Source organism: Streptomyces sp. NPDC033178 (assembly GCF_055577685.1).
The window spans coordinates 55,962-281,733 of record NZ_JBVIPT010000014.1 but is presented as its reverse complement, the minus strand read 5'-3'; the positions used below and the strand labels follow the sequence as shown (position 1 = coordinate 281,733).

The 225,772-nt window shown below is 70.5% G+C and carries 200 protein-coding genes, 4 pseudogenes and 1 riboswitch (2 of these 205 only partly in view); of the genes and pseudogenes, 109 read left to right on the top strand and 95 right to left on the bottom strand.

Translation table 11 applies throughout. The features are described from left to right. Positions 1–445: the start of an amidohydrolase family protein gene (locus tag ACZ5VQ_RS32095; protein ID WP_469107965.1), read on the bottom strand. Its footprint begins 2,774 nt before the window's first position; 445 of the gene's 3,219 nt are visible here — the first part of the coding sequence; it begins with the start codon at positions 443–445; the stop codon falls past the left edge of the window. A gap of 79 nt (positions 446–524) precedes the next feature. Then, a complete protein-coding gene (locus ACZ5VQ_RS32090) occupies positions 525–1,727 on the bottom strand; it encodes an FAD-dependent monooxygenase (protein ID WP_469108024.1) in 1,203 nt (400 codons plus the stop codon). A 167-nt stretch (positions 1,728–1,894) separates the two neighbouring features. On the opposite strand from ACZ5VQ_RS32090, the gene ACZ5VQ_RS32085 reads away from it, so the two are divergent. After that, positions 1,895–2,170 carry a YkvA family protein gene (locus ACZ5VQ_RS32085; protein ID WP_469107964.1) on the top strand — a complete coding sequence of 92 codons (276 nt, stop codon included), beginning with the start codon at positions 1,895–1,897 and terminating at the stop codon, positions 2,168–2,170. 61 nt (positions 2,171–2,231) lie between these two features. Then, on the top strand, positions 2,232–2,978 hold the full coding sequence (locus ACZ5VQ_RS32080) for an MBL fold metallo-hydrolase (protein WP_469107963.1): 747 nt from the start codon (positions 2,232–2,234) through the stop codon (positions 2,976–2,978). Positions 2,979–2,983: 5 nt separating this feature from the next. Here the strand turns inward: ACZ5VQ_RS32080 and ACZ5VQ_RS32075 are convergent, their stop codons facing one another. After that, positions 2,984–3,379, bottom strand: coding sequence for a MerR family transcriptional regulator (locus ACZ5VQ_RS32075; protein ID WP_469107962.1), 396 nt, complete (start codon positions 3,377–3,379; stop codon positions 2,984–2,986). A gap of 64 nt (positions 3,380–3,443) precedes the next feature. Here ACZ5VQ_RS32075 and ACZ5VQ_RS32070 point away from each other — a divergent pair, with 64 nt between their 5' ends. Further along, positions 3,444–4,661 (top strand): MFS transporter, encoded by a 1,218-nt coding sequence (locus ACZ5VQ_RS32070; protein WP_469107961.1) that lies wholly within the window; start codon positions 3,444–3,446, stop codon positions 4,659–4,661. 137 nt (positions 4,662–4,798) lie between these two features. Here the strand turns inward: ACZ5VQ_RS32070 and ACZ5VQ_RS32065 are convergent, their stop codons facing one another. Both ACZ5VQ_RS32065 and ACZ5VQ_RS32060 read right to left on the bottom strand, forming a co-directional pair. Then, a complete protein-coding gene (locus ACZ5VQ_RS32065; RefSeq protein ID WP_469107960.1) occupies positions 4,799–5,782 on the bottom strand; it encodes an aldo/keto reductase in 984 nt (327 codons plus the stop codon). Between the two features lie 60 nt (positions 5,783–5,842). Then, positions 5,843–6,778 (bottom strand): SDR family oxidoreductase, encoded by a 936-nt coding sequence (locus tag ACZ5VQ_RS32060; protein ID WP_469107959.1) that lies wholly within the window; start codon positions 6,776–6,778, stop codon positions 5,843–5,845. 120 nt (positions 6,779–6,898) lie between these two features. Here ACZ5VQ_RS32060 and ACZ5VQ_RS32055 point away from each other — a divergent pair, with 120 nt between their 5' ends. The 5 genes from ACZ5VQ_RS32055 (at position 6,899) to ACZ5VQ_RS32035 (ending at position 11,515) form a co-directional block, all read left to right on the top strand. After that, positions 6,899–7,579 carry a TetR/AcrR family transcriptional regulator gene (locus tag ACZ5VQ_RS32055; RefSeq protein WP_469107958.1) on the top strand — a complete coding sequence of 227 codons (681 nt, stop codon included), beginning with the start codon at positions 6,899–6,901 and terminating at the stop codon, positions 7,577–7,579. Between the two features lie 107 nt (positions 7,580–7,686). After that, complete coding sequence (locus ACZ5VQ_RS32050) at positions 7,687–9,300, top strand: CAP domain-containing protein (protein WP_469107957.1); 1,614 nt, start codon at positions 7,687–7,689, stop codon at positions 9,298–9,300. A gap of 139 nt (positions 9,301–9,439) precedes the next feature. Beyond that, positions 9,440–10,444: a cation diffusion facilitator family transporter gene (locus ACZ5VQ_RS32045; protein ID WP_469107956.1), complete on the top strand. Its 1,005-nt coding sequence runs from the start codon at positions 9,440–9,442 to the stop codon at positions 10,442–10,444. Positions 10,445–10,571: 127 nt separating this feature from the next. Next, positions 10,572–11,006: a hypothetical protein gene (locus ACZ5VQ_RS32040; protein WP_469107955.1), complete on the top strand. Its 435-nt coding sequence runs from the start codon at positions 10,572–10,574 to the stop codon at positions 11,004–11,006. A gap of 71 nt (positions 11,007–11,077) precedes the next feature. Beyond that, positions 11,078–11,515, top strand: coding sequence for a helix-turn-helix domain-containing protein (locus tag ACZ5VQ_RS32035; RefSeq protein WP_469107954.1), 438 nt, complete (start codon positions 11,078–11,080; stop codon positions 11,513–11,515). Between the two features lie 62 nt (positions 11,516–11,577). Here the strand turns inward: ACZ5VQ_RS32035 and ACZ5VQ_RS32030 are convergent, their stop codons facing one another. The 4 genes from ACZ5VQ_RS32030 to ACZ5VQ_RS32015 form a co-directional block, all read right to left on the bottom strand. Then, positions 11,578–12,186 (bottom strand): ClpP family protease, encoded by a 609-nt coding sequence (locus tag ACZ5VQ_RS32030; protein ID WP_469108023.1) that lies wholly within the window; start codon positions 12,184–12,186, stop codon positions 11,578–11,580. Positions 12,187–12,229: 43 nt separating this feature from the next. After that, positions 12,230–12,871 (bottom strand): ATP-dependent Clp protease proteolytic subunit, encoded by a 642-nt coding sequence (locus tag ACZ5VQ_RS32025; RefSeq protein ID WP_469107953.1) that lies wholly within the window; start codon positions 12,869–12,871, stop codon positions 12,230–12,232. 163 nt (positions 12,872–13,034) lie between these two features. Next, the gene (locus ACZ5VQ_RS32020; RefSeq protein ID WP_469107952.1) at positions 13,035–13,787 is read right to left on the bottom strand and encodes a GntR family transcriptional regulator; all 753 of its coding nucleotides are present in this window, start codon (positions 13,785–13,787) and stop codon (positions 13,035–13,037) included. Between the two features lie 27 nt (positions 13,788–13,814). Continuing rightward, entirely contained in the window at positions 13,815–16,013 is a 2,199-nt protein-coding gene (locus ACZ5VQ_RS32015; protein ID WP_469107951.1) for an alpha-N-acetylglucosaminidase, read from the bottom strand. A gap of 174 nt (positions 16,014–16,187) precedes the next feature. Between ACZ5VQ_RS32015 and ACZ5VQ_RS32010 the strand changes: the two genes are divergently transcribed. From ACZ5VQ_RS32010 to ACZ5VQ_RS31995, 4 genes are all read left to right on the top strand, one after another. Continuing rightward, positions 16,188–16,922, top strand: a complete 735-nt coding sequence (locus ACZ5VQ_RS32010) for a sugar isomerase domain-containing protein (protein WP_469107950.1) — start codon at positions 16,188–16,190, stop codon at positions 16,920–16,922. Between the two features lie 62 nt (positions 16,923–16,984). Beyond that, complete coding sequence (locus ACZ5VQ_RS32005) at positions 16,985–18,331, top strand: ABC transporter substrate-binding protein (protein WP_469107949.1); 1,347 nt, start codon at positions 16,985–16,987, stop codon at positions 18,329–18,331. After that, positions 18,321–19,265, top strand: coding sequence for a carbohydrate ABC transporter permease (locus ACZ5VQ_RS32000; RefSeq protein WP_469107948.1), 945 nt, complete (start codon positions 18,321–18,323; stop codon positions 19,263–19,265). Before ACZ5VQ_RS32005 ends, ACZ5VQ_RS32000 begins: the two co-directional genes overlap by 11 nt. Then, the gene (locus tag ACZ5VQ_RS31995; RefSeq protein ID WP_469107947.1) at positions 19,262–20,089 is read left to right on the top strand and encodes a carbohydrate ABC transporter permease; all 828 of its coding nucleotides are present in this window, start codon (positions 19,262–19,264) and stop codon (positions 20,087–20,089) included. Before ACZ5VQ_RS32000 ends, ACZ5VQ_RS31995 begins: the two co-directional genes overlap by 4 nt. A 29-nt stretch (positions 20,090–20,118) precedes the next feature. Here ACZ5VQ_RS31995 and ACZ5VQ_RS31990 read toward each other — a convergent pair whose 3' ends face one another. Continuing rightward, the gene (locus ACZ5VQ_RS31990; RefSeq protein ID WP_269652779.1) at positions 20,119–20,352 is read right to left on the bottom strand and encodes a hypothetical protein; all 234 of its coding nucleotides are present in this window, start codon (positions 20,350–20,352) and stop codon (positions 20,119–20,121) included. A 124-nt stretch (positions 20,353–20,476) separates the two neighbouring features. Next, positions 20,477–21,637, bottom strand: coding sequence for an ROK family protein (locus ACZ5VQ_RS31985; RefSeq protein WP_469107946.1), 1,161 nt, complete (start codon positions 21,635–21,637; stop codon positions 20,477–20,479). Between the two features lie 161 nt (positions 21,638–21,798). Between ACZ5VQ_RS31985 and ACZ5VQ_RS31980 the strand changes: the two genes are divergently transcribed. The 4 genes from ACZ5VQ_RS31980 to ACZ5VQ_RS31965 are packed head-to-tail and all read left to right on the top strand — an operon-like array spanning position 21,799 to position 26,315. Next, positions 21,799–22,767: a carbohydrate ABC transporter permease gene (locus ACZ5VQ_RS31980; protein ID WP_469107945.1), complete on the top strand. Its 969-nt coding sequence runs from the start codon at positions 21,799–21,801 to the stop codon at positions 22,765–22,767. Between the two features lie 17 nt (positions 22,768–22,784). Continuing rightward, positions 22,785–23,708, top strand: coding sequence for a carbohydrate ABC transporter permease (locus ACZ5VQ_RS31975; protein ID WP_383939240.1), 924 nt, complete (start codon positions 22,785–22,787; stop codon positions 23,706–23,708). A gap of 10 nt (positions 23,709–23,718) precedes the next feature. Continuing rightward, positions 23,719–25,068, top strand: coding sequence for an ABC transporter substrate-binding protein (locus tag ACZ5VQ_RS31970; RefSeq protein WP_469107944.1), 1,350 nt, complete (start codon positions 23,719–23,721; stop codon positions 25,066–25,068). A 44-nt stretch (positions 25,069–25,112) separates the two neighbouring features. Next, positions 25,113–26,315 (top strand): Gfo/Idh/MocA family protein, encoded by a 1,203-nt coding sequence (locus ACZ5VQ_RS31965; RefSeq protein WP_469107943.1) that lies wholly within the window; start codon positions 25,113–25,115, stop codon positions 26,313–26,315. Positions 26,316–26,369: 54 nt separating this feature from the next. Here ACZ5VQ_RS31965 and ACZ5VQ_RS31960 read toward each other — a convergent pair whose 3' ends face one another. Beyond that, a complete protein-coding gene (locus tag ACZ5VQ_RS31960; RefSeq protein WP_466784248.1) occupies positions 26,370–27,065 on the bottom strand; it encodes a L,D-transpeptidase family protein in 696 nt (231 codons plus the stop codon). Positions 27,066–27,285: 220 nt separating this feature from the next. Between ACZ5VQ_RS31960 and ACZ5VQ_RS31955 the strand changes: the two genes are divergently transcribed. From ACZ5VQ_RS31955 to ACZ5VQ_RS31935, 5 genes are all read left to right on the top strand, one after another. Further along, the gene (locus ACZ5VQ_RS31955) at positions 27,286–29,598 is read left to right on the top strand and encodes an MMPL family transporter (RefSeq protein ID WP_469107942.1); all 2,313 of its coding nucleotides are present in this window, start codon (positions 27,286–27,288) and stop codon (positions 29,596–29,598) included. Positions 29,599–29,728: 130 nt separating this feature from the next. Continuing rightward, complete coding sequence (locus ACZ5VQ_RS31950) at positions 29,729–30,886, top strand: sensor histidine kinase (RefSeq protein ID WP_469107941.1); 1,158 nt, start codon at positions 29,729–29,731, stop codon at positions 30,884–30,886. Positions 30,887–30,961: 75 nt separating this feature from the next. Then, complete coding sequence (locus tag ACZ5VQ_RS31945; RefSeq protein WP_469107940.1) at positions 30,962–31,633, top strand: response regulator; 672 nt, start codon at positions 30,962–30,964, stop codon at positions 31,631–31,633. Between the two features lie 260 nt (positions 31,634–31,893). Next, positions 31,894–32,460 (top strand): hypothetical protein, encoded by a 567-nt coding sequence (locus tag ACZ5VQ_RS31940; protein ID WP_469107939.1) that lies wholly within the window; start codon positions 31,894–31,896, stop codon positions 32,458–32,460. Between the two features lie 143 nt (positions 32,461–32,603). Further along, positions 32,604–33,998 (top strand): pyridoxal phosphate-dependent decarboxylase family protein, encoded by a 1,395-nt coding sequence (locus ACZ5VQ_RS31935; RefSeq protein ID WP_469107938.1) that lies wholly within the window; start codon positions 32,604–32,606, stop codon positions 33,996–33,998. On the opposite strand, the gene ACZ5VQ_RS31930 is transcribed toward ACZ5VQ_RS31935, so the two are convergent. After that, complete coding sequence (locus ACZ5VQ_RS31930) at positions 33,985–35,247, bottom strand: MFS transporter (RefSeq protein ID WP_469107937.1); 1,263 nt, start codon at positions 35,245–35,247, stop codon at positions 33,985–33,987. The genes ACZ5VQ_RS31935 and ACZ5VQ_RS31930 overlap by 14 nt on opposite strands. A 194-nt stretch (positions 35,248–35,441) precedes the next feature. Here ACZ5VQ_RS31930 and ACZ5VQ_RS31925 point away from each other — a divergent pair, with 194 nt between their 5' ends. Beyond that, a complete protein-coding gene (locus ACZ5VQ_RS31925; RefSeq protein ID WP_469107936.1) occupies positions 35,442–36,422 on the top strand; it encodes an SGNH/GDSL hydrolase family protein in 981 nt (326 codons plus the stop codon). Here ACZ5VQ_RS31925 and ACZ5VQ_RS31920 read toward each other — a convergent pair. Beyond that, complete coding sequence (locus ACZ5VQ_RS31920) at positions 36,391–36,540, bottom strand: hypothetical protein (protein WP_469108026.1); 150 nt, start codon at positions 36,538–36,540, stop codon at positions 36,391–36,393. The two genes, ACZ5VQ_RS31925 and ACZ5VQ_RS31920, sit on opposite strands and share 32 nt — an antisense overlap. A gap of 87 nt (positions 36,541–36,627) precedes the next feature. Between ACZ5VQ_RS31920 and ACZ5VQ_RS31915 the strand changes: the two genes are divergently transcribed. Beyond that, complete coding sequence (locus tag ACZ5VQ_RS31915; RefSeq protein WP_469108022.1) at positions 36,628–36,966, top strand: IclR family transcriptional regulator domain-containing protein; 339 nt, start codon at positions 36,628–36,630, stop codon at positions 36,964–36,966. Positions 36,967–37,039: 73 nt separating this feature from the next. Here the strand turns inward: ACZ5VQ_RS31915 and ACZ5VQ_RS31910 are convergent, their stop codons facing one another. The 6 genes from ACZ5VQ_RS31910 to ACZ5VQ_RS31885 form a co-directional block, all read right to left on the bottom strand. Beyond that, positions 37,040–37,720, bottom strand: coding sequence for a TetR/AcrR family transcriptional regulator (locus ACZ5VQ_RS31910; protein ID WP_469107935.1), 681 nt, complete (start codon positions 37,718–37,720; stop codon positions 37,040–37,042). Then, positions 37,687–39,726, bottom strand: coding sequence for a CocE/NonD family hydrolase (locus ACZ5VQ_RS31905; protein WP_469107934.1), 2,040 nt, complete (start codon positions 39,724–39,726; stop codon positions 37,687–37,689). Before ACZ5VQ_RS31905 ends, ACZ5VQ_RS31910 begins: the two co-directional genes overlap by 34 nt. Positions 39,727–39,995: 269 nt before the next feature. Further along, on the bottom strand, positions 39,996–41,753 hold the full coding sequence (locus ACZ5VQ_RS31900; RefSeq protein ID WP_469107933.1) for an ATP-binding cassette domain-containing protein: 1,758 nt from the start codon (positions 41,751–41,753) through the stop codon (positions 39,996–39,998). Continuing rightward, positions 41,753–42,652 carry an ABC transporter permease gene (locus ACZ5VQ_RS31895; RefSeq protein WP_362084911.1) on the bottom strand — a complete coding sequence of 300 codons (900 nt, stop codon included), beginning with the start codon at positions 42,650–42,652 and terminating at the stop codon, positions 41,753–41,755. The genes ACZ5VQ_RS31900 and ACZ5VQ_RS31895 overlap by 1 nt, the downstream gene beginning before the upstream one ends. Next, positions 42,649–43,605: an ABC transporter permease gene (locus ACZ5VQ_RS31890; protein WP_469107932.1), complete on the bottom strand. Its 957-nt coding sequence runs from the start codon at positions 43,603–43,605 to the stop codon at positions 42,649–42,651. The genes ACZ5VQ_RS31895 and ACZ5VQ_RS31890 overlap by 4 nt, the downstream gene beginning before the upstream one ends. 2 nt (positions 43,606–43,607) lie before the next feature. Further along, complete coding sequence (locus tag ACZ5VQ_RS31885) at positions 43,608–45,191, bottom strand: ABC transporter substrate-binding protein (RefSeq protein WP_469107931.1); 1,584 nt, start codon at positions 45,189–45,191, stop codon at positions 43,608–43,610. A 225-nt stretch (positions 45,192–45,416) separates the two neighbouring features. Between ACZ5VQ_RS31885 and ACZ5VQ_RS31880 the strand changes: the two genes are divergently transcribed. Next, complete coding sequence (locus ACZ5VQ_RS31880) at positions 45,417–47,189, top strand: ABC transporter ATP-binding protein (RefSeq protein ID WP_469107930.1); 1,773 nt, start codon at positions 45,417–45,419, stop codon at positions 47,187–47,189. A gap of 138 nt (positions 47,190–47,327) precedes the next feature. Here the strand turns inward: ACZ5VQ_RS31880 and ACZ5VQ_RS31875 are convergent, their stop codons facing one another. After that, on the bottom strand, positions 47,328–47,810 hold the full coding sequence (locus ACZ5VQ_RS31875; protein WP_469107929.1) for a VOC family protein: 483 nt from the start codon (positions 47,808–47,810) through the stop codon (positions 47,328–47,330). A 417-nt stretch (positions 47,811–48,227) separates the two neighbouring features. Between ACZ5VQ_RS31875 and ACZ5VQ_RS31870 the strand changes: the two genes are divergently transcribed. After that, on the top strand, positions 48,228–49,466 hold the full coding sequence (locus ACZ5VQ_RS31870) for an epoxide hydrolase family protein (protein ID WP_469107928.1): 1,239 nt from the start codon (positions 48,228–48,230) through the stop codon (positions 49,464–49,466). Beyond that, positions 49,463–50,263, top strand: coding sequence for a class I SAM-dependent methyltransferase (locus ACZ5VQ_RS31865; protein WP_469107927.1), 801 nt, complete (start codon positions 49,463–49,465; stop codon positions 50,261–50,263). The genes ACZ5VQ_RS31870 and ACZ5VQ_RS31865 overlap by 4 nt, the downstream gene beginning before the upstream one ends. On the opposite strand, the pseudogene ACZ5VQ_RS31860 reads toward ACZ5VQ_RS31865, so the two are convergent. Further along, positions 50,257–50,346, bottom strand: a pseudogene (locus ACZ5VQ_RS31860) (mycothiol transferase); the annotation flags it as partial. The gene ACZ5VQ_RS31865 and the pseudogene ACZ5VQ_RS31860 overlap by 7 nt on opposite strands. Before the next feature lie 182 nt (positions 50,347–50,528). Between ACZ5VQ_RS31860 and ACZ5VQ_RS31855 the strand changes: the two are divergent. Continuing rightward, positions 50,529–52,004, top strand: coding sequence for an esterase (locus ACZ5VQ_RS31855; RefSeq protein ID WP_469107926.1), 1,476 nt, complete (start codon positions 50,529–50,531; stop codon positions 52,002–52,004). Between the two features lie 21 nt (positions 52,005–52,025). On the opposite strand, the gene ACZ5VQ_RS31850 is transcribed toward ACZ5VQ_RS31855, so the two are convergent. Then, entirely contained in the window at positions 52,026–53,330 is a 1,305-nt protein-coding gene (locus tag ACZ5VQ_RS31850) for a DUF6777 domain-containing protein (RefSeq protein WP_469107925.1), read from the bottom strand. Between the two features lie 164 nt (positions 53,331–53,494). Between ACZ5VQ_RS31850 and ACZ5VQ_RS31845 the strand changes: the two genes are divergently transcribed. Beyond that, entirely contained in the window at positions 53,495–54,772 is a 1,278-nt protein-coding gene (locus ACZ5VQ_RS31845; RefSeq protein ID WP_469107924.1) for a streptophobe family protein, read from the top strand. Between the two features lie 30 nt (positions 54,773–54,802). Then, on the top strand, positions 54,803–55,450 hold the full coding sequence (locus ACZ5VQ_RS31840) for a class I SAM-dependent methyltransferase (RefSeq protein ID WP_469107923.1): 648 nt from the start codon (positions 54,803–54,805) through the stop codon (positions 55,448–55,450). Between the two features lie 79 nt (positions 55,451–55,529). Here ACZ5VQ_RS31840 and ACZ5VQ_RS31835 read toward each other — a convergent pair whose 3' ends face one another. The 4 genes from ACZ5VQ_RS31835 to ACZ5VQ_RS31820 all read right to left on the bottom strand — a co-directional run bounded on the left by ACZ5VQ_RS31835 (position 55,530) and on the right by ACZ5VQ_RS31820 (position 60,184). Next, entirely contained in the window at positions 55,530–56,528 is a 999-nt protein-coding gene (locus ACZ5VQ_RS31835) for a serine/threonine-protein kinase (protein WP_469107922.1), read from the bottom strand. Continuing rightward, a complete protein-coding gene (locus ACZ5VQ_RS31830; protein ID WP_469107921.1) occupies positions 56,528–57,325 on the bottom strand; it encodes a hypothetical protein in 798 nt (265 codons plus the stop codon). Before ACZ5VQ_RS31830 ends, ACZ5VQ_RS31835 begins: the two co-directional genes overlap by 1 nt. Before the next feature lie 19 nt (positions 57,326–57,344). Then, complete coding sequence (locus ACZ5VQ_RS31825; protein ID WP_469107920.1) at positions 57,345–59,681, bottom strand: ABC transporter ATP-binding protein/permease; 2,337 nt, start codon at positions 59,679–59,681, stop codon at positions 57,345–57,347. Between the two features lie 92 nt (positions 59,682–59,773). Then, positions 59,774–60,184, bottom strand: coding sequence for a hypothetical protein (locus tag ACZ5VQ_RS31820; protein WP_362084952.1), 411 nt, complete (start codon positions 60,182–60,184; stop codon positions 59,774–59,776). 426 nt (positions 60,185–60,610) lie between these two features. Between ACZ5VQ_RS31820 and ACZ5VQ_RS31815 the strand changes: the two genes are divergently transcribed. Together ACZ5VQ_RS31815 and ACZ5VQ_RS31810 are read left to right on the top strand one after the other, a co-directional pair. Next, positions 60,611–60,994, top strand: coding sequence for a nuclear transport factor 2 family protein (locus ACZ5VQ_RS31815; RefSeq protein WP_469107919.1), 384 nt, complete (start codon positions 60,611–60,613; stop codon positions 60,992–60,994). A gap of 93 nt (positions 60,995–61,087) precedes the next feature. After that, a complete protein-coding gene (locus ACZ5VQ_RS31810; RefSeq protein ID WP_450646158.1) occupies positions 61,088–61,375 on the top strand; it encodes a DUF1905 domain-containing protein in 288 nt (95 codons plus the stop codon). 40 nt (positions 61,376–61,415) lie between these two features. On the opposite strand, the gene mgrA is transcribed toward ACZ5VQ_RS31810, so the two are convergent. Next, the gene (mgrA, locus tag ACZ5VQ_RS31805; protein ID WP_469107918.1) at positions 61,416–62,420 is read right to left on the bottom strand and encodes an L-glyceraldehyde 3-phosphate reductase; all 1,005 of its coding nucleotides are present in this window, start codon (positions 62,418–62,420) and stop codon (positions 61,416–61,418) included. A gap of 113 nt (positions 62,421–62,533) precedes the next feature. Between mgrA and ACZ5VQ_RS31800 the strand changes: the two genes are divergently transcribed. Both ACZ5VQ_RS31800 and ACZ5VQ_RS31795 read left to right on the top strand, forming a co-directional pair. Next, positions 62,534–63,445 carry a LysR family transcriptional regulator gene (locus ACZ5VQ_RS31800; RefSeq protein ID WP_469107917.1) on the top strand — a complete coding sequence of 304 codons (912 nt, stop codon included), beginning with the start codon at positions 62,534–62,536 and terminating at the stop codon, positions 63,443–63,445. A 68-nt stretch (positions 63,446–63,513) separates the two neighbouring features. Beyond that, positions 63,514–65,010 carry a carotenoid oxygenase family protein gene (locus tag ACZ5VQ_RS31795; RefSeq protein WP_469107916.1) on the top strand — a complete coding sequence of 499 codons (1,497 nt, stop codon included), beginning with the start codon at positions 63,514–63,516 and terminating at the stop codon, positions 65,008–65,010. 54 nt (positions 65,011–65,064) lie between these two features. Here the strand turns inward: ACZ5VQ_RS31795 and ACZ5VQ_RS31790 are convergent, their stop codons facing one another. Further along, entirely contained in the window at positions 65,065–66,129 is a 1,065-nt protein-coding gene (locus tag ACZ5VQ_RS31790) for an adenosine deaminase (protein WP_469107915.1), read from the bottom strand. Between the two features lie 43 nt (positions 66,130–66,172). Continuing rightward, on the bottom strand, positions 66,173–66,604 hold the full coding sequence (locus ACZ5VQ_RS31785) for a VOC family protein (RefSeq protein ID WP_469107914.1): 432 nt from the start codon (positions 66,602–66,604) through the stop codon (positions 66,173–66,175). Positions 66,605–66,806: 202 nt separating this feature from the next. Here ACZ5VQ_RS31785 and ACZ5VQ_RS31780 point away from each other — a divergent pair, with 202 nt between their 5' ends. Further along, complete coding sequence (locus tag ACZ5VQ_RS31780; protein ID WP_469107913.1) at positions 66,807–67,517, top strand: dienelactone hydrolase family protein; 711 nt, start codon at positions 66,807–66,809, stop codon at positions 67,515–67,517. A gap of 97 nt (positions 67,518–67,614) precedes the next feature. Here the strand turns inward: ACZ5VQ_RS31780 and ACZ5VQ_RS31775 are convergent, their stop codons facing one another. Together ACZ5VQ_RS31775 and ACZ5VQ_RS31770 are read right to left on the bottom strand one after the other, a co-directional pair. Beyond that, positions 67,615–68,712, bottom strand: a complete 1,098-nt coding sequence (locus ACZ5VQ_RS31775) for a winged helix DNA-binding domain-containing protein (protein ID WP_469107912.1) — start codon at positions 68,710–68,712, stop codon at positions 67,615–67,617. A 133-nt stretch (positions 68,713–68,845) separates the two neighbouring features. Next, positions 68,846–69,424, bottom strand: coding sequence for a DinB family protein (locus tag ACZ5VQ_RS31770; protein WP_469107911.1), 579 nt, complete (start codon positions 69,422–69,424; stop codon positions 68,846–68,848). A 102-nt stretch (positions 69,425–69,526) separates the two neighbouring features. On the opposite strand from ACZ5VQ_RS31770, the gene ACZ5VQ_RS31765 reads away from it, so the two are divergent. Further along, complete coding sequence (locus ACZ5VQ_RS31765; RefSeq protein ID WP_469107910.1) at positions 69,527–70,540, top strand: helix-turn-helix transcriptional regulator; 1,014 nt, start codon at positions 69,527–69,529, stop codon at positions 70,538–70,540. Here ACZ5VQ_RS31765 and ACZ5VQ_RS31760 read toward each other — a convergent pair. From ACZ5VQ_RS31760 to ACZ5VQ_RS31745, 4 genes are all read right to left on the bottom strand, one after another. Next, the gene (locus ACZ5VQ_RS31760) at positions 70,528–71,892 is read right to left on the bottom strand and encodes a phospholipase (RefSeq protein WP_469107909.1); all 1,365 of its coding nucleotides are present in this window, start codon (positions 71,890–71,892) and stop codon (positions 70,528–70,530) included. The two genes, ACZ5VQ_RS31765 and ACZ5VQ_RS31760, sit on opposite strands and share 13 nt — an antisense overlap. A 177-nt stretch (positions 71,893–72,069) precedes the next feature. Then, positions 72,070–72,954, bottom strand: a complete 885-nt coding sequence (locus tag ACZ5VQ_RS31755) for a glycoside hydrolase family 19 protein (RefSeq protein WP_469107908.1) — start codon at positions 72,952–72,954, stop codon at positions 72,070–72,072. A gap of 196 nt (positions 72,955–73,150) precedes the next feature. After that, positions 73,151–74,563 (bottom strand): aldehyde dehydrogenase family protein, encoded by a 1,413-nt coding sequence (locus ACZ5VQ_RS31750; RefSeq protein ID WP_469107907.1) that lies wholly within the window; start codon positions 74,561–74,563, stop codon positions 73,151–73,153. 111 nt (positions 74,564–74,674) lie between these two features. After that, positions 74,675–75,121 carry a MarR family winged helix-turn-helix transcriptional regulator gene (locus ACZ5VQ_RS31745; protein ID WP_469107906.1) on the bottom strand — a complete coding sequence of 149 codons (447 nt, stop codon included), beginning with the start codon at positions 75,119–75,121 and terminating at the stop codon, positions 74,675–74,677. Positions 75,122–75,326: 205 nt separating this feature from the next. Between ACZ5VQ_RS31745 and ACZ5VQ_RS31740 the strand changes: the two genes are divergently transcribed. The 6 genes from ACZ5VQ_RS31740 to urtE all read left to right on the top strand — a co-directional run bounded on the left by ACZ5VQ_RS31740 (position 75,327) and on the right by urtE (position 81,583). Beyond that, on the top strand, positions 75,327–76,439 hold the full coding sequence (locus ACZ5VQ_RS31740; protein ID WP_469107905.1) for a substrate-binding domain-containing protein: 1,113 nt from the start codon (positions 75,327–75,329) through the stop codon (positions 76,437–76,439). Positions 76,440–76,745: 306 nt separating this feature from the next. Then, the gene (urtA, locus tag ACZ5VQ_RS31735) at positions 76,746–77,969 is read left to right on the top strand and encodes an urea ABC transporter substrate-binding protein (protein ID WP_469107904.1); all 1,224 of its coding nucleotides are present in this window, start codon (positions 76,746–76,748) and stop codon (positions 77,967–77,969) included. Between the two features lie 72 nt (positions 77,970–78,041). Beyond that, positions 78,042–78,938 (top strand): urea ABC transporter permease subunit UrtB, encoded by an 897-nt coding sequence (gene urtB / locus ACZ5VQ_RS31730; protein WP_055610439.1) that lies wholly within the window; start codon positions 78,042–78,044, stop codon positions 78,936–78,938. Further along, positions 78,935–80,062: an urea ABC transporter permease subunit UrtC gene (gene urtC / locus ACZ5VQ_RS31725; protein WP_469107903.1), complete on the top strand. Its 1,128-nt coding sequence runs from the start codon at positions 78,935–78,937 to the stop codon at positions 80,060–80,062. Before urtB ends, urtC begins: the two co-directional genes overlap by 4 nt. Continuing rightward, positions 80,059–80,880 carry an urea ABC transporter ATP-binding protein UrtD gene (gene urtD / locus ACZ5VQ_RS31720; RefSeq protein ID WP_469107902.1) on the top strand — a complete coding sequence of 274 codons (822 nt, stop codon included), beginning with the start codon at positions 80,059–80,061 and terminating at the stop codon, positions 80,878–80,880. Before urtC ends, urtD begins: the two co-directional genes overlap by 4 nt. Before the next feature lie 7 nt (positions 80,881–80,887). Further along, the gene (gene urtE / locus ACZ5VQ_RS31715) at positions 80,888–81,583 is read left to right on the top strand and encodes an urea ABC transporter ATP-binding subunit UrtE (protein WP_469107901.1); all 696 of its coding nucleotides are present in this window, start codon (positions 80,888–80,890) and stop codon (positions 81,581–81,583) included. 39 nt (positions 81,584–81,622) lie between these two features. Here the strand turns inward: urtE and ACZ5VQ_RS31710 are convergent, their stop codons facing one another. From ACZ5VQ_RS31710 to ACZ5VQ_RS31675, 8 genes are all read right to left on the bottom strand, one after another. Continuing rightward, positions 81,623–82,819 (bottom strand): RNA polymerase sigma factor, encoded by a 1,197-nt coding sequence (locus ACZ5VQ_RS31710; RefSeq protein WP_469107900.1) that lies wholly within the window; start codon positions 82,817–82,819, stop codon positions 81,623–81,625. 27 nt (positions 82,820–82,846) lie between these two features. Beyond that, the gene (locus tag ACZ5VQ_RS31705; RefSeq protein ID WP_469107899.1) at positions 82,847–83,200 is read right to left on the bottom strand and encodes a YciI family protein; all 354 of its coding nucleotides are present in this window, start codon (positions 83,198–83,200) and stop codon (positions 82,847–82,849) included. A 92-nt stretch (positions 83,201–83,292) separates the two neighbouring features. Then, positions 83,293–83,997 carry a DNA polymerase beta superfamily protein gene (locus tag ACZ5VQ_RS31700; RefSeq protein ID WP_469107898.1) on the bottom strand — a complete coding sequence of 235 codons (705 nt, stop codon included), beginning with the start codon at positions 83,995–83,997 and terminating at the stop codon, positions 83,293–83,295. Positions 83,998–84,139: 142 nt separating this feature from the next. After that, positions 84,140–85,285, bottom strand: a complete 1,146-nt coding sequence (locus ACZ5VQ_RS31695) for an LLM class flavin-dependent oxidoreductase (RefSeq protein ID WP_469107897.1) — start codon at positions 85,283–85,285, stop codon at positions 84,140–84,142. 103 nt (positions 85,286–85,388) lie between these two features. After that, positions 85,389–86,633 carry an SfnB family sulfur acquisition oxidoreductase gene (locus ACZ5VQ_RS31690; protein WP_469107896.1) on the bottom strand — a complete coding sequence of 415 codons (1,245 nt, stop codon included), beginning with the start codon at positions 86,631–86,633 and terminating at the stop codon, positions 85,389–85,391. Between the two features lie 2 nt (positions 86,634–86,635). Continuing rightward, the gene (gene ssuE, locus ACZ5VQ_RS31685) at positions 86,636–87,190 is read right to left on the bottom strand and encodes an NADPH-dependent FMN reductase (RefSeq protein WP_469107895.1); all 555 of its coding nucleotides are present in this window, start codon (positions 87,188–87,190) and stop codon (positions 86,636–86,638) included. Between the two features lie 64 nt (positions 87,191–87,254). Further along, positions 87,255–87,779 (bottom strand): LLM class flavin-dependent oxidoreductase, encoded by a 525-nt coding sequence (locus tag ACZ5VQ_RS31680; RefSeq protein ID WP_469108021.1) that lies wholly within the window; start codon positions 87,777–87,779, stop codon positions 87,255–87,257. A 125-nt stretch (positions 87,780–87,904) separates the two neighbouring features. Continuing rightward, entirely contained in the window at positions 87,905–87,982 is a 78-nt protein-coding gene (locus ACZ5VQ_RS31675; protein ID WP_353963659.1) for a putative leader peptide, read from the bottom strand. Between the two features lie 143 nt (positions 87,983–88,125). Between ACZ5VQ_RS31675 and ACZ5VQ_RS31670 the strand changes: the two genes are divergently transcribed. Continuing rightward, complete coding sequence (locus ACZ5VQ_RS31670) at positions 88,126–89,046, top strand: LysR family transcriptional regulator (RefSeq protein ID WP_469107894.1); 921 nt, start codon at positions 88,126–88,128, stop codon at positions 89,044–89,046. Between the two features lie 49 nt (positions 89,047–89,095). Here the strand turns inward: ACZ5VQ_RS31670 and ACZ5VQ_RS31665 are convergent, their stop codons facing one another. Next, complete coding sequence (locus tag ACZ5VQ_RS31665) at positions 89,096–89,284, bottom strand: hypothetical protein (RefSeq protein WP_200400627.1); 189 nt, start codon at positions 89,282–89,284, stop codon at positions 89,096–89,098. Positions 89,285–89,448: 164 nt separating this feature from the next. Between ACZ5VQ_RS31665 and ACZ5VQ_RS31660 the strand changes: the two are divergent. The 4 genes and pseudogenes from ACZ5VQ_RS31660 to ACZ5VQ_RS31645 form a co-directional block, all read left to right on the top strand. Then, a pseudogene (locus ACZ5VQ_RS31660) lies at positions 89,449–89,713 on the top strand (NAD(P)H-binding protein); the annotation flags it as partial. Next, positions 89,594–89,896 carry an FAD-binding domain-containing protein gene (locus ACZ5VQ_RS31655; protein ID WP_469107893.1) on the top strand — a complete coding sequence of 101 codons (303 nt, stop codon included), beginning with the start codon at positions 89,594–89,596 and terminating at the stop codon, positions 89,894–89,896. The pseudogene ACZ5VQ_RS31660 and the gene ACZ5VQ_RS31655, both read left to right, overlap by 120 nt. Positions 89,897–90,065: 169 nt before the next feature. Next, positions 90,066–90,619, top strand: a pseudogene (locus ACZ5VQ_RS31650) (sigma factor). Then, positions 90,591–91,031: an SPW repeat protein gene (locus tag ACZ5VQ_RS31645; protein ID WP_469107892.1), complete on the top strand. Its 441-nt coding sequence runs from the start codon at positions 90,591–90,593 to the stop codon at positions 91,029–91,031. The pseudogene ACZ5VQ_RS31650 and the gene ACZ5VQ_RS31645 overlap by 29 nt, the downstream one beginning before the upstream one ends. Positions 91,032–91,132: 101 nt before the next feature. Here the strand turns inward: ACZ5VQ_RS31645 and ACZ5VQ_RS31640 are convergent, their stop codons facing one another. Continuing rightward, a complete protein-coding gene (locus tag ACZ5VQ_RS31640; RefSeq protein ID WP_469107891.1) occupies positions 91,133–91,924 on the bottom strand; it encodes an ArsR/SmtB family transcription factor in 792 nt (263 codons plus the stop codon). 176 nt (positions 91,925–92,100) lie between these two features. Between ACZ5VQ_RS31640 and ACZ5VQ_RS31635 the strand changes: the two genes are divergently transcribed. The 5 genes from ACZ5VQ_RS31635 to ACZ5VQ_RS31615 all read left to right on the top strand — a co-directional run bounded on the left by ACZ5VQ_RS31635 (position 92,101) and on the right by ACZ5VQ_RS31615 (position 95,963). Then, on the top strand, positions 92,101–93,336 hold the full coding sequence (locus ACZ5VQ_RS31635; protein ID WP_469107890.1) for an aminoglycoside phosphotransferase family protein: 1,236 nt from the start codon (positions 92,101–92,103) through the stop codon (positions 93,334–93,336). 52 nt (positions 93,337–93,388) lie between these two features. Then, entirely contained in the window at positions 93,389–93,949 is a 561-nt protein-coding gene (locus tag ACZ5VQ_RS31630; protein ID WP_469107889.1) for a GNAT family N-acetyltransferase, read from the top strand. 55 nt (positions 93,950–94,004) lie between these two features. Continuing rightward, on the top strand, positions 94,005–94,550 hold the full coding sequence (locus ACZ5VQ_RS31625; protein WP_362085052.1) for an ATP-binding protein: 546 nt from the start codon (positions 94,005–94,007) through the stop codon (positions 94,548–94,550). Positions 94,551–94,634: 84 nt separating this feature from the next. After that, positions 94,635–94,901, top strand: coding sequence for a GlsB/YeaQ/YmgE family stress response membrane protein (locus tag ACZ5VQ_RS31620; protein ID WP_200400619.1), 267 nt, complete (start codon positions 94,635–94,637; stop codon positions 94,899–94,901). A 180-nt stretch (positions 94,902–95,081) separates the two neighbouring features. After that, positions 95,082–95,963 carry a GNAT family N-acetyltransferase gene (locus ACZ5VQ_RS31615; RefSeq protein ID WP_469107888.1) on the top strand — a complete coding sequence of 294 codons (882 nt, stop codon included), beginning with the start codon at positions 95,082–95,084 and terminating at the stop codon, positions 95,961–95,963. Positions 95,964–96,020: 57 nt separating this feature from the next. Here ACZ5VQ_RS31615 and ACZ5VQ_RS31610 read toward each other — a convergent pair whose 3' ends face one another. From ACZ5VQ_RS31610 to ACZ5VQ_RS31595, 4 genes are all read right to left on the bottom strand, one after another. Beyond that, the gene (locus ACZ5VQ_RS31610; protein ID WP_469107887.1) at positions 96,021–96,803 is read right to left on the bottom strand and encodes a GNAT family N-acetyltransferase; all 783 of its coding nucleotides are present in this window, start codon (positions 96,801–96,803) and stop codon (positions 96,021–96,023) included. 78 nt (positions 96,804–96,881) lie between these two features. Further along, complete coding sequence (locus ACZ5VQ_RS31605; protein WP_469107886.1) at positions 96,882–97,601, bottom strand: 2OG-Fe(II) oxygenase; 720 nt, start codon at positions 97,599–97,601, stop codon at positions 96,882–96,884. Positions 97,602–97,621: 20 nt separating this feature from the next. Continuing rightward, a complete protein-coding gene (locus ACZ5VQ_RS31600; protein WP_469107885.1) occupies positions 97,622–98,125 on the bottom strand; it encodes a methylated-DNA--[protein]-cysteine S-methyltransferase in 504 nt (167 codons plus the stop codon). Between the two features lie 118 nt (positions 98,126–98,243). Beyond that, positions 98,244–99,551, bottom strand: a complete 1,308-nt coding sequence (locus ACZ5VQ_RS31595; RefSeq protein WP_469107884.1) for an SGNH/GDSL hydrolase family protein — start codon at positions 99,549–99,551, stop codon at positions 98,244–98,246. A gap of 127 nt (positions 99,552–99,678) precedes the next feature. Between ACZ5VQ_RS31595 and ACZ5VQ_RS31590 the strand changes: the two genes are divergently transcribed. The 3 genes from ACZ5VQ_RS31590 (at position 99,679) to ACZ5VQ_RS31580 (ending at position 101,790) form a co-directional block, all read left to right on the top strand. Then, on the top strand, positions 99,679–99,828 hold the full coding sequence (locus ACZ5VQ_RS31590; protein WP_469107883.1) for a hypothetical protein: 150 nt from the start codon (positions 99,679–99,681) through the stop codon (positions 99,826–99,828). A 191-nt stretch (positions 99,829–100,019) separates the two neighbouring features. Then, positions 100,020–101,318 carry an MFS transporter gene (locus ACZ5VQ_RS31585; RefSeq protein WP_469107882.1) on the top strand — a complete coding sequence of 433 codons (1,299 nt, stop codon included), beginning with the start codon at positions 100,020–100,022 and terminating at the stop codon, positions 101,316–101,318. Then, positions 101,308–101,790 (top strand): nucleoside deaminase, encoded by a 483-nt coding sequence (locus ACZ5VQ_RS31580; RefSeq protein ID WP_469107881.1) that lies wholly within the window; start codon positions 101,308–101,310, stop codon positions 101,788–101,790. The genes ACZ5VQ_RS31585 and ACZ5VQ_RS31580 overlap by 11 nt, the downstream gene beginning before the upstream one ends. On the opposite strand, the gene ACZ5VQ_RS31575 is transcribed toward ACZ5VQ_RS31580, so the two are convergent. Beyond that, complete coding sequence (locus tag ACZ5VQ_RS31575; protein ID WP_469107880.1) at positions 101,775–102,728, bottom strand: SDR family NAD(P)-dependent oxidoreductase; 954 nt, start codon at positions 102,726–102,728, stop codon at positions 101,775–101,777. The genes ACZ5VQ_RS31580 and ACZ5VQ_RS31575 overlap by 16 nt on opposite strands. A 141-nt stretch (positions 102,729–102,869) precedes the next feature. On the opposite strand from ACZ5VQ_RS31575, the gene ACZ5VQ_RS31570 reads away from it, so the two are divergent. Together ACZ5VQ_RS31570 and ACZ5VQ_RS31565 are read left to right on the top strand one after the other, a co-directional pair. Continuing rightward, the gene (locus ACZ5VQ_RS31570) at positions 102,870–103,508 is read left to right on the top strand and encodes a TetR family transcriptional regulator (RefSeq protein WP_469107879.1); all 639 of its coding nucleotides are present in this window, start codon (positions 102,870–102,872) and stop codon (positions 103,506–103,508) included. A 60-nt stretch (positions 103,509–103,568) separates the two neighbouring features. After that, complete coding sequence (locus ACZ5VQ_RS31565) at positions 103,569–104,678, top strand: acyltransferase family protein (protein WP_469107878.1); 1,110 nt, start codon at positions 103,569–103,571, stop codon at positions 104,676–104,678. On the opposite strand, the gene ACZ5VQ_RS31560 is transcribed toward ACZ5VQ_RS31565, so the two are convergent. Next, positions 104,675–105,532, bottom strand: a complete 858-nt coding sequence (locus ACZ5VQ_RS31560; protein WP_469107877.1) for a GNAT family N-acetyltransferase — start codon at positions 105,530–105,532, stop codon at positions 104,675–104,677. The two genes, ACZ5VQ_RS31565 and ACZ5VQ_RS31560, sit on opposite strands and share 4 nt — an antisense overlap. Before the next feature lie 179 nt (positions 105,533–105,711). Here ACZ5VQ_RS31560 and ACZ5VQ_RS31555 point away from each other — a divergent pair, with 179 nt between their 5' ends. Beyond that, positions 105,712–106,236 (top strand): GNAT family N-acetyltransferase, encoded by a 525-nt coding sequence (locus tag ACZ5VQ_RS31555; RefSeq protein WP_362085081.1) that lies wholly within the window; start codon positions 105,712–105,714, stop codon positions 106,234–106,236. A gap of 397 nt (positions 106,237–106,633) precedes the next feature. Here ACZ5VQ_RS31555 and ACZ5VQ_RS31550 read toward each other — a convergent pair whose 3' ends face one another. Continuing rightward, positions 106,634–107,395, bottom strand: a complete 762-nt coding sequence (locus ACZ5VQ_RS31550) for a chaplin (RefSeq protein WP_469107876.1) — start codon at positions 107,393–107,395, stop codon at positions 106,634–106,636. 282 nt (positions 107,396–107,677) lie between these two features. Here ACZ5VQ_RS31550 and ACZ5VQ_RS31545 point away from each other — a divergent pair, with 282 nt between their 5' ends. From ACZ5VQ_RS31545 to ACZ5VQ_RS31530, 4 genes are all read left to right on the top strand, one after another. Further along, positions 107,678–109,264 carry an alpha/beta hydrolase gene (locus ACZ5VQ_RS31545; RefSeq protein ID WP_469107875.1) on the top strand — a complete coding sequence of 529 codons (1,587 nt, stop codon included), beginning with the start codon at positions 107,678–107,680 and terminating at the stop codon, positions 109,262–109,264. Positions 109,265–109,356: 92 nt separating this feature from the next. Continuing rightward, a complete protein-coding gene (locus ACZ5VQ_RS31540) occupies positions 109,357–110,454 on the top strand; it encodes a baeRF3 domain-containing protein (RefSeq protein ID WP_469107874.1) in 1,098 nt (365 codons plus the stop codon). A gap of 150 nt (positions 110,455–110,604) precedes the next feature. Then, a complete protein-coding gene (locus tag ACZ5VQ_RS31535) occupies positions 110,605–111,234 on the top strand; it encodes an FxLYD domain-containing protein (RefSeq protein ID WP_469107873.1) in 630 nt (209 codons plus the stop codon). Between the two features lie 313 nt (positions 111,235–111,547). Beyond that, positions 111,548–113,041: a PP2C family protein-serine/threonine phosphatase gene (locus ACZ5VQ_RS31530; protein ID WP_469107872.1), complete on the top strand. Its 1,494-nt coding sequence runs from the start codon at positions 111,548–111,550 to the stop codon at positions 113,039–113,041. A 95-nt stretch (positions 113,042–113,136) separates the two neighbouring features. On the opposite strand, the gene ACZ5VQ_RS31525 is transcribed toward ACZ5VQ_RS31530, so the two are convergent. After that, positions 113,137–114,636, bottom strand: coding sequence for a DNA-binding protein NsdB (locus ACZ5VQ_RS31525; protein ID WP_469107871.1), 1,500 nt, complete (start codon positions 114,634–114,636; stop codon positions 113,137–113,139). Between the two features lie 233 nt (positions 114,637–114,869). Between ACZ5VQ_RS31525 and ACZ5VQ_RS31520 the strand changes: the two genes are divergently transcribed. Together ACZ5VQ_RS31520 and ACZ5VQ_RS31515 are read left to right on the top strand one after the other, a co-directional pair. Further along, complete coding sequence (locus ACZ5VQ_RS31520) at positions 114,870–116,012, top strand: aminoglycoside phosphotransferase family protein (RefSeq protein WP_469107870.1); 1,143 nt, start codon at positions 114,870–114,872, stop codon at positions 116,010–116,012. 301 nt (positions 116,013–116,313) lie between these two features. Next, the gene (locus ACZ5VQ_RS31515; RefSeq protein WP_469107869.1) at positions 116,314–118,299 is read left to right on the top strand and encodes an N-acetylmuramoyl-L-alanine amidase; all 1,986 of its coding nucleotides are present in this window, start codon (positions 116,314–116,316) and stop codon (positions 118,297–118,299) included. A gap of 10 nt (positions 118,300–118,309) precedes the next feature. On the opposite strand, the gene ACZ5VQ_RS31510 is transcribed toward ACZ5VQ_RS31515, so the two are convergent. Together ACZ5VQ_RS31510 and ACZ5VQ_RS31505 are read right to left on the bottom strand one after the other, a co-directional pair. Then, positions 118,310–118,672, bottom strand: a complete 363-nt coding sequence (locus ACZ5VQ_RS31510) for a VOC family protein (RefSeq protein ID WP_469107868.1) — start codon at positions 118,670–118,672, stop codon at positions 118,310–118,312. A 179-nt stretch (positions 118,673–118,851) separates the two neighbouring features. Then, entirely contained in the window at positions 118,852–119,706 is an 855-nt protein-coding gene (locus tag ACZ5VQ_RS31505; protein ID WP_469107867.1) for a (2Fe-2S)-binding protein, read from the bottom strand. Between the two features lie 176 nt (positions 119,707–119,882). Between ACZ5VQ_RS31505 and ACZ5VQ_RS31500 the strand changes: the two genes are divergently transcribed. The 6 genes from ACZ5VQ_RS31500 (at position 119,883) to ACZ5VQ_RS31475 (ending at position 127,565) form a co-directional block, all read left to right on the top strand. Next, positions 119,883–120,083 carry a hypothetical protein gene (locus ACZ5VQ_RS31500; RefSeq protein WP_469107866.1) on the top strand — a complete coding sequence of 67 codons (201 nt, stop codon included), beginning with the start codon at positions 119,883–119,885 and terminating at the stop codon, positions 120,081–120,083. 79 nt (positions 120,084–120,162) lie between these two features. Then, entirely contained in the window at positions 120,163–121,344 is a 1,182-nt protein-coding gene (locus ACZ5VQ_RS31495; RefSeq protein ID WP_469107865.1) for an ATP-grasp domain-containing protein, read from the top strand. Next, complete coding sequence (locus ACZ5VQ_RS31490) at positions 121,341–123,242, top strand: IucA/IucC family protein (protein WP_469107864.1); 1,902 nt, start codon at positions 121,341–121,343, stop codon at positions 123,240–123,242. The genes ACZ5VQ_RS31495 and ACZ5VQ_RS31490 overlap by 4 nt, the downstream gene beginning before the upstream one ends. Next, complete coding sequence (locus tag ACZ5VQ_RS31485; RefSeq protein WP_469107863.1) at positions 123,239–124,441, top strand: MFS transporter; 1,203 nt, start codon at positions 123,239–123,241, stop codon at positions 124,439–124,441. Before ACZ5VQ_RS31490 ends, ACZ5VQ_RS31485 begins: the two co-directional genes overlap by 4 nt. Next, positions 124,429–126,321 carry an IucA/IucC family protein gene (locus tag ACZ5VQ_RS31480; protein ID WP_469107862.1) on the top strand — a complete coding sequence of 631 codons (1,893 nt, stop codon included), beginning with the start codon at positions 124,429–124,431 and terminating at the stop codon, positions 126,319–126,321. The genes ACZ5VQ_RS31485 and ACZ5VQ_RS31480 overlap by 13 nt, the downstream gene beginning before the upstream one ends. Next, complete coding sequence (locus tag ACZ5VQ_RS31475) at positions 126,318–127,565, top strand: type III PLP-dependent enzyme (protein WP_469107861.1); 1,248 nt, start codon at positions 126,318–126,320, stop codon at positions 127,563–127,565. Before ACZ5VQ_RS31480 ends, ACZ5VQ_RS31475 begins: the two co-directional genes overlap by 4 nt. Positions 127,566–127,573: 8 nt before the next feature. Here ACZ5VQ_RS31475 and ACZ5VQ_RS31470 read toward each other — a convergent pair whose 3' ends face one another. The 4 genes from ACZ5VQ_RS31470 to ACZ5VQ_RS31455 all read right to left on the bottom strand — a co-directional run bounded on the left by ACZ5VQ_RS31470 (position 127,574) and on the right by ACZ5VQ_RS31455 (position 132,671). Next, positions 127,574–128,071: a hypothetical protein gene (locus ACZ5VQ_RS31470; RefSeq protein WP_055610485.1), complete on the bottom strand. Its 498-nt coding sequence runs from the start codon at positions 128,069–128,071 to the stop codon at positions 127,574–127,576. A gap of 332 nt (positions 128,072–128,403) precedes the next feature. Further along, a complete protein-coding gene (locus ACZ5VQ_RS31465) occupies positions 128,404–131,520 on the bottom strand; it encodes an ATP-binding protein (protein ID WP_469107860.1) in 3,117 nt (1,038 codons plus the stop codon). Between the two features lie 125 nt (positions 131,521–131,645). Further along, the gene (locus ACZ5VQ_RS31460; RefSeq protein WP_469107859.1) at positions 131,646–132,068 is read right to left on the bottom strand and encodes an ACT domain-containing protein; all 423 of its coding nucleotides are present in this window, start codon (positions 132,066–132,068) and stop codon (positions 131,646–131,648) included. Between the two features lie 9 nt (positions 132,069–132,077). Further along, complete coding sequence (locus tag ACZ5VQ_RS31455) at positions 132,078–132,671, bottom strand: CGNR zinc finger domain-containing protein (protein ID WP_469107858.1); 594 nt, start codon at positions 132,669–132,671, stop codon at positions 132,078–132,080. Positions 132,672–132,765: 94 nt separating this feature from the next. Here ACZ5VQ_RS31455 and ACZ5VQ_RS31450 point away from each other — a divergent pair, with 94 nt between their 5' ends. Next, positions 132,766–133,419, top strand: a complete 654-nt coding sequence (locus ACZ5VQ_RS31450) for a pyridoxine/pyridoxamine 5'-phosphate oxidase (protein WP_469107857.1) — start codon at positions 132,766–132,768, stop codon at positions 133,417–133,419. 207 nt (positions 133,420–133,626) lie between these two features. Here ACZ5VQ_RS31450 and ACZ5VQ_RS31445 read toward each other — a convergent pair whose 3' ends face one another. The 5 genes from ACZ5VQ_RS31445 to ACZ5VQ_RS31425 form a co-directional block, all read right to left on the bottom strand. Next, a complete protein-coding gene (locus ACZ5VQ_RS31445) occupies positions 133,627–133,869 on the bottom strand; it encodes a DUF397 domain-containing protein (RefSeq protein ID WP_055617755.1) in 243 nt (80 codons plus the stop codon). A gap of 83 nt (positions 133,870–133,952) precedes the next feature. Further along, positions 133,953–135,119, bottom strand: a complete 1,167-nt coding sequence (locus ACZ5VQ_RS31440; protein WP_469107856.1) for a thiolase domain-containing protein — start codon at positions 135,117–135,119, stop codon at positions 133,953–133,955. Further along, on the bottom strand, positions 135,116–136,180 hold the full coding sequence (locus tag ACZ5VQ_RS31435) for a thiolase domain-containing protein (protein WP_469107855.1): 1,065 nt from the start codon (positions 136,178–136,180) through the stop codon (positions 135,116–135,118). The genes ACZ5VQ_RS31440 and ACZ5VQ_RS31435 overlap by 4 nt, the downstream gene beginning before the upstream one ends. Continuing rightward, positions 136,181–137,122 carry a Zn-ribbon domain-containing OB-fold protein gene (locus tag ACZ5VQ_RS31430; protein ID WP_469107854.1) on the bottom strand — a complete coding sequence of 314 codons (942 nt, stop codon included), beginning with the start codon at positions 137,120–137,122 and terminating at the stop codon, positions 136,181–136,183. A gap of 187 nt (positions 137,123–137,309) precedes the next feature. Further along, on the bottom strand, positions 137,310–138,110 hold the full coding sequence (locus tag ACZ5VQ_RS31425; protein WP_469107853.1) for a crotonase/enoyl-CoA hydratase family protein: 801 nt from the start codon (positions 138,108–138,110) through the stop codon (positions 137,310–137,312). Between the two features lie 187 nt (positions 138,111–138,297). On the opposite strand from ACZ5VQ_RS31425, the gene ACZ5VQ_RS31420 reads away from it, so the two are divergent. Then, positions 138,298–139,920, top strand: coding sequence for an acyl-CoA synthetase (locus ACZ5VQ_RS31420; protein WP_469107852.1), 1,623 nt, complete (start codon positions 138,298–138,300; stop codon positions 139,918–139,920). A 156-nt stretch (positions 139,921–140,076) separates the two neighbouring features. After that, positions 140,077–141,372 (top strand): phenylacetate--CoA ligase PaaK, encoded by a 1,296-nt coding sequence (gene paaK / locus ACZ5VQ_RS31415; RefSeq protein WP_469107851.1) that lies wholly within the window; start codon positions 140,077–140,079, stop codon positions 141,370–141,372. A gap of 59 nt (positions 141,373–141,431) precedes the next feature. On the opposite strand, the gene ACZ5VQ_RS31410 is transcribed toward paaK, so the two are convergent. Together ACZ5VQ_RS31410 and ACZ5VQ_RS31405 are read right to left on the bottom strand one after the other, a co-directional pair. Continuing rightward, a complete protein-coding gene (locus ACZ5VQ_RS31410; protein ID WP_469107850.1) occupies positions 141,432–143,546 on the bottom strand; it encodes a sulfatase in 2,115 nt (704 codons plus the stop codon). 167 nt (positions 143,547–143,713) lie between these two features. Beyond that, entirely contained in the window at positions 143,714–145,216 is a 1,503-nt protein-coding gene (locus ACZ5VQ_RS31405) for an acyl-CoA synthetase (protein ID WP_469107849.1), read from the bottom strand. A gap of 132 nt (positions 145,217–145,348) precedes the next feature. Here ACZ5VQ_RS31405 and ACZ5VQ_RS31400 point away from each other — a divergent pair, with 132 nt between their 5' ends. Further along, positions 145,349–147,754, top strand: a complete 2,406-nt coding sequence (locus tag ACZ5VQ_RS31400; protein ID WP_469107848.1) for a penicillin acylase family protein — start codon at positions 145,349–145,351, stop codon at positions 147,752–147,754. 215 nt (positions 147,755–147,969) lie between these two features. Next, complete coding sequence (locus ACZ5VQ_RS31395) at positions 147,970–149,313, top strand: acyltransferase family protein (protein WP_469107847.1); 1,344 nt, start codon at positions 147,970–147,972, stop codon at positions 149,311–149,313. 2 nt (positions 149,314–149,315) lie between these two features. Here the strand turns inward: ACZ5VQ_RS31395 and ACZ5VQ_RS31390 are convergent, their stop codons facing one another. Beyond that, positions 149,316–150,866, bottom strand: a complete 1,551-nt coding sequence (locus ACZ5VQ_RS31390; protein WP_469107846.1) for an acyl-CoA synthetase — start codon at positions 150,864–150,866, stop codon at positions 149,316–149,318. Next, on the bottom strand, positions 150,863–151,972 hold the full coding sequence (locus tag ACZ5VQ_RS31385; protein ID WP_469107845.1) for an NAD(P)H-dependent flavin oxidoreductase: 1,110 nt from the start codon (positions 151,970–151,972) through the stop codon (positions 150,863–150,865). The genes ACZ5VQ_RS31390 and ACZ5VQ_RS31385 overlap by 4 nt, the downstream gene beginning before the upstream one ends. 200 nt (positions 151,973–152,172) lie before the next feature. On the opposite strand from ACZ5VQ_RS31385, the gene ACZ5VQ_RS31380 reads away from it, so the two are divergent. Continuing rightward, on the top strand, positions 152,173–153,960 hold the full coding sequence (locus ACZ5VQ_RS31380) for a serine hydrolase domain-containing protein (protein WP_469107844.1): 1,788 nt from the start codon (positions 152,173–152,175) through the stop codon (positions 153,958–153,960). A 77-nt stretch (positions 153,961–154,037) separates the two neighbouring features. On the opposite strand, the gene ACZ5VQ_RS31375 is transcribed toward ACZ5VQ_RS31380, so the two are convergent. The 3 genes from ACZ5VQ_RS31375 to ACZ5VQ_RS31365 form a co-directional block, all read right to left on the bottom strand. Next, a complete protein-coding gene (locus ACZ5VQ_RS31375; RefSeq protein ID WP_469107843.1) occupies positions 154,038–155,621 on the bottom strand; it encodes a phytoene desaturase family protein in 1,584 nt (527 codons plus the stop codon). Between the two features lie 186 nt (positions 155,622–155,807). Then, entirely contained in the window at positions 155,808–158,033 is a 2,226-nt protein-coding gene (locus tag ACZ5VQ_RS31370) for a serine/threonine-protein kinase (protein WP_469108020.1), read from the bottom strand. Between the two features lie 241 nt (positions 158,034–158,274). Next, positions 158,275–158,439 carry a hypothetical protein gene (locus tag ACZ5VQ_RS31365; protein WP_469107842.1) on the bottom strand — a complete coding sequence of 55 codons (165 nt, stop codon included), beginning with the start codon at positions 158,437–158,439 and terminating at the stop codon, positions 158,275–158,277. A gap of 380 nt (positions 158,440–158,819) precedes the next feature. Here ACZ5VQ_RS31365 and ACZ5VQ_RS31360 point away from each other — a divergent pair, with 380 nt between their 5' ends. From ACZ5VQ_RS31360 to ACZ5VQ_RS31290, 15 genes are all read left to right on the top strand, one after another. Continuing rightward, positions 158,820–159,665, top strand: a complete 846-nt coding sequence (locus ACZ5VQ_RS31360; protein ID WP_469107841.1) for an MFS transporter — start codon at positions 158,820–158,822, stop codon at positions 159,663–159,665. A gap of 141 nt (positions 159,666–159,806) precedes the next feature. Further along, positions 159,807–160,970 carry an ABC transporter substrate-binding protein gene (locus tag ACZ5VQ_RS31355; protein ID WP_469107840.1) on the top strand — a complete coding sequence of 388 codons (1,164 nt, stop codon included), beginning with the start codon at positions 159,807–159,809 and terminating at the stop codon, positions 160,968–160,970. Between the two features lie 77 nt (positions 160,971–161,047). After that, the gene (locus ACZ5VQ_RS31350; protein WP_469107839.1) at positions 161,048–162,271 is read left to right on the top strand and encodes a sensor histidine kinase; all 1,224 of its coding nucleotides are present in this window, start codon (positions 161,048–161,050) and stop codon (positions 162,269–162,271) included. Next, positions 162,268–162,942, top strand: a complete 675-nt coding sequence (locus tag ACZ5VQ_RS31345; protein ID WP_469107838.1) for a response regulator transcription factor — start codon at positions 162,268–162,270, stop codon at positions 162,940–162,942. Before ACZ5VQ_RS31350 ends, ACZ5VQ_RS31345 begins: the two co-directional genes overlap by 4 nt. A gap of 433 nt (positions 162,943–163,375) precedes the next feature. Then, entirely contained in the window at positions 163,376–164,422 is a 1,047-nt protein-coding gene (locus tag ACZ5VQ_RS31340) for a 2,5-dihydroxypyridine 5,6-dioxygenase NicX family protein (RefSeq protein ID WP_469107837.1), read from the top strand. 61 nt (positions 164,423–164,483) lie between these two features. Beyond that, complete coding sequence (locus ACZ5VQ_RS31335; RefSeq protein WP_469107836.1) at positions 164,484–165,752, top strand: FAD-dependent monooxygenase; 1,269 nt, start codon at positions 164,484–164,486, stop codon at positions 165,750–165,752. Positions 165,753–165,869: 117 nt separating this feature from the next. Further along, positions 165,870–167,264 (top strand): MFS transporter, encoded by a 1,395-nt coding sequence (locus ACZ5VQ_RS31330; RefSeq protein WP_469107835.1) that lies wholly within the window; start codon positions 165,870–165,872, stop codon positions 167,262–167,264. Between the two features lie 105 nt (positions 167,265–167,369). Next, positions 167,370–168,218, top strand: coding sequence for an FAD binding domain-containing protein (locus tag ACZ5VQ_RS31325; protein WP_469107834.1), 849 nt, complete (start codon positions 167,370–167,372; stop codon positions 168,216–168,218). Continuing rightward, positions 168,215–170,578 carry a xanthine dehydrogenase family protein molybdopterin-binding subunit gene (locus ACZ5VQ_RS31320; protein ID WP_469107833.1) on the top strand — a complete coding sequence of 788 codons (2,364 nt, stop codon included), beginning with the start codon at positions 168,215–168,217 and terminating at the stop codon, positions 170,576–170,578. Before ACZ5VQ_RS31325 ends, ACZ5VQ_RS31320 begins: the two co-directional genes overlap by 4 nt. Next, positions 170,575–171,111, top strand: coding sequence for a (2Fe-2S)-binding protein (locus ACZ5VQ_RS31315; protein WP_469107832.1), 537 nt, complete (start codon positions 170,575–170,577; stop codon positions 171,109–171,111). Before ACZ5VQ_RS31320 ends, ACZ5VQ_RS31315 begins: the two co-directional genes overlap by 4 nt. 3 nt (positions 171,112–171,114) lie before the next feature. Beyond that, complete coding sequence (locus ACZ5VQ_RS31310; RefSeq protein WP_469107831.1) at positions 171,115–171,819, top strand: SRPBCC family protein; 705 nt, start codon at positions 171,115–171,117, stop codon at positions 171,817–171,819. Next, positions 171,816–172,493, top strand: a complete 678-nt coding sequence (locus ACZ5VQ_RS31305; protein WP_469107830.1) for an isochorismatase family protein — start codon at positions 171,816–171,818, stop codon at positions 172,491–172,493. Before ACZ5VQ_RS31310 ends, ACZ5VQ_RS31305 begins: the two co-directional genes overlap by 4 nt. A 39-nt stretch (positions 172,494–172,532) precedes the next feature. Then, on the top strand, positions 172,533–173,387 hold the full coding sequence (locus tag ACZ5VQ_RS31300) for an alpha/beta fold hydrolase (protein ID WP_469107829.1): 855 nt from the start codon (positions 172,533–172,535) through the stop codon (positions 173,385–173,387). Positions 173,388–173,461: 74 nt separating this feature from the next. After that, positions 173,462–173,944, top strand: coding sequence for a MarR family winged helix-turn-helix transcriptional regulator (locus ACZ5VQ_RS31295; protein WP_469107828.1), 483 nt, complete (start codon positions 173,462–173,464; stop codon positions 173,942–173,944). Positions 173,945–174,022: 78 nt separating this feature from the next. Then, positions 174,023–174,793 (top strand): maleate cis-trans isomerase family protein, encoded by a 771-nt coding sequence (locus ACZ5VQ_RS31290; protein ID WP_469107827.1) that lies wholly within the window; start codon positions 174,023–174,025, stop codon positions 174,791–174,793. 165 nt (positions 174,794–174,958) lie between these two features. Here ACZ5VQ_RS31290 and ACZ5VQ_RS31285 read toward each other — a convergent pair whose 3' ends face one another. Genes ACZ5VQ_RS31285 through ACZ5VQ_RS31275 form a run of 3 tightly spaced genes read right to left on the bottom strand, consistent with a single transcriptional unit; the run spans position 174,959 to position 178,328 of the window. Continuing rightward, complete coding sequence (locus ACZ5VQ_RS31285) at positions 174,959–175,825, bottom strand: carbohydrate ABC transporter permease (protein ID WP_469107826.1); 867 nt, start codon at positions 175,823–175,825, stop codon at positions 174,959–174,961. A 13-nt stretch (positions 175,826–175,838) separates the two neighbouring features. Continuing rightward, the gene (locus tag ACZ5VQ_RS31280) at positions 175,839–176,834 is read right to left on the bottom strand and encodes a carbohydrate ABC transporter permease (protein ID WP_469107825.1); all 996 of its coding nucleotides are present in this window, start codon (positions 176,832–176,834) and stop codon (positions 175,839–175,841) included. A gap of 9 nt (positions 176,835–176,843) precedes the next feature. After that, a complete protein-coding gene (locus ACZ5VQ_RS31275; protein WP_469107824.1) occupies positions 176,844–178,328 on the bottom strand; it encodes an ABC transporter substrate-binding protein in 1,485 nt (494 codons plus the stop codon). A gap of 315 nt (positions 178,329–178,643) precedes the next feature. Between ACZ5VQ_RS31275 and ACZ5VQ_RS31270 the strand changes: the two genes are divergently transcribed. Beyond that, the gene (locus ACZ5VQ_RS31270; RefSeq protein ID WP_469107823.1) at positions 178,644–179,681 is read left to right on the top strand and encodes a LacI family DNA-binding transcriptional regulator; all 1,038 of its coding nucleotides are present in this window, start codon (positions 178,644–178,646) and stop codon (positions 179,679–179,681) included. Next, positions 179,678–181,639 carry a DUF2264 domain-containing protein gene (locus ACZ5VQ_RS31265; RefSeq protein WP_469107822.1) on the top strand — a complete coding sequence of 654 codons (1,962 nt, stop codon included), beginning with the start codon at positions 179,678–179,680 and terminating at the stop codon, positions 181,637–181,639. Before ACZ5VQ_RS31270 ends, ACZ5VQ_RS31265 begins: the two co-directional genes overlap by 4 nt. Positions 181,640–181,732: 93 nt before the next feature. On the opposite strand, the gene ACZ5VQ_RS31260 is transcribed toward ACZ5VQ_RS31265, so the two are convergent. Beyond that, positions 181,733–182,710 carry a glycoside hydrolase family 6 protein gene (locus ACZ5VQ_RS31260; protein WP_469107821.1) on the bottom strand — a complete coding sequence of 326 codons (978 nt, stop codon included), beginning with the start codon at positions 182,708–182,710 and terminating at the stop codon, positions 181,733–181,735. Between the two features lie 15 nt (positions 182,711–182,725). Then, positions 182,726–184,957, bottom strand: coding sequence for a glycoside hydrolase family 9 protein (locus tag ACZ5VQ_RS31255; protein ID WP_469107820.1), 2,232 nt, complete (start codon positions 184,955–184,957; stop codon positions 182,726–182,728). Between the two features lie 313 nt (positions 184,958–185,270). Here ACZ5VQ_RS31255 and ACZ5VQ_RS31250 point away from each other — a divergent pair, with 313 nt between their 5' ends. Both ACZ5VQ_RS31250 and ACZ5VQ_RS31245 read left to right on the top strand, forming a co-directional pair. Continuing rightward, on the top strand, positions 185,271–186,608 hold the full coding sequence (locus ACZ5VQ_RS31250) for a GH1 family beta-glucosidase (protein ID WP_469108019.1): 1,338 nt from the start codon (positions 185,271–185,273) through the stop codon (positions 186,606–186,608). A 63-nt stretch (positions 186,609–186,671) separates the two neighbouring features. Beyond that, entirely contained in the window at positions 186,672–187,673 is a 1,002-nt protein-coding gene (locus tag ACZ5VQ_RS31245) for a LacI family DNA-binding transcriptional regulator (protein ID WP_469107819.1), read from the top strand. Between the two features lie 122 nt (positions 187,674–187,795). Here ACZ5VQ_RS31245 and ACZ5VQ_RS31240 read toward each other — a convergent pair whose 3' ends face one another. After that, complete coding sequence (locus ACZ5VQ_RS31240; protein ID WP_469107818.1) at positions 187,796–188,473, bottom strand: TetR/AcrR family transcriptional regulator; 678 nt, start codon at positions 188,471–188,473, stop codon at positions 187,796–187,798. 98 nt (positions 188,474–188,571) lie between these two features. Here ACZ5VQ_RS31240 and ACZ5VQ_RS31235 point away from each other — a divergent pair, with 98 nt between their 5' ends. Beyond that, entirely contained in the window at positions 188,572–189,018 is a 447-nt protein-coding gene (locus ACZ5VQ_RS31235) for an MFS transporter (protein ID WP_469107817.1), read from the top strand. 130 nt (positions 189,019–189,148) lie between these two features. Here ACZ5VQ_RS31235 and ACZ5VQ_RS31230 read toward each other — a convergent pair whose 3' ends face one another. Next, positions 189,149–189,352, bottom strand: coding sequence for a hypothetical protein (locus ACZ5VQ_RS31230; protein ID WP_469107816.1), 204 nt, complete (start codon positions 189,350–189,352; stop codon positions 189,149–189,151). 69 nt (positions 189,353–189,421) lie between these two features. Then, complete coding sequence (locus tag ACZ5VQ_RS31225; protein WP_469107815.1) at positions 189,422–189,832, bottom strand: ferric reductase-like transmembrane domain-containing protein; 411 nt, start codon at positions 189,830–189,832, stop codon at positions 189,422–189,424. Between the two features lie 126 nt (positions 189,833–189,958). On the opposite strand from ACZ5VQ_RS31225, the gene ACZ5VQ_RS31220 reads away from it, so the two are divergent. Beyond that, complete coding sequence (locus tag ACZ5VQ_RS31220) at positions 189,959–190,129, top strand: hypothetical protein (protein WP_469107814.1); 171 nt, start codon at positions 189,959–189,961, stop codon at positions 190,127–190,129. A gap of 80 nt (positions 190,130–190,209) precedes the next feature. Then, positions 190,210–190,617, top strand: coding sequence for a sensor histidine kinase (locus ACZ5VQ_RS31215; RefSeq protein ID WP_469107813.1), 408 nt, complete (start codon positions 190,210–190,212; stop codon positions 190,615–190,617). A 113-nt stretch (positions 190,618–190,730) separates the two neighbouring features. Here ACZ5VQ_RS31215 and ACZ5VQ_RS31210 read toward each other — a convergent pair whose 3' ends face one another. The 3 genes from ACZ5VQ_RS31210 to ACZ5VQ_RS31200 all read right to left on the bottom strand — a co-directional run bounded on the left by ACZ5VQ_RS31210 (position 190,731) and on the right by ACZ5VQ_RS31200 (position 193,148). After that, complete coding sequence (locus ACZ5VQ_RS31210) at positions 190,731–191,921, bottom strand: acyl-CoA dehydrogenase family protein (RefSeq protein ID WP_469108018.1); 1,191 nt, start codon at positions 191,919–191,921, stop codon at positions 190,731–190,733. Between the two features lie 202 nt (positions 191,922–192,123). After that, entirely contained in the window at positions 192,124–192,894 is a 771-nt protein-coding gene (locus ACZ5VQ_RS31205) for a CbtA family protein (RefSeq protein ID WP_469107812.1), read from the bottom strand. A gap of 29 nt (positions 192,895–192,923) precedes the next feature. Then, entirely contained in the window at positions 192,924–193,148 is a 225-nt protein-coding gene (locus ACZ5VQ_RS31200; protein ID WP_362082546.1) for a CbtB domain-containing protein, read from the bottom strand. A gap of 36 nt (positions 193,149–193,184) precedes the next feature. Then, a riboswitch (cobalamin riboswitch) is annotated at positions 193,185–193,326 on the bottom strand. A 130-nt stretch (positions 193,327–193,456) separates the two neighbouring features. Here ACZ5VQ_RS31200 and ACZ5VQ_RS31195 point away from each other — a divergent pair. Then, positions 193,457–194,104 carry a histidine phosphatase family protein gene (locus ACZ5VQ_RS31195; protein WP_469107811.1) on the top strand — a complete coding sequence of 216 codons (648 nt, stop codon included), beginning with the start codon at positions 193,457–193,459 and terminating at the stop codon, positions 194,102–194,104. Positions 194,105–194,250: 146 nt separating this feature from the next. Here ACZ5VQ_RS31195 and ACZ5VQ_RS31190 read toward each other — a convergent pair whose 3' ends face one another. Further along, positions 194,251–194,643 carry a four-helix bundle copper-binding protein gene (locus ACZ5VQ_RS31190; RefSeq protein ID WP_362082590.1) on the bottom strand — a complete coding sequence of 131 codons (393 nt, stop codon included), beginning with the start codon at positions 194,641–194,643 and terminating at the stop codon, positions 194,251–194,253. Positions 194,644–194,882: 239 nt separating this feature from the next. On the opposite strand from ACZ5VQ_RS31190, the gene ACZ5VQ_RS31185 reads away from it, so the two are divergent. From ACZ5VQ_RS31185 to ACZ5VQ_RS31165, 5 genes and pseudogenes are all read left to right on the top strand, one after another. Next, positions 194,883–196,067 (top strand): right-handed parallel beta-helix repeat-containing protein, encoded by a 1,185-nt coding sequence (locus ACZ5VQ_RS31185; RefSeq protein WP_469108017.1) that lies wholly within the window; start codon positions 194,883–194,885, stop codon positions 196,065–196,067. Between the two features lie 191 nt (positions 196,068–196,258). Then, a complete protein-coding gene (locus ACZ5VQ_RS31180) occupies positions 196,259–197,587 on the top strand; it encodes a glycoside hydrolase family 43 protein (protein ID WP_469108016.1) in 1,329 nt (442 codons plus the stop codon). Positions 197,588–197,689: 102 nt separating this feature from the next. Beyond that, positions 197,690–198,358, top strand: coding sequence for an MBL fold metallo-hydrolase (locus ACZ5VQ_RS31175; RefSeq protein ID WP_469107810.1), 669 nt, complete (start codon positions 197,690–197,692; stop codon positions 198,356–198,358). A gap of 58 nt (positions 198,359–198,416) precedes the next feature. Next, a pseudogene (locus tag ACZ5VQ_RS31170) lies at positions 198,417–200,118 on the top strand (carboxylesterase/lipase family protein). A 517-nt stretch (positions 200,119–200,635) separates the two neighbouring features. After that, positions 200,636–202,279, top strand: a complete 1,644-nt coding sequence (locus ACZ5VQ_RS31165) for a GMC oxidoreductase (RefSeq protein WP_469107809.1) — start codon at positions 200,636–200,638, stop codon at positions 202,277–202,279. Positions 202,280–202,354: 75 nt separating this feature from the next. On the opposite strand, the gene ACZ5VQ_RS31160 is transcribed toward ACZ5VQ_RS31165, so the two are convergent. Together ACZ5VQ_RS31160 and ACZ5VQ_RS31155 are read right to left on the bottom strand one after the other, a co-directional pair. After that, positions 202,355–202,834: a carboxymuconolactone decarboxylase family protein gene (locus tag ACZ5VQ_RS31160; protein ID WP_469107808.1), complete on the bottom strand. Its 480-nt coding sequence runs from the start codon at positions 202,832–202,834 to the stop codon at positions 202,355–202,357. 97 nt (positions 202,835–202,931) lie between these two features. Beyond that, entirely contained in the window at positions 202,932–204,068 is a 1,137-nt protein-coding gene (locus tag ACZ5VQ_RS31155) for an NAD(P)H-dependent amine dehydrogenase family protein (protein WP_469107807.1), read from the bottom strand. Positions 204,069–204,260: 192 nt separating this feature from the next. Between ACZ5VQ_RS31155 and ACZ5VQ_RS31150 the strand changes: the two genes are divergently transcribed. Next, positions 204,261–206,042 carry an ABC-F family ATP-binding cassette domain-containing protein gene (locus tag ACZ5VQ_RS31150; protein ID WP_469107806.1) on the top strand — a complete coding sequence of 594 codons (1,782 nt, stop codon included), beginning with the start codon at positions 204,261–204,263 and terminating at the stop codon, positions 206,040–206,042. A gap of 182 nt (positions 206,043–206,224) precedes the next feature. On the opposite strand, the gene ACZ5VQ_RS31145 is transcribed toward ACZ5VQ_RS31150, so the two are convergent. Next, entirely contained in the window at positions 206,225–206,575 is a 351-nt protein-coding gene (locus ACZ5VQ_RS31145) for a PRC-barrel domain-containing protein (protein WP_362082564.1), read from the bottom strand. A 240-nt stretch (positions 206,576–206,815) separates the two neighbouring features. Here ACZ5VQ_RS31145 and ACZ5VQ_RS31140 point away from each other — a divergent pair, with 240 nt between their 5' ends. The 3 genes from ACZ5VQ_RS31140 to ACZ5VQ_RS31130 all read left to right on the top strand — a co-directional run bounded on the left by ACZ5VQ_RS31140 (position 206,816) and on the right by ACZ5VQ_RS31130 (position 208,200). Further along, positions 206,816–207,232, top strand: a complete 417-nt coding sequence (locus tag ACZ5VQ_RS31140) for a hypothetical protein (RefSeq protein ID WP_362082567.1) — start codon at positions 206,816–206,818, stop codon at positions 207,230–207,232. Positions 207,233–207,249: 17 nt separating this feature from the next. Then, the gene (locus tag ACZ5VQ_RS31135; protein ID WP_362082570.1) at positions 207,250–207,618 is read left to right on the top strand and encodes a low affinity iron permease family protein; all 369 of its coding nucleotides are present in this window, start codon (positions 207,250–207,252) and stop codon (positions 207,616–207,618) included. A gap of 90 nt (positions 207,619–207,708) precedes the next feature. Continuing rightward, positions 207,709–208,200: a nucleotidyltransferase domain-containing protein gene (locus tag ACZ5VQ_RS31130; RefSeq protein WP_469108015.1), complete on the top strand. Its 492-nt coding sequence runs from the start codon at positions 207,709–207,711 to the stop codon at positions 208,198–208,200. Positions 208,201–208,257: 57 nt separating this feature from the next. On the opposite strand, the gene ACZ5VQ_RS31125 is transcribed toward ACZ5VQ_RS31130, so the two are convergent. The 6 genes from ACZ5VQ_RS31125 to ACZ5VQ_RS31100 all read right to left on the bottom strand — a co-directional run bounded on the left by ACZ5VQ_RS31125 (position 208,258) and on the right by ACZ5VQ_RS31100 (position 219,075). Beyond that, positions 208,258–209,874: a glycoside hydrolase family 13 protein gene (locus ACZ5VQ_RS31125; protein WP_469107805.1), complete on the bottom strand. Its 1,617-nt coding sequence runs from the start codon at positions 209,872–209,874 to the stop codon at positions 208,258–208,260. Between the two features lie 160 nt (positions 209,875–210,034). Further along, the gene (locus ACZ5VQ_RS31120) at positions 210,035–210,910 is read right to left on the bottom strand and encodes a carbohydrate ABC transporter permease (protein ID WP_469107804.1); all 876 of its coding nucleotides are present in this window, start codon (positions 210,908–210,910) and stop codon (positions 210,035–210,037) included. 21 nt (positions 210,911–210,931) lie between these two features. After that, the gene (locus ACZ5VQ_RS31115; RefSeq protein WP_469107803.1) at positions 210,932–211,894 is read right to left on the bottom strand and encodes a carbohydrate ABC transporter permease; all 963 of its coding nucleotides are present in this window, start codon (positions 211,892–211,894) and stop codon (positions 210,932–210,934) included. Between the two features lie 145 nt (positions 211,895–212,039). Next, the gene (locus ACZ5VQ_RS31110; protein ID WP_469107802.1) at positions 212,040–213,458 is read right to left on the bottom strand and encodes an ABC transporter substrate-binding protein; all 1,419 of its coding nucleotides are present in this window, start codon (positions 213,456–213,458) and stop codon (positions 212,040–212,042) included. A gap of 222 nt (positions 213,459–213,680) precedes the next feature. Beyond that, the gene (locus tag ACZ5VQ_RS31105) at positions 213,681–214,691 is read right to left on the bottom strand and encodes a LacI family DNA-binding transcriptional regulator (protein WP_469107801.1); all 1,011 of its coding nucleotides are present in this window, start codon (positions 214,689–214,691) and stop codon (positions 213,681–213,683) included. A 100-nt stretch (positions 214,692–214,791) separates the two neighbouring features. Further along, a complete protein-coding gene (locus ACZ5VQ_RS31100) occupies positions 214,792–219,075 on the bottom strand; it encodes a discoidin domain-containing protein (protein ID WP_469107800.1) in 4,284 nt (1,427 codons plus the stop codon). 511 nt (positions 219,076–219,586) lie between these two features. Between ACZ5VQ_RS31100 and ACZ5VQ_RS31095 the strand changes: the two genes are divergently transcribed. Continuing rightward, a complete protein-coding gene (locus ACZ5VQ_RS31095; protein ID WP_469107799.1) occupies positions 219,587–223,036 on the top strand; it encodes a CARDB domain-containing protein in 3,450 nt (1,149 codons plus the stop codon). Between the two features lie 483 nt (positions 223,037–223,519). On the opposite strand, the gene ACZ5VQ_RS31090 is transcribed toward ACZ5VQ_RS31095, so the two are convergent. After that, entirely contained in the window at positions 223,520–224,152 is a 633-nt protein-coding gene (locus ACZ5VQ_RS31090; RefSeq protein ID WP_362069402.1) for a hypothetical protein, read from the bottom strand. Between the two features lie 217 nt (positions 224,153–224,369). Then, positions 224,370–225,209 (bottom strand): class II aldolase/adducin family protein, encoded by an 840-nt coding sequence (locus ACZ5VQ_RS31085; RefSeq protein ID WP_469107798.1) that lies wholly within the window; start codon positions 225,207–225,209, stop codon positions 224,370–224,372. A 236-nt stretch (positions 225,210–225,445) separates the two neighbouring features. Between ACZ5VQ_RS31085 and ACZ5VQ_RS31080 the strand changes: the two genes are divergently transcribed. After that, positions 225,446–225,772: the 5' portion of a PucR family transcriptional regulator gene (locus ACZ5VQ_RS31080; RefSeq protein WP_469107797.1), read on the top strand. 1,275 nt of this gene lie beyond the right edge of the window; the window shows 327 of its 1,602 coding nt (coding positions 1–327); the start codon lies at positions 225,446–225,448; the stop codon falls past the right edge of the window.

The following is a 225,772-nucleotide window of genomic DNA, read 5'->3' as shown; positions in this document are numbered from 1 at the left end:
AGGCGGGGCCCCGGTCGTCCCAGGGCCCGTCGGTGCGCTGCTGTACGTCCGAGCCGTCGGGCCGCATCGTCCAGATGTGGAAGCCGCCGCCCCGGTAGGCGCAGAAGGCGATGAGCTTGCCGTCGGGGGCGTGCACGGGACGGTTCGGTTCGAGGTCCGCCGGGGTGAGCGGTACGGCCTTGCCACCGGTGCGCGGGAGGGACCACAGCACGTTCTGGACCTCGGCGATCAGCCGGTCCCCGCCGGGCGCGAGGGTCGCCGAGCCGTTGGTGGCCGCCGTGAAGGACAGCGAGAGCTCGCCGGACGGTTGCGCGGCGGCCGGCGCGACACCTATGGCGGTGACGGCACCGGCAGCGCCCGCGACGGCGAGGAGTTGACGACGGGAAAGGGGGAGGGGGAGGGAGGAGGCAGGAGTGAAGGCGGCGTTGCTCCGGTCACGGTCCATGACTCAGAACGCTCGCGCATCTCCCGGCGCGTGAGCAACACCGCCATTCTCGCCAAAAGGGTGGGAGGTTGACGAGGCGTCAGCCTCTCTTCGCATGCAGTGTCCGCGCGACCTTCGGGCCCAGCCACCGCTTGAGTCTGCGCAGCGCTTCGAGCTGTTCCGCCGCCCGGTCGATCCGGTAGTAGAGCTGCGGAGGGATGTATGGGAGCAGCGGGGAGTGCCGCTGGCCCAGGAGCGCGAACATCTGCGCCGGAGGCAGGCCGATGTAGCGGGGCAGGCTCTCGTACCACTGGGCGCTGTGCCGGGCCGCGCTCTGCACGGACAGCAGCTCCGCTTTGCGCTTCTTCTCGTACGCCACGAGGGCGGGGGCGAGTTCGGGCTCCGCGCGCAGGGAGTGGGCGAGTGCGATGGCGTCCTCCAGGGCGAGGGTGGTGCCCGCGCCGATGGAGTAGTGCGTGGTGTGGGCGGCGTCGCCCAGCAGGACGACGTTGCCGTGGGACCAGGCGCGGTTGGTGAGGGTGCGGAAGTTGAGCCACTGCGCGCTGCCACCGGTGTTCGCCCGGCCGATCAGCCGGTGGCCGTCCAGCAGCTTGACGAAGAGCTCTTCGAGGCGGACGAGGCCCTCCGTCTCGTCCGCCCGGTCGAGGCCGAGGCCCGTCCAGGTCTCCGGGGAGCATTCGACGACACAGGTGCTGTGGTCCGCGCTGAAGCCGTAGGCGTAGCACCAGATCCAGCCGTGCGGGGTCTCCACGAAGGCGAAGGTGAACGCGTCGAAGACCTTCGTGGTGCCCAGCCAGATGTACTTGTTCCGGCCGAGCCCGACCTCCGTGCCGAAGTGGCCCGAGTGCCGCTCGCGCACCCCGCTGTGGACACCGTCGCAGGCGACGACCAGATCGGCGTCGGGCAGTCGGTCCCCGTCGGCGATCTCGTCCTCGTACTCGACGCGTACGCCCAGGGAGCGGGCGCGCTCGGCGAGGAGGTCCAGCAGCTGCCGGCGGCCGATGCCGAAGCCCTCGTCGCCGTGGTGAGTGGTCGTGCGGTCGCCGACGTGCGCGACCCCGTCGCTCCAGCGGACCGAGTTCTCCTTGACGGCGCGAGCCGACTCGGGGTCGCCCTCGTGCAGTTTGTCGAGCAGGCTCCCCCAGTACGTCACCCCCCATCCGTAGGTCGAACCGGCCGGGTTCCGTTCATGGACCGTGATGTCGTGGTCCGGGTCCTGAAGCTTCATCAGGATCGAGAAGTACAGACCGGCGGGTCCACCGCCGACGCAGGCGATCTTCACACGCGCACCCCACTGTTCGCTCAAGGTGATCAATCGACAGCACAGAGTAGGGGGCGGGTCGGGGGCATGCCGACGTACCGCGCCGCGTGTCGGACCGGCTATCCGGTGGTGAAGCGGGCGAACCTGGGCATCCGAAGAGGAGCAGCGGACGAGTCGGGGAAGGGCTGATGGACACCAACAAGTGGATTCTGGTTCTCGTCGTCGCGGCCGTGCTGGCGGTGGCCCTCGGGACGGCGGTCGTACTGCTGGTCCGGCTGGTCCGCACTCGGCGGGACCTCCGTCGGGCCGGTCTTCCGACCGGTCCCCGCTGGGTCTTCTGGGGAGCGGTCGCCTATGTCGTGCTGCCGACCGATCTCATGCCCGACCCCGCCTATTTCGACGACATCGGCGTACTGCTCCTGGCGCTGCGGTCGATGCGCGCTTCGGCCGATCCCCTGCGCTGAGGTGCCCGCGGATCTGCTTGGCTGTGTTCCGTCAGGCAGGGACCTCCAGGTCGGGACGATCATGCAGGCAGACATTCATCAAGTCGCCGACGGCATCCATCTGGTACACGGCAGCAACACCAACTGGGTGATTCTCACGGAGGGGGACGCCGTCACCCTCGTGGACACGGGCTACCCCGGAGACCGCGAGACGGTCCTCGCCTCCCTGTCGGCCGTGGGCGGTTCACCCGAAGCGGTCGCGGCCGTACTCGTCACGCACGCCCACAACGACCACATCGGCTCGGCCGAGTACCTCAGCCGTACGTACGGCACGCCGGTCTACGCCCATGAGGCCGAAGTCCCGCACGCGCGCCGGGACTTCCTCCATCAGGTGACCATCGGCAAGGTGCTGCAGAACGCCTGGCGGCCCGGCGTGGTGCCGTGGGCCGTGCACGCGCTGCGCTCCGGCGGCACCGCGCACGTCCCGGTCACCGAGCCGCGGCCGTTCCCCGGTGAGGGCGCTCTCGACCTGCCCGGACGGCCCGTTCCCGTGCACACCCCCGGCCACACGGCGGGCCACTGCGCCTTCCATCTGCCGGACGCTGGGATCGTCATATCGGGCGACGGGCTGGTCAGCGGACACCCCACCTCACGCGTGAGCGGCCCGCAGTTGCTGCCCACCATGTTCCACCGGGACCTCCCCGGTGCGCTGTCCTCGCTGGACGCCTTCGAGGCGCTCCCGGGTGACGTCCTGCTGCCCGGTCACGGTCCCGTGCACCGCGGTTCCGTACGCGAGGCGGCCCAGCAGGCCAGGGAACGAGCCGCCTGACCCGATCAGGCCTCCACGGACCGGGCATCACCCATGGACCGCCCGTCGCCGCGTACCACTTCGAGGTACGCGGCGATCGCGTCCCGGTTGCGGGCGAGGCAGTCGATGCGCCGGGTCATGCGGTCGAGTTCGAGCTCCAGCGTGGCCAGCATCTCCGGGGTGGGATCGGGGAAGTGGATGGTGCCGGGCCCGTCGAGGCAGGGCAGGATCTGCTTGATGATCCGGGTCGGCAGTCCGGCGTCCAGCAGTCCTCGGATCTGCTGGACACGGTCCACGAGGCGTTCGTCGTAGGAGCGGTAGCCGTTCTCGCAGCGCTCGGGCGTGATCAGCCCCTGCTCCTCGTAGTAGCGCAGCAGCCGCCGCGGGATGCCGGTGCGCTCCGACAGCTCTCCGATCCGCATCCGACCGACCTCGCACTTCGCCGCTTGACCTTCTCATCAATGTGAGGGTTCGAGCATACGCGGCATGAGCACCCACACCACAGAACCGACCGGTTCCTCCGAGGTGGCGAAGGGAGCCGAGAGCCGCGGGCTCCCAGTCGCCGCGCTCCTCGCCCTGGCCACGGCCGTCTTCGTCACGAGCCTCACCGAGACGCTGCCCGCGGGCGTGCTGCCCGCGATGAGCGCCGACCTCGGCGTCGGTGAGTCCGCGATGGGGCAGTCGGTCACCGTCTACGCGATCGGCACCGCACTCACCGCGATCCCCCTGTCCGCGGCCACCGCGGGATGGCGGCGCAAACGGCTGCTGCTCACGGCGATGGCGGGGTTCGCCGCCGCCAACACGGTGACCGCGGTCTCCACCGACTACTCCCTGACCATGGCGGCCCGGTTCGTCGCCGGTGTGGCCGCGGGCCTGGCCTGGGCACTGCTCGCCGGGTACGCCCGCCGGCTGGCGCCCGTCCATCTGCAGGGCAGGGCGATGGCGATCGTGATGACGGGCATACCGGTCGCACTGTCGCTGGGGGTGCCCGCGGGGACCTTCCTCGGCGAAGTGCTGGGCTGGCGGGTGACGTTCACGCTGATGACCGTGCTGGCGGTCGCCCTGCTCGGCTGGATCGCGGCGGGCGTTCCGGATCAGCCGGGTCAGCGGCGAGGGGCGGGCCGGGTCCCGATGCTGAGGGTCCTGTCAATTCCGGGGGTGACCCCGGTCCTGTTCGTCACGCTGGTCTTCGTACTGGCCCACACCATCCTGTACACGTACATCGCCACGTTCCTGGACGGGCTGGGCATGGGCGGGTCGACGGATCTCGTACTGCTGGTGTTCGGTGTCGCGTCCCTGGCCGGCATCTGGTTCGTGGGTGCGCGCATCGACCGGCGGCTGCGCGCCCTGACGCTCGCGAGCGCGCTGCTCGTCGCCGTGGCGGCCGCCCTGCTGGCCGTGCCCGCCGACAGCCCCGCACTCGTCTACGCCGCGGTGGGGCTGTGGGGGCTCGGCTGGGGAGGTGCCCCCACCCTGTTGCAGACGGCCGTGACCGACGCGGGCGGTGACTCGGCGGACGCCGCGCAGGCCGCGCTCGTCACGCTGTGGAACGCGGCGATGGCCGGCGGCGGGGTGGCCGGAGGCGTCCTGCTCGACCGCCTCGGCACGGGTTCGCTCCCGTGGAGCGTGCTTTTGCTGCTGGTTCCGGTGGTGGTTGTGGTGGCCGCCCGGACCCGGGGGTTCCCTGCCGGGGGCGAACGGTAGTTCTAAGGCTGCGGGCCGTCCGTGGCCGAGCGCGCAGTTCCCCGCGCCCCTGTCAGGGCGCGGAGACCCGCAGGCTTTTGGCTTTTAGGGGCGCGGGGAACTGCGCGACAAGCCCCCCACCGGCCCGCAGCCGACACTCACCAGCGAGCTTCGACCTGCTCCTTGATGCGCCGGTCGTACAGGCCGGAGATCGCGGCCAGCGTCTCCGCGGACAGCGGCGGCAGCTTGCCTGCCGCCGCGTTCGCGCGGACCTGCTCGGGCGAACGGGCGCCGGGAATGACCGTGGTCACGCCGGGCTGCTGGACGATCCAGGCGAGCGCCAGCTGGGCCGGGGTGACGCCCTCCGGGGCGAGCCCGGAGAACTCGGCTGCAGCCTCGACCCCGGTGGCGTAGTCGACGCCGGAGAACGTCTCGCCCTGGTCGAAGGCCTCACCGTGGCGGTTGAACGTACGGTGGTCGTTCTCCGCGAAGACCGTGTCCTTCGTGTACTTGCCGGAGAGCAGCCCGGAGGCGAGGGGCACGCGGGCGATGACGCCGACGCCGGCCTCCCGCGCCGCGGGCAGAACCTGCTGAAGGGGCTTCATACGGAACGGGTTGAGGATGATCTGGACGCTGGCCACACCGGGGCGGGCGATCGCGGTCAGTGCCTCGTCGCAGGTCTCGACGCTCACGCCGTACGCGGCGATCCGCTCCTCCTCGACCAGGGTGTCGAGGGCGTCGAACACCTCGTCCGACGAGTAGACGGGGGTCGGCGGGCAGTGCAGCTGCACCAGGTCGATGCGGTCGACGCCGAGGTTGCGGCGCGAACGGTCGTTCCAGGCACGGAAGTTGTCGAGTACGTAGTTCTCGGGGACCTGGTCGACCCGGCGGCCCATCTTGGTCGCGACCAGCACATGCAGGTCGGGCCTGCTCTGCACGAAGGTGGCGATGGTCTCCTCGCTGCGCCCGTCCCCGTACACGTCGGCCGTGTCGAAGAACGTCACCCCCGACTCGGCGGCGGCCTCCAGGACCGCGAGGGCTTCCTTGTCGTCCACGTCGCCCCAGTCGGCACCGAGTTGCCATGTGCCGAGTCCCACGACCGATGCGTGCTGTCCTGACCTGCCGAATACGCGCTCATCCATGGGGGCAGTCTGGCACCCGGTCGCCGCTTCTTCGGACGCCGCCCCCGTGCGTCGGGCCGTTCAGGCGACGGCCGCGGTGAGGGCGACTCCGGTGAGGCGTTCGGCCTCGGTCCACAGGCGGCGGTTCGCCTCGGTGTCGAGGGCGCGGCGCGTGATGCGGGCGGTGGCGGTCGGACCGACCAGTCCGAACCTGCCGCCCGGGCCGTAGTAGCCACCCGCCGTGGCCTCGGGGCTCGTGGCGGCGTACAGCAGCGGTTCGGCGCCCTGCTCGACCTGCTGCTTGGGCAGGATGCCGACCGAGGTGAACCATGCGCGCTTCGGCTTGTCGCTGCCGAGGCTGGCACCGGCGGTCTGGAGGTTGGTCACGGTGTAGCCGGGGTGCGCGGCCGTGCTCAGCAGGTTCCAGCCGCGCTCGGCGGCGATGTCCGCCAGCTGCCGGGTCATCATCAGGTCGGCGAGCTTGGACTGGGCGTACGACAGCATGGGGCGGTAGCGGCGGCGCTCCCACTGGAGGTCGTCGAAGGTGATGCGGCCGAAGTTCGAGACGCCGCTGCTCATGGTCGCCACGCGCGGCGCCGGTGCGGCGAGCAGGGCGGGCAGCAGTCGGACCGTGAGGGCGAACGGGCCGAGGTAGTTGCTGCCCATCTGGAGTTCGAAACCGTCGGCGGTGGTCATCCGGGCGGGCGGTGTCATCACCCCGGCGTTGTTCACGAGCAGGTCGAGCGGGGTGCCGTCGGCCAGGATCCCGTCGGCGAACGCCTGGACGGAGGCCAGGTCCGCCAGGTCGACGCGCCGGACCTCCAGCTGTGCGTGCGGGTGCCGGGCCAGGATCTCGGCGCGGGCCTGCTCGCCCTTGGCGACGGTCCGTACGGCCAGGACGACGCGGGCGCCGGCCTCCGCGAGGCGTCGTGCGGTCTCCTTGCCCGTGCCGCTGTTGGCACCGGTGACGACGGCGAATTTCCCGGTCTGGTCGGGGACGACATATGAGGTGGTCACGATGACTCCTTCGGTGTTCGCAGGGCACTCCCGCAATTAGGAGACCGGCGGTCTGTTGCATTTCAAGATAGCAGACCGACGGTCCGATAACAACAGACCGAAGGTCTGTAGAATGCGGCCATGGCAAACACCTTCCAGCGCGCCCGCAGCGAGGAGCAGCGCGCCGTGCGCCGCAGGGCGATCCTGGACACCACGGCCGCGATGCTCGGCGAGATGCCCGTGGCGCAGGTGAGCCTCAACGAACTGAGCCGCCGCGTGGGGCTCGCGAAGTCGAACGTGCTGCGCTACTTCGAGTCCCGCGAGGCCGTCCTCCTGGAGCTGCTCGGCACCGCGTCGCAGGAGCTGCTGGACCACCTCGACATCACGCTGCCCGAGGCGGTCGACGCCGGCGCGCCGGTGACCGATCGGGCCGACCGGCTCGCCGCTGCCGTGACGGACGCCCTCGCCGAGCGTCCGGTGCTGTGCGACCTGATCAGCGCACAGGCCGCGGTCCTGGAACGGAACGTGTCGACGGAGGTCGCCGCCGAGTACAAGCGCTCCTCCATCGGGACAGTTTTCGCCCTGGCACAGCGGGTCCGCACCCACGTACCCGAACTCGACGAGGAGGACGCCGTACGGTTCGTCGCCGGTGCGCTCATGGTGGTCACGGCCGCCTGGCCGCACGCGCACCCGTCGCCCGCCGTGCTCGCGGTCTACGAGTCCGATCCCGAACTGGCCGTCCTGCGCCTCGACTTCGCCACCGCCCTGCGCGAGTCGCTCGAAGTCCTGCTGTCCGGCCTGCTGGCACGGGCGGCGCGCTGACACAACCGCGGGGCGGCGCTCAGGAACCCTCACGCACCCGTGGGGCGTTGTCCGGGCAACGCCCCACGGGGCGCGCACAGTGATCCGGCACCCCGACAGGCGGCACGATGAGCGAGTTGGTTCCCGGCGGCAATCTGCCCCTGCCCGGCGGCACCCTGACCCTTCATGTGCCCGGTCCGTTCGACGTGTCCGCACTCATCACCGACGACAGCGGCAAGGTGCGCGGCGACGGCGACTTCGTGTTCTACAACCAGCCGACCGCACCCGGCGCGCGGCTGCACGGCGGGACGCTCACCGTGGACCCGCCCGCGCTGCGGTCCGGGGCGAGCCGCGTCATCGTCGTCGTCAGCCCCGCCGAGCCCGGTACCGCACTGGGCCGCCTCCCCGCTCCGACCCTGCGCGTGACCGGCCGGGGCGGCGGTGTGCTCGCCCGCTTCACCTCGCCCCGCCCCCAGCAGGAGACCGTGCTGCTGCTCGCCGAGATCTACCGCCGCGGAACCACGTGGAAGCTGCGCGCCCTGGGCCAGGGGTACGCGGACGGACTCGCCGGGATAGCAAGGGACTTCGGGGTCGAGGTGAGCGAGGACGCCGAGGCGGGGGCGGGCGGCGGTGCCACTCCCGGAAACTCCGGCGTCCCGGGTTCCAGGAGCGCCGGTGTCGCGACGGCCCTGAACGCCGCGCGTGCCGGGCTCGGACGACTCAGGGGCTCGGGGCGCACACCGACCGGGAACTCCGGTCGCACTCCGGCCGGAACCACTGGTCATCCTCCGGCCGGGAGCACGACTCGTCCCCCGGCCGGGGCCACTGGTCATCCACCGGCCGGGGCCACGGGTCGTCCCCCGGCCGGGAGCACCGGACGCACGCCCGCCGGGAACACCGCCTGGAACAGCGGCAGCGCTTCGGCCGGCGGGTCCTCTGCCGTCGCTCCCGCCGTCGCAGGGCCCGCTTCCGACGGATTCCTCCGTCTCGTGAACTCCGCGCGCGCCTCCGTCGGCGCCCCGACCGTGTCCCTCGACGCCCGCCTCACCGCAGCGGCCCACACGCATGCTGCGGGCATGGCCGCGCGGGGCAGCCTGGGCTCCGAGGGCGCGGACGGGCTCTCGGTGTACCAGCGCCTCACGGCGAGCGGCTACGCGTATCTCACGGTCGGCGAGCACCTGGTCTCGGGCCCGCGCGACGCCGCGGAGTTCGTGGAGTACTGCCTGTCCGGAGAGCAGTCCCGGCGCACGATCCACGACCCGGCGTTCACCGAGGCCGGTGTGGCGTACGTGCCGGACAGCCGCTCCGGGCTCCTCTACTGGACGGCGCTGTGGGCCCGGCCCCTCACCCCCGCCGGGCTGGCGCAGACGGCCGCCGAGGTGGTCGCGCTCACCAACGCCGAGCGGGCCAAGGCCGGTCTGCGACCGCTGGCCGTGGACGCCCTGCTCACCAACGCGGCGCAGGCGCACAGTGCGGACATGGTGGCCCGCGCGTTCTACTCCCACACCTCCCCCGACGGCAGCGAACCCTGGCACCGGGCCGCGGCCGCGGGCAGCACCCGCCGCACCATCGGCGAGAACATCGCATGCGGCCAGCGCTCCGCCGCCGAGGTCGTACAGGGCTGGATGGACAGCCCCGGCCACCGCGCCAACATCCTCAAGCCGGCCTTCACCCACATAGGCGTCGGCTTCGAGGGCGGCGGCTCGGCGGGCACGTACTGGACACAGCTCTTCGGCGCCTGACCAGGCCCCACCGAGAAATCTCCGCCGCAGGTCAGAGGCCTGTTAACGATGATGACAACGGTCACCGGTGCAGCCTTTGCCGATCTCCGCGAGGTGCGCTTCACTGCGGAGGTCGGACACCGCATCGAGGGGGACACACATGACCAGCGCGCACCACGACCACCACGGGTCGGACGGGCACGCGGGGCACTCGCACGGTGTGTCGGCGGACGCGGACCGCCGCTGGCTCGCGATCGCGCTGACGCTGATCACCACGTTCATGGCGGCCGAGGTCGTCATCGGCATCCTGGCCCAGTCGCTCGCCCTGATCTCCGACGCGGCGCACATGCTGACCGACGCCGTGTCCATCGTGCTGGCGCTCATCGCGATGCGGCTGGCCGCGCGGCCGGCCCGCGGCGGCTTCACGTACGGCCTCAAGCGTGCCGAGATCCTCTCCGCCCAGGCGAACGGGCTCACGCTGCTGCTGCTCGGCGCCTGGCTGGCGTACGAGGCGGTGCGGCGGCTGATCGACCCGCCCGAGGTGGAGGGCGGGCTGGTCTTCGGCACGGCCCTGGCAGGGATCGTGGTGAACATCGCGGCGGCCTGGTGCATCTCGAAGGCCAACCGCTCCTCGCTCAACGTCGAGGGCGCCTACCAGCACATACTCAACGACCTGTTCGCGTTCATCGGTACCGCGATCGCCGGTCTCATCGTGCTGCTGACGGGCTTCGCACGGGCCGACGCCATCGCCACGCTGGTCGTCGTGCTCCTCATGTTCAAGGCGGGCTACGGACTCGTACGGGAGTCGGGGCGGATCTTCCTGGAGGCGGCGCCCGCGCACCTCGATCCGGACGGCATCGGAGACCAGTTGGTCGCGCACCCCTCGGTCTCCGAGGTGCACGACCTGCACGTGTGGACCATCACGTCGGGGCAGCCCGCGCTGTCCGCGCACATCCTGGTCGAGCCTGTCGCGGACTGCCACACCGTGCGGCGGGACCTGGAGAAGATCCTGCAGAGCGACCACGAGATCAGCCACACCACCCTGCAGGTCGACCACGCCCCGGCCGAGGTCCTGGAGGTCCGCACCGGGGCCGCCTACGACGACGGCTCGCACTGCGAGGCCCCGCACGGCCCGGTGCACCGCGACGAGCCGCACGCCCACTGAACATCACTGAACACCCAGGGCGCGGGCGGGAGTTCACGAAGGCAGTGGCCGCGCACCGGAGAAACACAGTCGCGCCCGGCCGACGTGATCGTGCACGATGCCCGCATGACGTCGACCCGAAAGGGCCGTGCCGCGTAGGCGGCCCGGTGCCCTCCGCTCCGAGCGGTGGCAGCCCTCCAGACATGTGACCGTCCGCCGGATCGGCGGTGTCTCCGCGCGCACCCGCGCGGCCGTCCGCCGGGTGGAGGCGCAACATCTGTGGCGCAACGCCGTCGCGAACGCACTCGAAACGTACGAGTCCGCCCTTCGCCGGCCCAGGCAGGACCTGGCCGCCTGGCTGATCGATGTGAACTGCCCCTGCTGTTGTGCGCTCGAAGCCAGGGACACGCTGGAGGACGCCCTGTACCGGCTGCCCGCCGGCGCCCGCGCGGATCTCCGGCGCCGACTCGCCCGCGCCGACGAGGAGTTGGCGCGGCGGACCCTTCCCGAACCGTGGGGACGCGAGACGCCTCAGTGGCAGCCGCCCGGGGCGTGGTGGCGGCAGCGGCTCCTGGAACGGTGAGAGTCCGGGCTTCGCCGAGGGCAGAACGCGATGACCTCCCCGAATCGCGCCGCGCTTTCTAGGGTGGAGGGGTGAGCAGCCACGCGTCCGACGAAGCCCGTGTCATTCCCCTGCGACCCGTACCGGCCGCGCCGGCGAAGCCGGAGGAGCCTGCGCCCAAGGAGCCGTTGTGGCGTGACGTCGTGGGTGACGTCCTGCGGCGTGAGCGGCTCGCCCAGGAGCGGACGCTCAAGGACGTGGCCGACGCGGCCCGGATCTCGATGCCGTACCTCTCCGAGCTGGAGCGGGGCCGCAAGGAGGCCTCGTCCGAGGTCCTCGCGGCCGCCGCGCACGCGCTCGGGCTCGGCCTCGCCGATCTGCTGGCCCTGGCGCACGGCAGGCTCGCGCGACCGGCCCAGCCCCTCAGGTCCCGGCCTCTGACGTCCCAGCCCCTCGGGTCCGGGTCCCGCACCGCGCCCCGGCGCACCGAGGCGCGGTCCCGGCTGGGCGACATCCGGCTCGCCGCCTGAGTCGCGCAGGGCCTGAGGTGCTGAGGCCCTGAGCGCGCTGAGGCTCCGCGGCGGCGACATGGTCAGGCCGCCGCGGGCACCAGCCGTCGGCTGAGCACCTCGTCGGCCAGCCCGTACTCGACCGCCTCCCGCGCGGTGAAGACCTTGTCGCGGTCCATGTCGGCGCGCAGGGTCTCGACGGAGTGGTGGGTGTGAAGGGACAGGACCTCCTCGACCTGGGAGCGGATGCGGATCATCTCCTTGGCCTGGAGGCTCAGGTCGGACACCGTGCCCCGCGCGCCGCCGCTCGCGGGCTGGCCGAGCAGCACCCGCGCGTGTTCCAGGATGAAGCGCCGGCCCGGGTCTCCCCCGGCCAGGAGCACCGCGGCGGTCGAGGCGGCCTGGCCGACGCAGAACGTCGAGATGGGCGCGCCGACGTAGCCCATGGTGTCGTAGATCGCCATGAGTGAAGTGAACGATCCGCCGGGCGAGTTGAGGTAGATCGCGATCTCCCGCTCGGGAGCGGACGACTCCAGGTGGAGCAGTTGCGCGATGACGACGTTGGCGACGCCGTCGTCGATCTCGGTGCCGAGGAAGATGATCCGCTCGGACAGCAGCCGGCTGTAGATGTCGTACGCGCGCTCGCCCTGCGGGGTGCGCTCGACCACGTTCGGGATCGTGTACTGGCTCATGGTGATCGCGTACGGGTCCGTGACCTTCGTGTCCTGGTCCATGTCAGAGTCCCATCCGTCGCTTCGAGGAGGCCGGGCGGACGTCGTCGAGGGACTCGACGACCCGGTCGACCATGCCGTACTCCCTCGCCTGTTCGGCCGTGAACCAGCGGTCGCGGTCGCCGTCGCGGGCGATCGTCTCCACGCTCTGGCCGGTGTGTTCGGCGGTGATCCGCTCGATGCTCTCCTTGGTGAACTGGAGGTTCTCGGCCTGGATGGCGATGTCGGCGGTGGTGCCGCCGATGCCGGCCGAGGGCTGGTGCATCATGATCCGCGCGTTCGGGAGCGAGTAGCGCTTGCCCGGGGTGCCGACGGTGAGCAGGAACTGCCCCATGCTCGCGGCGAAGCCCATGGCGAGGGTCGACACGTCGTTCGGGATGAGCCGCATCGTGTCGTAGATCGCCAGGCCCGCGTGCACCGATCCGCCCGGGCTGTTGATGTAGAGGCCGATGTCGGTGCGCGAGTCCTCCGCGGAGAGCAGGAGCAGCTGTGCGCAGACCCGGTTGGCGGAGACCTCGTCGACCTGTGTGCCGAGGAACACGATGCGCTGGTTGAGGAGTTGGGCGTTGAGGTGGTCGTCGAACCGGGACGGCGGGGTGTCCCCCTCCTCGGCCCTGGGTTCCAGGGTGCTGCTGAATCGTGCCATCGCTCCTCCTTGTGGTGACGCGGCCAGGATCACCGCGGTGTCTCCACCCTCGGCCGGACCACGGCGGCGCGGAAGGAATCTCGGCCCGCAGCAGATTCGCCAACAGCAGAGCAGCGGCGGAGCAGCAGCGATGCCGCGGCGCATCACACGGAGCGAGGAGGGGCTACTTGGTCACCACCAGCGAGAACTCGTACAGATCGCCTCGGCAGAGCGACTCCCCGTACTCCACGACATGCCCCGTGTCGTCGAACGCCGTGCGTCGGACGAGCAGGGCGGCGGAGCCCTCCTTGACGCCGAGGAGGCGGGCCTGGCGGCCGGTCACGTTCACCGCCCGGATCTGCTGGGTCGCCCGGACCACCCTCACGCCGTGGGTGTTCTGCAGTGCTTCCGACAGCGAGCCCTTGAGGAGTGACTCGTCGAGGCTCGGGAAGCGTTCGGCGGAAAGGTGGACGGTCTCAAGGCAGATGGGGAAGTCGTCGCCGAGGCGCAGCCGTTCGATGCGGTGCAGGGCGGTACCGGGGTCGACGCCGAGGGCCGTGGCGTGGTGCAGGTCGGCCTCGACCACCTCCGCGGCGAGGAGTTCGGCACTGGGGTGGTAGCCGCGTGAGCGCAGGTCCTCGGAGAACGAGGTGAGCGTCGACGTCTTGGTGATCTGGGGGTGCGAGACGAAGGTGCCCACGCCGCGCACACTGCGGATGAGGCCGTCCTCGCGCAGTGCCTGGAGCGCGCGCCGGGCGGTCGCTCTGCTGACGTCGTACCGCTCGGCGAGTTGCCGTTCGGTGGGCAGTGCCTCGTCGGGCCGCATCCCGGCGATGTCGGCCTGGAGCAGCCGTCGCAGCGCCTCGTGCTTGTAGGACTCCTGCTTGTCGGACTCCGTCTCCGGGCCGTCGTCTCTGCGCCTGTCCTTGAGCGTCACAATCACTCCGCGTTTCGCACGTGTCCGCTAGCCCCGAGAGGTGCGGTAACGGGGCAACAGCGTACGCACCACGTCCAGGGTCGTCGTCCGGGCGGTGTCCAGGCCGGGTGTCGCGTTCTCGTTCCGTTCGGCGGTCCGGCCACTCCGTTCGGCGATCCAGCGTTCCTCCCATTCGATCAGGGACGCCTCGAACTCCTGGGCCCGGTAGGGGGATCCGGTCTCCAGTGCCCGGGCGATGTGCTCGTACCAGCGTCGCCAGCGCGGGCGGTAGAACGAACGGACCAGGCCGGCCCAGTGCCGGCCAGAGTAGTCGTGCAGCTTGCTGCGGGAGTGTCCCCAGACGGTGAGGAGGCGGCGCGCGTTGGCCTCGTACAGCTCGGCCTCGGCAGGGGTTGACGCCCAGCTGCCCGCTTCGGCGAGCCAGGTGTCCAGGCGGTACTCGGGGCGGGTGGCCAGCAGTGTGTCCAGGTCCTCGATGGTGGTGAGCAGTTCGGTGGCGGCGGCTCGGAAGCGGTCGGCGTCGCGTGCCAGGGCCGCGTCCGCCGCCCGTCGCTGCTGGTCGCACGCCACGTGGGTGAGCACGTGTGCGGTGACATCGCAGAGGTCCCGGCCGAGCGGCCCCGCACTGTCCTGGTCCGTCGCCGCGGAGGCCAGGAGCGTCCACGCCTCGGCCAGGCCCGGTGGCACGGTCGGTGAGGGCGGCGCCGCGAGGTGCACCGGGAGCTCCGGGCGCAGGTCGCCCTCCAAACTGGGGCGGCAGACGACGACGGAGCCCGGTGGTCCGGGGCCGTCCGCGTCGTAGACGGTGGCGTGGAGCAGTTCCCAGGCGCGCAGCAGGGCGGGGGTTCGGCGCCCGTACCGCGCCTCCGCCCAGTTCTCCAGCCATGCTCGTACGTCCTTGACCGAGCCGTTCCAGGCGACGTCGGCCAGCAGCTCGTACAGGACCGGGTCGCCGCCGAAGGCCTCCATGCTCGCGCCGACTCCGGAGAGCGAACCGCCGCGTGCGTCGGTGCTCGCCTCGGCGGCGCCTGCGGCGATCTCGTCCAGCTTGCCGTAGAGCCCGGGCCGTCCGCCGAGGCTGTGGAGCATGCACCACACCCAGGGTTTGCCCCGGTAGCCGTCGGTCTGCCGCCAGACCGGCCTGTGCTCGGCCCACAGGTCCAGGATCAGCATGCGGTCGTCCGGGATGGCGTCGAGGAAGGCCCCGGTCCGGTCCGGTGTCCAGTAGTCGGAGCGGTAGGAGAAGGGCCATGCCTGGAGCACCCAGGTGGCCTCGTCGTCCACCGCGGTCATCGCGCCGTGCACGGCCCGCGCGACCCGGGCGATGTCAGCCGGATCGGTCACCGGCGGAATGGTCTCGATGAAGGGGTCCGCCGCGTAGAGGTGGTCGGTGCCGAAGAGGCGGGTCTGCTCGGTCAGCAGCGCGGCGCCGAACTCCTCGAACAGGGGGTCGCGCGGGTCCAGGACTCCGACCTCGAAGTCCCACCAGGGAAGGGTCGTCGAGCGGGCGCCCCGGTCCGCGATCAGTTCGCGGGGCACATGGCCGGCGAAGCCCTGGAGGACCGGGCGCATGCCGAGCGCGCGTTCCCGGTCCAGGATGCGACGGCCCAGGTCCGCGTGGCCGTCGATCCAGCTCTGTGGCAGTGGTCCGCACCAACTGTCGAGCGAGGCGAGCCAGTTCCACGGGAGGTAGGCCGGGCCTCCGAGGAAGCGCCGGGCGGTCTCGTCGTCCAGGCCGGTGCGCAGGAGGGCTTGTTGCCAGGCGGCCTCCGCGCCGGTCATCGCCAGCGGTGTGGTCACGCCGTGCAGCGCCATCCAGTCGATGTGGCGCTCCCAGCGCGCCCAGTCCCAGAACGCCGTGGTGTAGCCGAAGGTGCAGACGTTGAAGTGGTAGCGGTGGAGGTAGGGGGAGGTCGTCCGGGCGGCCGTGCCGGTGCGGGGCAGGCGGTCCGGCAGACGGGGCACGGGGGCGTCCCAGGTGACCTGTGTCCGGCAGGCGGTCCGCAGATACCAGCGCAGTGCCGAGGCGACCGCGACACCGCTGGACCCGCGCAGCGCCACTCCGCCCGGTCCGGCGTCGACCTCGAACCAGTCGGGCCTGCCGACGTCGTGCCCGTCCCCTACGGGCACGACGTCGGCGGTGAACTCCGCGGCTCTGTCCCCGAGGAGCCGCTGGAGAAGTTGTCGGGCGGTCTGATTCTCCGATGCCTGTGGTCCGTACCACATGCGGCTCAGGCTAGGACGGGTGTGCGGGGTGGTCAAGGAACAAAGCTGTTATGACAGCACACTTGTCCGGAGGGCTGGGCAGTCGCACGGCCCTCTGGTACGGTCCACAGCCACGCAGACGGCCCCTCAGCCACGCAACGGCTCCCGCTCGACACCCCAGGTGGTCTCGACACGATGAACGCCGATCTCGCCTACTTCGCCGCTCTCCAGGAGAACCTCACCGCGCTGGCCGCCACCGAGCGGCCCTCGATCGAGCGCGCCGCCGGTGCCATCGCGGACAGCATCGCCGCCGGAGGTGTCGTCCACTACTTCGGCAGCGGCCACTCCCAACTCGTCGCGATCGAACCGCTGTTGCGTGCGGGCGGCCTCGCGCCGGTCAACGTGATCGCCGACCCGGCGTTGTCTCCCACAGCCCCTCGACACGCGGGCGCCGCCGAACGCGTGAGCGGCTACGCGGCGGCGATCCTGAGTACGGCGGACATCCGGGACGGCGAGGTGGTGGTCGTCGTCTCCAACTCCGGCATCAACCCCGTGCCGGTCGAATTCGCCCTTGGCGTCCGAGCATTGGGGGCGACGGTCGTCGCCGTCACCAGCCGGGCCCACTCGTTGGGCGCCGAGTCCCGGCATGTCGACGGGCGGCGCCTGCTCGACGTGGCCGACATCGTCATCGACACGCACGGCCGCCCGGGTGACGCGGTGGTGCCCCTGGGCGCCCTCACCGTGGGCGCCCTGTCCACCGTCGTCGGGGCGGCGATCGTCAACTCCCTGACGTGCCGGGCCGCCGAACTGCTCGTCGAACTCCACGGCCAGGAACCGCCGTTGATAGTCAGTCAGAACACCGGCGACGACGCCGAGCGCCACAACAGCGCCCTGCTGGAGAAGGTCAAGGACCGCTGTCCGCGGGGCTGACACACCGATCCGCACACCGAGACGCCGAGACGCCGAGACGCCGAGATTACGCAAGGAGGCCGATGATGGACAGGACGCACCGGGTGCGCCGCCGCGTCGCGGCGACGGTCTGTGCCGCCGCTCTCGTGCTGCCGCTCACCGCCTGCGACGCCCTGACCCCCGGGAGCGCGGCCGCGGTGCCGGGTCCGCGCAGTGTGCCGTCGTCGACCGCCGTGCCGGACGGGGACATCACCCTGCGTCTGCAGTTCGCCGACGCCCCGTTGATGGTCGACGCGCTGATCGCCGCGTTCGAGAAGGGCCACCCGAACATCAGTGTCGAGCCGCAGTACAAGACGTTCTCGGACTACGTCCAGAACCTGAAGCTCACCATGACGTCCGACACGGCCCCCGACATCGCGCAGTACGCGGTCGGGATGACCGATCTCGCGGCGGACGGCCACATCCTCGACCTGGCGCCCTATCGGGAGGCGTACGGCTGGGACAAGGCCATTCCCCCGGTCAGCCTCGACCAGTTGACGGCGGGGCAGACCAGCGAGGCCACCGGCGGGCGCGCCCTGTTCGGGGTCCCGGCCGGTCTGTCGATGACCGGCATCTACTACAACAAGGACCTCGCGAAGAAGGCCGGGATCGACGGTCCGCCCAACACCGTCGCGGAGTTCGAGGACCAGCTCGCCGCGGCCGAGGACGCCGACCTGACGCCGCTCGGCGTCGGCGCGCTCGACTCAGGCGGCCTGCACCTGTGGGCCGCGCTCCTCAACCAGCTGATGCCGACGGACGACTACTGGGACTGGGTCAACGGCACCAAGGGCGCGACCATCGAGACACCGGCCGCCGTCACCGCCAGCAGGCTCGTCATCGACTGGGGCCGCAGGGGCTACTACAACGACTCGGCGAACGGCACCGCGCAGGTCGACTCCACCGCCCAGTTCGCCAAGGGCGACAGTGTCTTCCTCATCAACGGCAACTGGGCGGCGGGGCAGTTGGCGACCGTCATGGGGGACAACGTCGGCTTCTTCCCGATGCCGGGCGAACAGGCCTCCGCCCCCACCGTGGCGTCGGGCTTCAGCGTCTCCTACGCCGTCTCGTCCAGGACCGAACACCCCGAGGCGGCAGGCGCGTTCCTCGACTTCCTGACCACTCCCGAGGCCGGCCAGATCATCAGCGACAACGGCTTCATGCCGCCCAACCCCGACGCCGTGAAGAAACCGGAAGGCGTGCTCGCGGACATCGCGGAGGGCCACCGCAGGGCGGTCGCCGACGACGGGATCACGACGTTCCCCGACTTCGCCGCCCCCGCCATGCTCGACCGGCTGCGCTCGGGCGTCCAGAAGCTCATCGCGAACCGCATCGATCCCTCGGACTACCTCGACTCACTTCAGGACGAGTGGGAGGAACACCATGCCGAGTAGGCCGCCGGTCCAACAGCCCCCGGACGTCCGGGTCAAGTCGCCGGACGTCCGGGTCCGATCCCAGGGCCCCCGCAGGCGCAGCTCATATCGCGGCTATGTGTACGTGCTGCCCGCGTTCGCCGTCTACTTCTGCTTCGCGGTGCTGCCCGCCCTGCACACGGCGTATCTCTCGCTGTTCGAGTGGGACGGCGTGACACTGGGCGACTGGGTCGGTCTCGGCAACTACCAGGAGATCTTCCAGGACTCCATCCTGCGCCGGTCCGTGCTCAACGCCCTGGTGCTGGTGGTGTTCTTCTCCTTCATCCCCATCGTCGTCGGCCTTGCGATGACCGGTCTGCTGGCCCGGTTCCGACGGCCCGGTATGGGGGCGTACCGCTTCCTGTTCATGCTGCCGCAGGTCGTCCCGCTCGTCGCCGTCGGCGTGACCTGGCGCTGGCTGTACGGGGACGACGGGCTGGTGAACCAGACGTTCCGCGCGGTCGGCCTGGACGGGGTGACACGGGCGTGGCTGGGCGACTTCGGCGCCGCGCTGATCGCCGTGGGCCTCGTCGGCACCTGGGTGCTGAGCGGCCTGTGCATGATGCTCTTCCTCAGCGGCGTGCAGAAGGTGGATCCCAGCCTGTACGAGGCGGCCCGGCTCGACGGGGCAGGCCCCGTCCGGGAGTTCGTCTCCGTCACCCTGCCGCACCTGCGCGGCGAACTCGCCGTCGCGATGACCGTGACCACGGTGGCCGCGCTCGCCAGCTTCGACATCGTGTACGTGACGACCAACGGCGGCCCCGGTGAGCAGACGACGGTCCCGGGCCTGCTCGTGTACCGGCTGGCGTTCTCCGAGGGCAAGGTGGGGCTCGCCGCGGCCCTGGCCGTCGTCCTCGGCTGTCTGATACTCGGGATCGTCTACCTCATCAACCGTCTGTCGAGGTCGGAGTCATGAACACCGCCACGCGCCAGGAACGCTGGTCGGGATACGCGCTGCTGACGGTCATGGCGATCGCCGTCGTGATCCCGTTCCTCAGTGTCTTCCTCGCCTCCCTGCAGCCCGCGGGCACGCCGGTGGTGGGACTGACCTGGCCGGAGCGGTGGAGCTGGGACAACTACGAGCAGGCGTGGTCGGTGGCCGGGTTCTCCGACCTGATCCAGCACAGCCTCACGATCGCGGTCGGTGTGGTCCCCGCCTCCCTGGTCCTGGCGGCGCTGGCGGGCTACGCGCTCGGCACGATGAAGCTCCCTGGCGGCAACGCGGTCGCGGCCTTCTTCATCGCGGGACTCACCATCCCGGTCGAACTGATCGTGGTCCCGCTCTACTTCGACCTGCGGGGTCTCGGTCTGACCAACTCGTATCTGGGTGTGATCCTGGTGGAGATCGCGCTGTTCATGCCGTTCGGGGTGTTCTGGATGCGCACCCACTTCCAGTCGACCCCGCCGTCGCTGGTGGAGGCAGCCCGTATCGACGGTGCCTCGCCGGCCACGATCCTGCTGAGAATCCTGCTTCCGCTGGCCCGGCCGTCCCTGATGACGCTCGGTCTGCTGGTCTTCATGTGGTCGTGGAACCAGTTCCTGCTGGTGCTGGTGCTCATCCAGGACACGACCAAGCACACGGCGCCCGCGGGCCTCGGCTTCTTCGTCGGTCAGAACAGCACGGACATCCCCACGCTGGCCGCGGGGACGATCATCGTGATGCTGCCGATCCTGATCCTCTTCGTGGTCTTCCAGCGCAGCTTCATCGCGGGGCTGCTCCAGGGTGCGATGAAGGGCTGACGCCAGGCGCTCGGGAGGCGGCTCGCGGGTCAGGCGGCCTTCGACGAGTCGGTGTGCGAGTGGGCGGAGTCGGTGTGCGAGTGGGCGCGCGGAGAGGCCGCCGCCCACTCCAGGACGAGCCGCTGGTACTCCCGCCGCTGCTCGCCGCTCAGCGTCCCACCGCTCCGCAGCCACAGGGCTCGGATCTCCTCGTTGACCTCGGCGGCCGATCGCTTCGGCGCGACCGGTGCACGTCGGTGAGTGGTGGACATGCCGTGAATCATACGGGGCCCGGCGTGAAGACCATGTGAGGAGTCACTGTCAGAAGGACTACTTACCGGTAGCCAATCCATGGCCCTGTGCGGTGGCCGTCCAGCAGCCATGTCCGACAGCCGTTGCACAGCCAGGTCAGGCCGCTCCCGCGCCGAGAACGAGCACCTGGATCGCCAGTACAGCGCCACCCCGCGCCCAGTCGTGGAAGTCGGACACCTTGGTCTCCAGATTGACCGGCTCCGCCTGCGGGTGACGGTTGGCGAGAATGGCTGCCTCGATGTCCGGGCCGGCCACGTCGACCAGGCCCACACCCTCGCCGGCGAGGACGATCTTCTGGGGCATGGCGAAGTTGGAGATCTGCGCGATCAGGGTCCCCAGGGCGCGGGCCGCCTCGCCGATGACGCGAGCAGCCATGGGCTCGCCCTCGGCGGCCAGGGCGAGGATCTCCTCATACGAGAAGTCGCGGCCGGTGGCGGCCCGGATCTGGTAGCGGATGCTGGGAATGCCCAACAGGGAGACGGCGCTCCCGCGCTCCCCGTCGGGGGTGAGCGGGCCGTGGGGGTTCACGATCCAGCAGCGGCCGACACCCAGTCCGTCCTCGGCGGTCCCGACCCTCTTGCCGCCGCTCACCAGTCCGTAGCCGACACCCGCGCCGATCGTGAGCACCGCGAACCGCTCCAGACCGCGGCCGGCTCCGAACCACCGCTCGGCCTCGACGAGTGCGGACACGTCGTTGTCCACGACGACGGGCAGCCCGGTGCGCTCCTCGACGAGTCGGGCCAGGGGGACTTCGCGCCAGCCGAGAAAGGCCGACTCGTCGACGACGGACCGGTCCGAGGCCCGGCCGCCCAGGCCGATGCCGATCCCGGCGAGGCCGGGGAAGTCACGTGCGAACGCACTGGTCAGCTCCCCCAGCACCTCCACGACATGGGCCGGTTCATGGCTGGTGAGGGGCAGGTCACGGCGGGCGACGATATCGCTCTTGAGGGTGGTGACGACGCCGTAGACCATGTCCTGGGTGATCTTGAACCCGGCGAAGGTGCGGGACTCGGCGACGATGTCGAGGGGCTGGGACGGGCGGCCCTGGCGCACCTCGGGAAGCGAGGAGCCCTCGGGGACCTCGATCAGCAGACCCGACTCTATGAGCGGCTTCGTCAGCCGGGTGAGGCTGCCCGCGGAGAGGTCGAGCCGACGGGCGATGTCGCTGCGCGACAGGGGGCCGTGCGTCAGCACCTCGATGGCGACGGCACGCTCACCGGGACTGAGCGGCAGCCAGCTGGCAGCACGTGTGGTCACGACCGAACCCCCACATCATTTCTTTCGGCACAGAAGTAATGACACCACCCTATGTCGCTGAAGGTCCTCAGGAAAGATGCGTGCACACCTCTTGACGGCTGGATTCTTTCGGACCAAAAGTAAGTGACCTGAGGACGAGCCGCAGACGAGGGAGTCTCCTGATGACCGTCGCCTCCAGCCCTCCGTCGCGTCTGCCACTGCGCGACATCGAGGGGACACAGTCGAAGCCGAGAACCCGCGAGAAACGAGAACGTGACGGTGGCGGACGTGGTGACGGCGCCCTCGCGGCCCTGTTCATCGCTCCGGCCATGCTGGGTTTCCTGGTCTTCCTGCTGTGGCCGACGCTGCGGGGAATCTATCTGAGCTTCACCCGCTTCAATCTGCTGACCCCGGCGGAGTGGGTGGGCCTCGACAACTACGTCCGCATGGTCAAGGACCCCATCTTCTGGGACTCGTTGACGGTCACCGTCGAGTACGTCTTCATCAACATCGGCATCCAGACGGTCTCGGCGCTCGCCATCGCCGTACTGCTCCAGCGGCTGACCCAGTCGGCGATACTCCGCGGGATCGTCCTCACGCCGTATCTGATGTCGAACGTCGTCGCCGGCATCGTCTGGCTCTGGATGCTCGACACCCAGCTCGGCATCGGCAACGAGATCATCGCCGGGCTCGGCTTCGACCGCATCCCGTTCCTCGCGGACGAGACCTGGGCGATTCCCACGATCGCCCTGATCAACGTCTGGCGCCATGTCGGTTACACCGCTCTGCTGCTCTTCGCCGGGCTCCAGGCCATCCCCAGCGATATGTACGAGGCGGCCAAGGTGGACGGCGCGAGCGAGTGGCGGATGTTCTGGCGGATCACCATGCCGCTGTTGCGGCCGGTCCTCGCGGTGGTCCTGATCATGACGGTGATCGGTTCGTTCCAGGTGTTCGACACGGTCGCGGTGACCACCGCGGGCGGTCCGGCGAACGCGACCAACGTCCTGCAGTACTACATCTACGGCGCCGCCTTCGGCCGCTTCCAGTTCGGCTACGCGTCGGCGATGTCCGTGGCCCTGCTCGTGGTGTTGAGCGCGATCACCTTTGTCCAGTACCGGCTCACCCGGGCCGGCCAGACCGACCTCGGCTGAAGAAGGGAGCGACCGACATGACTGCCGTGACGGCAACGACGACGAAGGTACGGCGCACACAGCGCCCCAGGATCACCCCCGGGAAGGTCGTGGCCTGGACGGTGATGGCCGCGATGGTGCTCATCACCCTGCTGCCGTTCTACTGGATCCTGCGCACCGCGCTGTCCACGAACACGGCGCTCGCGGCCCACCCGGGCGATCCCCTGCCCGTGGATCTGACGACCGGTGGTTTCGAACGGGCCCTGGGTCTGCAGTCCACCGAGGAGGCGATCGCCCAGGGCGGCTCGGGCGGCGGGCTCAAGTTCTGGCGCTATCTGATCAATTCGACGATCGTGTCCACCCTGATCACCGTCTTCCAGATCCTCTTCTCCGCCATGGCCGCGTACGCCTTCGCACGGCTGCGGTGGCGCGGCCGGGACACGGTGTTCGGGCTGTTCCTGGCAGGGCTGATGGTGCCGACGATCTTCACGCTGCTGCCGAACTTCGTGCTCATCAAGCAACTCGGCCTGGTCGACTCCCTGTTGGGCATCTCCCTGCCGACGATGTTCATGACCCCGTTCGCGGTGTTCTTCATGCGGCAGTTCTTCATGAACGTGCCCCGGGAGGTCGAGGAGGCGGCCCTGCTCGACGGGGCCGGGAAGATCCGGATCTTCTACCGCGTGATGCTGCCGATGGCGTCCACCCCGATCCTCACGCTGGGCGTGCTCACGTACATCACCTCCTGGAACGACTACTTCTGGCCGCTGATGGTCTCCTACAGCGACAGCTCGCGCGTGCTCACCGTGGCACTGGCCATCTTCCGGGCGCAGACCCCGCAGAGCGGCTACGACTGGTCCGGCCTGATGGCGGCCACCCTCATCGCCGCGCTGCCGATGCTCGTGCTCTTCGGCTTCTTCGCGCGCCGCATCGTCAGCAGCATCAGCTTCACCGGCATCAAGTAAGGGGACGGGCATGCGAATTCGTACACGTACGGTCGTGGCACTGACCGGGGTGCTCGCGCTGTCCCTGGTGACGGGCTGCGCGCAGGGCGGGGCCGCCGGAGCGGGCTCCAACACGGTGACGTACTGGCTGTGGGACGCCAACCAGATGCCCGCCTACCAGGCGTGCGCCAAGGGCTTCGAGAAGCAGAACCCGGGCCTGAAGGTGAAGATCACCCAGATGGGCTGGGCCGACTACTGGACCAAGCTCACCGCGAGCTTCATCGCGGGCACCGAGCCGGACGTGTTCACCGACCACATCCAGAAGTTCGGGCAGTTCGCCGACCTGAACGTGCTGGAGCCTCTGGACGACCTGGGCATCGACGACTCCGCCTACCAGCCGGGGCTCGCCGCCAACTGGACCGGCCAGGACGGCCATCGCTACGGCGCCCCGAAGGACTGGGACACCGTCGCCCTCATGTACAACAAGAAGATGGTCAAGGACGCCGGGCTCTCCGCGTCGGAGCTCAACAGCCTCTCCTGGAACACGAAGGACGGCGGCACCTTCGAGAAGACCATCGCGCACCTGACCGTCGACAAGAACGGCAAGCGCGGCGACGAAGAGGGCTTCGACAAGAACAACGTCAAGGTGTACGGGCTCGCCACCGGCGGCGCGGGCGACAGCGACGGGCAGACCACCTGGAGCCCGTTCACCGGCTCGGCGGGCTGGAACTACACGGACAAGGCACGCTGGGGCTCCAAGTACCAGTACGACAGCAAGACGTTCCAGTCGGTGGTCGACTGGTACTTCGGCCTGGCGAAGAAGGGCTATCTCGCGCCCTTCACCGACTACACCGACGGCGCCAACCCGGCCAACGCCCAGGTCGCCTCCGGCAAGGCGGCGACCTCCTTCGACGGCGCCTGGATGATCTCCACCTACTACGACACCAAGGGCCTCGACGTCGGCACCGCCCCCACACCGACCGGCCCGACCGGCAAGCGGGCCACCATGATGAACGGCCTCGCCGACTCCATCACCAAGAACGCCCCCAACAAGGCCGGCGCCAAGAAGTGGGTCCAGTACCTGGCCTCCAACGAGTGCCAGAAGACCGTCGGCAGCTACGGCATCGTCTTCCCCGCGACCCCGGACGGCACCGAGGCCGCCGTGGCCGCGTACAAGAAGAAGGGCATCGACGTGTCCGCCTTCACCGAACCGGTCACCGACAAGAAGGACTTCACCACCTTCTCCTTCCCGGTCACCGACTACGCGGCGGACGTGTACTCCCTGGTGCGCCCCGCGATGCAGGACGTCTACGCCAACGACGCCCCGGTGAGCGATCTGACCAAGACCAACGACCAGGTCAACTTCGTCCTCGGACAGTGACACCCCGGACAGTCAATCCCCGGACAGTGAAAGGCACACACTCCATGACGTTCTCCCTCGGCATCGTCGGCGCCGGCCAGTTCTCCGGCCAGTTCGCGAAGCTGTTTCTTGCCCACCCGGGCGTCGGCGAGGTCCACGTCACGGATCTCCTGCCCGAGCGAGCGGAGCAACTGGCCGCCGCCGAAGGCCTGACGGGAACCTTCCCCTCGTACGAGGCGATGCTGGAGTCGGAGGCGATCGACGCCGTCGCGATCTTCACCCAGCGCTGGACTCACGGCCCGCTGGTCCTCCAGGGCCTGAACGCCGGCAAGCACGTCTACTCGGCGGTGCCCATGGCGATCACCCGCGAGGAGATCGCGGCGATCATCGATGCGGTACGGGCCACCGGACTGACGTACATGATGGGTGAGACCAGCCAGTACAACCCCGCGACCGTGCACGCGCGCAACCAGATCGCCGACGGGGCCTTCGGGCGGCTCTTCTACGCCGAGGGCGACTATGTGCACGACATGGACCTCGGGTTCTACGAGGCCTACCAGTACAGCGGCGGCGAGAACTGGAAGACGACCGCCAGTTATCCCCCGCTGCTGTACCCCACGCACTCGGTGGGCGGGGTTCTCGGCGCCTGGCAGACGCACGCCGTGAGCGTGTCGGCGATCGGGGTCAAGGACGATCGCGGGGACGGCGTCTTCGACGAGGACGTCAGTCAGTTCGGCAACGACTTCTCGAACGCGACCGCGCTGTTCGAGGTCGCGGGCGGCGGCTCGTTCCGTACGAACGAGTTCCGGCGGGTGGGCTATCCCTCACACATCCGGGAGTCGCGTTTCCGGTTCTTCGGGACGGACGCCAGCATGGAGCAACTGGCGACGGTGGCCTTCTGGCAGGACAAGAAGGGGGTGAAGGACATCAGTGAACTGCTTGAGCCCAAGCCCACCATGTCCCCGGACGACCCGTCGCTCCAGCACATCGCGCCGGATCTGCGGGCCGCCTTCACCTCCGGCTCGGCGCCGGTCCACGACCGGGCACGGCTGCCCCGGGAGTTCGACAACCTGCACAACGGGCACGAGGGGAGCCACCACTTCCTGGTGGACGACTTCGTCACCGCGGTGAACACGCGCTCCCTGCCGTCGGTGAACGCGTGGGTGGCCGCCCGCTACACCCTGCCGGGCATCGTCGCGCACGACTCGGCGCGGCAGGGTGGGGCGAGGCTGGAGATCCCGGACTTCGGGGGCGCCCCGGAGGCGTGACGTTTCTGCGCGGTCCGGTCGTTCTCAGGAGCGGCCGGACCACGGCCGGCCCGGTCAGGTGCCCGGCTTGCGGCCGTACACGTAGACGTCGTCGTTCTTCTTCAGGAGCGACCAGTACTTCTTGGCGTCCGTCTTCGTCATGTTGACGCAGCCGTGCGAGCCGGGCGGGTTCCACATGCTCACGCCGACCGAGTGGAAGGCCTGGCCGCCGTCGAAGAACTGGCTGTAGGGCATGGGCACGTCGTAGATCGTCGAGACGTGGTCGATGTTCCGCCAGTAGATCTTCTTCAGACCGGTGCGGGTCTCGTACCCGTTGCGGCCCGTGCGGACCGGGACCGGACCGTACACGAGGGTGTTGCCGTCCTGGATCCAGCTGAGCTGGAGCGTGAGGTTCACACAGGCGATGCGGCCCTTGTTGACCGGGCATTTGCCGTCCTTGTTGGGGTTCTTCCCGACGGCCTTCTGCTTGTTCATCAGATCCATCACGCCCCAGGTGACGGACCCGGCGTAGCCGATGTTCGGGGTGATGCCGTGCTTGGTCTGGAAGGCCTTGATCGCCTTGCAGTCGGCGGCCGACTGCCTGCCGTCCACCGGCCGGCCGAGGAACTTCTCGACCTTCTTCTGGTACGGGCCGGTCTGCGTGGTGCAGCTCGCCGCCTGGGCCGGAGCCGCGCCCAGCGCGACGGCCAGCGGCGCCACCAGTCCGGTAACTCCCAGTACGACGGCTGCCCGTCTGCGTATGTCCCCCATGATCAGGCCTTTCTCGTTCGATCCGGTCAATCTCTGCCAGCTAGACCCGCGCGGGGCGGCATGGGTTGTGGGGGCGGCCGGGCTGAGACGAAACGATGACATTCCCTGCCGTGGAGTACTTGAAAGTGAGTAGGCGGGAGGTCGGTGCGGACGACGACGGGACAGGTCCCGGCCGGAAAGGCTGGAGAGGTTCCCGAGAGCAGATACGGAGTCCTCTTCCATGGCGACCTTTCTTTATCGACTGGGCCGTTGGGCCTTCCGGCGGCGCCGTTACGTCGGGCTGCTGTGGGTGGCGGTCCTGGGCATCGTCGCCTTCGGAGCCCTCAACGCCTCCGACCCTGCCGACGACTCGTCCTCGATGCCGGGCATCGAGGCCCAGAAGGCGTTCGACCTCATCAACGAGCGGTTCCCGGGGACCGAGGCGGACGGGGCGGACGCCCGGATCGTCTTCGTCGCACCGGACGGCCAGAAGATCACCTCGGCGGCGAACCGCTCGGCCATCGACGAGCTGGTGACCGAGGTGGCCGACGGGCCGCAGGTCGCGGACGTGGTGAGCCCGTTCGACGGGCGCGGGGTGAGCAAGGACGCGTCCACGGCGTACGCCACCGTCACCTACGACGTGAAGGACGACGACCTCACCGACGCGAGCAGGCAGGAGCTGGAGAGCGCCATCGAGGAGGCCCGGGACTCGGGCCTGACCGTCGAGGCGGGCGGGACCGCGCTGGAGACCGAGGCCGCGTCCGGGATGGGCGAGGTGATCGGCGTCGCCATCGCCGCCGTGGTGCTGGTCATCACCTTCGGGTCGCTGGCCGCCGCCGGGCTTCCGCTGCTCACCGCCCTGCTCGGCGTCGGCGTCAGCATGGCCTCGATCATCGCCCTGGGCAGCGTCCTCGGGCTGTCCTCGACGACCGGCGAGCTGGCCATGATGCTCGGGCTCGCGGTCGGCATCGACTACTCCCTGTTCGTGGTCTCCCGCTACCGCGAGGAGCGGGCCAAGGGACACGGTCCCCAGGAGGCGACCGGACTGGCGGTGGGCACCGCGGGTTCCGCGGTGGTGTTCGCCGGACTCACCGTCGTCATCGCGCTGGCCGGACTCTCGGTGATCGGCGTCCCGATGCTGACGCAGATGGGTCTGGGCGCCGCGGGCGCGGTCCTGACCGGCGTGCTGATCGCGCTGACCGTGGTCCCGGCGCTGCTCGGCTGCTGGCCGAACGCCGTCCTCGCGCGCCAGGTACGGAAGGGTGGCGGCCGCGTCCGCATGGGTGGCCGTCGAATCCGGAAGGGCGAAGGCCGTATCGGTAGGGGGGAAGGCCGTATCCGCGAAGGCGGGACCGGACCCTCGGTCGAGGGAGCCGAGAGCCTGGGCACCCGTTGGGCCCGGTTCGTCGTGCGCCGTCCCGTGCCCGTGCTGATCGTCTCGGTCGTCGGCCTGGGTGCGCTCGCCGTACCGGCGATGGATCTGCGGATGGGCATGCCGGGGGACGAGGCCAAGTCCACCGCCACCACGGAACGCCGGGCCTATGACGCCCTCGCCGACGGGTTCGGCCCCGGGTTCAACGGCCCTCTGACCGTCGTCGTGGACGCCACGGGAGCCGACGACCCGAAGGCCGCGGTGAAGGAGATCTCCGGAAAGCTCGGCGGCACGGAAGGCGTCGTCTCCGTCTCTCCCGCCCGGTTCAACACCGCCCAGGACACCGCGGTGCTGTCCGTCACGCCGTCCACCGCGCCGGCCGACGAGCGGACCGAGGACCTCGTCCACACCATCCGCGAGGAACGTCCCGCCGCGGAGTCCGCCACCGGCGCGACCTTCGAGGTGACCGGCACCACCGCGCTGAACATCGACGTCGCGCTGAAGCTGCAGGACGCGCTGATCCCCTACCTCGCGGTCGTGGTCGGCCTGGCCTTCCTGCTCCTGATGCTGGTCTTCCGTTCCGTGCTGGTTCCCCTCAAGGCCGCGCTCGGCTACCTCCTGTCGGTCCTGGCGTCCCTCGGTGCGATCGTCACGGTCTTCCAGCTGGGCCATGGCGCCGGGGTCCTCGGCGTCGAGCAGACCGGCCCGATCATGAGCATGATGCCGATCATGCTGGTGGGCATCGTCTTCGGCCTGGCCATGGACTACGAGGTCTTCCTTGTCTCCCGGATGCGCGAGGCGTACGTCCACGGGGAGCGGCCGGGCCAGGCCGTCGTCACCGGTTTCCGCCACAGCGCCCGGGTCGTGACGGCGGCCGCGCTGATCATGATGGCGGTGTTCGCCGGATTCATGACCGGCGGCGAGTCCATGGTCAAGATGGTCGGTTTCGGTCTGGCCAGTGCCGTCCTGTTCGACGCCTTCGTCGTCCGTATGGCGTTCGTGCCCGCCGTCCTGGCCCTGATCGGCAAGGCGGCCTGGTGGCTGCCGCGCCCGCTCGACCGGCTGCTGCCCCGCGTCGATGTGGAGGGCGAGGCGCTCGCCCACAGGGCCGCCGCCCTTCCGGCCCCGGCCGCGAATCCGGCCTCGTCCGACGGTGATCAGCAGGACCCGGTGCGCGTCTGATCCGCCCATCCGGTGAGGGCCGCCCGTGTCGGACACGGGCGGCCCTCACCGCCGGTGGTCGGCCATCGGCCGACCACGTCATTCACCACATGACCGACCATGGGACCAGATCCCCCGACCGGAGGACCCCATGCTGACCCGTTGGCGTCGCTTCGCCGACCACCACGCCCGCCTCATAGAGGCGGCGTTTCTGCTGCTGCTGTACGTGGCCACCAGCAGGCAGTACGCCACAGGCGGACCCGGCTGGTTGCCCGGGCTGCTCATCGCGACCGCCGCCTGTCTCTCCCTGCTGTGGCGGCGCGGTCACCCGCGCGCCGTCGTCGCGGCCACGGCAGTCTGCGCAGGCGTATCCGGCGGTCTGGGCTACGTGATCAACCCCGTGCTGCTGCTTCCGGTCATCGTGGCGCTCTACGAGCTGACCGTCCGCGCTCCGCAGGGAACCGCGCGCGCCTACTGCCTCGCCGTGATCGCGCTGGTCGTCCTCACGGCACTGCTCTCCGACCAGAACGACCAGCCCTGGACGGACAAGACGATCCCCACCGCGTTCTGGATCGCGATGCCGGTCGTCCAGGGCTCGGCGGTCCGTGCGCGGCGCGCCTACCTCAACGCCGTGCGCACCCGTGCCGATCACGCCGAACGCACCCGCGAGGAGGAGGCGCGCCACCGAGTCGCCGAGGAACGCGTGCGCATCGCCCGCGAACTGCACGACGTCGTCGCCCATCACATGGCCCTCGCCCACGCCCAGGCCGGTACGGCCGCCCACCTCACCCGCAGCCGCCCCGAGCAGGCGGAGAAGATCCTCACCGACCTGACCGGCACCACCGCCGCGGCACTGCGCGAACTCGAGGCCACCGTCGGCCTCCTGCGCCGGCCGGACGACCCCGACGACTCCCTTGAACCGGCCCCCGGACTCGGCCGGCTCCCCGAGCTGGTCTCCGCGTTCGCCTCCGCCGGTCTCCAGGTCGTCGTGACGGTCGACGGCGAGGAACTGCCGCTCTCACCCGGCGTGGACCTGACCGCCTTCCGGATCGTGCAGGAGGCGCTCACCAACGTCACCAAACACGCCGGCGCAAGAACGGCGCAGGTGAGGCTCGCGTACACCCACGACCGGCTGACCCTCACGGTCAGCGACGACGGCGGTGCCACCGCGCCCCCACCGGCTCCCGGCGGCAGGTTCGGTCTCGTCGGCATGCGGGAGCGCGCACAGTCCGCCGGCGGCCGCCTCCAGGCGGGCCACCGCCCCGAGGGCGGCTTCGCCGTCACCGCCGAACTCCCCATCCACCCCTGACTCCCCAACCACTCCTAACTCCCCATCCACTCCTGACTCCCCCACCGACTCCTGACCTCCGGAAGAAGGGCTCCGATGACGATCCGAGTGCTGCTCGCCGACGACCAGACCCTGCTGCGGGCGACCTTCCGGATACTGATCGACTCCTGCGAGGACATGGAGGTGGTCGACGAGGCCGACGACGGCGGGAAGGCCGTCGAGCTCACCCGTGTCCACCGCCCCGACGTCGTCCTCATGGACATCCGCATGCCCGGCACCGACGGCCTCGCCGCGACGGCCGCCATCTGTGCCGATCCGGATCTGACGGCCACCCGTGTCCTCATCCTCACCACGTTCCAGACCGACGAGCACGTCGCCAGGGCGCTGCGCGGCGGAGCGAGCGGCTTTCTCGGCAAGAACGTCACCGCCGAGGCGCTCCTCGACGGCATCCGCACCGTGGCGTCCGGGGAGGCGCTGCTGTCCCCCGCGGCCACGCGTTCGCTCGTCACGCGCTTCCTCGCCACTCCCGAGTCCGGCGTCGACACCGCGCTCCTCGGGGATCTGGCCGCCCTCACCGCCCGTGAGCGCGAGGTGATGGCCCTCGCCGCGGACGGCAAGTCCAACACCGAGATCGCGGAGGAACTGTTCCTCAGCCCGCTGACCGTGCGCACCCACATCCAACGGGCCAAGATGAAACTGGGCGCCCGCGACCGTGCCCAACTGGTCGTCTTCGCCTACCGGTCCGGGCTCGTGCAGGCTCCGCGCTGAGGGGTGAGCCCGCACCGTTCCGCGACGGCCCCACTCGGGCGCGCTCTCCGTACGGGCTCCACACTCGGTCCGCTGTGGCGCGTGCCACATCCGGTCCGTGGCACTCCGCCGGGCCGACACCCACAGGGGTTGTCGCCAGCGCTTTCCGGCCGCCGACTCCCATCGCGGCATGTGCGGGACAGGCACCTCGGCGGCCCAACTGCCGTATCAATCGGTCAAGTTCAGCCATTCACGGGTGTGGCGGCGGCATGATGTGCGGCATGGACCAAGCCAACACGGTCGTCTGGGCGACCGCCCTCGGTATCGGGGGGACCTTGGCCGCCGGGCTGACCGGACCGCTTCTCCATGCCAGGTCCTCGCGTCGGCAGGCACAGGAGCAGGAGACCTTCCAGGTCCGGCACCGTCTGCGTGACGAGCGGCGTGCCGCCTTCGCGACCGTGCTCGACGAGTGTGAGGCGTTCCGGCAGGGCATCAACGCCGTCATCGAGGCCCGCGTGGCTCTCGAATGGCGGAGCGAGGACGAGCATCGGGGGCTGTGGGAGCCGACCATGACCGCCCTGGGCGCGCTGAGCCGGGCGGCCACGAACGTCGCCATCACCGGCCCCGCGCCGATGGGCGAGCTGGCCGATTCCCTCCATGCGGCGGCCGTCCGGCATGCGGACGTCTGGCGCATGCGGCTGGATCTCGACGACCGCCTCGTGCGGAACGGTCAGGCGGACAGTGACCTCATCGACGCCCGCAGACAGTTCATCGCCGCGGCCGAAAAGGTCCTGGCGCCGCCCGACCGGGGCGCCCGGCAGCGGGGCGTGCTGCGGCGCTCGCGCTGACGAGGGGCGGACGAGGCGCCTTCCGCCGCACCGGCGGGTCTGACCACGGTCATCGAGGGCGCCGACGACGCCCTCCCACATAGGGCCAGTTTCCCCCGACTGGACCGGGATTTCCGTGCGGCCGCCTGCCTACGCTGCCGCTCATGGACCGTGTACTCGCCGACGATCTCTCCCGGCTCCCCGAACTCCTCCAGTCCGCCCGCGACTTCGCCGCCCGTGAGGTGTCGGGGCTCGAAACACGGCCCGTGGCCCACCTGGGCAAGGCTCCGGACGCCGAGCCGCTGCCGGCCTCGGGCGCGGGTGCCGAGGGCGCGCTCGCGCGGTTCGCCGAGCGGTGGGCGCCGGGGTTCTCCGCCTCCGCGGGCCCGCGCTATCTCGGCTTCGTGACCGGGGGTGCGACCCCGGCCGCGCTCACCGGGGACTGGCTGACCGGCGCGTACGACCAGAACGCCACCGGCAGGGGCGACTCGTCGGCGACCGCGCTTGAGCACGAGACGCTGGGCTGGCTGCGGGAACTGTTCGGGCTGAGCGAGGCGCACAGCGGCGCGTTCGTGACAGGTGCGACCGTCTCGAACACCGTCGGGCTGGCCCTCGCCCGGGAGTGGCTGGGCGAGCGTCTGGGCGTTTCCGTGTCCGAGGCGGGTGCGGCTGCACTCGGGCCCGTCGACGTGCTGTCCGGCAGCCCGCACTCCAGCATCCCCAAGGCCCTGTCCGTGCTGGGCATCGGCCGCGACCGGCTGCGTACGGTGCCGGTGCTCCCCGGTGGCCGGGAAGCCGTCGACGTGGCGCGGCTGGCCGAGGCGCTCGAAGCGCTGGACGGGCGCCCGGCCGTTGTCGTGGCCAATGCCGGGACCGTGAACACGGTCGACTTCGACGACCTGCGGGCGATCGCGGGGCTCAAGGAGCGGTACGAGTTCTGGCTGCACGTGGACGCCGCCTTCGGCGGTTTCGCCGCCCTGTCCCCCGAGCACGCGCATCTGACCGACGGCCTCGACGCCGCCGACTCGGTCTGCGTCGACCTGCACAAGTGGCTCAACGTCCCCTACGACGCGGCCGTGCAGTTCACCCGCCACCGGGACCTCCAGGTGCGGGTCTTCCACAACGCGTCGCCGTATCTCGGACTCCCCACCGGCGAGCCCGACTTCGTGCACCTCACACCCGAGAACTCGCGCCGGTTGCGCGCGCTCCCGGCCTGGTTCTCGCTCGCCGCGTACGGCCGCGAAGGACACCGGGAGATCATCGAACGGAACGTCTCGCTCGCCCGGCACCTCGGTGACCGGATCACCGACGCTCCGGGCCTGCGGCTGCTCGCGCCGGTCCGGCTGAACGTCGTGTGCTTCACGCTCGACGGGGACGCCACCCGGGAGCGGGTGCATGCGCTGGGCAGGACCGTCGCCGAATCCGGCGAGGCGTTCATGACGCCGACCTTCTACGAGGGGACGCACGCGCTGCGGGCCGCGTTCAGCAACTGGCGTACGACAGAGGCCGATACGGACCGGGTGGCGGATGCCCTGGAGCGTGCGGTCAGCTCTGTGTGACGGGTGCTGCTCTCAGGGGCTGTTCGTGGGGCAGTTCGCGGCGTCCGCGGACCGGCGAGAGGAACACCGGCAGGAAGGCCGTGGCGAGCAGTCCTGCGCCGACCCACAACGTGGCGCGGACACCGGCCAGTTCACCGATCAGCCCCGCCACGGCCGCGCCGACGGCGAGGGCGCCGGTGAGGACGAACCTGAACGTCGCGTTCATTCGGCCGAGGAGCGCGTCCGCGGTCATCCGCTGGCGCAGACTGACGCCGAGCACGTTGTCCACACCCGTCTTGAACAGGACGAGGACTCCCCCGGCGCCCGCGAGCCACAGCCACGGTCCGCGGTCGATGAGCGGGACGAGCAGTCCGGCGGGCGCGAGACACAGGCCCATGACGCCGAGGGTGCGGCCGTATCCGAGGCGCCCGGCGAGGGGGCGGGCGCAACGGGCGCCCAGCAGGAGGCCGACGCCGCCCGCCGCCCAGTACAGGCCCAACGCGCTTGCGGGCAGGCCGAGTTCACGTACGAACAGCACCGGGAGCATGGTGTTGATGATCTGGGAGCCCAGGTTGGTGAGGGCGGCGGTGAGTGCGAGAGCACGCAGCTCCGCGTTGCCGAAGACGTGGCGGACCCCCTCGCCGATCTGCGTTCGAAGGCCGACCGTCCGGCGCGGGGCGGGCGGCGCCTGATCAGGGCGGACCCGGGTGAGCTGGAGGGCGGAGGCCAGATGGCTCGCCGCCGTGCAGAGAACGGCCACCGGTGCCGTGAGGAACTGGACCAGCGCGCCGCCCGCGCTCCGGCCGGCCACGTTGCTCACGGCCATGAGGCTCATCATGGCGGCGTTGGCCTGCACGAGGGCGTCGCGCCCGACGAGTCCGGGCAGGGTGCTCTGCGAACCGACGTCGAAGAAGACAGTGACGCTGCCGTTCAGCAGCACGACGGCGTACAACTGGCCCAGCGTGAGCGCGTCCAGCCACCAGGCCAGCGGGACGGAGGCGAACAGCACGGCCCGCGCCAGGTCGGCAACGATCAGCACCCTGCGGTGACGCATCCGGTCCACCCAGGCCCCGGCGGGCAGGCCGATGAGCAGAAAGGCGAGCGTGCTCAACGTGGCCAGGGCGCCGACCTGGCCTGGGCTCGCGTCGAGTTCGGCCACGGCGATCAGCGGGACGGCGACATAGCTGACGTTCGTGCCGAGCTGGCTGAGCGCGGTCGCGCTGAACAGCGTCCTGAAGTCGGCCGTCCGCCATGGGGAGTTGGGCTGCATGATCCACAACCGTGCCCGACCCCGACAGCGCAGCACAAGTGAAGAGTTCTCCACGTTGCCTTAAGTAGAGCTACATTGTCGCTGTCCGGCGCCGGCCATGTCCGAGCGTGCCGAGGCCTGAACGGCCCTTCCCCCTTGGGTCCCGCTGTGCTTGTCTGGGGGCCGTTTTCGGTGGCCGGGGCGGGAGTTGCCGTATGCGCAAGCCGTGGATGGTCGGGGTGCTGGCCGGGTTACTCCTGCTCGGCGCGTGCGGGGACCCCTCGTCCGGACCCGAGTCCGCGGCGCCCGTCCCCTCGGCGCCCAAGGCATCCTCGACCACGCATCAGCGGCCGGCCGCCACCCCCGAAGCAGGGACCGACACCGAACCCGACACCGGGGCCGGCACGGGGTCAAACACCGCTGCCGGCACCGGGGCCAGTGCGCCCTCGCAGCGCGACCGCCCCACCGTCCTCTACCTCGGCGACTCCCTCGCCATGGAGAACCAGAAGGTCCTCGGCGGCCTGATGCGCGACGAGTTGAAGGCGCGCTACACCAGCGCCCCCTACTCGGGCACGACCCTCTGCGACTACCTGGAGGGCACGAGCAAGGACTCGCTCGTGCCGCCCAAGGACAAGGCCGCCGCGCTCGTGCGTACGCTGCGGCCGGACTTCGTCGTACTGCAGTTCTGGGGGAACGCGTGGGGCTACACGCCGTGCATGGACGGCATCACCCATGACAAGGCGCGGGACAAGTACTTCGCGCGCTACACCGCCGACGCCCGGCGGCTGACCGACCAGATCGCGGGTGCGGCGGGCGGGGCCCGGCCGAAGGTCGTCTGGGTGCTCCAGGGTCCGGACCCCATGACGCCCGACCGCGTCCGCCGCGTCAACGCGATCTACGAACGGCAGGCCGACGCCTCCGGGGACCTGCTCGCGGACGCCGGCAAGGCGGTGAGCCCGGCCTCGGCCCGCTACACCTGGAGCCAGTACCTGCCGTGCACCGCGTACGAACGTGAGCACAAGCCGTACTGCACCCGGCCGGGCAGCGGCCGGACCGCCCTGCACCTCGACGACGACTACCTGCACTTCTGTCTGGTCCCCACCACCTCGACACCCAAGCCCTGTCCGGTCCGATCCCCCGGCATCCTGCGCATCACCCGGGCGATCACCCGGGCCGTGGCCGCACAGCTGGACTGACCTCTGCGGCCCGGTCCCAGGTGCCGGCGGTGACGCCCCGTTCGCGCAGTACGGTCTTGCGGACCTTGCCGGTCTCGGTGAGCGGCAGCTCCGGGACGGTCTCGATGAACCGGGGCACGGCGAAGGCGGCTGCGCAGCCTGGACGAGGCCCAGAGCGCGCGGGTCGAGGCGGCGGCCCCGCCGTCCGTTCTGCCGGCCCGGGAAACTGACCCTCGCCATGCTCCCCGACCAGTACCCGCTGCCCGCGCTCGTGCCGCTGATGCGCCGCCGCACACCCCGTACCCTGACCGCCGCACAACTCCCCGACGAGCTGGCCCGCATCAGGGAGCAGGGCTACGCGACGGAGATCGAGGAACACCGCCCGGGCTATCTCGCCGTCGCGGTGCCCGTGCGCGGCGCCGACCATCCGTACGCGGGTGCGTTGTCGGTGATCGCCCCCACGGCAGGCAGCAACATCGCCCGGCTGCTGGTGGCCCTGACCACGGCGTCACACACGATCACTTCCCGGCTCACCGTGTTCGAGGCGTACCGCGCCCCGCTGTGACGACGGCGACGCCGCGATCGGGGAGTTCGGCTACGGCTGCCGCCCCTGCACGAACCACAAACCCGTGAGCCGCCTACTGTCCACCGGTCCGCAGCTCCGACTCGACCAGTCGGTACAGGTGCCGACGGGCGTTCTCCGTGCTCAGTTCGGGCGACTGGCGCAGCCGCTGGAGGGCCAGTCCGTCCGAGAGGGCGGCGAAGCGGACGGTGAAGCCGGCCGGGTCCTCGCAGACGAACTCCCCGTCGGCGACGCCCCGTTCGACCAGGGCTCGGATCTGGCTGTGCCAGTCCTCGTACCGCTTGGCCTGGCCGCTCGCGAAGGCCTGCTCGGGGTCCTGGTCGCGGTCGCCCGCGCTCCAGTAGTCGAACCACATGCGCCAGTGCCGGTCGGTGTCCTCCGTGAACAGCGCGTCGATCAGCAGCCGCAGCGCCTCACCGCTGCCGGCCGCCTGCTCGGCGGCCTCGTTCAGCGCCGCGTAGTAGCGCTCGATGTGCAGCACCATCGCCTCGGAGAGGATCTCCTGCACGCTGCCGAAGTGGTACGTGACCGTACCCACCGACACTCCGGCCGCGGCGGCGACGTCCCGCACCCCCACCGACGCGTACCCGCGCTCCGCGATCAGCGGGACGGCCGCCTCCACGATGAGCCGGCGGCGGACCTCGGTGGGCTGGCGGGTGCGGTCGGCGGCGGCGACGGCACGGCGGGGCGTCTTCGCGGCCTTCACGCCGACGTCCTCGGGGTGGTGCGGTGCCATGCGCGCTCGACCACTGTCTCTCCGTCCGCCCGTGTTTCCATGCGACTGTCCATGATGAACTCCGTGGCCGTGGCCCGCAGCTCCGTGCGCGTCATGATCTCAGCGTCCCAGTCGTCGCCGCGCCTCAGCCGGATCGTCCACTCGGAGACGGCTACCGCGGACAGCGGATCGTCGGCTCGTATGCGGTACGTCTCGCGTGCGCTCTCCTCGTAGCGCAGCCCGTCCGGGTAGACCCGCGATCCGCCGTAGTTGGGGTCGACCTCCAGCGTCCACTCCCCCTTCGCGACGTCGTACGTGACCAGCCGCTCCGGTGTCGCCTCGGCGGGCCGCTCGTAGGTGACGGGCAGCGGCGGGGCCTGCTCGGGCTCTTCGAACCGGATGGGCTCCCGACCCGCGCCCTCGTCCCCGTTCTCGTCCGACGCGGGGTCCCGTACGGGAAGGAGCAGGGCGCTGTCTGCGGGCAGCACGGTCAACCGGCCGCGCTCACCGTGCGGCCACACCCAGGGCCAGTACGTGTCCGAGACGGCGACCCTGATGCGGTGGCCGGGCGGGAAGGCGTACCCGATGCCGTTGAGTTCGAACTCCACGGTCTCGTACGTGCCCGGGGTCCACTCCACGGCCTGGTCACGCCCGTGCCTGCTCAGCAGGTTGAGAACGCCACGGGTGACGAGGGTGGACGAGCCGTCGGGCGCGACGTCGCAGACGCGGGCGACGACGTGGGCGCGCGGAGTCGCACTGTCGAGACGGAGCCGGACGCGCGGACGCCCCAGGATCTCCACCCTCCCGTCCAGCGGCGCGGAGTCGAAACAGACCGAACGGCCGTCCTCCTCCCGCTGGTCGGGCGGCAGATCGCTCGCGTTGCCGAAGGGGAAGAAGCGCCCGGCGTCGAGACCGGTGTGCTGCGGCGATCGTACGAGGACGGGGGTGGCGGTGCCCGTGCCCCCGAGCGGCCGCTCGTCCCAACTGACGGATGGGGAGGGCCAGTTGTCGTCACCCACCCAGCGTCCGGGCATCACGTCGTACGAAGTGGCGGGCGGAACCGGGTCGTTCAGCCAGGCGCGGAGTCTGGGCTCGCGCATGATGCCGGTGTCCTCGCCCTTGAGGTGCTGGTCCCACCAGCGGAGGGTCTCCTGCAGAAACCCGATGGCCGGACCGGGCGGCAGACCGCGGTCCGGGTACTGGTGCGACCAGGGCCCGATGATCCCCCGTACGCGGTCGTCGGGCAGGTGTTCCACGAGCCGCAGCACGGTGTCGCGGTAGGGGTCGTTCCAGCCGCCGACGGCCAGGACCGCCGCATCGATCGCCGTGTAGTCCTCGCAGACGCTGCCGTGCCGCCAGTAGTCGTCGCGTTGCTGGTGTGCCAGCCAGGTGTGCAGGAAGGGGTCGAGGCCTTCGAGGCGCTCGCGCCACATCGGCAGCCAGCGGTCCTCGCCGACGCTCGTCGGGTCCGGCGGGCGGGCCGCGAACGCCAGCATCGTGCCCGCCCAGGCGAGCATGTCGATGCCGAGGACTGCGCCGCCCGTGTAGTGCACGTCGTTGTCGTAGCGGTCGTCCGTCGAGCAGACAGTGACGATCGCCTTCAGTGGTTCGGGGGCGAGGGCCGCGATCTGGAGGGAGTTGAAACCGCCCCAGGAGATGCCGAACATGCCGACCTTGCCGGTGCACCAGGGCTGCTCCGCAAGCCAGTTGACGACGTCTACGCCGTCCGCGAGTTCCTGTGCGTCGTACTCGTCGCCGGGGGTTCCCTCGCTGTCGCCGTGGCCTCGGATGTCCACGCGTACGGATGCGTAGCCGTGGCCGGCGTACCAAGGGTGGCGTTGCGCGTCGCGGGGGGCTGTCCAGTCGGTCTTGCGGTACGGGAGGTATTCGAGGAGGGCGGGCACGGGTTTCGCCTCGGCGTCGGTCGGGCGCCAGATGCGGGCGTGCAGGTGCGTCCGCCCGTCCCGGGTGGGGATCCAGACATCCTCACGCGTGACCTGCCGGTCGAAGTGCTCGCGGTATTTCACGGGGCTCCTTGTATTTACGGCTTGCGGCGAGCGGTGGGTTGGGGTGGTGTTTTCGCCCCCGCCGCCCCTACCCGTCCCGTCCCCTGGGGGCTCCGCCCCCAGACCCCCGCATCGGCCTGAACGGCCTCGTCCTCAAACGCCGGACGGGCTGAAGGTGTCGGCCCGGGCCGCGAAATCTTCAGCCCCTCCGGCGTTTGAGGAGCGGGGGTTCGGGGGCAGCGCCCCCGAGTAGTGACGGGAATGGGTAGGGGCGGCGGGGGCGAAATCCCCTACCCCACCCCCTCCCACCGCCGAACCCGATGCCCATCCCCCCGGTCGATCCACAGATCGTCCGGCTCCGCGGCGTCGGCCCAGTCCTCGACACCGTCGACAACGGAACCCGTCCCCGGCGAAGGCTCAAGCACGGCAGCCATCAGCTGCCGCGTGTACGGATGCCCGGGCGCGGAGAACACCGCATCCGTGGGTCCCTCCTCCACCACAACCCCGTGCCGCAGCACAACAACCCGATCGGCAAGCCCCCGCACGACCGCGAGGTCATGGCTGATGAACAGGCAAGCCAACTCCCGCTCCCGCCGCAGATCATCGAGCAGCCGCAGCACATCGGCCTGAACCGAGACGTCCAACGCCGTGGTGATCTCGTCCGCGATCAGCACATCCGGCTCACCCGCAAGCGCCCGCGCGATCCCGATCCGCTGCCGCTGCCCACCGGAGAGCTGCGCGGGCAACCGCTCGGCGAGGGCAGGCTCCAGACGCACGTCGGAGATGAGCTGCCGAGCCCGGTCGACGGCCTCCGCCCGCGAACCCACCGTGCCGAAGAACCGCAACGGCCGCCGCACGGCATCACCCACCGAACGACGCGGATTCAACGACGTATCGGCGTTCTGGAACACGAGCTGTACCCGCCGCCGGAGCGACAACGGCCGTTTCCCGGCGGGCCGGGCGAGGTCGCCCGGCTTGTCGGAGCCGGACTCGTGGGCGCCAGACTCATGATCGCCCGGATCGTGTGTCATCGTGCCGCCGGACGGAGTCCGCAGCCCCGCGAGCGTCCAGGCCAGCGTGGACTTGCCGCTGCCCGACTCCCCCACAAGGGCGAGGACTTCACCGCGCCGGACGTCGAAGGAGACACCGTCCACGGCACGCGCGGACCCGTAGTCGATCGTGACGTCCCGCGCGGACACGGCGACGGGAGCATCGCCGGGCACAACGGCCCTCGGCCGCACCTCCCGCTCCCCCGCCGCCCCCACGAGCGCGAGCCCTTCGTCGCCGAGCCGCGGCACACTCGCCAACAGCCGTCTGGTGTACGGATCTTGGGGCGCCGCGAACAACCGCCCGGTCGGCGCGGCCTCCACCACCCGGCCGGACCGCAACACGGTCACCTCGTCGGCCATGTGCGCGACGACGCCGAGGTCGTGGCTCACCAGCACGGCGGCGAGGCCGAGTTCGTCGCGGAGCGCTCCGATCAGGTCGAGGACGCCGCGTTGGGTGATGACGTCGAGCCCGGTGGTCGGCTCGTCGAGGACGAGGACCTTCGGGCGGGCGGCTATCGCCATGGCGATGGCGACGCGCTGCTGCTGACCGCCGGAGAGTTCGTGCGGGTAGCGGCGGGCGAGTTCGGCGGGGCGGGGCAGGCGAACCTGTTCGAGGAGGTCCACGACGGGAACGTCACCGCCCGCCTCCGCGATCTGCCGTCCGATCCGCATGGAGGGGGTGAGGGCGTGCCCCGCGTTCTGCGCGACCATCGCGACGGCCCCGCCCCGCAGCCGCCTCAACTCCCGTGCGGGCAGGGCGAACACGTCGGCTCCGCCAACGCGCACCGAGCCGCCCGTCACGCGCGACCCGTGCCGCAGGTGCCCCAGCAGCGTCGCCGCGACGGTCGACTTGCCGCTGCCCGACTCGCCGACCAGCGCGTGGGTCTGCCCGGGCAGCACGTCCAGGGACACTTCACGCACCACGGGCACATCGCGTCCGCCGGAGCCACCCGAGCGATAGGCCACCGACAGCTCGGTGACGGAGACGATCGCGGTCATCAGGACCCCTCCCTGATCCGGTCGACGCCCCACGCCTTGGACAGGCCGTCGGCCGCGAGATTGAGCCCCACCACGAGTGTGGCCAGGGCGATGATCGGTGCGAGGCTCGCCATCGGGACGACGGTGATGGCGGTGCGGTTCTCGGCGACCATCAGGCCCCAGTCCGGGGTGGGCGGATCGGCTCCGAAGCCGAGGAAGGACAGCGAGGAGATCAGCAGCACGACCCAGGAGGCCCTCATCGCGAACTCGACGCACACGACGTCGGTGATGTTCGGCAGGATCTCGCGCCGCAGGATCGCCCAGGTGGACTCGCCCCTGGCCCGCGCCGCGGTCACGTAGTCGGCGGGCACGACCGCCAGCGCCGCGCCCCGCACGACGCGTACGACCTGCGGGACGTACACGACGGCGATCGCGAGAACGATGACCGAGGGGCCGGTGCCGAGAGCCGTGACGATGACCAGCAGCGCCAGCACCGACGGGACGGACAACACAGCGTCGAGGATCCGCCCCAGCACGTCGTCGAACCAGCCGCCGCGCAGTGCTGCCGCGCATCCCATGACCGTGCCGATCAGCAGCGTCACGAGCGTGGCGGCGACGGAGACACCGAGGGCGTACCGGCCGCCGTACAGGACGCGTGCCAGGACGTCGCGGCCGTACTGGTCGGTCCCTGCCCAGTGTTCCCCGCTCGGCCCGAGCAGCGCCTGGTCGGCGTTGTTGGCGATGGGGTCGTAGGAGGTGAGGACCGGTGCGAGGAGCGCGATCAGGACGTGGACGGCGACGATCGCGAGGCCGATGGTGGCCGTCCGTGAGGAGCGCACCGTGCGCCAGGCGCGGGCCGCCGCGGAAGGTGGTGCGACGGGGACGGCGGGTGCCGGCGCAGGGGTGTCGAGGGTGGTCATCGGGTCCTCCCGCGCGTACGGAGCTTGGGGTTGAGGGCCATGGCGCCGAGGTCTGCGGCGAGGTTGCAGACGACGTACACGACCGCGCTGATCAGTGCGATGGCCTGGATGACGGGCAGGTCCCGGTTCTGCACGGAGGCGAGCATCAGCTTGCCGATGCCCGGGTAGTTGAAGACGTTCTCGACGACCGCGACTCCGCCGGCCAGCCAGGCGACGTTCAGTGCGATGACGTGCAGCGTCGGGAGCAGGGCGCTGGGCAGCGCGTGCCGGGTGACGACCCGCCAGGTCGACAGGCCCTTGAGACGGGCCGTGGTGACGTACTCGCTCGCCATGACGTCGATGACGGACGTGCGGGCCATCCGGACGATGTACGCGGCCATGACGACGGCGAGCGCGAGGGCGGGAAGCCACACGGCGGGCATGAGTTGGCCGACGCTCGCCTCGGGGCCGTACAGGACGACCGCCGGGAACCACGGCAGGGCGACCGAGAAGCAGAGCACCAGCACGGTGGCGACGACGAACTCGGGGACGCTCATCCCGATCAGGCTGACCGTGGAGATGAGGTGGTCGGGCCAGCGGTCGCGGTACAGACCCGCGAGGATGCCGAGCACGATCGAGCCGGTGACGGCGAAGAGGACCGTCACCAGGGCGATGAGCGCGGAGTTGCCGAGGTAGAGGGAGACTTCGCCGCCGACCGCCTTGCCGGACACGAGGGAGAGGCCGAAGTCGCCGTGCAGGGCGCCGCCGATCCAGTCGATGTACCGCTCCCAGGCGGGCTGGTCGAGTTTCAGCTTCTCGCGGAGGGCGGAGACCGCGTCCGGGGTCGCGTCCTTGCCGAGGACCTGGGTGGCGACGTCGCCCGGCAGGGCCTGTACGGCGAGGAAGACGAGGATTGAGGAGAGGAAGAGCGTGCCGATGGCTGCGCCCGCTCTGCGGGCCATGAAGGAGAACATGCTCAGGCCCCCTTCAGACCGATGCCGAGGTAGTCGAACTCGAAGCCGTGCTCGGCGTATCCGCGTACCTTGCGCGAGAGGCCGACGAGCCGGTCGGCGAACATCGGGGTCATCGCCCCGCCCTTCTCGATGACGAAGGTCTGCGCCTCGCCGTACAGTTCGCGCCGCCGCTCGTCGTCGGTCTCCTGCCGGGCCCGGTCGAGCAGCGCGTCGAACTTCTTGTCCGACCAGGCGGTCTCGTTGTACGAGGAGCCGCTGCGGAAGACCTGGGTGAAGAGCTGGTCCACGGGTCTGCCGGTGTACCAGTAGGTGGCCATGAGCGGCTTCTTCATCCAGATCTGCGTGTAGTACGAGTCCGCCGAGGCCGTCTTCACCCGGATCCGGATCCCGGCCCGCTTGGCCGAGTCCTGGTAGGCGAGCGCCATGGGCGTGAAGACCGGGTCGTACGAGGAGGTGTAGAGGTCGACGGTGAGGCCCTCGTGGCCTGCCTTCTTCAGCAGGTGCCGGGCCTGTTCCGGGTCGTGCTCCGGGTGCGCGGTGATGTGGGCGGGGTCGCTCGGCGGCACCGGGTTGTCCCAGCCGGCCGTGCCCGCGCCCTGCAGGGCGACCTTCACGACGTGCTCGGGGTCGTAGGCGAGCTTCATCGCCTGTCGGACGCGTACGTCGGTGAAGGGCTTCTCCGTCGTGAGCATCGGCAGCACGTACCACTGGGCGTTCTCGACGCGGGCGATCGTGGCGCGGTCGGAGGCGGCGACGACACGGGCGGTCGCGAAGTCCAGGTTGGTCTGCGAGAGGAGGTCGACCTGCCCGGCGAGCAGGGCGTTCGAGCGGGCCGACATGTCGGCGACGGAGTAGAAGTCGATGGCGTCCAGGACCGGGCGGCCGCCCCAGTGGTCCTCGTACGCGGTGATGCGTCCAGGGCCCGCGGGCGTGAACGACTCCAGCTTGAAGGGGCCGGTGCCGACGCCCGTGCGGCCGATACCGCGGGAGCTGCCGTCGGGGATGACGTAGCAGTTGTAGTGCGTGAGGAGGCTCGGGAACTCCGCGTTGGGGGTCTTGAGCGGCACCACGAGTGTGCGGGCGTCGGGAGTCCGCAGCTTCCCGGGGTCGATGAGCGGGGCGAGGACGGCCGCCTGCGGGGACGCGGTCTCCTTGGCGAGGATGTGGCGCAGGGTGTACGCGGCGTCGGCGGAGGTGAGTTTCCGTCCGTCGTGGAAGGTGACGCCCGCGCGGATGCGGAAGGTCCAGGTGCGCGCCTTGGCGTCCGGTTCCCAGGACTCAGCGAGGTCGGGGACCAGGTCGCCGTTGGCGCCGACGCGGACCAGGCGGTTGTAGAGGGCGCCCAGGTACTCGTACGCGGACAGGGCGCTCGCCGGGTCGAGGGTCTCGGCGTCGGAGGCGGGCGGCCGGGCGATGCGGAGGGTGCCGCCGCGGTCGGGGCTGCCCCCCTTCGCGTCCGTGGGCAGCGCGGGGGCGGCCGAGGCACCCGTGCAGCCGGTGAGCAGCCAGGACGCACCGAGCGACGCGGCGCCCGCCGTGGCCGCGGCAAGGACGGAGCGCCGTCCTGGGTGGTGGATGTCGGGCATGGACCGACCGTCCTTCTCGCTATTCGTTCAGCGGAACGATTGAGTGAAGTGCGTGAACGATAACCAGCCGACGGCTCCGCGCCAACCCTCGGAACCTGGAAATTAACCGGGGAAACCGAGCCGTTACGCGGCCCGGGGAAGCCCGGACCCGCCGGGTGTAGGTGACCGGGACAGGGGAAGAAAGCGCTTGCCACATCCGTCACTCCCTGGGGAGGGAAGGCCACCATGGCCTCGTGGGAGAAACCGCTCGACCACCGCTATCGCGGCGAGCACCCCGTCCATACCCTCGTCTACCTGTTCCGCGCCGACCGCTGGAAGGTCGCCGCCGCGTTCGCCGTCTTCACGGTCAAGCACAGCCCGATCTGGCTGCTGCCGCTGGTCACGGCGTCCATCATCGACACGGTCGTCCAGCACGGCCCGGTCGGCCGGCTGTGGCTGAGCGCGGGTTTCATCCTCTTCATCCTGCTGGTCAACATGCCCCTGCACCTGCTGTACGTGCGGCTGCTGTACGGCAGTGTGCGCCGCATGGGCACGGCCCTCAGGTCCTCCCTGTGCACACGCATGCAGCAGCTCTCCATCGGCTACCACTCACGCGTCAGCGCGGGCGTCCTCCAGGTCAAGGTCGTGCGGGACGTGGAGACGGTCGAGCAAATGGTGCAGCAGACGGCCGAGACCGGGCTCGGCGCGGTCACCGTGCTCGCGGGCGGGCTCGTCATCATCGCGATCCGCACCCCCGAGTTCGTACCCGTCTTCCTGCTCGTGGTCCCCGTGGCGGCACTGCTCGTCGCGCGACTGCGGACCCGGCTGCGCACGCACAACGAGGACTTCCGCCACGAGGTCGAGCATCTGTCCTCCCGGGTGACCGAGATGACCCGGCTGATCCCGGTCACCCGCGCCCACGGTCTGGAGGGCAAGGCCCTGCGGCGCATGGACGGCACGCTGCGGAAGGTGCTCAACTCCGGGCTGCGCCTCGACCTGCTCAACGGCCGCTTCGCCTCGCTGGCCTGGGTGTTCCTGAACGTGATCGGGGTGCTCTTCCTGACGGCCGCGGCGCTGGTCTCGTACTACGGCGTCTGGGGCGTCTCCCCCGGTGACGTCGTCATGCTCAGCGCGTTCCTCACCACGCTGACCAACTCCACGACCACCCTCGCGGGCCTGGCTCCGGTCATCACCAAGGGCCTGGAGTCCGTACGGTCCGTCGGCGAGGTCCTCCAGGCACCCGAACTGGAGGACAACGAGGGCAAGGCGCGGCTCGACTCGCTGCGCGGTGCCGTGGAGTTCGAGGGCGTGGGCTACGCGTACGAGGACGCCGGCGGCCCTGCCGTACGGGACTTCGACCTGTCCGTCGCGCCGGGCGAGACCATCGCGCTCGTCGGTGCTTCAGGAGCCGGGAAGTCCACGGTGCTCAGTCTCGTCATCGGGTTCATCCGGCCGACCTCGGGCCGGGTGCTGCTGGACGGCGCCGACATGAACACGCTGGACCTGCGGACGTACCGGCGCTTCGTGTCGGTCGTGCCCCAGGAGTCGATCCTGTTCGACGGAACCGTGCGGGAGAACGTCGCGTACGGCATGGACGACGCGGACGCCGACGAGGCGACCGTACGTGGGGCGCTGCGGGACGCCAACGCGCTGGAGTTCGTCGACCGGCTGCCGCTCGGGCTCGACACCGTGGTGGGCGAGCACGGGGCGCGCCTCTCGGGCGGACAGCGGCAGCGGCTGGCCATCGCGCGGGCCCTCATCCGCAATCCGCGGGTACTGATTCTGGACGAGGCCACGTCCGCGCTGGACACGCGGTCGGAGGCGCTCGTGCAGCAGGCACTGGCCCGGCTCATGCGCGGGCGCACCACCTTCGTGGTGGCGCACCGGCTGTCCACGATCCGGGGTGCGGACCGGATCGTGGTGATGGGGGACGGTGCCGTGCGGGAGATCGGGTCGCACGAGGAACTGCTGCGGCGTGGGGGTGCGTACACCGCACTGCACAGCGGCCAGCTCACCTGAGCCTGTGGCGCACGAAGACTCACCTGGGCCGGTGGGTGCGGGACCCCGCCTGGGCCGGTGGGGCACAAGGCCTCACCTGGGTCCGTCAGGGCAGGGGTCCGTTGGGGCAGGAGGTGGCCGGCCGCCGTGCCGGCCGCCTCACTCGCCCGCGTAGGCCTTCTCCAGGGCGGCGACGTCGATCTTGTGCATCTTGAGCATCGCCTGCATGGCCCGGTCCGCCTTCTGCTGGTCCGGGTCGCTGATCATCTCGACCAGCCTGGTGGGGGTGACCTGCCAGGAGACGCCGAACCTGTCCTTCAGCCAGCCGCAGGGGCCCTCCTCGCCGCCGCCCTCGGTGAGCGCGCTCCAGTAGAAGTCCACCTCGGCCTGGTCCTCACAGCGGATCTCGAAGGAGATGGCCTCGTTGAACTTGAACTGCGGGCCGCCGTTGAGGGCGTAGAACTTCTGGCCGTTGGCCTCGAACTCGACGGTCAGTACCGAACCGGGCTCGCCGGGCCCCACCTCGCTGTAGCGGAGGACCGTGCCGATGCGGGAGTTCTTGAAGACCGAGACGTAGAAGTTCGCGGCCTCCTCGGCCTGGCCGTCGAACCAAAGGCACGTGGTGAATCCGTCGGTGGTCATGGGTACCTCCTGAAGCGGGAACGCTGTCACTTATGTAGACGGATCCTCGTGCGAAAACTCATCGGCGGCCCGGAAAGCCGGTCCGGGTGGGTGACGCCAGGGACCTGAAGCCCGGCCGTCGCACCGATCGCCACGGAGGCCGGGGCGGCCGTCCGGGTGGGCATGGTCAATGGGTCCCTCGGAAGCCACGGAGCGTTCGAGGCCGCAGCCGGGGCACCCGAAGGCGCAGGCGGTCCTGACGTGTGAACCCAGGGTGGCGGTGGCACGCCGCGAAGGACGGGCGGTCGGTCGGGCTCGGCGAACCCGGCGGCCCGCTCGGGGAACCCGGCGGCCTGCCCTCGTGACCGCCCGACCGGCCGGTGACCACGGCTTTTATTCGCGCGACCGGATGCCGGTGCCGAACTAGCATGGCCCGCCATGACCTCCCCGCACGACGCCACGATCCGGCCATTCGTTCTCGACATCCCCCAGTCCGACCTCGACGATCTGCACGCACGCCTCGACCTCACCCGCTGGCCGGACGAACTGCCGGGCGTGGGCTGGGAGTACGGGGTCCCGCGCGACTATCTGACGGAACTCGTGCGGTACTGGCGGCACACGTACGACTGGCGGGCGGCCGAGGCGCGGCTCAACGAGTGGCCCCAGTTCACGACGACGATCGACGGCACGAACGTCCACTTCGCGCACATCCACTCGCCCGAGCCGGACGCGACACCGCTGATCATCACCCACGGCTGGCCGGGCTCGATCGTCGAGTTCCTCGATGTGGTCGGGCCGCTGACCGATCCGCGCGCCCACGGCGGTGACCCGGCCGACGCGTTCCACGTGGTGGTGCCGAGCATTCCGGGGTTCGGCCTGTCCGGGCCCACGCGGGACACGGGCTGGGAGCTCAGGCGGGTCGGCGCCGCGTTCGCCGAGCTGATGGACCGGCTCGGCTACCGGCGCTTCGGCGCGCAGGGCGGCGACTGGGGAGCGGGGATCTCCCGTGAGCTCGGCCGTGCCTTCCCCGACCGGGTGATCGGCGTCCATCTGAACCTCCTGCCGGGCGCCCACGCGAGCACCGAGCCGACCCCCGAGGAACTGGCCGCGCTCAGCCCGCGGGAGCGTGAGAACACGCTCGCCTCGTGGCGACGCAACGAGGAATGGACCCGCGAGCGACTGGGGTACGCCGTCCTCCAGATGACCCGGCCGCAAACCCTCTCCTATGGGCTCACCGACTCGCCGGTCGGCCAACTTGCCTGGATCGTCGAGAAGTTCAAGGAGTGGACGGACTCGCAGGACCATCCCGAGGACGCCGTGGACCGGGACCGGCTACTCACGAACGTGATGCTGTACTGGCTGACGGGGACGGCGGGTTCCTCCGCGCGGATCTACTACGAGCGGGCGCACGCGGACGGTTGGGGCGAACCCGTGCAGCCGTCGACGGCACCCACCGCGCTCGCCGTCTTCCCCCGGGACAACTTCATCCCGCTGCGGCACGTCGCGGACCGCACGGAGAACATCGTGCGGTGGACGGAGTTCGACCGGGGCGGGCACTTCGCGGCGATGGAGGAGCCGGATCTGCTCGTCGGGGATGTCCGGGCGTTCTTCCGTGAGCTGCGGCAGGACCGAAGTGACGGCGGAGACCTGAGCGTTCGGGTCGGCGGCGCCGTATGACCCGTTCGCTGCGTGGCATCTTCGACGAGGACGCCGAGCTGTACGACCGGGCGCGGCCCTCCTATCCGCCCGCCCTGGTACGAGCGTTGGCCACCCGGGTGGGCCTCGACGCGGACAGCCGGGTCCTCGAATTCGGCCCCGGCACCGGCCAAATGACCGTGCCCCTCGCCGAGTTGGGCTGTCACGTCACCGCCGTGGAGCTGGGCCCGTCGATGGCGGCGGTGGCGCGGCGCAACCTGCGGGCCTTCCCGCGGGCGCGCGTCGAGGTGGCCGAGTTCGAGCAATGGCCGTTGCCCCGGGAGCCGTTCGACCTGATGGTGGCCGCGACGTCGTTCCACTGGCTCGACCCGGCGACGCGACTCACCAAGGTGGCGGACGCGCTTCGCCCGGACGGGACGCTTGCCCTCGTCACCACGCACCATGTGGCGGGCGGCAGTCGCGACTTCTTCGTCGAGGTCCAGGACTGCTACGAACGCTGGGATCCGGCCACGCCCCCTGGTCTGCGACAGTCGACCGACGCCGAAACGGCCACGGACACAAGCGACTTGGAGGAGTTCGGCGGGGTCGAGTCACTCCGCTTCCCACAGGAGATCACGTACACCGCCCAGACGTACATCGATCTCCTCCTGACGTACTCGAACCACCGCGCGCTGGAACCGGCCGCCCGCGAGGGCCTGTTGGACGGCATCCGTGAGCTGATCGTCACCCGCCACGGAGGCAGTGTCACGAAGCGGTACCTGCACGAGCTGATCCTGGTGCGGCGGGGCGAGGGCTCGCGGCGGGGCGGGGGCTACTGACCGACGCGTCCGTCGATGCGCTCCCGGAGGAAGTCCGCGTGGCCGTTGTGCCGCGCGTACTCCGCCATCACGTGCACCATCACCACCCCTTCCTTCCGCCCGCCTCACGGATGTTGAACACCCGGGGCCGCCCTGCCGTCGCTCGTGGAAACTCCCGTACAACCCTTCAGCCCCATCCGATGTCAAACACGGCGCCGGGCAAGGAACGGGCCCTTTCCGGACACCCCCGCGCTGCCCGGCCGTCCTTTTCGTCAGGAGCCGAATCATGCGCAAGAACCGTTCTGCCGCTCTGGCCGCGGCGTCATTTCTTCTCGTGGCCGGACTGGGGATCGCTGCGGCCCCGTCCGCGTACGCCGGAACGCCGGGCGGTACGCACGCCAACGACCGGAACAGCGACTTCAACGGCGACGGGTACGAGGACGTGCTGGTGGGTGCGCCCGGAGCGACCGTCAGTGGCAAGAAGGGTGCCGGTCTCGTGACCGTGCAGTACGGCTCGTCGAGGGGCATCGGAACGAGCGACGTGGCGCGGTTCAGCCAGTCCACGGCCGGTGTCGCGGGCGCCGCCGAGGCGGGGGACGCGTTCGGCAAGGCGGTCTCGACCGGTGACCTGGACGGTGACGGGTACGACGACGCGATCGTGGGCATCCCCGGCGAGGACCTCGGGACCGTCGGCGACGCGGGTGGCGCGGCGATCCTGTGGGGCTCGAAGGCGGGGCTCACCGGGGCCGCCAGCGACTGGCTGGAGACTGAGGAGCCCACTGCGGGCGAGCGGTTCGGCGTCGGGCTCGCCGCGGCGCACTTCACGGACGAGACGCCGGGCGACCTGCTCGTCGTGCTCGACCACTACGACCTGGAGCTCTTCAGCTACGGCACCGCCGCACCCGGCTCGCGGAAGGAACTCCAGGAGCGGTCGTCGACCCCGCTCTCCGCACGGGCCCAGCAGCGCCACATCCTGCCCAAGTCGCTGACCACGGGTGACTACGACGACAACGGCTACGCCGACCTGGTCGTCTCGGGCGTGACGGTCGGCGACGAGTCCGGCCACGGGTGGTCCACGTACCTGTCCGGAAACACCGACGGGCTCAAGTACGAGCGGGATGTACGCGGTGGCACGGAAGCTGCCTCCGGGGACATCAACAACGACGGCTACGACGACCTGGTGACCGGCGAGCCGAACTCCCCCGACGACGGCGGCGAGACCCTCACCGGCGGGCTGGTCGGCGTGCGCTACGGCGGCGAGAACGGCCCCGCCGACGAGGTCCAGTGGTGGACGCAGGACTCCCCCGGCGTCCCGGGCACCGCCGAGCGCGGCGACGGCTGGGGCACGGACCTCTCGGTCGCGGACACCGACGGCGACGGGTACGCGGACGTGGCGATCGGCGCGGCCGGCGAGGACATCGGCACCGTCGCCGACGCGGGCGCGGTGTGGGTGCTGCGCGGCGCCTCCGCCGGACTGACCGCGACGGGTGCGAAGTCCTGGGACCAGAACTCCGCCGACGTGCCCGGCGTCCCCGAGAAGGGCGACAAGTGGGGCGGCCAGGTCCGTCTCACCGACCCCAACAGGGACGGCCGCTTCGGGCTGCTGGCCTCGGCGCCCGGTGAGAACGCCGGTGACGGGTTCGTCTGGGTGATGTCGGCCGGCGCGGGCGGCATCACGGCCGCGGGTTCGTGGACGTACGGCGCCGACGCCCTCGGCGCGCCCCACCTGGGCGCGGCCTTCGGGGCGGCGATCGACGAGTAGTCCGCCGGAGCGGACCGGCGCTCACAGCCCCGGGGAGGTCGCGGCCGACTCCGGGGCACTGTGACTGGAGGTCGTGATGTCGGCCGATGCCGAGTCGGGCGCCGACTCGGAGGTCTCCTCCGACGGCGGCTCGGACGAGGGCGACTCGGTCTCCGGGGACGGTGACGAGGGCGTGGCCGAGGACGTCTCCGGGCAGGGGCTCACCGAATCGCCCGGTGTCGCGGTCGTGCCCGGGGGCAGGGACACGCACGGCGAGGCGGAGCTCGGCGACAGCGAACTCTCGGACGGAGAGGGCCGGTCCGTCGGCGGATCCGTCTTCTTGTCCCTGCCGCCGGTGTCGCCCTTGTGCCGGTTGAACCAGTCGCCGCTGTCCGGGTCGTAGATCACGAAGACGTTGATGACCTGGGTCGCGGGCGCGACGACCACGACGTTCGACGGCCGGTACGACGGCCAGGAGTCGCCTGTCTGCTTGGGCGTGGACTTCAGCGCGACCGGCGGCAGCAGCGGGTTGCCGCACGCGCATCGCACCCTGGGCACACCGCGGTCGTCGACGAGGACGGCGGTGCCCGCCTGCAGGACCGCCTGGTAGCTGGTGGCTTTGCCGTCGCGGTAGCCGTGGTTGGTGACGCGGGTGTCCATCCGCAGCTGTACGGGGGTGAGCGAGCGCAGATAGGCGGGGACGCCGGAGGGCTGGAGGCCCAGGACCGAGGCGAACGCCTGGTTCTTGGCCGGGGCCTGCTGGAGCGCGGAGATCTGCTTCTCGACGTCGCAGCTGGCCACCTTGCGCGTACCGCCGTAGAGGCCGGGCGCCGAACCCTCCACGCCCCGCGTCACGTTGCCGGACTCGGCGGTCTCCGTCGGCGAGGGCGTCACGGGCGGAGCGGAACTGTCCTCCGCGGTCGACTCGGTGAACGGGTCGGGGCCCGATTTGCCCGCGGCCTGGAGGAAGACCTCGCCGCCGCCCGCGCCCGAGGTGCCACCGTCCGAACGGGTGAAGACGACGACGAGGGTGACTGCGACGACGATCGTGGCGGCGATGACGGCGACGCGCGGGGCCGACTGCCACCAGGCCCGGTCGGGTCCCTTGCCGGGGCCCTGATCAGGTCCGTCCGGACCGGACGGACCTCCGGGACCACCTTGACCGTCACCCGACGGACCCGACGGACCCGACGGACCGCCGCCCGATCCGCCACCCGAAGGACCCGACGGCCCCGAGGGGCCCTGGTCGCCCGGAGGCGGCGGCGTGGGGCTCGGCTGGGTCGGCCCCGACAAGGGGCCGGAGGGCGGCCCTGTGGGGCGGCCGGACGACGGCGGTTCGACGCTCACGAGCTCTTCTTCCCGGCGTAGGGATCCCGCGGCACTTCTGACGCTTCATGCCGCTTTCTTCCACAACGAGCCCATTGTGTGCTCCAGTCCCGTACCGCTCGCAAGCCGACGCGGTCGGCCCTCTCGGCGGGCGCGCCGCCGAAGGCCTGCTTAGCGTGGGCAGGGTGAGCCTCCAGACAGCCCCCGACCAGGCAGTGGCCCGCCACGGCTGGGTCCACGCCCTGGTGACGGTCCTGGCCGGGCTGGTCGCCATGGTCGTGGTCGCCGCGCTCGGCCTGTGGGCCGCCGGGGCCGCCGACCTGCCGGACGGTGCGTTTCCCCGGGTCGTCGCGGCCACCGTGGTGGTGGCGGTCGGCGGCTCGATCGAACTCACCGGAGACGCCGGAGCGCTCGCCGAGACCAAGGCGGGGATGTCGGTCACTCCCCTGTCGGTCACCCTCACCGGTGTCCTGGTCGTCGCCGCCGGATTCCTCCGGCCACTGCGGCACCGGGCCGTCGCGGGCGCCCCCGAACTGGCGGGCTGGGCCGCGAGAATCGCCGTCCTGTGGCTGCTCGCGCTGACCGGTCTGGCGCTGTCGGCCCGTCAGACCTTTGCGATCTCGCTCGGCGAGGGCACGCTCTCCGACATCGGTGACATCTTCGGGGCCTCGTCGCCCCGGGTCGGCTTCAAGGCCGACGTGCCCGTGACGCTGGCCTTCGGCCTGCTGTGGCTGGCGGGCGTCCTCGTCATCGCGCTGCTCGTCTCGCCCAGGGCCCCGCTCCCGCCCCGGCTGCTGCGTTTCCAGGAGTCGGTGCGGCCGGCCGCGTACGCCATGGTCGTACTGCTGCTCGCCTTCGTGGCCCTGGGTGTGGTCATCGCGCTGGTGGTGGCGGTGAGCCGCGATCGTGCGCCGGAGACGCTCGCCGTGGTCCTCCTCGGGCTGCCGAACCTCGTCTGGCTGGTGTTCACGATCGGTCTCGGCGCCTCCTGGGAGGGTCGCGTCGAGGGGCCGTTCGGGCTGCCGATGCCGCGCGTGCTGGACAGCGTGCTGCGGACGCCCGACATCTCGACCCTCAATCTGCGCACGCTCTCCGAACAGGACGGCAGGGTGTGGTGGCTCGTGGTTGTCAACGCCGTGCTGCTGCTGGCCGTCGCGTTCCTGATGGCCAAGCGCTCACCGGCCCGGACGCGGGCCTGGCAGCACGCCGTGCACATGGCCGTGGCGCTCGCCCTCACGGTGCTCACGGTCTGCCTCATCGGCCGGATCGACGCGCACTACGGCTTGTCCCTGCTCGGCATCGGCGACGTCGGCGGCGGGCTGTCCGGCGAACTCTTCCTGCGGCCACGGCTGTGGGGGGCGATCGGCCTCGCCCTGCTCTGGGGCCTGGTCACGGGCTTCGTGGGCGCACTGCTCGCCTCGCGCGTACGTCACCACGGCGAGGTGGAGAACCCGAAGGCCTGATGTCAGTGGGGCGTACTACGGTACGCACCCATGATCGAACCAGACTTCCTGCGCACCACCCGAACGGCCTACGACTCCATGGCCGCCCTCTACGCCGAGCTCTTCGCAAACGGTCTGGAGGAGCATCCACTGGACCGGGCCATGCTCATGGCGTTCGCCGACCTCGTGCGGGCGGACGGCGGCGGCCCGGTCGCCGACCTCGGCTGCGGACCGGGCCATGTGACCGGGTTACTCCACTCGCTCGGCCTGGACGCGTCCGGCGTCGACCTGTCGCCGGAGATGATCGCGATCGCCCGGGCGGCCCATCCGGAGCTGCGGTTCGAGGTGGGTTCGATGACCGCCCTGGACCTGGCGGACGGTAGCCTCGGCGGTGCCCTGGCCCGCTACTCGATCATCCACACTCCTCCGGAGCAACTGCCGCGGGTATTCGCCGAGTTCCACCGAGTCCTGACGCCCGGCGGCCGCCTGCTGCTCGCCTTCCAGGCCCACGACGACCCCTCGGAGCTCGCCGAGTCCTTCGACCACAAGGTGGCGCTCGCCTACCACTGGTCCCCCGACCGCGTCGCGGCCCTGCTGAGCGAGACGGGCTTCACCGAGACGGCCCGCCTGCGACAGACAGCCCCGCCGGATGCCAAACGCGACTTCCCGCAGGCTCACTTGCTCCTGAGCAAGGACTGAGTTGCGGCTCAACAAGCCCTGAGCCCATTTCCCCGCACCTCACATCGGCCCGCGCGAACCCACCGTCCCAGGCGGAACCTCACCGGGCCGAGCCGGGAAACACGGGCCGGGCCCACCCCGGCGGCTCAGGCGGCGGCCCCGGACGCCGAGGCCCGTCCACGGCACGCATATCCACCTGCGTGGGCGCATGACCGGCGGCCACGCCCGTCGCAGCCGCACGCAACGCGGTCACAAAGGCAAGACACGACTCGTACCGGTCGTCGGGACTCTTGGCGAGGGCCTTCGCCAGGACCCCGTCGACCGGCTCGGCGAGCTCGGGCCGCTGCGAGGTCAGCGCGGGCGGCTGGTCGTACTGGTGCGCCCACAACAGCGCCATGTCGTCGTCCCGTTGGAAGGGCGGACGGCCCGTCAGGGTCTCGTGAACCACGCACGCGAGGCTGTAGACGTCACAGCGGCCGTCGACAGGCCGCCCGGAGATCTGCTCGGGCGCCACATAGTCGAGCGTGCCGACGAACTGGCCGACGGTCGTGAACCCGGTCAGGGACAGCGACTTCTTGGTGAGTCCGAAGTCGGTGAGGTAGACGTGCTCGGGATGGTCGCTGTCCGTGCCCGCCGCGACCAGTATGTTGCCCGGTTTGACGTCCCGGTGGACCAGGCCGTGGTCGTGGGCGGCGTCGAGCGCGGACGCCACCTGGATGGCGATACGGGTGGCGTCCGCTATCGGCAACGGGCCCTCGCGGTCCAGGAGATGACGCAGGTCGCGACCGGCGACGTACCGCATGGCGATGTAGAGGACGCCGTCGGTCTCGCCCGCCTCGAAGACCGGCACGATGTGCGGGTGGTCGATCGCGGCGGCCACCCGTGACTCGTGCGTGAAGCGCTTCCGGAAGGTGTCGTTGCGGGCCAGTTCCGGGGCGAGCAGTTTCAGGGCGACCGTGCGGTCCAGGCGCAGGTCCTTGGCGCGGTAGACGACGGCCATGCCGCCACGGCCGACCTCGCGCTCGATCCGGTAGCCGGCGATCTGCTTGCCGATCAGATCGGAGGGCCGCCCCGAGTACAGGCTCGTGTCGTGCGGCATCAGCCGTCACCGTCACCCGTGACGAGCCGGGTGGGGGCGTGGCTGCGGTCTTCCCCGGGCTCGGGCGGTTCCGGACCTGTGTTCTCCACGACCTGTGTCGGTTCCGGACCTGTGTTGCCCACGACCTGTGTCGGTTCCGGATCCGTGTTGCCCACGGCCTTCGTCGGTTCCGGCCCGATGCCCGGCACGACCTGGGTAGGCTCGGGGTCGCCTGACGCGGGCGGTGTGGGTCTGGCCGAGGCGGGCGGCTCGGGGCGGGCCGCGGCAGGCCGCTCGGGTCCGGCCTCGTCATGGGGCTCCGGTCCGTCCTCGACCGGCTTTGGAGTCGCGTACGTGCTCAGCCGGTTGCCGTCGCAGTACACCCACCGCTCGTGCTCGGCCTCGTACAGCCACACGGCCTCGCCGTCGACGACGATCCCGACCCGCATGCCCTGCGTGCGGCCGTGGAACTCCTCGCCGTCGAGGCGTCCGGCCGCCAGTTCCTCGACCGTCTGCCGGTAGCGGCCGAGCGTCTCCTCGACGCGGGCGAGCAGGGGGCGCGGGTCGGCGGTGCGGGCGAGCGGCTGTCCGGCGGCGGGCGGCTCCTGCGGTACGGCGAGCAGCAGGCGGCCGTCGACCCACGCGGACCAGCCGTTGGCGCACAGGACGTGCCCCCAGTCACCGCGCCGCTCGACGAGACGGACCGGCAGGAGGGCGTCGAGCGGCACGGTGGGCCTGGTCGGGTCCGGGGCCTCCCAGGCCGGCAGGCCGTCCTGCGGGACCACGTGCGTGGGGCGGAAGTCCTCGGTCGTCGTCATCGCGCCTGCTTCCTGCGGGCTACTTCCGCATGACTTCGGGTTCGTGCCGCCTCAGCAGCCTGGCGACCAGATAGCCGAAGACGGCCGAGAGGACGACGAGCATTCCCATGTTGAGCAGCCACACGCCCGCCGAGTGCTTGAACAGCGGGTCGGCGGTCAGGTCGCCAGGGACGAGCCGGGCCAGGCCGATGGTGCCCGCCATGGCGCCGAGGGCCCACCGGGACGGCACCAGCCAGGACAGCTGCTCGATGCCGGGGACGCCGTCGAGCTTCAGCAGCGCGCCGCAGAACACGACCTGGACGATGGCGAGGAGCACGAGCAGGGGCATCGTGACCTCCTCCTTGCGCACCAGGGCGGAGACGAGGAGGCCGAGCATCATGGCGGTGAAGGAGAGCAGAGCGACGGCGACCGTGATCTCGGCGAGGGGCGGCATGAGCACGCCCTCGCCACCGGGTGCGTTCAGGTCGACGCCGAGCAGCGCCACCAGGGTCAGGACGACGGCCTGGAGGACGGTGATCGTGCCGAGGACGACGACCTTGGACATCAGGTACGCCGATCTGGACAGGCCGACGGCCCGTTCTCGCTGGTAGATCACCCGTTCCTTGACCAGTTCGCGCACGGCGTTTGCCGCGCCGGTGAGGACTCCGCCGACGCAGAGGATGAGCAGCGCGTTCATCGCCGTCTCCTGCGTCAGCTTGCTGCCGGCCAGGGCCCTGGCCATGGCACCCATCACGAACGGCAGGGCGATCATGATGGCGAGGAACGTACGGTCTGCGCTGAGCGCGGCCGCGTACCGCCGCACGAGCGTGCCCAGCTGGGAGCCCCAGCTCTGCGCCTTGGGCGGGCGGGGAACCGTGCCCGGGGCCGGGGCGGCCTGGCCCATGTGTGGCTGGGCGGTGGAGTTGACTATGTACTGGCGGTGCTGGAGCGACGCCAGGTAGTCGCCGGCCCAGTCCCGTTCGCGGTCCCGCTCGAAGGCCTCGAACGCCTCGGGCCACTGTTCGTAGCCGAAGAAGGCGAGGGTCTCGTCGGGCGGCCCGTAGTAGGCGACCTTGCCTCCGGGTGCGAGGACGAGCAGCCGGTCGCAGACGTCGAGGCTGAGGACGCTGTGGGTGACCACGATGACGGTCCGCCCGTCGTCGGCGAGGCCGCGCAGCATGTGCATCACGGAGCGGTCCATACCGGGGTCGAGGCCGGAGGTCGGCTCGTCGAGGAAGAGCAGCGAGGGCTTGGTGAGCAGTTCCAGGGCCACGCTGACGCGCTTGCGCTGGCCGCCGGAGAGGCTGTGGATGGGCTGCCCGACGCGCTGTTCCAGGCCCAGCTCGCGCACGACCTCGTCGACCCGGGCCCGGCGCTCGGCCTTCGCGGTGTCCTGCGGGAAGCGCAGCTGGGCGGCGTAGGTGAGGGCCCGCCGGACGGTCAGCTGGGCGTGCAGGATGTCGTCCTGCGGTACGAGTCCGATGCGCTGGCGCAGCTCGGCGTAGTCGCGGTACAGGTCGCGGCCGTCGTACAGGACCGTGCCCCGGTCGGCGGGCCGCTGGCCGGTCAGGGCGTTGAGCAGCGTGGACTTTCCGGCGCCGCTGGGCCCGACGACGGCGAGCAGGCACTTCTCGCCGACGGGGAAGGAGACCCGGTCGAGGAGCGTCTTGCGGCCCTTGTCGACGGCGACCGACAGGTCCTGCACGTCGAGGGAGACCTCGCCGGTGTCGACGTACTCCTGCAGCTCGTCGCCGACCAGGCAGAACGCCGAGTGGCCGATGCCGACGATGTCGCCCGCGTCGATGGGGGACCGGGTGACGGGCTGCCCGTTGAGGAACGTGCCGTTGTGGCTGCCCAGGTCGACGATCTCGTACGTGCCGTCCGGCATGGCGCGCAGCTCCGCGTGCCGTCTGGACACGATCAGGTCGTCGACGACCAGGTCGTTGTCGCCGCCGCGGCCGATGCGGACCATGCGGGCGGGCAGCGGGCGCACCGTCGTGGGCTGCCGGAAGGTGCCGGTCGCGGCGGGCAGGGAGACCGAGGAGGGGCGCTCGGGGGCGGGCGGGGGCCGGTCGGCGAGCACGGCGCTCGGGCCGTCGGCGGGGTTGCCGAAGCGGATGACGCTGCCGGGGCCGACGTCCCACTCGTGGACGCGGCGGCCGTCGGCGTACGTACCATTCGTGCTGTTCTCGTCCCAGAGCGTCCAGTGATCTGCGTTGGGCCGCAGGACCGCGTGGTGCCAGGAGACCCGGGCGTCGTCGATGACGATGTCGCTCAGCGGGTCGCGGCCGACGTGATAGTCGTGGTTCGGGGTCATCACCAGGGACCCCGTCTCGGTTTCGAGGACGAGTTCGGGCGCCGCTGAACGCTCTCCCATGCCTGAATTCTAGCTATTCGTCCACATGCGCGCCTGCTGCGCCCGGCCGGGGGGGACGGGCCGTGCCCGAGCGGCTCCGCCGGGAGCGGGGATCAGGCGGCCGGCATGGACAGGTAGGGGAGGGTGCGCTGCATGCGCAGGGCGTCGACGGACTCCGCGAGCAGTTCGTACTCGGTGGTGTCGTCACTCGTGGCGATGCGGACCAGATGTCCCGCGGCCAGTTCCTCGGCCGCCAGCTCCTGTTGGAAGATGTCGCCGCACCACGCGCGCAGCACGCCGGGTACGTCGGGTGCCGTGGCCGAGACGGGCATCATCGAGTTCGGCGGGAAGTACGGGGCGTCGGGGTTCGGATCGAGGCGCTCGGCCATCCATGACGCCCGGTCCCGTAACCACCACATGGCCAGCGCCAGGGTGGGTGCCCGGTAGGTGCCGAGCGGTACACCGACCCACATGCCTCCGCACACTCCGTACGCGGTGACATGGCAAAGGAATTCGTCGTGCACGATCGCTCCCCCATTGCATCCGCTTGCTGCCGGTCCGGCCTCTCTTTCCTGCGGCTCGCTGGTGGTGCACGATGGCGCTGTTCTTCGGTCGGTCCGCCGGGTGATCCCCCGGCGATTCCCGAGCCGTTCTGAGGGCTGTGAATAGCCCTAGCATTCAAGTATCGCCACTCCTGACACACTGTCACCATGCCATTCCAGCCAGTCTCCTGGCATATTCACCGCGATGACTGGCCGAAATGACACGGCCGTGGAGATCAGGGTCCTCCGGGGGCATCACCCGAGAGGCGTCAGCAGGCATTACCCGAGGGGTAATCGACGGGTCCGACGACGCCCGGCATGGTTGCGGTACCGGATCCCGACAACGTCCGATCCGGGCCCTGACCAGTACGTACGAGCACGTACGACCTCGATGGAGGCTGATCGCCCATGTCCGCGAACCAGGACCGCTACGAAACCGCCGTCGCCCGCTACTTCGACGCCTGGAACGCGGGCGGGAAGGAGGCTCTGACGAAGGCCGTGACCGCGGCCTGGACCGCGGACGGCACGTACACCGACCCCCTGGCCGACGTCCGCGGGCACGACGGGATCGCGGCCGTGATCGCCGCGGCCCACGAGCAGTTCCCCGGATTCGAGTTCCGGCTCACCGGCGCCGTGGACGGGCACCACGACCTCGCCCGCTTCGGCTGGGAGCTGGTCGCCGTCGCGGACGGCTCGGCGCCGGTCGCCGGCTTCGACGTGATCACCCTGAGTGACGACGGGCGGATACGGAGCGTGCACGGATTCCTGGACCGGGTGCCCGCCGGGGCGTGACACGGCTGCCGCGATGAGTTCTGCCGCGCCCGGTGGTCTCGTATAGGAGAGGCCACCGGGCCGGGAAAGACCACCGGGACAGCGGAGGACGTCATGAGCACGAACACCGAATTGGACCAGCAATTCACCGCGGAACTTCTGAAGAGCCCCGAAAAGGGCGGCTGGACCTATCTCGTCTGGCCGGAGTCCGTCGGATTCTTCGGCACACGCGGCCTGGTCAAGGTCCGCGGGACGATCGACGGCCATCCCTTCCGGAGTTCGTTCATGGCCCTCGGCGACGGCACCCACAAGCTTCCCGTGAAGGCCGACGTCCGCAAGGCGATCGGCAAGGAGGCTGGGGACACCGTGACCGTGCGACTGGAGGAACGCGTCACGGACTGACCCCTCGCCCACGGCTCGGGAGTCAGTCCGTCGCTGGTACTCAGGCCTGGGACGCCTGCCGCACGATCTCGTCGATGCGGGTGAGCTCGTCCTCCGAGAAGTCCAGGTTGCCCGTGGCCGCCACGCTGTCCTCCAGCTGCTGCGGGCTGCTGGCGCCGATCAGGGCGGAGGTGACCCGGCCGCCGCGCAGTACCCAGGCCAGCGCCATCTGGGCCAGGGACTGGCCGCGGGTCTTGGCGATGTCGTCCAGGGCGCGCAGGTGGCCGACGAGGTCCTCGGTCACCGTTTCGGCGCTCAGGAAGGGGCTGTCGCTCGCGGCCCGCGAACCCTCCGGGATCCCGTCGAGGTAGCGGCCGGTGAGCAGGCCCTGCTCCAGCGGCGAGTAGGCGATGGAGCCCACCTTCAGCTCGTCGAGGGTGTCCAGGAGCCCCTCCTCCTCGGGACGCCGGTCGAGCATCGAGTAGCGCGGCTGGTGGATGAGGAGCGGGGTGCCCAGCTCGCCCAGGATGCGGGCCGCCTCGCGGGTCTGCGCCGGCGAGTAGTTGGAGACACCGACGTACAGCGCCTTGCCCTGCTGCACCGCCGAGTGCAGCGCGCCCATCGTCTCCTCAAGGGGAGTCTCCGGGTCGGGGCGGTGGGAGTAGAAGATGTCGACGTAGTCGAGGCCCATGCGGCCCAGGCTCTGGTCGAGCGAGGACAGCAGGTACTTGCGGGAGCCCCATTCGCCGTACGGGCCCGGCCACATCAGGTATCCGGCCTTGGTGGAGATGACCAGCTCGTCGCGGTACGGACCGAAGTCGGCCTTGAGCGCCTCGCCGAGGGCCGACTCGGCGGCGCCGGGCGGGGGCCCGTAGTTGTTGGCCAGGTCGAAGTGGCTGACGCCCAGGTCGAACGCCCGGCGCAGGATCGCGCGCTGGGTGTCCACGGGCCGGTCGGGGCCGAAGTTGTGCCACAGGCCGAGGGAGAGCGCGGGGAGTTTCAGGCCGCTGCGTCCCGTGCGCCGGTAGGGCATGTCCGCGTAACGGTCGGTGTGTGCGGTGTACAACGCGTTCTCCAGAGGGGTCGGTACGGAGTGGACCGGTGTCCACTCTCGCCTGCCCGCTCGGCAGCGGTCCAACAGGAGAATCGGATGGGATTCAGCGGATACGCTTCTCAATCATGGAATTGCGCCACCTGCAGCACTTCGTCGCAGTCGCCGAGGACCAGCACTTCACCCGGGCAGCGGAACGCCTGATGGTGTCCCAGTCCGGTCTGTCGGCATCGATCCGCGCACTGGAGCGGGAGCTGCGGGCCCCGCTGTTCGTCCGCACGACCCGCCGCGTCACGCTCACCGAGGCCGGCCGGGCCCTGCTGACCGAGGCCGAGCGGATCCTCGCGCAGGTCCGGGCCGCCCAGGACGCCGTGGCCGCCGTACAGGGCGTGCTGCGCGGCACGCTCTCGCTGGGCACCGAGCAGTGCATCGCCGGGGTGCCCGTCGCACAGCTGCTGGCCGCGTTCCGCAGGCAGCATCCGGACGTGGAGATCCGGCTGCGGCAGGCCGGCTCGGGCGCGCTCGCCGAGGACGTCGCCGCGGGCCGCCTGGACCTGGCCTTCGCCGTGACGACCCGCGCCGACACGGAACAGCTCCGCTGTCTGCCCCTGACCAGCGAGCCGATGACCGTGCTCTGCCATCCCTCACACCGGCTGGCCACCGGAGGGCCCGTCACCCCGGACGAACTCGGCGGCGAGCCCTTCGTCGACTTCCACCCCGACTGGGGGCCGCGCCGCACGACCGACGCGGCCTTCGCGGCGGCGGGTGTGCACCGCACGGTCGCCCTGGAGGTCAACGACGTGCACAGCCTCCTCGACCTCGTCGAGGAGGGCCTCGGCATCGCCGTCGTGCCGCGCCACTTCGCCCACAAACGGCGGGCCCTGCCCGCACTCCCCCTCAAGGCCGACACCGAGACGCCGTACGAGACCGTCGCCATGCTGCCGCCCCCGGAGGCGACCAGTCCGGCCGCCCGGGCCCTCATGTCACTGCTCGAAACAGGGGGTCTGGCTCCACCCCGGGAGGGGCTCCAGCACTCCTGACCTGGCCCGGTCCCCCGCCGCAGACTCGTGCACATCGATCACGACGACTGCGGCACGGGAGTGCGGAGATGACTGAGCACAGCCGACGAAACGTACTGCGCGGGGCGGCCGCCATCGCGGCGGCGAGCGGACTCGTAGGAGCGACGGGAGGACTCGCCGCCGGTGCTCCCGCCACCGCGAAGGGGCGCCACTTCCCGTTCCTGGAGGGGGCGTTCGCCCCGGTCACCGAGGAGCTGACCGCCTTCGGTCTCCCCGTCACCGGGCGGATCCCGCGTGAGCTGAACGGCCGCTACCTCAGGAACGGGCCGAACGTCCTCGGCCTTGAGGACCCCCGGGCCCACCACTGGATGCAGGGCGACGGCATGGTGCACGGCGTCCGGCTGCGGGACGGCCGCGCCGAGTGGTACCGCAACCGCTGGGTCCGCTCCTCCCGCGTCGCCGAGAAGCTTGGCGAGCCCTACCCGGGACCGGTGCCGCCGGACGACTTCCCGTGCAACACCCACGTCATCGGGCACCGCGGACGGGTCCTGGCCCTCCAGGAGAGCGGCCCGCCGCCGTACGAACTCGACTACGAGCTCAACACGGTGGGCACGTACGACTTCCGCGGCACCCTGGAGGGCGCGTTCACGGCGCACACCAAGCTCGACGCGGAGTCGGGCGAGCTGCACGCGATGACGTACTACCCGACCTGGAACCACATCCGGCACCTGGTGGTCAACGCCGCGGGGCGGGTCGTCCGGACCACCAGGATCCCGGTGTCGGACAGCCCGATGATCCATGACTTCGCGCTCACCGAGAAGTACGTCGTCATCTTCGACATGCCGGTCACCTTCGACCCGGCGGGCGCCGAGCGGGGCGACCTCGTGCCGTACGTGTGGAACGAGCGGCACCCGTCTCGGGTCGGCGTCATGCCGCGGGCCGGCGGGCGGGTCCGCTGGTTCGAGGTGGAGCCGACGTACTACTCGCACACCCTCAACGCGTACGGCGAGGGGTCGTCGGTGGTCGTCGACTTCACGGCCTATCCGGCGCCCTTCTTCGTCGCGGGGCGTGGCTCCGGCGGGCCCTACGGAGCCGGGACCGTCCGGCTGCAACGCTGGACCATCGACCGCGACCGGGGCCGCGTACGCACGAAGGTCCTGGACGACCGGCCGCAGGAGTTCCCGCGCGTCAACGAGGCGTTGGTCGCGCGCAGGCACCGGTACGGCTACACGACGGCCGCCGCCGAGATGTCGCTGGCGTATGTGGCGGCCGACGGGAACCCGCCCGACCGTGCCTTCAGCAGCGAGCTGGTCAAGCAGGACCTGCTCCGCGGTACCTCGCAGGTGCACCGGCTGCCCCGGAACGCGGCGGTGGGCGAGGCGGTGTTCGTGGCCTCGGACCCGACGGACGCGAGGGCGGCCGAGGACGACGGCTACACGCTGGCGTACGTGCACAATCCCGACCGGGGCGCGGCGGATCTGCTGATCCTGTCCGCCCAGGACTTCACGGGTGAGCCGGTGGCCCGGATCCATCTGCCGGGACGGGTGCCGATGGGCTTCCACGGGAACTGGGTGCCCGACGCGTGAGAACACGCAAGAGGCCGGCCGGAACCGCCGAGTGGTCCGGCCGGCCTCGGGTGCTCAGAGCTCGTAGCCCGGCAGGACGACGTCCCGGATGAGGGCGGCCCGCTCGTCGAAGGGGATGAACGCGCTCTTCAGGGCGTTGACCGTGACCGTGCGCAGATCGTCGAGGGTCCAGCCCGCCTCGTCGACAAGCAGGGACATCTCGCGGGTCATGGTCGTGCCGGACACCAGCCGGTTGTCGGTGTTGAGGGTGACGCGGAAGCCCAGGTCGCGCAGGTGCGTGATCGGGTGGTCGGCGATCGAAGTGGCCGCGCCCGTCTGGAGGTTGGAGGTGGGGCACATCTCCAGGGCGATACGGCGGTCACGCACCCAGCCCGCGACGCGGCCGAGCTTGCCGTCCACGATGTCCTCGGTGATACGGACGCCGTGGCCGATGCGCTGGGCGCCGCAGACCTGGAGGGCCTGGTGGATGCTGGGCAGGCCGTGGGCCTCGCCGGCGTGGATGGTGAACGGGACGTTCTCGACGCGCAGGTGCTCGAAGGCGGCGAGGTGGTCGGCGGGCGGGAAGCCGTCCTCGGCGCCCGCAATGTCGAAGCCGACGACGCCCGCGTCCCGGAACGTCACCGCCAGGTCCGCGATCTCGCGGCTGCGGTCGAACATCCGCATCCCGCACAGCAGGGTGCCGACGCGGACCGGGGTGCCGGCGGCCGCGGCCTTCGCCATACCGGCGGCCAGGCCCTCCTGCACGGTCTCGACGACCTCGGGCAGGGCGAGCCCGCCGTTCAGCATCAGCTCGGGGGCGTAGCGCACCTCGCCGTAGACGACACCGTCCTCGGCCAGGTCGAGGACGTACTCCTCGGCGGTGCGCAGCAGGCCCTCGCGGGTCTGCATCACGGCGAGGGTGTGCTCGAAGGTGGCTATGTAGCGGACCAGGTCACCGGAGTTGGCCGCCTCGTAGTACCAGGCGGCCAGCTCGTCCGGGTCGGTGGTGGGGAGCGTGTGGCCGACCGCGTCGGCGAGTTCGACGAGCGTGGTGGGGCGCAGGCCGCCGTCGAGGTGGTCGTGCAGGACGGCCTTGGGGAGCCGTCGGATGGTGTCGATGTCGATGCGGGACGCGGTCATGCGGTGTTTCCTCGGCAGGTTGTCGGTGGGTGGGGAGTGTTGGTCACTCGGCGGTTTCGCCGGGAGCGGCGTGTTGCGGGTCGGGCGCGGCGGGCTGCAGCAGGTCCCACCGGTTTCCGTACAGGTCCTGGAAGACGACGACCGAGCCGTACGTCTCGTGCCGGGGCTCCTCCAGGAAGGTGACGCCCGCCGCGGTCATCCGTGCGTGGTCGCGGGCGAAGTCGTCGGTGTGCAGGAAGAAGCCGACGCGTCCGCCGGTCTGGTCGCCGACCCGGCCGCGCTGTGCCTCGTCCTTGGCCCGGGCCAGCAGGAGGCCGGTGCCGTGCCCTCCGGTGTCCGGCTCCACGACGACCCAGCGGGATCCGTCGGGTCGCGGGGTGTCCTCGGCGAGCCGGAATCCGAGGGCCTCGGTGTAGAAGCGGATCGCCTCGTCGTAGTCGTCGACGACGAGGGTGACCAGGGCGACGCGTTTCATCGGAGCCTCTCGGAAGGTCGGGGGGGGGACGTACGCGGAGGGTTATACGTAACACGCGAGGATACGGCATCGGAAGGAGTGGTCCGGCAAGGTCGCTTCGGTCGGTGGCGCGCGATGCCTGCCCGGGCAGGGGGCCGCGTGCCGTCGCCGTACCCGCCTCCTGCATGCTGGAGTCAAGATCAAGCGACAGGAGTGACACACCATGTCCGAGACGCCCAGGTCGACCGGAGCCCCCGCCCACCAGAACGTCACGTTCCCAAGCGGCGGCACCACCGCGCACGGCTATCTGGCGCTGCCGCCCTCCGGACAGGGGCCCGGCGTCATCGTGATCCAGGAGTGGTGGGGCCTCACCGACCACATCGCAGACGTCACCGAGCGCCTGGCGAAGGAGGGCTTCGTGGCGCTGGCTCCCGACCTGTACGGCGGCAATGTCGCCCACGACAGCACCGAGGCGTTCCGCATGATGCAGGACCTGCCCGTGGCGCGAGGCGTCGAGCTGCTCTCCGGCGCCGTAGACCATCTGCTCGCGATGCCCGAGGTCACCTCCGGGACCGTCGGCTCGGTCGGCTTCTGCATGGGCGGCGGTTTCGTCCTCTACCAGGCCGCCACCGACCCGCGCGTCCACGCCGCCGTCCCCTTCTACGGCGTCATCCAGGGCGAGACCCCCGACTTCTCCGGCCTCAAGGCTCAGATCCTCGGCCACTACGGCGAACGCGACTCGGCCATTCCCGTCGACTCCCTCGCCCCGCTCCGCGACACGATCCGCGACCAGTCCGGCATCACCCCGGACTTCCGCGTCTACCCCGCCGACCACGCCTTCTTCAACGACGGCCGCCCCGAGGTCCACGAGCCCGAGTCGTCGGCCCTGGCCTGGCGGAGCACGGTGGACTTCCTGCACGCGCAACTGGGCTGACCTGAGCGGTACGACGGTGCCGTGACGCGGGTCGCGAATGGACCCGCGTCACTCACGGGTGGGGCGCTCCCAGCACTCCCAGCACTCCTGTCGCTCCTCAGGAGGACGCGGCGATCCGTACACGATCGCTGTCGTCGTCGGAGAGGAACGCGGCCAACTCCCGCCCCTGCTCGGCCACATCGGTGCGTTCGGCCCGGGAGAGACGGCGCAGCGGGGTGACCTGCACGGTGTCCGCCTCCACGGTCCAGGTCGCGGCGACCCGGCCGTCGACCAGGACGACACGCGCGCCGGCGACCGACAGACCGCGGTGGGCGTCGTCGATGATCCGGCCGCGGTCGTGGTACCCGAGGATCGCGTTGTCGAACGCGGGCAGGAACCGCGCCGGGGCGGGGGTTTCGGGGTCGGGGCGCGGTGCGTCGGGGAGGTCCAGCAGTTCCCGGCCCCGCTCGTCGCGGAAGCTCACCAGTTCCTCGCGTACGGCGGTGATCGCGGCCGGCAGTCCGGCGAGACCGCACCAGGCGCGCAGGTCGGCCGAGGCGGCGGGGCCGAGCGCGGCCAGATAGCGCCGCACCAGGTCCTGCCCCACGGGGTCGGAGCCGTCCGGGGCCGGTGGGTCGATCTCGCGCCCGAGCCAGGAGGAGAGCGGGGCGTTGCGCACGCCCGCCCGGGTGCGCCACAGCCCGCGCGGGGGCAGCTGCACCATCGGGATGAGGGCGGCGACCAGCATTTCGCCCAGTGGCCGCGGTCCCGGCTTCGGCCAGCGGTCGGCGAGCGCTCGTGCGAGTTCGGTCATCGAGCGGGGCTCGCCGTCGGCCATCACGGCCCGGCCCGCAGCCGCGAGTTCGTCGAGATCCACTCCGGCGAGTTCACCGCGGTAGACCCCGAGTACCCGTTGGCGCAGCATGGCGTCGTGGCGGGCCCGCCAGGCCAGGGCGTCGGCGGCGGTGACGAGGTGGACGGTTCGGCGCATGAGATGGGTGCGCACCACGCTCCGCCCGGTCAGCAGATCCGAGAGCACTGCCGGGTCGAACGCACGCAGCCGCGACCAGAGCCCGACGAACGGTTCCTGCGGTTCCTGCGCCTGCAGACCGCCGAGGTGCGCGACGGCGTCGAGCACCGGCATGTCGGCGTGGTCGAGCAGCAACTGCCGTGCCAGCGTTGCCCTGTTGAGCGCCCGGGCGTCGAGAACGGTCATCGGGTCGCCCCCAGGGCCTGGCCGAACCTCATGGTGCGCTCTTCCCTTCGAATGCGTACTTCGCATGCGTGCAGGATTCCGAGGTCGGGACCGGGTCGGGGCGATGGCCCGACCCGGTCCGGATCCGTCTGCGTCAGGTCGACTTCTGCCCGTCGAGCGTCTCGCGCAGGATGTCCGCGTGCCCGGCGTGCTGGGCGGTCTCGGCGATGACCTGTGTCAGCACCCGGCGCACACTGCGTACGGCTCCCGGCTCGTGCCAGGGCGCCTCCGGGAGCGGATGTGTCGCCGAGAGGTCGGGCACGGAGGCGATGATCTTCTCGCTGTGGGCGGCGACCTGCTCGTAGCGCTCGACGACCCCGGCCAGCGTCTCGCCGGGCAGCATCAGGAAGTCGTTCTGGTGGTCGATCATCCACTGCGGGAACTCGCGTGCGGTGCCGGCCGCGAAGTCGGCCCAGGTGACACCGTCGGGCAGGTCGTGGCGCATCGCCGCCGGGCCGTCGACGACGAAGCGCAGCCATCCCTCCTCGATGGAGGCGACGTGCTTGATCAGCCCGCCCAGGCACAGCGCGCTGACGGTCGGGCGTTCACCGGCCTGCTCGTCGGTGAGCCCGCGCACGGTGCTGGTCAGGGCGGCCCGCGCGGTCGCGAGCGCGGCGATCAGGTCGGCCCGCTCGGCGTCGGGAGTGGAGGGGGGCGTGGTCATGGCGGTCACAGTGATCGGTCCTTCTGCCTCGTTCTCGTTGTTCGGTACGAGAACGACAGTCGCAGGAGAAGCGGCCAGGAAGTGTCCTCTTCTCGGGGGAGTATGGGTGTCATGCCGAAGACATCAGCCCGACTGCTGTCACTGCTCTCGCTGCTCCAGGCGCGCCGGGACTGGCCGGGGGCGCTGCTGGCGGAGCGGCTGGACATCAGTCCGCGTACCGTGCGGCGCGATGTCGACCGGCTGCGCGAGCTCGGCTATCCCATCGTGGCCTTCAAGGGGCCCGACGGCGGCTATCGGCTCGACGCCGGAACCGATCTGCCGCCACTGCTGTTCGACGACGAGCAGGCCGTTGCCCTCGCCGTCGCGCTCCAGATCGCCACGACCACCGGCGCCGGCATCGAGGAGGCCGCGGCGCGTGCGCTGACGACCGTCCGGCAGGTCATGCCCGGGCGCCTGCGTCGCCGGATCGACATGCTCCAGGTCACCGCCGTCGGCCGGTCCGCCGACCGACCGGAGTCGCAGGTGGACAGTGGCGTACTCATGGCACTCGGCGCCGCCGTCCACGCGCGCGAGGTGCTGCGCTTCGACTACGCCTCCCCACCGGGGGCGGGCGACGGCGATCCCGCCATGACCGCACCGCGCCGGGCACAGCCCCATCACCTCGTCACCTGGGGCGGGCGCTGGTACCTCGTCGCCTGGGACCTGGACCGCGAGGACTGGCGCACCTTCCGCGCCGACCGGATCACCCCGCGAGTCCCTTCAGGGCCGCGGTTCACCCCGCGCGAGCTGCCCGGAGGCGATGTGGCCGCCTTCGTGGCGGGCCGGTTCCGGGGTTCCGACGGCTCGGTCGACTGGCCCTGCCGCGGCGAGGTGATCCTCGATCTCCCCGCCGCCGAGGTGTCCCGCTACTCCCGCGACGGAGTCGTCGAGGAACTCGGCCCGGACCGCTGCCGGCTGGTCCTGGGTTCGTGGTCGTGGCCCGGACTGGCCGCCGACATCGGCAGGTTCGACGCCGACATCGAGGTCGTCGGCCCAGCCGAACTCAGGGACGCCTTCGCGCAGTTGGCCCGCCGCTACGCGAACGCGGCGACGGGCCCACTCGGCGAGAGGCGTCAGTACGTGTAGCCGTTGAGCGTCGACACCGCGGCCGCCGGGTTCCCGAGGTCGTACCGGTCCACGGCGAGGAAGTTGGGCTTCTTGCGGGCGGCGGGCTGGCAGAAGCGCTGGGCCCGGTCGGTGAGTTTGGTGTTGTCGGTGGTGGCCGTGGAGGCGATCGCGGCGTCACGGAAGTGGTTCATGACGAAGAGCGGCCGGAACGGCGGCGCCGTGGCGGTGAGGGGCACGTTGGTGTTGGCGTCGTACCAGCGGCTGTAGCAGGACCAGTCGGAGCCGCCGAGCCCGGAGCCCATGGACCAGTAGTTCTCGACGGTCCACTCGCGCTGGTACATCACGCCGAAGCTGTCGCGGGTGAGTCCGGCGGACTGGTCGGCGGAGCGGCTGTGGTCGGTGAAGATGAGAAGGCGGTCGTTGGCCGCGACGAGGTCCGACATCTTCGGCCAGCCGTTCGTGCGGACGCCGGTCTGGTCGGGTCGGTACAGCACGTCGGACAGGCCGTTCACGCGGGCCAGTTCGCTGCGCAGGACGCCCGGGTCGACGTAGTCCTCCAGGAAGACGGTGACGAACTCGTTCGGGTTCGCCCTCAGGTAGTCGACCATGCGCTGGATGTCCACCCACAGCGCGACCGGCCGGCTGACGAGAGTACAGCTGTTGTGGCAGAGGATCGCGCCGTCGGAGGTCTGGTGGATGTCCAGCATGAACCCGCGTACGCCGTCGGTGAGTTGCTGGTTGATTCCCCGGCTCTGGTTGGGGACGAGGTTGACGAAGGGTGGCGCGAATCCGCCGTCGACACCGTTCGCGTAGGCGTTGTGGGACGTGAGGAACGTGACCTGGTCCAGGGTGCGTTGGTCCGGGGACGGCATCGGGGAGGTCGGTGACGTCGTGGGAGTCAGGTACCAGGAGGACAGGTTCCCCGCGCCGCCCAGGGCCAGCTGGGCGGGGTAGTTGGAGCCGGACGGCTTCGTGGCGACCGTCAAGTACTGGTCGGCGCCCGGGACTTTGAGCCGGTACTGGTCGGTTCCCGTCGCCGTGATCTCCCACGGGGCGTCGCCGCTCGTACAGGCCACGGTTCTCGCCTGGCCGCCGGAGCGGCCGAGGCAACTGCCCGCCGTGTCGGTGCTCTCCAGCACGTACGACGCGCCACTCGACCGGAGCGTCCACTGCTGCCGGTCCTCGTTGCCCTTGGGGTTGCGCTGGACGACCGCTCCCCCGCTGTCGGCGGCGTTCAGGCCGGTGACAGCGCTCTGCACGTAGAACACTCCTCCCGTCGGGACCGCCGCAGAGTGTGCGGGAGCGGCCAGGACGGAGGTGAGTGCCGCTCCGGCGGCGGTGAGGGCGAGCAGGGGGCGATGCATCCGCATGTCGGTTGGGGTCCCTTTCAGCAGCGCTACGGCGCCGGAAGCGGCGGCCGGAAAATGGGGGGTCTGCGCGGGACACTCAATCGGCTTGGTATGTACTGGTCAATAGCCCGACCGGCCGGACAGGGCGGCGACATCGAGCCGCCGCCCCACGGCCGCCGGGGATACCCGGGCGGTACCTCAGCAGTACAGGTTGTTGCCCGGCGAGACGCCGAGGATCGAGGTGAACCGCTGGTAGTTGTTCACCCGGCTCTGCACCTGGGCGGGATTCTTGCCGTCGCACTCCAGCGAGCCGTTGATGGAGCGGATGGTCTGGCCGAAGCCGGCGCCGTTGACCATCGCGTTGTGGCCGGTCATCGTGCCGGGGCCGTTCTGGGTGTTCCAGTACCAGAGGCCGGTCTTCCAGGCCACGGCGGCGTCGTTCTGCACGAGCCAGGGGTTGTTGAGGAGGTCGATGCCGAGCGCGTCGCCGGCGGCCTTGTAGTTGAAGTTCCAGCTGAGCTGGATCGGCCCGCGGCCGTAGTACGCGGCCTGCCCTGCCGGGCAGCCGTACGGCTGGCCCCAGTCGCAGTAGTGCGGGTAGTTGGCGGTGTTCTGCTCGACGATGTGGACCAGTCCGCCGGTCTCATGGCTGACGTTGGCGAGGAAGGCCGCGGCCTCCTGCTTCTTCACGGTGTCGCTGCCGGTGTTCGCGAAGGCCGGGTAGGCGCTCATCGCGGCCTTCAGCCCGCTGTACGTGTAGAAGGAGTTCCGGCTCGGGAACATCTGGTTGAACTGCGCCTCGCTCACGACGAAGCCGGAGGGGTTGGTGCCTCCATCACAGGCGTACGGCTCCCAGTACCAGGTGCTGATCGTGGGGTCGTAGCCCGGGTTGTCGTGCTCGGCTATGTAGGCCTTGCCGTCGGTGTAGCGGACGATGTTGCCGGTCACGTAGGACTTGCCGGCCACCCAGCTCGGGTAGCTCGAACAGGCCGCCGCGGACGCGCTCGACGCCGGCAGGAGCACCGGCGCGGCGCTTGCGAGCATGAGCGCGGCCACGAACGCGGAGATACGACGCCTCGACACAGGACCAACTCCTTCGCGGAGCACGGCCGCCCCTGTACGAGGGCAGAGCGAAGCGGAACCTTGTGCGCGCAGGCCGGTGTGACCGGCCACGGCGTACGGGGCGGCCGTGGTGGGGGGTGTGGAGGCACACTCAACTCCCTTGGTCTGGACCAGTCAAGGGTGTAGACCAGTCAACCCGCCCCGCGGCCGCTCCGGTTCAGCTCAGCGGCTTCTCCAGAACCGCCTTGCGGTGGCTGAACGTCTCGATCGAGTAGCGGCCGTGGTAGTTGCCCATGCCGCTTTCGCCGACGCCGCCGAACGGCAGGTCGGAGACGGTGAGATGGGCGAGCGGCAGGCCGAAGCCGAGGCCGCCGGAGGACGTTTCGGCGGCGAGGCGCTCGCGGGTGACGTCGGACTCGGTGAAGACGTACAGAGCCAGGGGCTTGTCCCGGTCGTTGATGAATTCGATGGCCTCGTCAAGCCCCGGCACGGTCACGATCGGCAGGACCGGGCCGAAGATCTCCTCGCCCATGACCGGCGAGTCGGGGTCCACGTCGGCGAGAACGGTCGGCGCGATGTACTTGGTGGCGCGGTCGCTGCCACCGCCCACGACGACACGGCCGGAGTCGAGCAGTCCGCTGAGGCGGTCGAAGTGCCGCTCGTTGATGATCCGGCCGTACTCGGTGGAGGTGGCGGCGTCGGACCCGTACAGGTCCTCGACGGCCTTGGCCAGAACCGGTTCCAGGGCGCGGGCCGTCTCCGGGTCGGTGAGTACGTAGTCGGGGGCGACGCAGGTCTGCCCGGCGTTGAGGAACTTGCCGCGGGCGAGGCGGTCGGCGACGACGGACAGGTCGGCGTCCCGGTCGACGAACGCCGGGGACTTGCCGCCGAGTTCGAGGGCGACCGGGGTGAGGTGCTGGACGGCGGCGGTCATGACGATGCGACCGACGGTGCCGTTCCCGGTGTAGAAGATGTGGTCGAAACGCTCGGCGAGCAGGGCCGTGGTCTCGGGGATGCCTCCCTCGACGACGGCGACCGCGTCGGTGTCGAGGTACTCGGGCAGGAACCGGGCGAGGAAGGCGGAGGTGGCCGGGGCCAGCTCACTGGGCTTGACGACGACCGCGTTGCCCGCGGCGAGCGCGCCGACCATCGGCGCGAGCAGGAGCTGCGCCGGGTAGTTCCAGGGCGCGATGACCAGGACGACACCGAGCGGGTCGTACTGCGTCCAGGCCGTGGCGTCCTCGCCGAGGTGCGCGGGAACGGGGGCGGACTCGGGGCGCAGCCACTCGTCGAGGTGCTCCAGGGTGTGGTCGATCTCCCGCACGACGAAGTTGATCTCCGTGCGGAACGCCTCGGTGGAGCTCTTGCCCAGGTCGGCGTGGAGGGCCGCGGCCAGGTCCTCGCCGTGCGTGGTGAGCAGCTCGCGCAGGCGGCGCAGCTGGGTGGTGCGCCATACGACGGGCTTGGTGCGGCCGGAGCGGAAGGTGGCGCGCAGCCGGGCCACGACGTCGGAGGGCTGCTCGGGGGTGGGCTGGTTCACGGTGCCTCGCTGGTCGGAGTGGGCCGGTGGCCCGCATGCGGTCGGGTTGAGCGACAAGCTCGATGTATATGCCAACCATTTATACGGCATCGTGATTCCGCACCACGCGAAGCAAGTGGCCATGAGCGTCACAGATCACACCGAGGGCTCAACGGCCACACTCGGCGGGCCTCTCCACCGGCCGCCGGAACCCTCCGCGGACTACACCGAGGACTCTGCGGCCGCCCCGTCGAGCGTGTCCGCCAGCCGGTGCAGCAGCCCCCGCAGCAGTTCGTCGTCGCCGTCGCTCAGGACGGGCCACCGGGTGCGGACCTCGCGGTCGACGCGCCGCCAGTGGTCCTCGCCGCGCGGGGTGAGGTGGGCGAGGATGCGCCGCCGGTCCAGGGGGTCGACGCGTCGGTAGACGAGGTTCTGGTCGACGAGCTGGTCGACCAGTTTGGTGAGGGTCGGCGGCGGCAGGAAGGCCGCTTCGGCAACCGCGGCCATGGGATGCCCCTCACCGTCGGAGAGCAGAGTGAGCACACGCCAGGCGTCGAGCGTGCAGCCGTGCTCGTCCAGCGCGGCCTGGAGCCGGCGCGCCGCCAGACGCTCGGCCCGCGTCAAGAGATGCATGAGGTCCTGAGACCGACGCGGAGGTGGGGTCGGCATCCTTCTCCTCGCTCCCGGGGGTCAGCACATCGTACAAGTCCCGCTTCCCACAAGGATCTCCCACATCTGCCGCCGCACGCGCGCACCGCGTGCCGGGGTCCTGCCGCCGCACACCCATCGAGTCCAGGTTCCTGCCGCCCCCCGGGCGCGGACCGTACCCCGAGACGGATTGGAGTTCACCCGGCGTTCCCGGAATCATGCCCCCATGGTCCGGCTCGACCCGCCTCCGCTCGACTGGTTCACGGCCGACGACTCGGTCGTCAGCGTGGCGCTGGTCTTTCCCATGCAGGGCGCCGCGGGAATCTTCGGACCCACGTGCGAGTTGTGCGCGCGGCTCGCCGTGGAGGAGGTCAACCGCTCGGGCGGGGTGCTCGGCAAGGAGCTGCGGCTGCTGCCGGTCGACGGCGGCGCCGAGCCGCACCGCATCGCCGAGAACGTCGAGGCACTGGTCGACCTCGGCATCGTGCAGGGCGTCACCGGCTGGCACATCTCCTCCGTACGCCAGACGCTGGCCCCGCGGATCGCCCACCGGGTGCCGTACGTGTACACGGCGCTGTACGAGGGCGGCGAGGACACGGCCGGTGTGTTCCTGACGAGCGAGACCCCGAACGACCAACTGCGGCCCGCCATGCGGCTGTTGGCCCGTGAGCACCGAGTGCGCCGGTGGTTCGTCGTGGGCAACGACTATGTGTGGCCCCGCCGTACGGCCCGTGCGGCACACCGCTACGCGCGCGAGTCGGGCGGCGGTATCTGCGCGGAGGCGTATCTGCCGCTCGGCACGCACGACTTCGACGGCGTGCTGCGACGGATCGAGCGGTCGGAGGCGGACGCCGTGCTGATGCTGCTCGTGGGCAGCGACGCGGTCCGGTTCAACCGTGCGTTCGCCGCGTCCGGCCTCGACGAGCGGTGTCTTCGGCTGAGCACCCTGATGGACGAGAACATGCTGATGGCGAGCGGCCCCACGGCCACCACCGGCCTCTACAGCACGGCGGGTTTCTTCGCCTCCCTCGCCAATCAGGACACCCTCGACTTCCACGGCCAGTACGCCGGGCGGTACGGAGTCGAGGCACCGGTCCTCGGCAGCCTCGGCGAATCGTGTTACGAGGGAGTCCTGCTGCTCGCCGCGCTCATCGACCGGGCCAGGACCCTCGACGTCTCCGCGATCGGCGCGGCGGCGGACACCGTCTCGTACGAGGGGCCGCGCGGGCTGCTCCATCTGCGCGGCAGTCATGTGCGCCAGCGCATCTACCTGGCGCGGGCGGACGGCGTGGACTTCGACGTCGTGGCCCAGCTGGATCTTCACGAAACCCGGCCTTGACATGTCCGCGCATCCGCGAAGATACTTCCCGCAGGAAGTAATTAGAATGCCTCGGGCGAACTGTGAATTCATGCGAAGAATTCCGCCCCGGGCATTTTTTGTTTCCCGGTGAGAGCCGGAAGATACCGCCGGGAAAGTACCGCGAAACACCGTGGAAACAGGGTGACTTGAGGCTGTGGACCGCACTTCAGGAGGAGGTTGTCCTCCCAGCCCGAGGGGGTTCTTTTGTCCAGCGGTTCCAGCGGTTCCAGCGGTTCCAGTCGTTTCAAAGGTTTCAAGAAGTCCGGTCCTTCCCGGCGTCGCGTGATGGCGGGCGCCGCCGCGCTCACCGCCGTCGTGGTGCTCTCCGCGTGCGGCGCCAAGACCGACGCCGCGGGCGGGTCGTCCGACGCGGCCGCCAAGGCCGACACGAGCGGCGACACGGTCAAGGTCGGCCTGCTCAACTCGCTCTCCGGCACCATGGCGATCAGCGAGGTGACCGTACGCGACTCGCTGAAGCTGGCGATCGACGAGATCAACGCCTCGGGCGGAGTGCTCGGCAAGAAGGTCAGGCCGATCAGCGAGGACGGCGCCTCCGACTGGCCGACATTCGCCGAGAAGGCGAACAAGCTCATCAAGGAGGACCGGGTCACGGCCACCTTCGGCTGCTGGACCTCGGCGAGTCGCAAGGCCGTGAAGCCCGTCTTCGAGAAGAACAAGTCACTGCTGTTCTATCCCGTGCAGTACGAGGGACTTGAGGAGTCGCCGTACATCTTCTACACGGGTGCCACCACCAACCAGCAGATCGTCCCGGCGCTCGACTACCTCAAGAGCCAGGGCAAGAAGAGCATTTACCTCGTCGGCAGCGACTATGTCTTCCCGCGCACCGCCAACAAGATCATCAAGGCGTACGCGAAGGCCAACGGCATGAAGGTGCTCGGCGAGGACTACGCGCCGCTGGGTTCCACCGAGTTCAGCACCATCGCCAACAAGGTGAAGGCCGCGAAGGCCGACGCGGTGTTCAACACCCTCAACGGCGACTCGAACGTGGCCTTCTTCAAGGAGTACAAGTCGGCCGGCCTGACCGCCAAGAGCATGCCCGTCGTCTCGGTGTCGATCGCCGAGGAGGAGGTCAAGTCGATCGGATCGCAGTATCTGGCGGGCCAGTTGACGGCCTGGAACTACTACCAGACGACCGCGGGCGAGGCGAACACCAAGTTCGTGAAGGCGTACAAGGCCAAGTACGGCCAGGACAAGCCGACCAGTGACCCGATGGAGGCCGCGTACACCTCGGTCTACCTGTGGAAGGCGATGGTCGAGAAGGCCAAGTCCTTCGACCCGGAGAAGGTGAAGGCGGCCTCCGACGGCATCACCTTCGACGCTCCCGAGGGCGAGGTCACCGTGGACGGCGCGAGCCAGCACATCTACAAGACCGCCCGGATCGGGAAGATCGGCACCGACGGGCTGATCGAGCAGGTGTGGGACTCCGGCAAGGCCATCAAGCCGGACCCGTATCTGAAGGGCTACTCCTGGGCCTCCGGCCTCTCCTGACCGACCGTCACGTGCGGGCCGGCCCTCGGCGACGAGGGCCGGCCCCGCGTCCCGCCTCCCCGGAGCCGCCGTATGACCGTGATCCTCGGTCAGACCTTCACCGGCATCAGCATCGGTGCCGTCCTGCTGCTCATCGCGCTCGGGCTCTCGCTCACCTTCGGCCAGATGAACGTCATCAACATGGCCCACGGCGAGTTCATCATGGCCGGCGCCTACACCACGTACGTCCTCCAGAAGTCCATCTCCAGCGCGGGCCTCTCGCTGCTCGTCGCGCTGCCCGTCGCCTTCCTGGTCGCCGGTGCGCTCGGCGCGCTCCTTGAGTGGGTGCTCATCCGCCGTCTGTATCTGCGGCCGCTCGACACGCTGCTCGTCACCTGGGGTGTCTCGCTGATGCTCCAGCAGGCGGCCCGGGACATCTTCGGCGCGCCGAACGTGCAGACCCGCGCGCCCGACCTGCTCACCGGGAACATCACCGTCATCGGCGGCGACGATCCGCTGACCTTCGCCAACAGCCGTTTGTTCATTCTGGGGTTGGCGATCGCGGCCGTGGTCGCGCTGTCGCTGACCCTGCGGCTGACCCCGCTCGGCCGCCGGATCCGCGGGGTCGTGCAGAACCGGGATCTCGCCGAGGTGTCCGGCATCTCCACGTCGCGTGTGGACCGGACCGCGTTCTTCATCGGGTCCGGGCTCGCCGGAGTCGCGGGCGTCGCACTGACCCTGGTCGGTCCGATCGGTCCCACGATGGGCACCAACATCATCATCGACGCGTTCCTGGTGATCGTGGTCGGCGGCATCGGACAGCTCAAGGGAACGGTCATCGTCGCCTTCGTCCTCGGCGTCCTACAGTCCGTGCTCGAATACTCCACCACCGTCAGCGTCGCGAAGGTGCTCGTCCTCGTGGCCATCGTCGCGTTCCTCCAGTGGCGGCCCCAGGGGCTGTACACGCTGCGTACGAGGAGTCTCGTATGACCCTGCCGACTCTGCTCAAAGGCCGGTCGGCGCGCGCCTGGTCCGGATTCGCCGCGGCCGCGCTCGCCCTGTTCGCCGTGGCACCGCTGGCGCTGTCCGACTTCCGGCTCGGGCTGCTCGCCAAGTACCTGTGCACCGCGATGGTCGCCGTCGGCATCTGCCTCGCCTGGGGCCGCGGCGGACTGCTCACCCTCGGGCAGGGTGTGTTCTTCGGGCTCGGCGGCTACGCGATGGCGATGCATCTGAAGATCGCCGACGCGGGTCCGGGCAACCTTCCCGACTTCATGCAGCTGTACGGCACGGCCACCGAACTCCCTTGGTGGTGGCGCCCGTTCGAGACCCCGCTCTTCGCGCTCGCCGCGACCGTGCTGCTGCCGATGGCCGTCGCCGCGATCCTGGGCTCGTTCATCTTCCGCCGCCGGGTCAAGGGCGCGTACTTCGCGATCCTCAGCCAGGCGCTCGCCGCGGCCTTCGCGATCTGGCTGATCGGCCAGCAGGCCACGACCGGCGGCACCAACGGACTCACCGACATCCAGGGCTTCTTCGGCTACGACCTCAACGACCCGGTCAACCAGCGGATGGTGTACTTCATCATCGCCGCCGCGCTGTTGCTGCTGATCGCCATCGCCCGGCAGCTGATCCACAGCCGATACGGCGAACTCCTCGTCGCCGTACGGGACTCGGAGGAGCGCGTGCGCTTCCTCGGGTACAACCCGGCGAACGTGAAACTCGTCGCGTACGTCGTGGCGGCCGGCATGGCGGGGCTCGCGGGCGCGCTGTTCGTGCCCGCGGTCGGCATCATCTCCCCCGCGATGATCGGCATCGTGCCGTCGATCGAGTTCGTCATCGGTGCCGCGGTCGGTGGCCGGGCCAGCCTGGTCGGTGCGGTGCTCGGCGCGGTCGGGGTGGCCTGGGCGAAGACAGCGCTGTCGGAGGAGTTCCCGGCCGCCTGGACGTACTTCCAGGGGCTGTTGTTCATCGTGGCCCTGGCGTTCCTGCCGGGTGGTCTCGCCTCGCTGGTGGGGATCGTACGGCGGCGCAGGTCCTCGCGCGCGACCGGCGGCCCGGCCGGGGACGGGACCGGGGACAAGACGCCTGCCCTTCCTCTTGGAGAAGCAGCATGACTGAACTCTCGGGTCTTGAGATACGTCGACTGCGGGTGTCCTTCGACGGGTTCACCGCGGTCGACGGTGTGGACCTCGATGTGCGGCCGGGCGATCTGCGCTTCCTGATCGGTCCCAACGGCGCGGGCAAGACGACGCTCGTCGACGCCGTCACAGGTCTCGTGAAGGCCGAGGGCTCCGTGCTCTTCGGCGGCACGGAACTGCTGGGACGGAGCGTGCACACCATCGCCCGGTCGGGTATCGGCCGAACGTTCCAAACAGCCACCGTCTTCGAGGAGTTGACGGTCCTTCAGAACCTGGACATCGCGGCCGGCGCCGGACGCGGCATGCTGACGATGCTGCGGCGCCGCAAGGGCGTGCCGGAGCCCGTCGCGCGTGCGCTGGAGACGGTCGGGCTCGCGGAGCTGGCCGACTCCCCCGCCGGGACGCTCGCCCACGGGCAGAAGCAGTGGCTGGAGATCGGCATGCTGCTCGTGCAGGACGTAAGGCTGCTGCTGCTCGACGAGCCGGTCGCCGGGATGAGTCATGACGAACGCCAGTCCACGGGTGAGCTGTTGGAGCGGATCAGCGAGGAGCGGACCGTGGTCGTCATCGAGCACGACATGGACTTCATGCGGTCCTTCGCACGCAGCGTCAGCGTGCTGCACGCGGGCAAGGTGCTCAGCGAGGGGACGGTCTCCGAGGTGCAGGCCGATCCCAAGGTGCAGGAGGTGTACCTCGGGCACGCGGCCGTCGAGGGCGCCGAGTTGATCCTGCCTGAAGAGCCCGAGCCCGCGGGTGGCGCCGCCGCGCCGAGTGCGGCCGTACAGGAGGCGTGAGGCTGACATGAAGCTGGAGATCGACGACATCCGGGTCGGCTACCACCGCAGTCTGGTCCTGCACGGAGTCTCCGTGGAGGTGCCGGACGACGGCGTCGCCGCGGTGCTCGGGCACAACGGCGCGGGCAAGAGCACGCTGCTGCGGGCGGCCGTGGGACTGCTCACCCCGTCGAGCGGCGCGATCCGTCTCGACGGCGAGGACATCGGCCGCCGCAAGCCCCACGAGCGCGTGGCGCGCGGCATGGCGTACGTGCCGCAGGGCCAGCAGGCCTTTCCCCATCTCACGACGGCGGAGAACCTCCAACTGGTCGCGGACGGCCGCAAGCGCGGCAGGGCGGCGATCGACGAGGCGCTGGACCTGTTCCCCGCGCTGAGGACTCTGTCGGGGCGGCGGGCCGGGCTGCTCTCCGGCGGTCAGCGGCAGCAACTGGCCATCGCCCGAGCCCTGGTGACGGAGCCTCGGATTCTCCTGCTCGACGAGCCGACCGAGGGCATCCAGCCCTCGGTCGTGGCCGAGATCGAGGAGACGATCCTCGCGCTGGCCGCCCGCGGCGGGCTCTCGGTGCTCCTCGTCGAGCAGCACGTCGGCTTCGCGATGCGGGCGGCGCAGCGGTACTACGTCCTGGAAGCAGGCCGGGTCACGTCGTTCGGGGAGGGCGGGCAGGAGGCGGAGCGGTCGGTGCGGGAGGCGCTGAGCGTGTAGCGGTTCGCTCCAGGTTCACTCCGCCTGGAGCGCCCAGGCCTACTCCACCTGGAGTTCCGCCCTGCGGCGCTCCAGGTGGGCGCGCTCGGTCGGGTTCTCGGTGAGGGCGATGGCCGCCTCGTACGCCGCCACCGCTTCCGTCGGCCGCCCGAGGCGCCGCAGCAGGTCGGCTCGTACGGCGTGGAAGGCGTGGTAGCCGTCGAGATCGAGGGCGTCGACGAGGGCGAGAGCCGTACGCGGGCCCTCGGTCTCGGCGACCGCCACCGCGCGGTTGAGGGCGACGACCGGGCTCGGGGCGACGGCCATGAGCTGGTCGTACAGCTGGAGGATCTGGCCCCAGTCGGTGGCGGCCGCGGTGGGCGCGTCGCTGTGTACGGCGTTGATCGCGGCCTGGATCTGGTACGGGCCGGGCTGGTCGCGGCGTAGGCAGCGGCGCACCAGGGACTGTCCCTCGGCGATCAGGTCACGGTCCCAGCGGCGGCGGTCCTGGTCGGCGAGGAGGACCAGGTCTCCGTCGGGGGTCTCCCGGGCCGGACGGCGTGCCTCGATCAGGAGCATCAGAGCGAGCAGCCCGAGGACCTCCGGCTCGTCCGGCATCAGCTCGGCGAGGAGGCGGCCGAGGCGCACGGCCTCCGCGCAGAGGTCCTCCCGGCCGCCGTACCCCTCGTTGAAGATGAGGTAGACGACGGCCAGCACTCCCCTGACCCGTTCCGGGAGGTCGGCGTCTCGCGGGACGCGGTACGGGATACGGGCGTCCCGGATCTTGGCCTTGGCCCTGACCAGGCGCTGGGCCATGGTGGGTTCGGGTACGAGGAAGGCGCGTGCGATCTGTGGTGTGGTGAGCCCGCCGAGGAGCCGCAGGGTGAGGGCGACCTGAGCCTGGGTGGCGAGCGCGGGATGGCAGCAGGTGAAGATCAGGCGGAGCCGGTCGTCGCGCACGGGGCCCTCCTCGGGCGGTGCGTCGGGGGCGTACAGCTGAGCCGCCTCGGCGTGCCTGGCCTCACGCGTGGACTCGCGGCGCAGCCGGTCGACGGCCCGGTTCCGGGCGGTGGTGATGATCCACCCGGCCGGGCTGGGCGGGATCCCCGTCTCCGGCCACTTCCGCACCGCAGTGGCGAACGCGTCCTGGACCGCTTCCTCGGCGAGGTCGATGTCGCCGAGGAAACGGACGAGGACGGCGACCGCACGGCCGTATTCCGCGCGGAAGACGGCCTCGATGGCGCGGTTCGAGGTCATCTGCCCTCAGTCCTCAGTCCCACGCCCTCAGCCCTCGGCCTCACCCATGAAGGGCCGCACCTCGATGGGGAGCGTGGTCGCCAGCGTCGCCTTGCGGCCCCATTCGAGCGCCGCGTCGAGGTCGGGTGCCTTGATGAGACAGATCCCGCCGAGGTACTCCTTGCTCTCGGTGTACGGGCCGTCGGTGATCAGTACGTCCCCCTTGTCGGCCCGCAGCACGGTGGCCGTCTCGGGCCCGTGCAGTCCCCCGGCGAACACCCAGGCGCCGGCCTCCTTCAGTTCGGCGTGAAAGACCTCGAGGTTGCGCATGATCCCTTCCAGGACCTCGGGCTCGGGCGGCTCCCCCACCGGCTGCATCACGCTCAACAGGTAGTGCTTCATGACGTGTCCTCCTTGGTGGTCTCTCACTGACTACACGAAGGGGGAACCACCGGATCGACACACGCCACGACATCCACGGGAGATTTCTTCGGTCACCGCTCCGGCGCACCCGCCGGCGTGTAGTGGTGGGCGCGGACCCGGCGCAGCCACGCCTCGACGGGCGCCTCGTCGGGCTGTTCCGGCAGGGCGCTGGGGGTCTCGTCGAAGGCCGCCTCGTAGTGCTTGAGCAGAGGCAGCGCGGCCATGGCGTCGGCTGCCACCTGTTCGCCGAAGCGGTGGTACTCATCCGGGTCCTCGACGCGGATGCTCAGGCGCCCGGTGGCGTACAGCTCGAAGCCCTGGTGGCACAGGCGGCGCAGATGTCTGGCGTGCTTCGCGGTCCGTTTGCGGGTGTCCGCCGAGAAGGAGCCGTCACCGCGGTCGTAGAGGCGCTTGAACTGCTGGGTGGCGTACCCGAGATAGGCGTCACGGACGCGCTTCGCGGACAGCAACGTCGTACGGATGCCGATGAGTTCGTCGCCCAGCGGGGTGCGCACCTCGTACAACTCGTCGGGCAGCCACACCAGTTCGGTGACCGTCGGGTTGCCGCCCAGGGCGAGTCGGCACCACTTGGCCGCCTCGTGGAGGGTGCTGTCCGGCTTGGTCGTGACGTGGGACTCCTTCGGCGGGTGCAGGCCGTGGAGGTCCTCGGTGCGGGCGGCGAACATGCCGAGGCGGTCCACGTCCGAGCCCGCGTGGGCCAGACCGTAGGCGGTGGAGCCGACGATGCCGGACAGCAGGATGTTCGATGTCGTCACAGCCGTCCCCCTTGCCTGCGTGAGTTCCCTTGTACGAACCGGGCAGCCGGATCCTGCCGGGGCCCGGGTCAAGGTCACCACCTGGGAGGCGTCGGAGTACAGCGGTTTTCCGGGGGCGAGCAGGGGCCGCGCCCCCGGATCCTCAGCTCGCGAACGGCACCTGCGCCGTGGGGGCAGGCCGCTCGGCGAACGGGTGCTGCCACAAGCCCTGCGCGGCGAGCCGGGGCAGGACGCCCTCGCCGAACCAGTACGCCTCCTCCAGGTGCGGATAGCCGGACAGGACGAACTCCTCGATGCCGATGGCCTGGTACTCCTTGATCAGTTCGGCGACCTCGTCGTGGCTGCCGACCAGGGCGGTGCCCGCGCCGCCGCGCACGAGGCCGATGCCAGCCCAGAGGTTGGGGTGGATCTCCAGGCCGTCTCGGTTGCCACCGCCGTGCAGGGCGAGCATCCGCTGCTGGCCCTCGGACTCGCTGCGGGCGAGACCGGCCTGTACGGACTTCACGGTCTCCGGGTCGAATCCGGCCAGCAGCCGGTCCGCCTCCGCCCAGGCCTGCTCGGAGGTGTCACGGGTGATGACGTGCAGCCGGATGCCGAACCGGACGCTGCGGCCCTCCCTCTCCGCCAGCGCGCGGACCCACGCGATCTTCTCGGCGACCTGCGCGGGCGGTTCGCCCCAGGTGAGGTACACGTCCACGTGCTTGGCCGCGACCTCGCCCGCGATGGGCGAGGATCCGCCGAAGTAGACCTCGGGGACCGGGTCGGGGACGCGGGCGAGGCGGGCGTCCTCGACCTGGAGGAACTCGCCGGACAGGTCGACGGCCTTGCCCTCCCACAGGTCCCGGACGATCTGCAGGAACTCGCCGGTACGGCGGTAGCGGGCGTCCTTGTCGAGGAAGTCGCCGTAGGCGCGTTGCTCGAGGCTCTCGCCGCCGGTGACGACGTTCAGGAGGAGCCGTCCGCCGGACTGGCGCTGGAAGGTGGACGCCATCTGCGCGGCGAGCGTCGGGGAGACGAAGCCCGGCCGGAAGGCGACCAGGAACTTCAGCCGCTCGGTGTTCTGGCTGACCATCGCGGTGGTCAGCCAGGCGTCCTCGCACCAGGCCCCGGTGGGCGTGAGCGCACCGACGAAGCCCAGGTCCTCGGCGGCGCGGGCGATCTGGCTGAGATAGGCGACCGTCGGCGGCCGGTCCCGGCCGGACACCGTGGCCGGGGTGCCGTGGCCGCCGCCGACGACATGGCGGCTGTCGCCGTTGGTGGGCAGGAACCAGTGGAAGGTGAGGGACACGGGTCTGTTCTCCGATCGGGGGGTCTGGTGGGGTGCCATGGGCGCTTTCCGGGTCTCGGAGGAGTCGGTTCCCCGAGGGGTTCGGTCCGAGAGAAGTCCGGTCTCAGGGAAGTCCGTGCCGTGGCGGCGGCGTGCCGTTCAGTACGTACCGGCCGATGTGCTGGATCTTCCAGCGGGCCGGGTCGTGCAGTGTGTGGGTGCGGGCGTCGCGCCAATGCCGGTGCAGATTGAGGGAGTTGAGGGCCGACCGGGTGCCGGACACCTCGAAGAGCGCGCCTGACACCTCGACGGCGGTGCTCGCGGCGTGCGCCTTCGCGGCGGCCACGGCGATGGATGCCTCGGCCGCCGACGCCTCCGTGAGGTCGGCACGAGCCGTGTCGACCGCCCGGGCCGCCGCGCCGAGCAGCGCCTCGGTGGCCCGCACCTGAGCGGCCAGCTCTCCGAAGCGCTGGACGAGCAGCGGATCCTCGGCGGCGGTCTCGACACCGCTCTCGAACCACGGGCGGCTCTTCGTACGGACGAACTCCGCGGCCTTGGCGAGTGCGCCCGCCGCGATCCCGGCGTCGATGGCGGCGTGCAGCAACTGGGCCACCGCGCCGTGGAGTTGAGGTCCCCGGAAGGTGAGGTGGTGCGGGAGGACCCGGTCGGCGGGCACGGGCACGGCGTCGAGCCTGACGGTGCCGCTGGCGGTGGTGCGCTGGCCCATGCCGTCCCAGTCGTCGACGACCGTGAGGCCCTCGGCGTCCCGGGGCACGTACGCGACGTGCAGGTTGTCGTCCCGGCGCGGGCGAGCACCGGAATCCAGTCGGCGAACCCAGTCGGCGAACAGGGCACCCGTGGAGTAGTGCTTGACCCCGGGGAGGACGTACGAACCGTCCGGGGCCGGCTCCAGTCGGGTGCGGATGTCCTGGACGTGCTTCGTGCCGGCCTCCGACTGGGCGTTGCCGAAGCGGCGCCCGGCCAGCACCTCGCCGAAGAAGAACTCCCGCTGCTCCGGAGTTCCCTGACGGTGGATCACATTGACGTACACGAAATGGCTCTGCGGGATCTGGGCGAGGCTGGCGTCGGCCGAGGCGAGGAGCCGGAAGATCTCGGCGAGGGTCTCCTGGCGCACGTCGACGCCGCCGTACTCGGCGGGCACGGTGACGGTGAGCAGGCCGGAGACGGAGAGCAGGTCCAACTCCTCGCGGGGGAGCCTGCGTTCGGCGTCCCGCCGGGAGGCCCCGGCCCGGAACTCGTCAGCCAGCGCGGCGGCGACGGTCAGGGCCTCGGCATCGTCGGCGATGAGCTTGGCGGCGCCCCGTACGGAGGCCTGCGGAGTCGCCTGTGGGGAAGCCTGGGCGGACACCGTCAGCCCGCCGCGGCCAGGATCGGCGTACGGCCCAGGGCCTCGGAGAACTGGTCGAGCACCTGGGTCAGTGCCTCGGCGGCCGCGGGTGCCACCGTGAGTCCGCCGTCCTCGCCCACCGCGATGTCCTTGTCGAGGGTGAACCAGCCCTGGACGATGTGCCGGGCGCCCATGGAGCTGAGCACCGGGCGCAGGGCGTAGTCGATGGCCAGCACATGTGCGGTGGTGCCGCCGGTGGCCAGGGGCAGCACGGTCTTGCCGGTGAGGGCGTACTGCGGGAGCAGGTCGAGCAGCGCCTTGAGGACGCCCGAGTAGGCGGCCTTGTAGACGGGGGTGCCGATGACGATGCCGTCGGCGCGGTCGAAGAGCGCGGTGGCCTCGATGATCGCCGGGTGCCTGAAGTCGGCGCCGAGCAGGGCCTCGGCGGGGATCGTACGGACGTCGAGCGGGATCACCTCGTGTCCCTGCGCGGTCAGCCGGTTGTCCAGGTGGCGCAGGAGCCGGTTGGTGCGGGAGGAGGCGGAGGGGCTGCCGGAGACGGACAGGACGGTGGCCATGGGTCCTCTTTCGGGACGAGAGGCGCCTCCGCGCGGGAGGCGCCCGGAGTGAGGGAGCGGTCGGTCACGCGTGGACGGGGGCGGACTCGGGCTCGCTGTCAGGGAGTTGGGCTTCCAGTTCGCGTACGAGGGGGAGCACGCGGCGGCCGAAGTACTCGACCTCCTCGTGGTAGTGGAGGAAGCCGAGAAGCAGGAGGTCGACGCCGAGGCGCTTGTACGCGACGATCCGCTCGGCGATCTGCTCCGGGGTGCCGATCAGCCCCGTACGGAAGCCGTCGTTGTACTGGACGAGGTCCTCGAAGGAGGAGTCCTGCCACATGCCCTTGCCGTCCGCGGCGGACTGTCCTGCCTGCTTCACGGCGGCGCCGAATCCCTCGACGACCTCGCGGTCGGCGTGGGCGACGATCTCGCGGAGGGCCTCGCGGGCCTCGGCCTCGGTGTCACGGGCGATCAGAAAGCCGTTGAGGCTGAACTTCGGCGCCCTGCGGCCGACTTGGGCCGCCAATGCCCGTACGTCGACGGCGAAGCGGACGGGGTCTGCGGACGGGTTTTTGGCAGGCATGCGGAACTCCTGTTGCGGGGAATTCAGGCAGGCCGAATTCGGCGAGTGGCGGTGCGTTGCCGAATTCGGACGGCGAAAAGCGACTCACGGCTTTGCGGCAGCCGTGGGTGTCGGATCAAGAGGGGGGTGAGAGGCGCAGCGGATCCGGTGGATCAGGCCGCGGAGCAACAGGCGGCGCTGGAGACACGCGCGAGGTCGACATGGCGTCGCCGCGTGAGGTCCAGTCGCATCATCATGTTCTCGATCGTGGCAGCCGTCGGTCCGGACCGTCAAGGAATACCCGATCGGTCTCGCATCGCGGACCGGCGAATTTCACGAAGGCGTGACAGGGCAGCCCTTGAACAGGGTGGTGCGCGCACCGCATTCTGCTGGGGTGCGAATAGAGCAGCTGGAATACATCACGGCGGTCACCCGGCTGGGTTCGCTGCGCCGTGCCGCAGAAGAACTGCACCTGTCCCAGCCCGCGTTGAGCGAGACCGTACGGAATCTGGAGCGGGAACTCGGGGTCGATCTCCTGGAGCGAAAGCGGTCCGGCGCGAAGATGAGCGCGGAGGGGCGGGAGCTGCTGCCGCACATCATCAACGTCCTCGACGCGGTGGACCGGCTGCGGGGCGCCGCGGGCGAGCAGCACCGCATCAGTCGCATGGTGCGCGTCGGCACGGTGAACGCGGCGACGGTGCCACTGCTCATTCCGGCCGTACGGGAGTTCCGCGCCACGCATCCGGCGACGCAGGTGGAGGTCGTCGGCGCCCAGCAGTCGGAGATCCACCGGACCCTGTTGGAGGGTGGCTTCGACCTCGGTCTGGTGAACCACCTGGAGGGGGACGACGTGGCCGCCGACTTCGACTCGACGGAGCTGCTGCGCGGGCGGCCGGTGGTGTGCGTGCGGCCGGACAGTCCGCTCGCGTCGCTGTCAGTGGTGTCCGTGTCCGACCTGCTCGCCGAACCGCTCATCGCGATGCGCTCCGGCTATGTGATGCGCCGTTACGTCCACCGGCTGCTGGGCGACCGTGAGCCGTCCTTCTCCTACTCCACCGACGGTGCGGAGATGGGCAAGCTGATGGTGGCGGAAGGGCTGGGGGCCACGGTGCTGCCCGACTTCAGCGTGATCGACGATCCGCTGGAACGGCAGGGATCGATCGTCTGCCGTCCGCTGGCCGACGACTCGACGCGGGTGCTGTTGATGCTGCAGCGGCGCAGGGCGGACTCGGTGCCGCGGGCCGCCCACGATCTGCACGAGGCCTTCGTGGCCCGGGCGGCGGCACTCGGGGGAACGGTGACCCGCCGGTCGTGACGCGGAGCCGGCCGGGCTCGCCCAGAGGTGGGCGCCCTCCCGTGCGGGATCAGTCCTCGTCGCGCGCCGGGACCACCACGAGGAAGGCGTCCGACTTCAGGTCCATCACGACCGCCGCGGGCTGCCCCTCGGCGCGACGCCGTGCCGCGTACTCCTCCGCGGGCCACGATCCACGCGGGGCTCCCGCGGGAAACCGCTCCAGCACCTTCGCGCCCATGACGGCAGCCACCTCCAGCATCGACCAACGAGTCTCTTCCTGGACTTCGTCTGCCCCCGATCTGCGCGGACATGTGCCGACGCCCGCGACCCGGATGGCCGCAGTGGCCCGGTCGGCGCATCCGTCCGGGCCTTCACGAGGGAAGTGATCAGGAGGGGGACACCGAAACGGAAGGCCGAGAACTCATGAGCGGTGACGTCTCCGAAGGCGGGCTGCGGTACCTGGTGACGGGCGCGACGGGATACATCGGCGGCCGGCTCGTCCCGGAACTCCTCGCCGCCTGCCACCGGGTGCGCTGCATGGCCCGCTCCCCCGACGCCCTCCGTGACCATGAGTGGGCGGATGACGTCGAGGTGGTGCGCGGGGACGTCGCCGACCCCGAGTCCGTCGCCGGGGCGATGCGGGACATCGACGTCGCGTACTACCTGGTGCACGCGCTCGGCACGGGCATACGACCCGGACGGCACGTACGTCAGGCGCTGGGTGCCCGAACTCGAAGGGCTCGACGGGGCAGCCGTGCACGAGCCGTGGAAACTCAAGGGGCTCGAAGGCGCCGCCTACGACTATCCCGGTCCGATCGTCGAACTCGCCGACGGGCTGACCCGTTTCAGACATGCCCGCGGGCGGGCCTGAGAATCCGCCGGTGGTCCGCCCGTCCGTCAGTCTGCCGGTCCCGGCACGCTGTTCTCGTAACGGGCCGTAAGGACGGCCAGTGCGTAGTGCAGGCTCGGCGGCCGGAGCATGCCCTGCGCCGGTCGCCAAGGAGTCGGTCAGCGACGAGGAGCCGTTCACCGACGAGGAGTTGGCCTGCGGCCTTGCCGACGGCGACGAGGCCTGTCTGGCCGCCGTCCACCGCAGGTGGTCCGCGCTGGTCCACCTCGCCTGGAGTGCGCTGGGCGACGCGAGGGAGGCCGAGGACGTCACCCAGCAGGTCTTCCTGGGGGTGTGGCGCGGCCGTCACGGTTACCGGCCCGAACGCGGAGCGGTCGCGGCCTGGGTCGTGGGCATCACCAGACGCAGGATCGCCGACGCCCTGGCGGCCAGGACGCGCCACGCGGAGCTCGTCGCCCGGGCGGGATCGTCCTGGGACCTCACCCAGCCCAGATCGCCCAGTGCACCGGCTGGCCGCTGGGGACGGCCAAGAGCCATGCCCGACGCGGGCTGTGCAGGCTGCGTCGCTGTCTGCGTACGGACTACGCAACTCCTGCCTCCGCCGACCCGCCCACCTCTACACATAAAGAAGAAATAAGAGCAGAATGTACATACGCGGCGTCTACCGCATACCGCACAGTCGCGGTCAGGCCTGCAGACACAAAGGAGTCGAGTCATGGCCAACGTCTCGAACACCAGAGGTGACATAGCCAGCCACCCTGATGTATCCGAAATGCGGGATCGCTACGCCCGCATGCTCGGTGGTCGCGATGTGGCGCTCGTGGACGGACCGGTGTTCCTGCTCGGTCTGTACTGCGCCACCTCCCCGTGGATACTCCACTACACGACAAGCCAGCCCGCACTCGTGACGCACAACCTCATCATGGGCATCGCGATAGGCGTCCTGGCCCTCGGATTCACCACCAACCCGACCCGGATGTACGGCCTGAGCTGGGCCATGTGCGCGATGGGTGCGTGGATGATCATCTCGCCGTGGATCGTCGGCGAGAGCCCCGACGCGGGCGTCGTGCTCAACAACATCATCATCGGCGCTCTCGCCGTGGTGCTGGGGTTCATATGCGCGGCCACGTCCGCGAAGAACACATCACAGACGTAGCAGGACGTCTGCGCCGATGAGGACCGTCGGCCGGTCCGCGCGCCCACACCGCGGGCCGGCCGACGCATGTGCGCCCGACCGTCCCGTCACCCGGGGGCCGGTCAGTGCTCCGGCACCAGCCACGGCTCCTGCGGCAGCGGGCTGCCGGTCTCCAGGAGCGACTTCAGGTTGGCGAGGACGGCGGGCCAGCCGGCCGACACCTCCTTGACCGCGGTCTCGTCGGCGAGGTCCTCGTGCGTGACGGTGAGCCGGACGATCCCGCCGTGCGGCCGGATGTCGTAGGTGACCCTGGAGTACTTGTCCTCCTTGCCCTCGTCCTCGGGCGAGGCCCAGGTGGCCACCAGCCGGGTGGGCCGCTCGCTCTCCACGACGGTGCCGACCACGTCGGCGATCCCCGATCCGTCGATGCGCCGGTGCTCCCACCGGGATCCGGGGCGCCAGTCCTCGGAGACGTTGCTGTGACCCCAGTACGAGGCGGTCAGGTCGGCGTCGGTGAGCGCGTCCCAGACCTTCTCGGGCGTGCTGGCGATGTAGGTGACGTACACGAATGTCGGCTTGTCGCTCATGTCTTCCTCGGCTCGTTGTTTGACCGCACTGAGCGCGCGCAGACGCGGGCGCTCGAACTTGTCGATCCAGCGCTCCTGGATCTCGTGGAGCGGTACGGGGTTGAGGTAGTGCAGCTTTTCCCGGCCCCGCCGCACCGTGCTGACCAGGTTGGCCGCCTCCAGGACGGCCAGGTGCTGGGTGACCGACTGGCGGGTCATGTCGATGTGCTCGCACAGCTCCCCCAGCGTCTGTCCGCTGTGCTCGTGCAGCCTGTCGAGCAGCCGTCTGCGTGTCCCGTCGGCCAGGGCCTTGAAGACCTGGTCCGTCTCCGCGTCCCTGCCCGGCACTGGTCCACTCTCCGGCTCTGGTTCCTCGTCCGATCGCACACTCAACGTTATGCAGGTAATTACCTGCATGTCAATCGTCCGGCGCTCTCCGCCATCCCGTCCGGTGCCGTCTGCCATCCGGGGTACCCCGGCGATATTCGCTGGCCGCGGGCGGGCGGCTCGCTCAGACTGTCGCGGTGAGCCGAACTTTCAGTGCGTGGGTGACGTCGGGTGAGGACTTTCTCGGCGCCGTCGGCCCCTTCTCCGTCGACGTGCCGTGGTGGTCCGAGGTCGAGCCGGTCGTCCGGCGTCTGCAACAGGCGCTCGGGGTACGGGTGTTGGTGGTCCGTCTGCTGTCCGTGGACGGCGGGGAGGGCGGGCGCGACGGCCATGTGACGTACCACGTCGAGGCGTTGGAGCGTCCGGGCATACTGCTCCAACTTCCGGCGGATCCGGGGATGTTGTACGGATTCGATCCGCTGCGGGCTCCCTGGGCGCGGCTCGACGGACTCCGGGAGCTGCTCGACTGGTCGACACGCACGCTGGCCGGGAGGGGCCGGCCGGTGACCGGGCCGGTGGAGCAGCGCCGCACCTGGAACCTGGCCGGGCTCTTCCGGCTGCCCACCGACCGGGGTCCGGTCTGGCTCAAGGCCACTCCGCACTTCGCCTCGGACGAGGCGGAGGTCATCTCCGCGTTCGCCCGCATCGATCCGGGGCTGGTCCCGACCGTTCTGGGCGCGGCCGGCGGACGCGTCCTGATGGAGCACATCCCCGGCGAGGACTGCTGGAAGGCGTCGGCGGACACGGCCGCCTCCGGAGTGCGGCGCTTCGTCGCGGCGCAGGCGGCCCTCGCCGTACGGCCGGAGGAACGGCCCGCGAGCCTGCCGGACCGTCGTACGTCCGTCTTCGCGGAGCGGGTCCGGGAGTTGCTCGACGGCCCTGTCTCCGGCGGGCTGACCGCCCATGAGCTCCACGTGGCACGGGAGTTGACGGACCGTTGGCGACTGCTCGACGAGTGCGGGCTGCCGGACACGGTCGTGCACGGCGACTTCCACCCCGGCAACTGGCGCAGCGACGGCGGGCCCCCGGTGGTCGTCGACTTCGCCGACGCGCACTGGGGCAACCCGGTCCTGGACGCGCTGCGCGTGCACGCGTTCCTTCCCGAGGCCGTCCGAGCGGGCGCTGCCCGCGTCTGGGCGGACGCGTGGCTGGAGCAGGTACCGGGCAGCGATCCTGCCCGCGCGCTGGCCGTCGCCGAGCCGCTCGCGCATCTCGCGTACGCGGTGCGCTACCAGGAGTTCCTGGACGGCATCGAGCCGTCGGAGAGGATCTACCACCAGGACGATCCCGTGTCGGTGATCCGCGAGGCCGTGCGCCGCGCGACCGCTCCCGACCAGGGGCTCGCCGATCTGGGGCGCTCCGTCGTGCGGTGAGCGACACTCACGCGCCCTTGGCCGTCCGTCCGCGCGCGGGCAGGATCGCCTCATGGACAGCCCGCTGACACTCGCCCCGCCTCCGTCCCTGCGGCTCGAAGGAGAGGGTATTCACCTGCGCGAATGGTCCGAGGAAGACATCCCCGCCCTGGTCGAGCTGTACGACGACCCCGAGATCGCCCGCTGGACGCCGGTGGCCTCGCCGTTCGACACGATGGCGGCGCAGGTCTATCTCACCGAGGCCCAGGAGGCGCGGGCGCAGGGACGCAAGGTGCAGCTCGCGATCACCACGGACGGGGTCCTGCCCCAGGGTGAGGTGCTGCTGTTCCGCAGCAAGGCCGACGAGCGGGACGTCGAGATCGCCTACGGCGTGGGAGCCGCCCACCGGGGCCGGAGGCTGGCCTCCCGGGCCGTCCGCCTCCTCTCGGAGTACGCGGTGCGCCACACGGGAGCGCGGCGCGTGGTGCTGTGCATCGAGGAGGGCAACGCGGCCAGCATCGCCGTCGCCAGGTCCACCGGCTTCACGCTCACCGACGACGAGCCCGTACTGCGGACGTCACGGGGGCGGCAGATCACCCTGCGGACGTGGAGCCTCACCGGCGGCGCCGCGTAACCCTTCGGGCGGTTCTCGATCGCGGGAGCGCGCTCCCGGCTGGCAGGCTGCTCCCATGGATCATGCGGAGGTTCTGCTCATCGGTGGGCGCGCGGGTGTCGGGAAGTCGACAGTGGGCTGGGAGGTCTCGGCCCGGCTGCGGCGGGCGCAGGTCGCCCACGCCGTGCTGGAGGGCGACTTCATGGGGCAGGTGCATCCGGCACCGGAGGACGATCCGCACCGGGCGGGGATCACCGAGCGCAATCTGGCGGCGGTGTGGGCGAACTTCGCCGAGCTCGGCCACCGCCGCCTCATCTACACGAACACCGTGAGCGTGCTGACCGAGGCCGCCGGCATGTTCGAGCGGGCGATGGGCGAGGACGTACGGCTCGTACGCGTGCTCCTCACCGCCTCCGACGCCACCGCCGCCAAGCGGCTGAAGGGGCGCGAGCTGGGATCCGAGCTGGAGCAGGAGCTGCGGGGCAGCGCGCACAAGGCCAGGCTGCTGGAGGAACGGGCGCCCGCGGACACCGTACGGGTGGTCACGGACGACCGCGAGGTGATCGACATCGCGCGCGAAGTACTGGGAGTCACCGGCTGGACCGGTGACGGCGTCGGCTGAGGAAAACCGCCCGGACTGCACTCTCGCCGACGGGGCACTTGTAGACGTAAGGAGTATGACGAAGAGGGGCGAAGAGGGGCTGAGATGGAGATCTCGGGCATCATCAGTGCCATCGTGATCGGCATCATCATCGGTGTGCTGGGCCGGCTCGTTGTTCCGGGCCGTCAGCGCATCGGCATTCTGTGGACGATCGCGGTCGGCATCGTGGCCGCGCTCATCGGTTCGGCACTGGCCAACGCGTTCGACGTGTCCGACACCAACGGAGTGGACTGGATCGAGTGGCTGATCCAGATCGGACTCGCGGCGCTCGGTGTCGCGGCCCTGGACCGGTCGAAGGCAGGGCGCCGCTGACCAGGACAGATCCCGGCGCACCGCACGCCGGCGCTCCACGAGGTGTCCTCCGTCAACCGCATGGCGCGTCGCAGTACGAGCAGTACGAAAAGCTGTTGCAGGTCGTTCTCCGTCACGGCTAGCGTCTGCGGGTTTCCCCCCGCAGCCCGCACCGCACCTCGACCGTGACGGAGAACGACCTTGCCGCACCGCATCACCGCACTCACCGATCCCCGGCCCAGCGCGTCGAGCCGCCGTCTGGCATGGCTCGCGTCCGACGACGAGGGGGCGCCGGCCGGGTCCGCCTTTCTGCGGCTGTTCACCAAGGAAGGGCAGGAGCATCTCGCCGAGCTGGAGATCGCCGTGCACCGGACGGAGCGCCGGCGCGGTGTCGGCGGCGCCCTCCTGGACGCGGCTGTCGCGGCGGCACGGGACGAGCGGCGCCGCTCCCTCCTCGCCCAGGCCGAGGCCGGTTCCCCCGGCGACCTCTTCCTGACGGCGCGCGGTTTCCGCAGGGTGCTGGCGCTGACGTATGCCCGGCTCCCGCTGGCCGACGCCGACCTCCACCGGATCGACGAGATCGTCGAACAGCCCCATGAGGGCTACCGGTTGCTCCAGTGGGAGGGCACGGTGCCGCCCGAACTGGCCCGAACGTTCGCCGAATCGCGCCGGGCCATGGACGACATGCCGATGGACGGCACCGACTACGGCACGGTCGTCTGGGACGTGGACCGCGTGCTCTCGGCCGCCGAGGCCATCGCCAAGCGGGGCGAACTGCTGCACACCGTCGCCGTGGTGGACACCTCGGACGGGTCGGTCGTCGGCTTCTCCGAGCTCGTCGTGCCCGGCGACGGCCGGGGGGACGCACAGCACTACGGGACCGGCGTACTGCCCGAACACCGGGGCCACGGTCTCGGCCTCTGGATGAAGGCACAGTCCATCCGGCAGGCCCGCGAACACCACCCGGAACTAGGCGGCCTGCTCACGGACACGGCCGACAGCAACGCACCGATGCGCGGCATCAACGACACGCTCGGCTATCTGCCGACGCACAGGGCGGTGGAGTACCAACTCGATCTGTGACTCGATCTGCGAGGCGGCGTTGTCCTACCCGGGTCCGGGTGACATGCCCCCTTCCGACTACGAGGCCGCGTGCACGTACGGCGTGGTCGTCGTCAGTGGGGCGAAGCCGAGTCGTTCGAGGATGGGGCAGCTCTCGTCGGAGGCGTCGACCTGGAGATAGCGGTAGCCGCGGTCGGCGGCGATACGGGCGCGGTGGGCGACCAGTGCGCGGTAGATGCCCCGGCCGCGCCAGGCCTCGACGGTGCCGCCGCCCCAGAGTCCCGCGAACCGTGTGCCGGGGATGAGCTCCATACGGGCCGAGCTCACCGGCACGTCATCGGCGAGGGCCACGACCGCGACCACGGTGTCCGGCTCTTCGGCGAGCTGGGTGAGCAGCAGGTGGCGGAGCCGGGAGCTGTCCGTGCCGTAGAAGGCCTGCTCATGGACGTCGGCCACGAGGTCGACGCCCGCCGCGTCGGTGACGGGCCGCAGCTCGACGCCCTGCGGCAGCCGGACGTCGAGGTCCAGCTCGCCGACTTCCGCGATCATCAGCGTCTCCTCGGGTTCGGCCGTGAAGCCGGCCGCGCGCAGCCGTCGGCCCAGGTCGACGGGCCGGTCGTGCGCGTACAGCTTCCACTCGAACTCCAGGCCCAGGCTCGCGAAATGGCGCACCTGCCCGGCGATCGCCGCGTCCGCGTCGGCCTCCGAGAGGTCCGACCAGAGCACCCCGTTCCAGCCCTTCTCGGGTCCGACATGCCGCACCACCCCTGCGACACGCTCCACCACGGAGTCGAGGCCGAAGGGGCGCGCGCCCTCGCGCATGTCACGGTCGAACAGTGCCAGTACCGCTGCGTGATCCATTACGCCACTCCAGCATCCGTGGGACGGGCGGGCAACGGAGTTTCGGGCGAGTGGGTGTCCCGGCCGCCGACCGGGTCATCATTTGGCGTCGTGGAAGACCAGCCCGAGCGTGCGTCGCCGCCCGGAACGGACCGTGCTCACCCCGTGCCGCATGGGCCCGGTGGACCAGCCCCGCCTGGAAGCCACGGGGCGGTCACGGGTGGTGAAGATCAGGCCGTGGCCCTGGGGCAGGGTCGTGGACGAGCCCCTGGACTGGGCGCGCGGGCGCTGCTCGGTCATGATGAACTCGCCGCCTGTGAAGTCGGCTCCCGGGGCGTCGAGACCGATCACGACCTGGAGCGGGAAGAGCAGGTCGCCGAACACGTCCCGGTGCAGGGCGTTCCAGTCGCCCGGCCCGTAACGCAACAGAATCTGGGCGGACTTGGACTGTCCGGCCGCGTGGCACCGCTCCACCCACTCCCTCAACGTGTCGGGCCAGGGGGCGGGTTGCCCCAGTCTCTCGGCCCAGTCGCGGGCGACGGGCAGGAGCCACGGATAGAACGCCTCCCGCAACTCCCTTACAGCATCCGGTAGTTCATGGGTGAAGTAGCGGTACTGGCCGGAGCCGAAGCGATGGCGGGCCATGTCGATGGTCGCGCGGAACCGGTCGTCCTCGTCGTACAGGGCGGCGATCTCGTGGCACTGCCCGGGGGTGAGGAGCTGTCCGGTGAGCGCGTTGCCGTGCTCGTCGAGTTCGTCGGTCAGGGCGGCCCAGTCCTGCGCCGCGACCCGGGCCGCCGGGTGTGTGGTGTGGTTCATGGTGAGAGGTGCCTCAGGGGTCAGAGGAGGGTGGGCTGCAGGACGCCCTCGTGGGTAAGGAGCCGGGCCTTGCGCTCCACACCGCCCGCGTAGCCGCGCATGGTGCCGTCCGCGCCGATGACCCGGTGGCAGGGGCGCACCAGCAGCAAGGGGTTCGCTCCGATCGCCGCGCCCAGCGCCTGGATCCGTTCGCGGGGCACACCGAGCCGCTCGGCGAGCGCGCCGTACGTGGTCGACGTGCCGTACGGGATCTTCTCCAGCGCATGCCACACACGCTGCTGGAAGTCCGTGCCGCTCGGGGTGAACTCGATGTCGAACTCGGTGAGTTCACCGGCGAAATAGGCTTTCAGCTGCCGGGTGACGTCCGCGAAGCGGTCAGGGTCCCGCCGCCAACCGGGCTTTACGGCAGGGGCGTTCCGCTGCCCCGGCATGGACAGTGACGTCAACGTGACGCCGTCCGGGGTCTCTTCACCCACCAGTAGCAGTTCGCCCACCGGGCTGTCGATCGTCGTATAGGCGGTCATCGTGGCCTCCCTTTCATACGCTTTCGTTCCACTCCTCATAGTGGGGTGTCCCGATCACGGATGCTGGCGGGATTCGGACACCACGCTGCGCTGCCGGTGCCAGTGCCGGTGCCGGTGGTCATTTGAAGAAGCGCAGCGGCACCGCTCGTGCCATCGCCTCCCGCCCCGCGTCGTTGGTGTGCAGGTGGTCGCCGCTGTCGTAGGCGGCGAGGAGTCGCTCGGGATCGGCCGGGTCCCGCAGCGCGGCGTCGAAGTCGATCACACCGTCGTACTCGCCGCTCGTGCGCAGCCAGTGATTGAAGGTCCGGCGCGCCGCCGCGTTCTCGGGCGTGTAGAAGCCGAGCGTGTCGTTCTTGAACGGCGTGATGGTGGCTCCGTAGATCCGCAGTCCGCGCTCGTGGGCGCGGGCGATGAGCTGCCGGTGGCCGTCGATCAGGTCCTGCCCGGTCACCTTCTCGGAGAGCGGGGCGATGTTTCCGGGGTGGCCCAGGTCGTTCACGCCGAGCAGGACGAGGACATCTCGGACTCCTGGCTGGGCTGCCACATCACGGTCGAAGCGTTTGAGTCCGCTCTCGCCGAAGTATGCGGCGTACGCCTCCGCGGGGTTGCCGGCAGGCGGGTTGGGGTCATGGAGCAGGCGGTTGCCGCTGATGCCCTTGTTGAGGACGCCGACGGGGTGACGGGGGCCGCCAGGGCCTTGGAGACGCTGGGCGAGGTGGTCGGTCCAGCGGTGGTTGGTGCCGAGGGTGTTGTCGGCCGTGATGGAGTCGCCGAGCGCGACGACGGAGGAGGCCTTGCCCGTGGCGGCAGGCCCTGGGGAGGTGGCTCGGACGCTCACGCCGGTCAGGAAGTACCAGCGTTCCGTGACGGACCGGGGCTCGATCCTGGTCTCGCCCGTCACATTGCCCGCCGCGATGTAACTGCGCTGAGCCGCAAAGGAGTTGACCGTCGATCCCGGAGTGCTCCCGGGGAGGTGGAGGCTCACGACGAGATCGGAACGCGCGGGCACGCGGAGCGTGACGGGGTCGCTGAGGGCGGGCGCTCCGGCGGGGATCGAGACCGAGGACTTGCCCGAGAAGGTCAGTTGGCGGTCCGTGGCGGGGTCGATGGTCGGTTCGTCCGTGCCTGGCGCGCGGCGGGCGACGTGCACCTCGCCGATCTCCAGCGGCTGCTTGCCGAACTCGTTCGAGAGGCGGATACGCAGGGCGGTTCCGCCGATGCTGGTGTGGACCATCTGGCGGATCGTCTGGTCGTGGAAGGTCGTGGTGTCCGTCTTGGGGACGGTGGTGGGGGCAGTGCCCCAAGTGCCGGTCCACGTGGTGGGTGCGGGCGCCTGGGCAGAGGCGGGGGAAGTGAGAGCGGCTCCCAGCAGGAGGGCTCCGGTGAATAACGCGGCGAGTCTCTTGCGAACAGTCAGGCGTTCCATGTGCGGCTCCTCGTCGTCCGGAGGAAGGGTTGGCACCCTGGCGGGGGCCATCGAGGCCCAACCTCCGACAAGGGAGGCCGGGCCTCGAACGGGCAGGCATACCCGAAAGTTTCGGGACACTTTACGAATGAGCGGTCGTGACGATAGAGAGGGCTGTTACTCCCGTCAAGACGTCGAGGCGTGCACCGCAGCCCTGCCCGGCGCGTCCGGCACGGCCCACGCCGCGGTGAACGCGCACCCCGTGGCGACCAACCCCATGCGCTCGCCCAGGAAGTAGCCACGCGGACCAGCCCCGTCGGGGATCCGACTTCACCCTCGACCCGTTCGCCGAAGGCAGGCCGCTCACAAGCCCGCACTCGCACACGGGAGCGGGCGAGATGCGCTGACGCCCCGTCGCCCGGCGGACCTGTCCCGGCACCCGGCGGCGGGCTTGCCCTCACACTGATGTGAACGTTTCAGCATGGCCGTATGACGCCCGCACCGACGGCCGAAGAACCCGGCACACCCACGTCCAAGCCCACACCCACGTCCGAGCCCCCGCCCACACCCGCAGAGCCCGGTCTGCCCCTCTCGGGGCTGCTCGCCCTGTCCGCGGCCGCCTTCACCGCCGTACTGACGGAGCTCCTTCCGGCGGGTCTGCTGCCGCGGATGGCACCGGATCTCGGGGTCTCCGAGGCACGGGTCGGCTTCCTGGTGACCGGCTACGCGGTCGCGTCGTTCCTCGCCGCGATCCCGCTCACCGCCGCGCTGCGCGGGCTGCCACGGCGGCCGGTGCTCATCGGCGCGCTGCTCGGTTTCGCGGCCGCCAACGCCGTCACCGCGCTGTCGTCCTCGTACGGGTTGACGTTCGCTGCACGGCTCGTCGCCGGGGCGATGGGGGGCACGCTGTGGGCGATGCTCGTGGGGTACGCGGCCCGGATGGTGCCCGCCGAGCGGCGCGGCCGGGCCATCGCGATCGTGCTGGCGGGCATCACGCTCGCGCTCTCCCTGGGGCTTCCCTCGGGCACGGCGCTGGCCGACGCGCTCGGCTGGCGTGCGGCCTTCGGCGCGCCGGCGCTGCTCGCCGTGCTGCTCGCGGTGTGGATACGACGCCGGGTGCCGGGCTTTCCCGGTGAGGCGCGGGGCGAGCGCGTGCCGTTGCCTCGCGTCGCCGCGCTGCCCGGCATCGGCACGGTCCTGTCCGTCACGCTGACGCTGCTCGTCGGCCATCAGGTGATGTACACGTACGTGGCACCGTTCTCGGAGCACTCCGGTTTCGGCCGTACGGGGCTGGTGCTGCTGGTGTTCGGTGCCGCGACCGTCGTCGGGATCTGGCTCACCGGCCTGTTGATCGACCGGCATCCGCGCCGGACCCTGCTGGGTGCGCTCGCCCTGCTCGCGTCCGCGATGCTCGCGCTGGGCACGTACGCCGGTCATGGAGCCGTGCTCCTGGTCTCGGTCGCCCTGTGGGGCATGGCGTTCGGCGGCACGCCGACGCTCATCCAGACCGCGCTGGTCGACGCCTCCGGTCCCGTGAACGCCGATGTGGCCACCTCGCTGCAGACCACTGTCTACAACGCGGGCATCGCGGCCGGCTCCCTCACCGGCGGTCTGATCCTGGAGAGCTCTGGTACCGACGCCCTCCCCTGGACGACATTCCTGCTGGTCACGGTCACGCTCGCGATCGTGTCCGCGGGGCGTCGGCATGCCTTTCCCTCGCGGCGCCGCACGGAGTTGAGTACGGTCGGCCCAAGGTCAACAGGAGGGCTGGTACGGCATGGTGAGTGAAGCCGAGCTGAAGCATCTGCGCCGGTGCCTGGAACTCGCGACCGAGGCGCTGGACTCCGGTGACGAGCCGTTCGGGTCGGTGCTCGTGGGCGCGGACGGCACGGTTCTGGCCGAGGACCACAACCGGGTGGCCTCCGGTGACCGCACCCGCCACCCGGAGTTCGAGCTGGCGCGCTGGTCGGCGGCGCATCTGACGCCGGAAGAGAGGGCTGCCGCGACCGTCTACACCTCCGGCGAGCACTGCCCGATGTGCGCGGCGGCGCACGGCTGGGTGGGCCTCGGCCGCATCGTGTACGTGGCGTCCTCCGAGCAGCTGTCGTCCTGGCTCGGAGAGTTGGGCGTCCCCGTTTCCCCGGTCAGTCCGCTGCCGATCCGGGAGGTGGCACCCGGCGTGCCCGTCGAGGGGCCCGTCCCGGAGCTGGCCGACGAGGTGCGGGGCCTGCACCGGCGTTTCCATCACGCCGAGGGATAGGCCCCCTTGGCGGCGACCAGCCGTTCCAGTACCTCCCAGAGCTCGGTCTCGCGGGCGGGGTCGTACGACGCGGGCGAGGACCGGACGGGACGGCCGCGGTCGAGATAGCTCCCGGACGGGGCGGCCGGCACGCCGACGGCCGCCCCGGCGAGTTTGCGGCCGGACACGCGCGGGTTGGTCGAGCTCGGGTGGACCCGGGTGAGGTGCAGCAGGCTGTTCCAGGCGAGGCGGTCCAGCGGTCCCGCCTCGCGGGCGAGGCCGGTGCCCGGCATCAGACCGGGGTCGAAGGTGTAGACGCCGATGCCCTCGGGGGTGCGGCGGTCCAGCTCGTGCGCAAGGTGCACGGTGGCCAGCTTGCTCGCCGCGTACGCGGAGCGGCCCGCCCTGACGGTGTCGGCGTCCGGGGTCGTCCAGGGCAGCGCCAGTTCGGCGACCGGAGCCGTGCGCGGCGGCGGAGTCAGCCCCCAGGTGTGCCGGAAGTCCCCGAAGTGCGTACCGCTGCCGACGAGGACGATGCGCCCCGGCACCGTCAGCCGGTCCTGAAGCCGCCGGATCAGCAGATGGTGCGCGAGGACGTTGGTGCCGAACGTGACTTCGAAGCCGTCGGCCGTCCGATCCGTGGCGGTGACGGCCTGCGTACCCGCGTTCGCCACCACGGCACGCAGCGGCGGGAGCTCCCCGGAGTCGAGCAACTCCCTTATGGAGTCGGCCGCTTGGCGTACGGAGTCGAGTGAGCCCAGGTCGCAGAGGACGCCGCGCACCCGCGATGAGCCGGTCTCGGCGGCGAGCCGCGCCGCGAGTCCGTCCGGATCCGAGCGGACGGCGACGAGGAGATGCAGGTCCGAATGGTCACGCAGGAGCGTCAGGGCGGTGGCGCGCCCGAGACCGCGGCCCGCGCCGGTGAGGAGGACGGTTCCGGGAGAAGGGATGACAGACATGGCTTGCTCCGGCCGTGGGAGAGGAGGTGAGGCACGCGAAGACGGAGAACCGATCCCCGAGGAAGAAAATCGGCTCTCGATACCAAACGGTACTCGATACCATTATGGATCGGGTACCCCGCGACCCGATATCCTGGCCCCATGGACAACGGCAAGCCGCTGAGCAGCGACGACGAGATCCCTCTCCGGGAGCGCAAGCGGCTGCGGACGCGTGGGGCCCTGATCGACGCGGCCATGGAACTCTTCGTCGAGCACGGCTTCGAGGCGGTCACGGTCACCGACATCGCCCGCCGCGCCGAAGTCGGCCGGACGACCTTCTTCCGCTACTTCACCGACAAGCAGGAAGTGCTCTTCGCGGACGAGGACCAGCACCGCGAGGCACTCGTCTCGGCCGTCGACGACGCTGCCGCCGCCCTCGCCCCCATCGGCGCCTCGCTCGACCGCGCGCTGGACGCGGGCCGCGCGGGCCTGAGCGCGCTCGTGGGCAGCATCGCCGAACACACCACATGGCTGGCCGAGCGCGAGCGCCTGATCAACGGGGATCCCGCACTGCTCGCCCGCAGCCTGCTGAAGCAGCGCGCGTACGCAGGGGCGGCGATCGACGCGCTGGAGCGCCACGGGGCCGACCGGGAGACAGCCGTGCTCGCCGCCGCCGTCTGCCAGGCCTGCTACGAGGCCGCCGTCGCCCTGACGGACGCCGAGCCGGACCGGCTCCCGGCCGCCATGGAGGCCGCTTTCGAACGACTGTCCGCGCGGGGAGCGAACGTACGCGACGACTGAGCCGTACGAGAGGGGGCAGGCGGGACGGATCGGTTGCCCGCCCCGAGGCCAGGAGATGTGGTGTCGCAAGACTTGTCAGCCCCCGCACCCGTAGCTCTGCGGGAACTCCTGCCGGAAAAACGGGCCAGGCCGGCGTCCGCCCGCAGAGACCCGTACTTCGACAACGCGAAGTACCTCACCATCGTGCTGGTGGCCTGCGGTCACGCATGGGAGCCGCTGACCCACGGCAGCAGAGCCGCGACGGCGGCGTATCTGACCGTGTACGCCTTCCACATGCCGGCGTTCGCGCTCGTCTCCGGCTATTTCTCCCGGAGTTTCGACATGGCGCCGGGTCGGGTGCGCCGGCTGCTGACGACCGTCGTCGTGCCGTACTTCGTCTTCGAGACCGCCTACACGCTCTTCTACCGCTGGGCGCAGGACGATCCGGGCTATCCGCTGAGCCTGCTCGATCCCTGGTACGTGATGTGGTTCCTGGTCGCGCTGTTCGTCTGGCGGCTGACGACTCCGATCTGGCTGGCGCTGCGCCACCCGGTGCCGGTCGCCCTGGGTTTCGCCGTGCTGGCCGCCGTCTCACCCGAGCTGGGCGGTGACATCTCGATCCAGCGGATCCTGGGCTTCCTGCCCTTCTTCGTGCTCGGACTGACGCTGCGCGCCGAGCACTTCGAGCGGCTGCGCACCTGGCGCGTACGGCTGATCGCACTGCCGGTGGCCGCGGTGGCGCTCGGCGCGGCGTACGCGGTGGCGCCCTGGTTCGGCGCCGGATGGTTCTACCACCGGGGCAGCGTCACGGGTCAGGGCGCGCCGGCCTGGGCGGGGCTGTTCACGACCCCGGCGCTGTTCCTGCTCGCGCTGGTCCTGACCGGCTGCTTCCTGGCCTGGGTACCGGGCAGGCGCCTGTGGTGCACCGCTCTGGGGGCCGGGACGATGTACGGCTATCTGCTGCACGGCTTCGTCATCAAGGCGTCCCGCTTCTGGGACTGGTACGACCACGCGTGGGTGCGCACCCCGCTCGGCGAGCTGGTCGTCACGGCGGCCGCCGTGGGGCTCATCACGGTGCTGTGCTCGGGCCCGGTACGCTCCGTGTTCCGGTTCGTCGTCGAGCCCCGCATGGCATGGATGTTCAGCCACCGCGGCGAGACCACGACGGCCGACAGACGCCCGTCCGGCTAGCCCAGTTCGAGTGTGGTGACTCCGTAGACCCGGTCCGTGGCATGCGGGCGAACAGGCCCGGTGTACATCCGGGCCGTCTCGAACGACGGGGTCAGACCGTGCTCCTCGGCCAGGGCGACTCCCGCGGCACTCGTCTCGGGGATGTCGACGGAGACCGGGCGGCCGTCGGCCTCGGCGGCCAGTGCGGCGAAGAGTGCGCGGGCGTCCTCGGCGGTGTCGGCGAACAGCGGTCCGATGCGGAGCGAGGTGAGCGCGGGCCGGATCACGCCGTAGCCGGTGAGCCGCCCGTCGACGATCCGGACCAGGGCGCGGTGCCCGGGCCCGGTGAGCCAGTGCTCCACAAAGGCCGGCCGGTCGGCGGGGTAACAGGCACTGTCGTAGGCCGTGATCGCGCCGAGGTCCGCCGCCTCGGCGACCCGGACGCCGGATCCGGCGGACTCCCCCAGGGCCGGGACGCCTCCGAACCGGAAGGTCTTGTAGGCGAGTTCGAACCCCGACTGTCGGTAGTTGCCCTGCTGGGCGACCACGCCGTCGAGTCCGACGGTCCGGCCGCCCGCGTGGGCGAGGGCCGTCTTCCACGTGGTGAGGCCGTAGCCGCGGCCCCGCAGATCGGGGCGTACGAGATAGCAGCCCAGGAAGGCGTAGTCGGCGCCGTAGTTGACGACGGAGATCGCGGAGACCGGCTCCCCGTCGATCCTGCCGAGGAAGAACCCCTCGGGATCCTGGGTGAAGAAGCACGCGCCGTCCGACTCCCCCGGATCCCACCCCTCGTCCGCCGCCCACCCCTTGATCACCGGCCAGTCGTCGAGCGATGCCTGCGTGACGACGAGACCTTCGGGGCTCGGAGGGATCATCTGTGCGCTCCATTCGTCATAAGAGATCGAAGGCGGGCGGAACACGGCAAGCGGAGTGCGGTGATCGGCCGCATCCGCGCAGCATCCTTCCCGATGGCCGAGGTGCGTGGCGCAGCAATGAGCCAGTGCCCTTCGCAGGGGGAGTACACGGCCGATGGCCGCGCCTAGGGTGGCCGTTCATGGATCATGTGACACTGCGCCCGGTGGGCGAGGACGACCTGACCGTGATGGAACGGTTCCTGACCGACCCCGAGGAAGCCTCCCCCTTCCAGTGGTACGGCTGGTGGGACACCGGACGCTGGCGACGGCAGTGGGCCGAGACCGGCCTGATCACGGACGAGGCGGGCCATCTGATCGTGGCGCTCGACGGGGAAGCGGTGGGGTTCGTGGCCTGGCGCAAGATCGTCGCCACACGCACTTCGTACTACTGGAACATGGGGATCGCCCTGCTGCGGGAGGCCCGTGGCAAGGGAGTGGGTACGCGGGCGCAGCGGCTGCTGGTCGAGTACCTGTTCGCGCATACGCAGGTGGTCCGGATCGAGGCGGACACCGAGGTGGAGAACGTCGCCGAGCAACGGGCCCTGGAGAAGGCGGGGTTCACCCGCGAGGGAGTGCTGCGAAGTGCGGGGTTCCGCGATGGGCGGTGGCGGGACGGGGTGCGGTACAGCGTGCTGCGCGAGGACGTGGCCCCGGCCGGCTCCTGAGCGCCGGGCCGTGAGGGGGTGGTGCCGGGGTTTGGGCGGCGTACCGGGCACGAGGGGTGTGCCGGGCATGAGGCGTGTGCCTGGCACGAGGGGTGTGCGCGGGGCATGAGGACCACACGGGCGCTGTCAGAGGGAGACCCCACCGGTTGGTGTGCCCGGTGGGGTCTTCCGTCCTCGGAGGTGTCACTCGGCTGAGAATCGACGCGGTGTACTGCCGTGGCGCGATTCAGCGCACTGCCGAGGGGGCGGTGCGCGGACGACCGTGGGTACGGGTCCGTCCGCGACCGGGACCACGTCCGCGGGTCCGGTCCGAGTGGGCGGCCGCGGGCCGGGTCGACGTACGGTCACCGGCCCGGGCCCACGACCGGCCGCGAGCCCGGTGGACCGCAGGCTCCGGTCAGGAGCCGTCCGCGGACTCCGGACCACCCGCACCGGCGTGCCCGGACCGGGGCGTGACCGCCGTCCGGAAGCGCCGGTACAGCGCGGCGCCGCCCAGCATCAGCGCGGCGCTGGCCGCGACCGTCGGGCCCATCAGGTCCGTGCCGGTCTGGGCGAGGGACGCTCCGGGCTCCTGCGGCACGGCGCGCGGCGCCTCGGGCTCCACCTCCGGCTCGGCCGACTTCGCCGGTCGCTCCGGCTTCTTCGGCGGCTCCACCGGCTTCGGGGCGGGGGGCGACACCGGCTTGTCCGGGTGGTGCGGCCGCTCCCGGGACGTGTTCGTGGACTCGTTGCCGACAGCGGGGTTGCCGATGCCGACGACGCTCACCGAGTTGCCGGTGACGTTCACGGGGAGCTGGACCGGGAGTTGCACGCCGTTGCCGGAGATCACACCCGGTGAATCCTCCGCCCCTCCCTCGGCGACCGCACCGGCGGAACCCTCATGGGCACCGCCCTTGCCGTCGCCGCCCTTGCCGTGGCCGCCCTCGTTGGCGCAGCGGTTGCCCGCTGCGGGGTTGAGGAGTCCGACCACGTTCACCGTGTTCCCGCACACGTTCACCGGAACGTGCACCGGGAGCTGAATGGTGTTGCCGGAGATCACCCCCGGCGAGTGGGCCGTGCCGCCGTCCGCCGCGGAGTCCGCGTACACCGGCATCGTCACGGCCACGGCGCCGGAGGCGGCGGCCGCGATGATCAAACCATTTCGGGCAACCCGTTTCATAGGTTCCCTGCCTTCCAGACATGGACGCGGGCACTCGCCCGCACCGGATAAAACGCCGGTGGGCGATGCGGGTTAGTGGGTTGCCGATTTTTCACCCCAACGGGCGGTGCCCCAGTCGAACTGTCCGGCGCGATGCCGTAACACCGCGCCGTGGGGCGCGCGGCACGCAGATTAAGGGCTCAGGCGCAGGTCCGCCCGCCGGGAGGCGTGGCCGGGGGTGCCCCCTTATCGTGATCGAGGGGGAATCCCCGGCCGCGCGCCGGGGCGTTCCGGGAGGCCTTCATGCTGTCCACGCATCAACGCCGGGCTTTCACCGGCGCCGTGACGCTGGCCCTGCTGGGAGCCGGGCTGCCGTCGGTCGCCGCGGCGGACACCGACCGACCCGATCTGTCCCGCTTCTACGACCAGCGCATCAAGTGGTCCGCCTGCGAGGGCGACGGCCTGCCCAAGGACCTGCAGTGCGGGAAGGCGACCGTCCCGGTCAACTACGCGAAACCGGCCGACGGGACACTCGACCTCGCCCTGGCCCGGGTCCGGGCGACGGGGAAGTCCAGGGGTTCGGTGGTGCTGAACTTCGGCGGCCCCGGCGGGCCCGGAGTCAGCGAACTCGCCGCGGGCGGCGCGGACTTCATGGGCCTGACCGACGGCTACGACGTGGTGACCTTCGACCCGCGCGGCGTCGGCAGAAGCTCCCCGGTCAGCTGCGGCGAGGGGACGGGCGAGGCCGTGGACGAGGCGGATCCCGACGCGGACGACAGCGACGACCCGCGGGCCGCTCTCGACATGCTGCGCAGGGCCGCCGCCGAGTGCGCCGAGCACTCCGGGCCCGTGCTGTCCCACATAGGCACGGTCAACGTCTCGCGCGACCTCGACGTACTGCGCGAGGCCCTCGGAGACAAGAAGCTCAACTACCTCGGATTCTCGTACGGCACGCGGCTGGGCGCTGTGTACGCGGCCCAGTTCCCCAAGAAGACGGGCCGGTTGGTGCTCGACGGCGTGGACACCCTCACCGAACCACTGAGCGAACAGGGCATCGTCGGCGCGCAGGGCCAGCAGACGGCCCTTGAGGGCTTCCTCGACTGGTGCACCGAGGACATCAACTGCGCGTTCGGACAGGACACGCGCACCGCCCGGCAGGACGTGGTGCGGCTGGTCGAGTCGCTGGACGAGGACCCGGTGCCGGGGGACTTCGGCGAACCGTTCTCCGGTCAGGACCTGGTGGGCGCCATCGTTCAGGCCCTCTACAGCAAGGAGCTGTGGCCGGCCCTCTCGCAGGCGCTGACCTCGCTGGTCCAGGACGGCGACACCCGGGGCATCATGCGGTTCGCCGGCGGCGGTGTCTCGCTGCCCGGCGGCATCACGGTTCCCGGCGACGGCGGGCTCGCCGATGACGGGGAGGGGGGCCTGGTCGACGAGGGCGACATTCCCATCGACAACCTCCCGGCGGCGCTGATGGCCGTCAACTGCGCCGACGATCCGGACCGGCCCACCGCCGACCAGATCACCGAGAACATCGACCGACTGCGCGCCGACTACGAGGCCGCCTCACCTGTCTTCGGCCAGTACCGCCTCACCCAGGTCCTTATGTGTTACGGCCGCCCGAAGGGCACCACCTACATCCGCGAGGAGGTCCGCGACGTCGACACCCCGAAGCTGCTCCTCGTCGGCACCCGCGGCGACCCCGCGACCCCGTACCGCTGGACCACCGAGACCGCGGCACGGCTCGGCTCGTCGGCGGTCGTCCTCGACAACAAGGGCGAGGGCCACACCGGTTACGGGTCCTCCAAGTGCGTGCACCGCAAGGTCGACGACTTCCTGCTGTACGGCTCGCTGCCGGCCGACGGGAGCTCGTGCGGGGCGGAGGAGTGAGGATCGTGACGACCTCGACGCCCGCCTCACCCGGTTCGCCCGACCTCGCCCCTCCGCATGCCCGTTCGCCCATTCGGTCATATGGTGCATCTATGGAGCATGTTCTGAGCCCCACCACACTCACCGAACTGCGCCGCCCGAGGCCCTATCCGGCCGCGTCGGTGCTCACTCCGACCCATCGCCGCGAGCCCGACAACGCGCAGGATCCCGTGCGGCTGCGCAATGTCCTGGCCGAGGCGAAGAAGCAGCTGGAATCCGACCCCGCGGTCACCCGTGAACGGCGGATGGACGTCGTCGGGCAGCTGGAGCAGGCGCTCGCGGAGGTCGATCTGGCGCACGCCGAGGACGGTCTCGCGATCTTCGCCGCGCCCGGGGAGCACCAGGTGTGGTCGCTGGCCCGGACCGTGCCGGAGCGCGTCGTCCTCTCGGACACCTTCCTGACCCGCAACCTCGTCGCCGCACAGGCCGCCGAGCGTCCGTTCTGGGTACTGGCCGTCTCCGCGGACCGGATCTCCCTGTGGAGCGGCGGCGGGGGGCATGTCGTCGAGACCGAGGCGGCCGGCTTCCCGCTCACCCGGAGCCTGGAGGACCCGGACGCCGAGCGCAAGGAACGCATCGGCGACCTGCCGAGCACCTTCCGCGACGAGCGGACCCGCCACTTCCTGCGCGACGGCGACACCGCCCTCGCCGGTCTCCTGCGCGGCGACCCGCGACCGGTGTACGTCACCGGCGAGCAGGCCGCGCTCTCCCTTCTCGACGAGGTCGGCACCGTCACCAAGGACGCCGTCCACGTCCCACACGGCGGTCTCGCGCACGCGACTGCCGACGCCGTGTGGCAGGCGGTCAGCCCCCTGGTCACGGCCGAGGACCGCAAGAGCGCCGACACGGTGGCGCGGGAACTCGAAACGGCCAAGGGCCGACGGGCGTTCGCGGCAGGCGTCGACGAGGTCTGGCAGAACGCGACCGCGGGCCGGGTCCGGCTGCTGGCCGTCGAGGAGAACTACCGCGTGACCGTACGCGACGACGGCGGCGACCATCTCGTCCCGGCCGGCACCGACGATCTGGACGCCCGCGACGACATCGTGGACGAGATCGTCGAACAGTGCCTGGACACCGGCGCGCAGGTCCGCTTCGTCCCGGACGGCACGCTGGGCGACGCCGAGGGCATCGCCGGCGTACTGCGCTACTGACCGCGACGGGTCGGCCGGATCAGGTGCCGGGCGCGAGTGGCCGAGGCCCGGCCGTCCCGAAATGCCTCGCCGGAATTTCCGGCATAAGGTTCATTTCGTCGACCGACCCGGCAGTGATCGACCAGGCACCGACAGCAAGGACGACACCCGATGCACGCACCGTCGCCCCGTGGCCCCCGCCGGCCGGGCAGGACTCGTTCGGCTGCCGTCGCGCTGGCGGCGATCGCCGCGGCCGCGAGCACGCTCGCCGCGTGCAGCACCGACAGCGACTCCGGCGGTTCCGACCCGTCCTTCAGCGAGCGGCCGCCCCCTCCGGACACGGCGTCCTTCTCGGGGACGGCCCCCTCCGTCAACGAGTCGGCCATCGAGTCGGCGCGCGCCGCGGCCTCCGCGGCGGCTTCCTCCGCCTCGGCCGCGGCGTCCTCCTTCGAGGCGTCCGTGTCGGCCGAGGTCACCCGGGCCAACGAGGCGGCACAGAGCGAGCTCAAGGACGTCGACGGCCAGGGCAACGCGATGTCCGACGTCTCCATGACCGGCAAGCCCAGGTCCGAGACCGGCGGACTGCTCGCCGTCGTCGTGACCATCACCAACAAGACCGACGCGCAGGCCTCGTACGCCGTGCAGGTCGACTTCCTCGATTCCTCCGGCAAGACGGTGGAGACGAGGTTCGTCGGCGCCGAGAACCTCGCCCCGGGTGAGCGCGCCCAGCCGCTCGCCATCAGCCGCAAGCCTGCCGAGCCGACACTGACACCCAAGCTGGTCAAGGCTCAGCGGTACTGACCCGGGGCCCGGCGGTGCCGACGCGGCGAAACCCCGACCGGGCACCGCACACACACTCGCCGAACATACGATTGAGTGAGCCGCGACCACTGCCGTCACACCATCAACTCCCCTATCCTGTCCACGACTTGACCGGCCCGACCGCGTACCGAGTCCGCCCCGCCCGCATCCTCCGTGAGGACTGCGACATATGCCAGAGGCACCACCGAGTCGCGTGTTGCCAAATCCCTTACAGCGCGTCGCAGGCTGTGCGACAGTCGTAACCGGTCCTTCCTTCAGCCTTGGTCGTACCGTGCCTGTATCGGAGTACGTCATGCCGTCCCATCTCTCGGCGGACCATCCAGCCGCCCAGCCGCCCCCGCGCGGCTCGGTCGACGCGCTCATTTCCCAGACGCGCCGACTGCGGGGCGAGGTGGACGCCGTACGGCGGGACGCACCGGCCGACGGCACGGATCCGGAGGGACGCTGGCAGCGCGCCCTGTGCGATCTGGCGATGCATCAACTCAGCGATCTCGACGAGCACTTGGCGCAGTTGAGGGACGGACCGTCGGCCGTTCCCGTCGAGCACGAGGCGGCGGTTCCCACCGTACGAGCCGTGCCGGCCGCACCCCGGCACGGCTCACTGCTCAGCCGGGTCGGCAGCGCCGAGTGGAATCTGCTGACGGACGAGGCAAGTTGGTCCGGCGAGCTCTACCAGATCCTCGGCCGTGACCCCGCCGCTCCCCCGCTCACCCTCGACGAACTGCCCTCCGTGGTGCTGGACCAGGACCGGCCCAGGCTGACGGCGATGGTCACGGACTGCCTCATCGACGCCAAGCCGATCGACGGCGAGTTCCGCGTCGTCCTGCCCGACGGCGACGTACGGACCGTGCACATGATGGGCGAGCCCGTGCTCGACACGGACGGCAGCACAGCCTCGATGTGGGCGGTTCTGAGAGACGTCAGCGAGTTGCGCCGCAGCCAGCGGACCGTCAGCGAGACCCGTGACTCCCTGCAGCACCAACGGCACTTCGCGCAGACCGAGCGCCGGCTCGCGGTCGAGCTGCAGGAGGCCGTGCTGCCACCGTGGCGCGGTTCCCTGCGGCTCCCGCGCCAGGGGCCCGAGACACTGGACCTGGCCGCCCGTTATCTGCCGTCCTCGACGAGCGAGCTCATCGGCGGCGACTGGTACGACGCACTCGAACTGCCCAGCGGGGAAACACTGTTGAGCGTCGGTGATCTCACCGGCCGCGGCGTGACCGTCACCTCGGGCATGGCGATGATGATCGGCGCCCTGCGCGGTATGGCCGTGGCGGGTACCGAGCCCGGACAGCTCATGGCGTGGCTCAACCAGTTACTCGACGCCTCGGTCCAGCCGGCCCTGGGCAGCTCGGTGTGCTGCCGCTACCGGCCCGAGAGCCGCACGCTGACCTGGGCACAGGCAGGGCACCCCGCCCCGCTGCTGTTCCGCAACGGAACGGGGCGCGTGCTCTCGCCGCCGGACGGCGTACTGCTCGGCGCCACCTCCGGCGCTGTCTACGGACAGGCCGAGGAGACACTCGAACCGGGCGACCTGCTCCTCCTTCACACCGACGGACTGGTTCCCCGGCGATGGGTGTCCCCCGAGTCCCAGTCATGGGAGTCCCACGACTCGAGCGAAGCCGGGAGCGGAGGCGACACCGCGGACGTCAGCCGTCTCCTCGACCTGGCCCCCCGCTTCGGCGAGGCACGCGCCGCACAGGACTGCGTACGGATGGTCGTGGAGGAGTTCGGCGAGACGGAACGCGAGGACGACGCCTGCGTACTGATCGCCAGGGTCGCCACCTGACGCGAGCACCACCCCACCTCGGTGAACACCCGACGTGCGACGTCGGTGGACGCCCGACGTGACTCCCGACAGGGATGAACAGCTACACAGGCCCCCTATGCCCGTGCGCTGTTGCCGCCCCTGGCCTTCAACGAGCCCTTGGGCAGCGCCAGTTTGATCTCCTCACGCAGATCGTTGATCTTCGGATAGCTGGAGTACTGCCCCGTCAGCCGGTACATCTCACGCAGCCGGTCCCAGGTGCGGTGGGAGGAGTTCGAGCCCATCGACGTCAGGGCCAGGCGTGCGTACCGGTCGGCCTGTTCGGGGTCGTCGGCGATGAAGCAGGCGGACGCGAGCGAGATGTGGTCGAAGATCTTCGACCGGTCCCGCCCCTTCTCCCGCAGCTCCAGGGCTTCCTTGGCGTGGCTCTGCGCGACGGCGGCCGCGGACGGGTCGTGCTCCGCGAGCGTCCGGTAGGCCAGGGCCTGCATCCCGTGCATGTCCGCCTCGTCGAACAGCTGCATCCAGCTCGGCGGCGGCACGTCACCCTTGTCCGAGACGAAGAGGTCCTCCGCCTCCCCCAGGGTGCGCCGCATGGCCTGGCCCTTGCCCAGCGACGCCTGTGCCCAGGCCTCGATGGTGTAGAGCATGGCCTGGGTGCGCGGCAGGACCTCGTCGCCCGATCCCGACTTCGCGAGCTTCATGAGGTCGAGCGCGTCGTCGGGCCGGCCCAGGTGCACCATCTGGCGGGCCGCCCGGGAGAGCGCCTCGCCCGCGCGGGGCCGGTCACCGCCTTCTCGGGCCGCGTGCGCGGCGATGATGAAGTACTTCTGAGCCGTGGGCTCCAGGCCGACGTCGTGCGACATCCAGCCCGCGAGGACGGCGAGGTTGGCGGCGACGCCCCACAGACGCCGCTGCAGATGGTCGGGGTGTCGGTAGGAGAGCATGCCTCCCACTTCGTTGAGCTGTCCCACGACAGCCTTGCGTTGCAGTCCGCCCCCGCGGGCCGCGTCCCAGGCCCGGAACACCTCGACCGAGCGCTCCAGTTCCTCGATCTCCTGCGACCCGATGGGGGCGGCCTCGTAGCGGTCGAACCCAGCGGGGTCGGCGTGCAGGGGATTGTCGATGTCAGGGGCGTCGGCCGCGAGGGTCGGATCGGAGTGCAGCCAGTCCTGCATGGCGCTGCTGATAGCGGATCCGGCGGCGAGCGCGGCGCCCGCGCCCACCAAGCCGCGTCGGTTGAGCATGAGGTCCATTCCCGTGAATTCGGTGAGGACCGCGGCAGTCCGCTCGGGCGCCCACGGCATACCGTCGGGATGTTCCGCACTCCCGCCGCCCGGCCGTTTCCCCGTGCGCCCGTGCCGGACCAGACCGAGATCCTCGATGGTCACGACACGGCCGAGACGCTCGGTGAACAGTGCTGCCAGCACCCGCGGCACCGGATCGCGCGGGATCTCTCCCATGTCGATCCACCGCCGCACCCTTGAGGTGTCCGTCGCCAGCTGGGGGTGGCCCATGGCCGCCGCCTGCCGGTTGACCATCCTCGCGAGTTCCCCCTTGGACCAGCCGGCCAGGCCGAACAGGTCCGAAAGGCGGGTGTTGGGTTGTCCGCTCACGTCAAGCCCCCAGGTTCTCGGCTGAGTTGACACTAACCGTCTGTCAGTTGCTGAGCGACTATTCGCCAGGGTTCGCCAGGGCACGCCAGATGGTGTGCCAGTGGGCATCGGGTGTCAGGTAGGAAAGCGCCACCCCGACCCGGTCGCCGAAGGGACACTCCCCAGGGTGCACCAGGGCGGCCGGGGCGGGTAGCGCAGCAACTCGCAGGCACACGAAGGGATCTGTTTCGCCCATGTACGCAGCATCGTCCTCCGTGTCCGCTCCGCCCCGGTCACTGCACGCCCGCCCGGTCGGCAGCGGCCCCTATCTCGACCCCGTACGCCCGGGGACGGCTCCCGTGCTCGGTGCCGGTCGGTCACGGCGCGTGCCGGGGCTCGGTACCCAACCGCTCAGCGGGAGACTCGACTTGTCCGGCCCCCAGGGGGCGCAGCTGCGCACGGCGATCGCGTCGGTGCACCGGATCTGTCCGGAGTTCTCTCCGGTGCAGGTGCTGCGCCGCAGCGGCCGCTCCGTGCTCCTTGTCGGCACGACAGGGCGCAGCACCGCCGTCGCCAAGTGCTTACTGGACCACTCCCCGGTGTGGACCGAGCGGATCCGTCATGAAATAGCGGCGTACCGCTCGTTCGTGCGGCACCGGCCCCCGGTGCGGGTGCCGCGCCTGATCGCGGCGGACCCGGACAACTGCACCCTGGTGATCGAGCGGATGCCGGGCCGGGTGGCGGCGCTGCAGCGGCACCCGGCGGAGTCCCCGCCGCGCGCGGACATCAGGGCGGCGCTCGGCGCGATCTGCCGGCTCAACGCGTGGCGGCCACCGGCGGGGACGTTCGACGCCCCGCTGGACTACGCGGCCAGGATCTCCCGGTATCACGAGCTGGGGTTGCTCACCGACCGGGACATGGGTGATCTGCAGAAGCTGGTGCACGGCATCGCGCACTCGGCGGGCCGCCAGGGCATGGGCCAGTTCTGCCACGGCGACGCTCTCCTGTCCAACATTCTCCTGTCACCGGCCGGTCCAGTGCTGGTGGACTGGGAGCATGCGGGCTGGTACCTGCCGGGGTACGACCTGGCGACGCTGTGGGCGGTCCTCGGGGACGCGCCCGTCGCCCGGCGGCAGATCAGCCAGCTCGCGCAGTCGGCGGGACCGGCGGCGCGCGACGCGTTCCTGGTGAACCTCATGCTCGTCGTCACCAGGGAGATCCGTACGTACGAGACGGCCGTGCAGCGGTCGATGCACGAGACGACCCCGGCGGCACCGGGACCGGCCCACCCGGGTGCTGCGCCGTCCGGCGAGGAACAGCGGCTGCTGCTGAGGCGGCTGCACGACGACTGCCAGATGGCCCGCAAGGCCGTCCGAGCGGCGGTCGGCACTCGCTGACGGGGATGGTGGTCCGCGGTGCGCCAGGACAGGGCGCATCGCGGACCTTCGTCATGTCCGGGCAGCCGCTCGCGCCCGACACCCCTCCGCCGAGGAACGTTCACCCGAACAGGCCACAGGTCCACTCCACTGACGCCTCGCAGGCCGGGTCGCCGTCGCCGCGAAACCCGCGACACCCGCCGCTGACGTGGGAAATCAACTGTCTCTGGGCATGATTGACGGATCGTCGGGGAGCCGGTACCACTGACGCACGCCCGGCCCCGCACGCACCATCGCGACCGATCGTCCCAGGAGGCCTGCTTTGCGAGGATCCCCCACCGACTCCAGCCCCTCCACCGGGCACAGACGCGCACGCAGGGCGGCCGGTGCCGTCGCCTCGGCGGCCCTGCTGCTGCCACTGCTCGGCGCCGCCCCGTCCGAAAGCGGCGCCCAGACGTCCTCCGCGCGTCTGCAGAGCGCGTTCGCGGACGCGGCCGCCCAGTACCACGTACCGCGCGATGTGCTCCTTGCCGTCTCCTACCTGCAGTCCCGCTGGGACGCGCACGGCGGGGCGCCGAGTGTCACGGGCGGCTACGGCCCCATGCATCTGACGGACGCCCGCACCGCGATCGCCCGGACGGTGGCACCGCACCACAGCGACGCCACGGAGGACGCGCGCGGTGACGACTCACGCAAGCCTCTGATCCCCGACACCAAGGTCCCGGAGAACACCCAACTCCCCGCCCGTCTCAAGACGTTGACGAAAGCGGCGGAACTCACCGGCATCCCCGCGGAGCGGCTGCGTACGGACGCGGCCGCCAATGTGGCCGGCGGTGCCGCGCTGCTGGCCGACGCCCAGAAGCAGCTCGGCGGGCCGCTCAGCGACGACGCGGCCGACTGGTACGGGGCGGTGGCACGCTACTCGGGCGCCGATGACACGGCGACGGCTGCGACGTACGCCGACGACGTCTTCGGCGTGATCCGCCGCGGGGAGCACCGCACGACGGACGCGGGCCAGCAGGTCGCCCTCGCGGCTCGGCCTCAACTGCAGCCCACCACCCGGCAGTTGGGCGGGACGGGACTGCGGGCGGCCCGCGCGGCCGGCACCGAGTGCCCGGCGACCGTGTCCTGCGAGTGGATCCCGGCACCCTACGAGGAGTTCGGCGAAGGCGACTACGGCAACCACGACCTCGGCAACCGGCCCAAATCCCAGAGCATCAAGTACATCGTCGTGCACGACACGGAGGGCGCCTGGGAAGGCGTCCTCAACATGGTGCAGGACCCCACCTATGTGTCGTGGCAGTACACCCTGCGCTCCACCGACGGGCACATCGCCCAGCATGTGAAGGCCAAGGACGTGGCCTGGCACGCGGGCAACTGGTACGTGAACGCCAAGTCGGTCGGCCTGGAGCACGAGGGGTTCCTCGCGGCGCCGGACGCCTGGTACACGGAGGCGATGTACCGGTCGTCGGCGCGGCTGGTGACGTATCTGGCGAAGAAGTACGGCATCCCGCTGGACCGGCAGCACATCCTCGGCCACGACACCGTGCCGGGAACGACGACGGCGAACATCCCCGGGATGCACACGGACCCGGGCCCGTACTGGGACTGGCAGCACTACTTCACCCTGCTCGGCAAGCCGCTGCGCGCGGCCCCGGGATCGAACGGCGGGCTCGTGACCGTGCTGTCCCAGTTCACCAAGCACAAGCCGAAGTTCACGGGCTGCGTCACGAAGGGCGAGCCCTGCGCGGCGCACGGTTCCAGCGCCGTACGGCTGCACACCCAGCCACGCTCGGACGCGCCGCTCGTCAAGGACATCGGGCTGCGGCCCAAGGGCGAGGACTCCACGATCGATGTGAACGACGTGGGTTCGCGGGTCTCCACGGGCCAGCGGTACGCGGTCGCCGGGCGCGACGGCGACTGGACCGCGATCTGGTACCTCGGCCGGAAGGCCTGGTTCAAGAACCCGGCGAAGCAGCCGACAGCGGTGAACGCGACCGGTCTCGTCGTGACACCGAAGGCCGGGCTGACCGAGATCCCCGTGTACGGACGCGCATACCCGGAGAAGGCGGCCTACCCGGCGGGCGTGCCCGTCCAGGACGTCTCGCCCCTGCCGTACAAGCTGCTCAAGGGGCAGAAGTACGCTGCGGGCGACAAGGTGCCGGGCGAGTACTTCTACGCGCCGACCTTCGACACCACGCCGCACCGCGTGGTGCGCGGCAAGGACATGTACTACGAGATCCAGTTCGGGCACCGGGTGGCGTATGTGCGCGCCGCCGACGTACGGGTGGTGCCGTCGGCCTCGTAGCGGGAACGGGTCACTTCGGCGGCTCGTGCAGTCCAAAGGCGGAGCCCTGGTCGTCGCGGCACAGCTTGAAGCGGCCGAACCGGGCGGCCGACTCCTCGCTGTCGCCGCCGTCGCCCAGGTCTTCCACCGTGCCGCCCAGTTCACCGACCCGGGCGACGGCGGCATCGAGGTCGTCCACCCGGAAGAAGAGGTAGGGGGAGGCTCCGGCGTCGCCGCCGTGCATTCCGCCCGGCACTCCGTCGGTGGTGATGGCGAAGCCGCCGCCTTCGGACGTGCCGGGTTCGAAGGTCCAGCCGAGGAGGGATCCGTAGAAGGCGCGGCCCCGCTCGGGGTCGGCCACGCCGATTTCGAAGAAGGTCGGTTCGCCGCTCATCGCGCGTCTCCTGTCGTGAGACATGTGTCGGCCGCCTCAGTCCACCGTACGCGCGACGGAACGCGGACGCCCTCCGCGTGTCCTCCGCGATGGTGCCGCTCGTACGGCGGAGGGTCTCCGCGTGGCGGGCTCGCGCGTGAGCGGGGTCCCGCGTGAGCTGGGCCCCGCGCGAGCTGGGCTCAGCCCTCGATCCGGCGCAGCCGTTCGGCGTCGCAGGTGCGGGGGCAGGTGGAGCAGGCCTCGGCGGGGCGGATCGTGTAGTACATGCAGCAGCCCATGCGGGTGCGGGTGGTGTGCTGCCGGCCGTCGCTGCCGGTGAGCCGGCGGAAGTCCGCTCCGCCCAGGAAGGGTGCGACGGCCGAGGGCAGGAGCGCGGTGGCCGCCCGGACGGCGTCGGACTCCTCGCCGAGCATGCGGCCGAGGTACCAGATGCCGGAGACGAGGTCGTCGCTGACCATGCCCCACAGGGCGCGCGGGCCGCGCCGGATCTGCGGGGCGATCGCGGAGAGCAGCGGTTCCATGTGATCGGCGACGGCCACCCTCAACTCGGCACGCAGGGCCTCCTCGTGAGGGGCCGTCAGTGCGCCGGGGAGTGCGGCGGCCGGGTCGCCCGGGAGGCAGGTCAGGTCCGAGCGGGGGCTGATCTCGAACCCGCCGGTCGTCAGGTCGATCCGTACGTCTTCGGGGTGGACACGCGGCACCCGACCCGTGAGGTACCAGACGCCGCTCATCAGCAGTCCGACGGACCATGCGTAGTCGTGGAGTGCTCGCGAGGCGGCTACGTCCCGGCGCGGGGTGTGGTCGTAGCGGTCCTGGATGCGGGCGGTCTCCGCAAGGAGGAAGGCATCCAGGGCCTCCTGATCCTTCGTCAACTCCGCCCCACTGACGCCAATTTGGGTGACAGTCGGATCCGGGCCGGCAACTCGCAGGGTCAACGCCTCGCACACCTCGCCCAGTTGCCGGTACGTGTCCGCGAGCAGGCGCGACCCGGACGTGGCCGCACCGGTCGACAGAGTCTCCACGGCCACGGTCATTGGTACTCCTGTGCATGGGGGGCGAAGCAAGCGAAGCAGGTAAGGCTTACCTTAGTATAGAGATCACCGACAGCGGCGCGTGACCGCATCCCTGGAGCAGCGATCAAGGGAGGCGCATGTCACAGCCCCTCATGGCTGGTTGAACGTAAAATATGCCTGACCTGAACTTACTTACAGTGACCGTGACTCAACGGGCCGCACCCACGGGTGTGCCCCCGCGCGCCCTGCGGCACATACCCGTCTTCCTCCTCGGCGTCCGGCCGGCCGGGGGTATCACCGCCGTCCTGCTCGCGGGGTCCGCAGTCGCCATGGCCGGGCCCGTCGCCTTCATCGGCCCCGCCACACCCCAACTCGTACGGCCGCTCCCGAGGAAGTAGCCCCCGCGGCAAGGGGTGGGCCCGCCGTCCCAGGCCCGCCCCTCAACCCCCGACCCACGAGCGGAAGTTGTCCCTTCGCATGCGTATGTATCTGCTGGCCGTCAACCCGACCGACTCCGTCACCGAAGGATTCCTGCCCGCCGCGGCACGGCTCGGCCTGGACGTCACGCTCCTCACCGACCAACCGGACGCCCACCGGAGGGTGTATCCGGAGATCGAGATCCTGGAATGCGACGTACGCGATTTCCGTGCCGTCGTCACCCGGATATCGACTCATCACCGCCCCGACGCGGTCTTCACCAACAGCGACCATCTGCAGACCCAGGCCGCCCTGGCCGCCGACTACTTCGGCCTGTCCGGCAAGGACTGGTGGGTCACCCTGCGCACCAAGGACAAGGCCGAGATGCGTCGCCATCTCACTTCCGTCGGCGCTGACACGGTGTGGTCGGCCGAAGTCACCGATCTCGCGGGGCTTGCCGCCCTCGACCTCCCGTACCCCTGTGTCGTCAAGCCGCGCGAGGGCGTGGCCAGCGAGGACGTCGTGCTCGTCGACGGTCCCGAGGAACTGGTGGCGCGCTGCACGGAGATCCGGAGCCGTCGCCCGGGGGCCGCCCTCGTCGTCGAGGAGTATCTGCCGGGCGAGCTGTACACCCTGGAGACGCTCGGCGACGGTCACGTCCGCCATGTCCTGGGCGGGTTCCACACCAGGGTGTCACCACCGCCGTACTTCATCGAGGAGGCGCTGACCTTCGTCGCGGCCCATCCCGAGCCGGTCGTCGACCAGGTGCTGGCCCAACTCGACGCGCTCGGCGTGGGATTCGGCGCCTGCCACACCGAGTTCGTGGTCCACGAGGGCCGGGCACGGATCATCGAGGTCAACTACCGCGCCATCGGCGACCAGTGCGATCTGCTGCTGGCGCGCCTGCTGGAGATCCCGCTCTTCGAGCACATCCTGCGTACGCACCTGGGTGAGCGTCTGCCCGCGGACCTGGGAGCACGGCGTGACGGGGCGGCTCGACTGGAGTATCCCTGCGCCGAGAGCGCCGGGACGCTGATCGACGCCCCCGCTGCGGCCGAACTGACCGTCGAAGGGGTGCAGTTGACATACCGCCCGCTCCGGGAGGTCGGCGAGCGGCACGAGGTGTATCGCACCAATCGCGACTTCCTCGGCGTGCTGCGGGCGATGGGAACCGACCAGGACGCCGTGGACAGGGCGGTGGCCGAGTTCCTGGCCGGGCAGCGGTGGGAGATCCAGCGGTGACGGCCCCGACTGCGACGACCGGCGACTCCTTCGACAACGACAACCCCGGCGGCGGGCTCGGCGTACTACCGGAGGACGACATCTCCGAGGGCGAGTTGGTCACCCGTGTGCTCAGCGCTCTGCTGCGCGAGGACGTGGTCGGCCTGCGCACCCGCAGCACGCTCGTGCACCGGCCGGACGGCGCCTGGCTGCAACGGGCCGACGGGCAAGGAGGATTCCTCCTGCTGCCCGTCGTCGAGGACGGGTTCCAGTGCGAGTTCGCGGCCCGACTGCCCCTGCTCGTCAGGGAATCCGAGAGAGCCGCGCACATCCCGTATGAGACATGTGACGGGATTCTTGGCGTGCTGCGCGTCCTGGCCGACCCCGTCGACCAGGGCGGGTTCGACGCCTTTGCGGAGGAGTGCCGCCAGACGCTGGCCACCATGCGGCTGCACACCTCGGTCCGGTCGGAGGTCACCGGGCGGCTGACGGACCGTCTTGGTGCGGACCCGGCCGACTGGACCGGGCTGACGGCCGGGCTGGCCTTCGACACCCTCGCCGCCCATCTGGACCATCCCGTCTACCCCACGGCACGTGGCCGCTCCGGGCTCACCGAGAATCAACTACGTGCGTACGCACCGGAGTTCCATCCCAGTTTCGCGCTGCGCTGGCTCGCCGTGCCCCGGGAGGCGGTCACCGGCACGCTCCCGGACCGCTGGCCCACGCCCGCGCTGCTCGGGCTGGGGAAGCTCGACCGTACGCATGTCGCCCTGCCCGTACACCCGTTGAGCGTCGGTGCCTCGCTGCAGGGAGCCCTGCGTGCCACTGGTTTGAAGGAACGCGCGGTGCTCGCCGACCACGCCCACCTCGAAGCCGTGCCCACCCTGTCGATGCGTACCGTCGCCCTGTCCGCCGACCCCTTGCTGCACGTCAAACTCCCCCTGGCCACCGCCACGTTGGGCTTGCGCAACCGGCGGACCATCAAGCCCGGGACGCTCGTCGACGGAGCGGCGGGACAGCGTCTGATCGAGCGGGTCGTCGCCCACGAGCCCCGTTTCCAGGACACGATCCTGCACGCCGACGAGACCATGTACGCGCACGCCGGGCACGAACTGCTCGCCGCGCTGTTCCGGCGTTACCCCGCCGGCCTCCAGGACTCCCTCGTCGTGCCGATGGCCGCGCTGCTTGCCGCAGCACGCGGCGACCGGCTGGTCATCGATCACCTGGCCGACCGCTTCTACGACGGCGACCCGCTCGCCCTGCTGGACGCCTGGCTCACCCTCCTCTTCGACTGGCAGACCACGCTGTTCGGCTACGGGATCGCGTTGGAGTCGCACCAGCAGAACATCTCGCTCGTCCTCGACCGGCGAGCCGACGGCCGCACTCGGCTGCGGCTGCTGTTGAAGGACAACGACGGGCCACGCATCAACGCCGCGCGGCTGCGTGAGCGGTTGGGGGAGGGATTCAGTGAGGGCTTCGGTGAGGGCTTCGGTGAGGGATTGGGGGACGGATTGGGGAAGCGGTTGGGTGACGACGGTCCCGGCGCGCGTGTCTTCGACGACGCCCGGACCTTCGTCGAGATCGATCAGCCGGTCGTCGACCTGTTCACGACTATCACGGTCCATCTGTGCGCGGGCGCCTACGCGTTCGGGCTCGCCCGGCACGGTCACGCTCCGCTTCGGGTGCTGCTGCGGCTCGTACGCGACCGGCTCGCCGAGGCGGTCGAGCGGCTCGGGACAGGAGCGGGCGAGCCCGGTGCCGTACTGCGCGCCCAGGTGCTGGACTCGCCCCGGCTGCCCGTGAAGGCGATGGTCACCGCGGGAACCCTGCTCACCAAGGAACGTTCAGGGGCTGCGGACATCAACAAGCACTACACGAGTGGCCCCAACTACCTTCTGCGCACGGGGGATTCGGCGTGACCGCCGAAGTCCTGCGGATGCCTCGCCCCGGCTTCGGCCCACGACACGTGCACGCCGTCGCGGGTTGCCACTTCGTGGCGTCGTTCGCGGCGCTGGGGCTGCCGCCGTTCCTCACCGAGATCCTGCCGGAGCTCGGCGATCGGACGGCTCGCTGGGCGGGTCTGCTGTATGTCGTGCCCACCGTGTTCGGCGCACTCGGCGCTCCCCTGTGGGGCCGGCTCGCGGACCGCTTCGGACGAAAACGGCTGTTGCTGCGGGCCCAGTTGGGACTCGCCGTCGCCTTCCTGCTCGCGGGATGGGCCGATTCGCTCGGCACGTTCACCGCGGCGCTGGTGTTGCAGGGCATCCTCGGCGGCACGTTCGCGGCGTCCAACGGCTACCTCGGTGCCGCGCTGGAGGGGACCCACCTGTCCAGGGCGCTCACGCTGATGCACGGCAGTGCGCGGGCAGCCCTGGTCGTCGCACCGATCGTCGTCGGATCCCTGTCGTCCTGGCTGTCACCCCAACGCCAGTACGCTCTGCTCGCCCTTCTCCCGCTGGCCGCAGCCCTGTTGCTCGCCGCGCTGCCTGAACCACATGCGGAGGAGGCCGAGTTGACGGCGGTGGCGGAGACGCCCGAGCCCGTTCCGGCGGCGGCCCTGCGCTCCCTGTACGTACTTGAGTTCGCCTTCGTCTTCTCCACCGTCATCTCCTTCCCCTACCTCATCTCCCTTGTCGAGGAACGAATACCGGGCGCGTCACCGACGCTGTCGGGCGCGCTGTTCGCCCTCCCCCACCTCTGCTACCTGATAGCCGCCATGCCCGTACACACCGCGTTCCGGGGCCGGCCCCGGGCCGGAATCGCGATCGGCTTCGTCTGTGTCGCGATCGGACTGGCCGGACACAGCGTGGCCGACTCCCTCGCCACCCTGATCGGCGTACGGCTGATCCTCGGCGTGGGGCTGACGCTCGGCCTGGTGTGTCTGTCGGTCCTGGCCGCCGACTGCGTCAAGGGCCGTTCCCCCGGCGGGCTGTTCGGCTCGCTGGAGTTCTTCTCCAAGGCCGGCGCGGTCGCCGCCGGCCTGGCCGCGGCGGCGGGCAGCGCCCTTTCCGGACCGACCGCACCCTTACTCACCGGCGCGGCCGTCGCTCTGTTCACCGTATGCGCGACCGTCCTCCGCTCTCTTTGCACCCGCTGGAGCCACACATGCCCTCGCTGACCGAGTCGCTCGGTAGCACCCCGACCTCCACCGCCGCCCTCACCGCGTCGGCCGAACTCCCCTCCCCCGACGAGGCCGTGGCGCACACGCTCCTCAACTGTCTGCTGCGCGAGGTGTCGGCGCCCGAGCGCCAGACCGCCTTCACCGACGGCCGTCTGCTGCTGCGGCTCCCCCGCCGCGGCGTGCTGCTGCGCGTCGCCCTGCGCCGTACGTCGCTGCTCGGCGCGCACCGCTTCGCCGGCCCGGTGAGCGAGCGGACGGCCGACGGCGGCTGGCATGTGGTCGGATGGCGGCGGCTGGCCGAGTACACGCAGGACGAGCTGTCCCTGCGTACCGGTGTGCGCAACGAGGAGTTCCTGGAGCAGATCGACTCCAGCCACCGGACCATCGCCGCCTCTCTCGCCGTACGGACCGGGAACGGCCCGAGCGCTCTCCCTGTGCAGGCCGGGCGCTGCGCGAGCTCTCTCCCCGTAGAGGCCGGGACCGGCCCGAACTCGATCCCCGTACGAGCAGGGGCCGACCCGGTGTCGGCGGAGACACCCGTCGCCGCCTACCTCGCGTCCGAGCAGTCGCTGCTGTTCGGGCACCGTTTCCACCCCACGCCCAAGGCACGCACGGGGGACGCGGACTCCTGGCTCGCCTACTCGCCGGAGGCCGGCGCGGCCTTCCCCCTGCGCCACCTGGCCGTACGCGAGCACCTGATCGCCGAGGAGGCCGCGGAGCCCGGCGCCCTGGACGCGCTCGACGGGCGGACCCGACGGGACGAGCGAGACCGAAAGGGCGGTGCCGACGTGCCCGACGGCTACCGGCTGCTGCCCGCCCACCCCTGGCAGTACGCGATGCTCCGCGAGCACCCGATGCTGCGCGCTGCCCTCGGGCGCGGGGACATCCTCGACCTCGGCCCGGGCGGCAGGCCCTTCGCCGCGACCGCATCCGTGCGGACGCTGTACGACGGCGAGTCGTTCCTGAAGTTCAGCCTGAACGTCCGGATCACCAACTGCCTGCGCAAGAACGCGAGTTACGAGCTGTCAGGCGCCGTCGCGCTCACCCGCATCCTGGGCCCGGCCCTGGCCGACCTGGCGGAGCGCTTCCCCGGCAGCGCGGTGCTCCGCGAGCCCGCGTACCGGAGCCTCGCCCTGCCCGGCCCGGACGGCATCCCGGACCGCGAACTGCTCGAAGGCTTCGGCGTCATCGTCCGCGAGGGCCTGACCCGGCATCTCCTGCCCGGCACCACCCCGCTGCTCGCGGCGGCCGTCGCTGACGAGTACCCGACGAGTCCCGCGCACGTCTCCCGTCTCCTCGACGGGGCCGGTCCGCAGGCCGCGCTCGACTGGTGGTCGGCCTATCTGAGGCTGCTCGTGCCGCCGGTCCTTGCCGCCTACTTCGACCACGGTCTGGTGCTGGAACCCCATCTGCAGAACGTGCTGATCTGCGTCGACGGCGACGGCATGCCCGCCCAGGTCCTCTTCCGCGACCTGGAGGGCACCAAGCTCGTGCCCGAGCACCACGCCGAGAGCCTCGCCGCGCTGCCGCCCGAGGTCGCGGACCCGATGACGTACGACGCGCAGCGCGGCTGGGACCGGGTCGTCTACTGCCTGCTCGTGAACCACGTCGCCGAGCTGCTCGCCGCGCTCGCCGATCTGCACCCCCATGCCGAGGCCGCGCTGTGGGCGGAGGTCCGCCTCACCCTCCAGAGGTACGCCGACCGGCACGGCTGCCCGCCGCCACTGTCCGCGCTGCTCGCCGGAGTGCCCCTGCCCGCCAAGGCCAACCTGCTCACCCGCTGGGAGCGCAAGGCCGACCGCGAGGCCGGATACGTCCGTCTGCCCTCTCCACTCGGCGAGGACATCCTGCGCCACACGACCGGGAGCACCCGATGACCATCCCCACCGCGGCCGTACGGGACCGCCTCCTCTCCCTGCCCTCCGGCGAACTCCCGGCCTACGTCTACGACTTGGCGGCGCTGCGCGAACACGCCGCCAACGTGCGGGCCGCCCTGCCCGCGCGCGTCGAGCTCTACTACGCGGCCAAGGCCAACCCGGAGCCGGAGATCCTGGCCGCGCTGGGCCCGTACGTGGACGGCTACGAGGTCGCGTCGGGCGGCGAACTCGCCCATGTCGCCAAGGCTGTTCCGGGCCGCCCTCTGGCCTTCGGCGGTCCGGGCAAGACGCCCGCCGAGATCACGGCCGCGCTGGAGCGGGGCGTGGGGCGTTTCCATGTGGAGAGCGAGTACGAGCTGCGCATGCTGGCCGAACTGGCCCGGCAGGTCGCGCCCGACAGCCGGGTCGCGGTCCTGCCACGGTTCAACCTCCCTGTGGCGTCCGGCTCGTTGGCCTCAAGCTCGCTGGCGATGGGAGGCCGCCCCACGCCCTTCGGCCTCGACCCGTCCGAGGCGGACACGATCGTGCGTCTGCTCACCGACGGCACGTATCCGCACCTCGAACTCCGGGGTGTTCACGCCCACTTGGCCAGCGGGCTCCGGGCTCCGGAGCAGCTCGCGGTGGCCGAGTCCATCGTGAGCTGGGCCGTGGGGCTGGCCGAGCGGCACGACGGGGTGCGGCTGGCCGAGGTGAACGTCGGTGGGGGGATGACGGTCGACTACGCCGCTCCGGAGGACCGTTTCGACTGGGTCGCGTACGGCGAAGGGCTCGCCGAACTCACCAGCCGGTACCCGGATCTGACGTTGCGTATCGAACCGGGGCGGGCGCTGACCGCGTACTGCGGCTGGTACGCCACCGAGGTGCTGGACGTGAAGCAGAGCCACGGCGAGGAGTTCGCCGTCGTGCGCGGCGGCACGCACCACATGCGTACTCCCGCGACCAAGGGGCACGACCAGCCCTGCACCAAGCTTGCGGTGGAGGACTGGCCGCACCCCTGGCCGCGTCCGGTCGCGAGACGCGAACTCGTCACGCTCACGGGCCAGTTGTGCACTCCGAAGGACGTCCTGGCCAGGAACGTCCAGGCGCCGGGACTGAGGGCGGGCGACCGCGTGGCGTTCGCACTGGCGGGCGCCTACGCGTGGAACATCTCCCACCACGACTTCCTCATGCACCCGCGACCCGGGTTCCACTTCCTGGACGGCGTGGACACCGAGTCGGTCGGGGGTGAGGAGGCGCCGGGCTGACGGCGGGTTCAGCCCTGCTGGAAGAGCTCCGCGGGCAGGGGCTTGAGGAGCGCGTACAGGTCGTCGGTGATGGGGCGGTCCCAGGCGGCGATCGTCACCAGGACGTTGTCGCTGCGGTCGAACTGGACGCAGGAGATCCGCGTCTCGGAGAGCTTGAGGCGGCGCACGATGAGGAGGTTGTCGCCCTGCATCACCGGCATGTCCTCGGCCCCGACGACCGTGACCTCTTCCTCGTTCTCCAGCGCCAGCAGCAGCTGCGCCACCTCGAACGGGACCTCTCCCTCGGCGACGTCCCGGGCCGGTGAGCCCTCCGGCAGATTGCCGATGATCATCGCGGGGCCGCGGCCGCCGAACAGGTCGTAGCGCAGGAAGACACCCTGGCAGCTTCCGTCGGGCGCGGGCAGCAGGCCCGCGCCGAGATTGCCGGGCCAGTCGCCCGGGTCCATGGCCAGAACGTCGAATTCAGGCCCGGCGGGAGTGGCGCTGCGGCGGCGGAGGAAGGACATGCCGCAATGGTACGTGCCCCGAGGGGTGGACGGGCGTGGGGTCGACGGCCGTTGGCCAGCGGACGTTGGCCATCACGCGTTGGCCGGCGCCGGTCCACCGACGGGCGTCGACCGGCGCGTGGCGACTTCGAGCCGTTTCCGTCACCGCCTGTTTGCCAACGCTCGTTGCCCCGGCCTCGACACACACCATCGAGCGCTTGCCAACAAGCGTTGGCTTTCCCTCCCACCCGCTGCCCCACGCTCGTGGGCCCTCGCCTGTTGGCCAACGCCGGTATGCCCCCGCCTCCGGGCCGACGCCTGTGGGCCTACTGGCGTGGGCCCACGAGCGTTGACTAGCCCTTCGCTCCCGCCCCCGCCCCCGCGCCCGATCCCTCTCCCCCTGTCTCCACTCTCTCCGCAGCCCCCGCCTCCCCCAACGCCTCCCCCAACGCCGCCCCCAGCCCCGCCCGGTCCGTGCCCACCTTCCGGTACACCGCCGACAGCAGTCGCACCACCGCCGGCTCCTCGGTGTGCAGCTCCTCGGCGACACCGGCCAGGGTGCGACCGCGCACGGTGAGTGCCGCGGCCGCGCGTTCGCGGGCGGTGAGTGTGTCAGTCTCCGTGCTGTGGAGGCGGCGCGGCCGCAGCCCGGTGGCGGCCAGTTCGTCGCGCGCGGACTCGACAAGCCCGTCGGCACCGCACTGCACCGCCGCCTCCAGCCCCCGGTAGAGGTGCTCGGCGGCTTCCTTCGGGCGGCCCGCGCGCCGCAGCTCCGTGCCGAGGGCGACAAGGGCGCAGGCCAGTTCGTACGCGGCGGGCGAGCTTTCCAGATGGCCGACGGATTCTTCGAGGAGTTTCACGCGGGTCGAGCCCGAGGAGACGTCGGCCGCGGCGCGCAGCGCCTGGCCGATCGCCGACGGCGCACCGAACAGCCGGGCCCGGCCCACGGCCTCGAACGCCGTGGTCACCGCCCGCTCCGGAGCGTCGTGGCTCTCCGCGCGGGCGAGGTGCAGCTGCCAAGGGCACCAGGACGGATTCCGCATGCCGCGCGGGTCGAGGCGGCGCCCGGCCGCGGCGAGTTCGACAGCCGCGTCCTTCGTCAGCCCCCTGGCCAGCAGCAGCTCGCCGTGCACGGTCTGGGCGTCCGGGAAGACGACGGCGGCGGGGAACGGCTCCCCGAAGGCGTACTCCTCGGCGATCCGCGTGGCCTCGGTGATCCGGCCGCGGGCGAGCAGGATCTCGATGAGGGTGCCGACGGCGTACCAGTGGGCGGGCGTGCCGGGCCCGACGCGTTCGGCCAGCCGGAGCCCCGCCCGCACGAAGTCCTCGGCCTCGGCGAGACGGCCGCGGCGGAAGCGCAGGTACCCGAGGAGGGTGTAGCCGAAGGACAGGTGGGCCCCGTGCCAGCCCTGCCGTTCGAAGTCGGCGATTCCGGCGGCGAAGAGTTCTTCGGTGCGCCCGGGCCGGTCCGCGTACATGAAGGTGAGGGCGACGAGGACGGGGACCTCGAAGCCGCGGTCCGCCTCGGCCCAGCCGAAGCCGCCGGCGAGGGCGCGTTCGGCGTGGTGGATCGCGATGTGGGCGGGTTCGCCGCGCAGGGTGGCGTCCCAGGCGCGCAGGCCGATCACATAGCGCTCGGTGAGGTCGCGGCCGGTCAGCCGGTCGGCGAGCCTGGCGAGGCGGCGGGAGCGGGCCGGTGAGTCGGGCTCGTCGGCACGGAAGGCGTCCCACATGAACTGCTCGGACTGCATGCGCAGCCGTACGCGGGCGTCGCCGGTCACCTTGATCTCGCGGGAGAGGGTGTCGGATGCCTCGGCGAGGCGGTCGCTGTGGGCGAGGACCTGGGAGAGCCGGTAGACGATGTTGTGCCGCAGCTCGGTGTCGGCGATGGGCCCTTCGAGGGCGGCCCGCAGGTGGTTGACGGTGGTTGCGGGTTCGGTGAGCAGGGAGGCGCTGCCGAGTTCGTACAGCACGGCGGCCCGTTCCCCGGCGGGCGGGGGTTCGCGCAGCGCGCGGGCGAGGTGGCGGCGGGCCGCGTCCGGGGCTCCGGCGCGCAGGGTCTCGCGGGCGGCAGCGCGCAGCTGCTGGACGACCCAGACGTCGCCGTCGGGGTGGGTCTCCATGAGGTGTCGGGCAGCAGCGGCCGAGCCGAGGCCGGCGTCGACGACGCACCAGGCGGCCTGGCCGTGCAGGGCCACCCGTACTCCCCGGGGAATGGCCCGGTAGACGGCGGTGGCGATGAGCGGGTGGACGAATTCCAGGGTGTCTGCGCCGGTGAGGATGCGGGCGCCGCGCAAAGCGTCCGCCGCGTCGGCGGCCTCCTCCGAGCCGAGGCCCGCCACGGCCGCGGCCAGCGCCGGAGGGATCTCGGTGCCGAGGACGGCACAGGCCCAGGCGAAGCGGACGGTCGAGGTGCCGAGGCGTTCGAGGCGGGCGACGAGGCCGCTGCCCTTGACCGCAGCGGCCAGGTCGCGCAGCAGATGCGCCCCTGCCTCGGTGGGGGTCAGCCCGCGGTCGCGTACCTTCGCGGTGAGTTCGACGGCCTCGAACGGGTTGCCCGCCGTCACTGCCCAGCATTCGCGGCAGAAGGCGTCGTCCGCCTGCGTGCCGAGGGATTCGCGCACGAGATGGGCGACGGCGACCGCGCTGAGCGGTTCCAGGTCGAGGGGGCGCCCGCCTGCCCGGCCGGGCAGGCCCCTGAACGGCTCGGCGTGGTCCGGGAGTTCGTCGGGACGATAGGCGACGACGAGCAGCAGGGGCAGTTCCTCGGCGCGGGGTGCGAACGCGGCGAGCCACTGCAGTGACTCGGCGTCGACCCAGTGCGCATCGTCGAGGACGAGCACCATCGGGGCGCGCCGCACCGCGAGATGCGTGAGCACCCAGTCGAGGCCGTCGCGCAGGCCCTGTTGGTCGGGCGGTGCGCCCTCGGCGGGGGCGCACAGGCCGAGGGCGGGTCCGACGATGGCGTACCAACTACCCAGCGAGGAACGGAGTTCGGCCTCCGGGACGCCCGCGAGCTGGGGCTGCAGGAGCTGGCGTGCGACGTGGAAGGCGACGCTCTGCTCCTGGTCGCCGCCGCGCGCGGACAGCACCGTGCAACCCTTGGCGGTGGCACGACGGCGCACTTCGGCGAGAAGGGTGGTCTTGCCGATTCCGGCGCGTCCGGCGAAGGCGAGCAGTCCGCCACGGGGCCGGTCGTACGGTTCGGTGAGGTCCCGACCTGGGCCGACGCCGCCCTGACCTGGGTCAACACCGTCCCGAGCTGGGCCGACACCGTCCCGACGAGGAGCGAGGCCGTCCCGGCGAGGCCCGGTGCCGTCCCGACGCGGGCCGGTGCCATCTCGACTAGGCCCGGTACCGTCCGAGCGCGTACGTCCGCCGTCCGTTCCCAGCCCGGTGACCTCGTCCAACGCCTCGTCCACAGCCGCGAGTTCACTCTCGCGCTCGAAGAGCGTCCTTCTGCTCCGCATGCCGCGCTGACCCATGCCGCACCCCCTGCCACGGTGATGCGACCGGCGCGGGGAGACGGTGCGCTCCGTGACCTACAAACACCTCAGCGTACGCCCGGAGCCAGTGGCGTGGACCCGTTGGACCGTTACTGACCGGAGCGGTCGGCCAGCTGTTCCAGAAGGGCCACGGCCTCGGCGGCGCGCTCGTGCGGCACGAAGAGGTGATCGTGGTGGAAGCCCGCCACGACGTTGCAGCTCAGGCCCGCTTCGGCCAGTGCCTGGGCGACGGCGGCGGTGAGGCCGACGGCGTCCAGCGCGGAGTGGATGCGCAGGGTGATCCAGGCGGCCACGAAGTCGTAGGTCAGACGTGCGGCGTCGGCGTCCTCCTGCTCGACGACGAGGGTGAGGCCCTCGTCCTCGACGACGGTGACGACCGGTGAGAGTCCTGGGGGCGCAGTGGTGCCGGGGACGGTGGTGAAGACGAAGCGGCCGGGGTGCAGGGCGGGTGCCATACCGCTCAGCAGTCGACCGAGATCACGTTCCGCGCTCTTACCGCCAGGACCACTCATACCCGGAGGCTATGCCGTTTTCTTGTGTCGTTCGTGGTGGCGGGCGACGCGGGCACGATTGCCGCACGAGGGCTTGCACCATTCCTGACGGGGGTGGTCCTTGAGGAAGTAGCGCACACAGCGCGGCGCGTGGCAGGCGCGCAGCCGCTGTCGGTCGGGGCTCGCGAGAAAGGCGATGGCCGCGCGGGCGAGGGCCGCGGTGAGCTCGGCGTCGCCGTGCGCGGGTTCCTGGCGTACGACGGGGTCTGCGCCCTCCGTCCACGACAGTACGGGGACGGTCGGGGTCAGGGCCGCGCGGGTGTTGAGCCGTTCGACGGCGTCCCGTACGGGCATCAGCCGGGCGGCGTCGGCCGGGCTCGGCTCGCCGGGGAGCACGGCGCGGGCGAACAGGGCACGGACGGCGGCGCGCACGTCCCGCACCGCGGCCAGGTCCGTGTCGCCGGCCTCGAACCCGTGGGCGCCCGTCTCCGGACGCTCGCGCACCCAGGCGGTGAGGCCGTCCGCGGTGGCGAGGTCGTCGGCGACTCCGCCGTTGCCGTCGTGGCGGATGGTGAGGGCGAGATCCAGGGCGAGGCGGGCGTCCGCGCCGATCGAGGCGTTCATGGGCTAATGATACGGTCAACGACATCCATTAGCGCACGCGCGCACCTCTCGGCGCCCGAGCGCGTCCATGAGCGCCGGAGCGGGGAGTGCGTCGGTGGAGGATCTGCGTCAACTGCTGCGTGGCCTGGAGGTGTTCGCGGGCGAACTGCCCGTGTTCGACCCGTCCGAGGCGCCGGACACACCGGCGGAGTTGTTCGCCGAGTGGCTGCTCGCCGCCGTGGACGCCAGGGTGCGCGAACCGCACGCCATGACCGTCTCCACGGCCGGTGCCGACGGAAATCCCACGGCACGGACCCTGATCCTCAAGGGGATCGGCCCGGAAGGCTGGCGGTTCGCGTCGGACAGCGGCAGCGTCAAGGCCCGAGATCTGGCGGAGCGGCCCTATGCGGCGCTCACCTTCTACTGGTCGCCGCTCGCACGGCAGATCCGGGTACGTGGACCGGTCGCGCCGGAGAGTCCCGAGGACAGTGCGGCCGACTTCCTGGCACGGAGTGCCGGTGCCCGCGCGGAGGCTCTGCTCGGCCGTCAGTCGCGGCCCCTCGCGGACCTCGCCGAGCGCGACACCGCGGTGAAGGAGTCGCTGGCCCGGCTGGAGGCCGACCCGGATCTCGTGGCGCCCGGCTGGACGCTGCACTCGGTGCGCCCCGAGTCCGTCGAGTTCTGGCAGGGCGACAGGGAGCGACGGCACACGCGACTGGCGTATGTGCGGTCCGGGGACGGATGGGTCAAGCAGTTGCTGTGGCCGTGAACGCGCAGCCGGGTGCATTGCTGTGACCGGGCCGAATGCCCGCGCGAGGCTCGTCGGCGACCTCGGTTTCCCAGGGCCGACCTCACTCAGGCCAGGTCCCGGGAAACAGCCGAAGATCGCGTATCCCGGACAGGGGCGGAACCGCCCGCGTCCCGGACAGGGGCGGAACCGCACCCCTCTCGTCGGGTCAGGCTCCCCCACGTCCTCTCACGTGAGGTCGAACTCCCCTTCCCGCGCCCCCGACACGAACGCGCCCCATTCCGCGGGCGTGAAGATCAAAGAGGGGCTTTCCGGGCGGCCACTGTTGCGCATCGCGATGAAGCCTTCGACGAAGGCGATCTGGACATCCCCCTGTCCTCGGCTGCTGGAATGCCAGTCGGCGCTGCTGAGGTCAAGCTCCGGCTTGTCCCAGCCCGCGAGCGGGTGCTGCTGGATGGTGCTCTCGGCCACGTCCGTGCTCCTCCCGGTTCGTCGTCCGCGGCCAGCCTAGCTTTCGCCCACTGCCCCGCACAGGCCACGTGAGGGGGACAGCTTCAGGAGGTCGGCGGCGTGGCTCCGACCAGCCACATCGAGAAGAACTGGGACCCGCCGCCATAGGCGTGCCCGAGGACCCGGCGGGCACCGTCCACCTGGTGCTCTCCGGCCTGTCCACGCACCTGAAGTGCGGCTTCCGCGAAGCGGATCATCCCGGAGGCCCCGATCGGGTTGGTGGAAAGCACGCCGCCCGACATGTTCACCGGCAGGTCGCCGTCGAGTTCCGTGACCCCGGACTCGGTGAGTTTCCACCCCTCGCCCTCCGCGGCGAAGCCGAGATTCTCCAGCCACATGGGCTCGTACCAGGAGAACGGGACGTACATTTCCACCGCGTCGATCTCTCGGCGGGGGTCGGCGATACCGGCCTGCCGGTACACGTCGGCCGCGCAGTCCTTGCCGGCCTGCGGCGAGACGAAGTCCTTGCCCGCGAAGAGCGTCGGCTCGCTACGCATCGCGCCGCCGTGCATCCAGGCGGGCGGACGCGGCGAACGGGCCGCTCCGGCACGGTCGGTGAGGATCATCGCGCACGCGCCGTCGGAGGACGGGCAGGTCTCCGAGTAGCGGATCGGGTCCCAGAGCATGGGCGAGGCCTGGACCTTCTCCAGCGTGATGTCGTGCTCGTGGAGATGCGCGTAGGGGTTCTTGAGCGCGTTGCGGCGGTCCTTGTACGCGACGAGGGAGCCGACTCCGTCGGGGGCGCCGGTGCGTCGCATGTAGGCGCGTACGTGCGGGGCGAAGAAGCCGCCCGCGCCGGCGAGCAGGGGCTGCTGGAAGGGGATCGGCAGGGACAGGCCCCACATGGCGTTCGACTCGGACTGCTTCTCGAAGGCGAGGGTCAGTACGGTGCCGTGGACGCGGCCCGCGATCAGGTTCGTGGCGACGAGCGCGGTGGAGCCACCGACGGAGCCCGCGGTGTGGACGCGCAGCATCGGCTTGCCCACCGCGCCGAGGGCGTCGGCGAGGTAGAGCTCGGGCATCATGACGCCCTCGAAGAAGTCGGGCGCCTTGCCGATGACGACAGCGTCGATGTCCGCCCACGTCAACTCGGCGTCCGCGAGCGCACGTTGGGCGGCCTCCCGGACAAGTCCCGCGATCGACACGTCCCTTCGGGCCGCGACGTGCTTGGTCTGGCCGATCCCGACGACGGCCACGGGCTCCTTGCTCATCGCGGGTCTCCCTCCAGTACGGCGACCAGGTTCTGTTGCAGACACGGACCCGAAGTGGCGTGTGCCAACGCCCGGTCGGAGTCGCCGCGCTGGATCCGGGCGGCCGCCTCGCCGATGCGGATGAGGCCCGCGGCCATGATGGGGTTGGCGGCGAGCGGTCCCCCGGACGGGTTGACGTCGACGCTGTCGTCCAGCCGCAGGGCCTTGCGCAGCACCACCTCCTGCGAGGTGAACGCGGCGTGCAACTCGGCGGTGTCGACGGGCCGTTCGAAAGCCCCGGCCCGTTCCGCCGCCAGCCGTGAGGACGGCGAGTCTGTGAGGTCCCGTACGCCGAGACCGTGTGCCTCGATGCGGTGGTCCATGCCCCGGATCCAGGCGGGCCGCTCGCACAGGTCACGGGCCCGCTCACCCGCGGCGAGGATCACCGCGGCCGCCCCGTCACCGATGGGCGGGCAGTCGCCGGTACGCAGGGGACGTACGGCGTAGTCGCCCCGCGGCACCGAACCTCTCAGCTGGGCATGGGAATTGTCGGCGGCAGAGGCTCGGCTGCGGGCGGCGACGGCGGCCAGCGCGGGCTCGTCCGTGTCGCCCGCGTCGATGAGGGCCTGCGCCTGCAGGGCGGCCAGGGCTATGGAGTCCGGCCACAGGGGCGCCACGTAGTACGGGTCCAGCTGTCGGGTCAGTACGTCGCGCACGGAACCGGGGGACGACTTGCCGTATGCGTAGACGAGCGCGGTGTCGGCCTCGCCGGTGAGGAGCTTCGTCCAGGCCTCGTACAACGCCCAGGCCCCGTCCATCTCCACGTGCGACTCGGAGATCGGCGGCCAGGCGCCGACACCGTCGAGTGCCATCGTGAAGGAGAAGGCGCGTCCCGCGAGATAGTCGGAGGAGCCGGAGCAGGTGAACCCGATGTCGCTGGTCTTGAGTCCGGTCCGGTCCAGGACCTCGTGCAGGACGGGCATGAGCATCTCCACCTCGGAGAGCTCGTCGGTGGTGCGCAGATGGTCGGTCTGGGCGAAGGCGACGACGGCGATGTCCCTCAGCGGCCTCGGCGCGGGCATCTACACCAGCTCCTTGTACGTGTCGTAGTCCGCGTCGGGTTCGCCGGTGGGCCGGTAGTGGTCCGGGTAGCGGCCCCCGTCCGTCCACACCGGCTCGACGCGCAGGCCCATGCGCACCTGGTCGTACGGAATGCCGCCGATGCGTCCGTGCAGGGCGAGGTCGGCGCCGTCCAGGGCGATGTGCCCGTAGACGTAGGGCACTTCGATGTCGAGGTTCTTCGCCTTGATGTTGACGATGCAGTACGTCGTGAGTGTGCCGCGCGGCCCTACTTCCACGTGTTCCGATGTGGCCACACCACAGGTGGGGCACGCCCCTCTCGGCGGGACGTACACCTTGCGGCAGGACGGGCAGCGCTCGCCGACGGCCCGCCGGTCGGAGAGCGCGTTGATGTAGCCGGACTGGGCGCGGCCGGGCGAGTAGGTGTAGTCGAGGCGGGCGGGCGCGACGATGCCGGTCACCATCTCCTCGAACCGGCCGTCGCTGCCGGTGAGTTCGGCGCTGCCACCCTCGTACGGTTCGAAGCAGGCGATGTCCGTGATGGCCCCCGAGCGTTCCTCGGCCCACCGGACGCGGACCCGCATCCCGGTGTGCACGGCCTCGGGCCCCGGGGCGTCGAGCGCGTGCAGCAGGCCGGTGTCGGCGCCGTCCGGTTTCACCAGGACCCAGGCGAACGGCGTGTCCAGCGGCTGGCCCCGGCGGGGTTCGTGGTTCCAGGCCCATGCGGTGACGGTCCCGGTGGACGCGACCTCGACCAGCTCACCGAGTTCCTCGGAGGTGACGGGGTCGTACTCGACGGGCGGCACCAGCGTCCGCCCGTCACGGGTCTTCACCCCGAGCACGACCCGCTCGCGCAGCCCGGTGAGAAACGCGCTCTGCACAGGCCCGAGGGATCGGGTGAAGGGAAACTCGACGACGAGGGGTGCTTTGAGGACTTCGGGCACGGTATCTCCTCACGGGACGGATGACCGCGTCCCGTCTGGGGGCGCGGGCTGTGGCACCTGCGGCGCTGTCGCATGGGCACGACCGGCGCCCCTTCAGGGGCGCGGGGCTGTATTTGATCTGCGGCTCCGCCGCGGGGCGCGACCAGCCACAACGGACCCGCAGCCTCGAACCGGCCTCCAGCAGAGCTCACTCCCGCCGATACACGGGCGGGCGCTTCTCTGCAAAAGCCCGCGCCCCCTCCTTCGCATCGGCCGTGTCGAAGACCGGCCACCCCCGCTTCAACTCGGCCGCGAGGCCGTCCCCCTCGCTCATCTCGGCGGTCTCGTACACGGACGCCTTCACTGCCTCGACGGCGAGCGGACCACAGGCGTTGACCTGCCCGGCGATCTCAAGGGCCTTCTCCAGGGCCGTCCCGTCGGGGACGACATGCCCGATCAGGCCGATGTCGGCGGCTTCCCGCGCCGAGTACGCACGGCCGGTGAGCAGCATCTCCAGCGCGTGCGTCCGCGGAATCTGCCGCTGGAGGCGGACCGTCGAGCCGCCGATCGGGAACAGCCCGCGCTTCACCTCGAAGAGCCCGAACGTGGCGGACTCCCCCGCGACCCGGATGTCGGTTCCCTGAAGGATCTCGGTTCCGCCGGCCACGCAGTGGCCCTCGACCGCGGCGATCACGGGTTTGCGGGGCCGATGATGGCGCAGCATCGCCTTCCAGTGCAGATCGGGGTCGGCCTTGAGGCGGTCCCGGTACTGCTCGCCCTCCATCCCCCTGCCCGCGAGGGCCTTGAGGTCCATGCCGGCACAGAACGCGCCGCCCGCGCCGGTGAGGATGATCGAGCGGATGGCGTCGTCCGCGTCGGCCTCGACCCAGCCGTCGTACAGGCCGACCAGCATCGGCAGCGAGAGTGCGTTCTTGGCCTCGGGCCTGTTGAGCGTGAGCACCAGTGTGGCGCCTTCGCGCTGCACGGTGAGGTGTTCCGTCCCACCCATTGCCGTCCTCCCGTCTCAGGAACGAGAACAGGTTGCAGGAGCGGAGGGGCCAGTTCAAGGGTTTTCTGACAGTCAGTCAGATTTCTTCTGCGCGGACCCTTCACAGTTGTGGCGGGCTTTGCTCTGATGACCGGCGAAGCGATGACGCACGTCCATTCGTCGAAGCTTGCCGGGGTCAGGAGGAGCGGTGGAGTACAACCTTGCCGACCTGTTCGAGTCGGTCGTCGACGTGGTCCCCGACCGCGAGGCGCTCGTCTACATCGACCACCCCGGCACGGGTGCGGAGCGCCGGCTCACGTACGCGGAGCTGGACGCGGCGGCCAACCGCGTCGCCCACCACCTGATCGACAGCGGCATACGCCCTGGTGAGCATCTCGGGCTGCACCTCTACAACGGCATCGAGTATCTCCAGACCGTCCTCGGCTGTCTCAAGGCCAGGATCGTGCCGGTCAACGTCAACTACCGCTATGTGGAAGAGGAGTTGGTCTACCTCTACCGGGACGCGGATCTGGCGGCGCTGGTCTTCGACACGGAGTTCACCGAACGGGTCGCGGCGGCCCTGCCACGCACCTCGGCGCTGCGCCATCTCGTACGGGTGGGCGCTCCGGCCCCTGACGCACCCGCGCTGCCGACGGTGGTGGACTTCGCCGACATCGAGGCCTCCGGATCGTCCGAGCGCGGCTTCCCGCCCCGCTCCCCCGACGACCAGTTCATCATCTACACCGGCGGCACGACCGGGATGCCCAAGGGTGTGATGTGGCGTCAGGAGGACCTGTTCTTCTCGGGGTTGGGCGGTGGCGCCCCGACCGGCGAGCCGGTGAAGACGCCGGAGGAGCTCGCCGAGCGGGTCGCGGCCGGCGGCGAGGGGATCACCTTCTTCCCCACGCCTCCGCTGATGCACGGCACCTCGACCCTCACCGCCTTCATCGGCTTCAACTTCGGCCAACGCATCGTGATCCACCGCAAGTTCGTGCCCGAGGAGGTGCTGCGGACCATCGAGAAGGAGAAGGTCACCAGCATGTCGCTGGTGGGCGACGCGATGCTGCGTCCCCTCATCGACGCGCTGAACGGGCCCATGAGGGGCACCGACACCTCGTCCATGTTCAGCGTCTCCTCCTCCGGCGCGATCATGTCGGAGACGGTGCGCGCGCAGTTCCAGGCGCTCATTCCGAACGTCATGCTGCTCAACAACTTCGGCTCCTCCGAGTCCGGCTTCAACGGCACGGCGACGGAGGACTCGGGCCCCGACCGCGGGTTCCGGATCCGCGTCAACTCCCGTACGCAGGTGGTGGATCCGGCGACCTACGAGCCGGTCCCCGTCGGCGAGGTGGGTCGCGTCGCCCAGCGCGGTCATGTGCCCCTCGGCTACTACAACGACCCGAAGAAGACCGCCGAGACCTTCTTCGAGAAGGACGGCGCGCGGTGGGTGCTGCTCGGCGACATGGCGACCGTCGACGAGGAGGGGGTCGTCACCGTTCTCGGGCGCGGTTCGCAGTGCATCAACACCGGCGGCGAGAAGGTGTATCCGGAGGAGGTCGAGCAGGCGCTCAAGTCGCATCCCGACGTGTACGACGCACTGGTCGCCGGAGTGCCCGACGAGAAGTGGGGCAACCATGTGGCGGCCGTGGTCCAGCTGCGCGCGGGCGCCGGACAGCCGTCGCTGGACGACATCCAGACCCACTGCCGGACCCATCTCGCGGGCTACAAGATCCCACGCCAGCTGGTGATCACGCACTCCATCCAGCGCTCGCCGAGCGGCAAGGCCGACTACCGGTGGGCACGCTCGGTGGCGGCGGAGGCCGCCCGCTGAACCTGACCCCTGGCGCGCGCCGCGCAGACCCCCACCTCTTCCTCGTGTGGGCGCCCCATGTCTTGACGACCGCCCGTACCCCTGAATTACTGATCCAGAGCAGAGCGACCGAATGATCGGTCGCCCGTAATGGATCGTTTTTGAGGGAGCGGCCCGATGGCGGATTCGACGGACCTGCTGGACGAGGGCGAGCGGCTCGACGCGGAGGGCCTGCGCGCACTCCAGCTGGAGCGGATGAGGGCTTCGCTGCGGCACGCGTACGAGAACGTGCCCTTCTACCGGGACTCCTTCGACAAGGCGGGGCTCCGGCCCGAGGACTGCCACTCGCTCGCCGATCTGGCGCGCTTCCCCTTCACCACGAAGGCGGACCTGCGCGAGAACTATCCGTACGGGATGTTCGCCGTGCCGCGGGACCGTATCCGCCGCATCCACGCGTCGAGCGGTACCACCGGGCGCCCCACGGTCGTCGGCTACACCGAGAACGACCTTTCCATGTGGTCCGACATGGTGGCGCGCTCACTCCGCGCGGCCGGCGCCCGGCCCGGTGACACGGTGCATGTGGCGTACGGCTATGGGCTGTTCACCGGCGGGCTCGGCGCCCACTACGGCGCCGAACGGCTCGGCTGTACGGTGATCCCCGCATCCGGCGGCATGACCGCACGCCAGGTGCAGCTGATCCAGGATCTGAAGCCCGGGATCATCATGGTGACGCCCTCCTACATGCTGACGCTCCTCGACGAGTTCGAGCGGCAGGGCGTGGACCCGCGGCACACCTCGCTCCGGGTGGGTGTCTTCGGTGCCGAGCCCTGGACCGAGGAGATGCGCCGGGAGATCGAGGAACGGTTCGCGATCGACGCGGTCGACATATACGGGCTGTCGGAGGTGATCGGCCCGGGAGTCGCCCAGGAGTGCGTCGAGACGAAGGACGGACTGCACATCTGGGAGGACCACTTCTACCCGGAGGTCGTCGATCCGTTCACCGGCGAGGTGCTGCCGGACGGCGAGGAGGGCGAGCTGGTCTTCACCTCGCTCACCAAGGAAGCCATGCCCGTGATCCGCTACCGGACCCGGGACCTCACACGGCTGCTGCCCGGTACGGCCCGGGTCTTCCGCCGGATGCAGAAGATCACCGGGCGCAGTGACGACATGGTCATCCTGCGCGGCGTGAACCTCTTCCCCACCCAGATCGAGGAGATCGTCCTGCGCACACCGGGCGTCGCCCCGCACTTCCAGCTGCGACTGACCCGCGACGGCCGCCTCGACGCGCTCACCGTGCGTGCCGAGGCCCGGGCCGGCGCCACGCCCGAGATCCGCGACGAGGCCGCGCGCTCCATCACAGCGGCCGTGAAGGACGGCATCGGCGTCTCGGTCACCGTCGAGATCGTCGAACCCGAGTCACTGGAACGGTCGGTGGGGAAGATCAAGCGGATCACGGACCTGCGCCCGCGCTAGGCCTGCCGTCGGCACCGGCACCGGACCGCGGTGCCCGTGCCCGTGCCGACGGCAACGCCCTACCGCTTGGCGGGCGTCGAGCCGTACGCGGTCAGGAAGCGGTCGCGGAAGGAGTCCATCCGCCACACCGGTGCCGACTTGTCGGGCTTGATGCCGTCCGTCCAGCCCCAGTCGTCGATCTTGTCGAGTACGGACTTGTCGTGGGCGACGATCGAGACGGGCACGTCCCGGCTGGCGTTGCTGCCGCTGACGCTGGCCAGGGGCTGGTGGTCGCCCAGGAACACGAGCACGGTGTTCTTGCTGCCGTACTTCACCACGTAGTCGATGAGGGAGTTCACCGAGTACTGGATGGACTTGCCGTACTCCTCCTTGACCTTCTTGGAGTCGTAGAAGACGTCCGCGGGGTCCTTGCCCGCCTTCTGGATGCCCTCGTAGACCGAGCCGTCGCCGACCTGGTCCCAGGGGATCATCTTGGGGATCGGTGCCCAGGGCTGATGGCTGGAGGTCAGGATGATCTCCGACATCAGCGGCTTGTCGCGCTTCTTGCCGTGCTCCAGACGCTCGAAGGCGCTCAGGGCGTACTGGTCGGGCATGGTCGACCAGCTGAACTTCGGGCCCTCGTAGCCGAGTTCGCGGGAGTCGTAGACGTTGTCGAGACCGTAGAACTTGCCCTCCGGCCAGTTCTTCTGGACGCCCGGCATGACGCCCACGGTCCGCCAGGCACCGGTGCGCTGGAAGGCGCCGGTGAGGGTCAGGTGCTCGCCCGCGGTGACGGTGCGATAGCGGTTCTGGTTGTTGATCCACAGGCCCGACAGGAAGGTCGAGTGGCCGAGCCAGCTGCTGCCGCCGTACGTCGCCGAGGTGAGCCAGCCGCTCTTGGCGGAGTAGCCGGCCTTGGTCAGTGCCTCGTTCTTGGCCGTGAGCGTCGCGTCGACGCCCGCGGCGGTGGCCTCGTCCTCGATCGCGCTGCGGCCGTAGCTCTCGATGAACGCGATCATGACGTCCTTGCCGCGCAGATCGGTGAGGAGCTGGTCGCCCGGGGTACCGCCGAAGGCGTCCTTCTTGGCCTCCTTGGCGAACGCCGCCTCGTCCTTGAGGGTCGCCTGCACCCGGTTCACACGGTCCTCGACACGGGCGACCGTGGTCCTGGCCGCGATCCCCGGACCGGACAGCTGCAGGCCGAGCGCCGCGCAGGTGACCCAGGCGGTCCCGACCACCAGCGTGACGCGGCTGGCCGCGTCACGGTTGCGGGTCATGACGTTGCTCACCCGGAGCACCGCCAGGGTCATCACGACGAGCACGATCAGGACGAGTGCCACGACCGCGATCACGGCACCGATCGCGCCGCCGTTGCCCATCGTGTCCTTGAGGTAGGACTGCGCGTCGTCGAACAGGACCCAGTCGAGGACCACGTTGAATCCCCGGCCGAGGAACATGTTGAAGCCGACATCGAGGAGGTTCAGGACGGTCAGCAGGCCGAGGATCGCGCCGGAGAGGATCGCCACCACGATCCGCGGCCTGCGCGGCAGGACGATGAGGACGGCGGCGCCGAGGACCGCCTCCACCGGGATGCGCAGGAACACGCCGGGCGTGAACTTGGGGGCGGAGGTCGGCATGAGGAGCGCGAAGCAGACGAGCAGGAGGGACAGGCTCGTGGCGGTCCATCCCACGTTGCGCGCAGCGACCGCGTGCCGGTCCCGCCACTTTCGGGGGGCTGCGGGCTCGTCCGGGGTCTCGGCGGGCTGGTCGTCGGCGGAGGTGTCCGGGTCCGAGGTGTCCTGGTCGGAGGCGGTGTCGCCCTCGACTGCGGGGTCCTTCTCGACGGCCGCGTCCTCCTCGACCGCGGAGGTCTTTTCGGCGGCCACGCTCTCCTCGACCGCCGCAGCCTCCTCAGGAGCCGCGTCCGGCTCAACCGCGGTGTTCTCCTCCGAGTCGACGGCAGAGGTCCCCTCCGCCTCGGTCTTCTCGTCGGCCTCGGAGGTCTTGTCGGTCTCGTCGGCCTCGGAGGTCTTGTCAGAGACCGCTGGGATGTCGACCGCCGGTTTCTCTTCGCCAAGAGTGCTGACCGGGGTGTCGTCGGGTGTGTCCGCCGGAGGAGTCTCCGGCGTCACGTCGGTCTCCGGGGTTGTCCGGTCCGTGTCCGGCAGCTGGCGAGAGTTCGTGGTGCGCGACAACCCGAAGGTCCTTCCGTGCGAAACCCGGTGGTGATGCGGCGGGCCAGGCTCGGGTAGTCGGGCCGCCGTTACTGGTACGGCTCACCGGCGGATTCAGTTCAACGACCGAGGATCCGACCACCAGGGATTCAACCACCGGGAATGTGACCGTCGCGCCCCGCCCAAGGTCAAACCTCTCCCAACCGGTCCCGCAGCTCCCGCTTGAGGATCTTCCCGCTGGCGTTGCGGGGCAGTTCGTCGACGAACACCACCCGCTTCGGCGCCTTGAAGTGGGCGAGGTTCTCGCGCGCGTGGGCGACCAGTTCGTCCTCCGTGACCGTGCCGCGGGGGACGACCACCGCGGTCACGGCCTCGATCCAGCGGTCGTCCGGCAGCCCGACCACCGCGACCTCGGCCACCTCTGGATGCGTGTAGAGCGCGTCCTCGACCTGTCGTGAAGCGACCAGGACGCCCCCGGAGTTGATGACGTCCTTCACCCGGTCGACGACGGTGAAGTATCCCTGGGCGTCCCGCACCACGAGATCGCCGGAGTGGAACCAGCCGTCCCGGAAGGCCTCGGCCGTCTCCTCGGGCTTGTCCCAGTAGCCCTCGCACAACTGCGGTGACCGGTAGACGACTTCACCGGACGCGCCGTCGGGCACGTCCTTGCCGTTCTCGTCGACCACTCTCGCGTCCACGAACAGCACCGGGCGCCCGCAGGAGTCCAGGCGCGCCTTCCTGTGCTCGTTCGGCGCGAGGACCATGGACAGCGGGCCGATCTCGCTCTGGCCGAAGCAGTTGTAGAAGGCCAGCTTGGGAAGCCGTTCCCGCAGCCGTTCGAGGACGGGCACCGGCATGATCGACGCCCCGTAGTACGCCTTGCGCAGCCCGCTCAGGTCGCGGGTCGCGAAGTCGGGGCGGTTCGACAGTCCGATCCACACGGTGGGCGGCGCGAAGAGGCTGTCCGCGCGGCCGGCCTCGATCAGGTCGAAGAGCTGCTCGGCGTCGGGTGCGTCGAGGATGGTGTTCCGCGCGCCGACCGCGAGATACGGCAGCAGGAACACATGCATCTGCGCCGAGTGGTACAGCGGCAGCGAGTGCACGGGCAGGTCGCCCGCACTCAGGTCGAGGGCGGTGATCGCGCTCAGGTACTCGTGCACCAGCGCGCGGTGCGTCATCATCGCGCCCTTCGGGAGGGCCGTCGTACCGGAGGTGTAGAGCAGCTGCACCAGATCCTCGGTGCGCGGCTCGGGTCCGTCGTACGGAGGTGTCGACTCCAGCCGCGCGAGCAGCGAGTCGTCGGCGTCGCGCAGCGGCACCACCCGTACGCCGTCGGGGAGTCGGTCCGCGAGGTCGGGGTCGGCCAGGACGAGCGTGCTGCCGGACTGGCCGACGATGTAGGAGAGGTCGTCGCCCGTCAGGTTCTGGTTGACCGGTACGTGTACGAGCCCGGCCCGCGAGCAGGCCAGGAAGCCGATGAGGTACGCGTCCGAGTTGTGGCCGTAGGCGCCGACGCGGTCGCCGGGGGCCGCGCCCGAGGAGGTCAGCACCTGGGCCGCGCGGGAGACGGCCTCGTCGAGTTCGGCGTACGTCCAGGAGCGGTCGCGGTAGGTGACCGCTGTGCGCTCGGGGGTACGTCGGGCACTGCGTCGCAGCACTCCGTCAACCGTGCTGCCGTGTCCAGGCGTCATGACACGTGATCCTCGTTCCGTTCCGTGAGCGGGGTCAAGTCCCGTACGAGGAGGTCAGGCCCCGAGCGCCTGCCCGGCGTACACCGTTGTCACGCTCAACCGCCCCTTCCCTCAATGATGTTGGGAGGCACGATGCGTAGCCGTCTGAGACAGCTCGTCGTCACGGCCGTCGCCCTGGCCACCGCCTCGGCCGCACTGCCGGCCGCCACGGCTCGGAGCCAGGACCGTCAGGAACGTCCCGCGCACGGTGGTCTGTCCGCCACCGTCCGCCATACCGAGTACGGCATTCCGCACATCGTCGCGAAGGACTACGCGAATCTCGGCTTCGGTACCGGCTGGGCGCAGGCCGCCGACCAGGTGTGTGTGCTCGCCGACGGCTTCGTGACCGTCCGCGGGGAGCGCTCCCGCGTATTCGGCCCCGAGGAGGCGCCGGACCGCTCGCTCTCGTCGGCCGGCGAGAACCTCTCCAGCGACCTGTACTTCCGCGGGGTGCGGGACGCCGGCACCGTGCAGAAGCTGCTGGACCAGCCCGCGCCCCGAGGGCCGAGCCGTCAGGCGAAGGACCTGATGCGCGGCTGGGCGGCCGGCTACAACGCCTGGCTGAAGCAGAAACGGATCAGCGACCCGGCGTGCAGGGGCGCCGCCTGGGTGCGGCCGGTCGCCGCGCTCGACGTGGCCACCCGCCTGTACGCCCTGTCCGTGCTCGGCGGTCAGGGAGGCACCGTCGACGACATCACCGCCGCGCGGCCACCCACCGGCTCCGCCACCCCGGCCGCCCGTACCCCGGACGCCGAGGACCTGGTCCGAGCCGTGCGTGATCTGCTGCCCGACGGCTCGATGGGTTCCAACGCGGTCGCCTTCGACGGCAGTACGACGGCGAACGGCCGTGGGCTGCTGCTGGGCAACCCGCACTATCCGTGGCAGGGCGGGCGCCGGTTCTGGCAGGCGCAGCAGACGATCCCGGGCGAGCTGAACGTCGCGGGCGGCTCGCTGCTCGGCACCCCGACGATCTCCATCGGTTACAACGCGCAGGTGGCGTGGAGCCACACCGTCTCGACCGGTGTCCCCTTCACCGTCCATCAGCTCGCGCTGGTTCCGGGCGATCCGACGGCCTACCTGGTCGACGGCACACCCGAGCGGATGACCGAGCGAACCGTGACCGTCGCGGTCAAGGACGGCACGCCGGTGACCCGATCGCAGTGGTGGACCCGCTACGGCCCGGTGCTCTCCTCCCCCGACGGCGAACTCCCGCTGCCCTGGACCACGACGACGGCGTACGCGCTGAACGACCCGAACGCGGCGAACCTGCGCTTCGCCGACACCTCCCTCGGCTTCAGCAAGGCGCGCAGCACCGCCGACGTCCTCGCATCACTCGCCCGGAACCAGGGCCTGCCCTGGGTGAACACCATCGCGGCCGACTCCTCGGGTCACACCCTGTTCAGCCAGTCGCAGGTACTGCCCCGCGTCACGAACGAGTTGGCGACCCGCTGCTCGACCGCGCTCGGCAAGGCCACATATCCGGCCGCGGGGGTCGCGGTCCTCGACGGTTCACGCGGTGACTGTGCGCTCGGCAGCGACGCCGACGCCGTACAGCCGGGAATCTTCGGGCCCGCGCGGATGCCGACGCTGAAGGACGCGCCGTACGCGGAGAACTCCAACGACAGCGCCTGGCTGGCCAACGCCGACCGGCCGCTGACGGGCTACGAGCGGATCTTCGGCACGGTCGGCACCCAGCGCTCGCTGCGCACCCGCGGCGCGATCGAGGACGTGGCGGCCATGGCCGGACGCGGTGGCCTGACCGTCAAGGACCTCCAGCGCCAGCAGTTCGCCAACCGGGTGCCCGCGGGTGATCTCGCGGCGGACTCCGCCGCCCGCGCGTGTGCCGCGCTTCCGGGAGGCTCGGCAACAGGCAGCGGCGGCAAGGCGGTTGACGTCTCGGAGGCCTGCGGTGTCCTCAAGGCGTGGGACCACTCCATGGACACCGACAGCAGGGGCGCGCTGCTCTTCGACCGGTTCTGGCGGAAGCTGATCAGGGCGGTGCCGGGTGCGCAGCTGTGGAAGGTGCCGTTCTCGGCGGCGGACCCGGTCCGCACCCCGAACACGCTGAACACGGACGCACCGGGCTTCGCCGGGGCCCTCGCCGACGCCGTGGCCGAGCTGCGTACGGCGGGGATCGCCCTGGACGCGAAACTCGGGGCGAACCAGTTCGTCGTACGCGGTGGTCAGCGCATCCCGGTTCCGGGCGGTACCGAGTCGCTCGGTGTGTGGAACAAGATCGAGCCGGTGTGGAACGCGGCGGCCGGCGGCTACAGCGAGGTCGGCATGGGGTCGAGCCACATCCAGGCGGTCGGCTGGGACGACAGCGGCTGCCCGGTGGCCCGGACGCTCCTCACGTACTCCCAGTCGTCGAATCCGGACTCGGACCACTTCGCCGACCAGACGCGGCTGTTCTCGCGCGAGAAGTGGGTGACGTCCCGATTCTGCGAGAAGGACATCCTCTCCTCGCCCGCGCTGAAGGTGGTGCGGGTGCACGAATAGGCAGGGAATAGGCAGGGAAACGTGTGGTCCCGCCCCGGCCAGGGCGGGACCACACGCATGCGCACCGGCCCGTCCTTTCGTTGAACATCAGCGACAAAGAGCGCGTAATAGTACTTATGGACATCAGGCCACCAATCCGGCCTCCCGCCCTGGGACGGTCACTCCCCGTATCCGAACCACTACCCGCACCGCGGACATCGGCCGGTCCACGGCGGTTGGCCTGGCTGGACGCGTTGCGTGGCATCGCGGCACTCGTCGTGGTGTTCGAGCACGCGTCGTACTCCTTCATGCCGGAGTTCCGTCAGGAAATGATGCCGCAGTTCAACACCGGCCGGTACGGCATCCTGGTGTTCTTCCTGGTCAGCGGCTACATCATCCCCGCGTCGCTGGAGCGCCGGGGCTGTGTCCGGACGTTCTGGATCGGACGGGCGTTCCGCATGTACCCGCTGTGGGCCACTGCCGTCGCGGCCGTTCTCGCCGTCAATCTCCTGGGCCTCGCGAACATGCGCGACTTCGGCGACCAGAGCACGGCCACGGCGGCCGTCGCCCATGCCGGCCTGCTTCAAGAGCTGCTCGGTACGCCCAGCGTCCTGCTCGTCCTGTGGACTCTCTCGTACGAGATGGCCTTCTATCTGCTGGTCGTCGCGCTCTTCACGGTTCGTCTGCACCAGCGATCGGGGACGGTCGCCGTCACCCTGGCCGTGCTCGCCGCCGTGAGCGTGGCGGCGGGCGTCACGCTGTCGGATTCCGCCCTGTCCGGCCTGGTCGGCACGGGCCCGCTGATCGGGATCGCCTCGGGCGCCCTGGTGGTCGCGATCTGCTGTGCGAGCACCGGGTCGCCCGCGCTTCGCGTGTTCGGCGGTGTGCTGGGCGGGGTGCTGGCGCTCGTCCTGGTGCCGCTCAACGGCACGGTCCCGCTGTGGGAAGGCCTGATCATCCTCGCCGTGATGTTCCTCGGCACCGCCGTCCAACGGGCCGAGAACGGTCGGAGCACCTGGTGGCGCGCGGGCTGCACGGCCGCGGTGGTGGTTGCCTGTGCCGTGGCCGGCGCGTACTGGAACAGCGACGAGGCCCCCTTCACCCGACAGGGCTGGATCGTGGCGTTCCTGCTGGCCGTGCTCACCTTCGGTGTCGCCCTGGCGTGGCGCCACCGGCGGATACCGCACTGGCTGATCTGGCTGGGGATGATCAGTTACTCGGTCTATCTGCTGCATCCGGTACTGCTGGCGGTGAGCGACGGCACGATCGGCCGGTGGCCGCGGGACAATCCCGTACTCGTGGTGGCGTTCCTTGCCGTGCTGCTGCCGCTGTGCGCACTGACCTATCGGTACATCGAGGCTCCGAGCCAGGCGTGGGGCCGGAAACTGGCCCGCCGCGTCGAGCCGTCGCGCCGGGCGCCTGTGCCGCAGGTACGCCCCAAGAAGCCGCAGGTGAGCCCCGGGAAGCCGCCGATACCTCCCGAGAACCCACCTGCGGCACGTCACACCACACGTCACACCACACGTTCCGTCGCCCCGGACCGAGCAGAAGTACAGGACGATGTGTCCGTCGGATCCTGAGCTCACACGGGACGGGTCCGCCCCTCCCAGTACGGGTCCCGCAGTCGCCGCTTGTAGAGCTTGCCGTTGGGATCGCGCGGCATCGTCTCGATGAAGTCGACGCTCCTGGGCCGCTTGTACCCGGCCAGCTGCCGCTCGCAGTGCTCCAGGATCGCGGTGGCCAGCGCCTCGCCCGCCTCGAAGCCCGGGGCCGGCTCCACGACTGCCTTGACCGCCTCGCCCCAGTCGTCGTGCGGGATCCCGAAGGCGGCGGCGTCGGCGACGGCGGGGTGGGTGAGCAGGGCGGCCTCGATCTCGGCGGGGTAGATGTTGACCCCGCCCGAGATGATCATGTCGATCTTGCGGTCGCGGAGGAAGAGATAGCCGTCCTCGTCGAGATACCCCAGGTCACCGACGGTGAAGAAGTCACCGATGCGGTTCTTCTTCGTCTTGCTCTCGTCCTTGTGGTACGAGAATCCGCCCGTGCTCATCTTCATGTAGACGGTGCCCAGTTCACCGGGCGGCAGCCTGTTTCCGTCGTCGTCGAAGACGGCCAGCTCGCTGATGGGCCAGGCCTTGCCGACCGTGCCGGGCTTCTTCAGCCAGTCCTCGGCGGTCGCGAAGGCACCGCCGCCCTCACTGGCGGCGTAGTACTCCTCGACACTGTGGCCCCACCACTCGATCATGGCCCGTTTCACGTGGTCGGGGCACGGGGCGGCACCGTGGATGGCGTGCCGCATGGACGAGACGTCGTAGGCCGCCCTTGTACGGTCCGGCAATGCGAGCAGCCGGTGGAACTGGGTCGGGACCATGTGGGTGTGCGTGCACCGGTGGGCGTCGATGAGCCGCAGCATCTCCTCGGGCGTCCACTTGTCCATCAGCACCAGCCGGTGCCCGATGTGCAGCGACGCGCCCGCGAACTGGAGGACCGCCGTGTGGTAGAGCGGCGAGCACACCAGATGCACGTTGTCGTCGAACGGCTTGATGCCGAAGATGCCGAGGAAGCCGCCGAGGTAGGTCTCCTCGGGGAGCTTGCCGGGCAGGGGCCGCCGGATGCCGCGCGGGCGGCCGGTGGTCCCTGAGGTGTAGTTCATGACCCAGCCGAGCGTGCGGTCCTCCGGCACCGACCCGGGCTGTCCGTCGAGGAGTTCGGCGTACGGCCGGAAGCCCTCGACCGCGCCGACCGCGTACCGCCGCTCCTCGGGGAGCTTGGCCTCGTCGGCCGCATGGCGTGCGGCGTCGGCGAACCGCTCGTGCGCGATCAGCACCTTGGCGCCTGAGTCGGAGACGATCCATGCGATCTCCGGGCCGACGAGATGGTGGTTGACGGGCACGAGATAGAAGCCGGCCTGCGAGGCGGCGAGGTACGCGGTGAAGAATTCGACGCCATTGGGCAGCACGACGGCGAAGGCGTCGCCGCGTTCGAGCCCGGCGGCACGCAGTCCGTGCACCAGCCGGTTGGTCTCGGCGTGCAGGCGTCCTGCGGTCCACTCCTCGCCGTCGGTCGCGAAGAGGACGGTGCGCTCGGGGTCGGCGGTGGCCTGGGCCCAGAAGCCGCCTGGGGGCTGGCTCACTCGTGGCTCCTTCCGGCGATGCGGTTGAGTCGGTCGACGGCCTTCTCGAAGTCGCGGGTGAGGTCGTCGACGACTTCCTGGACGCTGCGTTCGCTGTTCATCCGGCCGACGATCTGTCCCACGGGGGTCCCGAGCAGCGGTTCGACCTCGTGCCGCTGGATCCGCGAGACCGCGTCGGCGACCAGCAGCCCCTGCAGAGGCATGGGAAGCGTGCCGGGTCCGTTCGGGTCGTCCCAGGCGTCGGTCCATTCGGTACGCAGCTGACGTGCGGGTTTCCCGGTCAGCGCGCGCGAGCGGACCGTGTCGCCCGACCCGGCGGCGAGCAGCTTCCGGGTCAGGGCGCGCGAGTGCATGTCGGCCTCGGTGACGGTCAGCCATATGGAGCCGAGCCACACACCCTGGGCGCCGAGAGTGAGCGCGGCGGCCATCTGCTGTCCGCTGCCGATGCCGCCCGCCGCGAGCACGGGCAACGGGTCGACGGCCTCGACGACTTCGGGCGTCAGGACCATCGAGGCGATGTCACCGGTGTGGCCGCCTGCCTCGTAGCCCTGCGCGACGACGATGTCGATGCCCGCCTCCGCGTGCTTGCGCGCGTGCCGGGCACTGCCCGCGAGCGCGGCGACGAGCACGTTCCGCTCGTGGGCGCGCTCGATGACGTCGGCGGGCGGTGAGCCGAGCGCGTTGGCCAGCAGCTTGATCGGATAGTCGAAGGCGACGTCGAGCTGGTTGCGGGCGACCTGTTCCATCCAGCCGGTGATACGCCAGCCGGAGGCCTCGCCCTCGGCGAGTTCGGGCACTCCGTACTTGGCCAGGGTGTCCGTGACGTACTGGCGGTGTCCCTCGGGGATCATCGCCTCCACGTCCGCCTCGGTCACGCCCTCGACCTTCTTGGCGGGCATGACGACGTCCAGTCCGTACGGCATGCCGTCGACGTGCGCCTCGATCCAGTCGAGGTCGCGTTTCAGGTCGTCGGGGGCGGTGTAGCGGACCGCACCGAGCACGCCGAACCCGCCGGCCCGGCTGATGGCAGCGGCGACGGCGGGGAACGGCGTGAAGCCGAAGAGGGCGTGCTCGACTCCCAGTTTCTTGCTCAGCTCCGTCTGCATGAGCGCAGGATGCCGCAGACCTCCGGACGAAGGAAGACCTTTTCTGATGGGTCGTCAGTTTCCATCGGTTTTCCCGAACCCGGACCGGTCCGGACGGCACCGTTGACACACCCCTCGTCCGACACAAAAGTTTCACCGAGCACAGCGAACTCGGAAAGATACTTTCAGGCGGCAGCGGCGGCACAACGGGAGGCTCCTCGATGACGGACAGAGCGGGCGGCGGGCCGACCCGACGTCAACTGGGCCGGGGTTTGACGGCGTTGGGCGGCGCACTGCTCCTCGCGCCCCTCCCCGCCGCGTCGGCGGCACCCGACACCGCCGAGGGCGACGGCGACGCTCACGGCCGCCCGACGCTGCGGCACGGCTCCGCCGAACGCGCCGGACTGCTCCCCGCCCACCTGCGCCAACTCGTCACCGACGCCGAGACGTTCCTCGGCCCCTCCCCCAAGTACCCCTGGTACGCGGGCGCCGTGCTGCTCGCCGGACGCGGCGGCACGGTCGCGCTGCACCATCCGATCGGCAAGGCCGTGCGCTACTCGGCGTACGACGAGAAGACCGACACCGCTGTGGAGTTCCCCGCCGACCAGCAGATCGCAATGGCGCGGGACACGGTCTTCGACCTCGCCTCGGTGTCGAAGCTGTTCACGTCGATCCTCGCCGTACAGCAGATCGAGCGCGGCACGCTGGAGCTGGACGGAAAGGTCGCCTCCTACCTCCCGGACTTCGGCGGCGCGGGCAAGCAGGACATCACGATCCGTCAACTGCTCACCCACACCTCGGGGTTCCGCGTCTGGATCCCGCTCTACAGCGCGCCGACGTACGAGGAGAAGCTCCAGCTCATCTGGAAGGAGGCGCCGCTCAACCCGCCGGGCACCAGGTACCTCTACTCGGACCTCAATCTGATCTCGCTCCAGCTCGTGCTTGAGAAGATCACCGGTCGCGCCCTGGACGCCCTGCTGCGAAGCGAGATCACCGATCCGCTCGGAATGCGCCGCACCCGCTTCAACCCGCCCGCCTCCTGGAAGCCGAAGATCGCCGCCACCGAGGACGCCCGCAAACCGTGGTCGGGGCTCGACCGCGGCCTGGTCCGGGGCGAGGTGCACGACGAGAACGCGTACAGCCTCGGCGGTGTGGCGGGCCACGCCGGTGTCTTCTCCACCGCGTGGGACCTGGCGGTCCTCGGCCGGACACTGCTCAACGGTGGCGTGTACGGCAGGGCGCGCATCCTGGAGCCCGAGTCGGTGGAGTTGATGTTCACCGACTTCAACACGGCGTTCCCGGGCGACGAGCACGGCCTGGGCTTCGAGCTCTACCAGCACTGGTACATGGGCGCGATGGCCACACCGCGCACCGCGGGCCACACCGGTTTCACCGGCACCTCGCTCGTCCTCGACCCGACGACCGACTCGTTCCTCATCGTGCTCGGCAACTCCGTCCATCCCGTGCGCAGTTGGCGGTCGGGTTCCGCTCCCCGGGTGGCCGCCGCCAACAACCTGGCCCGCGCCGTGCCGGTCCGGCCCGCGCGAGGACGTACGGCCTGGTTCTCCGGCATGGCGACCGCCACGTCCGCCACGCTGACGCTGCCCGCGCTGGATCTCGGCGCGGGAGGCCGTCTGCGGTGCGCCCTGTGGTGGGACACCGAACCGCAGGCGGACGCTCTCTTCCTGGAAGCCTCGACGGACGGCGGCACGACGTGGCAGCCGGTGCCGTTCACCACCGTCCGGCACGGCGAGGCCGCCCAGGACCATCCCGCCGGTTCCGTCACCGGCTGGGCTGGCCGGGCCTGGCACCGGCTCTCCGCGGATCTCCCCGAGGCCCGCCAACTCGTCCTGCGCTGGCGGTACACGACGGACCGGCTCTACGTCGGCCGAGGCACGTACGTGGACGCGCAGCGCGTCGCGGACGACGACCGGGTCGTGTTCGACGAGGCGAGGCCCGCGGACGCGGCACGGATCGAGGCGGTGGGGTGGACGGCGGCCAAGGACTGACGGGCGCCGACGCCAACGCCAGCGGCGACCGCGGCTGCGACCGCGTGAACGAGCCGTCGCCGGACACTACTTGGCGGTCACGGAGACTCCTCCAGCACCGCCATGGCCGCGTTGTGTCCGGGCACTCCGCTCACCCCGCCGCCGCGCACGGCGCCCGCGCCGCACAGCAGGACGTTCGCGTGTGCGGTCTCCACGCCCCAGCGGCCCGTGCCCTCCTGTGCGTAGGGGAAGGCGAGGTCGCGGTGGAAGATGTTGCCGCCGGGCAGCCGCAGGTCGCGCTCCAGATCGAGCGGTGTCTTCGCCTCGATGCAGGGGCGGCCGTCCGCGTCGGTCGCCAGGCAGTCGGCAAGCGGCTCGGCGAGGTGCGAGTCCAGTTGCGTGAGCGTGGACTTGAGCAGTTCCTCGCGTACGCCGTCGTTGTCGTGGGCGAAGAGCCGGGCGGGTGTGTGCAGGCCGAAGAGCGTGAGCGTGTGGTAGCCCTGCTGCACCAGGTCCGGGCCGAGGATCGTCGGATCGGTGAGCGAGTGGCAGTAGATCTCGGAGGGCGGCGCCTCGGGCAGCGCACCGGACGCGGCCTGGGCGTGAGCGGTCGCCAGTTGCTCGTATCCCTCGGCGATGTGGAAGGTACCGGAGAAGGCCTCGCGCGGATCGACGGACGTGTCGCGCAGCCGGGGCAGCCGCTTCAGCAGCATGTTCACCTTGAGCTGGGCGCCCTCGGCGGGGGCGGGCTGCTCGTCGCCGGTGAGCCGGGCAAGCTCCTGCGGTGAGGCGTTGACGAGGACGTGCCGGGCCGGGACCGTCCGTTCTTCGCCGTCCGCGGTCCGGTACGTGACCTCGGCGGCCCGCCCGTCGGTCTCCACGCGGACCGCCTCGTGGCCGGTGGCGACGACCGCGCCCGCGGCGCGCGCGGCCCCGGCGATCGCGTCGGTGAGCGCACCCATGCCACCGACCGGCACGTCCCAGGCGCCCGTACCACCGCCGATCACGTGGTAGAGGAAGCAGCGGTTCTGCCGCAGGGACGGGTCGTGGGCGTCGGCGAAGGTGCCGATGAGCGCGTCGGTGAGGACGACGCCGCGTACGAGGTCGTCGCTGAAGTTGTCCTCGACGGTCGCCCCGAGCGGCTCCTCGAAGAGGATCCGCCAGGCCTCCTCGTCGTCGATGCGGCCGCGCAGTTCGTCGCGCGTGGGCAGCGGTTCGGTGAGGGTGGGGAACACCTTCTTGGCGACGCGGCCGGTCATCCCGTAGAAGCGCTGCCATGCCTGGTACTCGCGGGGGGACCCGGTCAGCTTGGCGAAGGCTTCCCTGGTACGCCGTTCGCCGCCCCCGACGAGCAGCCCGGTCGGCCGTCCGTCACGCTCGGTGGGTGTGTACGAGGACACGGTACGGCCGCGGACCCGGAAGTCGAGGCCGAGGTCCCGCACGATCTTCCGCGGCAGCAGGCTGACCAGGTACGAGTACCGCGACAGCCGGGCGTCGACACCGGCGAACGGCCGGGTGGACACGGCAGCCCCGCCGGTGACCCCCAGCCGCTCCAGAACCAGCACGGACTTCCCGGCCCGCGCCAGATAGGCGGCGGCAACCAGCCCGTTGTGCCCCCCGCCGACGATGACGACGTCCTGCTCCCGGTATCCCTCGAATGCACCCATGTCTCTAGGTAACACGCAACGATCTAGGTCGGCCAGACACACGCGGCAACCGGCCCCGTAAGGGGCGCGGGCCGCGAGGGGGCCGAGGTCCCGTAAGGGGCGCGGGGAACTGCGCACCCAGCCACGGCCGACCCGCAGCCGAAGAACAACCGGGGTCCGGGGCGCAGCCCCGGTCTCGATCCCGCGCACCCCGGCGGAGCGTCACCGCTGCTGACGCAAAGCCGCCACCCTCCGGTACAACTCCACCGCCTCCGCACCACGCCCCAGCTGCTCCAGGCAGTGCGCCTCGTCGTTGCGGCTGGCCAGCGCGTCGGGATGGTCACCGCCCAGCACACGCTCGCGCGCGGCGGCCACCTGGCGGTACTCCGTGAGCGCGTCGGCCCACCGGCCGAGCCAGCCGAGCCCTACGGCGACCTCGCGCCGGCTCACCAGGGTGTCCGGGTGGTCGGGGCCGAGCACGCGCTCGCGGATCGCGCAGACGTCACGGGACTCCGCCAGCGCCTCCTCCCACCGGCCGAGCCGGCCGAGGTTGACGCCGAGCCCGTGCCGGGCGCGCAGGGTCTCGGGGTGGGCGGGGCCGTGGACGCGGGTGCGATCGTCGATCAGGCCGCGGTACAGCTCCAGTGCCTGGGCGCTGCGCCCGAGCCGGCCGAGGCTGATGCCGACCTCGTAGCGCGCGGCGAGCGTGTCGGGGTGGTCGGGGCCGAGCGCCTGCGCCCGCGCCTCGGCGACCTCCTGGTATGTCTGCAGTGCCTCCAGCCAGCGGCCCAACTGCCCGAGCGCGTACGCGACTTCGTACCGTGTGACGAGTGTGTCGGGATGGTTCGCGCCGAGTACCCGGGCGCGGGCCGCGGCCACCTCGCTCGCCATCCGGTACGAGTCCTCCAGTCGCCCGACTCTGCTGAGGTTGAAGGCGAGGTTGTGGCGGCAGCGCAGGGTGTCGGGGTGGTCGGGCCCCATGGCGCGTTCCCGGGCCGCCAGCACGGCCGTGTAGACCTGGTGTGCTTCGAAGTGGCGGCCCAACTGGCCCAGTACATAGGCCATTTCCTGGCGGGCGGCGAGGGTGTCCGGGTGGTCGGGGCCGAACACGTGCTCCCTGGTCTGGGCCACGTGCCCGTATTCGCGCAGGGCGTCGGCGGGGCGGCCGGTGCGGCTGAGGGTGAAGCCGACCTCGTAGCGGCTGGCCAGCGTGTCGGGGTGGTCGGGGCCGAGCGCGTGTTCGCGTTCGGCGGCGACCGCGCGGTGCACCTCGCCCGCCTCCGCCCAGCGGCCGAGCCGCCCCAGGCTGAGTCCCGCGTTGTGCCTGCCGGTGAGGGTGGTGACCAACTCCGGTGACGGTGTGGGCCGTTCGGCGGGTCCCGGGTGCTGGGTGCCGCGCGTGTCGGTGCGGGCGATCCAGTCGCCGGTGAGGCCCGCCGCCGCGTCGGGCGGTGTCGTGCGCAGGCCCGCCCCGGTCGCCTTGTGGCCGGTGGTCATACCGCGGGTCCAGGAGGGCAGCCGCTCCTCGCGGGCGGCGGGCCGCTCCGGCGCCGCGGGCCGCACCGGGGGCGACACCACGGTCGGCACGTACGCCGGTGCGGTGCGGCCCGCGCCGATGCGGCGGCCCAGCTCACGGGCGTCGTGCGGCCGCTGCTCGGGCTCCTTGGCCAGCAGGTCCAGGATGAGCCGGTCCAGGAACTCGGGGAGCTCGGCGCGATGGCGGCGCGGCGGCTCGGGGGCCGTGTCCCGGTGTCCGACCAGGACCGCCCACGCGTCGTCGAGGTCGAACGGCGGGGCCCCGGTGGCGATCTCGTACAGCACACAGCCGAAGGAGTAGAGGTCGCTGCGGTGGTCGACCTGGTCGCCGCCGATCTGCTCCGGCGACATGTAGTGCGGGGTGCCCATGGCGATGCCGGTACCGGTGAGTCTGGAGGTGAAGCCGATGTCGTGCCCGAGGCGGGCGATGCCGAAGTCGCAGATCTTCACCGTGCCGTCGCCGAGCCGCATGATGTTCGCGGGCTTCAGATCCCGGTGCACGATGCCCTGTTGATGGGTGTACGCGAGGGCGGCGGCCGCCTGTTCGCCGATCTCCACGATGTCGGCGACGGGCAGCGGATGCTGTTTGTTGTCCTCCAGGAGCTGGCTGAGGTTGCGTCCGTCCAGCAGCTCCATCACCAGATAGAGCACGCCGTCCGACTCGCCGAAGTCGTGGACGACGGTCACCCCACGGTGCTGGAGGGCCGCGGCCACCCGCGCCTCACGGCGGAACCGCTCCCGCAGGACACGGGTGAACGAGTTGTCGTGGTGCTGTCCCAACGGTTTGAGGCACTTCACGGCGACCTGTCTGCCCAGCGACTCGTCCCGGGCACGCCACACCTCACCCATCCCCCCTCGACCGATCAGGTCGAGCAACCGGTACCGGCCCTGGATCAGCCTGGTGTCCCCCATCTGCTGCGATCGCCCCCGTCGTTCGGCCCCGCCCTCCCCTGGCTCGTCCAGTATGGCGAGCTGTCGTCCGACTTTGTACGGGGCCGCGCGCGAGCCGGGTCCGAGCCGTGACATCGCGCGGATAATGTGTTTGCGCTGCAGTTGCCAACGTAGACGTGCGGGAACGCAGTGCAACACGGTGCCGGTGAGTCGCAGTTGCCGCGTCACCGTGCCGGGCGACCGTACGGATCTTCCGTACAACTCATGGGCGTACGACGGCAGTGAGGCGTACGCCACCTGCGCCACCCACCGCCGCGACAACGCGCGCCGGGACCAGCAGTGGATGGCTGGACGGCCGCCACACGAAGTCGTCGGCGTCCCGCACCTCCGGCCCCGCGGCCGGCTCCGGGTCGGTCGCCGTGAGCATCGTGTGAATCTTCCGCGCCCGCGCACCGGCTCTCTCAGCGGCCTCGTTCGTCCCGTACGTGACGACCTGCCGGCCCGCGCCCAGGGCATCAGCGGTCGCATGGGATGGCACCCGAAGTCCCCAGCACGGCCCCCGGAGCCCTGCGTTCGCCCGTCCGCGCGTGGCTACGGTCTGTGCATGTCCCTCAGTGCCGCAGGTCGGGCGGAGGCAGGGCATCCCGCGTCCAGGGCCGGCGCCCGAAGGGCCGCGACCCTCGCGTTCGCCGCGCAAGGTGTGTCCGTCGCCGCCGTATATACGACAAGGCTGCCGTCGGCTGCGCGTACATCCTCTTCGGGATCGCTGTCGGCGCCCTCGACGTCGGGGTCAACACCCGGGCAGCGGTGATCGAACGCGCCTACGGCCGCAGTGTCTTCGGCTCCTTCTACACGGCGTGGAGCGTGGGTGGTGTCGTCGCGGCCCTGCTCACCGCCGGAGCGGCCCGGCTGGAGTGGCCGGTGGCGGACGGACTGAACCTTCAGACGGGCATCCTGCTCGTCCTGGCCCTCTGTATCCGCACGCACGCCCTGCCCGCCTCCTCCGAAGAGCCGTCGGACACTCCGGCGGAGCCGCCGCTGGGGCGCCGTGTGTGGATCCGGCTCCTTCCCTTCGGCCTGGTCCTCCTCGTCGTCTACGTCGTGGACTCCACCGTCTCGGCCTGGTCGGCGGTCTATCTGCGCCAGACCCTCGCCGCGTCACTCACGGTCGCGCCGATGGCGTACGCGGCCTACCAGGCGGGCACGGTCGTCGGCCGCGCCGCCACCGACCGACTCGTGCAGAGGATCGGAGCGGTCGCCGTCGTCCGCGTCGCCGCGCTGTTGGTCGCGGGCGCCCTGGCGGGCATGGCCGCGGCGCCGAGCTGGCCGTTCGCCGTGTTCTCGGCCGGGGCGGTGGGCCTGGGGGCCTCCGTCCTGGCGCCGCTGTGTCTGGCCTCCGCCGCACGGCTGCGTCCCGCTGCCTCGGAGGCGATCCTGGCCCGTCTGAACCTCTTCAACTACGCGGGCGTGGTCGCCGGTGGGGCGGTGAGCGGGCTCCTCGGCTCCACCGGCGATTTCCGTCTCGCCTACGCGGCACCGGCCGCCCTGGCGGTTCTTGTCCTCGCCTGCGCCCGCCATTTCACCCGGCCGCCGAGCCCGGTCCGTACCGGTTCTCCGCAGGCCGCAAGGAGCGCCGTTCCACCGAAGGGTTGAACGGGGTGCGTGCTTATGGGCGATGCGTCGACACGCGCCGCGGCCGGAGACTCGTCTCGCCCGCGGTCGCCCCGGATCGAAGCCGAGGCCGCGACGTGCGAGACCAATGCCCAGCAGGCGGAGAAAGGACCCACCCCACTCATGTCCAGCAACATCAGCAGGCGCAACGTTCTCGCGGTCGGTGCCGGAGCGACACTGGCCGCAGCGACCGGGGCCGCAACGGCGAGCGCCGCGGAGACCGGGCGCGGCGACAGGAAAAGCGCCGGATCGTCCTCCGGTGCCTCCGGCCGCGAGGAGACCCGTTCGCTCGACCAGTTGTACGCGGCCGCTCTCGCCGAGGGCGGAAAGCTCGTCGTCTACGCGGGCGGCGATGTCGACGAGCAGCTGGCCGGCGTCAGGACAGGGTTCAAGAGCAGGTTCCCTGACATCGACCTGACCATCATCGTGGACTACAGCAAGTTCCACGACGTCCGCATCGACAACCAGCTCGCCACGGGCACCCTGGTCCCGGACGTCGTCCAGCTCCAGACGCTCCAGGACTTCACCCGCTGGGACCGGCAGGGCGAGCTGCTGCCCTACAAGCCCGCCGGGTTCTCCGCCGTCCACCCGAAGTTCAAGGACCCGGGCGGTGCCTGGACGGCGGTCATGGCGGTCGCCTTCAGCTTCGTGTACAACGTGGCGGCGGTCGGCGCCGACGTGCCCCGTACACCGCTGGACTTCGTCGACCCGCGATGGAAGGGCGCCATCGCCTCCTCGTACCCGCACGACGACGACGCGGTGCTCTATCTGTTCTCGCTCTACGTGCGGAAGTATGGCTGGGAGTGGGTCGCGAAGTTCGCCGGGCAGCAGCCGCAGTTCGCCCGCGGCTCCCACAAGGCGGGCGTCGCGGTGGGCGCCGGGCAGAAGAGCGTCGGCGTCGGTTCGTCGGGCAGCCTGCTCGCCACCGGCGGGGCGTCGCGGTGGGCCCTTCCCAGCGAGGGTCACCCGTTCATGGCGTGGGGCCAGCGGGCCGCGATCCTGAGGCAGGGGGCCCACCCCACGGCCGCCAAGCTGTACCTGAACTGGATGCTGTCCCCCGAGGTCCAGGGGTCGTCGTACAGCGGCTGGTCGGTACGTACGGATGTCCCGCTGAAGAGCGGCCTCAGGCCGATCTGGGAGTACAAGGACGCCAACCTCGACGGGTTCCCGGTGTTCATGGAGAACCGCGCCAGGGTCGAGCAGCTCAAGCAGACCTTCGCGCTGTACTTCGGCGAGGTCCAGGGCGCCCCCTCCCCCGGGGTCCTCGGCCTGCACCCGGGCCGCTGACGCGGATGGCCTCCTGCGGCTCGCTGCCGGTTTACGCCGGTCACACACAGGTTCGGGTTACAGTCTGCCGCCCTGTCATGACCGTCACCCAGCAGGGAGCCGCTGCCGTGTCCCCCTCTCGTTCCGCCCTGCGCAGGCTGTCCCTGTCGGCGTGGCACCTTCCGCACCTGGTCTTCCTGACCGTCGTCGTCGGCACCCTCGCCCGGCTCTTCGCCGTGCACACGTGGCTGTGCTGGATCGTCGCCCCGCCCATCGTGCTGCTGGCCCTGGCGTACGTGGGCGGGCTGGCGCGATGGGACCGGCTCGGCACCCGGGGCAGACCCGCCTGGCTGGGCCTGCTCCTGCTGCTGTGGGGGTACGTCTGCTGGGCCCTTCCGTCCGAACTCGCCACCGGGTACGTCTGGTTGGCCGTCCCCCTGGCCGTCGTCGCACAGCGCATGCCCGGACGCCGACTGCCTCTCGCGGGGCTCTGGCTGACGACCGCGCTGCTCGTGGCGACGCTCACCAGGACCGGCGGCGGCTTCGACCTCGAACTCGTCGCACCGCCGACCGCGGCCATCTGGGCGACCGTGGCCCTGCACCGCGCCCAGGACCGGCTGATGCGTGAACTGACCGCCACCAGAGGCGAGTTGGCAGCACGGCAGCGCGAGGCCGGGCGCCTTGCCGAGCGGGCCCGCCTGGCCCGGGACCTGCACGACACCCTGGCCCAGGAGATCGCCGGGAGCCGCATGCTGCTCCAGGCCGCCGACCGGGACTGGGAACGCCGGCCGGACGCGGCCAGGCGGCAGGTGCGGACCGTTGTCGACGCGCTCGGCACGCATCTCGCGGAGACCCGCGGCATCATCCACGACCTCACCCCGCCCGGTCTGGAACGCGACGGCCTGGAGACGGCACTGCACGACCTCTGCGCTCGCGCCGACGCGGCTCCGGGAGCTCCCGCGGTCTCCGTCTCCACACGGGGTGAGCCCGGTCCCGTACCCGCCGACCGGGCCGTCGCCCTCCTGCGCGTGACCCGCGGGCTGCTGGCGAACGCGTGCGAGCACGCCCGCGCCACGCATGTCCGGGTCACGCTTCACCACGCGGACGGGGCCGTGGCGGTCGAGGTGAGCGACGACGGAACGGGTTTCGACCCGGCGGCCACGCTCCCCGGAAGGCAGGGGCGTGGATTCGGACTGACCGCCGCACGCGACCGGCTGGCCGAGCTGGACGGCACGCTCACCGTCGACGGAGTGCCCGGCCGCGGGACCCGGGCCAGAGCCACCGTCCCGGTGCGGGCGCGCGTCACCGCGGGCGCGGCGTGAGCGAGGCTCCCGCGGTCGCGGTGCGGATCCTGATCGTGGACGACCATGCCGTGGTACGAGCCGGTCTGCGGGCCCTGCTGGAGGGTGAGCCCGGTTTCGACGTGATCGACGAGACGGGCGACGGCGAGCAGGCCGTGCTTCTCGCCGACCGGCACCGGCCCGACGTGGTCCTGATGGACCTGCGGCTGACGCAGGGCGGCGGCACGGGTTCCGACGCCGAGGTGGGCGGCATCACCGCGACGCGCCGGATCACGGCCACCGTTCCCGGCGTGAACGTCGTCGTCCTGACCAGCTACGGCAACAGAGGCGACGTCGTCCGTGCCATGGAGGCCGGCGCCCGTGGCTATGTCCTCAAGGCGGGTCCGCCCGAGGAACTCTTCCGGGCGGTACGCGCCGCCGCGGCCGGAGGCATGGGCCTGGCCCCTGAGGCCACCGCTCAACTGATCGGCGGGAGGACGAGCGGCGGCCCGGTGCTGAGCGAGCGGGAACTCGGGGTCATCAGGCTCCTCGCCCAGGGACACAGCAACCGGGCCATCGCGGGAGCCCTGCACCTCTCCGAGGCCACGGTCAAGACGCACCTCGTCCGCATCTACCGCAAGCTCGGCACCGAGAATCGGGCCAGCACGGTGTCGGAGGCCGTCCGGCGCGGACTGCTCGAAATCGGCGGATGAGGCGTCCGGCCGTCGCCCCCACACGCCCGCCCGCACAAGCCCTCCCTCAGCCGACCGGGGCGTGACGAGCACCCGGGAACGGTGCGCGAGCGAAGCCGAGGTCGAGCCGGAAATGCCGGATTTACCTGACGGCCCGTCATGAAATAACCGTGTTAACTCGGCGCGCGACCCCTTGCCAAGCCGAGATAGTACGTGTTCGGATTATCTCTGTCGGGCGGCACCCACCGTCCCGAAACCGCTGCTCAACTCATGCGCCGCGGGGTCTCTCCACCCTGCCTCCGCTCCCCGTCCCCCTTTTTTCGCTCTCCCCTTCTGTCCTCTCCCCGACTGTCGCTCTCCCCTTCCGTCGCCATGCCCGGAGCGTGCCTGCGCCATGCCCGCAGCCTGCGGAAGAGCGCAATCGGCAACCCTCAGCGAACCCTGGAGGAAGCACGTGTTCGACCTTTCGTCCGTCGACCTGCTCGACGCCTTCACACGCGAGCTGCGGCTGTGCAAGGTACGCAGCGGCGAGCACGTCGTAGTGCTGTCCGAGCCCGGCAGCCGCGGCGACTACGTCGCGGCCGCCTTCGGCGCCGCCAAGGCGTGCGGGGCGCATGTGATCTCCGCGACCGTGCCTGGTGGCAGCCCCGCGCCGATGCCCAGCACCCACACCGGTGCGGGTCCGGGCCTGGTCTCCGTACTCAACGACACCACCGCGCAGGATCTGCTGAAGTCGGCCGACCTGGTCGTCGACCTGACCCGCGAGGGCTTCATCCACGCGCCGGTCCAGCAGGAGATCCTGCGCGCCGGCACCCGCATCATCTTCGTCTGCGACGCACCCGACGTGCTGATCCGCAACCTGCCCAAGGAGGGCGACAAGGCCGAGGTGCTGGAGGGCGTCGACCTGCTGAAGCGGTCGTCCGTCATGCGGGTCACCTCGGACGCGGGCACCGACCTGATCGTTCAACTCGCCGGATCCAAGCCGGAGTTCCAGTGCGGCTTCGCCGACGATCCGGGCCGCTGGGACCACTGGCCGAGCACCATGGTGCTGTGCTGGCCGGAGATCTCCGACGGGCAGATCGTGCTCGCCGAGGGCGACATCCTGCTGCCCTTCAAGGAGTACGTCCGCACCCCCGTCACCCTGCAGATCGCGGGCGGGCACATCGAGAAGGTGTCCGGCGGCGCCGAGGCCGAGCTGCTGTCGACCTTCTTCGAGGACGCGCGGGACGAGTGGGCGCGCAGCCTCTCCCACATGGGCTGGGGTCTGATGCGTACGGCCGACTGGTTCGCCACGGCGATGTACGGCAAGGACGACCTGATGGGCATGGACGCCCGTGCCTTCGCCGGGAACTTCCTGTGGTCGACCGGGCCGCATCCGGTCCTCGGGCGTGAGTCGTACGCCCACCTGGACATCGCGATGCGCGGCTGCACCGTCACCGTCGACGACGTCGAGGTCGTCACCGGCGGAAGGCTGCCCGACGAGAACCCCACCGGCGGCTGACCCGGCGACGGAACCGGCCCGCGCACGAACCACCCGTACACGCCCGCCAGTTGGAGGAAGAGTGGCGTCCAGTCAGTCGTACGAAGTCACCGTCGTCGGGGGAGGTCTCGGCGGGCTCACCGCCGCGCTGGCTCTTCGGCAGCGGGGCCTGCGGGTCACCGTCCTGGAGCAGGCGGCCGAACTCGGCGAGGTCGGCGCGGGCATCCAGACGGCGCCCAACGCGAGCCGGGTGCTGATGGGGCTGGGGCTGCGCCGGCAGATGGAGGCCATCCACACCGAGCCGCTCGATCAGGTGCGGCGCCGGTGGAAGGACGGCGGCATCGTCGGCCTGACCTCGCTGGGGCAGCGCGTCAAGGAGCAGTTCAACGCGCCGTACTGGCATTACCACCGGGCCGATCTCCACCGCATCCTGCTGGACGCGTGCGTCGACCCCGCCGGACCCGGCCCCGTCGTGGAGGTGCACACCGCCAGCAAAGTCGTCGAGCTGGACCGCACGGACCCCGAGCGTCCCGTGGCGGTCACCGACGACGGGCGCCGCCACGTCGGCGACGCGCTCATCGGCGCCGACGGCATCCGCTCGCGGACACGTGACCTGATGGGCCTCCCCGACACCCTGGAGTTCTCCGGCGAGATGGCCTTCCGGGCGCTCATCCCCGGCGATCTGATCGCCGCCGACCCGGCGACGCGCTGGCTCATGGACCGCTTCCAGAGCACCATCTGGTACGGGCCCGACCGGCACCTCGTGCACTATGTGATCCGCGGCGGCGAGTACCTCAACGTCGTGGCGTGCGTGCCCTGTACGGACGAGGTCGCCGAGAAGTGGAGCGTGTCCGCGACCGCGCAGGACCTCGTGGAAGCGTTCCCCGGCTGGGACGACCGGGTGCCGGCCATGCTGTCCAAGGCGAAGGAGGACGTCTCCGCCTTCGCGCTCCACCATCGGCGTCGCGACCCGGTGTGGATGGACGGCCGGGTCGCCCTCCTCGGCGACGCCTGCCACGCGATGCTCCCCTACCAGGCGCAGGGCGCCTCGCAGGCCATGGAGGACGCCGCCGTACTGGCCGAGGAACTCGGCGCGGTGACGGCCTCCGGAGTCGAGGGAGCGCTGCGCCGCTATGTCGACCGGCGCGCCAAGCACGCAGGCATGGTCCAGGACGCGTCGCTGCGCAACAAGACCTTCTACCACCTGCCCGACGGCCCCGAACAGCGGGCCAGGGACGAGAAACTCAGGAACTTCGACGGGGAGTCGGACCTGTCCTACGACTGGCTGTGGTCGGGCACCCCGCTCAACGACCCGGATCTCGGCGCGTTCTCCTACCAGTTCGCCCGCTGAGCCCCTCCCCCCGGAACTGCCACCCCCTGCACCGTCCGGTCCGCACGCCGGAGCCCCGCGAAAAACGCGCCCGCAACCGTGCGGCACGTACCAGACACGCAACACCGTGGAGCGAACGTGAAAACAGGCGATCAGATAGTTCAGGAACTGCCCTGGAGATGGCCCGTCCAGGGAAAGATCTTCATCATCGGTGGCCTCGGCTACCTCTTCGACGCGTACGACATCGCCCTGAACGGCTTCCTCATGCCGCTCGTGGGTGAGCAGTTCGACCTCTCGCTGAGCGATCGCGGGCTCGTCGCGACCGCCAACCTCGTAGGCATGGCCGTCGGCGCCATCGCCTGGGGTTCGGTCGCGGACCGGATCGGCCGGAAGAAGGCCTTCAGCGTCACGCTGCTGATCTTCGCCCTGTTCTCCGTCCTCGGTGCCCTCTCGCCCACGTACCCCGTCTTCCTCGCCCTTCGCTTCCTCGCGGGCATCGGCCTCGGCGGCTGCATCCCCGTGGACTACGCGCTGGTGAGCGAGTTCTCACCGCGCAAGTACCGGGGCCGGATACTCACCGGGCTCGATGTGTGGTGGCCGGTGGGCGTCACGCTGTGCGGGTTCGTGTCGACGGCGCTGCTGACGGTCGACGGGAACTGGCGATGGATGCTCGCGACGATGGTCCTGCCCGCGCTGCTGCTGTTCTGGGCGCGCCGCGGCATCCCGGAGTCGCCCATCTACCTGACGAAGAAGGGCCGCGAGGTGGAGGCCCGGAAGGTCATCGACGACCTGGTCGCCCGCACCGGCGCCCCGGTCGTGCCGTACACGATTCCGGAGCCCGTCGCCGAGACCGGGCCGCGCGGGGTGGCCGCCGCGGCCGAGCAGCTGCGCCGCATCTGGAGCTTCAGCCCGCGCATCACCTCCGCGGCCTGGGCGCTGTTCGCCACCATCATGCTCGTCTACTACGCGGCTCTGAGCTGGATGCCGACGATCCTGCGGGAAGAGGGTCTCGGTGACACGGCGGCCTTCATGAAGACCACCCTCATGAGCGGGGTGGGCATCATCGGCGTGCTGGTGTCCACGGCCCTGGTCGACATCGTCGGCCGCAAGTGGATCATCGGGGTCTCGGCGCCGGTCGCGTCCCTCGCGCTGGTCGTGTTCGCCCTGGTGATGGAGATGCCGACCGGGTCCGTCGTGGCGATCGCCGTCTTCGGCTTCCTGATCCAGCTCACCATTCCCGTCCTGTACGCGTACGCCTCGGAGCTGTACCCCACAGAACTGCGGGCCAGTGGCTTCGGCTGGGCCTCGTCGGTCAGCCGCGCGCTCACCGGGTTCGCCCCGATGCTGTTCGGCTCGCTCATGTGGCCCGTGCTGGGGCTGCCGCTGACCTTCGCGGTACTGGGGATCGCAGTACTGCTGGCCGTCGTGTGGATGGCGTTCGCGGCGCCGGAGACGAAGGGCCGGGTCCTCGACGCCGACGAGGAGACACCGGCCGACACTCCCCGGGCCGTCCCCGAGCAAGCGGCCCTCTGAGCCGTCCGGGGCACCGCCCTCGTACGGGTAGGACCGCCCCGGCTCCGTGAGGATCGCCCTGCCCCTGAACGGCACGACCCGTCCGGAACGCACGCAAGGAGGACCATGAAGCCCGCCCCCTTCCAGTACCACCGGGCCCGCGACGTCGACGGAGCCGCGCGGCTGCTGGCCGAGCTCGGCGACGACGCCAAGGTCATCGCCGGCGGGCAGAGTCTCGTCGCGATGATGAACTACCGGCTCGCCCGGCCGCGGCACCTCGTCGACATAGGCGGCCTGCGGGAACTGGACCGGATGCACCGGGACGCCGACGGCGGACTGCGCGTCGGGGCGCTCACCACCCACCACACGGTGGAGACCGACCCGGCCGGGGTGCTGGGGGCGGGCTTCGAGGTCCTGCGGAGGGCCATGACCTGGATCGGGCACCTCCCGATCCGCACCAGGGGCACGGTCGGCGGCAGCATGGCGCACGGCGACGCCACCGCCGAGTGGTGCCTACTCGCGATGACACTCGGCGCGGAGTTCGTGGCCCGCGGCCCCCGGGGAGAGCGCACGATCACGGCCGGGGACTTCTTCCTCGGCTACTACACCACCGCCCTCGACCCGGACGAGCTCCTCGTCGAGATCGTCTTCCCCCGTCCCGCACCGCACGCCGCGCTCACCGAATTCGCCGAGCGGCGAGGGGACTTCGCCCTCGTGGCCGCCGCCGTCGACCTCGACGTGGAGGACGGCGAGGTGCGCTCCGGCCGGGTGGCACTCGGCGGGGTGGCCTCCGCCGCCGTCCGAGTGCCCGAGGCAGAGGCCGTACTGGCCGACGGCGGCTCCTTCGAAGCGTGCGCGTCCGCCGCGTCGGAGGCCGCGGAGCCGCCCTCCGACGCGTCCGGCAGCACGCACTACCGCAAGGAACTCGTCCGGACCCTGGTCCGGCGCGCCTGCGAGGAGGCCATGTGCCCATGAACGACGAGAAGTTGGTGGGCAGGGCGGTTCGCCGCCGCGAGGATCCGCGGCTGCTCTCCGGGCGCGGCCGGTTCGTCGACGACATCGCGCTGCCCGGCATGCTGCACGCCCAGTTCGTGCGCAGCACGGTCGCCCACGCCGAACTCGCCTCGGTGGACCTGTCCGCTGTGCTCGAAGTCCCGGGCGTCGTCGCGGCGTTCACCGCCGACGACCTGGATCTTGACGACATCGTCGCTCAACTGGGGCGCCCGCTCTCGGAGTTCGTCCCGACCGCGATGCCCGTCCTGGCCCGCGACAAGGTCCGCTACGTCGGTGAGCCGATCGTGATCGTCGTGGCCCGCGACGCCTACGCGGCGGAGGACGGCCTGGAGGCGGCGAAGATCTCGTACGCCACGCTGCCCCCGGTGATGTCCGAGGAGGCGGCACTCGCCGACGGCGCCCCGCTCGTCCACGCCGAGGCCACGCACAACACTCTGGTGGACGTCTCCCTCTTCGCGACGGACGGCATCGACCGGATCTTCGAGTCCGCACCCTGTGTCGTCGAGGTCGACGCGAGGACCGGACGGCAGAACGCGCTGCCGCTGGAAACGCGGGGCGCCGTGGCGGACTGGGACGACCGCGAGGAGCAGCTCGTCCTGCACACGTGCACCCAAATCCCGCACCAGGTGCGGACGGTGGCATCCCGCTGCCTGCGCCTCGACGAGCGCGCCGTGCGGGTCGTGGTGCCCGACATGGGAGGCGGGTTCGGCCAGAAGTGCGTTGTCGGCCGCGAGGAGATCGCCGCCGCGGCAGCCGCGCTGAGACTCCGTCGACCGGTCAAGTGGATCGAGGACCGCAAGGACGCCCTGACCGCTTCCTTCCTCGCCCGCGAACAGCACTACCGGGCGCGCGCGGCCTTCGACGCCGAGGGCCGGATCGTCGCGCTCGACGCGGACGTGGTCTGCGACATGGGCGCCTACTCCTGCTACCCCTTCACAGCGGGCATCGAGCCGCTGATGGCGTCCGCCGAGATGCCCAGTGTCTACAAGGTGCCCGCCTACCGGGTGCGCGGGAGGGCGGTCACCACCAACAAGGCGCCCACCGGGCCGTATCGCGGGGTGAGCCGGCCACAGTACGTGATGGTCATGGAGCGGCTCTTCGAGCGCGCCGCCCGCGAACTGGGCCTGGGTCCGGTCGAGATCCGCCGCCGCAACGTCATCACCGACTTCCCGTACACGGGCGTCAACAACATCACCTACGACCCGGGCTCCTACCTGGAGTCGCTCAACCTGTGCGAGCTGCTCGTCCGCGAGGAGGGCTGGTACGAGAAGCAGGCAACGGCGGCCGCCGAGGGCCGGCATCTCGGCATCGGCTACTCGTGCTTCAGCGAGCGCACCGGCTACGGCTCCGCGGCCTTCGCGCAGCGCAAGATGCGGGTGGTGCCCGGATTCGACATCTCCGAGGTGCGGATGGACACCAGCGGAGCGGTCACCTTCACCACCGGCACCATGAACCACGGGCAGGGCCACGAGACGACGATGGCGCAGATCGTCGCCGACGAACTCGGCCTGGGCATCGCCAAGGTGAGGCTCCATCAGGGCGACACCGACCGCATCACCTACGGCTTCGGCACCTTCGCCAGCCGCTCCATCACCATCGGCGGCAGCGCCGTACGCCTGGCCGCGGCGAAGCTCGGCGAGAAGCTGTGCGCGATCGCCGCATCCCGCTGGGGAGTTGCCCCGGACGAGGTGGAGCTGGCGCACGGCGCCGCCCGTCGCCGCAACGCGCCCGACGTCCTCACCTACGAGGAACTCGCCGACATCGCCCACCTCCAGGCCCATCTGCTGCCGAAGGACATCGAGCCGGGCCTGTCAGCCACCGCCACCTTCGACGTCTTCAACGACGGCACCTTCTCCAACGCCACCCACGCCTGCGTCGTCGAACTCCACGCCGGCACCGGGCAGGTGGAGATCCTGCGGTACGTGTGCGTCGAGGACTGCGGTGTCGCCATCAACCCGCAGGTCGTGGAGGGGCAGTGCCGGGGCGGCATCGCGCAGGGCATCGCGGGCGCGCTGTTCGAGCAGGTGACGTACGACGCCCAGGGCGAGCCGTCGGCGACCGGCTTCATGGATTACAAGGTGCCCACCGCGCACGAGATCCCCGACGTGCTGATCCGCCACCTGGAGACGCCCTGCGCGTTCACCGAGACCGGCGCCAAGGGTGCCGGCGAGGGCGGCACCATCGGGGCGCCCGCCGCCGTCCTCAACGCCGTCAACGACGCCCTGCGCCCGACCGGTGTCGAACTCGACCACACACCGATCACTCCCGAGACCGTGCACCGCGCGCTGAACGGCGCCCCGAGCCTGGAGTTGTCCTCATGAACACCGACCCCGTGGTGACGCATCCGGAACTCCAGCTCATCGCCCTCGACGTCAACGGCGAGCGGCACGACGTGGTGACCGAGCCCCGCCGCACCCTCGTCGACGTACTGCGGCACGACCTGCGGCTGACCGGTACGCACGTCGGATGCGAGCACGGCATCTGCGGCGCCTGCACGGTCCTGGTCGACGAACGGCCCGTACGCGCCTGCCTGATGTTCGCGGCGCAGGGCGAAGGGGCCAGGATCCGCACGGTCGAGTCGCTGTCGGACAGTGCCGGCGGGCTGAACGATCTACAGCGGGCGTTCACCGAGCACCACGCGCTGCAGTGCGGGTTCTGCACTCCCGGCTTCCTGATGCTCGCCGAAGGGTTCCTCGGCGAGCGGCCCGAGGCGGGCAAGGAGGAGATCCGCGAGGTGGTCGCCTCGAACCTGTGCCGGTGCACGGGCTACCAGACCATCGTCGAGGCGATCGACGCGTGTGCGACGGCTCGCCGCGGGGCCTGCGCGCAGCGCTGTGACAGTAAGGAGCACTGACCCATGCAGCTCACCAACACGGTGCCGATCAAGGCCTCCCCCGACGACGTCTTCGCCCTGATGAACGACGTCGAACGGGTCGCCTCCTGCATGCCGGGCGCGGCGCTCGACGGACAGGAGGGCGACGCCTGGCGGGGCCGGGTGAAGATCCGGGTGGGTCCCATCAGCGCCTCCTACGCGGGCACCGTCCGGTTCCTGGAGATCGACGCCGAACAGCGGCGACTGCGGGTGCACGCGCGCGGTACGGACACACACGGCAGCGGGGACGCGGAGGCGGAGGTCGCTCTCGAAATCCTCGCGGCGCCCGAGGGAGCGCTGCTCCAGCTCTCCACGGACCTGGTGATCCGCGGCAAGATCGTCCAGTTCGGCAAGGGCGCGATCGTCACGGTGTCGGACCGGATCCTCCAGCAGTTCGCACGGAACCTGGGCAGTCTGCTGGACCAGGACCGGGCCGTAGGGCCTTCCTCGCCCGGGGCCTCGTCCACGACTGTGCCCGCTCCTGCCGCGTCCCCGACCGCTCCCGCCACGGCACAGCCGGCCATCGCGCATGACTCGGACCTCGACGGCCTGGCGATGCTGCTCGGCCCGCGAGCAGCCAAGTACGGCCTGGTGGCGGGGGCCTTCGCCTTCGGTGTCCTGGAGGGCTGGCTGCTCGGCCGACTGGGCGCCCAGGCACGGGAGTTGCGAGCCCTTCGGAGGACGTCATGAGCGACGCTCGATACACCCAGGACCGGTACGGACAGGAGACGAACCGGACCTACGAACGGGCCGGCTTCGGCGCCCCCGTACGCCGTGGCAGCCGCCCTGCACTCGTCGTCGTCGACCTCACACGCGGCTTCACCGAGCCGGGCTTCCCCTCAGGGGCCGACCTCACCCAGGTCGTCCGCGCCACGGGCGAGTTGATCGCGGCGGCGCGCCCGGCCGGCGTGCCGGTGGTGTTCACCGCGATCGCCTACACGCCGGCCGAGGCGGCGGGCGACGCCGTCACCTGGCTGCACAAGGCGCAGGGCATGCGGAGCCTGGTCGAAGGCGGTGAGCAGGTCGCGCTCGACCCGCGGCTGCCCCGGGCACCGCAGGACCATCTGATCGTGAAGAAGGGCGCCTCCGCGTTCTTCGGCACGTCCCTGGCCGCCCTGCTGACCGGGCTCGGCCGCGACACGGTTCTGGTGTGCGGGGCGACGACCAGCGGCTGCGTACGGGCCACCGCCGTGGACGCCGTGCAGTCCGGGTTCTCGGTGCTGGTGCCAAGAGAGTGCGTCGGCGACCGCGCCCCCGGTCCGCACGAGGCGAGCCTCTTCGACATCCAGGCCAAGTACGGCGACGTGATCGACGTCAAGGACGCGGCCGGGTACCTGGACGGACTGCCCAGGACAGCCCCGTAACCCCGCCGCCCCATCCACTCTGCACACTTGGAGATCCCCATGCCCCCGCCCCCGCCCACCCGCCTGCCGACGCAGTCCGCGCTGGCCGATCTCGCAGACGTTCCCGCCACCAGCCGCTGGGTGCACTCGGGCGGCACACGCCTGCATGTCCTGGACTACGGGGGCGACGGCGTCCCGCTGGTCGTGCTGCCCGGCATCACCAGCCCGGCCGTCACGATGGACTTCGTGGCCCGTGAACTGACGCCTCTGGTCCGGCCGTTGGTCGTCGACATCCGTGGGCGCGGGCTGTCCGACGGGGGCGGCTCGTACAGCTTGGAGGAGTACGCCGAGGACACCGAGGCCGTCGTCACGGGCCTCGGTCTCGACCGGCCGGTCGTCTTCGGGCACTCCATGGGCGCGCGGATCGCGGCCGTGACCGCCGTCCGGGCCAAGGTGGGGCTGCGGGGCACCGTGCTGGGCGACCCGCCGATGAGCGGCCCGGGGCGCGGGCCCTACCCCACGCCCCTGGACGCCTTCCTCGATCAGCTGGCGCAGTCGCGGCGCGGCACCGACGCGGACGAGGTCGCCAGGTCCTGGCCGCGCTGGCCGCGCCGTGAGCAGGAGCTGCGGGCCCGCTGGCTGGCGAGCTGCGACGCGGAGGCCGTCACCGCCACGCACCGGGGCTTCGAGAGCGAGGACTTCTTCGACTGGTGGCCCTCCGTGCCCGGGCCCACGGCACTGTTGTACGGCGCGGACAGCCCTGTCGTCACCGCGGAGGGCGCGGCGGAGGCGGCCCGGCTGTTGCCGTCGGCCGTGCTTGCCGAGATCCCGGACGCCGGCCACATGCTGTTCTGGGACAACCCGCCCGCCGCGCTCACGGCCCTGCGCGAGGCACTGCGCCCGATGCTGGCGTGACATCGGCGCGCGGGTTCCCGGAGATCGCCGGTCCGGCTGACGACACGATCAAGTGCCGTGCTTAAGTGGGCTCCATGGGTGACGAAACCGCAACCCCGACGTCCACGCCTCCTGGCCCGCCCCCCGCGCTCACCGCCGCGCCCGGCTACCAGGTCCGCCGGCTCTACCAGGCGTATCTCGCGGCCTGGATCCGTGCCGTCGACCCGACGCTCACGGGCCCGCAGTTCGCGGTGCTCCAAGCCGTGGAAGCAGCACCGGGGAGCGACCAGCGCTCCATGGCGTCCGCGGTCTCCCTGGACACGTCGACGATGGCGGACGTCGCCCGGCGGCTGGAGAACCGGGGGCTGATCGTACGCAGGACGGCCGCGGACGACGGCCGCCGCAAGCTGCTCCATCTGACGGAGGAGGGCGAGCTGGCCCTCCAGGGCGCGAACCGCCGCGCGCGACAGCTCGACGAACAGCTGCTTGGACCCTTCGACCCCGAGCGGCGCGAAGAAGTCATGCATCTGCTCACGTCCCTCGCCGACCACTGGGAGGGACTGGCCGAGGACTCGTAACCCGCCGCCGCGGACAGCGGATCCCCGGTCGCCGACCCCCGTACGCATCCCACGTACGCCGGACACCCGGAGGATCCCGTGACCGACCACCGCATCGGCCTGATCGTGCCCAGCTCGAACCTGACCATGGAGACGGAGCTGCCGCGCATGATGCGGCAGCGCGAGTCCCTGGTTCCGGAGGACCGTTTCGTCTTCCACAGCAGCCGTATGCGGATGCGGCATGTCACGCCCGAGCAGCTGCGCGCCATGAACGCGCAGACCGGGCGCGCGGCACTGGAGCTCGCCGATGCCCGCCCCGACGTGGTCGCCACGGCCTGCCTCGTGGCGATCATGGCGCAGGGGCCGGGGTACCACTGCACCGCCGAGGAGGAGATCACCGGTGTGCTGCGCGCCGAGGGCTCCCAGGCGCCCGTGGTGTCGAGCGCCGGCGCCCTGCTCGACGGCATCAGGGCCCTGGGCGCCGGGCGGGTCGCGATCGTCACGCCGTACATGAAGCCGCTCACCCGACTGGTCGCGGACTACATCGAGGCGGCCGGCACCGAGGTCGTGGACGCGCTGAGCCTGGAGGTGCCGGACAACCTGGCCGTCGCCCGCCTCGACCCCGCCGACCTGCGCGAGCACTGGAAGCGGCTCGACCTGTCACGGGCCGACGCGCTCGTCCTGTCCGCCTGTGTCCAGATGCCTTCGCTGCCGTCGATCCAGCCGGTGGAGGAGGAGGCGGGGCTGCCGGTGCTCTCGGCGGCCACCGCCACGGCGTACCGCATCCTCGTCGAGCTGGGCCTGCCCACGGTCGTTCCCGGCGCGGGAAGCCTGCTCAGCGGCCGGGTTCCCAGCCCGACGGGCGTCTGAGCGAGCCGATGCGGGCCGGCGAGACGTTCACCGTCGACGACGATGACGCGTTCGCGGTGGGCCTGCCCTGCGGAGGTTCACCGGAGGTCGCCGTGCGGCGTGCGCCGAGCGCGGCCACTGCGGCGCCGATTCACCGTGCCACAGGGCCGTACGAACTCCTCGCTCCTACTTGACCGCGCCGGCCAGCCCGTTGATGAAGAACCGCTGCAGTGCGACGAAGATCAGGACGATGGGCAGCAGGGTGATCACCGATCCCGCGCACACCAGGGTCCAGGCGGTGGAGTTCTGGCCGATGAAGTTGAACATGCCCACCGACAGTGTGTGCAGTTCGGGGCGGGAGAGGGTGAAGACCAGCGGGATGAAGAAGCTGTTCCAGGCGGTGATGCAGGCGAACAGGCCGACGGTCGCCAGCATCGGCCCGGACAGGGGCAGCATGATCCGCCAGAAGATCTGGTGGAAGCTCGCCCCGTCCACGCGGGCCGCGTCCTCAAGGCCCCGGTCGATCGTCGTGAAGTACCCCATGAAGAGGAAGGTGCCGAAGACCATCCCGCCCGCCGACTGGACGATGACCACCGACCAGAGGGTGTTGAGGAGATGGAGCCGCTGGATCAGGTCGAAGACCGGGATGATCGTGTAGCCGTGTGGGAGGAAGAGCGTGACTCCGATCAGGCCCAGCCAGAGCTTCTTGCCGGGGAAGTCAGTGCGGGCCAGGACGTAGCCCGCCATGGAGGTGGCGAGGAGGGTGACGACGACCGTGCCCATGGCGAACAGGACCGTGTTGACGAAGAACCGGCTGAAGTCCGCCTGTGTCCAGGCCTCGCTGTAGTTGGACCAGTGGAATTCGGACGGGATCGGGTTCAGTCCACCGGAGAAGAAGCCGTCGGTGCTCTTGAGCGAGCTGCCCAACGCCCACAGGAACGGGTAGAGCCAGAGGAGCCCGCCGCCGAGCAACGCGAGATAGAGGAGGCCGCGCCGGCCCTGGCGCAGGCTCGGCCGCGTTCGCGGGCGTGGACGCGGGGACAGTGTGGTCATCGGCGAAACCCCTTCACTGATTGGCGGCCGTGCGCCGGCGGCTGATCTGGCGCAGGGCGAGGACCTGCAGCGCGGAGAAGACGATGAGCAGCAGTCCGTAGAGGAACGAGGCCGCGGAGGCCAGGCCGATGTCGGGCTGGGCGGCGGAGCCCGGGGAGCCGCCGAAGGCCAGGTGGTAGATGTACGTGTTGACGACCTCGGTGGCGAAGTACGGGCCGCCGCCGGTGAGGACCTGCACCAGGTCGAAGACCTGGAAGCTGCCGATGAAGGCCAGCACCACGATGACGACGCCGACTTGGCGCAGCATCGGGACGGTGATGCGGAAGAAGGACTGGACAGGACCGCAGCCGTCGAGCTTCGCCGCCTCGTACAGCTCCGCTGGGATGGTCTGCAGTCCGGCGAGGAAGTAGACGAGGTTGTAGCCGAGGGTGTGCCAGATACCGATCGCGATGATCACGGCCAGGGCGGTGTTCGGGTCGCCGAGCCAGTCGATGTGACCGTTGGTCACCCCGGTCTTGGCCAGCAGGCCACCGGCCGAGTCACCGAAGTTGGCGAGCATGAGCTGGATGACCACGCCGACGACCGCGGCCGAGGTGACGACGGGAATGAAGTAGACGGTCCGGAAGAACAGCGCGAACTTGAGCTTCGGGTTGTTCAGTACCAGCGCGAGCGCCAGCGCCATCACCAGTTGTACCGGGACGAGCACGAACGCGTAGACGAAGGTGTGCTGAACCGCGCCCCAGAAGATGCGGTCGTTCAGGATCTGCCGGAAGTTGGCCAGGCCCACGTAGTCGCCGGGTGCGCCGATGCCGTTCCAGCGGTAGAAGGTGTAGCCGAAGGAGGCGAAGATCGGGTAGATCACGAAGGCCAGCAGCAGCACGGCCATCGGGGCCAGGTAGGCGTAGGACCACTTCGCGGCGCGGATGCGCTGCCAGAGGCCGTTCCGGGCGGCGACCGGTGGTGCGGGCGGGGGCGTTCGCCGACGCTCGCGGGTTTCGAGGAGTGACATCGTGGCTGCTCACGCCTTCTTCGTGGTGTAGGGCTTGGTGGGGTCCCAGTCCGCGAAGACGTAGTCGGACGTGCTGACCTTCTTGCCCTTCTTGGCCGCCACGGCGACCGCGTCGGAGAGGATCTGGAACTTCTTGTCGGCCAGGCCGCTCAACGCGCTCTGGACGTCCTTGATCTGGCCGGTGTAGATACCGGTGACCACATCGGTGATGTCCGGCTTGGGCGCGCCTGGTGCGACGCCGGCCAGCTCCGGGTTGCGTACGAGGGGCACCGGACCGGACAGCACCTGCTCGGTCATGCCGACGAAGGCGGCGAAGGGCTTCGAGTCGATGCCGTCCGGGTTGTTGTTGGCGGGGTGGGCGGAGACGCCGTTGAGGTCCTCCACCCAGCGGCGCCCGGCGGCGGGGGACGTCAGCGCGTCCAGCCACTGGAAGGCCACGTGGGCCTTCTTGCTCTTGGCGGAGACCGCGGCGAAGGCGCCGTTGCCGACCGGGTCCGCGTAGTAGTACCCCTTCGGGGTCGCGGTGGGCGAGGGCAGCGTGACCAGGCTGTAGTCGGTGAACTTGTGCTGGGTCCACTCGGGTTGGTTCCAGACACCGCCGACGGTCATACCGAACTTGCCGCGCTCGAAGAACGCGCGGGCCGCCTCGTCGGAGAGGCTGACGGAGTTGGGGTGGAAGAAGCCGCGCTTCTTCCATTCGACGAACAGCTCCAGGAAGTCGGCGTAGGCCCGGTCAGTGCCGTAAGTCCACTTGCCGACGCGGTAGTCCATGCCGGTGGCTGCACCGGTCAGGGCGCCTCCGGGGGCTCCGGCGCCGCGGACGAACAGGTCCAGCCACCAGGCGAGGACGCCGATGCCGTCGGCGTTGCCGAAGCCGAAGCCGTACGACTTGCCGCCGCTCTTCTTGGTGATCGTCCGGGCGGCGCTGGTCACCTCGTCCCAGGTCCTGGGTATTTTGACGCTGCCGTCTCCGTTCGTCAGTCCGACGGACTTGAAGACCCCGTGGTGGATGTAGAGCTGGAGCTGCGGGCCCGAGCCCTTCAGCGGGGCCGAATAGACCTTGCCGTCGAAGACGTTGGCACCTTCCAGGAAGGTGCCCTCGGGGAAGCGCGACTGCCACTTGGGAGTGGCCCACTCGTCGAGCGGCATCAGCCAGCCCTTGGCGACCTGTTCGGCGACGGTGGGCACCTGCGGGATCATGAAGACGTCCGGCGGGTTGCCGCTGCGGTTGGCGAGCGCGACCAAGTCCGCGTATTTGGCGTTCTGTTGGGTGGTCTTCTTGACGCTGACGCCGCTGTGGCCCTTCTCGAAGAGCTCTATCTCCTTGTCGACCCAGGGGGCCTGGGTGACGTACCAGTCCCAGTAGGTGAGCGCGTCCGCCGACGAGGAGGAGCCGGAGCCGCATGCACTCAGGCCGCCGCCCAGTGCCATGGTTCCGGCGCCGAGTGCGGCGGTGCGCAGGAGGCCGCGTCTGGAGACGTTCGACGAAGTCATCTGGTGTTCCTCCGAGGCGGAGAAGAGGGATGCCGATCGGCGTGTAACGTTCACTGAACCGTTTACAGTAACCGGGACGTTAAGGGGGCGTCTCACGGCCGTCAAGAGGTTCGACGAGGCTTGCGGGACGATTCCGGCGACTGCGACATGCTCCCACCGACCTGGCGGACCCGACCTCTGCCTGGGCATAGAGAAACCCCGGCTGGTTGTGTAACTTTTTCATCGGTGTTACTCACATCGGCTGTTCACCGGGGCAAGGAGAAGCAGAGCATGGCTCAAGGTCGGGGTTCCGCAGGTCGGGCGACGATTCGAGACGTGGCGTCGCGCGCGGGAGTGTCCGTCGCCACCGTCTCGCGGATCCTCAGCGGGGCGTACACCGCTCCCCCTGCGACGCACGAGCGGGTCATGCAGGCCGTGCAGGACCTCGACTACGTGGTCAACGCCAACGCCCGCTCCCTCAACACTGCTTCGGGGATGGTGGCGATGGTGGTCAACGACATCACCTCGCCGTTCTTCATGAACGTCGCCTCCGGCGTGGAGGAACAGGCCGTCGCCGACGGCCGGGTCTGCCTCGTCTGTTCCACCCAGGGCGTCCCGGAGCGCGAGTTGTCGGTGATCAACCTGATGCGCCAGCGGGGCGCGGAGGCGATCATCCTGGTCGGCGGCATGGCCGAGACCGAGGAGCATCTCGCCCAACTCACCGCCGCCGCCGAGGGGATGGACCGCGCCGGAGCCCGCCTCGTGCTCTGCGGCCGCACGTGGCGGGGCGGCGCGAAGGCACCGGTGGACGTGGTGGAGTGCGACATGGAGAGCGGCGCCTTCGCCGCCACCAGCCACCTCATCTCCGCCGGCCACACCCGGGTGGCCCACCTGGCGGGCCCGCACGAGTTCAGCGTGGCGGGCCAGCGCCTCGAAGGGTACGAACGGGCGCTGCGCGCGCACGGCATCAAGCCCGATCCGGCGCTCGTCGCCGAGAGCGACATGACACGCGAGTCCGGATACGAGGCGGCCTGCCGACTGCTCACCGGCACCGACGCCACCGCGATCTTCTGTGCCAACGACATGAGCGCCGCCGGCACCATCGCCGCGGCCCGCGACCTGGGCCGCTCGGTCCCCGACGACCTCTCCGTGATCGGCTTCGACGACATCCCGCTCGCCGAGGACCTCTACCCCCGGCTGACCACCGTGCACGTCCCCCAGCAGGAACTCGGCCGCTCCGCCACCCGTCTCGCCCTGCACCGCCGTCCCACCGATCCGCAGAGCCGCCGTGTGGTACTCGGCTCGCATGTCGTCGTACGCCAGTCGGTGGCACCCCCGGCCCGCCTCAACACCGCAGGAAAGGCGGACAGTTGATACCTGAAGACCGGCTCCTCTCCCCGTACACCGGCTGGACGCGTACGCACTGGGAGGCGCTGGCCGACGCGCAACTGGCCGCCGTCCGCCCGTACGCCACCGACCGGCACGCGCTGATCCACCTGCCCGGCCCCGCCGGCCGTTCCGGCCGGCACAGCGACGGCCTCGAAGGCTTCGCCCGCACCTTCCTGCTCGCCGGTTTCCGCCTGGCCCAGTCCGGCGACACCGACCCGGGCGGCCATGCCGCGTGGTACGCCGAGGGCCTGGCCGCCGGCACCGATCCGGACTCTCCGGACCACTGGCCGAGCATGCGCGAGTGCGGACAGGCCAAGGTGGAATGCGCGTCGGTGGCGATCGCGCTGCACGAGACCCGGCGCTGGATCTGGGACCGGCTGGACGACGGCGTACGGCAGCGGATCGTCGCCTGGATGACGGACCTGCTCGGCAGCGACGTCTCGGACAACAACTGGGTCTGGTTCAGGGCGATCACATCGGCGTTCCTGCGCTCGGTCGGCGCCCCGTGGAGCGCACCCGACATCGACCACGCGATCGCACGGACGGAGGACTGGTACGCGGGCGACGGCTGGTATTCCGACGGGAACGGCACAGACGGCCCGTTGCGGCACTTCGACCACTACTCGGGCTGGGCCATGCAGTACTACCCGCTCTGGTACTGCCGGATCTCCGGCGCCGACGCCGATCCCGCCCTGCTCACCCGCTACCGCGCCCGGCTGCGCCGCTACCTCGACGACGCCCAGCACCTCGTGGCGGCCGACGGCGCCCCGCTGTACCAGGGCCGCTCACTCACGTACCGCTACGCGACGCTCTGCCCGCTGTGGGTGGGCGCCGTCTTCGACGCCTCTCCCCTGCCGGCGGGCCGCACCCGCCGCCTCGCGAGCGGTGTACTGCGGCACTTCACCGAGGCCGGCTGCTTCGACGGACGCGGGCTCCAACCGCTCGGCTGGCACGGGGAGTTCACGGCGATCCGGCAGCCGTACTCCGGACCCGGTTCGCCGTACTGGTCGAGCAAGGGGTTCGCCGGGCTGGTGCTGCCCGCCGAGCATCCGGTGTGGGCGGAGAAGGAGGAGGCGCTGCCGATCGAGACCGGGGATGTCCGGCGGACGCTGACCGCCCCGGGGTGGCTCGTCTCGGCCACCGCGGTGGACGGGGTCGTACGCGTGGTCAACCACGGCAGCGACCACGCCTTCGGCGACGGCGTCGCCCCCGAGGCGGACGACCCGGTCTACAGCCGCCTCGCCTACGCCTCCCACGCCGCCCCCGACAGCACGGAGGCGAGCCTCAACGACCCGCTCGACTCGCACATCGCGCTGCTCGACGCCGAAGGCCGCCCTTCCCACCGCCGCCCGCTGACCCGGCTGCACCTCGGTGTGCGCACCGCCGTCTCCCGCCACCTCGCCCACTGGCCGCTCGGCCCCGTACCCGCCCCGTACGCCCACGACCCCGCACCCCGTTTCCGTACGGGGCCGTGGATCACGACGGCGTCCGTGCTGAACGGGCCGCTGGAGGTGCGGCTGACCCGGGTCGACGGCCTGGTTCAGGAGCCGCTGCGGCTACGGCTCGGCGGCTACTGTCTGGCCGCCGCCGAGCCGCCGTTCACACACGAAGAGACCGGGCCTGCTGCCTGGGTGCGCCGGGCGGACGGCCTGTTCAGCACGGTGGTCGCACTGCGCGGTTTCGACGAGACGGGCATCGCCACCGCACGGGACGCCAATGCTCTCGGCCCGCACTCGGCGACACCCTGGCTCGCCACGACGGCGGAGGTCCGGCCGGGCGCGGTGTACGCCGCGTTGGTCTGCCTCTCCGGAGTGGTCGAGGGACCGGCCGCGGCCGAGGGCGTACATCTGGAGGTCTCCCACGACGGCGACGGCACCGCCCTCGCCTCCGTCACCTGGCCCGACGGCACCAAGGACACTGTCCGCCTGGAGTCGCCGCGCTGACGAGCGAGTACGACGTGGGGCGCGGGTGTCAGGGACCCGCGCCCCACACCGGGACCAGGTGCCGTAGCCGGAATCAGGCGCCCTGAGCCGCGATCAGGTGCCGTCAATGAGCCGGACGGCGATCGCGGGGCTGAACTGTCCGGCGGGGACCGTCGGCGCGATGCCGCACGCCCCGTCGGAGTTGCCCGGTGTCTTGACCCACAGCAGCAGGTCCTCGCCCCCGCCCACCCGCGGGGTGACACCGAGCTTGCGCCCTGCCGGGTTGCACCACTCACCGTTGGAGCCGTTGCCGTTGCGGCTGGTGTCCACGACGAAGTGGGAGCCGCCGCCCAGCGACGAGTTGATCGAGTTGCCGTAGGTCTCCGAGGACCCGGTGGAGTAGAAGTTCGAGACGTTGAGGGAGTAGCCGCGAATGTTCCGCACACCCGCGGAGTTCAGCCGGCTCGCCATGGTCGCCGGGGCGACCCAGTTGGTGTGTCCGGCGTCCAGATAGGCCCAGGTGTTGGGCGCCTTCTGCTGGAACATCTGGGTGGCGTACGCCAGCATCGCCAGACGGTCGCTGATCTGCGCGCTGGTCAGGCAGCTGAAGTCCGACAGGGCGTCCGGCTCGATGACGACCACGGCGGGGCGGTCGCCCACCGCGGCCGCGAAGGTGGAGATCCAGGTGCGGTACTCGGCCACGCTGCCCGCGCCACCGGACGAGTGTCCGCCGCACGCGTCCCGGAGCGGGATGTTGTATGCGACGAGGACCGGCAGCCTGTCGTGGCTGTCGGCGGCGCCGACGTAGTTGGCCACGGCCGGCCCGACCCCTCCGCTCTCACCACCGGTGAACCAGCGGGCGATCGCCTGGGACGCGATGGCCGACTGGATACGTCCGGCCCGCGCGTCGGAGGGGTTGTTCCGGACCCAGACCGCCGGGCCGGAGTCGGGGTTGGAGTAGAAGCCACTGGTCAGGGAGATCGGACTGGCGGCGGCCGCCGGACCGGCCGCCAGGAGCGGGAGCGGCACAACGAGCAGACAGATCAGGGCAGTTCGGAGCGAGGTGGTTCTGAGCAGGGTGTTCCAGCGCACGGTGAATCCCTTCGGTCAGCGCGCGGAGTCGGCGGTGAAGGCCGCCACCCAGGCGAGTGCGGAGTTCCAGTTGATGGCTATCTCGTTGGTCGAGTACGAGTAGATGTCGTCGATGTAGCAGGTGGCGGGGGCGCAGCCGACCAGGTTCTGTTGCGCGACCGGGTCCTGAAGGGCGGAGTCGGGGCCGCCGGCCAGTGAACCGGGCGGCGGGCTCGGCAGCTTGGGGTCGATCTGGTTGGCCCAGATCCGGTTGTGCTGGTTGTGGCTGGCCTGCGTGCCGTATCCGGTGACGAAGGACTGGTTCAGGGCGTTGCGGCCGAGGAGGTAGTCCAGCGACTCCAGCACGGCACCGCGGTAGACGCTCCGGTGGGTGATGTCGTGGGCGGTCGCGATGACCAGGGCGTTGTTCGCGGTGACGCTGTTGGAGCCCCAGACGTAGACGCCGTCGGCGGGCAGGCTGGGATTCGGGTAGCCCTGCGACCGCTGGTCCCGTACGAATCCGTCCGCGACGGCCAGGACCCGCTTGCGGGCGGCGGCGACCATCGCGCCGGGGAATCGGCTCGGCAGCCGGACAACGGTGAGGTCGGCCAGCGCGCCGGTGTCCCGCCAGGAGAAACCGGCCGAGGTGATCTTCGTGTCGATGCGGGACAGGTAGGCACGGTCGTGCGTGGTGGCGTACAGCTCGGTGGCGGCCCACGAGAACTCGTCGGTCACGTCCGTGTCGGCGTACGCTCCCCCGCCGACACTGCTGCTGCTCGGGGCGTACACGTCGGGACGGGCGAGTGCGGCCTTCCAGGCGGTCTCGGCCGCGGTCAGGCACCTGCGTGCGAAGGACGCGTCGTAGCGGGCCCACACCCGGGCGCACTGGGCGCCCGCGGCGGCGAGGTTGAGGGTGGCGGCCGTGGACGGCGGGTGCAGGTAACGAGGTTGGGAGTCCTTGTCGGGCTGGGTGGGCAGGGCGGTCCAGGCCAGGTCGTGGATCTTGTGGTGGACCATGCCGGCCAGCGGTTCATCCGCGGGCACCTGCATCCTCAGCACGAACTCCGTCTCCCAGCGGGACTCGTCGAGCACGTCCGGGACGTCGTTGTCGTTCTCGGGGATGCTCAGCAGTCCGTCGCGCAGCCCGGCCGTGTCGCCCTGGCCGCGTGAGCGCTCGTAGGAATCCATCAACTGCCAGGCGGCAAGGGCGCCGTTGACGACGTACTTGCCCTGGTCACCGGCGTCGTACCAGCCGCCCTGGACGTCCAGTGAGTAGTCGCACGTGCCGGGCAGGCAGGGCACGTCCGTGTCGCCCTTGTTGGGTGCCACGCCGAGGTGTCCGGCGGGCCGGGCGTAGGCGTCGCCGGCGTACCGGGCCTCGATGGGCGTGCCGCTGCGGACGGCGTAGAAGTAGTCGAGTGCGTCCTCGCGCAGGACCTTGTAGGGGTTGTCCGCGATGGCGAACGGATAGCTGGTGGCCGTGCCGACCGCGAGTGTGTATCCCGTACCGGCCTTGCGCACCGAGGTGAAGTCGGCGATGTGGACATGGTCGCCGGACGCGGTGTCCGTGCCCCTGACGCGGGTGACTCCGTTCTTGACGACGACGCCCGAGGAGTCGAGGAGGCGCCATGTCACGGGCGCCGCCGAGGCGTCGACGATGGACGCCCTCTTGGGGCCGTGGACGGCGTAGCCGTACTGGTTCGTGCGCACCGGGGAGCCGAAGTCACGCCCGCCGCCAGGGGGTATCGCGCCTCCGGTGAGGGAGACGTCGTCGAGACACAGGGTGAACGGCTGGGTGGCGCCGCCCTGTTGGAACTGCAGCTGGGCGTGCAGGCCGGCGGTCGTTGACGTGCCGGTGAACTGGAAGGACTTGGGCGTGGTGGTGACGGTGGCGGTCTTGTTCAGGGTGGCCGGAGCGGCGGGCAGTTGCAGCACGGCACGGAGGGAGACGTCCCGGGTGGCGGAGGCGGTGAAGCGCAGCGTGTAAGGCTGACCCGCCTCCAGTGGGATGTCGTTCTGGCCGATCATCGAGTCCCATGGGTTGACGGTCCCCGCGGGGACGTCGGCGCACAGGCGGCCCAGACTGACGGCGGACGGCGAGTTGGCGCTGCTCCACCAGGGGCTCTTGACGGTGTCGAACGTGCCGTTGAGCACCCGTTCGTAGGCCGGTTCCGCTTCCGATTGCGCGGTGTGCGCGGGTGTCGCGGCCAGGGCGACGGTCAGGACGGGTGCGAGGAAGACTGCACCCCATCTGGCTCTGTGGGACATTGCCGGGCCCTTCTCGGTGGCAGGGTTCCCGGCTCGGTGCGGCGTCAGTGCCAGATGTTCGGCGGGGGAATCGTGACTGTCAAGCCTTCACACACATCAGTCTTTTCTGCGTCCGAACACTTCACAGATTGAACGCCCCACTTCTAGTCTGCGACCGTAAGCGCTTCCAGTTTTCATCCCAGAAGCATCACGCAGAGACCGGCCGAGCTGCGGCGTCAACCCAGCTCAACGTTGATGGACGAGTCAAGGACGAGAGCCTTCCGATTGTTAGCGCTCTCGGGAATCCCACCGGCGGAGGTTCAACTCAGTGAGCATGTTCGATCCCGGCTTCCTGTGGGGTGCCGCCACGTCGAGCTACCAGATCGAGGGCGCGGTCGCAGAGGACGGCCGGGGTCCGTCCATCTGGGACACCTTCGTGGCAACTCCCGGCGCCATCCAGGGCGGTGACACCGGAGCCGTCGCGGCCGACCACTACCACCGCTTCCCCGGGGACGTGGCGCTGATGGCCGGACTCGGCCTGCGCGCCTACCGCTTCTCCCTCGCCTGGCCCCGGATCCAGCCCACCGGCTCCGGGCCGGTCGACCAGCGCGGCCTCGACTTCTACCGCCGTCTCACGGACACACTCCTCGACCAGGGCATCCAGCCCTGGCCCACCCTCTACCACTGGGACCTGCCCCAGCCCTTGGAGGACCGCGGCGGCTGGCCGGTCCGGGACACCGCCGAGCGGTTCGCCGAGTACGCCTCCCTCGTCCATGAGGCGCTGGGCGACCGCATCACTCACTGGACCACCCTCAACGAACCCTGGTGCTCGGCGTTCCTCGGCTACGCAACGGGCCGCCACGCCCCCGGCCGCCGCGAACCCGCGGCCGCCGTACGCGCCGCCCACCACCTGCTGCTCGGCCACGGCCTGGCGGCGGAGGCGATACGGGGCGATGACTCGCACGTCGGTATCACCCTCAACCTCACCCACGTCACCCCGCTCAGCACCGAGCCCGCCGACCTGGACGCTGCCCGCCGCATCGACGGCATGCAGAACCGGCTCTTCCTCGACCCGCTGCTGCGCGCCGCCTACCCCGAGGACGTACTCGACGACCTCCGCGAGGTCACCGGCTTCGGGCACATCCACGACGGCGATCTGAAGCGGATCGGGGCCCCGCCGGACCACCTCGGCGTCAACTACTACGCGCCGATGCTGGTCGCCGGCAGTTCGACACCGACCCAATCCGCCTATGTGGGCTCGCCGTTGGTCCGTGTCGCCGACGGTGGCCGACCGAGGACCGCGATGGGCTGGGAGATCGACGAGAGGGGACTCCTGGAGCTCCTCCTGCGGCTCAAGGACGACTACCCGGCCGTACCGCTGTACATCACGGAGAACGGTGCGTCCTTCGACGACGTGCTGGAGCACGACGGCGTGCACGACACGGACCGCGTTGCCTACCTGGACCGCCATCTCAGCTCCTGCGCACAGGCGATCGGCCACGGTGTGCCGCTCAAGGGCTACTTCGTCTGGTCGCTCCTCGACAACTTCGAGTGGTCCTTCGGCTACGGGCCACGCTTCGGCATCGTGCACGTCGACTACGCGACCCAGCAGCGCACGCCCAAGGACAGCGCCCGCTGGTACGCCGAGGTCATCCGGCGCGGCGGCCTGTGAAGCCGTTAGCGCTTACAGTGCTGCTACTGCCCACCCCGTCCATACGAACTGGAGCCGCCCCACATGACCAGACGGCCACCGACACTCGACGAGGTGGCGCTGCGCGCCGGGGTGTCCGTCGGAACCGTCTCGCGGGTGATCAACAACCGCCAGCACGTCAGCAAGAAGGCGCGGCAGGCGGTGGAGAGTGCCGTGGCGGAACTGGGCTATGTGCCCAACGTGGCGGCCCGTTCGCTCGCCTCGCAGCGCCGCGGCGCGGTGGTGCTGGCGATCTCCAGCGACGATCCCGCCCTGTTCGCCAACCTCTTCTTCGCCGAGGTGATCACCGGTGTGAACGCGGTCATCGAGGAGACGGACCTCGAACTGCTGCTGGTCCTGGCCGCCTCCGAGCGGGGCAGGGCCCGGCTCACCCGCATCCTCCAGTCCCGGGGCGCGGACGGCGTCATGCTGCTGGCCCTGCGCGAGAACGATCCGCTGGCGAAGGTGGCCGAGGCGGGGGGCGTCCCCGTCGTGCACGGAGGCCGCCCCCTGGACCGGGCCCCGCGCTGGTACGTGGACGCCGACAACCGGGGCGGGGCCCGCCAGGCCGTGGAGTACCTGATCTCGACGGGTCGCCGCGCCATCGGTACCGTCACCGGCCCGCAGGACATGCACGCCGGTGTCTCCCGCTACCTGGGCTTCCGGGAGGCGGTCGCTCTGGCCGGCCTCAAGGACCACCGCGTGGCCCACGCCGACTTCAGCGAGGCGGGCGGCGCGGCGGCGACCGCCCGTCTCCTGGACGAACACCCGGACCTGGACGCGGTGTTCGTCGCCTCGGACGCCATGGCGGCCGGCGCTCTGCGCGTCCTGCGCGAGCGCGGCCGTACCGTGCCCGAGGACGTCGCGGTCGTCGGGTTCAACGACATCCTCACCGCCCGGCACACCCAGCCGGCCCTCACCACGATCCACCAGCCCATCGTGGCCCTCGGCCGAGAGATGACCCGCATGCTGGTACGCGTACTGGGCGGCGAGGAGCCGACTCCCCTCATCCTGCCGACGGATCTGGTGCTCAGGGAGTCCGCGTAGCGCGGCTGCCCGCCGGCAAGGTGATGCAGCGGACGCGGGCGCGCCTCAGCGACGCCGGCGGCCACGGCCCCGGTTCGGCGCGCACCGAGTCGGCTTTCGTACGGCATGTGGTGCGCTCGGCCCTATGCCTGCCCCTGTCCGGCGTCACCCGGCGGCTGCGCGGAGGGCACGGGCCAGGTCCGGCGAATCTGGCCGTCGGTCATGGGGGACGTGTGCGCCGCCGGGCCCTGCTGCAGGCCGAAGCCCAGCAGGAGAGCCTCGGCGTAACGGCGCCAGGCCTCGGGGGCGATGTCCTCGGTGCGGTCGGCGACAGCGCCGATCATGTGGAGGAAGGCGTACACGTCGGGACTGGCGAAGTCCTCGCGGACGGCGCCCGCTGCGACCGCGCCTTCCACCAGGCCGTCCACGTGACGGCCGAGGTCGTCGCGCATCTGCGCGATGGACCTGTCGTCCATGCTCGCGTGGGCGAGGACGACATCGAGGGCCCGGTCGCGGGCCCGCCACTGGGCAGCCGCGAGCAGGTAGTGGCGCAGAGCCCGTCCCGGGTCCGGTTGCTGCTCGGCCTCTGTCGCGAGCTGCAGGAATGTGGTGAACCGTTCGGTGAACAGGGCGTCGATCAACACCTGCAGATCAGGGAAGCGCCGGTAGACCGTGGCGACTCCGACCCCGGCCTCGCGCGCGATCTCGTTGAGGGTGACGGCGGAGCCGCGCTGCGCGAACATCCGGTCGGCCGTCTCCATGATCAGCCTGCGGTTTCGTTCGGCGTCCGCGCGCAGCGGGCGTTGCGTGTCCCGGGTCACGCCGAGACATTCTCCACCACGGCAGGGCGGCGCACGTACTTGGCCAGGATCAGGACGCCTCAGGGGACGGCCACCGCGCGTCGGACTCCGGGCAACGGATGCCGATCTTCACACTGATCGCGTCCATGGTGTGGCTCGCGGTCATCCCCTGGGCCTCCGCCCTGTCGGACCGGCACGGCCGACGCAAGGTGCTCATGGTCGGCTCCACGGGTCTCGTCGTCTCCACGCTCCTGCTGTTCCCCATGATCAACACCGCCGACTCGGCTCTGATCCTGATCGCACTCCTGATAACGGCGGTGTTCATGGGCGTCGTCTACGGGCCCATCGCGGCGCTGTTCTCCGAACTCTTCAAGGCCGAAGTGCGCTACAGCGGGGCCTCACTCGGCTACCAGCTCGGATCGATCCTGGGCGGCGGCCTGGCCCCGACCGTGGCGACAGGTCTCTACACGAGCTGGGAATCGACCGTCCCCATCAGCCTCTACCTCACGGGGGTGACACTGATCAGCCTCGCCTGTGTGTGGCTGGTCACCCGCCGGACGGGCTGACGTCCCCCACGGGAGGCCGCCCGGGCGGAGGCGCGCGGGTTCGCGGATTCCTGAGTACGGGAACGAGTGAACCCGCAACGCCCGCCCGGGCGATGACCGTCGCGCATGCGGAATCGGCTGCGTCTGCTTCCTACTTGCTCTCGCCGGGCTTGCCGACGTGTTCGCCGTCGCCCGGTGTGTCGTCGACGGGCTTGGCCTGGGCGGGATCGGCCGGGGCGGTGGAGCCGTGCTCGGCGTGGTTGCCGCCGTCCCCTCCAGGCGGGCGGGCCGCAGACGTAGATGTCGCACCGGGCGATGTCAGGTACGAGGTTCTTGAGGACTCGGGCGTGGTCATCGAGGCGGGCGGGGCCCGCGGCCTGGCAGGAGGTGTCGACGCGGGGCGGTCCCGGCAGGAAGATCAGCTCTACTCCGCGGCGGGCGGCGATCGCCCGGAGCTCGTCGGCGAACACGGCGTGCTGGACTTCGCCGTAGCGGTGGCGAACAACATCCACGAGTCGGTGATGAACACCCGCACCAGCGCATCGAGTATCGCGTCGGGTTCACGCACAGCGCGTTCGACGGCGAACAGTACGACGTGGGCGAGCATCAGCCGGAACGAGGCGAAGCCGATCCAGCGGTGCCGGCGGGTGAGCAGGTCGTGGCCCCAGGAGCGTTCGACCCAGGGGATCCGGGCGAGCAGAACGACCTGCAGGATCATGAGGTCGGAGGCCAGTAGTCCGGTGAGCAGGCCGAGGGAGTCCATCGCCCGGTCGGCGGTGGTGAGGCCGAGCGGGCCGCCCTGGTTCATCACCCACAGGGCGACGACCGCGACCACGGACAGGATCGCCAGGGCGCCGAACGGGTCGGCCGCCGTGAAGCCCCGCCTGCCGCGTCCGGCGGGTGGCCCGCGACGGCGACGCGGGACACGAACTGCGCACTCCCCCCCACCACCACTCTCGGGATGAGCCTGGAAACCCTGCAGCGCAACCCGGACCTCTCCAAAGACCGGCGCACCCGGGCCCTGGAAGCCATGCGTACCGAGCATCGCCGCATCACCACTCTGCTCACCGGCCTGCAGCCCTGGCCCGCGGCGACGCCCATGCCCTTCCCGGCCGCACCCCGGTCGACCTGACCGCACTGCTGGCCGAAGCCGTCCGGCATGCCACCCGACGGCACCCCGCAGTCACCTACCGCCTCGAACCCGCCGCCCCGGTGACGATCCAGGGATGGCAGCCCGGACTCCGCCCCGCCGTCGACAACCTCCTGGACAACGCCGCTCTGCACGGCCGCACCGACGGAGACGTCGACATCAGGCTCTCCCTCCACGGCACCACGATCCGGATCGCCGTCAGCGACGACGGTCCCGGCATGCCGCCCGACCAACGCCAGGCCATGAAGGAGCGCTTCACCCGCGGGTCACGCACCAACTCCCCCGGCTCCGGTCTCGGCCTCGCCCTCGTCGAACAGCAGGCCCAACTCCACCACGGAACGCTCCACTTGGGGGCAGGCCCCGACGGCGGACTCCAGACGATCGTCAGCCTGCCTTCCGCCCCCGAAGCCGGCCCCGACCCCGACCCCGACGTCGACGATCCTGGTCCGGCAGATGCTCCGTCGGTGTGATCAGCACGGCAACCTGGGCCGCACTCGGGGCGACGGCCCAGCCTGCCGACGTCTTGGCCACCGGTGCCGACCCTCTCGCCGCGGCGCTGATCAGAGTTCCTCGTCAGCTCGGGCTAGCGCCGTACCCTCGGCATGCCCAGACCGATCCACGAGATGATTTCGCGCTGGATCTCGTTGTTGCCGCCGCCAAAGGTGAAGATCACGGCGGAGCGGTAGCCGCGTTCCAGTTCGCCGTGGAGCACCGCGCCCGCTGAGCCCTCCTTGAGGACACCGGCCACGGCGACGACCTCCATGAGCCAGGCGTACGCGTCCCGGCGGGCCTCGGAGCCGTACACCTTGACGGCGGAGGCGTCCTGCGGGGTGAGCGTGCCCTCCTGGACGGCGTTCACCATCTGCCAGTTGAGGAGTTTCATCGCGTCGAGCTTCGTGTGGGTCTGGGCGAGGCGGCGGCGTACCCAGGGGAGGTCGACGACACGGCGGCCGTCGGCGAGTTTGGTCTCCATGGCCCAGCGCTGTACGTCGTGCAGGGCTCGGATGGCCATGGTGCCGTGTGCGGCGAGGGTGACCCGCTCGTGGTTGAGCTGGTTGGTGATCAGCCGCCAGCCCTTGTTCTCCTGGCCGACCCGGCGGGACGCGGGGACGCGGATGTTCTCGTAGTAGCTCGCGGTGGTGTCGTGCGAGGCGAGGGTGTTGATGATCGTGCAGGAGTAGCCGGGGTCGGAGGTCGGCACGAGGAGCATGGTGATGCCCTTGTGCGGCGGGGCGTCGGGGTCCGTGCGGACGGCGAGCCAGACCCAGTCGGCGGTGTCGCCGTTGGTCGTCCAGATCTTCTGGCCGTCGACCGTGTAGTGGCCGGTGTCCTCGTCGCCCTCCCTGACCGCCCTGGTCTTCAGGGCGGCCAGGTCCGTGCCCGCGTCGGGCTCGCTGTAGCCGATCGCGAAGTCGAGCTCGCCGGAGAGGATCTTCGGCAGGAAGTACCCCTTCTGCTCGTCGGTACCGAACTGCATGATCGTCGGCCCGACCGTGTTGAGCGCCATCAACGGCAGCGGTACGCCGGCCTGGGCGGCCTCGTCGAAGAAGATGAACTGTTCCATCGGGGTCAGACCGCGCCCGCCGTACTCCTTCGGCCAGCCCACACCGAGCCACCCGTCGGAGCCGAGCCGACGGATGGTCTCGCGGTAGAAGCGCTTCTGCGCCGCAGGGTCGCCGTAGCGGGCGTACACGTCATCGGGGACCAACTCGGCGAAGTAGGCTCGCAGTTCGGTGCGCAACCGCTGCTGCTCCGGCGTGTATTCGAGATGCACGGCGCCTCCTGGCTCCCACTGGCCCACTCGTTCGGCCACCCGGACCTGACGGCGCACACCGTAGAACGTGTTCCAGAAATAAGGAATGCCGACGACGTACGCGCCTAGTCGTACACACCTGGACGTACGCGCCTGCCAGACGCACGCACTCATGCGAAAGGGCCCCGGGAATGCGCTCCAGGGGCCCTTCGGTGTGAACGGATCAGTGCGCGACCGGAGTTGCCCGCCCTTCGGCCGCCTTCTCGCCCTCAGCCGCGGCCGGTTTGGGAGCCAGTACGCGCTCCGCGAGCAGCCCGAAGACCAGCCCGTACGCGGTCCACAGGGTCACCTGGATGGCCAGGGTCGCCAGTCGGTACTGCCACAGCAGGGTGGCGGGGAAGCCCTCCGGCGCCTCGCTGAAGGACGGCAGGAACGCGTACGCCAGGCCGACGGCCAGGACGAAGAACCCACCCGCCGCGAGGGTGGCGTTCCAGTTGCCCAGGCGCGGTGCGAGGCGCTTGCCGAGGATCACCGCGGCGACGGCCAGCAGCACGCTGAGCACGATCATCAGGAGGAACAGCGCGGTGCGCTGGTTGAGGGTGTCGGGGTCGCCGACGGCGGGCGGGTTCGCCGGGTACTTGAGGAACGGCACCAGGTAGACCGCGACCAGACCGGCGCCCGCCAGCAGCAGCGCGCTCGCGCGCGGCCCGAAGCGGCCGATCCTGCCGAGAGCGAAGCAGTACGCGAGTGCGGCGATGCCGCCGAACGCGACCCCGTAGACGAGGACGCCGGTGGACAGTCCACCGGTGGACTGCATGGCACGGGTGACGGGTTCCTCGCCGCCGTGTTCGTGGGCATGGGCTTCCTCGAACGCGATGGCCTCGTCCACACGAGGTTCACCGAGGAAGTAGGCGACGACCAGGGCGAGCACGCCCGCGGCAAGACCCGCGAGCATGCCGCGCACCAGGAGATTTCTGACGGTGACGGAGTTCATCGAGTTGTCCTGTCGGTTCTTTGTCGCCGTCAGTGGCAGGGGAAGCCGAGCAGGTGGCGGGCGTCGTGCACCCACTCGTGCACGCCTTCGCCCGAGACCAGGGAGGTGGCGCCCTGTTCGGCGCCGACGAAGTAGAGCAGCACCAGCATCAGGATGCCGAGGAAGACCGCCCAGGGAGCGATCGCGCCGATCGGCAGCTTTGCGGGTACGTCGGGGGTGGTTGCGGTCGGCTGAGCGACGGCGGACTGCGCCATGGCAGGACCTCCTGGGGGAACTCGCGTCCCATCTCGGTGGTGCACAGGACGACGGCCACGGGTCTGACTTGCTCGACCTCCGCCTCTCCTGATGGAAGGCGGTTGTACGGGGCTTACAGTGGCGCGACCGTGCCGGATTCTCACCGGCTTCCGTCGTACCGTCGTCAATATCGACGAGAAGGTACCGCGAAGCGGAGGCGCGGCCAAGGGCGCATGGAATGCCGGGGGCGCGCCGGGGCCCTGGTCACGCCCCCAATTCCCGGTACGAACAGGGGTGTTGAGCACGTGGGGAACGCGAGGGCGGGCCGATGACCAGCCGAGTGATGTTGATCTCACCAGCGATGAGCGCGGCGTTGCGGGAGGCACGTTTCGACGACGGATGCCCCGTCGACCCGGCCGGGCTGCGGCTCGCCGAGGCGGCCGCGAACGCGCTGCCGGCCGCCGACCAGGTCCTGGTCTCGCCCGCCGTTCGCTGCCGGGAGACGGCGACGGCCCTCGGGCTCGACGCCCTCGCCGTCACCGAGCCGCCGGAACTGGCCGGCCTGGACGTGGGCCGCTGGCGCGGGGCGACCCTCGCCGAGGTGAGCGCCGCCGAACCGGAGGCCGTCGGACGCTGGCTGGCGGACCCGTCGTCCGCACCGCACGGCGGCGAGTCGGTGGCCGGGCTGTGCGAGCGCGTGGCGAAGTGGCTGGAGACGGTGGCGGATCCGAGTTCCGGGGCTTCGGGGACCGGGGCTTCCGGGTCTGGCTCAGGCTCGGCCGGAGGTTCAGGACCAGGCTCGGTCCGGATCATCGCCGTCGTCGAGCCGGAGATCGTACGGGCCGGGGTGGTGCGGGCACTCGGGGCGCCGGAGTCGGCGTTCTGGCGCGTCGACGTGCCGCCGTTGGCCGCGACGGAGTTCAGCGGGCGGGCCGGGCGCTGGAATGTACGAGTCGGGAGGGCCCTCGGAGAGTGAGGCTGCCGGGTCCCGAACGGCCCTTCGGGACCCGGCACCTCCGGGCGTGGCGCACCTCGGGACACGGCGTCGGGCCACCCCACCCCGACCGGACAACACCGGACCTCCGCGCGGTACTCACCACACGGCACTCGCCGCACAGAACCTCACCTCAGCAGGGCGAGGAACTCCGTGCAGGCGCGCGCGCAGTCGCGGCAGGCCTCGGCGCCCTTCTCGGCGCCGGGGCTCCGGTCGAAGACCTGGGCGGTCTCCAGGCAGACGGCACGGCACCACTCCACCTGGGCGCGCATCCCGGCCTCGGCCTGTGTGACCTGCTCGGCCAGGGCCCGGCAGGTCGCGTCGCAGACCTCCGCGCACAGGATGCCCTTGCGCCGCAACTCCTGTTGGTCGTCGGGGCCGTCGAGTTCGGCGAGGCTCGCGCGCAGGGCGCAGACCCGTGCGCACTCGGTACATGCCTGCGCACAGGCGAACCGGTCCTCGAGGAAACGAACGAGTTCCTGTTGCTCTGTTAGTGACACGCGGTTCGGGTAGCCGGGCATCGCCACGGCAAACCCGCCTTCGCACCGGAGCGCGGACCCAGAAGAGGCTGAGCGTGTCGAAGTTATTGACGTGGTCACGGCCGCACTCTACGTTCTGACCGGTTTACCGAACCACGTTCGGTATATCGATCCGCTCGTGGCGGGCACGCACACCCCGGCAACCAACCTGATGTGTGCGACCACTGACCCGCGACAAGCTTCGGATCGGCAGACAAGGAGGCCTCGTGCGCATCGCGGGCATGCTCACAGGGACAGCGTTGAGTGCCGTGTTGGCGACGACGGTGCTACCGACCCCGGCAGCCGCGGCGTCGACCATCGTCGTGGCCGTCAACGGGAACGACTCCGCCGCCGGCACCCTCGGCCAACCTCTGCGGACCGTCCAGACGGCCGTCGACAGGGCGAAGCCGGGCGACACCATCCTCGTACGGGGCGGCACTTACGCCTTGACCGACAACATCACGATCACCACCTCGGGCACGGCGTCGCAGCCGATCTCCCTCGGCGCCCACCCGGGCGAGCGCGTCGTCATCGACGGCGAGCAACTGCCGGCCAGCCACACACCGGTCGGCGGCAGCATCCCGCGCGCGGAGCGTGGGGCCGTCCACCAGGAAGCCTCCTACTGGAAGGTCTCCGGTCTGGAGATCGTCAACGGGCCGTACGGCTACTACTGCGACGGCTGCAGCAACAACGTGTTCTCCCGTCTCACCACCCACGACAACTACGAGTCCGGCTTCCATCTCCAGGGCGCCTCCGCGGGCAACCAGATCCTGAACCTGGACAGTTACGGCAACCGCGACCCGCGCAAGAACGGCGAGAGCGCGGACGGGCTGGCCATCAAGGAGGGCAGCGGGAGCGGCAACGTCGTGCGGGGCGCGAGGCTGTGGAACAACGTCGACGACGGTTACGACGCCTGGAAGTTCACCTCCCCGATCGTCGTCGAGAACACGATCGCGTACGGCAACGGCTTCAACCGCTGGAACTTCCCGGACTTCGCGGGCGACGGCAACGGCCTCAAGCTGGGCGGCGGGAGCCCGGCACCGGCGGTGGCCCACACCCTGCGCAACTCGCTCGCGTACCGGAACGCGGCACACGGAGTCACCGACAACGGCAACCCGGGAGCGCTCGCCCTCAGCCGCACCACCACGTTCCGCAACACGGGCACGGGCTTCGACGCCGACGGTTCGGGCGGAAAGGCGGTCCTCACCGCCAACCTGTCCGTCGCGGACGCACGGCCCGCGGCACTCGGCGCCGGCACCACGTCCATGGGCAACTCCTGGGATCTGGGCGGCACTTGGGGCGAGTGGTCGGTCGCGAGCACGGACACGGGCGCCATCGCAGGACCGCGTTCGTCCGACGGCTCCCTGCCGCCCGCCCGCGACCTGCTCGTCCCGAGGGACGGCACGGCCGTCGGAGCCCGCTTCTGAACCACCCCGTGGACCCCGGGACGGACGACCCCGGGGCCACGGGACCGGCACATCCAGCAGCACCAGCGCAGTCCGAACGAGGAGAGCCGCACATGATCACGCCAGACAACTCCTACAGACCCGTCACCGCCCCGGACGCGACCGGCGCCTCCCGCGCCTTCGCACCCTCCCGCCGGAGCCTGTTGCGGGCGATGGCCGCCCTGCCGGTCTCGGCGCTCGTCGTGGGCGGGCTGCCCGGTCTGCTCAGCACGGCCTCCGCGGCCGCGCCGCCCCGCGGATCGGCCACCCGCTACACCATCGTGCCGTTCCTCAACAGCAACGACGGAACGGTGAACGTCTACCAGTCCGACGACGCAACGGACTTCCGGCTCGTCAAGGCGTCCGCGTACACGCCACCCGCGGGCCGCATCCGCGACGCCAGCGTCTTCAAGCACACCGACGGCTACTACTACATCACCTACACCACGCACACCTGGCAGGACACCAGCACCACGATCGGCTTCGCCCGCAGCTCGGACCGCAGCAACTGGACCTTCCTGTACGACTACACCGTGCCGATCGCGAACCTGTCGCGCGCCTGGGCGCCGGAGTGGTTCGTCGACAGCGACGGCAGCGTGAACATCCTCGTGTCCTGCTCGGTGACCAGCGACGAGTGGATCTTCACTCCGTATCTGCTCAAGGCCACCAACTCCGCGCTCACCGGCTGGAGTTCACCGGTGGCGCTGTCCGGCATCGGCGCCAACCACATCGACACGTTCATCGTGAAGATCGGCTCGACGTACCACGCCTTCACGAAGAACGAGACGTCCAAGTACATCGAGTACGCCACGAGCACAGCGCTCGCCGGCCCGTACACGATCAGCAGGACCGGGAACTGGGCGGGCTGGGGCGGCACCCGGGAGGGCGCCGCGCTGATACAGCTCGACAACGGCGCGTGGCGGATCTTCTTCGACGGATACGGCGACGGCAGTTACTACTACAGCGACAGCTACGACACCTTCGCCACCTGGAGCGCGCCGAAGAAGCTGCCGGGCATCTCGGGGACGGCACGCCACTTCACGGTGCTCAAGGAGACGGTGTCCGGCGGCGTGACCCTGCCCACGGGCGTCACCCGCTACCTCCAGTCGGGGAACTTCACCACCCGCTACTGGCAGGAGCAGTCCGCCCTGCTCAACCTGCCCGTGCTGACCAGTTCCAGCACGACCGCGGAGAAGCAGGCGTCCACGTTCACGATCGTGGCGGGCCTCGCCGACGCGAACGGCTACTCGTTCCGCAACGCGGCGGGCAACTACCTGCGGCACTGGGACTTCCGGGGCCGCTTCGACGCGAACGACGGCTCGTCGACGTTCGCCAGGGACGCCACCTTCATCGCCCGCGCGGGCAGTTCCGTACGCCTGGAGTCGTACAACTACCCCGGCTACTACCTGCGCCACTACAACTACCAACTCCGCGTCGACCCGTCGGACGGCACGGACCTGTTCCGCCAGGACAGCTCGTTCGTGGCGGTGACGCCTTTCTGACCTGCGCGGCATCGCCGTCCGGGTGACGGCTGAACCTGGTGCACGTCTCCTTCGTGCACCAGGTCGGGACCAGGTCGGCACACCTTCCATGGCGCCACGAGCGTGGCCGTCAGCATGTCGGCCAGCCATGTCTCGTACGTGTCGGCCGACCAGCCCCGCCCCGCAGTGAGCTGGGTGTACAGCTGGGGGTCGGCCAGCGCCCAGACGGCGTCCGCCAGGTGGGCCGGATCCGCCTCCGGGCCGAGCTCGCCGGTCTCGTCCAGGTGCGTGACGAAGGCGGTGACGCCGGTCAGCCGCTCGCGCTCGGCGATCTCCAGGGACCCCTCCGACGTCCGGCCCGGCCTGGGTCAGCAGGGCGAACAGCTCGGCGACCCGTTCATGGATACCGCGCGCCTACGCGGCGTGGAGCCGGAGCTTGGGGCCCAACTCCCCGACGGTCTGGTCCTGGTCGACGCGGGAACACCCGCCAATCTGAAGCAGCTGCGCACGCTGCTGTCCGGCCTCGGCCGCTCCCTGTCCGACGTCCGTGCCGTACTCCTCACCCACGGCCACCCCGACCACACGGCGTTGACCCACACCCTCCAGGAAGCCGGCGCCGACCTCTGGATCCACGAACGGGACACTGCCATCCTGCGCGACGGCCCGCGGAGCGCGATGCGCCACGCCAAGCCCGAACGTTCGATGCTCCCGTACCTCCTGCGCAGGCCCCCCGCACTCGCCCTCCCCCTCGGGCTGGCCCGCCGACGAAGCCCGAAGCGGGACCGGGTGTGAAGCGGCCGGTCTGTTGAGCGGAACAGTCGCGTTGTCCGTCCGCCGGGGGAAACGGAGTATGTGGCCTTCCCGCTCGTTCCCGCCTCTCGGGAGGTTGTTCCGTGCGCTCCGTCGTCCTACGAGGGCTTGCGGCCTTGGTGAGCCTGCTCGCCCTGTTGAGCGTCGTATCGGCCGTGCCCGCGTCCGCGGCCCCTCCCTCCCTGACGGTCCCCACCGGCAGGGGCGCCGTCGCGGGAGCCGCGGCGGACGGGTGTACCGGTTCCTCGGCATCCCGTACGCCGCCCCGCCGACCGGTGTCGGACGCTGGCAGCCGCCCGTGCCCGCTGCCGCCTGGCCGGGCGTACGGTCGGCGACCTCCTACGGCTCGCGCTGCCCGCAGTCGGCCACCGGCAACGGCACCGGCAACGGCACCGGCACCGGGCATGAGCGAGGACTGCCTCTATCTCAACGTCTACACCCCCGAACGGCGGACGAACCGCCCGCTGCCGGTGCTGTTCTGGATCCACAGCGGGGGCTTCGCCGGCGGTTCGGGTGACCTCTACGACGGCTCGCGGATCGCGAAGACCGAGAACGTCGTGGTCGTCACGATCAACTACCGGCTGGGCGTGTTCGGATTCCTCGACCTGCCCGGGCTGAGCCGGCAGGGCGCGGGCAACTACGGCTTGCTCGACCAACAGGCGGCGCTGCGCTGGACTCAGCGCAACATCCGCGCCTTCGGCGGGGACGCGGGCCGCGTGACCATCGCGGGCGAGTCAGCCGGCGGCCACTCCGTCTGCGCGCTGCTGGCCTCGCCGCCGGCCCGCGGCCTGTTCGCCGGCTCGATCATCCAGAGCGGCGGCTGCCCGAGCCACACGACCGCCCAGGCCCTCACCAAGGGCCGGGACTACGCCGCGGCCGCCGGGTGTTCCGACCCGGCGACGACCGTCGTGTCCTGCCTGCGGGCCAAGCCGACGAGCGAACTGCTGGGCGCCGGCAGCGGGTTCACCGGCGGCATCCTCACCGGCATCCTCCCCGTGTCCGGAGTTCCCGAGCTGCCGCTCCCGCCGAGCGTCGCCGTACGGACCGGCCGGATCCACGACGTTCCCCTCCTCATCGGAAGCACCCGCGACGAAGTACGCCAATGGGCACTGCCGTTCGCGCAAGCGACCAGGGAGCAGTACGAGCGGGCGGTCAGGCTGGAGTTCGGCCCACGGACGGCGGACGCCGTACTCGCGCACTACCCCTACAGCGCCTATGACCGCCCTTACGCCGGCACGTACGCCATCAGCACGCTGTGGGACGCCAGCAGCGTCTTCTACGGGCTGGGCGGCTGCGAGTACCAGAACCTCACGGCGCAGTTCGCGGCTCGCCAACCGAGGACGTACTTCTACCAGTTCGACGCCCCGCACCCGCCCGCCCTCGCGACGACTCCGCCCGGCTTCGACTCCGGCGCGCCGCACGCGAGCGAGCTCGGCTACCTGTGGCCCATGGAGACCTCGAAGTCGCAGACTCCGGAGCAACGGCAGCTGTCCACGGCGATGGTGGGCCACTGGGGCGCGTTCGTGAAGCACGCGAACCCCACGACCTCGGGACTGGCGGCCTGGCCCTCGTACGGCAGCGGCAAGTACATGTCCCTGCTGCCCGGTGACGACAGCCAGGCCCTCAAGTCCAAGGTGTACGCCGACCGACACCAGTGCGGGTTCTGGAACAGCATCGACTACGGCTGGCTCACCACCGACCCGGACCGCCTCGCCGCACAGGCAGGCGTTCCGACGTCCTGAGGCCACGCGGAAGGGTGCCCGGCCGGGAGAAGACCCGCCGGGCACCCTTCTGTGATCGTTGATCCCGACGATGTGAGCGGATCGCCTCCCGAGTGCGCCAGATACACCGCGCCGACGTTGTCGGGGGCGATGGCGACCGGGGAGCCCGGCCGCGGGCGCGAACCGGACGCAGTCCGTGGACGGGCACTTGACGTCCCCCGTCGCCGCAACTGCCGGAGCGGCGAGGGTCGTTGTCGCACCCGACGCCAGCAACGCGCCGAGAGCCGGCACCACGCCCAGGGCGCGCCCGCGTCTGGTGAGCGAGCGTGCGGGACGTACGGGGTACGGGGAGGTTCACCAAGGGGGGCCGGCCGTGAGGCACGGCGTGTCAACGCGTGTTCCAGTCATGCTCTGTCATCTCGTGGTGTACGTGATGCACGATTTGTGATCGTTTGAAAGTTACCTCAGGGTATGGCGTGACTTCTCATGAGGGTGGCATTAGAACCCGTTTCACTCTATGGAGAGTGAGGAGCCGCGCATGAACGACGATTCCCCACGTGGGACGCGCCTCAGAGGCGTATCTCGTCGGAGATTCATCACTGGAACTGGTTCTCTTCTTGGGTCGGCGGCACTCGCCGGCCAGGTACTGCCGGCGCATGCCGCCACGACAGCCGCAGCCGCCGTCATCGAGCCGGGGGCGCATGTGCCCGCCCTCGTGATCGGCACCGGATACGGCGGTTCCGTGGCCGCTCTGCGCCTGGCCCAGGCGGGTGTCGACGTCCACATGGTCGAGATGGGCATGGCCTGGGACACCCCCGGGTCGGACGGCAAGATCTTCGCCAACACGACGAGCCCCGACTACCGCTCCTACTGGCTGCGCACCAGGACGAAGCAGCCGCTCAGCAACTTCCTCGGCTTCCCCATCGACAAGGACGTCCCTCGCTACACCGGGATCCTGGACGCCGAGGAGATGGGCGGCATCATCGTCTACCAGGGCCGCGGTGTGGGCGGCGGCTCACTGGTGAACGGAGGGATGGCGGTCACTCCGAGGCGGGAGAACTTCGGCGCCGTCCTGCCGTCGGTCAACGCCGACGAGATGTACTCCGTCTACTACCCGCGCGCCAACTCCGGCCTCGGGGTCGGCACGGTCGACCCGACCTGGTTCGAGACCGCCGACTGCTACCAGTACGCCCGGGTCGGCCGAAAGCACGCCCAGCGTTCGGGCTTCCCCTTCGTCTTCGTACCCGACGTGTACGACTGGGACTACATGGAACAGGAGGCCGCCGGGACGGTACCGAAGTCCGCGCTCGCGGGTGAGATCCTCTATGGCAACAACTACGGCAAGAAGTCCCTGCAGAAGACCTATCTCGCCAGGGCCACGGCGACCGGCCGGGTCTCCATCTCACCGCTGCACAAGGTCACTTCGGTCGCTCCGGCGACGGGCGGCCGCTACACGGTCGTCATCGACCAGCTCGACACCGGCGGCAACACCACGGCCACCAAGACCGTCACCGCGGACCGGGTGTTCTTCGCGGCCGGCAGCGTCGGCACCAGCAAGCTGCTGGTCGCACTCAAGGCCGCGGGCGCGCTGCCGGGCCTCAACAGTGAGGTGGGCAAGGGCTGGGGCGACAACGGCAACGTGATGTGCGGCCGCGCCAACCATCTGTGGGACCCCACCGGTGCCCTGCAGTCGTCCATCCCGTGCTCCGGCATCGACAACTGGGCCGCGGGCGGCGCGTTCGCCGAGGTGGCGCCGCTGCCCACCGGCATCGAGACCTTCGCCTCGTTCTATCTGTCGATCACCAAGAACCCCAACCGCGCCCAGTTCTCGTGGAACGCGTCGACGGGCAAGGTCGATCTCAACTGGCAGACCGCCTGGAAGCAGCCGTCCATCGACATGGCCAAGACGATCTTCGACAAGATCAACGCCAAGGAGGGGACGATCTACCGCACCGACCTCTTCGGCGCGTACAAGATCTGGGGCGACCACCTGACGTACCACCCCCTGGGCGGCGCGGTGCTCAACAAGGCGACGGACAACTACGGCCGCCTGCACGGACATCCGGGTCTGTACGTCATCGACGGCGCGCTGATCCCGGGCAACACCAGCGTCAATCCGTTCGTCACCATCACGGCGCTCGCCGAACGGAACATCGAAAAGATCATCGCGACGGACCTGTAGCGGCAACCGCGGACGAGAGGGGACCAGATCGGGGGATCGGGGCCGCCCGGACCTGCCGGGTGGCCCCGGACCGGTTCAGTGCCCCGGCAGTACGCACATGGCGTCGAGTCCCAGGACCCGGTTGAGCCGTCCGAAGGCGAGCCAGGAGCCGAGGCTCATGGTCAGTTCGACGATCTCGGTCTGGCTGTAGTGCGTGGTCATCCGGTCCCAGAACTCCTCGTCGAGGCCGTGGTGGTCCAGGGCGTAGCGGTCGGCGTACTCGGCGGCCAGGCGGGTGCGGTCGTCGAACGCGTCGGTCGTGCGCCAGTGCTCGACGGCGTCGGGGAAGTCGTCCTCGACCTTCCGGCCGTCCCGCTCGGTTCGCCAGTCGAGGCAGAAGAGGCAGCCGTTGATCTGCGCGATCCGAAGCCGTGCCGCCTCGAACTCGCGCAGTCCCAGGGTCGTATGGGCGTAGACGGCCAGTGAAAAGTTCGCGGCGGCAGGTCCGATGCCGGGGACCATGTCGCCCCACACGTACTCGATCGGGTTCTTGCCCTCGGGGATGTCGACGTTCATCCGGGACTCCTTCGTCCACGTTCCCGGCCTCGGCCGGGGCCGCAGGCGCGTCCTTGGGGTGCCGGCAGGGGGTGTCGGCGTCGATGTCACTTGGTTGTCACTTGGCTCCGAGTGCTCCGAGCGGTGCGGGTGCTTCGAGCGCTGACGGGGCTCCGAGCGGTGCGGGCGCGCCGAGTCTGCCGACCGCCGGGCGCAGCGGAACGTCGAGGGCGTCGTACAGTCCGGGCTCCGCGTCCACGAGCCAGTCGATGGCTCCGACGAGACGGCCGACGGCGGTGGCGTTCCCGCCGGCGGAGCGGTTGTCGCCCTCGTCGGTGGCCTCGACGGTGATCTCGATGCGCGGGCGGCCCTCGATGATCACGCGGTGTGCTCCGTCGCCGTTGGGCGGTGAGGGCCAGTCCGGGGCGCAGCTCGGGTGGATGCGGGTGATGTGCTCGATGACCAGGCGGGGTTCGCCCTTCACGATGCCCTGCACCTCGAAGCGCACGGCGCCCTGGGTGCCGGCCTCGAAGTCACCCATGGTCCGGGTGCTCACCGTGGTGTCGAGCGCGCGGCGCTGCAGGGTCTCGCGGATCTCGTCGAGTTCGACGCCGAGGGCCCTGGCCATCAGCCGTATCTGACCGCCCCACACCATGGTCGGGATCGATGGCGCGAGCATCAGCGGCTGGTAGTCCATGGGGTGACCCATGCCGATCAGATGCCGGACCGACTCCTCCTGCTCGTACGTCGAATAGTCGAAGATCTCCTGGCAGCGGACGGCGTCGACGACCGTGCCGAGTCCACTCATCAGCAGGGGCAGGACGTCATTGCCCCAGCCCGGGTCGACACCGGACACGAACAGCGACCCGCCACCGTCCGCGATCGCCGCGAGCACGGGGTCGCGGAACTCGGGCGGGGCGTTGCGCTGGTCGTAGAGCGGATACAGCGACGGAGTGACGACCACCGCACCCGCCCGGATCGCCGCGCCGATGTCGGTCAGGGCTTCGTCGGGCCGGATGTCACCCGACGCCGCGTACACCACCGCTCCCGGCCCCGCTGCCAGCACCGCAGCGACATCGTCCGTCGCCGCGACACCCAGAACCCGGTCCAGGCCCGCGAGTTCACCCGCGTCACGGCCGGCCTTCCCGGGACTGTGAACCAGTACCGCCGTGAGATCGAGCGCCGGATGCGCGTCGACCGCACGGATCGCCGCACGGCCGACATTTCCGGTTCCCCAGACCACCGTGGAAATCATGCGCGGAGCGTAACCTGACGAGTCGTCAGTTTCTATACCCGTGCACCGACCTCACGCAGCGAGCTCGGGCGAGCCGCGGGGCACCCCAAATGCACGTACGCAGGTGCACCCCGACGTCGGGCGAGGCTTTCCCACCCAGGGCTTGACGAGACGAACCGTCTCGTCTACCTTTCTGTTCATCGGCCGGCAGTCATGCACTTGCCGTCGGCCGCACGACCCTGTTCACCGAGCAAAGGACCGCACTTGCACTGTGCTTCCGTCGACACCACCGTCACTGCTTCTCCTCTCACCACGTCCCAGATCGCTCTCGCCGAGGTGACCAAGCGCTACGGCGACCGCTTGGTGCTGGACCGGGTGTCCCTCACTGTCCGGCCGGGCGAAAAGGTCGGGATCGTCGGGGACAACGGCTCCGGGAAGTCCACGCTCCTGCAGCTGCTGGCCGGACAGGAGCCGGTCGACAACGGCAGCCTGACCGTCCTCGCACCGGGCGGGATCGGCCACCTCCGCCAGACACTCGATCTGCCCGCCTCCGCGCGCGTGGGCGATGCCGTGGATCACGTACTGGGCGAACTACGCGCCCTGGAGCACCGTATTCGTGTCACCGAGGCCGCACTGGGCACGGCCGGCACCGCCGAGTTCGAGCGCTACGCGGCACTGGTGGCCGAGTTCGACGCGCGGGGCGGGCACGGAGCGGATCGCCGCGTCGAGGTGAACCTGCGCCGGCTCGGCGAGCACGCGCCACTGGACCGGGAGCGTGTACTGAGCACCCTCTCCGGCGGGCAGCGCTCCCGGCTCGCGCTGGCCGCGACCCTGGCTCTGGCCCCTGAACTGCTGCTGCTCGACGAGCCGACCAACGATCTGGACGACGAGGCCGTGGCCTGGCTCGAAGGACATCTGCGCCGTCATCGGGGCATGGTCGTCGTGGCCACGCACGACCGGGCGTTCCTGGAACGCGTCACCGACACCATCCTGGAAGTGGACCCCGATCAGCGCACGGTACGGCGCTACGGCAACGGATACGCCGGCTTCCTCACCGCCAAGGCGGCGGCCCGGGCACGGTGGGCGTGGGAGCACGAGCAATGGCGCAACGAGGTCGCCCGGCAGGAACACCTCGCCGACTCCGGTATCGGCATGCTGGCCGAGATCCCCCGCAAGTCGCCGCGGGCGTTCAGCGGCGCCGGCGCCTTCCGTGCACGCTCGCGGACACACGGCGCGCAGAGCCGCATCCGCAACGCACGCGAACGGTTGCAGCGGCTGATCGAGCACCCCGTGCCGCCACCCCCGCAGCCACTGCGGTTCACCGGCAGCGTCGAAGGCACGCCGACGCCGCCGACGCCGACCGCCGGGGAACCATCGACGGCAGTGGACCTGGAAGGCGTCCTGGTCGAAGGGCGGTTGTACGTTCCGTCCCTGAAACTCGCCCCGGGTGACCGGCTCCTCGTCACCGGCCCCAACGGCGCCGGCAAAACCACCCTTCTCCGACTGCTGGCTGGGGAGCTGGCGCCCGACGCCGGCATCGTGCGCCGACCGCGCCGGGTCGGATTCCTGCGTCAGCACAGCGCGCCCGACGACGCCTTCGACGCTCGGACGCTGCTCGCGGCATTCGCGGCCGGCAGGGCGGGTCAGCCCGACGAGCACGCCGACGCACTCCTCGCGCTCGGCCTGTTCCATGCCGCCGATCTCGCTGTTGCCGTACGGAACCTGTCCGTCGGGCAGCGCCGCAAGCTCGAACTGGCCCGGCTCGTGACGGCCGGCCCACTCGATCTGCTCCTGCTCGACGAGCCGACGAACCACCTGGCCCCCGCCCTGGTGGAAGAGATGGAGGCAGCCCTGGCCCGCTACACCGGCACGCTGGTCGTGGTGACACACGACCGACTCCTGCGCGAACGCTTTCACGGGTCACGCCTGGAACTACCCCTGAACTCCGCCGAGAAGACGCCGCGTCAGACCGCCGCGAGGACGCGCCAGAACTGACGACCAGGAACCGCCTGTCCCGGGAACGGTTCCGTCAGCGGCGTCTCACGGCAGATCCCTCAGTCAATGCCGCCGGGATGGGGTCGGCAGGAAACGCGGAATCGACTTCGGCGCCTCCTGCCGGCCATCGCCGGAAACCTGTGCCGGCGACAGCCCGCGAAGGCCGTTCGGGCAATCAGGTCCTATGCCCGGTGGCCGCGGTAGTAGCCGCCGAGCTCCTCGTGGTAGCCCGCGTCCCCGGTGTGCTTGTCCTTGTCGAACTCGGGAGCGTTCTTGATCTGCTCCTTGGTCCGGTCGACGTAGATCCTCTCTTCGGCCGTGTCGATGCCGCTGACGAGGCCGGCAGGGATCAGCACGTGCTTGCCGAAGATCCACACCCCGGTGTCGACCACGAGGTGGGACGCTCCGACGTCGTCGGAGTGCTTGTCGACCTTGCCGATGCTCCCGTCCGTCGCCTCGACCTTGTAACCGATCAGACTGCTGCCGGCGGTGTAGCCGGTGGTGGGCAGGTAGCCCCACATGTCCGCACTCACGAAAACATCTCCTTCATCAATTACTTGACGGCCGAATAAATTATCCCGACCAGTATTTCCTGAATTCTTCTCGTCCCGGGTTCCCACCGTCCTCGACGGTAATCGTCAGAAAACCGCGTGCCTAAATCCAACCCGTTGTGTGGAGCGAGGCTTTTCAGACGGCCCAGGACACTGCCGGTCACATACTGATGCCGTGAACGGGCACACGTGTCTCACCCGAACCAGCAGAAAGGACTTGTGGTGAGTGAACACGCCGCCGTCCCACCGGCAGTCGACGCGTATCTGGAGATACTGCTGCGGCTGATCGACGCGCAGCCCGAGGCCAGCCTGACGATCTGTCTGACCACGCCCGGCGGGATCGTCGCAGGCAGCCTGGTCGGGTCCCGTACGTGGGCCGACCGTTGGGAGACCACGGTGTCGGCGGCCACCGGAGCGCAGGACCGCGCCGACCACATGGCGCATCTGGCGCACACCGTCCGGTCCGCCTTGAAACAGACGGAGCCGGATACCGGAGACGGACTGCACTCGTTCATCCACCTGGTCGACGTCACGTTCCTGTCCGTGCCGGGGACCACGACGGCTCCCCTGTGGCGCGGACGGCTCGGGGATGTGTCTGGCTGGTCCCTGGGCGCACCCGCCGACCGGCCGGCCTCGTGAGAACGGCCGGCGATCTCATGGCACCTCAGCACCCCGCCCACCGTGACGGCGACCGACCGGGCCGGTTCACGAGGCTGGCGGAACACGCCTCGAACTTCACCAGCTCCCCCGGCTTCTTCGGCGTGTGCCTCGTTCTGGTCGCGGGCGCGATCACCGCGCACGCACTGAAGCTGCCCACGCAGTGGCTGCTGGTGGTGGGCGAGGCGATGTCCGCCGTGTCACTGCTGCTCCTGGCACTGCTGAAGAACTCCGAGCGGCGCGCCGAGCACGCCATCCAGCGCAAACTCGACGCCATCGCCGCCGCGTTGCTGGAGATCCGGCGGGAGGAACCGGGAGCCGCGAGCGAGGAACTCCGCAAGGCCATCAACGTGGAGAAGCAGACCTGACCGTCCCCGGTACGGCCCGGCCGATCCCGCTCACAGCCACCACGAATCCGCTCGCCCGCCCGGCCGCCGAGCCGCTACCGTGCCCGCGTGATGACCGCCGCTGACGTACTGTCCGTTCTCGCCCTGCTGCGTGCCGCGGATGTCGAGGTCTGGGTGGGCGGCGGGTGGGGCATCGACATTCTGGTCGGGGAGCAGACGCGTCGGCACCGTGACCTGGACCTGATGCACCGGGAGGACCAGGAGCAGGCCGTCGTGGCGGCTCTCGCGGAGGCCGGGTTCGTCGAGACGCTCGACTGGCGTCCCGTGCGGTTCGTGGTCACGGACCCGCGCGGTCGCGAGATCGATCTGCACCCGTTGGTCTTCGCGGCGGACGGGTCCGCGGTGCAGGCCTCCCCCGACCCGCACCGCCCGTTCGTCTATCCCGCCCCGTGCTTCGTCAGCGGCGCGATCCGGGGAACCGCCGTCCCCTGTCTGTCGGCCGAGCAGCAGGTCTACTTCCATCAGGGATACGAACCGGCCGACCACGACCGCCATGACATGGCTCAGCTCCGACGGGTCTTCGGCGTCACCACCCACTTCTGACCGGGCGTCGCAGGGCGTCGGGGAAGCCCTGCATGGCGCCGGCCACCTTCCGGTGCCTCATGTGCGCAGCCACACCGCCGTGTCAGAGGGCAGCCTGCCGTTGGTGTCCAGTGGGCCGCTGGAGAGCAGGATCTCCGTATGGTCCGGCAGGGCGGCCGGGGTCTCGGCCAGGTTCGCGACGCAGATCAGATCCGGGGAACGGCGGAAGGTGAGGACGTCGTCGGAGGAGGGCAGCCACTGCAACGGGCCGTCGCCCAGGGCCGGGTCGGCGCGGCGCAGGCCCAGTGCGGCGCGGTAGAGGCTGAGCATGGAGTCGGGGTCGGCGGCCTGGCGGTCGGCCGCGTAGTCGGGCCAGCCCTCGGGCTGCGGGAGCCAGGGTTCGGTGCCTGAGCCGAAACCGGCGTACGGAGCGTCGGCCGTCCACGGCAGCGGAACACGGCAGCCGTCGCGGCCCGGGTCGGTGCCGCCGGAGCGGAAGTGCATCGGGTCCTGGATGCGGTCCCGGGGGATCTCCGCTTCGGGCAGGCCCAGTTCCTCGCCCTGGTAGATGTAGACGGAGCCGGGCAGCGCGAGGGTGAGCAGCGCGGCGGCACGTGCCCGGCGGGTGCCGAGCCGCAGGTCGGCCGGGGTGCCGAAGGCCTTGGTGGCGAAGTCGAAGCCGGTGTCCTGCCGCCCGTAACGGGTGACCGTGCGGGTCACGTCGTGATTGCACAGCACCCAGGTGGCCGGCGCACCGACCGGGGCGTGTTCGGCGAGGGTGTCGTCGATGGCGGCGCGCAGCCGGGCCGCCTCCCACGGGCACGACAGGAAGGAGAAGTTGAACGCGGTGTGCAGTTCGTCGGGGCGCAGGTAGCGGGCGAACCGTTCGGAGTCCGGCAGCCACACCTCGCCGACGAAGACGCCGTCGTACTCGTCGGCGATCCGCCGCCAGGAGCGGTAGATCTCGTGCAGGTCGTCCCGGTCGATGTACGGGTGGGGGTCACGCCCCTCCACGAAGTCGGGCAGGCCGGGGTCCTTGGCGGGCAGCGCCGCGGAGTCGATGCGTACGCCCGCCACCCCTCGCTCGAACCAGAACCGCAGCACCTCTTCGTGTTCCTCCCGCACCGCGGGGTGGGCCCAGTTGAGGTCCGGCTGCTCCGGCGTGAACAGGTGGAGGTACCACTCGCCGTCCTCGACCCTGGTCCAGGTCCGGCCGGAGAACTGTGACGGCCAGTCGTTGGGCGGGAGTTCGCCGTGCGCGCCGCGACCGGGACGGAAGTGGAAGAGCTTGCGCTCGGGACTGCCCGGTCCAGCGGCGAGCGCGGCGCGGAACCAGGGGTGCTGGTCGGAGACGTGGTTGGGCACGATGTCCACGATGGTGCGGATGCCCAGCTCGCGGGCCTCGGTGATCAGTCGCTCGGCCTCGTCGAGGTTGCCGAAGGCGGGGTCGATGGTGCGGTAGTCGGCGACGTCGTAACCCCCGTCGGCGAGCGGGGACAGGTACCAGGGGGTGAACCAGATCGCGTCGACGCCCAGTTCGGCGAGGTAGGGCAATCTCGACCGTACGCCCGCGAGGTCCCCGGTGCCGTCGCCGTCGCCGTCGGCGAAGCTGCGCGGGTACACCTGGTAGATGGCGGCACCGCGCCACCAGTCGTCGGTGTGGCCGGGGGTCGTGCCGGGCTGAGGGGCTGCCACGTGTCGGTCCTTTCGGGGCAGGGGTGGTTCTCCGCCGCCGCCCCGGACAGCGAGGCGTCGGGAACGGGGCGGCGGAGGAGGATCGGTGGGGGCACCTGCGTGGTGTTCGCTGCGGGTGGTGCCCGGGCCGCGCGGGTGGTAGCGGACTGTGTGTGCTCGGTCAGCCCTTGAGGCCGCCCGCCGTCAGTCCGCTCATGATGTTGCGCTGGAAGACGAGGAAGAGGATGAGCGTGGGCAGGGACGCGATGGTCAGGGAGGCGATCAGCACGTTCTCGGGCACGCTGGTGGCGAGCGAGTAGATACCGACGGCGAGGGTCTGCTTCGACGGGTCGGGCAGGACGAGCATCGGCCAGAGGAAGTCCTTCCAGACGCCGACGACGGCGAAGATGGACACCACACCGAGGATGGGCCGGGAGACCGGCAGCACGATGGACCACAGGGTGCGCAGCGGGCCGGCGCCGTCCATCGCCGCCGCGTCGAGCAGTTCCTTGGGTATCGAGTCGAAGAACCGCTTGAGCAGGAAGATGTTGAAGGCGTTGGTGACCGACGGAAGCCAGATCGCCCAGGGCGAGTTGAGCAGGTTGCGTTCGACGATCGGCACGTCCAGCGCGGTGAGGTACTGCGGTACGACGAGGACGGTCGCCGGGATCATCAGGGTGGCGAGCATCAGGCCGAGGATCATCTTGCCGAGTACGGGCCGCAGTTTGGACAGCGAGTAGGCGGCGGCGACGTCGAGCACCAGCTGGAAGGCGAGCGCGCCGAAGGCGTAGTAGAGGGTGTTCATCAGGAGTTTGGCCAGGTCCATCACCTCCCAGGCCCGCTTGTAGTTCTCCGCGTGGACGGAACCGGGCACCCAGGTGGGCGGGGTCTGGACGGCTTCCTGGGTGGTCTTGAGCCCGCTGGACACCATCCAGTACAGCGGGCCGAGGAAGGCCAGCGTGAACAGGACGACGACGAGCGCGAAGCACACCCAGTACAGGACCTTGCCGCGCGGGCGGGCCAGTTGGGCGGGTGAGATGAGCGTGCGAGTGGACATGTCCGTGTCTCCCCCGGTCCCCTAGTCCTGCTCGGCGCGGTTGAGTCTGGTGTACGCGGCCGAGAAGCTGGCCAGCAGTACGAGCAGGAGCAGGCCGAGCGCCGCCGCGGCGCCGTAGTTGTTGAAGTTGAAGGCGTACTGGTAGATCAGGTACACGATGGTGGTGGTGGACCCTTCGGGTCCGGCGCCGCCGGTGAGCAGGAACGGCTCGATGAAGACCTGCATGGTGGCGATGATCTGCATGAGGAGCATCAGCAGCAGGATGAGCCTGGTCTGCGGGACGGTGACGTGCCAGACCTTGCGGAGCAGTCCCGCGCCGTCCAGTTCGGCGGCCTCGTACAGCTCACCGGGCACGCTCTGGAGTGCGGCGAGGTAGATCAGTGTCGCGCCGCCCATGTTCATCCAGGTCGAGGCGACGACCACGGAGAGCATCGCGGTGTCGGGGTCCTGGAGCCATTGCTGGGCGGGGACGCCGAAGACGCCGAGTATCTCGTTGAACATGCCGTACCCGGGGTCGTACAGGTACTTGAAGAGCAGGACCGACGCGGTCGGCGGGAGCATCACCGGCAGGTAGACCAGCAGCCTCAAGTAGCCCTGGCCGTGCCGGAATTCATTGATGACCAGGGCGGTGACGAACGGTACGACGAAGCCGAGGATCAGCGCCAGTACGGTGAACCACAGGGTGTTGCGCCAGGCCTGGCCGAAGGCCGGGTCGTTCCAGACGGTGACGAAGTTGTCCCAGCCCACCCAGCTGACGCGGCCGTCCTCGGTCTTCTGGAAGGCGAGGAGGAACTCCCGGACGATCGGATACCAGGAGAAGAAGGCGAAGCAGAGCACCGCGCCGATGAGGAAGCCGTGGGCGGTGATGTTGCGGCGCAGGTTCTTGCCGAGCTCGCCGTCCGGGAGGTGCGGGGCACCGGCGCGGGGCCTGCGGGGGCGGCGGTCCTTGACCACTGGGTCCTTGGTGAGGATGGGGGCCGACATGGTCGCTCCTTGACGTACTGCGGTGCCGCCGGACGGATCGGGTCCGGGCACATGCCGTGGGAGGTCGGGTTCTCGCCCGCGCCGCCGGTGGACGGCGGCGCGCGGGCGGGCCGGACGGTGGTGGCACCGTCCGGCCGCCGCGTGGTCACTGGGTGGCGAGGACCTTGTTGACCTGTGACTCGGCGGTGGACAGGAGCTTGTCGATGTCGGCGTCCTTGTTGGTGAGGATGCCGGACATGACGTTGTCGAGGACCTTGTAGATCTCCTGGGCCTTGGGCGGTTCGGCCTTGCCCGGGACCGGGTTGTCGGTGAATGCCTTGAAGTTCTCCACCGGCATGGTGGCGAACTCCTTGCGGGCGGCGTCGTCCTTGGTCTTGGAGCCGTTCAGCCACAGGTTCGGCTGCGGGAGTCCCACGGGCAGGGCGTCGGCCTTGGACCGCTTCCAGTCGTACTGGCCCTTGCCGACCGTGGTGAACTTGAAGTTCAGCCAGGCGATGGAGGCCTTGACCTTGTCGGCGGAAATCCCCTGCTTGATCATGTAGTTGTTGCCGCCGGCGAGGGTGTTCTCACCGCCCGGGATCGGCCCCATGCCGAAGTTCTCGTACTTGGCGCCGAGTTGCTGGACCATGTACGTGACGTCGTCGGGCGCGGCGAGGAACATGCCCAGCTTGTCGGTGGCGATCTGCTTCTGGAGGTCGCCCCACTTCAGCAGTTGGGTCTTGCCCATGGAGTCGTCGTCCCAGCGCATGGCGTGGAGGTTCTCGGCGACCTGCTTGCCGGTCGCGTCGTTGAAGGCGGCCTTCTTGCCGCTCGCGTCGACGACGTCGCCCCCGAGGCTGTACATCTGCGCGGTGAAGTGCCAGCCGCCGGTGTTGGCCGCGCTGTACTCGCCGAATCCGGCGACGCCGCCGCCGAGGTCCGCGATCTTCTTGGCCGCGGTGCGGACCTCCTCCCAGGTCTTCGGCGGGGTGTCCGGGGCGAGGCCGGCCTCGGTGAAGAGCTTGCGGTTGATGAGCAGGCCCATGCGGTAGTTGCTGGTGGGCAGGCCGTAGAGCTTCCCGTCCTTCTTCAGCGAGCTGAGGACGTCGGGGTCGATGTCCTTGAGCAGCGGGACGCTCTTGTCGTTGACGTACGCGGTGATGTCCTGGGCGCCGTCGTTGTCGAGGACCTGGGGCAGGTCGGTGAAGTACGTGTAGAAGACGTCGGGTTGGGACTTCGCCTTGAGCATCGCGGTGAAGCGCGGCGGTTCCAGACACTGGCCCGGCGTGGAGCGGCCCTCGATGCTGACGTTCGGGTACTTCTTGTTGAACTCCTTGACGTCCTCGTTCCACTGCCTGAGCTCGGCCGCCTTCGCCGCGGGGGGCATGCAGTCGATGGTGATGGACACCTTGGTCTTCGGGTCCAGCGGTGCGGCGGGGTCGGCTTTCGCACTGTTGCCGGAGCCGTTGTCGCCGTCGTCGTCGCTGCTGCTCGTACCGCAGGCGGCGAGCGCGGTCAGCGTGAGCGCGGAGGCGAGGGTGACCGCGCCGGCGCGGCGGGTGCGGCGGAACCGAGCTCTTCTCATGGGTGGTCCCCTTCGGGCATGAACGTGGAAGGCGCCCTCATCGCCGGTGCGATGTGGGGCGCCGCACACTCAACCACCACGAACAACTGACCGCAATATCTCGCTCAGACTTCGTAAATGTTTGACAGAAGGACGTATACGGTTGATCTCAGGGAGGCGTGTGCGCGCAAGCCGAAGGGCGGTGGGGCCGGTCCCGGCCCCACCGCCCTTCGGTCGTACGGACTAGTCCCGGGGAGCCTGCGTCGTCGAGCCGCGGACCACCAGCTCCGGCTCGAACAGGAGCTCGCCGGGCTGGACTTCACCGCCCTGGATCTGGGTGCAGAGCAGGTCCACGGCGGCCCGCCCCATGGCCTCGATGGGCTGGCGCACGGTGGTCAGCGGCGGTTCCGTGCAGTTCATGAAGGCGGAGTCGTCGAAGCCGACGACGGAGACCTGCTCGGGCACCGAGAGGCCGCGCCGGCGGGCCGCGCGGATGGCGCCGAGGGCGAGCGGGTCGCTGGCGCAGACGATGCCGGTGACACCCCGGGCCAGCAGGCGGGTGGTCGCCGCCTGGCCGCCCTCCAGGGAGAACATCGACCGCTCCACGCAGTCGTCGGGCAGGGACCCGCCGGCCGCCTCGGCGGCGGCGCGGGCGGCGGCCAGCTTGCGCCGGGAGGGGATGTGGTCGGCCGGGCCGAGGACCACGCCGATGCGCTCGTGCCCCAGCAGGGTGAGGTGGCGCCACGCCTGCTCGACCGCGACGGCGTCGTCGCAGGAGACACAGGGGAAGACCAGCTCCTCGACCGGGGCGTTGATCAGCACGACCGGGATGTGCCGTTCGGCGAGCTGCCGGTAGTGGTCGTGCGGGGCGTCGGCCTGGGCGAACAGGCCGCCGGCGAACACCACTCCGGACACGTGCTGCTGGAGCAGCAGCTCGACGTAGTCCGCCTCGGAGACGCCGCCCTTGGTCTGGGTGCACAGCACCGGGGTGAGTCCCTGCTGGGCGAGCGCACCGCCGATGACCTCGGCGAGCAGGGGGAAGATCGGGTTCTGCAGCTCGGGCAGGACCAGGCCGACCAGACGCGCCCGCTCGCCGCGCAGCTGGGTGGGACGCTCGTAGCCGAGGATGTCCAGCGCGGTGAGCACGGACTGCCGGGTGGCGTCCGAGACCCCGGGCTTGCCGTTGAGGACTCGGCTGACCGTGGCCTCGCTGACCCCTACCTTCTTGGCTACCTGAGCAAGTCGTCGCGTCATGAGCGCAAGGCTAGCGCAAGCCGCGCAAACGGCTTGCGCCAGCCTTGGTGCCTCCGTTCCGTCTCCGTGAGGGACCGATGGACGCCTTTCGGCGAACAGGTCAGGGATTGATGTTGATCCTGAAGGTGGAGGTGGTGTTGCGGATGTCCACGGCGTTGCCGTTGAAGCGCAGGCCGTTGAAGGTGACCTCACCGACCGCCGGACCCTGGCCCGGTTCCGGCAGCTCGTTGGCCCACAGTCCGAACCCGGACTTCGCGTCGTAGGCGTCACCGCTCTTGCGCGCACCCGTGACCGAGATGTCGGTGAGGACCGTGTCCTTGATCGGATTCACCGGCTGCCCGCCCAGGTACTGGGTCTGGAACATGATCCCGTGGTAGGTCGGATCCACGATGTCCACGTCGTTGACGCGGATGCCCTGGAAGACCTTCGAGGCGGAGAACAGCCAGATGCCGGGGAAGGTCTGACTGCCCCAGAAATGGCCGCCGGAGCGGACCACCGAGACGTTCTCCACGGTCGTCGGCTCGGTGCCGAACCCGTTCATCGGATAGCCGAAGTCCAGCGAGCTGATCGTGATGCCCGAGTAGACCAGGGTGTCGGCGATGTGGATGTTGCGGAAGGTGTTGTCGTAGCCGCCGTAGACGGCGATGCCCGCGGCCCGCCAGGTGAGGATCGAGGTCAGGTTCTCGTAGAGGTTGTCCTTCATGTCGGCGCCGCCCGCGTCGATCGCGGAGAACAGCGCGAAGCTGTCGTCGCCGGAGGCCCGGGACTCGTTGTTGACCACGTGGTTGTCCGTCGAGCCGTTGGTCATGTTGACGGCGTCGGCGAACGTGTTGCGGATGCGCGAGTTGCTGATCGTCACCCGGTCCGTGTTGGCGCCCCAGTAGAGGCAGACCATGTGCTCGGTCCAGGTGTTGTCGATGACGATGTCCGACACGTTCGCGAAGTCGAACACCTTGCCAGGACCGTCGATACGTGAGGTGTAGTTGCCGAAGTAGGCGAAGTTCCGGAACGAGGAACCCTTCGCGGAGTTCTCCGCCCGGAAGCCGACGTCGGTGTTGTCCTGGCCCGACGGGGCGTGGAACTGCGTGTACCAGGGCCCGGCGCCGACCACCTGCACGGCCTTGCCGTACACCTGGAACTTGCCGGCCGTCTGGTATTCGCCCGGCGGGAGGTAGACGCCGGTGAGCCTGCCGGTGGTGTCCATGCGGACCCGGTCCAGGGCGTTCTGTACGTCCTGGTGGCCGAAGCCGGTCGGGACGGCGTACGCGGCCGGGTCCGGGTTGGCGATCGGCGCGACCTGTTCCAGGCTGACGAAGTCGATCGCGTACCGGGAGGTGTTGGCCGTGTCCTTCTGCAACCGGATCTTCGCCCCCTCCGGAACGGTCTCGCCCAGCATCAGGTGCGCCTCGTCGTAGATGTGGCGCGGAGCCCCCGCGGACGGGGAGTTGCCGGGACCTGCCTCCGCCCCGTACAGCCAGGCGTACTTCGAGGTGAGCGGCAGCACCTTGCGGAAGGTGCCGTTGACGTAGACGTTGAGGGTGGCGTCGATGCCGCCGCCGCCCGCGGAGTCCGGGATGGAGAAGCGGGTGACGAGTGTGTTGGTGGCCGCCTTGGTGGTGAACTCCACATACTCACCGGTGCTGTTGAGGGTGACCGCCTTGCGGCCCGACGCCTCTCCGGCCAGGTCGCCGACGGTCCTGTTGGGTCCGACGGTCGCCGCTCCGCCGCCGGTCGCGCCGTCCTCCGCCTCGTACATGTCGAAGGGCATGTTGGCGCCGCGTCCGACGAACAGGGACTGGGTGGCGCTGTTGTTCTCCCGTTTGACGGGCACTTCGTTGGCGTCGGCGGCGACCGTGGTACGTACCGTGTACGAGCCGTTGGCGGCGGTCCAGGTGCCCACGGTGACGGCCCCGCTGGTGGCACCGGCGGCGATCGTGCCGTCGTACGAGCCGGTCAGGGTGCGCACGGTGGCGCCCTTGGAGTCGACCAGTGCGACGGTGATGCCGTGCGCGCCGCCCGCCGAGCCGATGGTGCCCTGGTTGCGCAGGGCGACCTTGAAGGTGACGGTGTCGCCGTCCGCCGGGCCGGACGGTGAGGTGGTCAGCACCGGCACGAAGTCGGAACTGCTGACCGGGCGCACGACCAGTGAACCGGGGCTGGTATAGGTGTTGTTGGTCTCGTTCTGCTCGATGACCGCACCGGCGTCGTCGGCGACGGCACTGAGCTGGTAGGTGCCCGCGTCGCGTGCCCCGATGGAGGCGGTGACGGTACGTTGCGCTCCGGCCGCGAGGGCGCCGACGGCGGCCGTGGCGACCTTGGTGCCGCCCAGGCGCAGTGCGACGGCGCTGGCCGGTGCGGCGGCCTCGCCGCTGTTTCGGACTGTGGCGGTGAGGGTGATCTCGTCGGACTCCACCGGTGAGGCCGGCGAGGCGGTCAGGGCGGTGAGCTCAAGATCCGGGTTGGGTGCGGCGGTGCCGATCACCTGGAACTCGGCGATCTGCCCGGCCGGGGCGCCCGTGTTGGAGGTGAAGCGCAACTGCACGTCGGCCACGCGCGCGGTGACGGGCACGGTCACGCTGTTGCCGCTCGACGGACTGAAGGCGTAGTCCTTCGCGGCGACCAGACTCGTGTGGCCGGTGGCGTCCTGCTCGCGGCCGAGGACCTGGATGTTCTGGGTCCTCGCTCCCCAGGCGCTGTCCGGGTTGAGCTTGAGGACGAGCGAGGAGACGTCGGCGTTGGCTCCGAGCTTCACGGTGAGGGTGGCGGGGTGGCCGGAACCCTCCCAGTAGGTGGAGGTGCTGTTGTCGTTGGCGTTCTCGGCGACGAAGGTGTGCACGGTCGAGGAGGCCGTGATCGGCTTGCCGACCGCGAGGTTGGAGCCGGGGCCCGAAGTGCCGTTGCGTGTCACGGTGTTGCTGTCGCCGGACACGTTCCCGGCGGCGTCCTTGGCCCGCACGAAGTAGGAGACCGTGGCACTCGCGGAGCGGTTGTCGGTGTACGTGGTGACCGTACCGGCGACCGTGGTGAGCAGGCTGTTGTTGGCGTACACGTCGTAGCCGGTCACGCCGGTGTTGTCGCTGGAGGCGTTCCAGGCGAGCCTGATCTGCCCGGCGGCCGGTTCGGTGAGGGCCAGGTTCGCGGGTGCCGTAGGCGCCTGGGTGTCACCGGTCTCGCCGCGGCGGGTGACGGTGTTGCTGTTGCCGGACACGTTCCCGGCGGCGTCCCTGGCCCGCACGAAGTAGGAGACCGTGGCACTCGCGGGACGGTTGTCGGTGTACGTGGTGACCGTACCCGCGACGCTGGTGAGCAGCTCGTTGTTGGCGTACACGTCATAGCCGGTCACGCCGGTGTTGTCGTCGGACGCCTTCCAGGTCAGCCGGATCTGGCCGGTGGCGGGCTCGGTGTAGGCGAGGTCCGCGGGGACGCCCGGTGCCTCGGTGTCGCCGCTCGCCGGGCCGTAGACCTCGAGTTCGGACAACTGGGCGGCGGGCTGACCGGTGTTGGCGGTGACCAGCACCCGCACGTAGCGGGTGGTCGTCGGGTCGAAGGAGATCGTCACCGAGTTGCCGTCGCCCGGCGCGAACGCGTAGGCCTTGGAGGCGGTCAGGTCGGCGAAGTCGGTGCCGTTGGCGCTGCCCTGGATCTTCAGGGTCTGACTGCGGGCTCCCCAGCCGTCGGGCAGGCGCAGCACCACCTGGTTGACACGCACGGAGGAAGCCAGGTCCACCTGGATCCACTGCGGCAGGTCGTTGTTGCGGCTCTCCCAGTAGGTGGCCTTGTTGCCGTCGGCCGCGTTGGCCGGCACGTAGGTCTCGTGGTGACTGGCGGCGGTGAGCGTGCGGCCGCGCGCCAGGTTCGCCGAGGAGTCACCGGACTCGCGGACCTCCAGCTCGGAGAGCTGCGCGGCCTGCCACCCGGTGTTGGCGGTGATGTGGATCCGTACGTACCGGGCCTGGGCGGCGGGGAAGGTCACCGTCACGGTGTTGGCGCTGCCGGGGCTGAAGGCGTAGGACGCGGAGGTCTTCAGGGTGGTGAAACTCGTGCCGTCCGCGCTGCCCTGGACGGACAGGGTCTGATCGCGGCTCTCCCAGCCCGTCGGCAGCCTCAGCACCACCTCGTCCACGCGGGCGGTGGCACCCAGGTCCGTCTGGATCCACTGCGGGAGGCTGCTCCCGGCGCTCTGCCAGTACGTTCCCTGGTTGCCGTCGGTGATGTTGCCCGCGGCGTACTCGGCGTGGGCGCTGCCGGCGGTGGCGGGCCGCCCGGCGGCGAGGTTGGGCCCGGCGGCCGCCGCGGCGGCGGTCAGCGACGGCAGGCCCAGCAGGAGGAGAGCGGTCGTGAGGACGGCGGCGATCCCCCGCCATCCCCGGCGTTGCGGTCTCATGTGTCCTCGATCTCCGTCCCGAACCGGATGTGGGCGGCCCCGGGGCGGCTGTGTGGGTGGGTGAACGTGGGGGTGTACGTCGCGCTTCGATGTGCGGTGGCGGCGCGCACTCTCTTTTGCGTCGATCGATCAGAGAGTTGCAGACGGCCGACGGTACGTCTATGGCGTGAGCATGCCCGAATACACGTCTCCTGAGCCCCATTCACCTGCTGCACCACCGGGCCAGCGACTTTCGCGCCGACTGTCGGAAAAGCGCAAGCGAGCACGCAAGTGACGCAAGCCGCTTCCACGTCAACTATCGGTGATACCGGGACCGTTGACAAAGCGGAGACGGACTAGAAACCTGTGGGCGTAGTTTCCGCAAAGAATCGACTGAGCAGCTCAATTTGCGCGCAAGGCCGGTGCATTCCTCAACGGACACTCCACTCCCCCTCTGAACTCCCCCGTGCCTGCCCCGGCGTGCCCGGCCCGTCTGTCGCGCTTCCGCCTCCCCCACGGAACAGAGGACCCCATGAGATGGAGACCCCTCGGCCGCCGGTCACTGACCGGCGCCGTCATAGCCGCGCTCATGACGACCGGGCTGATACCGCTGGCCGTCACGTCGAGCGCCCGGGCCGCCACCGCCCCGGTCGACAGCGACCGTGCGAAGGCCGCGGCCGTCGTCAACCTCGCGCTCGGACGTCCGGCCACCGCGGGCGGCTCGAACGGCCCCTACACCGCCGGGAACGTCACCGACGGCACCCAGGCCTCCTACTGGGAGGGGCCGGGCGGCTCCTTCCCGCAGTGGGTCCAGGTCGACCTCGGCGCGACCCGGACCGTCGACGAGGTGGTGCTCAAACTGCCCGCCACCTGGGAGAGCCGTAACCAGACGCTCTCCCTGCAGGGCAGCACCGACGGCTCCACGTTCCGTACGCTCGCGGCCTCGACCGGCCGGGCGTTCAACCCCGCGCAGGCCAACACCGTCCCGGTCGGCCTCGCCTCCCCCGCCGAGGCGCGCTACGTCCGCGTGCACATCACCGGGAACACCGGCTGGAACGCCGCTCAGCTCTCCGAGCTGGAGGTGTACGGCGAGGACGGCGGCACCACTCCCCCGCCGACCGGCACCAACCTGGCCCGCAACAAGCCCGTCGAAGCCACCTCCTCGGTCCACAACTTCGTCGCCGCGAACGCCACCGACGACTCCACCTCCACCTACTGGGAGGCGGCGGGCCACCCCTCCGACCTCACCGTCAAGCTCGGGGCCAACGCCGACGTCGACGCCGTGGTGGTCAAGCTCAACCCGGACCAGGTGTGGGCGGCCAGGACCCAGAGCATCCAGGTGCTGGGCCGTGAACACTCCGCGAGCGCGTTCACCTCGCTGCGCGACCGCGCCGACTACGCCTTCAGTCCCTCCCGGGACAACAACTCGGTGACCATTCCGGTCACCGGCCGCTGGTCCGACCTCCGGCTCCGCTTCTTCTCCAACACCGGGGCACCAGGCGGCCAGGTCGCCGAGTTCCAGGTCGTCGGGACCGCCGCACCCGCACCCGATCTGACCGTCACCGGACTGGACTGGACACCGGCTGCCCCGTCCGAGCGGGACGCGGTGACCGTGAACGCCACGGTCCGCAACGCGGGCACGGCACGCTCGGCCGCCACGACCGTCGACGTCAGCCTGGAGGGAACGGTCGCCGGCAGCGGAACAGTACCCGCGCTCGACCCCGGCGCGTCCGCCACCGTGGCCGTCGCCACCGGCACCCGTCCGGCGGGCAACTACGGCGTCTCCGCCGTGGTCGACCCGCGCAACGCCGTCGCCGAACTCGACGACAGCAACAACAGCCGCACCGCCGCGAACCGGCTGGTGGTCGGCCAGGCACCCGGCCCCGACCTCGAAGTACGCGGCATCACCACCAACCCGGCCAACCCGGCCGTCGGCTCGTCCGTCTCCTTCACCGTCGCCGTGCACAACCGCGGCACCACCGCGGCGGCGGCCGGCTCCGTGACCAGGCTCCAGGTCGGCTCCACCACGCTCAACGGCACGACCGGCCAGGTGGCATCCGGAGCCACGGCGAACGTGGCGATCAGCGGAACGTGGACGGCCACCAGCGGCGGGGCCACCCTCACGGCCACCGCCGACGCCACCGGGGTCCTCGACGAGACCAACGAGAACAACAACGTGCTCGCCAAGTCCCTCGTCGTCGGCCGTGGCGCCGCCGTCCCGTACACCGAACTGGAGGCGGAGGACGGCCGCTACGAGGGCACCCTGCTCACCGCCGACGCCAAGCGGACCTTCGGACACACCAACTTCGCCACCGAGTCCTCGGGCCGCAAGTCTGTCAGGCTCAACTCCACCGGCCAGTTCGTCGAGTTCACCTCGACGACTCCCTCCAACTCGATCGTGGTGCGCAACTCCATCCCGGACGCCTCGGGCGGCGGCGGAGCACAGGCCACGATCAGCCTGTACGCCAACGGCACCTTCGTCCAGAAGCTCAACCTGTCGTCGAAGCACAGCTGGCTGTACGGGACCACCGACGACCCCGAGGGACTGACCAACTCGCCCGGCAGCGACGCCCGTCGGCTCTTCGACGAGTCGCACGCGCTGCTGTCGCAGAGCTACCCGGTGGGCACCAAGTTCCGCCTCCAGCGGGACGCGGGCGACACGGCCGCGTTCTACGTCATCGACCTCGTCGACCTCGAACAGGTCGCGCCCGCGGCCACCAAGCCGGCGAACTGCACCTCGATCACCGAGTACGGGGCCGTCCCTGGCGACGGACTCGACGACACCGACGCCATCCAGCGGGCGGTCACCGCCGACCAGAACGGCCAGATCTCCTGCGTGTGGATCCCGGCCGGGCAGTGGCGCCAGGAACAGAAGATCCTCACCGACGACCCGCTGAACCGGGGCCAGTACAACCAGGTCGGCATCAGGGACGTCACCATCCGCGGTGCGGGCATGTGGCACTCCCAGCTCTACACGCTCACCCCGCCCCACCAGGCCGGCGGCATCAACCACCCGCACGAGGGCAACTTCGGCTTCGACATCGACCACAACACCCAGATCTCCGACATCGCCATCTTCGGCTCGGGCACCATCCGCGGCGGCGACGGCAACCACGAGGGCGGCGTGGGGCTCAACGGCCGCTTCGGCAAGGGCACGAAGATCACCAACGTGTGGATCGAGCACGCCAACGTCGGCGTGTGGGCCGGCCGCGACTACTCCAACATCCCCGAACTGTGGGGCCCCGGCGACGAGTTGGAGTTCTCGGGCGTACGCATCCGCAACACCTACGCCGACGGCATCAACTTCGCCAACGGCACCCGCAACTCCACCGTCTACAACTCGTCCTTCCGCAACACCGGCGACGACGCGCTCGCCGTGTGGGCCAGCAAGTACGTGAAGGACACCTCGGTGGACGTCGGCCACGACAACCACTTCCGAAACAACACGATCCAGCTGCCGTGGCGGGCCAACGGCATCGCGGTGTACGGCGGTTACGGCAACACCATCGAGAACAACGTCATCGCCGACACGATGAACTACCCCGGCATCATGCTCGCCACCGACCACGACCCGCTCCCGTTCTCCGGGCAGACCCTCATCGCGGGCAACGCCCTGCACCGGACGGGCGGCGCGTTCTGGAACGAGGACCAGGAGTTCGGTGCCATCACCCTCTTCGCACAGGGCCAGGACATCCCGGGCGTGACCATCCGTGACACCGAGATCTTCGACTCGACGTACGACGGCATCCAGTTCAAGACGGGTGGCGGCGCGATGCCGGGCGTGAAGATCACCGACGTCAGGATCGACGGCTCCAACAACGGGGCGGGCATCCTCGCGATGAGCGGGGCCCGCGGCAGCGCCACCCTGGCCAACGTCACGATCACGAACTCGGCCGAAGGGAGCGTACTGATCGAGCCGGGCTCGCAGTTCACCATCACCGGCACGCCCAACGGGGCATCAGCCGCCCGCATGAACCGCTGAGCCAGGGGTCTCCGGCCACCGGCAACGGGTGCCGGAGACCCGTCGGCACACCCTGTTCCGACCATCACCCGAGACGCCTGTTGCCCCGCACTCCCCTCGGAGTGCGGGGCACGGGCACGGGCGCGCTCCGAGGGCTGCCCGTCTTCACCGAATCCGCGCCGTGCGGCAGGTCCTGCTGACGCATCTCCCGACGGCGCAGCCGTGAAGGCGTCGGGGACGAGGGGCTCTACGCCGCGTTCTGCTCACGCCCCGTGCAGGCGGGCCCCCCAACGGGCGTGCGAGTGGCGGCCTGAAAGGCGCCACAGGACGCGGGGCCGTTCGTGCCGCGAGCCGGGGCCACTCGACAAGCCGATCCGCACACCCGCGTCCGCGCCGACCGACTCCTGAGTCTCCCCCAGGACGTCTGCACGGGCCGTGGGTGGCAGACCGCCGCGAACAGCGGCCTGACCACCCGACCGGGCAGCAGCCTTCCCGGTCAAGGGACTAGCCGATGTTGAAATCGAGATTGGTCACGTACCAGGCGTCGTCGATCTTGGTGGACTCCATGTTGACGTCCAACTGTCCTTCCTCCACCCCGGTGGAGTGGGAAAGGATGATCTTGTCGAGGGTCTTTCCTTCGACCGTGACCTTTTCGGCGGGGACCACTGCCTTGTCACCGGTGGCCCGGACGGTGGCGACTTCCACCTTCGGGTTGTCCGTGGGCGGCTCGGGCATGAACGACGTACGGAACTCTCCGATGCTGTCCTGCATCTGCCGCACCTCGGGCTCGTCGCTGTTGCACCTCTCAGCGGTGCCGGCTCTCGCGGGCGACGAATCGGTGGCAGGCTCCCCCATCAGCAGGCACGCCTGCTTCGGCTCGCCCTTGATGACCGCGGTGACCCACGCGGCGACCGCACCTTCGGCTGTGGACTGGCCGCCTGCCGAGGGCTGCGCCGCCGAACCGTCCTTCTGCTTCCCCTTCTTCGCGTTCTCCGCGTCGGCCGCGGACGAGCTGCTCGCGGTCGGCTCCTTGTCCGCGGCGGGGTCCGAATCGCCGGAGCACCCCGTGACACCCGCGGCCATCGCCGCCAGCGCGCCTCCGGCGATCCAGCCGACGGTCCTTTTCCTGTGGCTCACTAACACTGTTCCGACAGTCCTTTCCCTGGACATCCATGTGCCTCGACGGCACCCCGAGGCATCTCACGTCGCAGCGCCGTATCGAACATGGAGACGAGATGGGCAGCGGAACGGTTCGCCGCTGGAGCGTCGGGATGCGCGCCGGCCGATCACCACGCCCCGGCAGGGTCCCCCGGTCGTGGCATCCGTCGGCGCAGGGCCCGTACTCGCCTTCGGGTCAGTCCTTGTAGTCGGGGGCGACGCGCTCGACCAGTCGGAGCAGTGCCGACCAGGCGAGATCGTTTGCCTTGTCGTCCTGGAGGTCCGAGCTCTCGTCCTCGCCCGCGAGCTGACGTGCGGTCAGTTCGCAGACGTCGGAGGCGGGGATGACGAGCCCGGTGCCCGCGGCGGTGGCCGCGGTCTGGATCTCGCAGGCCTTGTCCAGGTAGTACATGCGCAGGAACGCCTGGGCGGGCGTCTCGCCGACGGTGAGCAGCCCGTGGTTGCGCAGGATCATCGCGGGGTGACCACCGAGGTCGGCGACGAGGCGCTGCTGTTCGGCGAGGTTGAGCGCGACGCCTTCGTAGTCGTGGTAGCCGAGCCTGCCGTAGAACTCCATGGAGATCTGGTTGAGCGGCAGCAGTCCGTGTTCCTGGGCCGCGACGGCGCAGCCGGCCTTGGTGTGCGTGTGCAGGACGCAGTGGGCGTCGGACCGGGCAGCGTGGATGGCGCTGTGGATGACGAAGCCGGCGGGGTTGACCGGGTGGGGCGATTCCTCGACGGGATGACCGGTCAGGTCGATCTTGACGAGGTTCGACGCGGTGATCTCCTCGAAGAGCAGGCCGTAGGGGTTGATCAGGAAGTGCTGCTCCGGGCCGGGGAGCCGCACGGAGATGTGCGTGAAGATCAGGTCGGTCATCCTGAAGTGCGCCACGAGGCGGTAGACCGCGGCGAGTTCGCGACGCAGGCGCAGTTCCTCGCCGACTGCCGCGAACGAAGCGGACGGAGCGGTCGGAGCCGTCGGAGCGGTTGGAGCCGTCGGAGCGGTGCGGTCGGGGCGCAGGGACAGCTCGGTCATGAGTGGCTCTCCTTCAGGCGTGGGCCGGTGGTTGAGGTGGCTGTGGGGGGGGGCGTGCACGCCCCGCGTTGTACTCCGGCGCGGCGGGGGCCGGTGCCCGGTGAGTGGCATGACGCTATCGGCGTCCGCGCCGGCGCCGAAGTGGCGGTTCTGTCCAATATGGAGTCGCCCATTGGACGATTCCGGCAGTCCTTCGGGATGCCGTCGGACCGGCCAGACCGGGAGGATGTCCCCTCATGACCGAGTCCGAGCAGCCGTCCGTACCCCTGAGCACGTTGCTCGCCGACCCCGCCCTGGGTCTGCGCCGGATCGCGGGCCCCGCCGGGGAGCACCTGGTCCGGGTCAGTACGGTCGGCACGACGGAGATCGAGGACCCGACGCCGTATCTGGTGGGCGGCGAACTGCTCCTCACAGCGGGCGTACGTCTCCCGCGCGACGCGGAGGGCATCGACACGTACGTACGGCAGGTCGTCGCCGCCGGAGTGAGCGCGCTCGGATTCGGCGTCGCCCCCGTGCACGAGGAGGTTCCGCCCGAGCTCATCGCTGCCTGCGACCGCCATGGG

What these genes read in the sequence shown, in the direction of transcription:
- ACZ5VQ_RS32085 (WP_469107964.1), top strand. Translation starts at nt 1,895, where the DNA reads ATGGACACCAACAAGTGGATTCTGGTTCTCGTCGTCGCGGCCGTGCTG.
- ACZ5VQ_RS32080 (WP_469107963.1), top strand. Translation starts at nt 2,232, where the DNA reads ATGCAGGCAGACATTCATCAAGTCGCCGACGGCATCCATCTGGTACAC.
- ACZ5VQ_RS32075 (WP_469107962.1), bottom strand. Translation starts at nt 3,379, where the DNA reads ATGCGGATCGGAGAGCTGTCGGAGCGCACCGGCATCCCGCGGCGGCTG.
- ACZ5VQ_RS32070 (WP_469107961.1), top strand. Translation starts at nt 3,444, where the DNA reads ATGAGCACCCACACCACAGAACCGACCGGTTCCTCCGAGGTGGCGAAG.
- ACZ5VQ_RS32065 (WP_469107960.1), bottom strand. Translation starts at nt 5,782, where the DNA reads ATGGATGAGCGCGTATTCGGCAGGTCAGGACAGCACGCATCGGTCGTG.
- ACZ5VQ_RS32055 (WP_469107958.1), top strand. Translation starts at nt 6,899, where the DNA reads ATGGCAAACACCTTCCAGCGCGCCCGCAGCGAGGAGCAGCGCGCCGTG.
- ACZ5VQ_RS32050 (WP_469107957.1), top strand. Translation starts at nt 7,687, where the DNA reads ATGAGCGAGTTGGTTCCCGGCGGCAATCTGCCCCTGCCCGGCGGCACC.
- ACZ5VQ_RS32045 (WP_469107956.1), top strand. Translation starts at nt 9,440, where the DNA reads ATGACCAGCGCGCACCACGACCACCACGGGTCGGACGGGCACGCGGGG.
- ACZ5VQ_RS32030 (WP_469108023.1), bottom strand. Translation starts at nt 12,186, where the DNA reads ATGAGCCAGTACACGATCCCGAACGTGGTCGAGCGCACCCCGCAGGGC.
- ACZ5VQ_RS32025 (WP_469107953.1), bottom strand. Translation starts at nt 12,871, where the DNA reads ATGGCACGATTCAGCAGCACCCTGGAACCCAGGGCCGAGGAGGGGGAC.
- ACZ5VQ_RS32015 (WP_469107951.1), bottom strand. Translation starts at nt 16,013, where the DNA reads ATGTGGTACGGACCACAGGCATCGGAGAATCAGACCGCCCGACAACTT.
- ACZ5VQ_RS32010 (WP_469107950.1), top strand. Translation starts at nt 16,188, where the DNA reads ATGAACGCCGATCTCGCCTACTTCGCCGCTCTCCAGGAGAACCTCACC.
- ACZ5VQ_RS32005 (WP_469107949.1), top strand. Translation starts at nt 16,985, where the DNA reads ATGATGGACAGGACGCACCGGGTGCGCCGCCGCGTCGCGGCGACGGTC.
- ACZ5VQ_RS32000 (WP_469107948.1), top strand. Translation starts at nt 18,321, where the DNA reads ATGCCGAGTAGGCCGCCGGTCCAACAGCCCCCGGACGTCCGGGTCAAG.
- ACZ5VQ_RS31995 (WP_469107947.1), top strand. Translation starts at nt 19,262, where the DNA reads ATGAACACCGCCACGCGCCAGGAACGCTGGTCGGGATACGCGCTGCTG.
- ACZ5VQ_RS31990 (WP_269652779.1), bottom strand. Translation starts at nt 20,352, where the DNA reads ATGATTCACGGCATGTCCACCACTCACCGACGTGCACCGGTCGCGCCG.
- ACZ5VQ_RS31980 (WP_469107945.1), top strand. Translation starts at nt 21,799, where the DNA reads ATGACCGTCGCCTCCAGCCCTCCGTCGCGTCTGCCACTGCGCGACATC.
- ACZ5VQ_RS31975 (WP_383939240.1), top strand. Translation starts at nt 22,785, where the DNA reads ATGACTGCCGTGACGGCAACGACGACGAAGGTACGGCGCACACAGCGC.
- ACZ5VQ_RS31970 (WP_469107944.1), top strand. Translation starts at nt 23,719, where the DNA reads ATGCGAATTCGTACACGTACGGTCGTGGCACTGACCGGGGTGCTCGCG.
- ACZ5VQ_RS31965 (WP_469107943.1), top strand. Translation starts at nt 25,113, where the DNA reads ATGACGTTCTCCCTCGGCATCGTCGGCGCCGGCCAGTTCTCCGGCCAG.
- ACZ5VQ_RS31960 (WP_466784248.1), bottom strand. Translation starts at nt 27,065, where the DNA reads ATGGGGGACATACGCAGACGGGCAGCCGTCGTACTGGGAGTTACCGGA.
- ACZ5VQ_RS31955 (WP_469107942.1), top strand. Translation starts at nt 27,286, where the DNA reads ATGGCGACCTTTCTTTATCGACTGGGCCGTTGGGCCTTCCGGCGGCGC.
- ACZ5VQ_RS31950 (WP_469107941.1), top strand. Translation starts at nt 29,729, where the DNA reads ATGCTGACCCGTTGGCGTCGCTTCGCCGACCACCACGCCCGCCTCATA.
- ACZ5VQ_RS31945 (WP_469107940.1), top strand. Translation starts at nt 30,962, where the DNA reads ATGACGATCCGAGTGCTGCTCGCCGACGACCAGACCCTGCTGCGGGCG.
- ACZ5VQ_RS31940 (WP_469107939.1), top strand. Translation starts at nt 31,894, where the DNA reads ATGGACCAAGCCAACACGGTCGTCTGGGCGACCGCCCTCGGTATCGGG.
- ACZ5VQ_RS31935 (WP_469107938.1), top strand. Translation starts at nt 32,604, where the DNA reads ATGGACCGTGTACTCGCCGACGATCTCTCCCGGCTCCCCGAACTCCTC.
- ACZ5VQ_RS31930 (WP_469107937.1), bottom strand. Translation starts at nt 35,247, where the DNA reads ATGCAGCCCAACTCCCCATGGCGGACGGCCGACTTCAGGACGCTGTTC.
- ACZ5VQ_RS31925 (WP_469107936.1), top strand. Translation starts at nt 35,442, where the DNA reads ATGCGCAAGCCGTGGATGGTCGGGGTGCTGGCCGGGTTACTCCTGCTC.
- ACZ5VQ_RS31910 (WP_469107935.1), bottom strand. Translation starts at nt 37,720, where the DNA reads ATGGCACCGCACCACCCCGAGGACGTCGGCGTGAAGGCCGCGAAGACG.
- ACZ5VQ_RS31900 (WP_469107933.1), bottom strand. Translation starts at nt 41,753, where the DNA reads ATGACCGCGATCGTCTCCGTCACCGAGCTGTCGGTGGCCTATCGCTCG.
- ACZ5VQ_RS31895 (WP_362084911.1), bottom strand. Translation starts at nt 42,652, where the DNA reads ATGACCACCCTCGACACCCCTGCGCCGGCACCCGCCGTCCCCGTCGCA.
- ACZ5VQ_RS31890 (WP_469107932.1), bottom strand. Translation starts at nt 43,605, where the DNA reads ATGTTCTCCTTCATGGCCCGCAGAGCGGGCGCAGCCATCGGCACGCTC.
- ACZ5VQ_RS31885 (WP_469107931.1), bottom strand. Translation starts at nt 45,191, where the DNA reads ATGCCCGACATCCACCACCCAGGACGGCGCTCCGTCCTTGCCGCGGCC.
- ACZ5VQ_RS31880 (WP_469107930.1), top strand. Translation starts at nt 45,417, where the DNA reads ATGGCCTCGTGGGAGAAACCGCTCGACCACCGCTATCGCGGCGAGCAC.
- ACZ5VQ_RS31875 (WP_469107929.1), bottom strand. Translation starts at nt 47,810, where the DNA reads ATGACCACCGACGGATTCACCACGTGCCTTTGGTTCGACGGCCAGGCC.
- ACZ5VQ_RS31870 (WP_469107928.1), top strand. Translation starts at nt 48,228, where the DNA reads ATGACCTCCCCGCACGACGCCACGATCCGGCCATTCGTTCTCGACATC.
- ACZ5VQ_RS31865 (WP_469107927.1), top strand. Translation starts at nt 49,463, where the DNA reads ATGACCCGTTCGCTGCGTGGCATCTTCGACGAGGACGCCGAGCTGTAC.
- ACZ5VQ_RS31855 (WP_469107926.1), top strand. Translation starts at nt 50,529, where the DNA reads ATGCGCAAGAACCGTTCTGCCGCTCTGGCCGCGGCGTCATTTCTTCTC.
- ACZ5VQ_RS31840 (WP_469107923.1), top strand. Translation starts at nt 54,803, where the DNA reads ATGATCGAACCAGACTTCCTGCGCACCACCCGAACGGCCTACGACTCC.
- ACZ5VQ_RS31835 (WP_469107922.1), bottom strand. Translation starts at nt 56,528, where the DNA reads ATGCCGCACGACACGAGCCTGTACTCGGGGCGGCCCTCCGATCTGATC.
- ACZ5VQ_RS31830 (WP_469107921.1), bottom strand. Translation starts at nt 57,325, where the DNA reads ATGACGACGACCGAGGACTTCCGCCCCACGCACGTGGTCCCGCAGGAC.
- ACZ5VQ_RS31825 (WP_469107920.1), bottom strand. Translation starts at nt 59,681, where the DNA reads ATGGGAGAGCGTTCAGCGGCGCCCGAACTCGTCCTCGAAACCGAGACG.
- ACZ5VQ_RS31815 (WP_469107919.1), top strand. Translation starts at nt 60,611, where the DNA reads ATGTCCGCGAACCAGGACCGCTACGAAACCGCCGTCGCCCGCTACTTC.
- ACZ5VQ_RS31810 (WP_450646158.1), top strand. Translation starts at nt 61,088, where the DNA reads ATGAGCACGAACACCGAATTGGACCAGCAATTCACCGCGGAACTTCTG.
- ACZ5VQ_RS31800 (WP_469107917.1), top strand. Translation starts at nt 62,534, where the DNA reads ATGGAATTGCGCCACCTGCAGCACTTCGTCGCAGTCGCCGAGGACCAG.
- ACZ5VQ_RS31795 (WP_469107916.1), top strand. Translation starts at nt 63,514, where the DNA reads ATGACTGAGCACAGCCGACGAAACGTACTGCGCGGGGCGGCCGCCATC.
- ACZ5VQ_RS31790 (WP_469107915.1), bottom strand. Translation starts at nt 66,129, where the DNA reads ATGACCGCGTCCCGCATCGACATCGACACCATCCGACGGCTCCCCAAG.
- ACZ5VQ_RS31785 (WP_469107914.1), bottom strand. Translation starts at nt 66,604, where the DNA reads ATGAAACGCGTCGCCCTGGTCACCCTCGTCGTCGACGACTACGACGAG.
- ACZ5VQ_RS31780 (WP_469107913.1), top strand. Translation starts at nt 66,807, where the DNA reads ATGTCCGAGACGCCCAGGTCGACCGGAGCCCCCGCCCACCAGAACGTC.
- ACZ5VQ_RS31775 (WP_469107912.1), bottom strand. Translation starts at nt 68,712, where the DNA reads ATGACCGTTCTCGACGCCCGGGCGCTCAACAGGGCAACGCTGGCACGG.
- ACZ5VQ_RS31765 (WP_469107910.1), top strand. Translation starts at nt 69,527, where the DNA reads ATGCCGAAGACATCAGCCCGACTGCTGTCACTGCTCTCGCTGCTCCAG.
- ACZ5VQ_RS31760 (WP_469107909.1), bottom strand. Translation starts at nt 71,892, where the DNA reads ATGCGGATGCATCGCCCCCTGCTCGCCCTCACCGCCGCCGGAGCGGCA.
- ACZ5VQ_RS31750 (WP_469107907.1), bottom strand. Translation starts at nt 74,563, where the DNA reads ATGCCGTATAAATGGTTGGCATATACATCGAGCTTGTCGCTCAACCCG.
- ACZ5VQ_RS31745 (WP_469107906.1), bottom strand. Translation starts at nt 75,121, where the DNA reads ATGCCGACCCCACCTCCGCGTCGGTCTCAGGACCTCATGCATCTCTTG.
- ACZ5VQ_RS31740 (WP_469107905.1), top strand. Translation starts at nt 75,327, where the DNA reads ATGGTCCGGCTCGACCCGCCTCCGCTCGACTGGTTCACGGCCGACGAC.
- urtA (WP_469107904.1), top strand. Translation starts at nt 76,746, where the DNA reads ATGGCGGGCGCCGCCGCGCTCACCGCCGTCGTGGTGCTCTCCGCGTGC.
- urtB (WP_055610439.1), top strand. Translation starts at nt 78,042, where the DNA reads ATGACCGTGATCCTCGGTCAGACCTTCACCGGCATCAGCATCGGTGCC.
- urtC (WP_469107903.1), top strand. Translation starts at nt 78,935, where the DNA reads ATGACCCTGCCGACTCTGCTCAAAGGCCGGTCGGCGCGCGCCTGGTCC.
- urtD (WP_469107902.1), top strand. Translation starts at nt 80,059, where the DNA reads ATGACTGAACTCTCGGGTCTTGAGATACGTCGACTGCGGGTGTCCTTC.
- urtE (WP_469107901.1), top strand. Translation starts at nt 80,888, where the DNA reads ATGAAGCTGGAGATCGACGACATCCGGGTCGGCTACCACCGCAGTCTG.
- ACZ5VQ_RS31710 (WP_469107900.1), bottom strand. Translation starts at nt 82,819, where the DNA reads ATGACCTCGAACCGCGCCATCGAGGCCGTCTTCCGCGCGGAATACGGC.
- ACZ5VQ_RS31705 (WP_469107899.1), bottom strand. Translation starts at nt 83,200, where the DNA reads ATGAAGCACTACCTGTTGAGCGTGATGCAGCCGGTGGGGGAGCCGCCC.
- ssuE (WP_469107895.1), bottom strand. Translation starts at nt 87,190, where the DNA reads ATGGCCACCGTCCTGTCCGTCTCCGGCAGCCCCTCCGCCTCCTCCCGC.
- ACZ5VQ_RS31675 (WP_353963659.1), bottom strand. Translation starts at nt 87,982, where the DNA reads ATGCGACTGGACCTCACGCGGCGACGCCATGTCGACCTCGCGCGTGTC.
- ACZ5VQ_RS31665 (WP_200400627.1), bottom strand. Translation starts at nt 89,284, where the DNA reads ATGCTGGAGGTGGCTGCCGTCATGGGCGCGAAGGTGCTGGAGCGGTTT.
- ACZ5VQ_RS31655 (WP_469107893.1), top strand. Translation starts at nt 89,594, where the DNA reads ATGAGTGGGCGGATGACGTCGAGGTGGTGCGCGGGGACGTCGCCGACC.
- ACZ5VQ_RS31645 (WP_469107892.1), top strand. Translation starts at nt 90,591, where the DNA reads ATGGCCAACGTCTCGAACACCAGAGGTGACATAGCCAGCCACCCTGAT.
- ACZ5VQ_RS31630 (WP_469107889.1), top strand. Translation starts at nt 93,389, where the DNA reads ATGGACAGCCCGCTGACACTCGCCCCGCCTCCGTCCCTGCGGCTCGAA.
- ACZ5VQ_RS31625 (WP_362085052.1), top strand. Translation starts at nt 94,005, where the DNA reads ATGGATCATGCGGAGGTTCTGCTCATCGGTGGGCGCGCGGGTGTCGGG.
- ACZ5VQ_RS31620 (WP_200400619.1), top strand. Translation starts at nt 94,635, where the DNA reads ATGGAGATCTCGGGCATCATCAGTGCCATCGTGATCGGCATCATCATC.
- ACZ5VQ_RS31610 (WP_469107887.1), bottom strand. Translation starts at nt 96,803, where the DNA reads ATGGATCACGCAGCGGTACTGGCACTGTTCGACCGTGACATGCGCGAG.
- ACZ5VQ_RS31605 (WP_469107886.1), bottom strand. Translation starts at nt 97,601, where the DNA reads ATGAACCACACCACACACCCGGCGGCCCGGGTCGCGGCGCAGGACTGG.
- ACZ5VQ_RS31600 (WP_469107885.1), bottom strand. Translation starts at nt 98,125, where the DNA reads ATGACCGCCTATACGACGATCGACAGCCCGGTGGGCGAACTGCTACTG.
- ACZ5VQ_RS31595 (WP_469107884.1), bottom strand. Translation starts at nt 99,551, where the DNA reads ATGGAACGCCTGACTGTTCGCAAGAGACTCGCCGCGTTATTCACCGGA.
- ACZ5VQ_RS31590 (WP_469107883.1), top strand. Translation starts at nt 99,679, where the DNA reads ATGAGCGGTCGTGACGATAGAGAGGGCTGTTACTCCCGTCAAGACGTC.
- ACZ5VQ_RS31585 (WP_469107882.1), top strand. Translation starts at nt 100,020, where the DNA reads ATGACGCCCGCACCGACGGCCGAAGAACCCGGCACACCCACGTCCAAG.
- ACZ5VQ_RS31580 (WP_469107881.1), top strand. Translation starts at nt 101,308, where the DNA reads ATGGTGAGTGAAGCCGAGCTGAAGCATCTGCGCCGGTGCCTGGAACTC.
- ACZ5VQ_RS31575 (WP_469107880.1), bottom strand. Translation starts at nt 102,728, where the DNA reads ATGTCTGTCATCCCTTCTCCCGGAACCGTCCTCCTCACCGGCGCGGGC.
- ACZ5VQ_RS31570 (WP_469107879.1), top strand. Translation starts at nt 102,870, where the DNA reads ATGGACAACGGCAAGCCGCTGAGCAGCGACGACGAGATCCCTCTCCGG.
- ACZ5VQ_RS31560 (WP_469107877.1), bottom strand. Translation starts at nt 105,532, where the DNA reads ATGATCCCTCCGAGCCCCGAAGGTCTCGTCGTCACGCAGGCATCGCTC.
- ACZ5VQ_RS31555 (WP_362085081.1), top strand. Translation starts at nt 105,712, where the DNA reads ATGGATCATGTGACACTGCGCCCGGTGGGCGAGGACGACCTGACCGTG.
- ACZ5VQ_RS31550 (WP_469107876.1), bottom strand. Translation starts at nt 107,395, where the DNA reads ATGAAACGGGTTGCCCGAAATGGTTTGATCATCGCGGCCGCCGCCTCC.
- ACZ5VQ_RS31545 (WP_469107875.1), top strand. Translation starts at nt 107,678, where the DNA reads ATGCTGTCCACGCATCAACGCCGGGCTTTCACCGGCGCCGTGACGCTG.
- ACZ5VQ_RS31540 (WP_469107874.1), top strand. Translation starts at nt 109,357, where the DNA reads ATGGAGCATGTTCTGAGCCCCACCACACTCACCGAACTGCGCCGCCCG.
- ACZ5VQ_RS31535 (WP_469107873.1), top strand. Translation starts at nt 110,605, where the DNA reads ATGCACGCACCGTCGCCCCGTGGCCCCCGCCGGCCGGGCAGGACTCGT.
- ACZ5VQ_RS31530 (WP_469107872.1), top strand. Translation starts at nt 111,548, where the DNA reads ATGCCGTCCCATCTCTCGGCGGACCATCCAGCCGCCCAGCCGCCCCCG.
- ACZ5VQ_RS31520 (WP_469107870.1), top strand. Translation starts at nt 114,870, where the DNA reads ATGTACGCAGCATCGTCCTCCGTGTCCGCTCCGCCCCGGTCACTGCAC.
- ACZ5VQ_RS31510 (WP_469107868.1), bottom strand. Translation starts at nt 118,672, where the DNA reads ATGAGCGGCGAACCGACCTTCTTCGAAATCGGCGTGGCCGACCCCGAG.
- ACZ5VQ_RS31505 (WP_469107867.1), bottom strand. Translation starts at nt 119,706, where the DNA reads ATGACCGTGGCCGTGGAGACTCTGTCGACCGGTGCGGCCACGTCCGGG.
- ACZ5VQ_RS31495 (WP_469107865.1), top strand. Translation starts at nt 120,163, where the DNA reads ATGCGTATGTATCTGCTGGCCGTCAACCCGACCGACTCCGTCACCGAA.
- ACZ5VQ_RS31480 (WP_469107862.1), top strand. Translation starts at nt 124,429, where the DNA reads ATGCCCTCGCTGACCGAGTCGCTCGGTAGCACCCCGACCTCCACCGCC.
- ACZ5VQ_RS31475 (WP_469107861.1), top strand. Translation starts at nt 126,318, where the DNA reads ATGACCATCCCCACCGCGGCCGTACGGGACCGCCTCCTCTCCCTGCCC.
- ACZ5VQ_RS31470 (WP_055610485.1), bottom strand. Translation starts at nt 128,071, where the DNA reads ATGTCCTTCCTCCGCCGCCGCAGCGCCACTCCCGCCGGGCCTGAATTC.
- ACZ5VQ_RS31465 (WP_469107860.1), bottom strand. Translation starts at nt 131,520, where the DNA reads ATGCGGAGCAGAAGGACGCTCTTCGAGCGCGAGAGTGAACTCGCGGCT.
- ACZ5VQ_RS31460 (WP_469107859.1), bottom strand. Translation starts at nt 132,068, where the DNA reads ATGAGTGGTCCTGGCGGTAAGAGCGCGGAACGTGATCTCGGTCGACTG.
- ACZ5VQ_RS31455 (WP_469107858.1), bottom strand. Translation starts at nt 132,671, where the DNA reads ATGAACGCCTCGATCGGCGCGGACGCCCGCCTCGCCCTGGATCTCGCC.
- ACZ5VQ_RS31440 (WP_469107856.1), bottom strand. Translation starts at nt 135,119, where the DNA reads ATGAGCAAGGAGCCCGTGGCCGTCGTCGGGATCGGCCAGACCAAGCAC.
- ACZ5VQ_RS31435 (WP_469107855.1), bottom strand. Translation starts at nt 136,180, where the DNA reads ATGCCCGCGCCGAGGCCGCTGAGGGACATCGCCGTCGTCGCCTTCGCC.
- ACZ5VQ_RS31425 (WP_469107853.1), bottom strand. Translation starts at nt 138,110, where the DNA reads ATGGGTGGGACGGAACACCTCACCGTGCAGCGCGAAGGCGCCACACTG.
- paaK (WP_469107851.1), top strand. Translation starts at nt 140,077, where the DNA reads ATGGCGGATTCGACGGACCTGCTGGACGAGGGCGAGCGGCTCGACGCG.
- ACZ5VQ_RS31405 (WP_469107849.1), bottom strand. Translation starts at nt 145,216, where the DNA reads ATGACGCCTGGACACGGCAGCACGGTTGACGGAGTGCTGCGACGCAGT.
- ACZ5VQ_RS31400 (WP_469107848.1), top strand. Translation starts at nt 145,349, where the DNA reads ATGCGTAGCCGTCTGAGACAGCTCGTCGTCACGGCCGTCGCCCTGGCC.
- ACZ5VQ_RS31385 (WP_469107845.1), bottom strand. Translation starts at nt 151,972, where the DNA reads ATGCAGACGGAGCTGAGCAAGAAACTGGGAGTCGAGCACGCCCTCTTC.
- ACZ5VQ_RS31380 (WP_469107844.1), top strand. Translation starts at nt 152,173, where the DNA reads ATGACGGACAGAGCGGGCGGCGGGCCGACCCGACGTCAACTGGGCCGG.
- ACZ5VQ_RS31370 (WP_469108020.1), bottom strand. Translation starts at nt 158,033, where the DNA reads ATGGGGGACACCAGGCTGATCCAGGGCCGGTACCGGTTGCTCGACCTG.
- ACZ5VQ_RS31365 (WP_469107842.1), bottom strand. Translation starts at nt 158,439, where the DNA reads ATGCTCACGGCGACCGACCCGGAGCCGGCCGCGGGGCCGGAGGTGCGG.
- ACZ5VQ_RS31355 (WP_469107840.1), top strand. Translation starts at nt 159,807, where the DNA reads ATGTCCAGCAACATCAGCAGGCGCAACGTTCTCGCGGTCGGTGCCGGA.
- ACZ5VQ_RS31350 (WP_469107839.1), top strand. Translation starts at nt 161,048, where the DNA reads ATGACCGTCACCCAGCAGGGAGCCGCTGCCGTGTCCCCCTCTCGTTCC.
- ACZ5VQ_RS31325 (WP_469107834.1), top strand. Translation starts at nt 167,370, where the DNA reads ATGAAGCCCGCCCCCTTCCAGTACCACCGGGCCCGCGACGTCGACGGA.
- ACZ5VQ_RS31320 (WP_469107833.1), top strand. Translation starts at nt 168,215, where the DNA reads ATGAACGACGAGAAGTTGGTGGGCAGGGCGGTTCGCCGCCGCGAGGAT.
- ACZ5VQ_RS31315 (WP_469107832.1), top strand. Translation starts at nt 170,575, where the DNA reads ATGAACACCGACCCCGTGGTGACGCATCCGGAACTCCAGCTCATCGCC.
- ACZ5VQ_RS31310 (WP_469107831.1), top strand. Translation starts at nt 171,115, where the DNA reads ATGCAGCTCACCAACACGGTGCCGATCAAGGCCTCCCCCGACGACGTC.
- ACZ5VQ_RS31305 (WP_469107830.1), top strand. Translation starts at nt 171,816, where the DNA reads ATGAGCGACGCTCGATACACCCAGGACCGGTACGGACAGGAGACGAAC.
- ACZ5VQ_RS31300 (WP_469107829.1), top strand. Translation starts at nt 172,533, where the DNA reads ATGCCCCCGCCCCCGCCCACCCGCCTGCCGACGCAGTCCGCGCTGGCC.
- ACZ5VQ_RS31295 (WP_469107828.1), top strand. Translation starts at nt 173,462, where the DNA reads ATGGGTGACGAAACCGCAACCCCGACGTCCACGCCTCCTGGCCCGCCC.
- ACZ5VQ_RS31285 (WP_469107826.1), bottom strand. Translation starts at nt 175,825, where the DNA reads ATGACCACACTGTCCCCGCGTCCACGCCCGCGAACGCGGCCGAGCCTG.
- ACZ5VQ_RS31280 (WP_469107825.1), bottom strand. Translation starts at nt 176,834, where the DNA reads ATGTCACTCCTCGAAACCCGCGAGCGTCGGCGAACGCCCCCGCCCGCA.
- ACZ5VQ_RS31275 (WP_469107824.1), bottom strand. Translation starts at nt 178,328, where the DNA reads ATGACTTCGTCGAACGTCTCCAGACGCGGCCTCCTGCGCACCGCCGCA.
- ACZ5VQ_RS31255 (WP_469107820.1), bottom strand. Translation starts at nt 184,957, where the DNA reads ATGTCCCACAGAGCCAGATGGGGTGCAGTCTTCCTCGCACCCGTCCTG.
- ACZ5VQ_RS31250 (WP_469108019.1), top strand. Translation starts at nt 185,271, where the DNA reads ATGTTCGATCCCGGCTTCCTGTGGGGTGCCGCCACGTCGAGCTACCAG.
- ACZ5VQ_RS31245 (WP_469107819.1), top strand. Translation starts at nt 186,672, where the DNA reads ATGACCAGACGGCCACCGACACTCGACGAGGTGGCGCTGCGCGCCGGG.
- ACZ5VQ_RS31235 (WP_469107817.1), top strand. Translation starts at nt 188,572, where the DNA reads ATGCCGATCTTCACACTGATCGCGTCCATGGTGTGGCTCGCGGTCATC.
- ACZ5VQ_RS31230 (WP_469107816.1), bottom strand. Translation starts at nt 189,352, where the DNA reads ATGACCACGCCCGAGTCCTCAAGAACCTCGTACCTGACATCGCCCGGT.
- ACZ5VQ_RS31220 (WP_469107814.1), top strand. Translation starts at nt 189,959, where the DNA reads ATGAGCCTGGAAACCCTGCAGCGCAACCCGGACCTCTCCAAAGACCGG.
- ACZ5VQ_RS31205 (WP_469107812.1), bottom strand. Translation starts at nt 192,894, where the DNA reads ATGAACTCCGTCACCGTCAGAAATCTCCTGGTGCGCGGCATGCTCGCG.
- ACZ5VQ_RS31200 (WP_362082546.1), bottom strand. Translation starts at nt 193,148, where the DNA reads ATGGCGCAGTCCGCCGTCGCTCAGCCGACCGCAACCACCCCCGACGTA.
- ACZ5VQ_RS31195 (WP_469107811.1), top strand. Translation starts at nt 193,457, where the DNA reads ATGACCAGCCGAGTGATGTTGATCTCACCAGCGATGAGCGCGGCGTTG.
- ACZ5VQ_RS31190 (WP_362082590.1), bottom strand. Translation starts at nt 194,643, where the DNA reads ATGCCCGGCTACCCGAACCGCGTGTCACTAACAGAGCAACAGGAACTC.
- ACZ5VQ_RS31185 (WP_469108017.1), top strand. Translation starts at nt 194,883, where the DNA reads ATGCTCACAGGGACAGCGTTGAGTGCCGTGTTGGCGACGACGGTGCTA.
- ACZ5VQ_RS31180 (WP_469108016.1), top strand. Translation starts at nt 196,259, where the DNA reads ATGGCCGCCCTGCCGGTCTCGGCGCTCGTCGTGGGCGGGCTGCCCGGT.
- ACZ5VQ_RS31165 (WP_469107809.1), top strand. Translation starts at nt 200,636, where the DNA reads ATGAACGACGATTCCCCACGTGGGACGCGCCTCAGAGGCGTATCTCGT.
- ACZ5VQ_RS31160 (WP_469107808.1), bottom strand. Translation starts at nt 202,834, where the DNA reads ATGAACGTCGACATCCCCGAGGGCAAGAACCCGATCGAGTACGTGTGG.
- ACZ5VQ_RS31155 (WP_469107807.1), bottom strand. Translation starts at nt 204,068, where the DNA reads ATGATTTCCACGGTGGTCTGGGGAACCGGAAATGTCGGCCGTGCGGCG.
- ACZ5VQ_RS31150 (WP_469107806.1), top strand. Translation starts at nt 204,261, where the DNA reads ATGCACTTGCCGTCGGCCGCACGACCCTGTTCACCGAGCAAAGGACCG.
- ACZ5VQ_RS31135 (WP_362082570.1), top strand. Translation starts at nt 207,250, where the DNA reads ATGGCACCTCAGCACCCCGCCCACCGTGACGGCGACCGACCGGGCCGG.
- ACZ5VQ_RS31130 (WP_469108015.1), top strand. Translation starts at nt 207,709, where the DNA reads ATGACCGCCGCTGACGTACTGTCCGTTCTCGCCCTGCTGCGTGCCGCG.
- ACZ5VQ_RS31120 (WP_469107804.1), bottom strand. Translation starts at nt 210,910, where the DNA reads ATGTCCACTCGCACGCTCATCTCACCCGCCCAACTGGCCCGCCCGCGC.
- ACZ5VQ_RS31115 (WP_469107803.1), bottom strand. Translation starts at nt 211,894, where the DNA reads ATGTCGGCCCCCATCCTCACCAAGGACCCAGTGGTCAAGGACCGCCGC.
- ACZ5VQ_RS31110 (WP_469107802.1), bottom strand. Translation starts at nt 213,458, where the DNA reads ATGAGAAGAGCTCGGTTCCGCCGCACCCGCCGCGCCGGCGCGGTCACC.
- ACZ5VQ_RS31105 (WP_469107801.1), bottom strand. Translation starts at nt 214,691, where the DNA reads ATGACGCGACGACTTGCTCAGGTAGCCAAGAAGGTAGGGGTCAGCGAG.
- ACZ5VQ_RS31100 (WP_469107800.1), bottom strand. Translation starts at nt 219,075, where the DNA reads ATGAGACCGCAACGCCGGGGATGGCGGGGGATCGCCGCCGTCCTCACG.
- ACZ5VQ_RS31095 (WP_469107799.1), top strand. Translation starts at nt 219,587, where the DNA reads ATGAGATGGAGACCCCTCGGCCGCCGGTCACTGACCGGCGCCGTCATA.
- ACZ5VQ_RS31085 (WP_469107798.1), bottom strand. Translation starts at nt 225,209, where the DNA reads ATGACCGAGCTGTCCCTGCGCCCCGACCGCACCGCTCCGACGGCTCCA.